This is a genomic window from Cardiobacterium sp. Marseille-Q4385 (genome assembly GCF_916618745.1).
Taxonomy (GTDB): domain Bacteria; phylum Pseudomonadota; class Gammaproteobacteria; order Cardiobacteriales; family Cardiobacteriaceae; genus Cardiobacterium.
Genome location: NZ_OU745373.1, coordinates 1 through 228,061 on the forward strand (window position 1 = coordinate 1; position 228,061 = coordinate 228,061).

219 protein-coding genes, 3 tRNA genes, 4 pseudogenes and 1 other annotated feature (1 of these 227 cut by a window edge) are annotated in these 228,061 nt (G+C 58.3%); of the genes and pseudogenes, 133 read left to right on the forward strand and 93 right to left on the reverse strand.

Translation table 11 applies throughout. From position 1 onward, the window contains the following. Positions 1–417: 417 nt before the first annotated feature. Together purM and purC are read right to left on the reverse strand one after the other, a co-directional pair. The gene (purM, locus tag LG374_RS00005; RefSeq protein ID WP_225755774.1) at positions 418–1,413 is read right to left on the reverse strand and encodes a phosphoribosylformylglycinamidine cyclo-ligase; all 996 of its coding nucleotides are present in this window, start codon (positions 1,411–1,413) and stop codon (positions 418–420) included. Between the two features lie 104 nt (positions 1,414–1,517). Next, positions 1,518–2,249, reverse strand: coding sequence for a phosphoribosylaminoimidazolesuccinocarboxamide synthase (gene purC, locus LG374_RS00010; RefSeq protein ID WP_225755775.1), 732 nt, complete (start codon positions 2,247–2,249; stop codon positions 1,518–1,520). Positions 2,250–2,352: 103 nt separating this feature from the next. Between purC and LG374_RS00015 the strand changes: the two genes are divergently transcribed. Genes LG374_RS00015 through rnhB form a run of 3 tightly spaced genes read left to right on the forward strand, consistent with a single transcriptional unit; the run spans position 2,353 to position 3,337 of the window. Beyond that, positions 2,353–2,541: a 2-hydroxymuconate tautomerase gene (locus LG374_RS00015; RefSeq protein ID WP_006986785.1), complete on the forward strand. Its 189-nt coding sequence runs from the start codon at positions 2,353–2,355 to the stop codon at positions 2,539–2,541. Further along, a complete protein-coding gene (locus LG374_RS00020) occupies positions 2,538–2,750 on the forward strand; it encodes a SlyX family protein (protein ID WP_225755776.1) in 213 nt (70 codons plus the stop codon). The genes LG374_RS00015 and LG374_RS00020 overlap by 4 nt, the downstream gene beginning before the upstream one ends. Beyond that, the gene (gene rnhB, locus LG374_RS00025) at positions 2,750–3,337 is read left to right on the forward strand and encodes a ribonuclease HII (protein ID WP_225755777.1); all 588 of its coding nucleotides are present in this window, start codon (positions 2,750–2,752) and stop codon (positions 3,335–3,337) included. The genes LG374_RS00020 and rnhB overlap by 1 nt, the downstream gene beginning before the upstream one ends. Here the strand turns inward: rnhB and mgtE are convergent. The 4 genes from mgtE to LG374_RS00045 form a co-directional block, all read right to left on the reverse strand. Next, the gene (mgtE, locus tag LG374_RS00030) at positions 3,323–4,756 is read right to left on the reverse strand and encodes a magnesium transporter (protein WP_225755778.1); all 1,434 of its coding nucleotides are present in this window, start codon (positions 4,754–4,756) and stop codon (positions 3,323–3,325) included. The genes rnhB and mgtE overlap by 15 nt on opposite strands. Positions 4,757–4,798: 42 nt before the next feature. After that, positions 4,799–6,178, reverse strand: a complete 1,380-nt coding sequence (locus LG374_RS00035; protein ID WP_225755779.1) for a patatin-like phospholipase family protein — start codon at positions 6,176–6,178, stop codon at positions 4,799–4,801. A gap of 2 nt (positions 6,179–6,180) precedes the next feature. Next, on the reverse strand, positions 6,181–6,456 hold the full coding sequence (locus LG374_RS00040) for a hypothetical protein (protein WP_225755780.1): 276 nt from the start codon (positions 6,454–6,456) through the stop codon (positions 6,181–6,183). A 500-nt stretch (positions 6,457–6,956) separates the two neighbouring features. Next, entirely contained in the window at positions 6,957–7,460 is a 504-nt protein-coding gene (locus LG374_RS00045; protein WP_225755781.1) for a TIGR02281 family clan AA aspartic protease, read from the reverse strand. A gap of 19 nt (positions 7,461–7,479) precedes the next feature. Between LG374_RS00045 and LG374_RS00050 the strand changes: the two genes are divergently transcribed. Next, positions 7,480–8,172 carry a tellurite resistance TerB family protein gene (locus LG374_RS00050; protein ID WP_225755782.1) on the forward strand — a complete coding sequence of 231 codons (693 nt, stop codon included), beginning with the start codon at positions 7,480–7,482 and terminating at the stop codon, positions 8,170–8,172. Between the two features lie 93 nt (positions 8,173–8,265). On the opposite strand, the gene speD is transcribed toward LG374_RS00050, so the two are convergent. The 4 genes from speD to LG374_RS00070 form a co-directional block, all read right to left on the reverse strand. Next, positions 8,266–8,631, reverse strand: a complete 366-nt coding sequence (gene speD / locus LG374_RS00055; RefSeq protein WP_225755783.1) for an adenosylmethionine decarboxylase — start codon at positions 8,629–8,631, stop codon at positions 8,266–8,268. Then, a complete protein-coding gene (locus LG374_RS00060) occupies positions 8,628–9,485 on the reverse strand; it encodes a hypothetical protein (protein ID WP_225755784.1) in 858 nt (285 codons plus the stop codon). The genes speD and LG374_RS00060 overlap by 4 nt, the downstream gene beginning before the upstream one ends. Then, positions 9,482–11,350 (reverse strand): 3'-5' exonuclease, encoded by a 1,869-nt coding sequence (locus tag LG374_RS00065; protein ID WP_225755785.1) that lies wholly within the window; start codon positions 11,348–11,350, stop codon positions 9,482–9,484. Before LG374_RS00065 ends, LG374_RS00060 begins: the two co-directional genes overlap by 4 nt. A 113-nt stretch (positions 11,351–11,463) precedes the next feature. Beyond that, positions 11,464–12,435 (reverse strand): nitroreductase family protein, encoded by a 972-nt coding sequence (locus tag LG374_RS00070; protein ID WP_225755786.1) that lies wholly within the window; start codon positions 12,433–12,435, stop codon positions 11,464–11,466. Between the two features lie 127 nt (positions 12,436–12,562). Here LG374_RS00070 and LG374_RS00075 point away from each other — a divergent pair, with 127 nt between their 5' ends. Continuing rightward, positions 12,563–13,444 (forward strand): aldo/keto reductase, encoded by an 882-nt coding sequence (locus LG374_RS00075; RefSeq protein ID WP_225755787.1) that lies wholly within the window; start codon positions 12,563–12,565, stop codon positions 13,442–13,444. A 78-nt stretch (positions 13,445–13,522) separates the two neighbouring features. Here LG374_RS00075 and LG374_RS00080 read toward each other — a convergent pair whose 3' ends face one another. The 3 genes from LG374_RS00080 to LG374_RS00090 are packed head-to-tail and all read right to left on the reverse strand — an operon-like array spanning position 13,523 to position 16,975. Then, positions 13,523–14,995 carry a subtype B tannase gene (locus tag LG374_RS00080; protein ID WP_225755788.1) on the reverse strand — a complete coding sequence of 491 codons (1,473 nt, stop codon included), beginning with the start codon at positions 14,993–14,995 and terminating at the stop codon, positions 13,523–13,525. Positions 14,996–15,018: 23 nt separating this feature from the next. After that, positions 15,019–16,446 (reverse strand): sucrose-6-phosphate hydrolase, encoded by a 1,428-nt coding sequence (locus LG374_RS00085; protein ID WP_225755789.1) that lies wholly within the window; start codon positions 16,444–16,446, stop codon positions 15,019–15,021. Between the two features lie 25 nt (positions 16,447–16,471). Further along, entirely contained in the window at positions 16,472–16,975 is a 504-nt protein-coding gene (locus LG374_RS00090; protein WP_225755790.1) for a UPF0149 family protein, read from the reverse strand. 96 nt (positions 16,976–17,071) lie between these two features. Here LG374_RS00090 and LG374_RS00095 point away from each other — a divergent pair, with 96 nt between their 5' ends. The 3 genes from LG374_RS00095 to LG374_RS00105 all read left to right on the forward strand — a co-directional run bounded on the left by LG374_RS00095 (position 17,072) and on the right by LG374_RS00105 (position 18,402). Further along, positions 17,072–17,497 (forward strand): hypothetical protein, encoded by a 426-nt coding sequence (locus tag LG374_RS00095; protein WP_225755791.1) that lies wholly within the window; start codon positions 17,072–17,074, stop codon positions 17,495–17,497. Further along, positions 17,490–17,795 (forward strand): cell division protein ZapA, encoded by a 306-nt coding sequence (locus LG374_RS00100; RefSeq protein WP_006984749.1) that lies wholly within the window; start codon positions 17,490–17,492, stop codon positions 17,793–17,795. The genes LG374_RS00095 and LG374_RS00100 overlap by 8 nt, the downstream gene beginning before the upstream one ends. 97 nt (positions 17,796–17,892) lie before the next feature. Then, positions 17,893–18,402 carry a cupin domain-containing protein gene (locus LG374_RS00105; RefSeq protein WP_370639317.1) on the forward strand — a complete coding sequence of 170 codons (510 nt, stop codon included), beginning with the start codon at positions 17,893–17,895 and terminating at the stop codon, positions 18,400–18,402. A 191-nt stretch (positions 18,403–18,593) separates the two neighbouring features. Here the strand turns inward: LG374_RS00105 and LG374_RS00110 are convergent, their stop codons facing one another. The 7 genes and pseudogenes from LG374_RS00110 to LG374_RS00140 form a co-directional block, all read right to left on the reverse strand. Further along, positions 18,594–19,292: a hypothetical protein gene (locus tag LG374_RS00110; protein ID WP_225755793.1), complete on the reverse strand. Its 699-nt coding sequence runs from the start codon at positions 19,290–19,292 to the stop codon at positions 18,594–18,596. A gap of 100 nt (positions 19,293–19,392) precedes the next feature. Beyond that, a complete protein-coding gene (tal, locus tag LG374_RS00115) occupies positions 19,393–20,346 on the reverse strand; it encodes a transaldolase (RefSeq protein WP_225757984.1) in 954 nt (317 codons plus the stop codon). Between the two features lie 19 nt (positions 20,347–20,365). Further along, positions 20,366–20,824 (reverse strand): YhcH/YjgK/YiaL family protein, encoded by a 459-nt coding sequence (locus LG374_RS00120; RefSeq protein WP_225755794.1) that lies wholly within the window; start codon positions 20,822–20,824, stop codon positions 20,366–20,368. Between the two features lie 456 nt (positions 20,825–21,280). Then, a pseudogene (locus LG374_RS00125) lies at positions 21,281–22,053 on the reverse strand (IS5 family transposase). A gap of 45 nt (positions 22,054–22,098) precedes the next feature. After that, a tRNA-Leu gene (locus tag LG374_RS00130) sits at positions 22,099–22,185 on the reverse strand. A 46-nt stretch (positions 22,186–22,231) separates the two neighbouring features. Further along, positions 22,232–22,963 (reverse strand): nitroreductase family protein, encoded by a 732-nt coding sequence (locus LG374_RS00135; RefSeq protein ID WP_225755795.1) that lies wholly within the window; start codon positions 22,961–22,963, stop codon positions 22,232–22,234. A 9-nt stretch (positions 22,964–22,972) separates the two neighbouring features. Further along, complete coding sequence (locus tag LG374_RS00140) at positions 22,973–24,193, reverse strand: uracil-xanthine permease family protein (RefSeq protein WP_370639318.1); 1,221 nt, start codon at positions 24,191–24,193, stop codon at positions 22,973–22,975. A 234-nt stretch (positions 24,194–24,427) separates the two neighbouring features. Here LG374_RS00140 and LG374_RS00145 point away from each other — a divergent pair, with 234 nt between their 5' ends. Further along, a complete protein-coding gene (locus LG374_RS00145) occupies positions 24,428–25,558 on the forward strand; it encodes a hypothetical protein (protein WP_225755797.1) in 1,131 nt (376 codons plus the stop codon). Between the two features lie 41 nt (positions 25,559–25,599). On the opposite strand, the gene LG374_RS00150 is transcribed toward LG374_RS00145, so the two are convergent. Then, positions 25,600–26,517, reverse strand: coding sequence for a DMT family transporter (locus LG374_RS00150; RefSeq protein ID WP_225755798.1), 918 nt, complete (start codon positions 26,515–26,517; stop codon positions 25,600–25,602). A gap of 154 nt (positions 26,518–26,671) precedes the next feature. Between LG374_RS00150 and LG374_RS00155 the strand changes: the two genes are divergently transcribed. The 4 genes from LG374_RS00155 to LG374_RS00170 all read left to right on the forward strand — a co-directional run bounded on the left by LG374_RS00155 (position 26,672) and on the right by LG374_RS00170 (position 29,782). Then, positions 26,672–27,442 carry an SDR family oxidoreductase gene (locus tag LG374_RS00155; protein WP_225755799.1) on the forward strand — a complete coding sequence of 257 codons (771 nt, stop codon included), beginning with the start codon at positions 26,672–26,674 and terminating at the stop codon, positions 27,440–27,442. A gap of 150 nt (positions 27,443–27,592) precedes the next feature. Next, positions 27,593–28,558, forward strand: coding sequence for a hypothetical protein (locus LG374_RS00160; RefSeq protein ID WP_225755800.1), 966 nt, complete (start codon positions 27,593–27,595; stop codon positions 28,556–28,558). A 45-nt stretch (positions 28,559–28,603) separates the two neighbouring features. Then, positions 28,604–28,798, forward strand: a complete 195-nt coding sequence (locus tag LG374_RS00165) for a hypothetical protein (protein ID WP_225755801.1) — start codon at positions 28,604–28,606, stop codon at positions 28,796–28,798. Between the two features lie 318 nt (positions 28,799–29,116). Beyond that, positions 29,117–29,782 carry a vancomycin high temperature exclusion protein gene (locus LG374_RS00170; RefSeq protein ID WP_225755802.1) on the forward strand — a complete coding sequence of 222 codons (666 nt, stop codon included), beginning with the start codon at positions 29,117–29,119 and terminating at the stop codon, positions 29,780–29,782. A 322-nt stretch (positions 29,783–30,104) separates the two neighbouring features. Here LG374_RS00170 and LG374_RS00175 read toward each other — a convergent pair whose 3' ends face one another. Then, positions 30,105–30,677, reverse strand: coding sequence for a pilin (locus tag LG374_RS00175; protein WP_225757985.1), 573 nt, complete (start codon positions 30,675–30,677; stop codon positions 30,105–30,107). After that, positions 30,637–30,942: a hypothetical protein gene (locus LG374_RS00180; protein WP_225755803.1), complete on the reverse strand. Its 306-nt coding sequence runs from the start codon at positions 30,940–30,942 to the stop codon at positions 30,637–30,639. The genes LG374_RS00175 and LG374_RS00180 overlap by 41 nt, the downstream gene beginning before the upstream one ends. A 117-nt stretch (positions 30,943–31,059) precedes the next feature. Between LG374_RS00180 and hslV the strand changes: the two genes are divergently transcribed. Together hslV and hslU are read left to right on the forward strand one after the other, a co-directional pair. Next, positions 31,060–31,599, forward strand: coding sequence for an ATP-dependent protease subunit HslV (hslV, locus tag LG374_RS00185; protein ID WP_006985110.1), 540 nt, complete (start codon positions 31,060–31,062; stop codon positions 31,597–31,599). A gap of 186 nt (positions 31,600–31,785) precedes the next feature. Next, positions 31,786–33,153, forward strand: a complete 1,368-nt coding sequence (gene hslU, locus LG374_RS00190) for an ATP-dependent protease ATPase subunit HslU (RefSeq protein WP_225755804.1) — start codon at positions 31,786–31,788, stop codon at positions 33,151–33,153. Between the two features lie 58 nt (positions 33,154–33,211). Here the strand turns inward: hslU and LG374_RS00195 are convergent, their stop codons facing one another. Next, entirely contained in the window at positions 33,212–33,865 is a 654-nt protein-coding gene (locus tag LG374_RS00195; protein WP_225755805.1) for an IS1595 family transposase, read from the reverse strand. Positions 33,866–34,035: 170 nt separating this feature from the next. On the opposite strand from LG374_RS00195, the gene LG374_RS00200 reads away from it, so the two are divergent. Together LG374_RS00200 and LG374_RS00205 are read left to right on the forward strand one after the other, a co-directional pair. Then, positions 34,036–34,344, forward strand: coding sequence for an IS630 transposase-related protein (locus LG374_RS00200; protein WP_225755806.1), 309 nt, complete (start codon positions 34,036–34,038; stop codon positions 34,342–34,344). 20 nt (positions 34,345–34,364) lie between these two features. Then, positions 34,365–34,790 carry an IS630 family transposase gene (locus LG374_RS00205; RefSeq protein ID WP_225757986.1) on the forward strand — a complete coding sequence of 142 codons (426 nt, stop codon included), beginning with the start codon at positions 34,365–34,367 and terminating at the stop codon, positions 34,788–34,790. 306 nt (positions 34,791–35,096) lie between these two features. Here the strand turns inward: LG374_RS00205 and LG374_RS00210 are convergent, their stop codons facing one another. The 3 genes from LG374_RS00210 to LG374_RS00220 all read right to left on the reverse strand — a co-directional run bounded on the left by LG374_RS00210 (position 35,097) and on the right by LG374_RS00220 (position 37,379). Continuing rightward, complete coding sequence (locus LG374_RS00210; protein ID WP_225755807.1) at positions 35,097–35,543, reverse strand: hypothetical protein; 447 nt, start codon at positions 35,541–35,543, stop codon at positions 35,097–35,099. 182 nt (positions 35,544–35,725) lie between these two features. Continuing rightward, positions 35,726–36,910: an amino acid aminotransferase gene (locus LG374_RS00215; protein ID WP_225755808.1), complete on the reverse strand. Its 1,185-nt coding sequence runs from the start codon at positions 36,908–36,910 to the stop codon at positions 35,726–35,728. Continuing rightward, positions 36,903–37,379 carry an RDD family protein gene (locus LG374_RS00220; RefSeq protein ID WP_225755809.1) on the reverse strand — a complete coding sequence of 159 codons (477 nt, stop codon included), beginning with the start codon at positions 37,377–37,379 and terminating at the stop codon, positions 36,903–36,905. The genes LG374_RS00215 and LG374_RS00220 overlap by 8 nt, the downstream gene beginning before the upstream one ends. A gap of 125 nt (positions 37,380–37,504) precedes the next feature. On the opposite strand from LG374_RS00220, the gene LG374_RS00225 reads away from it, so the two are divergent. The 7 genes from LG374_RS00225 to LG374_RS00255 all read left to right on the forward strand — a co-directional run bounded on the left by LG374_RS00225 (position 37,505) and on the right by LG374_RS00255 (position 44,908). Further along, positions 37,505–39,307 (forward strand): murein L,D-transpeptidase, encoded by a 1,803-nt coding sequence (locus LG374_RS00225; RefSeq protein WP_225755810.1) that lies wholly within the window; start codon positions 37,505–37,507, stop codon positions 39,305–39,307. A gap of 9 nt (positions 39,308–39,316) precedes the next feature. Next, complete coding sequence (gene fabA, locus LG374_RS00230) at positions 39,317–39,844, forward strand: 3-hydroxyacyl-[acyl-carrier-protein] dehydratase FabA (RefSeq protein WP_225755811.1); 528 nt, start codon at positions 39,317–39,319, stop codon at positions 39,842–39,844. Between the two features lie 21 nt (positions 39,845–39,865). Next, positions 39,866–41,083, forward strand: a complete 1,218-nt coding sequence (gene fabB / locus LG374_RS00235; RefSeq protein WP_225755812.1) for a beta-ketoacyl-ACP synthase I — start codon at positions 39,866–39,868, stop codon at positions 41,081–41,083. Further along, complete coding sequence (locus LG374_RS00240; RefSeq protein ID WP_225755813.1) at positions 41,070–41,930, forward strand: hypothetical protein; 861 nt, start codon at positions 41,070–41,072, stop codon at positions 41,928–41,930. Before fabB ends, LG374_RS00240 begins: the two co-directional genes overlap by 14 nt. A 5-nt stretch (positions 41,931–41,935) precedes the next feature. Further along, positions 41,936–42,613, forward strand: coding sequence for an epoxyqueuosine reductase QueH (locus LG374_RS00245; RefSeq protein WP_225755814.1), 678 nt, complete (start codon positions 41,936–41,938; stop codon positions 42,611–42,613). Between the two features lie 588 nt (positions 42,614–43,201). Further along, on the forward strand, positions 43,202–44,683 hold the full coding sequence (locus tag LG374_RS00250; protein WP_225755815.1) for a DUF4178 domain-containing protein: 1,482 nt from the start codon (positions 43,202–43,204) through the stop codon (positions 44,681–44,683). Positions 44,684–44,725: 42 nt separating this feature from the next. After that, positions 44,726–44,908, forward strand: coding sequence for a hypothetical protein (locus LG374_RS00255; RefSeq protein ID WP_225755816.1), 183 nt, complete (start codon positions 44,726–44,728; stop codon positions 44,906–44,908). A gap of 277 nt (positions 44,909–45,185) precedes the next feature. On the opposite strand, the gene dapE is transcribed toward LG374_RS00255, so the two are convergent. Continuing rightward, a complete protein-coding gene (gene dapE, locus LG374_RS00260; protein WP_225755817.1) occupies positions 45,186–46,331 on the reverse strand; it encodes a succinyl-diaminopimelate desuccinylase in 1,146 nt (381 codons plus the stop codon). 88 nt (positions 46,332–46,419) lie between these two features. On the opposite strand from dapE, the gene LG374_RS00265 reads away from it, so the two are divergent. From LG374_RS00265 to LG374_RS00320, 12 genes are all read left to right on the forward strand, one after another. Further along, complete coding sequence (locus tag LG374_RS00265) at positions 46,420–47,193, forward strand: ATP-binding cassette domain-containing protein (protein ID WP_225755818.1); 774 nt, start codon at positions 46,420–46,422, stop codon at positions 47,191–47,193. 3 nt (positions 47,194–47,196) lie between these two features. Continuing rightward, positions 47,197–47,970 (forward strand): transporter substrate-binding domain-containing protein, encoded by a 774-nt coding sequence (locus LG374_RS00270; protein WP_225755819.1) that lies wholly within the window; start codon positions 47,197–47,199, stop codon positions 47,968–47,970. A gap of 39 nt (positions 47,971–48,009) precedes the next feature. Next, on the forward strand, positions 48,010–48,783 hold the full coding sequence (locus LG374_RS00275; RefSeq protein WP_225755820.1) for a transporter substrate-binding domain-containing protein: 774 nt from the start codon (positions 48,010–48,012) through the stop codon (positions 48,781–48,783). 2 nt (positions 48,784–48,785) lie between these two features. After that, positions 48,786–49,502: an ABC transporter permease gene (locus LG374_RS00280; protein ID WP_225755821.1), complete on the forward strand. Its 717-nt coding sequence runs from the start codon at positions 48,786–48,788 to the stop codon at positions 49,500–49,502. Next, a complete protein-coding gene (locus LG374_RS00285) occupies positions 49,503–50,183 on the forward strand; it encodes an ABC transporter permease (protein WP_225755822.1) in 681 nt (226 codons plus the stop codon). It begins immediately after the preceding gene. Between the two features lie 125 nt (positions 50,184–50,308). Continuing rightward, positions 50,309–51,064, forward strand: coding sequence for a DUF6683 family protein (locus LG374_RS00290; protein WP_225755823.1), 756 nt, complete (start codon positions 50,309–50,311; stop codon positions 51,062–51,064). A 124-nt stretch (positions 51,065–51,188) separates the two neighbouring features. Continuing rightward, positions 51,189–51,617 carry a hypothetical protein gene (locus LG374_RS00295; RefSeq protein ID WP_225755824.1) on the forward strand — a complete coding sequence of 143 codons (429 nt, stop codon included), beginning with the start codon at positions 51,189–51,191 and terminating at the stop codon, positions 51,615–51,617. Between the two features lies 1 nt (position 51,618). After that, the gene (locus LG374_RS12375) at positions 51,619–52,938 is read left to right on the forward strand and encodes an SWIM zinc finger domain-containing protein (protein ID WP_255594331.1); all 1,320 of its coding nucleotides are present in this window, start codon (positions 51,619–51,621) and stop codon (positions 52,936–52,938) included. A 194-nt stretch (positions 52,939–53,132) separates the two neighbouring features. After that, the gene (locus LG374_RS00305) at positions 53,133–53,354 is read left to right on the forward strand and encodes a helix-turn-helix transcriptional regulator (protein WP_040388795.1); all 222 of its coding nucleotides are present in this window, start codon (positions 53,133–53,135) and stop codon (positions 53,352–53,354) included. Beyond that, entirely contained in the window at positions 53,338–53,871 is a 534-nt protein-coding gene (locus LG374_RS00310; RefSeq protein WP_225755825.1) for a hypothetical protein, read from the forward strand. The genes LG374_RS00305 and LG374_RS00310 overlap by 17 nt, the downstream gene beginning before the upstream one ends. Next, entirely contained in the window at positions 53,855–54,397 is a 543-nt protein-coding gene (locus tag LG374_RS00315) for a hypothetical protein (RefSeq protein WP_225755826.1), read from the forward strand. Before LG374_RS00310 ends, LG374_RS00315 begins: the two co-directional genes overlap by 17 nt. Next, complete coding sequence (locus LG374_RS00320; protein ID WP_225755827.1) at positions 54,397–54,933, forward strand: hypothetical protein; 537 nt, start codon at positions 54,397–54,399, stop codon at positions 54,931–54,933. The genes LG374_RS00315 and LG374_RS00320 overlap by 1 nt, the downstream gene beginning before the upstream one ends. An 88-nt stretch (positions 54,934–55,021) precedes the next feature. Here the strand turns inward: LG374_RS00320 and LG374_RS00325 are convergent, their stop codons facing one another. After that, complete coding sequence (locus LG374_RS00325) at positions 55,022–56,056, reverse strand: AraC family transcriptional regulator (protein ID WP_225755828.1); 1,035 nt, start codon at positions 56,054–56,056, stop codon at positions 55,022–55,024. Positions 56,057–56,280: 224 nt separating this feature from the next. Beyond that, positions 56,281–56,413, forward strand: a sequence feature (His leader region). A gap of 28 nt (positions 56,414–56,441) precedes the next feature. Here LG374_RS00325 and hisG point away from each other — a divergent pair. The 9 genes and pseudogenes from hisG to hisIE form a co-directional block, all read left to right on the forward strand. Further along, a complete protein-coding gene (hisG, locus tag LG374_RS00330; RefSeq protein WP_225755829.1) occupies positions 56,442–57,338 on the forward strand; it encodes an ATP phosphoribosyltransferase in 897 nt (298 codons plus the stop codon). Between the two features lie 9 nt (positions 57,339–57,347). Then, positions 57,348–58,640, forward strand: a complete 1,293-nt coding sequence (gene hisD / locus LG374_RS00335; RefSeq protein WP_225755830.1) for a histidinol dehydrogenase — start codon at positions 57,348–57,350, stop codon at positions 58,638–58,640. Further along, positions 58,637–59,689, forward strand: coding sequence for a histidinol-phosphate transaminase (gene hisC, locus LG374_RS00340; RefSeq protein WP_225755831.1), 1,053 nt, complete (start codon positions 58,637–58,639; stop codon positions 59,687–59,689). The genes hisD and hisC overlap by 4 nt, the downstream gene beginning before the upstream one ends. Positions 59,690–59,746: 57 nt before the next feature. Then, positions 59,747–60,838, forward strand: coding sequence for a bifunctional histidinol-phosphatase/imidazoleglycerol-phosphate dehydratase HisB (hisB, locus tag LG374_RS00345; RefSeq protein WP_225755832.1), 1,092 nt, complete (start codon positions 59,747–59,749; stop codon positions 60,836–60,838). After that, positions 60,835–61,425 (forward strand): imidazole glycerol phosphate synthase subunit HisH, encoded by a 591-nt coding sequence (gene hisH, locus LG374_RS00350; RefSeq protein WP_225755833.1) that lies wholly within the window; start codon positions 60,835–60,837, stop codon positions 61,423–61,425. Before hisB ends, hisH begins: the two co-directional genes overlap by 4 nt. 69 nt (positions 61,426–61,494) lie before the next feature. After that, positions 61,495–62,208: a polysaccharide deacetylase family protein gene (locus LG374_RS00355; RefSeq protein WP_225755834.1), complete on the forward strand. Its 714-nt coding sequence runs from the start codon at positions 61,495–61,497 to the stop codon at positions 62,206–62,208. Beyond that, positions 62,205–62,954, forward strand: a complete 750-nt coding sequence (gene hisA / locus LG374_RS00360) for a 1-(5-phosphoribosyl)-5-[(5-phosphoribosylamino)methylideneamino]imidazole-4-carboxamide isomerase (RefSeq protein ID WP_225755835.1) — start codon at positions 62,205–62,207, stop codon at positions 62,952–62,954. The genes LG374_RS00355 and hisA overlap by 4 nt, the downstream gene beginning before the upstream one ends. Continuing rightward, the gene (gene hisF, locus LG374_RS00365) at positions 62,936–63,709 is read left to right on the forward strand and encodes an imidazole glycerol phosphate synthase subunit HisF (protein WP_225755836.1); all 774 of its coding nucleotides are present in this window, start codon (positions 62,936–62,938) and stop codon (positions 63,707–63,709) included. Before hisA ends, hisF begins: the two co-directional genes overlap by 19 nt. 70 nt (positions 63,710–63,779) lie before the next feature. Beyond that, positions 63,780–64,427, forward strand: a pseudogene (gene hisIE / locus LG374_RS00370) (bifunctional phosphoribosyl-AMP cyclohydrolase/phosphoribosyl-ATP diphosphatase HisIE); the annotation flags it as partial. 167 nt (positions 64,428–64,594) lie between these two features. On the opposite strand, the gene LG374_RS00375 reads toward hisIE, so the two are convergent. The 12 genes from LG374_RS00375 to LG374_RS00430 form a co-directional block, all read right to left on the reverse strand. Then, positions 64,595–66,769 (reverse strand): leucine-rich repeat domain-containing protein, encoded by a 2,175-nt coding sequence (locus LG374_RS00375; RefSeq protein ID WP_225755838.1) that lies wholly within the window; start codon positions 66,767–66,769, stop codon positions 64,595–64,597. A gap of 348 nt (positions 66,770–67,117) precedes the next feature. Next, entirely contained in the window at positions 67,118–67,504 is a 387-nt protein-coding gene (locus LG374_RS00380; protein WP_225755839.1) for a hypothetical protein, read from the reverse strand. A gap of 261 nt (positions 67,505–67,765) precedes the next feature. Beyond that, on the reverse strand, positions 67,766–69,340 hold the full coding sequence (gene guaA, locus LG374_RS00385; protein WP_225755840.1) for a glutamine-hydrolyzing GMP synthase: 1,575 nt from the start codon (positions 69,338–69,340) through the stop codon (positions 67,766–67,768). 26 nt (positions 69,341–69,366) lie between these two features. Then, positions 69,367–69,567, reverse strand: coding sequence for a hypothetical protein (locus tag LG374_RS00390; protein ID WP_225755841.1), 201 nt, complete (start codon positions 69,565–69,567; stop codon positions 69,367–69,369). Between the two features lie 13 nt (positions 69,568–69,580). Further along, positions 69,581–69,970 (reverse strand): MmcQ/YjbR family DNA-binding protein, encoded by a 390-nt coding sequence (locus LG374_RS00395; RefSeq protein ID WP_225755842.1) that lies wholly within the window; start codon positions 69,968–69,970, stop codon positions 69,581–69,583. Further along, positions 69,957–70,889 (reverse strand): hypothetical protein, encoded by a 933-nt coding sequence (locus LG374_RS00400; RefSeq protein WP_225755843.1) that lies wholly within the window; start codon positions 70,887–70,889, stop codon positions 69,957–69,959. Before LG374_RS00400 ends, LG374_RS00395 begins: the two co-directional genes overlap by 14 nt. Before the next feature lie 10 nt (positions 70,890–70,899). Then, positions 70,900–71,979, reverse strand: coding sequence for an AAA family ATPase (locus LG374_RS00405; protein ID WP_225755844.1), 1,080 nt, complete (start codon positions 71,977–71,979; stop codon positions 70,900–70,902). Then, positions 71,976–72,557 carry a DUF4291 domain-containing protein gene (locus LG374_RS00410; RefSeq protein ID WP_225755845.1) on the reverse strand — a complete coding sequence of 194 codons (582 nt, stop codon included), beginning with the start codon at positions 72,555–72,557 and terminating at the stop codon, positions 71,976–71,978. Before LG374_RS00410 ends, LG374_RS00405 begins: the two co-directional genes overlap by 4 nt. Beyond that, positions 72,554–74,026, reverse strand: coding sequence for a DUF5691 domain-containing protein (locus tag LG374_RS00415; RefSeq protein ID WP_225755846.1), 1,473 nt, complete (start codon positions 74,024–74,026; stop codon positions 72,554–72,556). The genes LG374_RS00410 and LG374_RS00415 overlap by 4 nt, the downstream gene beginning before the upstream one ends. A gap of 191 nt (positions 74,027–74,217) precedes the next feature. After that, positions 74,218–74,964 carry an NAD(+) synthase gene (gene nadE / locus LG374_RS00420; RefSeq protein ID WP_225755847.1) on the reverse strand — a complete coding sequence of 249 codons (747 nt, stop codon included), beginning with the start codon at positions 74,962–74,964 and terminating at the stop codon, positions 74,218–74,220. Then, a complete protein-coding gene (locus LG374_RS00425; RefSeq protein WP_225755848.1) occupies positions 74,961–76,406 on the reverse strand; it encodes a nicotinate phosphoribosyltransferase in 1,446 nt (481 codons plus the stop codon). The genes nadE and LG374_RS00425 overlap by 4 nt, the downstream gene beginning before the upstream one ends. Beyond that, positions 76,399–76,890, reverse strand: a complete 492-nt coding sequence (locus LG374_RS00430) for an FxsA family protein (RefSeq protein WP_225755849.1) — start codon at positions 76,888–76,890, stop codon at positions 76,399–76,401. The genes LG374_RS00425 and LG374_RS00430 overlap by 8 nt, the downstream gene beginning before the upstream one ends. 105 nt (positions 76,891–76,995) lie before the next feature. Between LG374_RS00430 and LG374_RS00435 the strand changes: the two genes are divergently transcribed. Beyond that, positions 76,996–77,559, forward strand: coding sequence for a hypothetical protein (locus tag LG374_RS00435; RefSeq protein WP_225755850.1), 564 nt, complete (start codon positions 76,996–76,998; stop codon positions 77,557–77,559). Between the two features lie 183 nt (positions 77,560–77,742). Here LG374_RS00435 and ilvA read toward each other — a convergent pair whose 3' ends face one another. Further along, the gene (ilvA, locus tag LG374_RS00440) at positions 77,743–79,263 is read right to left on the reverse strand and encodes a threonine ammonia-lyase, biosynthetic (protein WP_225755851.1); all 1,521 of its coding nucleotides are present in this window, start codon (positions 79,261–79,263) and stop codon (positions 77,743–77,745) included. Between the two features lie 30 nt (positions 79,264–79,293). Here ilvA and rpiA point away from each other — a divergent pair, with 30 nt between their 5' ends. From rpiA to LG374_RS00455, 3 genes are all read left to right on the forward strand, one after another. Continuing rightward, entirely contained in the window at positions 79,294–79,950 is a 657-nt protein-coding gene (gene rpiA / locus LG374_RS00445; protein WP_225755852.1) for a ribose-5-phosphate isomerase RpiA, read from the forward strand. 100 nt (positions 79,951–80,050) lie between these two features. Next, a complete protein-coding gene (lspA, locus tag LG374_RS00450) occupies positions 80,051–80,527 on the forward strand; it encodes a signal peptidase II (RefSeq protein WP_225755853.1) in 477 nt (158 codons plus the stop codon). Then, the gene (locus tag LG374_RS00455; RefSeq protein ID WP_225755854.1) at positions 80,524–81,495 is read left to right on the forward strand and encodes an asparaginase; all 972 of its coding nucleotides are present in this window, start codon (positions 80,524–80,526) and stop codon (positions 81,493–81,495) included. Before lspA ends, LG374_RS00455 begins: the two co-directional genes overlap by 4 nt. A gap of 50 nt (positions 81,496–81,545) precedes the next feature. On the opposite strand, the gene LG374_RS00460 is transcribed toward LG374_RS00455, so the two are convergent. Further along, positions 81,546–81,622: transfer RNA gene (locus tag LG374_RS00460), tRNA-Pro, on the reverse strand. Between the two features lie 35 nt (positions 81,623–81,657). On the opposite strand from LG374_RS00460, the gene pgeF reads away from it, so the two are divergent. After that, positions 81,658–82,410: a peptidoglycan editing factor PgeF gene (gene pgeF / locus LG374_RS00465; protein WP_225755855.1), complete on the forward strand. Its 753-nt coding sequence runs from the start codon at positions 81,658–81,660 to the stop codon at positions 82,408–82,410. Positions 82,411–82,435: 25 nt separating this feature from the next. On the opposite strand, the gene lpxB is transcribed toward pgeF, so the two are convergent. Further along, on the reverse strand, positions 82,436–83,575 hold the full coding sequence (lpxB, locus tag LG374_RS00470) for a lipid-A-disaccharide synthase (protein ID WP_225755856.1): 1,140 nt from the start codon (positions 83,573–83,575) through the stop codon (positions 82,436–82,438). A 118-nt stretch (positions 83,576–83,693) separates the two neighbouring features. Between lpxB and LG374_RS00475 the strand changes: the two genes are divergently transcribed. After that, complete coding sequence (locus LG374_RS00475) at positions 83,694–85,691, forward strand: UvrD-helicase domain-containing protein (RefSeq protein ID WP_225755857.1); 1,998 nt, start codon at positions 83,694–83,696, stop codon at positions 85,689–85,691. Positions 85,692–85,726: 35 nt separating this feature from the next. Further along, positions 85,727–87,208, forward strand: coding sequence for an SEL1-like repeat protein (locus tag LG374_RS00480; RefSeq protein WP_225755858.1), 1,482 nt, complete (start codon positions 85,727–85,729; stop codon positions 87,206–87,208). Between the two features lie 50 nt (positions 87,209–87,258). On the opposite strand, the gene LG374_RS00485 is transcribed toward LG374_RS00480, so the two are convergent. From LG374_RS00485 to thiM, 3 genes are all read right to left on the reverse strand, one after another. Then, positions 87,259–87,747, reverse strand: a complete 489-nt coding sequence (locus LG374_RS00485) for a PAS domain-containing protein (protein ID WP_225755859.1) — start codon at positions 87,745–87,747, stop codon at positions 87,259–87,261. A 125-nt stretch (positions 87,748–87,872) separates the two neighbouring features. After that, the gene (thiE, locus tag LG374_RS00490) at positions 87,873–88,487 is read right to left on the reverse strand and encodes a thiamine phosphate synthase (protein ID WP_225755860.1); all 615 of its coding nucleotides are present in this window, start codon (positions 88,485–88,487) and stop codon (positions 87,873–87,875) included. Continuing rightward, positions 88,484–89,281: a hydroxyethylthiazole kinase gene (thiM, locus tag LG374_RS00495; protein ID WP_225755861.1), complete on the reverse strand. Its 798-nt coding sequence runs from the start codon at positions 89,279–89,281 to the stop codon at positions 88,484–88,486. Before thiM ends, thiE begins: the two co-directional genes overlap by 4 nt. A gap of 254 nt (positions 89,282–89,535) precedes the next feature. Here thiM and LG374_RS00500 point away from each other — a divergent pair, with 254 nt between their 5' ends. The 3 genes from LG374_RS00500 (at position 89,536) to LG374_RS00510 (ending at position 90,896) form a co-directional block, all read left to right on the forward strand. Continuing rightward, positions 89,536–89,979, forward strand: coding sequence for a GNAT family N-acetyltransferase (locus LG374_RS00500; protein ID WP_225755862.1), 444 nt, complete (start codon positions 89,536–89,538; stop codon positions 89,977–89,979). Next, positions 89,976–90,188 (forward strand): hypothetical protein, encoded by a 213-nt coding sequence (locus LG374_RS00505; protein ID WP_225755863.1) that lies wholly within the window; start codon positions 89,976–89,978, stop codon positions 90,186–90,188. Before LG374_RS00500 ends, LG374_RS00505 begins: the two co-directional genes overlap by 4 nt. A gap of 72 nt (positions 90,189–90,260) precedes the next feature. Next, complete coding sequence (locus LG374_RS00510; protein ID WP_225755864.1) at positions 90,261–90,896, forward strand: glutathione S-transferase family protein; 636 nt, start codon at positions 90,261–90,263, stop codon at positions 90,894–90,896. Positions 90,897–90,949: 53 nt separating this feature from the next. Here LG374_RS00510 and LG374_RS00515 read toward each other — a convergent pair whose 3' ends face one another. From LG374_RS00515 to rpe, 4 genes are all read right to left on the reverse strand, one after another. Next, the gene (locus tag LG374_RS00515; RefSeq protein ID WP_225755865.1) at positions 90,950–91,660 is read right to left on the reverse strand and encodes a YafY family protein; all 711 of its coding nucleotides are present in this window, start codon (positions 91,658–91,660) and stop codon (positions 90,950–90,952) included. A gap of 135 nt (positions 91,661–91,795) precedes the next feature. Then, the gene (locus LG374_RS00520; protein WP_225755866.1) at positions 91,796–92,308 is read right to left on the reverse strand and encodes a tetratricopeptide repeat protein; all 513 of its coding nucleotides are present in this window, start codon (positions 92,306–92,308) and stop codon (positions 91,796–91,798) included. Between the two features lie 30 nt (positions 92,309–92,338). After that, positions 92,339–93,775 (reverse strand): anthranilate synthase component I, encoded by a 1,437-nt coding sequence (gene trpE, locus LG374_RS00525; protein ID WP_225755867.1) that lies wholly within the window; start codon positions 93,773–93,775, stop codon positions 92,339–92,341. After that, positions 93,772–94,449, reverse strand: a complete 678-nt coding sequence (gene rpe, locus LG374_RS00530; RefSeq protein ID WP_225755868.1) for a ribulose-phosphate 3-epimerase — start codon at positions 94,447–94,449, stop codon at positions 93,772–93,774. The genes trpE and rpe overlap by 4 nt, the downstream gene beginning before the upstream one ends. A gap of 64 nt (positions 94,450–94,513) precedes the next feature. Between rpe and LG374_RS00535 the strand changes: the two genes are divergently transcribed. From LG374_RS00535 to dld, 8 genes are all read left to right on the forward strand, one after another. Beyond that, a complete protein-coding gene (locus tag LG374_RS00535) occupies positions 94,514–94,987 on the forward strand; it encodes a hypothetical protein (RefSeq protein ID WP_225755869.1) in 474 nt (157 codons plus the stop codon). 2 nt (positions 94,988–94,989) lie between these two features. Next, positions 94,990–95,730: a type III pantothenate kinase gene (locus LG374_RS00540; protein WP_225755870.1), complete on the forward strand. Its 741-nt coding sequence runs from the start codon at positions 94,990–94,992 to the stop codon at positions 95,728–95,730. A 23-nt stretch (positions 95,731–95,753) separates the two neighbouring features. Then, positions 95,754–96,587 carry a neutral zinc metallopeptidase gene (locus LG374_RS00545; protein WP_225755871.1) on the forward strand — a complete coding sequence of 278 codons (834 nt, stop codon included), beginning with the start codon at positions 95,754–95,756 and terminating at the stop codon, positions 96,585–96,587. An 81-nt stretch (positions 96,588–96,668) separates the two neighbouring features. Next, a complete protein-coding gene (gene purF / locus LG374_RS00550) occupies positions 96,669–98,174 on the forward strand; it encodes an amidophosphoribosyltransferase (protein ID WP_225755872.1) in 1,506 nt (501 codons plus the stop codon). Between the two features lie 10 nt (positions 98,175–98,184). Then, positions 98,185–98,472: a DUF1902 domain-containing protein gene (locus LG374_RS00555; protein ID WP_225755873.1), complete on the forward strand. Its 288-nt coding sequence runs from the start codon at positions 98,185–98,187 to the stop codon at positions 98,470–98,472. After that, positions 98,472–98,669, forward strand: coding sequence for a type II toxin-antitoxin system HicA family toxin (locus LG374_RS12470; protein WP_225755874.1), 198 nt, complete (start codon positions 98,472–98,474; stop codon positions 98,667–98,669). The genes LG374_RS00555 and LG374_RS12470 overlap by 1 nt, the downstream gene beginning before the upstream one ends. A 13-nt stretch (positions 98,670–98,682) precedes the next feature. After that, positions 98,683–99,147, forward strand: a complete 465-nt coding sequence (locus tag LG374_RS00565) for a carboxymuconolactone decarboxylase family protein (protein ID WP_225755875.1) — start codon at positions 98,683–98,685, stop codon at positions 99,145–99,147. A gap of 23 nt (positions 99,148–99,170) precedes the next feature. Beyond that, on the forward strand, positions 99,171–100,898 hold the full coding sequence (gene dld / locus LG374_RS00570; protein ID WP_225755876.1) for a D-lactate dehydrogenase: 1,728 nt from the start codon (positions 99,171–99,173) through the stop codon (positions 100,896–100,898). 869 nt (positions 100,899–101,767) lie between these two features. Here dld and clpA read toward each other — a convergent pair. Both clpA and clpS read right to left on the reverse strand, forming a co-directional pair. Further along, positions 101,768–104,053, reverse strand: coding sequence for an ATP-dependent Clp protease ATP-binding subunit ClpA (clpA, locus tag LG374_RS00575; RefSeq protein ID WP_225755877.1), 2,286 nt, complete (start codon positions 104,051–104,053; stop codon positions 101,768–101,770). An 18-nt stretch (positions 104,054–104,071) separates the two neighbouring features. Beyond that, positions 104,072–104,386 carry an ATP-dependent Clp protease adapter ClpS gene (gene clpS, locus LG374_RS00580; RefSeq protein ID WP_225755878.1) on the reverse strand — a complete coding sequence of 105 codons (315 nt, stop codon included), beginning with the start codon at positions 104,384–104,386 and terminating at the stop codon, positions 104,072–104,074. Positions 104,387–104,497: 111 nt separating this feature from the next. On the opposite strand from clpS, the gene LG374_RS00585 reads away from it, so the two are divergent. From LG374_RS00585 to rnr, 5 genes are read left to right on the forward strand one after another with little or no spacing between them, the layout of a single operon-like run. Further along, positions 104,498–106,315, forward strand: coding sequence for a M61 family metallopeptidase (locus tag LG374_RS00585; protein ID WP_225755879.1), 1,818 nt, complete (start codon positions 104,498–104,500; stop codon positions 106,313–106,315). A 21-nt stretch (positions 106,316–106,336) separates the two neighbouring features. Further along, positions 106,337–106,459 (forward strand): hypothetical protein, encoded by a 123-nt coding sequence (locus LG374_RS12380; protein ID WP_255594338.1) that lies wholly within the window; start codon positions 106,337–106,339, stop codon positions 106,457–106,459. A 16-nt stretch (positions 106,460–106,475) separates the two neighbouring features. After that, a complete protein-coding gene (locus LG374_RS00590) occupies positions 106,476–107,900 on the forward strand; it encodes an MFS transporter (RefSeq protein ID WP_225755880.1) in 1,425 nt (474 codons plus the stop codon). A gap of 46 nt (positions 107,901–107,946) precedes the next feature. Next, a complete protein-coding gene (gene pyrC / locus LG374_RS00595) occupies positions 107,947–108,981 on the forward strand; it encodes a dihydroorotase (protein ID WP_225755881.1) in 1,035 nt (344 codons plus the stop codon). Between the two features lie 27 nt (positions 108,982–109,008). Next, positions 109,009–111,723, forward strand: a complete 2,715-nt coding sequence (gene rnr, locus LG374_RS00600) for a ribonuclease R (protein WP_225755882.1) — start codon at positions 109,009–109,011, stop codon at positions 111,721–111,723. Positions 111,724–112,163: 440 nt separating this feature from the next. On the opposite strand, the gene LG374_RS00605 is transcribed toward rnr, so the two are convergent. Beyond that, the gene (locus LG374_RS00605; protein WP_225755883.1) at positions 112,164–113,066 is read right to left on the reverse strand and encodes an acetamidase/formamidase family protein; all 903 of its coding nucleotides are present in this window, start codon (positions 113,064–113,066) and stop codon (positions 112,164–112,166) included. A gap of 65 nt (positions 113,067–113,131) precedes the next feature. On the opposite strand from LG374_RS00605, the gene LG374_RS00610 reads away from it, so the two are divergent. The 4 genes from LG374_RS00610 to LG374_RS00625 all read left to right on the forward strand — a co-directional run bounded on the left by LG374_RS00610 (position 113,132) and on the right by LG374_RS00625 (position 116,354). Continuing rightward, on the forward strand, positions 113,132–113,812 hold the full coding sequence (locus tag LG374_RS00610) for an NUDIX domain-containing protein (protein ID WP_225755884.1): 681 nt from the start codon (positions 113,132–113,134) through the stop codon (positions 113,810–113,812). Further along, positions 113,812–115,011 carry a sugar transporter gene (locus tag LG374_RS00615; protein WP_225755885.1) on the forward strand — a complete coding sequence of 400 codons (1,200 nt, stop codon included), beginning with the start codon at positions 113,812–113,814 and terminating at the stop codon, positions 115,009–115,011. The genes LG374_RS00610 and LG374_RS00615 overlap by 1 nt, the downstream gene beginning before the upstream one ends. 62 nt (positions 115,012–115,073) lie before the next feature. Continuing rightward, complete coding sequence (locus LG374_RS00620; RefSeq protein ID WP_225755886.1) at positions 115,074–115,313, forward strand: hypothetical protein; 240 nt, start codon at positions 115,074–115,076, stop codon at positions 115,311–115,313. 248 nt (positions 115,314–115,561) lie between these two features. After that, a protein-coding gene (locus LG374_RS00625) for an IS5 family transposase (RefSeq protein WP_225755887.1) occupies positions 115,562–116,354 on the forward strand; the annotation gives its coding sequence in 2 pieces (ribosomal slippage) (positions 115,562–115,825 and positions 115,827–116,354; 792 coding nt in all). A gap of 222 nt (positions 116,355–116,576) precedes the next feature. On the opposite strand, the gene LG374_RS00630 is transcribed toward LG374_RS00625, so the two are convergent. The 7 genes from LG374_RS00630 to nagA form a co-directional block, all read right to left on the reverse strand. After that, on the reverse strand, positions 116,577–117,143 hold the full coding sequence (locus tag LG374_RS00630) for a YceI family protein (RefSeq protein ID WP_225755888.1): 567 nt from the start codon (positions 117,141–117,143) through the stop codon (positions 116,577–116,579). 188 nt (positions 117,144–117,331) lie between these two features. Beyond that, a complete protein-coding gene (gene pcp, locus LG374_RS00635) occupies positions 117,332–117,952 on the reverse strand; it encodes a pyroglutamyl-peptidase I (RefSeq protein ID WP_225755889.1) in 621 nt (206 codons plus the stop codon). 15 nt (positions 117,953–117,967) lie between these two features. Next, on the reverse strand, positions 117,968–118,945 hold the full coding sequence (locus LG374_RS00640; RefSeq protein WP_004143434.1) for a DUF979 domain-containing protein: 978 nt from the start codon (positions 118,943–118,945) through the stop codon (positions 117,968–117,970). Between the two features lie 9 nt (positions 118,946–118,954). Further along, positions 118,955–119,698, reverse strand: coding sequence for a DUF969 domain-containing protein (locus LG374_RS00645; protein ID WP_004143432.1), 744 nt, complete (start codon positions 119,696–119,698; stop codon positions 118,955–118,957). A gap of 315 nt (positions 119,699–120,013) precedes the next feature. Next, the gene (locus LG374_RS00650; RefSeq protein ID WP_225755890.1) at positions 120,014–120,457 is read right to left on the reverse strand and encodes a gamma-glutamylcyclotransferase family protein; all 444 of its coding nucleotides are present in this window, start codon (positions 120,455–120,457) and stop codon (positions 120,014–120,016) included. A 540-nt stretch (positions 120,458–120,997) separates the two neighbouring features. Continuing rightward, positions 120,998–121,237: a hypothetical protein gene (locus LG374_RS00655; RefSeq protein ID WP_225755891.1), complete on the reverse strand. Its 240-nt coding sequence runs from the start codon at positions 121,235–121,237 to the stop codon at positions 120,998–121,000. Between the two features lie 36 nt (positions 121,238–121,273). Further along, positions 121,274–122,398, reverse strand: coding sequence for an N-acetylglucosamine-6-phosphate deacetylase (gene nagA / locus LG374_RS00660; RefSeq protein WP_225755892.1), 1,125 nt, complete (start codon positions 122,396–122,398; stop codon positions 121,274–121,276). On the opposite strand from nagA, the gene LG374_RS00665 reads away from it, so the two are divergent. Next, entirely contained in the window at positions 122,397–122,657 is a 261-nt protein-coding gene (locus tag LG374_RS00665; RefSeq protein WP_225755893.1) for a hypothetical protein, read from the forward strand. The two genes, nagA and LG374_RS00665, sit on opposite strands and share 2 nt — an antisense overlap. A gap of 112 nt (positions 122,658–122,769) precedes the next feature. Here LG374_RS00665 and LG374_RS00670 read toward each other — a convergent pair whose 3' ends face one another. Beyond that, on the reverse strand, positions 122,770–124,029 hold the full coding sequence (locus LG374_RS00670) for a hypothetical protein (RefSeq protein WP_225755894.1): 1,260 nt from the start codon (positions 124,027–124,029) through the stop codon (positions 122,770–122,772). A 270-nt stretch (positions 124,030–124,299) separates the two neighbouring features. Here LG374_RS00670 and gmk point away from each other — a divergent pair, with 270 nt between their 5' ends. Then, entirely contained in the window at positions 124,300–124,911 is a 612-nt protein-coding gene (gmk, locus tag LG374_RS00675; RefSeq protein ID WP_225755895.1) for a guanylate kinase, read from the forward strand. Positions 124,912–125,016: 105 nt separating this feature from the next. Here the strand turns inward: gmk and LG374_RS00680 are convergent, their stop codons facing one another. From LG374_RS00680 to LG374_RS00700, 5 genes are all read right to left on the reverse strand, one after another. Further along, the gene (locus LG374_RS00680) at positions 125,017–126,045 is read right to left on the reverse strand and encodes a WG repeat-containing protein (RefSeq protein WP_225755896.1); all 1,029 of its coding nucleotides are present in this window, start codon (positions 126,043–126,045) and stop codon (positions 125,017–125,019) included. A 126-nt stretch (positions 126,046–126,171) separates the two neighbouring features. Next, the gene (locus LG374_RS00685; RefSeq protein WP_225755897.1) at positions 126,172–126,603 is read right to left on the reverse strand and encodes a hypothetical protein; all 432 of its coding nucleotides are present in this window, start codon (positions 126,601–126,603) and stop codon (positions 126,172–126,174) included. Continuing rightward, positions 126,600–128,342, reverse strand: coding sequence for a bifunctional alpha/beta hydrolase/class I SAM-dependent methyltransferase (locus LG374_RS00690; RefSeq protein WP_225755898.1), 1,743 nt, complete (start codon positions 128,340–128,342; stop codon positions 126,600–126,602). The genes LG374_RS00685 and LG374_RS00690 overlap by 4 nt, the downstream gene beginning before the upstream one ends. A gap of 67 nt (positions 128,343–128,409) precedes the next feature. Beyond that, positions 128,410–129,006: a CDP-alcohol phosphatidyltransferase family protein gene (locus LG374_RS00695; protein WP_370639319.1), complete on the reverse strand. Its 597-nt coding sequence runs from the start codon at positions 129,004–129,006 to the stop codon at positions 128,410–128,412. Between the two features lie 87 nt (positions 129,007–129,093). After that, the gene (locus LG374_RS00700; RefSeq protein WP_255594343.1) at positions 129,094–129,654 is read right to left on the reverse strand and encodes a LysR substrate-binding domain-containing protein; all 561 of its coding nucleotides are present in this window, start codon (positions 129,652–129,654) and stop codon (positions 129,094–129,096) included. Between the two features lie 21 nt (positions 129,655–129,675). On the opposite strand from LG374_RS00700, the pseudogene LG374_RS00705 reads away from it, so the two are divergent. The 11 genes and pseudogenes from LG374_RS00705 to LG374_RS00755 form a co-directional block, all read left to right on the forward strand. Further along, positions 129,676–129,909, forward strand: a pseudogene (locus LG374_RS00705) (alpha/beta hydrolase); the annotation flags it as partial. Positions 129,910–130,010: 101 nt separating this feature from the next. After that, positions 130,011–130,349: a cyclophilin-like fold protein gene (locus tag LG374_RS00710; RefSeq protein WP_225755901.1), complete on the forward strand. Its 339-nt coding sequence runs from the start codon at positions 130,011–130,013 to the stop codon at positions 130,347–130,349. 85 nt (positions 130,350–130,434) lie between these two features. After that, positions 130,435–131,037 (forward strand): carboxylesterase, encoded by a 603-nt coding sequence (locus tag LG374_RS00715; RefSeq protein ID WP_225755902.1) that lies wholly within the window; start codon positions 130,435–130,437, stop codon positions 131,035–131,037. 84 nt (positions 131,038–131,121) lie between these two features. Further along, positions 131,122–131,505, forward strand: coding sequence for an MAPEG family protein (locus LG374_RS00720; RefSeq protein WP_225755903.1), 384 nt, complete (start codon positions 131,122–131,124; stop codon positions 131,503–131,505). Further along, on the forward strand, positions 131,502–132,707 hold the full coding sequence (gene xseA, locus LG374_RS00725; protein ID WP_225755904.1) for an exodeoxyribonuclease VII large subunit: 1,206 nt from the start codon (positions 131,502–131,504) through the stop codon (positions 132,705–132,707). The genes LG374_RS00720 and xseA overlap by 4 nt, the downstream gene beginning before the upstream one ends. Before the next feature lie 174 nt (positions 132,708–132,881). Beyond that, complete coding sequence (locus tag LG374_RS00730; protein ID WP_225755905.1) at positions 132,882–133,625, forward strand: carbonic anhydrase; 744 nt, start codon at positions 132,882–132,884, stop codon at positions 133,623–133,625. A gap of 55 nt (positions 133,626–133,680) precedes the next feature. Further along, positions 133,681–134,346 (forward strand): hypothetical protein, encoded by a 666-nt coding sequence (locus LG374_RS00735; protein ID WP_225755906.1) that lies wholly within the window; start codon positions 133,681–133,683, stop codon positions 134,344–134,346. Positions 134,347–134,530: 184 nt separating this feature from the next. Then, positions 134,531–136,681: a bifunctional 23S rRNA (guanine(2069)-N(7))-methyltransferase RlmK/23S rRNA (guanine(2445)-N(2))-methyltransferase RlmL gene (rlmKL, locus tag LG374_RS00740; protein WP_225755907.1), complete on the forward strand. Its 2,151-nt coding sequence runs from the start codon at positions 134,531–134,533 to the stop codon at positions 136,679–136,681. Positions 136,682–137,167: 486 nt separating this feature from the next. Further along, a complete protein-coding gene (locus LG374_RS00745) occupies positions 137,168–138,322 on the forward strand; it encodes a hypothetical protein (RefSeq protein ID WP_225755908.1) in 1,155 nt (384 codons plus the stop codon). 161 nt (positions 138,323–138,483) lie between these two features. After that, a protein-coding gene (locus LG374_RS00750; RefSeq protein WP_225755909.1) for an IS5 family transposase occupies positions 138,484–139,276 on the forward strand; the annotation gives its coding sequence in 2 pieces (ribosomal slippage) (positions 138,484–138,747 and positions 138,749–139,276; 792 coding nt in all). A gap of 180 nt (positions 139,277–139,456) precedes the next feature. Beyond that, positions 139,457–139,984 (forward strand): hypothetical protein, encoded by a 528-nt coding sequence (locus tag LG374_RS00755; protein WP_225755910.1) that lies wholly within the window; start codon positions 139,457–139,459, stop codon positions 139,982–139,984. 222 nt (positions 139,985–140,206) lie between these two features. Here the strand turns inward: LG374_RS00755 and LG374_RS00760 are convergent, their stop codons facing one another. From LG374_RS00760 to LG374_RS00770, 3 genes are read right to left on the reverse strand one after another with little or no spacing between them, the layout of a single operon-like run. Continuing rightward, positions 140,207–140,995 (reverse strand): Cof-type HAD-IIB family hydrolase, encoded by a 789-nt coding sequence (locus LG374_RS00760; RefSeq protein ID WP_225755911.1) that lies wholly within the window; start codon positions 140,993–140,995, stop codon positions 140,207–140,209. Further along, positions 140,992–141,387 (reverse strand): TIGR02328 family protein, encoded by a 396-nt coding sequence (locus tag LG374_RS00765; protein WP_225755912.1) that lies wholly within the window; start codon positions 141,385–141,387, stop codon positions 140,992–140,994. Before LG374_RS00765 ends, LG374_RS00760 begins: the two co-directional genes overlap by 4 nt. A gap of 2 nt (positions 141,388–141,389) precedes the next feature. Next, on the reverse strand, positions 141,390–142,421 hold the full coding sequence (locus LG374_RS00770; protein WP_225755913.1) for an HRDC domain-containing protein: 1,032 nt from the start codon (positions 142,419–142,421) through the stop codon (positions 141,390–141,392). 161 nt (positions 142,422–142,582) lie between these two features. On the opposite strand from LG374_RS00770, the gene rpsF reads away from it, so the two are divergent. The 4 genes from rpsF to glpT all read left to right on the forward strand — a co-directional run bounded on the left by rpsF (position 142,583) and on the right by glpT (position 145,405). After that, positions 142,583–142,915: a 30S ribosomal protein S6 gene (gene rpsF, locus LG374_RS00775; RefSeq protein ID WP_225755914.1), complete on the forward strand. Its 333-nt coding sequence runs from the start codon at positions 142,583–142,585 to the stop codon at positions 142,913–142,915. A 3-nt stretch (positions 142,916–142,918) separates the two neighbouring features. Then, positions 142,919–143,131 (forward strand): 30S ribosomal protein S18, encoded by a 213-nt coding sequence (gene rpsR / locus LG374_RS00780; RefSeq protein WP_006984037.1) that lies wholly within the window; start codon positions 142,919–142,921, stop codon positions 143,129–143,131. Positions 143,132–143,140: 9 nt separating this feature from the next. Further along, on the forward strand, positions 143,141–143,590 hold the full coding sequence (gene rplI, locus LG374_RS00785) for a 50S ribosomal protein L9 (protein ID WP_225755915.1): 450 nt from the start codon (positions 143,141–143,143) through the stop codon (positions 143,588–143,590). Between the two features lie 360 nt (positions 143,591–143,950). Next, complete coding sequence (gene glpT, locus LG374_RS00790) at positions 143,951–145,405, forward strand: glycerol-3-phosphate transporter (protein WP_225755916.1); 1,455 nt, start codon at positions 143,951–143,953, stop codon at positions 145,403–145,405. A 627-nt stretch (positions 145,406–146,032) separates the two neighbouring features. Here glpT and LG374_RS00795 read toward each other — a convergent pair. The 4 genes from LG374_RS00795 to LG374_RS00810 form a co-directional block, all read right to left on the reverse strand. Then, positions 146,033–147,388 carry a hypothetical protein gene (locus LG374_RS00795; RefSeq protein ID WP_225755917.1) on the reverse strand — a complete coding sequence of 452 codons (1,356 nt, stop codon included), beginning with the start codon at positions 147,386–147,388 and terminating at the stop codon, positions 146,033–146,035. A 63-nt stretch (positions 147,389–147,451) separates the two neighbouring features. Continuing rightward, complete coding sequence (locus tag LG374_RS00800) at positions 147,452–148,441, reverse strand: hypothetical protein (protein ID WP_225755918.1); 990 nt, start codon at positions 148,439–148,441, stop codon at positions 147,452–147,454. A gap of 75 nt (positions 148,442–148,516) precedes the next feature. Beyond that, positions 148,517–150,310: an aspartate--tRNA ligase gene (gene aspS, locus LG374_RS00805; protein WP_255594351.1), complete on the reverse strand. Its 1,794-nt coding sequence runs from the start codon at positions 150,308–150,310 to the stop codon at positions 148,517–148,519. 139 nt (positions 150,311–150,449) lie between these two features. Beyond that, the gene (locus LG374_RS00810) at positions 150,450–150,815 is read right to left on the reverse strand and encodes a dihydroneopterin aldolase (RefSeq protein WP_225755920.1); all 366 of its coding nucleotides are present in this window, start codon (positions 150,813–150,815) and stop codon (positions 150,450–150,452) included. A 46-nt stretch (positions 150,816–150,861) separates the two neighbouring features. On the opposite strand from LG374_RS00810, the gene plsY reads away from it, so the two are divergent. After that, complete coding sequence (plsY, locus tag LG374_RS00815) at positions 150,862–151,527, forward strand: glycerol-3-phosphate 1-O-acyltransferase PlsY (RefSeq protein ID WP_225755921.1); 666 nt, start codon at positions 150,862–150,864, stop codon at positions 151,525–151,527. Between the two features lie 43 nt (positions 151,528–151,570). On the opposite strand, the gene LG374_RS00820 is transcribed toward plsY, so the two are convergent. Continuing rightward, on the reverse strand, positions 151,571–151,756 hold the full coding sequence (locus tag LG374_RS00820) for a bacterioferritin-associated ferredoxin (protein ID WP_225755922.1): 186 nt from the start codon (positions 151,754–151,756) through the stop codon (positions 151,571–151,573). Between the two features lie 113 nt (positions 151,757–151,869). Between LG374_RS00820 and LG374_RS00825 the strand changes: the two genes are divergently transcribed. The 24 genes from LG374_RS00825 to LG374_RS00940 all read left to right on the forward strand — a co-directional run bounded on the left by LG374_RS00825 (position 151,870) and on the right by LG374_RS00940 (position 190,463). Then, entirely contained in the window at positions 151,870–152,475 is a 606-nt protein-coding gene (locus LG374_RS00825) for an RNA pyrophosphohydrolase (protein WP_370639298.1), read from the forward strand. 187 nt (positions 152,476–152,662) lie between these two features. Then, positions 152,663–153,544: a metal ABC transporter substrate-binding protein gene (locus LG374_RS00830; protein ID WP_225755923.1), complete on the forward strand. Its 882-nt coding sequence runs from the start codon at positions 152,663–152,665 to the stop codon at positions 153,542–153,544. Beyond that, complete coding sequence (locus LG374_RS00835) at positions 153,528–154,373, forward strand: metal ABC transporter ATP-binding protein (protein WP_225755924.1); 846 nt, start codon at positions 153,528–153,530, stop codon at positions 154,371–154,373. Before LG374_RS00830 ends, LG374_RS00835 begins: the two co-directional genes overlap by 17 nt. A 32-nt stretch (positions 154,374–154,405) precedes the next feature. Next, entirely contained in the window at positions 154,406–155,203 is a 798-nt protein-coding gene (locus LG374_RS00840; RefSeq protein WP_370639320.1) for a metal ABC transporter permease, read from the forward strand. Further along, positions 155,200–156,027 (forward strand): metal ABC transporter permease, encoded by an 828-nt coding sequence (locus tag LG374_RS00845; RefSeq protein ID WP_225755926.1) that lies wholly within the window; start codon positions 155,200–155,202, stop codon positions 156,025–156,027. Before LG374_RS00840 ends, LG374_RS00845 begins: the two co-directional genes overlap by 4 nt. A gap of 357 nt (positions 156,028–156,384) precedes the next feature. Then, positions 156,385–157,341, forward strand: coding sequence for a YgcG family protein (locus LG374_RS00850; RefSeq protein ID WP_225755927.1), 957 nt, complete (start codon positions 156,385–156,387; stop codon positions 157,339–157,341). 67 nt (positions 157,342–157,408) lie between these two features. Next, positions 157,409–157,484, forward strand: a tRNA-Thr gene (locus LG374_RS00855). Between the two features lie 241 nt (positions 157,485–157,725). Then, entirely contained in the window at positions 157,726–158,973 is a 1,248-nt protein-coding gene (gene pepT / locus LG374_RS00860; RefSeq protein ID WP_225755928.1) for a peptidase T, read from the forward strand. Positions 158,974–159,099: 126 nt separating this feature from the next. Next, positions 159,100–160,476 (forward strand): anaerobic C4-dicarboxylate transporter DcuC, encoded by a 1,377-nt coding sequence (gene dcuC, locus LG374_RS00865; protein WP_225755929.1) that lies wholly within the window; start codon positions 159,100–159,102, stop codon positions 160,474–160,476. Between the two features lie 286 nt (positions 160,477–160,762). Next, positions 160,763–162,289 (forward strand): AbgT family transporter, encoded by a 1,527-nt coding sequence (locus tag LG374_RS00870; RefSeq protein WP_225755930.1) that lies wholly within the window; start codon positions 160,763–160,765, stop codon positions 162,287–162,289. A gap of 16 nt (positions 162,290–162,305) precedes the next feature. Beyond that, the gene (locus LG374_RS00875; RefSeq protein ID WP_225755931.1) at positions 162,306–163,469 is read left to right on the forward strand and encodes a M20 family metallopeptidase; all 1,164 of its coding nucleotides are present in this window, start codon (positions 162,306–162,308) and stop codon (positions 163,467–163,469) included. A gap of 64 nt (positions 163,470–163,533) precedes the next feature. Then, positions 163,534–163,947, forward strand: a complete 414-nt coding sequence (locus LG374_RS00880) for a DUF302 domain-containing protein (RefSeq protein ID WP_345921044.1) — start codon at positions 163,534–163,536, stop codon at positions 163,945–163,947. A gap of 92 nt (positions 163,948–164,039) precedes the next feature. Further along, complete coding sequence (locus LG374_RS00885) at positions 164,040–164,594, forward strand: pseudouridine synthase (protein ID WP_370639299.1); 555 nt, start codon at positions 164,040–164,042, stop codon at positions 164,592–164,594. A gap of 7 nt (positions 164,595–164,601) precedes the next feature. Continuing rightward, positions 164,602–165,633, forward strand: coding sequence for an anthranilate phosphoribosyltransferase (gene trpD / locus LG374_RS00890; protein ID WP_225755934.1), 1,032 nt, complete (start codon positions 164,602–164,604; stop codon positions 165,631–165,633). Next, positions 165,633–166,433 (forward strand): indole-3-glycerol phosphate synthase TrpC, encoded by an 801-nt coding sequence (gene trpC, locus LG374_RS00895; RefSeq protein WP_225755935.1) that lies wholly within the window; start codon positions 165,633–165,635, stop codon positions 166,431–166,433. Before trpD ends, trpC begins: the two co-directional genes overlap by 1 nt. A gap of 205 nt (positions 166,434–166,638) precedes the next feature. After that, complete coding sequence (locus tag LG374_RS00900) at positions 166,639–167,349, forward strand: DUF3108 domain-containing protein (protein ID WP_225755936.1); 711 nt, start codon at positions 166,639–166,641, stop codon at positions 167,347–167,349. A gap of 4 nt (positions 167,350–167,353) precedes the next feature. Then, entirely contained in the window at positions 167,354–168,298 is a 945-nt protein-coding gene (locus tag LG374_RS00905; RefSeq protein WP_225755937.1) for a glycosyltransferase family 1 protein, read from the forward strand. Then, positions 168,298–169,752, forward strand: coding sequence for a hypothetical protein (locus LG374_RS00910; RefSeq protein WP_225755938.1), 1,455 nt, complete (start codon positions 168,298–168,300; stop codon positions 169,750–169,752). The genes LG374_RS00905 and LG374_RS00910 overlap by 1 nt, the downstream gene beginning before the upstream one ends. Beyond that, complete coding sequence (locus LG374_RS00915; protein WP_225755939.1) at positions 169,749–170,729, forward strand: KamA family radical SAM protein; 981 nt, start codon at positions 169,749–169,751, stop codon at positions 170,727–170,729. Before LG374_RS00910 ends, LG374_RS00915 begins: the two co-directional genes overlap by 4 nt. Positions 170,730–170,876: 147 nt before the next feature. After that, a complete protein-coding gene (locus LG374_RS00920) occupies positions 170,877–183,194 on the forward strand; it encodes a spherulation-specific family 4 protein (protein WP_225755940.1) in 12,318 nt (4,105 codons plus the stop codon). 178 nt (positions 183,195–183,372) lie between these two features. Then, positions 183,373–186,378, forward strand: a complete 3,006-nt coding sequence (locus LG374_RS00925) for a type I restriction endonuclease subunit R (RefSeq protein WP_225755941.1) — start codon at positions 183,373–183,375, stop codon at positions 186,376–186,378. Between the two features lie 48 nt (positions 186,379–186,426). Next, positions 186,427–187,416 (forward strand): virulence RhuM family protein, encoded by a 990-nt coding sequence (locus LG374_RS00930; RefSeq protein WP_225755942.1) that lies wholly within the window; start codon positions 186,427–186,429, stop codon positions 187,414–187,416. A gap of 218 nt (positions 187,417–187,634) precedes the next feature. Beyond that, a complete protein-coding gene (locus tag LG374_RS00935; protein ID WP_225755943.1) occupies positions 187,635–188,804 on the forward strand; it encodes a restriction endonuclease subunit S in 1,170 nt (389 codons plus the stop codon). Between the two features lie 48 nt (positions 188,805–188,852). After that, complete coding sequence (locus tag LG374_RS00940; RefSeq protein ID WP_225755944.1) at positions 188,853–190,463, forward strand: class I SAM-dependent DNA methyltransferase; 1,611 nt, start codon at positions 188,853–188,855, stop codon at positions 190,461–190,463. A gap of 341 nt (positions 190,464–190,804) precedes the next feature. Here LG374_RS00940 and LG374_RS00945 read toward each other — a convergent pair whose 3' ends face one another. From LG374_RS00945 to LG374_RS00955, 3 genes are read right to left on the reverse strand one after another with little or no spacing between them, the layout of a single operon-like run. Further along, the gene (locus tag LG374_RS00945; protein WP_225755945.1) at positions 190,805–191,698 is read right to left on the reverse strand and encodes a tyrosine recombinase XerC; all 894 of its coding nucleotides are present in this window, start codon (positions 191,696–191,698) and stop codon (positions 190,805–190,807) included. Next, a complete protein-coding gene (dapF, locus tag LG374_RS00950; RefSeq protein WP_225755946.1) occupies positions 191,695–192,519 on the reverse strand; it encodes a diaminopimelate epimerase in 825 nt (274 codons plus the stop codon). The genes LG374_RS00945 and dapF overlap by 4 nt, the downstream gene beginning before the upstream one ends. Then, on the reverse strand, positions 192,516–192,779 hold the full coding sequence (locus LG374_RS00955) for a GlsB/YeaQ/YmgE family stress response membrane protein (protein WP_225755947.1): 264 nt from the start codon (positions 192,777–192,779) through the stop codon (positions 192,516–192,518). The genes dapF and LG374_RS00955 overlap by 4 nt, the downstream gene beginning before the upstream one ends. Before the next feature lie 163 nt (positions 192,780–192,942). Here LG374_RS00955 and hemE point away from each other — a divergent pair, with 163 nt between their 5' ends. Both hemE and LG374_RS00965 read left to right on the forward strand, forming a co-directional pair. After that, complete coding sequence (gene hemE, locus LG374_RS00960) at positions 192,943–193,983, forward strand: uroporphyrinogen decarboxylase (protein ID WP_225755948.1); 1,041 nt, start codon at positions 192,943–192,945, stop codon at positions 193,981–193,983. A 5-nt stretch (positions 193,984–193,988) separates the two neighbouring features. Continuing rightward, positions 193,989–194,387 (forward strand): tetratricopeptide repeat protein, encoded by a 399-nt coding sequence (locus tag LG374_RS00965; protein WP_225755949.1) that lies wholly within the window; start codon positions 193,989–193,991, stop codon positions 194,385–194,387. Positions 194,388–194,516: 129 nt separating this feature from the next. Here LG374_RS00965 and LG374_RS00970 read toward each other — a convergent pair whose 3' ends face one another. The 3 genes from LG374_RS00970 to LG374_RS00980 all read right to left on the reverse strand — a co-directional run bounded on the left by LG374_RS00970 (position 194,517) and on the right by LG374_RS00980 (position 198,106). Beyond that, positions 194,517–195,434: a hypothetical protein gene (locus tag LG374_RS00970; protein WP_225755950.1), complete on the reverse strand. Its 918-nt coding sequence runs from the start codon at positions 195,432–195,434 to the stop codon at positions 194,517–194,519. 36 nt (positions 195,435–195,470) lie between these two features. Continuing rightward, positions 195,471–197,030, reverse strand: coding sequence for a DUF4139 domain-containing protein (locus LG374_RS00975; RefSeq protein ID WP_225755951.1), 1,560 nt, complete (start codon positions 197,028–197,030; stop codon positions 195,471–195,473). A gap of 134 nt (positions 197,031–197,164) precedes the next feature. Beyond that, positions 197,165–198,106: a D-2-hydroxyacid dehydrogenase gene (locus LG374_RS00980; protein WP_225755952.1), complete on the reverse strand. Its 942-nt coding sequence runs from the start codon at positions 198,104–198,106 to the stop codon at positions 197,165–197,167. Between the two features lie 159 nt (positions 198,107–198,265). On the opposite strand from LG374_RS00980, the gene LG374_RS00985 reads away from it, so the two are divergent. The 7 genes and pseudogenes from LG374_RS00985 to LG374_RS01015 all read left to right on the forward strand — a co-directional run bounded on the left by LG374_RS00985 (position 198,266) and on the right by LG374_RS01015 (position 206,805). Next, entirely contained in the window at positions 198,266–199,780 is a 1,515-nt protein-coding gene (locus LG374_RS00985) for a polyamine aminopropyltransferase (protein ID WP_225755953.1), read from the forward strand. Positions 199,781–199,814: 34 nt separating this feature from the next. Beyond that, positions 199,815–201,455 carry an FAD-dependent oxidoreductase gene (locus LG374_RS00990; RefSeq protein WP_225755954.1) on the forward strand — a complete coding sequence of 547 codons (1,641 nt, stop codon included), beginning with the start codon at positions 199,815–199,817 and terminating at the stop codon, positions 201,453–201,455. 469 nt (positions 201,456–201,924) lie between these two features. Beyond that, positions 201,925–202,965 (forward strand): tRNA preQ1(34) S-adenosylmethionine ribosyltransferase-isomerase QueA, encoded by a 1,041-nt coding sequence (gene queA / locus LG374_RS00995; RefSeq protein WP_225755955.1) that lies wholly within the window; start codon positions 201,925–201,927, stop codon positions 202,963–202,965. A gap of 18 nt (positions 202,966–202,983) precedes the next feature. Beyond that, on the forward strand, positions 202,984–203,463 hold the full coding sequence (gene ybaK, locus LG374_RS01000; protein WP_225755956.1) for a Cys-tRNA(Pro) deacylase: 480 nt from the start codon (positions 202,984–202,986) through the stop codon (positions 203,461–203,463). A gap of 9 nt (positions 203,464–203,472) precedes the next feature. Beyond that, entirely contained in the window at positions 203,473–204,969 is a 1,497-nt protein-coding gene (locus LG374_RS01005) for a YifB family Mg chelatase-like AAA ATPase (RefSeq protein WP_225755957.1), read from the forward strand. Continuing rightward, positions 204,966–206,042, forward strand: coding sequence for a DNA replication/repair protein RecF (gene recF, locus LG374_RS01010; RefSeq protein WP_225755958.1), 1,077 nt, complete (start codon positions 204,966–204,968; stop codon positions 206,040–206,042). The genes LG374_RS01005 and recF overlap by 4 nt, the downstream gene beginning before the upstream one ends. Before the next feature lie 146 nt (positions 206,043–206,188). Further along, positions 206,189–206,805, forward strand: a pseudogene (locus LG374_RS01015) (IS1595 family transposase). Between the two features lie 195 nt (positions 206,806–207,000). On the opposite strand, the gene LG374_RS01020 reads toward LG374_RS01015, so the two are convergent. From LG374_RS01020 to LG374_RS01035, 4 genes are all read right to left on the reverse strand, one after another. Continuing rightward, positions 207,001–207,861 carry a hypothetical protein gene (locus tag LG374_RS01020; RefSeq protein WP_225755959.1) on the reverse strand — a complete coding sequence of 287 codons (861 nt, stop codon included), beginning with the start codon at positions 207,859–207,861 and terminating at the stop codon, positions 207,001–207,003. A 530-nt stretch (positions 207,862–208,391) separates the two neighbouring features. Further along, complete coding sequence (gene ppk2 / locus LG374_RS01025; protein WP_225755960.1) at positions 208,392–209,552, reverse strand: polyphosphate kinase 2; 1,161 nt, start codon at positions 209,550–209,552, stop codon at positions 208,392–208,394. Positions 209,553–209,561: 9 nt separating this feature from the next. Next, positions 209,562–210,095 (reverse strand): TIGR00645 family protein, encoded by a 534-nt coding sequence (locus tag LG374_RS01030; protein WP_225755961.1) that lies wholly within the window; start codon positions 210,093–210,095, stop codon positions 209,562–209,564. Positions 210,096–210,150: 55 nt separating this feature from the next. After that, entirely contained in the window at positions 210,151–210,633 is a 483-nt protein-coding gene (locus tag LG374_RS01035) for a TlpA disulfide reductase family protein (protein WP_225755962.1), read from the reverse strand. A 189-nt stretch (positions 210,634–210,822) separates the two neighbouring features. Between LG374_RS01035 and LG374_RS01040 the strand changes: the two genes are divergently transcribed. Both LG374_RS01040 and msrAB read left to right on the forward strand, forming a co-directional pair. Then, positions 210,823–211,281, forward strand: coding sequence for a four-helix bundle copper-binding protein (locus tag LG374_RS01040; RefSeq protein WP_225755963.1), 459 nt, complete (start codon positions 210,823–210,825; stop codon positions 211,279–211,281). Positions 211,282–211,427: 146 nt separating this feature from the next. Next, a complete protein-coding gene (msrAB, locus tag LG374_RS01045) occupies positions 211,428–213,002 on the forward strand; it encodes a bifunctional peptide-methionine (S)-S-oxide reductase MsrA/peptide-methionine (R)-S-oxide reductase MsrB (RefSeq protein WP_225755964.1) in 1,575 nt (524 codons plus the stop codon). Positions 213,003–213,112: 110 nt separating this feature from the next. On the opposite strand, the gene LG374_RS01050 is transcribed toward msrAB, so the two are convergent. Beyond that, complete coding sequence (locus tag LG374_RS01050) at positions 213,113–213,745, reverse strand: trimeric intracellular cation channel family protein (protein ID WP_225755965.1); 633 nt, start codon at positions 213,743–213,745, stop codon at positions 213,113–213,115. A 72-nt stretch (positions 213,746–213,817) separates the two neighbouring features. On the opposite strand from LG374_RS01050, the gene LG374_RS01055 reads away from it, so the two are divergent. After that, positions 213,818–214,780, forward strand: coding sequence for a bile acid:sodium symporter family protein (locus LG374_RS01055; protein ID WP_225755966.1), 963 nt, complete (start codon positions 213,818–213,820; stop codon positions 214,778–214,780). On the opposite strand, the gene arfA is transcribed toward LG374_RS01055, so the two are convergent. After that, positions 214,757–214,930: an alternative ribosome rescue factor ArfA gene (arfA, locus tag LG374_RS01060; RefSeq protein ID WP_225755967.1), complete on the reverse strand. Its 174-nt coding sequence runs from the start codon at positions 214,928–214,930 to the stop codon at positions 214,757–214,759. The genes LG374_RS01055 and arfA overlap by 24 nt on opposite strands. 406 nt (positions 214,931–215,336) lie before the next feature. On the opposite strand from arfA, the gene LG374_RS01065 reads away from it, so the two are divergent. Beyond that, positions 215,337–216,320, forward strand: a complete 984-nt coding sequence (locus LG374_RS01065) for a tol-pal system YbgF family protein (protein WP_225755968.1) — start codon at positions 215,337–215,339, stop codon at positions 216,318–216,320. Positions 216,321–216,504: 184 nt separating this feature from the next. On the opposite strand, the gene ettA is transcribed toward LG374_RS01065, so the two are convergent. Beyond that, positions 216,505–218,169 carry an energy-dependent translational throttle protein EttA gene (gene ettA, locus LG374_RS01070; protein WP_225755969.1) on the reverse strand — a complete coding sequence of 555 codons (1,665 nt, stop codon included), beginning with the start codon at positions 218,167–218,169 and terminating at the stop codon, positions 216,505–216,507. Positions 218,170–218,240: 71 nt separating this feature from the next. On the opposite strand from ettA, the gene ubiA reads away from it, so the two are divergent. From ubiA to LG374_RS01085, 3 genes are all read left to right on the forward strand, one after another. Further along, a complete protein-coding gene (gene ubiA, locus LG374_RS01075; protein ID WP_225755970.1) occupies positions 218,241–219,098 on the forward strand; it encodes a 4-hydroxybenzoate octaprenyltransferase in 858 nt (285 codons plus the stop codon). Positions 219,099–219,110: 12 nt separating this feature from the next. Continuing rightward, the gene (locus LG374_RS01080) at positions 219,111–219,911 is read left to right on the forward strand and encodes a Cof-type HAD-IIB family hydrolase (RefSeq protein WP_225755971.1); all 801 of its coding nucleotides are present in this window, start codon (positions 219,111–219,113) and stop codon (positions 219,909–219,911) included. A gap of 72 nt (positions 219,912–219,983) precedes the next feature. Beyond that, positions 219,984–220,544 carry an NAD(P)H-dependent oxidoreductase gene (locus LG374_RS01085; protein WP_225755972.1) on the forward strand — a complete coding sequence of 187 codons (561 nt, stop codon included), beginning with the start codon at positions 219,984–219,986 and terminating at the stop codon, positions 220,542–220,544. A gap of 72 nt (positions 220,545–220,616) precedes the next feature. Here LG374_RS01085 and LG374_RS01090 read toward each other — a convergent pair whose 3' ends face one another. The 4 genes from LG374_RS01090 to rlmE are packed head-to-tail and all read right to left on the reverse strand — an operon-like array spanning position 220,617 to position 225,207. Further along, the gene (locus tag LG374_RS01090; RefSeq protein WP_225755973.1) at positions 220,617–221,810 is read right to left on the reverse strand and encodes a tetratricopeptide repeat protein; all 1,194 of its coding nucleotides are present in this window, start codon (positions 221,808–221,810) and stop codon (positions 220,617–220,619) included. After that, positions 221,807–222,643, reverse strand: coding sequence for a dihydropteroate synthase (gene folP, locus LG374_RS01095; protein ID WP_225755974.1), 837 nt, complete (start codon positions 222,641–222,643; stop codon positions 221,807–221,809). Before folP ends, LG374_RS01090 begins: the two co-directional genes overlap by 4 nt. Next, positions 222,643–224,556 (reverse strand): ATP-dependent zinc metalloprotease FtsH, encoded by a 1,914-nt coding sequence (gene ftsH, locus LG374_RS01100; RefSeq protein WP_225757989.1) that lies wholly within the window; start codon positions 224,554–224,556, stop codon positions 222,643–222,645. Before ftsH ends, folP begins: the two co-directional genes overlap by 1 nt. Before the next feature lie 24 nt (positions 224,557–224,580). Further along, a complete protein-coding gene (rlmE, locus tag LG374_RS01105) occupies positions 224,581–225,207 on the reverse strand; it encodes a 23S rRNA (uridine(2552)-2'-O)-methyltransferase RlmE (protein WP_225755975.1) in 627 nt (208 codons plus the stop codon). Positions 225,208–225,248: 41 nt separating this feature from the next. On the opposite strand from rlmE, the gene yhbY reads away from it, so the two are divergent. The 3 genes from yhbY (at position 225,249) to LG374_RS01120 (ending at position 226,930) form a co-directional block, all read left to right on the forward strand. Continuing rightward, positions 225,249–225,545, forward strand: a complete 297-nt coding sequence (gene yhbY, locus LG374_RS01110) for a ribosome assembly RNA-binding protein YhbY (RefSeq protein WP_225755976.1) — start codon at positions 225,249–225,251, stop codon at positions 225,543–225,545. Between the two features lie 112 nt (positions 225,546–225,657). Next, positions 225,658–226,542, forward strand: coding sequence for a tetratricopeptide repeat protein (locus LG374_RS01115; protein ID WP_225755977.1), 885 nt, complete (start codon positions 225,658–225,660; stop codon positions 226,540–226,542). Between the two features lie 7 nt (positions 226,543–226,549). Next, positions 226,550–226,930 carry a DUF488 domain-containing protein gene (locus LG374_RS01120; protein ID WP_225755978.1) on the forward strand — a complete coding sequence of 127 codons (381 nt, stop codon included), beginning with the start codon at positions 226,550–226,552 and terminating at the stop codon, positions 226,928–226,930. A 334-nt stretch (positions 226,931–227,264) separates the two neighbouring features. Here LG374_RS01120 and LG374_RS01125 read toward each other — a convergent pair whose 3' ends face one another. Further along, positions 227,265–228,061, reverse strand: the 3' portion of a protein-coding gene (locus LG374_RS01125) for an L-lactate dehydrogenase (RefSeq protein WP_225755979.1). 145 nt of this gene lie beyond the right edge of the window; 797 of the gene's 942 nt are visible here — the last part of the coding sequence; its start codon lies beyond the right edge, outside the window — the gene reads right to left on this strand; its stop codon occupies positions 227,265–227,267.

The following is a 228,061-nucleotide window of genomic DNA, read 5'->3' on the forward strand; positions in this document are numbered from 1 at the left end:
CGCACCCGCAGAAAAGACACCCCAACGCCCCCGCCAGAAAGACAGCACAAACCCCCCGCAACAAGGGACGCAACACCGCCCCGGAGAAAAAAAAAAGCCAACCCCCCGGTGGACAAGAAGGAAAAACCGCCGCTTGAACGAAGCGACAAACCCGCCGCTTGAACGAAGCGACAAAACCGCCGCTTGAACGAAGCGACAAAACCGCCGCTTGTGGTTTTGCTGCTACGCGAATGGGTTTAACCCCACGCCAGCCCCTCGCTCACCAAGTGAGGGGCTTTTTGTTGTGTACGGATGCCGGATGTTGTGTAAAGGGCTACCGCGCGGCAGTCTGTGCGACAAAACCGTCGCTTGGCGAGCTTTTGGAGATAAGGAAATGAAAACGGCGGGCATTGCCCGCCGCTCTGTGCGTACAGATTTTTATCGCAATATCAGTGGGGCATCACCACTCTGCATTTCCCCAATGATACATGCGGCTTCGCCATGCGTTTGCAAGGTGGCGAGGATGGCGTCCGCTTCGCTTGCCGGGGCGATGAAGATGAAGCCGATGCCCATGTTGAAGGTGCCGTAGCTTTCTTCCCGCTTGACGTGTTGCAGGACGGTGTCCATGAGCGGCAGGGTGGGAAAGGATGCGGTATCGACCACGGCAGTGAGGCCTTTGCGATAGGCGCGCGGCAGGTTTTCCGGTAGGCCGCCGCCAGTGATGTGGGCAAGGCCGTGCACGCGGTGTTTGCCGAGAACATCCAGGACGGGTTTGACGTAGATTTTGGTCGGGGTGAGCAGGTGTTCGCCGATGGTTTTGCCATCATGCGTGGCGTTGAGGTCGGTGAAGATTTTGCGCAGCAGTGAGTAGCCGTTGCTGTGGTAGCCGCTGGACGGCAGGCCGATGAGGATGTCGCCCGCTTCTACTTTGCTGCCGTCGATAAGGTCATCTTTTTCGACGACGCCGACGGCAAATCCCGCGATGTCGTATTCGCCCGCCTGGTAGAAGCCGGGCATTTCGGCGGTTTCGCCGCCGATGAGGGCCGCGCCCGCCTGTGTGCAGCCTTCGGCCACGCCTTTGACGATGTCGGCGGCGACTGCCGGTTCGAGTTTGCCGCAGGCGAGGTAGTCGAGGAAGTATTGCGGCGCGGCGCCGTGGCAGAGGATGTCGTTCACGCACATGGCGACGGCGTCGATGCCGATGGTGTCGTATTTTTCGAGGGCGAAGGCGATTTTGAGTTTGGTGCCGACGCCGTCGGTGCCGGATACGAGGATGGGATGTTTGTAGCCGCTCAGGTCGTAAAAGGCGCCGAAGGCGCCGATTTGTCCGAGGACGCGGGCGTTGTGTGTTGCGCCTGCGTATTGTTTGATGCGTTCGACGGTGTCGTAGCCCGCTTCTTTGTCCACGCCCGCACTTTTGTAGTCGAGGTTCATGTGTTCTCCGGTTTGTTGGGTTAGCGGGCCTGGTTTATGTGTTGCCCCCCCTCCGTCGCAAAGCGACCCCTCCCCCGCAAGCGGGGGGAGGTTTTTTAGTGGTTTTATTCGTCCTCTTCTTCTTCCTCAAGTTCTTCGAGGCGGTCGAGGATGTCCTGGTAAGCTTCGATCAGGCCGCCCATGTCACGACGGAAGCGGTCTTTGTCGAGTTTTTCGTTGGTGTCGGCATCCCAGAGGCGGCAGCTGTCCGGGCTGATTTCGTCAGCGAGGACGATTTCGCCGTCGGCGGTGCGGCCAAATTCGATTTTGAAGTCCACCAGGAGTACGTCGCATTCGTCGAAGATGTCGAAAAGGACGGCGTTGATCTGGTCGGTGAGTTCGTAGATGCGGTCGAGTTCTTCGTAGGTGGCGATGCCGAGGGCGACAGCGTGGTCGTCGTTAATCAGCGGGTCGCCGAGTTCGTCGTTTTTGTAGCAGATTTCGAAGATGGGGTATTCGGTCTCGGTGCCTTCTTCGAAGCCGAGGCGCGCCGCCATGGAGCCGGCGATGACGTTCCTGACGATGACTTCAAGCGGGATGATTTCGACTTTTTCGCAGAGTTGTTCGCGCTCGTTCAGGGTCTCGCGGTAGTGGGTGGGGATGCCGGCGGTGATAAGGGCACGGAAGATCAGCGTGGCTATGCGGTTGTTGAGGATGCCTTTGCCTTCGATGATTTCATGTTTGGCGCCGTTGCCGGCGGTGGCATCGTCGTTGTAGTGAATGATGACGAGCTCCGGATCGTCGGTCGCATAAATGGCCTTGGATTTGCCGGTATAGAGCAGCGCTTTTTTTTCCATGTTACACCTCGGTTAGGGTTGAAGGACGCGGGCATTATAGCGAGTTCGCGCGGCTTGGGACTATAATCCAAGTCCCTTAATTGCATCTGTTTTCGAGGTATTTATGCCCATTGTCAATATCAAGATTGTGGAAGGCCGCAGTGTCGAACAGAAACGTGCGCTTGCGAAGAATGTTACCCGCGCCGTGGCCGAGAGCATCGGCGTGCCGGAAAGCGCCATCTGGATCAGCATCGAGGATTTGAAGGCGGAAAATCTCGCCCAAGGCGGCGAGCTGCGCCTGGACCGCCAGTGACGGGCGAGTTGGAGGCGCGTTTGGAACGCCTGGAATCGCGCTTGGCGTATCAGGAGGATTTGCTGGCGGAGTTGAATGCGGGCGTCGCTGCCCTGCGCGAGCTGCTGGATTTGCAGCAGGGGCAGTTGCGCCTGCTGTGGCAACAGTTGCAGGAGCGCGATGTGCGCGAACCACGCAATCCGGCGGACGAGATTCCGCCGCATTTTTGATGCTGGCGCTGACTGCCGGGGTGGACGAGGCCGGGCGCGGCGCGCTGGTCGGCAATGTCGTTGCCGCCGCAGTGATACTGCCCGCGCGGTTCGCTTTGCCCGGCCTGACTGACAGCAAGAAACTGCGCGCGCGACAGCGCGAGGTGCTGTTTGACGGCATCACGGCACAGGCATTGGCGTGGTGCGCCGCTGTTGCCTCGCCCGCCGAGATTGACGCGCTGAATATCCATCATGCGACGCTGCTCGCCATGCGGCGCGCGGTCGAGGGACTCGCGACCGCGCCGCAGCAGGTGCTGGTGGACGGCAAGTTCACGCCCACTCTCGCCATGCCGGCGCGGGCGATTGTCGGCGGGGATGCGAGCGAGGCCTGCATCGCCGCCGCTTCCATCATCGCCAAAGTTACGCGGGACCGGCAGATGGCGGAGCTGGACGCGCGTTTTCCCGGCTACGGTTTCGCCGCGCACAAGGGCTATGGCACCAGGGCGCATCTCGCCGCGCTCGCCCGCCTCGGTGCAACGCCGGAACACCGCCGCAGTTATACGCCGGTCAGGGCGGTACTGGCGGGCGGTTTGTTACAGCAGGAATAGGGTCGCGAGGCCGAGGAAGATAAAGAAGCCGCCGGAGTCGGTGACGGCGGTAATCAGCACTGAGCTGCCGAGTGCCGGGTCGCGTCCGGTTTTTTCCATGATGACCGGGATGAGGACGCCGACGGTTGCCGCCAGCAGCAGGTTCAGCGTCATCGCTGCCACCATGACGAAGCCGATACCGATGTTGTCATAGAGCAGCCAGGAGACAAGCCCCATCACGCTACCCCAGAGAAGGCCGTTCACCAGCGCCACGCCGATTTCTTTGCGCAGCAGTTTGCCCGCTTGTGCGGTGGAGAGCTGCCCCATCGCCAGCGCGCGCACGATCATGGTGATGGTCTGGTTGCCGGAGTTGCCGCCGATGCCGGCGACAATCGGCATCAGGGTGGCGAGCGCCACAATTTTTTCGATGGAACCTTCAAAGGCGCCGATGACGCGGCTGGCGAGGAAGGCGGTGCAGAGGTTGATGGCAAGCCACATCCAGCGGTTTTTTACGGAATCAAGTACCGGCGCGAAAAGGTCTTCTTCTTCTTGTAAACCTGCCATATTGAGCATGTCGGCATCGGACTCTTCGCGGATGACGTCCACGATTTCGTCGATGGTGATGCGCCCGATGAGTTTGCGGTTTGCATCTACCACCGGCGCGGTAACGAGGTCGTAGCGTTCGAAGGCCTGCGCGGCGTCTTCGACGTCGTCTTCGGGGTGAAAGAGAACGACGTCTTTGATCATGATGTCTTCAACGCGTTTGTCCGGCGCGGAAACGAGCAGTTTGCGCAGGAGTAGTACACCGCGCAGGACGTCGTCTTCATCGGTAACAAAGATTTTATCGGTGTGATCCGGCAGACGGTCGAAGCGGCGCAGGTAGCGCAGGACGACTTCGCAGGTGACGTCGGCGCGGATGTCGAGCATTTCAAAGTCCATGATGGCGCCGACCTGGTTGTCTTCGTAGGACATTGCCGCCTGGATTTGCGCGCGCTCTTCGGCATCCCGCGTGCTCAGGGCTTCGTGCACCACTTCGCGTGGCAGGTCATCAGCGAGTTCCGCCAGTTCGTCGGCATCCAGATCATCAACCGCCGCCAGCATTTCCTCTTGATCCATCATGCCAATGAGACTTTCGCGCACGGCGTCCGAGACTTCGAGCAAGACTTCGCCGTCTTCTTCCGGCACGGCAAGATGCCAGACGAGCATCCGCTCTTCCTGCGGCAGGGATTCGAGAATGTCGGCGACGTCGGCGGGATGCAGCTCAACAAGGTTGGTGTTGAGTTCTGCCAATGCCGCTTGTTGCGCAGGATTGTCCAGTTGTGTCGTCCCGGCCATGATGGCGGCAGCAGCGGGCATCAGGGTTTCAACGAGCTGGTGGATGCGCTCAATATTGGCTGAGGGACGTTCGCGGGTATCGTCGGTGCGGTGTTCTTCGGTCATGGCGGTTTCCTCGCTGGATGGCTGCGCAAAAAACAGCGAATTTTACCTGTTTTGTGCGGCGGGCGACGGCGATCTGCTCCGGTAAAGATGCAGCGGATCGGCGGGCAGGGCAGGGCGGTTGCCTTTCAGGCCGGGCAGGTTGCGGTAGGTCGTATTTTGTTCGAGCAGGATTTTTGCGCTCTGCCGCAGGGCGCGGATATCCGCTTCCGGCAGGTAGAAGGTGGTGCCGATGTTGAGTACCTGCTGTTTCAGGGTGCCGTCGGGCAGGTCATCCAGGTTGAGGTCGATGAAGTGCAGGGCGACGCGGTTTTTACCGCCGTGTGCGTTCCAATCATCGGCGAAGCGGCGGAAGTTGCGGATGCTTTCCTGGGTGTTGCCGTCGATGGGAACGTTGATGATGGCACTTGCTACGTCCATCAGGCCGGGGATGGCCGGGCTCTGGTCGATGCTGCTGTCGAGGCGGTTTTGTGCGTTGACGCTGATGACGACGATATCGCGCACTTTGCCATCGGTGATGTGGCGGTAAATATTGTCGCCGCCGTAGATGTCGGCGAAATCGAGCAGGCTGCGCAGGCCGAGGTTATCGGTCAGGCCGCCGTCGAGCAGGTGGATGTAGGGGCGGGCGGCGCTGTTCTGGTAGGGCGTGGTGAAGCGCTGCACGGCCTGTTCGCCCGTGGCACGCGGTGGGGGCTGGTAGTGGCAGTGGCCGCCGTGGTTATTCAGGGTCAGCGGCGCGAAGACCAGCGGCACGGCGCTGGAAGCGGCGACGGCGCGGGCAATCGGCAGGCGGTTCAGGTCGAGGCAGAGTGCATCAAAAAATTCCTGGGTGAATTCGATGCGCTGGCCGATGCTCATGTCGGTGGCACTGATGACGGCAAACGGCCCTTTGCGCCCGCTATCCAGCGCGGCGAAGGTCGCACCGTGGTAAAGCAGGCGGTCGAGTTCTTCGGCGAGCAGGTCGCCACGCCCGTATTCGGGGGCGGTGAGGCGTGGCAGGTTGGCAAGCGAGAAGAGTTGGCGCAGAACCGCGCTTTGCAGATTCTGACGCAGGAACTGCCGCTCGAATTGCGGCACGGTATCCGCGCCGTGCAGGGCGAGATAGGTGGCGAGGATGGAACCGCCGGAGACACCGTGCACGAGGTCGATTTTCGCGAGCAGTGATTCTGTTTTGCCATAACCGGTCACCGGTGTCGCCGCCAGCGTTTCCAGCACACCGTAGCCGAAGGCAGCCGCACGCGTGCCGCCGCCGGAGAAAAGGAGGACGAGCAGCAGGCCGTCGTCGTTTTGTGTGGTATCGAGGGCCGCTTCCAGGCGGTAACCGCGACTGCGGTCAACGTGATCAATAGTGGCGAGCGGCTGATATTCGATAAGCGAACAGGCGGCAAGGAGGAACGGCAGCAGGAAGAGGATGAGGCGGCGCATAGTCAGGCAAGGTGGGTGAAGAAGCGGATGACAATCAGGATGGCTACGACAATTTCTGCGGCGAGAAACACAGCAAAATAGGTGTAGCCAACTCGCGGCGGCTGGCGGCGGGTGATGACACCGATGATGACGAGCGCGAGGAAAGCAATAGCGGTGAGCGCAACGAGGTAGCCAATGACGACGAGGCCAATCAGGGAATAGCGGGCGATAGGCTGATGCGCGGATTCCGCCGCGATCCAGGCGGCGAGCAGGAGGAGGATGTTGTCGATGCCAAACATGGAGGCTCCGGGAATTGGGTGATCAGGGGGAGCGGTGCGGTTACCGGGTTTTGTCGCTATCGCGATTTGTCTGCTCCTTTCTCGCGGCACGAGCACTTCGCGTCTTCAAACCCTTCGCCGGGTACCCGCAAAAATGCTTGTGTTGTTGTGCAGATTAGCCGCTGGGGAAGGTTTTTTGGTCGAGTACGAAGCCCAAGGGGATCGTGAAATCGCTAATAGGGTAACAAGAGTTAGAAAGCAAAACAGCAAGTTATGGTTGAGGCCAAGGATGCCCTTGTGAAGGGCAGCACTATACGCAGGGTACAAAGGTATAAATACGAGGGATTATTGTTTTTCCACCCAAGATGACGGCTTGTTGCGCGCCTACAACACACGAGGAATCAATGGGTTACGCCATCACACTATTGCCTGCGCAAAAAGAAAGCAGGGCAAAAAAACTGTTTTACGAACATGGGATAAGCATCTTTCCCCCGCGCTTATACACAGTTTTTGTGGATAACTCAGGGGGTCGGTTGCAGGCGTAATTCGCCGCCTGATTGCTTCCATTCAAAATGGCGCAGGATTTGCATGCCGAGCAGTACTTCATCCTCCATCTGCGGCATCACCGTGGCGGGGACGCGCTCGAATTGCCAGCCGCCGAAGCCCAGTTCGTCCAGGGTAACGAGGCCGGCGTCGGTGACGCCGTTAGCGGTGCTGACCCGGCTGTGCCCGCGTGGTTGCAGGCCGATGCGCCGCGCCAGATTATCGCTCAGGGCTACGCCACTGGCGCCGGTGTCAAGCATGAAAATGACTGCTTCGCCGTTGATGGTGCCTGGGGTGCGGAAGTGGCCGTCGGCGGAGATTTTCAGGGTAAGCACGTCATCCACCGCCTGCGCGTGGCGGTTTGGCAGATGGGCGGCGGATTCGTGGCGGTTATAAGCGAAGAAGAATAGCGTGCAAAAAAGCAGGAAGACGATGAGCGCGAAGGCGGTGGCGTAGCGGCGGGCAAACGGCTGGGATTGCATGAATTCTCCGAAGCATGACATGATGACGACCCCATTCAACCGGCGACAAGGAGCCAATCTCGTGGACTTTAACAGCATTCTAAATCAGGTATTAAGCGGCGGGCAGCAAATCGCGCGCCAGGGTGGCAACCTGCTCGGCGGCGTCAACCGCGACACCCTCAAAGGTTTTGGCGGCGGCGTGGCGGCGACCAGCCTGCTCTCATTGCTCATGGGGCGCAAAGGCTTTGGCCGCAGCGCCCTGGAACTCGGCTCGATGGCCGCCCTCGGCGCACTTGCCTATAACGCCTGGAAAAACTATCAGGGTGGGCAGCAGACTGCGGGACAACAGCAACCGCTTTTGCCCGCTACCGAACGCTCCCCAGCGCAGGCCGCTCAGGCTGGCGAACTGACAATGAAAGTGATGATTGCTGCCGCCGCTGCTGACGGCCGCATTGATGAAGCGGAAAGCCAGAGCATCCTCACGCAAATCGGCGCGGAAAGCGCGGAAGTGCGGCAATGGCTGGAAGCGCAACTGCGCCGTCCAGCGACGCCGCAGGAAATTGCCGCTGCCGCTGGTGATGACCGTGTGCTTGCTTCCGAACTCTATCTCGCCGCGCGCGTAGTCTGCGGCGAACTGGACCGCAAGGAAATCGTCTTCCTGCACGAACTCGCCACCGCGCTCAAGCTTGATGACGGCATCGTCGCCCAGCTGGAGCAGCAGGCGGGATTCTGATCCGCAAGAAAAAGCCCGCTTAGGCGGGCTTTTTTCATAACTTTGTCATGTACAAAAAATCACCGCTTACTCTCTGGGACAGTGTTTCTTGGTTTAAGGCAGCACCTTATCGCCACAGCCGCGCGGAAATGCCCGCCAATCGCTGCGTGCAGGGCGCAGTGCCGCCTCAATGATGCGACGGGCACGGGCGATGTCGCCGCTGCAAAGATAGATGTCGAGAGCAGCAAAATGGTGCTCCGGCCAGGTGTGGATGCTGAGGTGCGATTCAGCGAGCAGCAACACACCAGTCACGCCTGCCCCCGCACCGAAATGGTGGAAATGGGCGGCGAGAATAGTCGCCCCCGCCGCTTGTGCCGCCTCGTGCAGGAGGTCTTCAAGACCTTCGGCATCGCCAAGCAGGGCGGCGTCGCAACCGTAGCAGTCGAGCAGGGTGTGGCTGCCGTAGCTGTAGGTGTTCATGGTGCTGGATAGGGGGTGAGGCGGCCATCCTGCCAGCGGTAGAGCTGCGTCGAGATGGTGTAGGGTGAGTCTTGTACGGCGTCGGTTTCTGCTCGCAGGCGGGCAAGGGCGGCGGGGTCATCTGCATCGCAGATAAATAAGGCATCGCGAGCGGCAACGGCGACAGCGGCGTTTCGGATGGGGAGTTGTTCAAGGAGAGGGTCGAGAAAAAATATGAGGCTGGCGTCGTACACCCCGTCCACGACGAATCGGTGCAGCAGGCCGTCCTGGCTGGTGTAACTGGTATAGCCGTGTTCGTCGATGTAGGCCGCGAGGTTTTCTTCGGCTTGTTGGGTGAGAACCCGGAGGTCGTCCAGGCCGAGAGCGGCGCTGTCGTCTGTGGTGAGGAAGCGCATATTGTGTTCGTTATCAACGACGAAGGTCAGCGCAAGGTCGCCCACAAGTGGGATGTTGTAGTGCCGCTCTGCGGCACGGTTGTCGTCCCCCAGGGCGGCGAGACTTTCTTGTAACCAGCTGTGGTTTTTGATGACGGGCAGGATTTGTGCCGCCTGCGGGATGTCGTCGCCGCTGATCATGCGTGCGGTTTCGTTGATGCCAGCGACGTACTGGCTGATGATTTCATTCAGGGCAGCGGGTTGTTGCTGGTAAACCTGCCACAGGTTTATCACGGAAGGGGTGAGTTCGGTGTCATCGGTAAAAGTGATATGTATGTGGCAGCCAGCGGCTTCTTTGGCGGTGTGGACGTCGATTTTGGCCCCTGGATGAGCTTGGCGGATGGCTTCAGCCAGGTGGTTGGTGAAGGTGGCCGGGTCAAGCGAGCGACGGCGGGGGAAGAGTTTTTGCAGGATGTTCATGGATGGCTTCCAGGTTGGTTCAATAAGCGGGTGTAGGTGTTCTCGCCAGCGGCGGTCAGCAGCAGGTGGCTTTGCGCGCGGGTCATGCCGACATAAAGCAGGCGGGCGTTTTGTTGGCGCTGTTCTTCGCTGTCGTCATGCAGGGTGTCCACACCACTGATGATGACGCGCGGAAATTCGCCGCCTTTGCTGCTGTGGAGGGTGCAAAGCAGGATTTTCTCCGGGTCGGGACGGTAGTGTTTGCGCTCGTCGCTGCTGATAGGGTTTTGCAGGGGAATCCCTGCCTGTTGTAGCGCTGCGCCGAGTTCCCTGCCCTGGTCTTTTCTGTAATAGAGGACCGCAATGTCGCCGTAGGGCGTGCCCGCTGCGTGCCAGGCGCGGATGGCGTCGGCGATGGTGCGGATTTCTTCGTCTCTGTTGGCGGTTTGCCGGTATTCGGGGGCGATACCGCTGTTGCCACCGCCACTTTCTGCGGCAAGGATGGGGATGGGCTGTGCTTCGTTTTCTGCGGTACTTTCGTTTTCTTCGTCTGCTTCGTCCGTCATTTCGCCATTGAGCGGGGTGTCGGTCATGAAGCGGTGTTTGAAGTCTTCGGCGTATTGGCAGATTTCTTCGCTGTTGCGGTAGTTCACGCGCAGGATGCGGGTGCGTCCCTGCGCCTGAATGCCGACGGAGGAGAGCGAGAAATCAATGCTGTGGCGCCCGGTGTAGAGGGTTTGCGCGTCGTCATAGAGCAGGAGCAGTTGTTGTGCTTTGCTATCAGCCCCTTCCGGCATTTTGGCAAGCGCGCACAGCCAGTCTTCGGCAAGGTCGTGGCCTTCGTCGATGAGGACGGCGCGGTATTGGCCGCCGGGGATGGTGCCGTCGTTGATAGCGGCGCAGACGGTTTTGGTGAAATCCTCGCCATATGGGGTTTTGAGGTGGTATTGCGTTTTCAGCTGGCTGCACCAGTCATGGAAATAGCGGATTTCCACGTTTTCCAGGCCATGCAGGCGCGCTTTGAGCAGGCTGGCGAGCATGATGTTGTAGCAGATGATAAGAATGGGTTTGCCAGGTTTTTCTGCGGCAAGCTGGCGGGCGCGGTATTGCAGGATGATGGTTTTGCCAGAACCGGCCACGCCGTGGATGACGCGGTGGCCGTCGCCCAGTTCGCGCGCAAGGCGTTCCTGGGCTTTGTCCATGATTTTGATGGTTTCGACGCGGTCGGGGTCGGCTTTGAAGAGTTCGCCCTGGGTGTCAGCGATGTATTCGGGATAGATGTGGGCACGCACGCGGCGGCATTCTTCGTCACTGAGGTTTATCGGGAATTTATATGGCAGCATGCCGTGCAGTTTGGCAAGAAAGTCGCGGCGACTGAGGACGCCTTCGAGGATGTCCTCTTTGTACCAGGTGAGATGAGGTGGGAAACAGGCGTGCAAGATTTCGGGCGGGATGTTAGTGAGGCGGTTGCTGCGCAACCAGTTGCTCATCACCGCACCAAAACCCCAGGGGAAGCGCAGTTTGCCCTGATATTTGCCGCTTGACTGACACAGTTGACTATCCGTTTTCATGTGGTCAATGACGGGAAGGCAGCAATCGCGCGCCTGCTCGATGGGATGGGCATAGGTTTCCGCGTCTTTCAGTGTCACGGTGTTTTTGTTCATGGCAGTGACGTTGCCCATATGCCAGTCCTTGATTTCCAGACACCACAAGCCATGGCCGGGGTGGAAGATAAGGAAATCCGGATAGCGGCGCTGTTCGCCATTACTGGGGACGTTGTACCAGACGAGGTAGTCGTTATCGAGATAGTCGCTAAGGAGCTGGGCGAAGCGTTTTTCGCCAACCGTCATTTTGTTTTTTTTCAGGGGGGTGAGGATTTGTGCCACAGAAAGTCCTTATGTGGGCGGTTGATAGGATTAAGAGGCGCTTATTTTACGCACCTGCGATTCACACTTCGCAGGTGCTTTTATTTAGCGATTTTCCCGGCTAGAAGATGGGCTCAAGCCCCGGACGCAATTACCTCGTCAATAGGGCGGCGGAGCGAGTAGGGTTGTTCAGCGGCATAGCCGATGCGCAGCAGGATCTGCGGATAGGCGTGGCTAATGGGCAGCGTTTCGCGCAATTCGGCGCGGATGGCCGCTACTTCGCAGGGCTGGTTGAGGAAGGCGCAGGCGAGGTTCGCAGCACTCAGGCGCAGCAGCAGGCGTTGCAGGACGCGACCGGTCGCGATGCGGGCGGCGTTGTCGTCGCTGTCGCTGCTGATAAGGAGCAGGTGCGAGGCGGCGGCGAGATGTTTAGCGTCGGTTTTGTTCTGGGTTTTGCCGTTCATCATGCTTTTAACGATGATTTTCGCCAGCCAGCGTGGCAGATTGGGCGCGCCCAGCACGGCGTTGCTGATGCCATCGTTGTGCGCCTCACTGTGTTTCCGGTTGTAGCGTATCCAGCTCAGCAGTTCGTTTTTGAAGGCGGGGTCGTTCATCTGTACGTCGTTACCCCGGCGGATAGCATCGCCCAGTTGGGTGAAGGCCGGCGTGTCGCGGGCGAAGGCGTGGATGTGGATGTTCGCGGTTGCTTCCGCCAGCAGGATTTGCAGAACGTCATCCGGCACCATCCGCCCGTCGCAGGTCGCGCGGTTGCTCTGGCGGCGCGTGATGCTGGCGGCGAGTGGGTCGGCGGGCAGGGCATCATCCGTACGCAGATGTACATCAATGCGGCCATCGGTGCTGATGCTCACTGTGCTGGCGTAGTGCAGGGTGGTGGCGTGCAGACAGAGGTTTTCCAGCGCGCAGCCGAGGCTGATGAGGAGTTCGCGCTGGTCGCCATCGACGGCGGGCAGTGTCCGCGCCGGGTCGGGCAGGATGGTGATGCCATCGGCGGTGGCGTGAAAATGCCAGGGCTGGCTGTTGTGTCCGGACGGCGCCCGGGTGGCGGCTGTGACCAGTTGGCGGAAAACGGTGTCGTTGACGTTCATGGGATCTCCTTATTTGTCTTGATGCCGCTCATTAAAGCACTTCCCCTGACTGCCTGCTCGCGATAGCGTTTATTCGTTCGTTCCCGCTGCTTACAATGCCCGCTTCATCCACTACGAGGTAAACCCCATGACCCAGCCCACTGCCACCCTGACCAACGGCGTTACCATCCCGATGCTCGGCTTCGGCGTCTATCAAGTGCTCCCCGAAGAATGCGAACGCGTCGTCATAGATGCCATTGCCAGCGGCTACCGCCATATCGATACCGCTGCCGCCTACTTCAACGAAGAACAAGTCGGCCGTGCCATCCGCGCAAGCGGCATCAAGCGGGAAGACATCTTCATCACCACCAAACTGTGGCTGAACAGCGCCAGCTACGATGCCGCCAAAGCACAATTCGAGCGCAGCCTGAACCGTCTGCAACTCGACTACCTCGACCTCTACCTTATCCACCAACCCTACGGCGACGTACACGGGGCATGGCGCGCCATCGAAGAACTTTTCGACGCGGGAAAAATCCGCGCCATCGGCGTCAGCAACTTCCACAGCGACCGCCTCGTCGATCTCGCCACCTTCAACCGCATCGCGCCGATGGTGAACCAGATTGAGGTCAACCCCTTTCACCAGCAGACGCGCGAAGTGGGCTACATGCAGGCAAACGGCATCACCGTCGCGGCCTGGGGATCATTCGCCGAGGGCAAATACGACTTCTTCAACCAGCCGTTACTCGTTGAAATCGGCCAGAAATACGGCAAAACGGCGGGGCAAGTAGCACTGCGCTGGCTCTACCAACGGGACATCGTCTCACTGGTGAAAACCGTGCGCCCCGAACGGATGCGGGAAAATCAGGCCATCTTCGACTTCGAACTGAGCAGCGACGACATGCTGCGCCTCACCACGCTGGACACCGGCCACAGCGCACTGGCCACCAGCCTGCCAAACAGCTTCTTTGACCACCGCGACCCCAACTTCGCGCGCTGGCTGACCGGCTTCAAGAACTGGGATGTGTGACGATGCCCAACAAAAAACCGCCCTTCGGGGCGGTTTTTTAGTAACGGCGGAAAGCCAGTGTTTATCCCGCTTGGCGGGTTATGGCTGGCTGTTTTTGACGACGTTATCCATCCAGGCGAAGAGTTCGTCCAGGTCGTAGTCGCCGCTGTGCGGTACTTGCCACGGCATGGCGAGATCCACGGTTTTGCCGCTGTTGGCCAGTTTGCTTGCGAGGATGACGGCGATGGCGTGCGAGGTGTCGCTGTCGGCGGTGCCAACGCGGATGCGCCAGTGTTGCGGCGCGGTTTTGTCGCTGATGTAGTGCAGCGGGTTCATTTGTTTGATGGTCGCGTCATCTGCCATGCCGGCGCCAGCGACGCTGCTGTGTGCCTGGCTGTAGGCGGTGAAGTGCCGCTTATCTTCGCTTGCGCTGCCGAAGAGTTGGTTTTCGCCGCTACTGAGGTCGAGTGCGTCGAAGGCGGGCGGGGTTTTCTGCCGCCCGATGGTTTTGGCGTAGGCGGCGAAGTCCACAGTAGTCACGCGGTCGCCGTCGAGGGTCAGCCACGGGTGGTCAGCGGCAAGTTGGGCGACGGTGGTTTGGCCGTTTTTCAGGGCGGTTTCGGCGCTTTTGCCGAGGTATGCCGCAATCGCATCACGGAAGCTGCCGTTGCCGTCGGCATCCAGGGTAAGCGGTGTACCGTCCGTGTTTTTGAGGTTGAGGCTGTTCAGGTAGGCGGGAAATTGGGCTTTAAGGTCGGCCGAGGTTTGTTGTTCGGCGGCGCTCAGGGTGCCTTTTTGTAGTTGGCGTTCGACGTGGTAATCGACTTGGCGGGCGTCAATTTTTTCGTAGTCGTTCACGCCGTGAAATTCCCATTCGTAGGCGCTGTCGGCGTGGTCGAGGATGCTGATGGGGCAGTAGGCGGATACGGCGTAGATGTCGTCCGGAGCTTCTGCCGCGCCGAGGGTTTTCAGGGCGGCGTCGTAGTCGGGGGCGTTGCTGCTGGCGCCGAGCAGGATGGAGAGGGCACCGCCCGCGCTGGTACCGTTGCTGATGATTTTGCCGGCATCGCCCGCCATGTTGGCGTCGTTATGTTTGAGGTAGCGCACCGCTGCTTTGAGGTCGATGATGGCGGCGGGCGCTTTGCCGTCAGCGCTGATGCGGCCGCGTGCGCCGGGCGAGGCGACGATGTAGCCTTTGGCGAGCGCGGTTTGCATGGCGTCCGCCCCTTCTTTTTTCGGGCCGAAGCCGCTGGCGCCGGGTACGCCGGCGCTGGCGGGCATGTAGCCGCCGATTTGGTTCGGCAGGTAGATGGGCGCGGTGGCGGCGGTGTAGCCGTTAATGCTGCCGCCGTTGTAGTAGGCGGCGGGGATGTAGATGTTGATGGTTTGGTGTGCGGCGTCCACGGGGTTGGCGACGTAGGGGATGTTTTCGTAAGCGCGGTAGGTGATGGTTTCGCCGTTGACGGTAGCGGTTTTTTCGCTGTACTGCGCGGGATCGAAGTCAAGGCTTGCACCACCGGCGAGGGTGGCGCTGCCAAAGGCGAGGGCGGTGATGAGGGGTTTGCGGCTCATGGGGAGTTCCTTGTTTGTAGTGTTCAGGCTTTGTTGAGCGGGTAGGTGGTGATGCTGACGCTATCGGCGGCAGCGATGTGCAGGCCGGTTGCGTCTGGGGCAGGGTAGAGGGCGGCGGTCATGGTCGCTTCGCCGTCGTTAAGGAAGATTTCCAGCGATGAAGTGTCGGAATAGAGTTGCAGGCGGCGCAGGTCACGCAGGGCAAGGCGGCGGATGTGCCCGCCTTTGCCGGGGGTGTCTTTTTCGGGTTCGGGCAGGGCACCGCTCTGACTGCGGTCGAGGATGACGGCTTCACCGTTGTAGGTGAGGACGGTTTTTTCCCGCGCTGAGGCGCGCAAGGTGAGGATGAAGGGCTGGTTGTCGGGGTTATCCAGGATGAGTTCGTAATGCACGCCGTCATGTGCGCCGCTGCCACGCAGTTGGGTGAGGTTCGGGTGCGGGCGCTGGCGCAGTTGGCCGTTTTCGACGGTGAGCACGCGCGGCAGGGTGAGGCAGTGCGCCCAGCCGTCGCGCGCGCTGGGGCAGGTGGTATCTGGCAGGCCCATCCAGGCGATGAGCAGACGTTCGCCGTTCGCGCCGAGGCCGCTTTGCGGCGCGTAGTAGTCAAAGCCGTGGTCAAGTTCGCGGAAGCCGTCGTGCGTGAAGCAGCAGGCGGTTTTGTCGAAATGGCCGATGAGGTAGCCGCTCTGGTAGAGGTTGCGGCAGTTGTCGCCATCGGCAGGCAGGCCCTGCGGGCAGTAGGTGAGGATGTCGTGGCCGTCAAGCGGGAAGTAGTCGGGGCATTCCCACATGTAGCCGAAGGTGGGTTGGGCGGTGTCGATTTCGCCGTGCAGCTGCCAGTCGCGTGCGTCTTTTGAGGTGAGATACAGCGCGGTTCCGCTCAGGTCTGCGCGCTGCGCGCCAAGGATGATGCCGTAGCTGCCGTCTGCTTCGCGCCAGATTTTCGGATCGCGGACGTGTTCGGTGTAGCCTTCTGGTGCGCCTTTGAGGAAGGGTTCGTCTTTGCGCAGGTGGTTGTGCGTGTCGAGGTGGGCGGTGAGTTGGTAGGGGATGCGTGTCCAGTCCGCTTCGCGGTGGTTGCCGGTGTAGGCGATGAGCAGTTCGTCGCCGTCGGCGATGGCGCTGCCGCTGTAAGCACCGTGACTATCCCAGTCGCTGTCGGGGGCGATGCCGGTGCCGTGATCGGTGTAGTGGACGAGGTCGGTGCTGCTCAGGTGGCGCCAGTATTTGAGGCCGTGTACCGGGCCGAGCGGGAACCATTGGTAGAAGATGTGGTAGGCACCCTGCCAGTAGCTGAAGCCGTTGGGGTCGTTGAGCAGGCCGGCAGGTGGCTGGATATGGTAGTGCTGCCGCCACGGGCTGGCCTCGACCTCGGCGCAGAGGGCTTCGTAGCGGGCGAGGGTGGCGGCGGTAAGTGGGGTGTAGCGGGCGTCGCGAGTCCAGGTGGTCATGGTGGTGCTCCTCTTCTTTAGCAGGCTATTTGTTATGGCGGTGGCAGTAGGCGTAGAGCATTAGCGCGCCCATGCGGCAGTGTTCTTCGAGGCCAGTGAGCATTTGCCGGTTCTCTTCGCTGTCTGCCAGGCGATCATCCAGTTTGCTGATTTCGTCAAGATCGGCAAGGAAGGCGCGGCAGTCGTCATCCAGTTTGGGATTGAGCCAGTGCGCGGCGACGGTAAAGCCCTGCACCCAGGCAACAAGCGCTTCGGCGCGGGCAGCAAGAGTGCCTTCTTCGGGCAAGAGCAGTTGGTAGTCAAGCGCCTCACCGGAGAGGGTTTCTTCAATTTGCGCGGCAAGGCGGTCGAATGCTTCGCGCGCGAGTGCATCGATTTCCCCTTGCGCAAAGAGGATTTCCGGCCAGCGCGCTCCACTACCGCAGGCGACAAGGGCAGTTTGTATGCCGTGCGCTTCGCTAGCGGCAAACCACCAGCCGCGTTCACGGATAAGGGCTTCAAGGGCATCATAATGAGGCTGTGTGGTCATGGTTTTGTCCGTATCTTCTGGAAAATGGTAGTATAGATGAAAGAGAGGTAATGGCTTTGGCCATTATGGTTTTTTAGTTTGAAAACGGGAATGTGCATGAAGCCAGTTCAGGAACGTTTACATATCGACGAATTAAAACGCGTCGAAAAGCAAACCAATATTTTGCTTAAAGCATGGCGGGCGCTTAATAAAGAGCATCGGCAATTACAGGATGATTATGACCAACTCAATGCACGCCATAATCAAAGTATTCAGGAACACCAGGAAGCGCAAGCGCAGCGCGCCGAGGAATATCGCGCCTCTTTGGAAAGTGCCGATGCCCGCTGGCGCAGTCGTTATGATGAAGAAAAAGCGAATTGGGCAACGGAAAAGGAAGCCTTGATTGCGGCACATGCTGATGCATTAAAAGCGCAGGCGGAAGAACATCAGCGCGCCTATGACGCCCTGCAAGCAGAACTGGATCGCTGCAATATGCGTAAACAGGCAATGATTGACCGGATTCGTGGAGTGGATCATGAGTAAGATGAAAGTAACTTTACAGATTCTGGAAAATACCTATCCGCTGATGTGCGAACCGCATGAACGCGATTTATTGCTTGAAGCGGCGGAGCAATTAAATCTTTCCCTCGCTGATATGCGGCGAGATAATCCGAAAGTGCCATTAGAGCGGTTAGTCATTCTTGGTGCTTTGCAAATGACCTTTGATTTGCTGCTGGAGAGACAAACGATTGCCCGCGAAGTCAGCATGGTCAATCAGGTCAGCGAGAAATTAATCAGTGCACTCAGTCAGGCGATCGCCGAAGAAAATCTGGGGGATTGATTGAGGTCCGGCCTTCGCTAATGCGGAGGCTTTTTGTTTGTTCAATGAGGTAATTGCGATGAAAGTATTTCTGGTAAGCGCATTATGTGCCGGTGCCATGTTTGTAGGGGCACAGGCGGAAACAGCGACCGATAAAGGCGGTAATGTCGCCGAACCTAAAACTGCAGAGCAGGTTTTTCACGGTAAAACGCTTGACCGCAGTGTGCAGGTCTATCCAAAGACGACTTTACATACCTGGAACCGGAAAAAGGCAGCGGGTGGTGAGGGCGATTTGCTTGGTGAATTTGCTTATACCCGCATGCAAACGGACGAGAATGATGCGCTGCGTGAAATCGGCTGGACGACTTTGCCACCCGGTGCTTCTATTGGCCTGCATCAGCATAAGGATAATGAAGATGCCTATATCATTATTGCCGGCACAGGTATTTTTACCGACGGCAATGGCAAGGAAACCGCTGTTGGCGCAGGTGATGTGACAATTGCCCGCCCGGGGCAGAGCCATGCCTTGCGTAATAATGGCAACGAACCGTTGGTGTTTCTCGATGTGATTGCGCAAACGAAATTGCCACCGGCAACAAATGAAGCTAATGCGACAGAAAAGAAATAATGCTGTCTTGTATAAAAAAGCGGGCTTGAACAGCCCGCTTTTTTAATACGTTTATTTGGTCTCCATTACATGGAGATAGGCTATAGTTGAACATCTAAAAAAATCGTAACAGCGTTGCGTCGCCTTGCCGTACTACCTGTACTGTCTGCGGCGACGCGCCTTGTTACGCTTTTTTATCTATTCAACTATATTTACTCACGGCGGATTTCAAACTGCCCACTGTTAACAGCTTCCAGTACTTGCTGCGGACGCGGGTCGTTAGGATTTTTCTGTGCATAGTCTTGCAGGATGCGGATGGCTTCTTCTTTTTGTCCTTGTATGAGAAGGGTCATACCAAGCGGGAAACCACTATCGGTATAGCCGCTCTTATAGGCGTTGCGCAGGTGCTGCACGGCTTCATCACCTTTACCAACGGATGCCAAAAAGCGGCCAAGTTCGTCTTCGACTTCAGCTTTACGGTTTTTCGGCGCAAGTTTCAGGAGCTGGATGTAAGCGTTGTGAGCCTTTTCGGCATAACCAGGTTGATCCAGGTTATGACCGATCCAGTAGAGGCGCGCGCTCATTTGCAGGCTGGCAAGATGTGCTTCGTTATCTTTTTTGCCGCTCGCTGCGCTGTTTTTGGTCATGTCTTCCAGCAGGATGGCAAGCGGGGCGAGGTCTTTGATCGCTTGAGCACGGTCGGCATCGCTATCAAAACGTGGTGGATAGTCGCCGGCATGGTCACCAAGATTTTGCAGGGCATTTTGCAGCGCGGCGATATTGACGGTGATGGGCGGGTTGTCTGGGCTGCCGTTGATGAGACTGTTAGGATCAAGTCTGGGGTAGGGTTCGGCGTAGGCGGTGGTTGTCAGCAGACAGGCGAGGATCAGGGCGGCTTTGTTGAGTTTCATGGGCTTCATCGGTTTTGGAATGCGTAAGATGGTGGGAGGACCATCCTGTTCCCCCGCCACTGCAACAAGAGTAGCGGGGTGGTAGAGGCTTTTGAATGTTTTAGATTTTTGCGGCAAGCAGGGCTTCGAGCTTTTCCTGGTCAACAGCAAATTTACGGATACCTTCAGCGAGTTTATCTACAGCCATTGGATCACTGTTGTGCTGCCAGAGGAATTCGGCCTCGGTAAGTGGGGCAGGGCGAGGCTTACTCGCGCCGGGATCATTCAGTTTGCGCGGCAGAGGAGCATTGCTCGCCTGCAGCTCCGCCAGTAGCGACGGGGCAATTGTGAGACGATCACAGCCTGCGAGCTCTGTAATTTCGCCGATATTGCGGAAGCTCGCCCCCATGACAATGGTTGAATAGCCATGTTCTTTGTAATAACGGTAGATAGCGGTGACGGATTGCACACCGGGATCTTCATTCGGGGCATAGTCTTTTTTGTCACTGTGAGCTTTGTACCAATCGAGGATGCGACCGACAAAAGGAGAGATGAGTGTTACACCCGCTTCAGCGCAGGCGCGAGCTTGTGCCTGGGAAAAGAGCAGGGTGAGGTTGCAGTTAATCCCTTCTTTTTCAAGCACTTCAGCGGCAAGGATACCCTGCCAGGTAGAGGCGATTTTAATGAGGATGCGGTCGTTTTTGATGCCCGCTGCATTGTAGTGAGCGATGATTTTGCGTGCTTTGGCAATGGTGGCATCACGATCGTAAGAAAGACGGGCATCTACTTCAGTTGAGACGCGACCAGGAACAATTTTGAGGATTTCCAGGCCAATATTGACGGCAAGTTTGTCTTCAGCCTCACTAATCTGTGTGGCGCGATCGTACCCGTGTGCCTTGCCATAAGCGACAGCTTCATCAATGAGTGACGCATATTGCGGCAGGGCAGCAGCACTCAGGATCAGTGAAGGATTGGTGGTGGCATCCTGCGGCTGATATTTGCGGATAGCCTCAATATCGCCAGTATCGGCGACGATAGTAGTCATGCCTTTAAGGGTATCTAATTGGTTCATGATGTTGCTCCTGTTGTAGGGTTCAGAGAGTATCGAAGCGGATTTTGATAACAATTTTGTCCACGATGTTGCCTGTGCCGCAACCGGGACGATGGATTTCGCCCGGGTAAAGAATAGCGAAGTCGCCAGCCTGCAAGTGCAGCAGGCTTTCACCATCCAGGGTTTTAGGATAAAAGGCAACATCCCGCGAGGGATCGTGGGCTTCGCTTGGTGTGATAGCGTTGTCATCAAGCCGACAAGCGATGACTTCAATACCACTGATGAGGTACTGAATATCAATATGGTCACGGTGCACTTCAGGTGCAATCTCTTCGCGGGGTCGGGTGGTCAAGCTGAATCTTTCGGCCCGCATGCCGGAATCAATGTCGTAGCGGCCAGCAGCAAGAATAGAAAAATCTTGCGCACGCAGCCAATCAAGGGCGGTATTAATTCGTGCGGAATAACGGCGAGGGTCAATATGGTGCAAATTATCGAGATTCATGGTTTAGGTGGTTATGTTAAAAAAGATTGATATATTTTTACATTATATCCTTCATAACCGAATGAAACAAATTCAGAGAACAGCATTTAATGCCTCTCTCAACCTTTTGGCATCCGCATAAATATTTTGTAGATAAGTTGAAAGACCTAGCAGATTTCTTCTATGGGTGAGGGAAATAATCTCCGTAAAGTGAACAACCGCTCGTAGGAGTCAAGATAGGTGCGAATGTTACTAATCGTGCATGGGTAAAAAACAAGGAATTAGTTTCGAGCACCTTGCGGATGGCAAGAAAAATTTCTTGGTGTGGTCGGGCCCGTTTCGCGGAAATAGGCGCAGATGCCGGGGATGGAGATAGACGCACACTAGGACAGGGGTAGCAGTCAAGTTGAGCAATGGATGTCTCCGTTTAGACGGATAGTATGGTTTCAACCATCTCCATCCCTCAACATCATCCGGTCACATCAACTTCCTAGAATGAATATTATGTATAAAATATTCTCTAACTACTATTCCCAGACGGCTACTCAACTTATGCTCGCAGTATTTCCAAAGCCGCCTGTTCTTTTCCAACCAGGAAAAACTGCGCTCTACTACCCTGCGCTTCGGTAATACCGCAAAACGGTGTAATTCGTTTCGTTTGGCAATCTCCACCTCCGCACCAATCGACTCCTGTACTGACGAAGCAAATGCCTTCCCCGTGTAACCACCATCAGCAAGGACTTTTTGTACCACGCCAAGATTATCCTACCCATGTTCCAATGCCACCAGACAGCCTTTTTATCGGTAACATCCGCCGCCGTTGTCACCGCAAGAGTATGCGGAAAACCTTGCGTGTCAACCGCTATATGCCGCTTGATACCGCTAACTTTCTTGCCGGCATCGTAGCCTTTTCCATGGCTGTATCCGCGTTCTGCACGCTCTGCGCATCAATAATCAGGAAAGGAGTTTTTTTATGCCGTCCCTGCTTGCGACGTGCTGCAGCCATCTGATTTTTTAACGCTTCCTCAAGGAAGCTGATGCCACTCTCGCGGGGCTCGCTTCATCTCTGGAAGTAGGTAATGAACGGTATGCCATTTGGGGAATTGCTCGGTAAGGTGCATCAGGCACAACCGCTGTATAGAAGGTAGACAATGTGGCAGAAAAGACATCGTACAAGTCCACTTTTACGGTGCTACACGTTTAGGAGCCCTTTCCAAAAGAGAGAGAGAAAGAACACAACTTATGTGCAACTTATATCGCTACGACCGATTCTTTTGATAAATCAGAAGTAAAGCTGGTGCCCGGAGCCGGGGTCGAACCGGCACGGTATCGCTACCGAGGGATTTTAAGTCCCTTGCGTCTACCAATTTCGCCATCCGGGCAACGCGGGCGGCATCATAGCGGCTGCCCGGGCAATGTCAAGCGGAGTCAGTCGGTACGTTCGCGGTAGACCTCGGCAAACGGCAGACGTTGGCGGTCGCCCCAGATGCCATGCCCTTCCTTGCGGATACCGCAGGCGACGATCATGTTGATTTCCGCGCCACGCGGCAGGCCAAGGATCTTCTTAACACGACCGCTGTCCAGCCCTTCCAGCGGGCAGGTGTCGTAACCTGCCTCGCTCATTGCCAGCATGAACGTCTGCGCGGCGAGACCACAGCTTTTGTGGACGACCACGCGCATATCCGCCCCGCTGCAATCGCGGTACATCGGGCGGAAGAGTGCCACCGTGCCGAATAGCACTTTGCGCAGCGGTCCCAGCAGGCCGAAGCCGCGCGCATAGAGGAATGGCAGGAACTTGCCGTAGTAACCGGCGTTAGCTTTCAGCCGTTTTTCCAGTTTGTCCGGCGAGCTGTAACGGCGCAAATTTTCGCTTTCCAGTGCAAACATCGCTTGAGTGCGCTGGCGGTATAAATCCTGACGGCAGACGAAAACCACCATTTGCGTCGCAGTTGTTGCTGCCTGCTGGCTGAGGCAGGCGGTGGCGAGGGCTTCAAGTGTCGCTTTTCCGGTGATGTGATAGAACTCGTAGAGTTGCAGGTTGGAACTGCTAGGCGCGAGCTGTGCCTGTTTGAGACAGTGACGGACGGTGGTGCTGTCCAGCGGCTTATCCGCGTCGAAATGGCGTACCGCGCGGCGGTGATTGAGTAGATCAAGCAGCATAAAAACCCCCTAGTTTGCGTTGCCGTCATCTGCCGGTTGCGGCAGGGCGAGGTTCAAGATAATGGCAATGATAGCTGAGAGGCCGATGCCTTCCAGATGCACCGGACCGAGGTCGATAGACAAATGACCAAGCCCGGCGACCAGTGTAACTGCGATGATGATAACGCTACGTTCACTACGCACACGGGCATTAGGCGCAAGCAGCGAGCGTGCGCCCATCGCTGCAATTGAGCCGAAGAGCAGCAGCATGATGCCGCCCATAATCGGCGTCGGCATCTGGTGCAACAACGCTTCCAGCTTGCCGGAGAACGCCAGCACGATAGCGGTGAGTGCGGCATAAATCATGATGCGCGGCTGTTTTGCGCCAGTGATGGACACTGCGCCCGTGACTTCCGAATACGTCGTGACAGGCGGACCGCCAAGGCAACCGGCGATGGCGACTGCAATGCCGTCCCCTGCTAGCGTCTTGTGCAGGCCGGGCTTCTGCATAAACGGTTTGTCGCAGACCTGGCTGATGACGGCGATATCGCCGATGTGCTCAATGGCTGGGGCAAGAGCGACCGGCAGCAGGAACAAAATCGCATTGATATCAAAAGCGGGTGCCGTAACGGGCGGTAGTTGCAGCCAGGCGGCATCACGCACGGCGGCAAAATTAGTCAACCCCAGCACGGACGCGCAGATATAGCCCGCGACAATCCCGGCAAATACTGCGAGCAGCTTCGTCAAACCGCTGGTGTAGAGGGCGATTACAATCGTCACCAGTAGCGCCACTGCCGCAACCGTAAGCGCCGGCCCCTTGGCAAACAGCATCGTGCTGCCGTCACCAGACAGCCCCATCGCCATATTAGCGGCAGCAGGCGCAAGTGAAAGGCCGATAACCATAATCACCGGCGCAACCACAATCGGCGGGAAAAGGCGGTCAATAAAACCCGTGCCGAGCTGGCGTACCAGCAGCGCCAGCAGCAGATACACCAGTGATACCGCGATAATCGCGCCCTGCGTCGCCGCCAGTCCCCACTGCCCGATGGCGAGTGACAGCGGCGCAATAAAGGCAAACGATGAGCCCAAAAAAATCGGCACCTGCCGACCTGTAAAAAACTGAAAACATAGCGTCCCGATACCGGCCGATAACAGCGCTACCGCCGGACTGATGCCGGTGAGCAGCGGCACCAGTACCAGCGCACCAAACGCGACGAACAGCATCTGTGCGCCAACCAAGATTTCTTTCATTTGTTGCATATAAAACCCCTTAAAAAAGCGGCGGCATTATACGCTCGCGCATGAGCGAACCAAACGGCGAATAAAACACATAACCTTGCCCCGCCATCTGACAAGGAGCAGCGTTTCTGCAAGGTCTGAAAACGGGCGATATTCCCGCCTGGCGTGCCCTACCCTGCCCTACACCATCAGACGGTTTACCATAATCGTTAATCCGGTCTGCCATCGTCCCAACAGGAGGAAGCCATGCTTTCAGCGATTTATCATGTACTTGGCATCACTTTTTTCTTTGCCGTGTATTGGCCCGGCGTACAACCCGATGCCAGATTGGAGGCAGAGCTGGCAGCAGCACGAGCACCGATAACGGGGGACAATGGCTACCGGGCCTTGCCAAAGTATTGGCCGCAAGAACGCTGGCCACAAGATGACGTCCCTCTTTGCCCGCGTGAGACAGATGACTGCCTCGCCTGGGCGCGGGAACACCTGGACGCATACGGAGCGGTCGCCGTTGCCTTGCAGAAGCGGGATGAGACCTTGGAAACGCTGTTGGCCTATGCCTATTTCCGCCCGCCTACAACAGAAGATTATGCAACGGAAAAATCGCCGTCGTTCCGCTTGCTGGTTGAGGCGGTCAGCCTGAACGCCTACCGTTTTGCCGCTGGTGAGACGGAGGCGGCGCAGCGCGGTGCCTGTCGGGGCGCGCTATTGGGCCTGCGCCTGGTGCGCAGTCAGGGCATATTCCTCGGCAGCATCGGCGGGGCCGGACTGGTCGAACGCAATATTGCCCTGCTGGCACAGATGCGGGCGGAATTACCGCCAGAGACGCCGTGGCCTGCATTGTGTGATGAATTGCAACCGTTGCCACAAGAGGCGCTCGCCCTTTGCCCGCTGATGTACAGCGACTGGCTGGAATTCCGGCACATCATGCGCCACGACGATGCCGCCATCATCGCGGACAGGCAGCGGGATATTGCAGAAAAAGCGCTCTATTTCATTCTGATGCGGCAAGCCGAGGCGCAATATCTGGTCGAAAACACAAAATACTGCGCACCTGCCATGCTGGCCGCCGTCAGACGGGATGAAGTGCTGCAGCCGACGCTGGATAAATGGCCGCGCTATTGCTCACCGCTCAATCCCCTGTGCCGGATGGGCCGGCCGGACAGCCGCTTTTATCAGGCGCGTCTGCTCAATGTGAACCGCTACCTGCGCGCCTTCGCTGCCCTGCGCAATCCCGCCGCACCGCTGCCGCAAGGCTATCGGCGCGAAGACGGCAAACTCTATTTCTTGCGCCATCCCCGCTTTAATCATGAAAAAGAAACATGGCAGGTAGTGGCATTACCGCTGCCCGGTTCGCGGATAAATGAATCTTCCCGCTAAGGCGGTACCAACACAGACGAATTATTTGCCGGGATGGATTTTTATCTCTTCTGCCGCTGTTGCAAGGCCGAACAAATCGCGCCGGAAACGACCAGCGCTGCGCCGACGGCGGCAAGCAGGTTCACATCTGCCGCCGCGAAGCGCTGCGGTTGCAGCCAGTGACCAAGAGCGGCGAAAGCGATGGTAAAGAGCGGCACTAACGTAATCGTCGTCGAGACCTTGCTGACCTCCCAATAATTCAGCGCCTCGGCGAAGGCACCATAGGCAATCGGCGTATTCAGGCAGCAAAACAGCAGGCAGAGCCACTGATAGCCGTCCAGCGCCTGCAACTCGCCCCAGGCGGCAAACGGCGCAGCGACCAGCGCGCTGCCGCAGTAGAGAACGAAAAGAATCTGTTGTGCGGAAAAATCACGCAGCAGGATCTTCTGTGCCAGTCCGTAGCAAGTCCAGGCGAGGCAGGCGGCGACGCTGAGAAGAATTCCCAGCGATTTCCCGCCCAGACCGCCGGCAAACAGCGTTGGCAACTCGCGGTTGAAGAAAAGCAGGATGCCGCTAAAGAGAATGGCAGCGCCGATTCGCTGATTGCGCCCCAGCGGTTCCTTCAGGAAAAACACCCCGGCAAAGAGCAGGAAAAACGGCGACAACTGCGCCAGCACCTGCGAGGCAGCAGCGGGCAGGAACAGCAGAGCAGTGCTGAACAGCCAGAAATTGCCGACCAGACCGAAAACCCCCATCAGCAGCAGCCAGGCGTAGCGCGGCTGGCTCAAGGTGCGCCAGGACGGCAAGCGCTGGCGGCGCTGCAAAAACACGCCGAGAATCAGGGCAGCAGCGAGAAAACGACTGGCGACGACCGTCTGTGGATGCATCACGGTCAGCACCTGCTGCATGATAAGCGGCAGAGCGCCCCACATCACAGCGGTGACCAGCGAGAGAAAGAAGCCTTTAAGCGGAGATTTCATAAGCGGGAAACGTAGGATGACGCGCACTATTGTATAGTCGTTTCGCGCCAAGGCGGCGCGCCAACGCCGTATCAATCCAGTTTGCACAGCCATACGCCGCTATGCCGGGGAAGCCGCTATATACTCACCACGTCTTATCATCCCGAAAAACCCCATGTCCAAAACCCTTCTCATCACCGGTGCTTCCGCCGGACTCGGCGCCGCGATCGCCCGCCACGCCGCCGCTCGTGGCCACCGTCTGCTCCTCACCGCCCGCCGCGCGGATGCCTTGCAGCAAGTCGCCGACAGCTGCCGTCAGGCGGGCGCAGCAGAAGTCACCACCTACCCGCTTGACCTTGCCGACAGCGCCGCCGTCGCTGCCTGGCTTGCCGCCCTGCCACCGGTGGACGTACTCATCAATAACGCCGGTTTCGGGCTCTTCAAAGAAGCAACCGCTTGTAATGACGCGGAAAACAGCGCCATGCTGCGCCTGAATGTGTTGGCGGCGATGCAAATCAGCGCTGCGCTGCTACCGTCCATGCAGGCACGCGCTAGCGGCCAGCTCATCTTTATCGCCTCGCAGGCGGGAAAAATCGCCACACCGAAAGCAGCCGTCTATGCCGCAAGCAAACACGCCCTGCTGGGTTATGCCAACGCCTTACGCCTCGAACTGCGCGGCAGCGGCATCACCGTGACCACCGTCAACCCCGGGCCGATGGCCACACCGTTTTTTGATACTGCTGATCCCGGCGGCAGTTATCAGGAAAAACTGGGCCGCTTCTGGCTGCTCGATCCGGAGCGCATCGCCACGCTCACCGTTGCCGCCATTGACAAAAACGTGCGCGAAATTAATCGACCCCGCCTGATGGAAATCGCCGCCCGCCTTTACCCGCTGGCGCCGCGCCTCGGCGATTGGCTCACCGCAAAATTCTTCAACCGCAAATAACTGGATACACGACAAAAATCCCAGCCCGCTGACGGTATCCCGCGAAAGCGCGGGCCCTGCGAGTCCACAAAATCCTCCTCCCCCACTGAGAAGGCATTTTGTCGTGTACCCGGCTATAACTGCTTGAAAACCAACCTTCAAGGACACCGCATGACACGCAAACCCACCCACACCACCTGCAAACCGCTGCTGCTCGCCTTGAACCTTGCTTCTGCTGCCTTGCTCACCGCCTGCGACAAAGCGCCAGCAGAAAAAAACGCAAAGCCCGCACCGCAGACTGCTGTTACCGCAGCGGCGGCAAACTCCGCTCCCGCTGCCGCCGAGACACCGAACATCACCGCCGAGGACATGGGCAACCTCGCCCGCGCCATGCACGGTGCGGCAAGCCAGCAACCCGATGATGCGCCAAAGGACCAATACGGCCAACCCTACATCATCGGCAACCTCGGCGGCGTGCCGGTTAACTTGCCGCCTTCGATCGTCGAGCTTGTGGAATACGATGATTCACCCGGTTTTGATCCGGAAAAATTGCGTACCTACAAGCCGCGCACACGCAGCTATCAATCCATTATTGAGTCTTTGGGATTCGATTTCCGCAATCATGATTCTGTGCTTTATGACAGGAATAATCCCACTTTACGCCAGGAATACGATACTGAGCGCAGGCGGGGAGGCGATGATTGGGTTTCCCTCAATATCAGTGCAGGCTCCCGCTATGGGACCAATCCGCACGCTTTGGATGATTATTTCGATGGTTATTTGGAATTAGCAGAAATAGCACCAGCACCATACGTAAATATACATCAACAGTACCATGGCTTGGACACTTATATTAACGAAGGGATTGATCCTGAAACGCAGCGTCCTTTTCGCGAACATTGGCTCGCTGAAGATATGTTTGTCTTTAGGGACGAACAGGGCAACGTGCAAACTATCATCAAATGTTCAAATAGGAAGATAAAATCTCCATCTTGTACACATGATTTTAATTTTCCCCCACCTATGAAAATCCGTATTTCCATGATGTATCTGCGGCAGAATTTAGCCCAATGGCAAACTATTCAGAATAAAGCGGTGCAGTTTATTCAGGGATTTCAAGCAGAATTGCGTGAATAAATATCTTATCTTTGCACACAATAAAGAAAGGAAAGCCGCTAAAAAATGCTGAACGCTATACCAATTTCCAGCGGATTTTCCGATTTCTTCAAGCAACACTTTCCCTGGCACAAAGCAGTAACAGATTACCTCGCCGGCATCCTCACCGCGATGCATGTCCGCCTGACCGTTAACCCCGTTGGGCACAAAGATACCTTCCCGTCACAGGTCAAGCCGGCATTTTCCTGTCGCCGTGTGTAGCGCTTTGTTATCCATGAATAGTTGGTGTATCTGCGCTTCTATAGAGCCCTCATTTGGCCGTCTGAAAAGCAAAGCGTTCAATCTGGAAGACGCGCATATGGCGGTGCCTGCGAAGACGACCCTGCTGACGATAGGGGTAGCAAATACCCCGCGCAGCGCCCAAATATCACCGCTTGCGGCCCGGTATTTATGTCGCTTGGCGAATTTTTGTCGCACACAGAACTGGACGCTCTGCGAGTCTTTTTCGGCTCTTCTAACCCGGCATACTTTTCAGACCGCCTCCAAAACCGCTACCATTAGCGCCCCAAGGAGATTCCCGTGATACGCCGCATTTACTACATCCTGCTTGCCCTACTCGCCATCGCCATCCTCATCCCGGCGCTGTGTTACGCGTGGATAACCGTGAGTAGCCGTCCCTATCTGTATGACGACATCGACGCCCTCCCCGCCCGTCCGCTTGCCGTCGTCCTCGGCACCGCCAAATACACCACCGACGGTCGCATCAACCTCTACTACCGCGCCCGCATCAATGCCGCCGCCGAACTGTACCGGCGTGGCAAGGCGCAGTACTTCATCGTCAGCGGCGACAACCGCACCCTCACTTATAACGAACCGGCGCAAATGCGCAATGACCTCATCAATGCGGGCGTGCCGGCGGAGCGCATCCAGCCCGACTACGCTGGCCTGCGCACGCTCGACAGCGTCCTGCGCGCCGACAAAGTCTTCGGCAACCGCGACTACATTATCGTCAGCCAGCCCTTTCATAACGCGCGCGCTGTCTTCCTTGCCCGGCAGAACGGTCAGCAGGTTATCGCCTACAACGCCGCCAACCCCGGCACCGTCAAATACCGCCTGAAAACCCAGGTGCGGGAAATCGCCGCCCGCCTGCGCGCCGTGTGGGACTTACTGCGCGGCACCGAAGCACGCCATTACGGCGACCCGATTCCCTTTCCGCCCGCCGCTGATACGACACAACAACAATAACGGCGCCCAAGCGGTGTAGATACTGTGGCGGCGTAGGATGAATTTCAGCCTACCGAGCAGGCGCAAGCCTGCTTTTTGCATTCTTGAGCGTACGGAAGAAACACTGCCAAGCGGCAGAAACAGCGGCACCAAGTCCCTCCACCCGCTTGCGGGGGGAGGTGCCGCGTAGCGACGGAGGGGGGCAACATCGTAAACACGGACCCCACGCGAAGCAGCATCAATGCTGCGCTCGTCAAGCGCACGGGGTGGTTTTTCTCATGCACAAAGCCGTACGGGAATAAAAAAGCAGGCGGATGCCTGCTTTTTTATTTGAAAGATAGCTTTATTTATCAACATGGCGACAAGGCTTAGGCAGATATTGGCTGTCTATATTGGATACACAATCCCATTGATATGCAACGTCTTTTTTGCTTGGTACTAAAGACAATTTCTTGCCACGCAATTCTGGAGCGACGGGTTCTTCGTTATACAGCGTTGCTGTAATTACCCCTGGCTGCTTATCGCCAGATAAATTGACGCCGACCCTGACTTCTTTGACGTATTTACCACGAATATCAAATGCTTCAGCTATACCGGCATCTTTGTTATCTTTCGGCCATGTTCCTCTATTTGCATGCGATTCAGATACATCACCTTTTTGGCCACCAGCAAGATTCATCGCCTCATCTGCCTGATATTTGATAAGTATATGACTAATATAGGTTTCGAGTTCTTTTTGATTGGTAATATACGTACATTCAACATCTTTTGAGAAATATTGGCTTTCTATATTCGACGCGCACCCTTTATACCTACCGTTAAAGGGTATTGCTGAAATCTTTTTGCCACGCAATGCCGTGATATTAGGTTCATCGTTATAAAAAGTGGCGGTAACCACCCCCCGGCATTTTGTCATCAAGCAGGGTTTCACCTACTTTAATTTCCCTGATGTATTTGTTGTTGAGGTCTTCGGCAGTAGCGAGCCCCGCAGCGGCATTATCTGCCGGCATATCGCCATAGCGGGAGTTGTTCTCGATAACTTCTATTTGTTGGCCAATAAAAAAGCCTGCTTCTTTTACCTGTTCCTTGCCCTTCTCAATATCCTGCGTATCCGCCGCATAAGCGGTTGGCGCGAGAGCAAGTAAAACAGCGAGGCCAAGGGGGTAGATGTTTTTTGCCATGATGCACTCCATGTTGGGTTGAGGATTCGCGTCGCATCATACCCGCACCACACAAAAACTTGAAAGCGCCCTACCCGCCCCCAAAACGGCAGGACATTCACCAACCCAAGGCACATCATGTTTGACGCACATTCCACCACCATCCTCTCCGTCCGTCGTGGTCGTCACGTCGCCATCGCCGGCGACGGCCAGGTCTCGCTCGGCAACACCATCATGAAGGGCAACGCGCGCAAAATCCGCCGTCTCTACAAAAACCGTATCCTCGCCGGATTCGCCGGCGGCACCGCTGATGCCTTCACCCTTTTCGAGCGCTTTGAAGGCAAGCTGGAAGAACAAGATGGGCAACTGCTGCGCGCAGCGGTCGAGCTCGCCAAAGACTGGCGTACTGACCGCATGTTGCGCCGCCTGGAAGCGATGCTCATCGTCGCCGACGAAACCAGCACCCTCATTCTCTCCGGCAACGGCGACGTGGTTGAACCGGAAGACAGCATCGCCGCCATCGGCTCCGGCGGGATGTTTGCCCTTTCCGCCGCGCGCGCGCTGTATCACAACACCGAGATGGACGCGCTCACCATCGCCCGCAAGAGCCTCGAAATCGCGAGCGACATCTGCGTCTATACCAACCACAACATCATCACCGACGAACTGAAAGGCTAAACCAGGACTCCACATGGACAACAAAACCGAATACCGCGACCTCAACATGACGCCAAGAGACACGAGGGCGGCAAATGGTGGCGTTATCCGTTCCGCCCAATGCCTTTAGCCCCCCCAGCCCTTGCCTAACCCCACCGCCGCCCGAGCGCTCGCGGCGAATACCCAAACCTGATAAAGGAACCGAATATGGAAAAAACCACTGAATACCGCGACCTCAACATGACTCCGCGCGAGATTGTTGAAGAACTCGACCGCCACATCATCGGCCAGAAAGCAGCGAAGCGCGCCGTGGCAAACGCCCTGCGCAGCCGCTGGCGCCGCCGCCAGATTCCCGAGCCGATGCGCAGCGAAATCACCCCGAAGAACATCCTCATGATCGGGCCGACCGGTGTCGGTAAAACGGAAATCGCGCGTCGCCTCGCCAAACTCGCCGAAGCGCCTTTCGTCAAAGTAGAAGCGACCAAATTCACCGAAGTTGGCTACGTTGGCCGCGATGTGGACAGCATCATCCGCGATCTCGTCGAAACCAGCCTCAAACTCGAACGCGAACGCGCGCGCAAGCAGGTGCAGACCAAGGCGCGTGAAGCGGCGCTGGAACGCGTCCTTGACGTACTCGTGCCGCCGGCAAAAGGCAACAGCTGGCACGATGGTGCGAACGTCCCCGAAGACAATCCCGCGCGCAAGACCTACCGCGAACGTATCCTGCGCGAAGAACTGAACGACAAAATCATCGAAATCGACGTGCGCGACCAGCCCACCTCTGCCCACGTTGAAATCATGGCGCCGCCGGGGATGGAAGACATGAGCAGCCAGCTTTCCGAACTCTTCCAGAGCCTCGGCAAACAAAAAACCAGCAAGCAGAAAATCAAAATCGCCGACGCGCTCATCCAGCTCGCCGAAGAAGAAGCGGACAACCTCATCTCCGAGGCGGACATCAAACAACAGGCGATTGCGAACGCCGAGCAGAACGGCATCGTCTTCATCGACGAAATCGACAAAGTGGCGAAGCGCAGCGACGTGGGCGGCGCCGATGTCTCGCGCGAAGGCGTGCAGCGCGACCTCCTGCCGCTGGTCGAAGGCTCCACCGTCTCCACCAAATACGGCATGATCAAAACCGATCACATCCTCTTCATCGCCTCCGGCGCCTTCCACCTCGCCAAACCCTCCGACCTCATCCCCGAACTGCAAGGACGGATGCCGGTGCGGGTCGAGCTGGATGCGCTCGGCGTCGAAGACTTCCGCCGCATCCTCACCGAGCCGGATCACAGTCTCATCAAACAATATACCGCGCTGCTCGCCACCGAGGCGCTGCACCTTGAATTTACCGATGACGGCATCGAAAAAATCGCGGAAATCGCCTACCACGTCAACAAAACCACGGAAAACATCGGCGCACGCCGCCTGCACACCCTGATGGAACGGTTGACCGAAAGCCTCTCCTTCGACGCTGCCGACCGCCCCGACGGCGACCGCATCCTGATTGATGCTGCCTACGTCGAACAAGCCCTTGGCGAACTGTCGCAGAACGAGGATTTGAGCCGTTTCGTCCTCTGATAAACATGACAAAGCCCGCGCAAGCGGGCTTTTTTATAGGGGCTGTACTAGATTAGCCCTAAATTTCACACCAACAACGCAGCGTTTTTAGCTGCTGGGACGGCGTACCGAAGTTAAACCGAAATTCACATTCTTTCAAGAATAGCGGGAAAGATTTGCGGTCAATGCCGTTGTATTTGCGCAGTACACGCTTCGCCTGGTTCCAAAAATTTTCAATGCCGTTGATATGATTCTGGCGCTCGGCAAACGCTTTGCAATGGTTGATGCGGTGATGGATAAAACCGCTCACATCCAGTTTGTCATAACTGCTCAGGCTGTCTGTATAAACAATACTGTCAGGTATGATTTTCTTCTTGATAACAGGTAGTAAGCTTTCAGACTTGGCATTATCCACCACGACTGTATAGACCCGTCCGTTGCGTTTCAGAATGCCGAAGACAACAACTTTTCCTGCCGCACCGCGACCACGTCTGCCCTTGCGACGTCCGCCGAAATAGCTTTCGTCCAATTCGACAGAACCATCAAAAACTTCATCGGCAGCCAAGGTCAAACGATGGCTGATAACCATACGGATTTTGCGGTAGAACAGGACTGCCGAATTGGGATGGATACCCAAAATATCGGCGGCGGAACGTGCAGTAACTTCTAGCACAAAAAAACGGAGTAGTTCTTTCTGTACTTTTTTCTTTAATTTGCAGTGTGTTATCTTCATTTTTGGAGGGCAACATATCTGCCAATCTAGTACAGCCCCTTTTTATATGCCAATCCTCAATTTGTACATAACAAAGGCTCGTGTTACTTATCGAAGTGATTTTGTGCTAATGCTTCATTAAGCGGATAGTTATAGCTAAGATGCTTATTTTTTCATACAGGAGAATGATTATGGCCTACTCTCCCGACTTTCGTAAAAAAGTCCTGGAAACATTAAGTTGTGGATTATCGGTTCGAACTACTGCTGCACTATTTGGGATCCATTTCACGACCATTCAAAATTGGAAGAAACATCCTGAAAAAGCCAAAACACCACAAAAACGACCACCGAAAAAGATCCGCACAGAAGAACTCCTGGCTGATATTGAGATGTATCCAACAGATTATCTAAGCGAACGTGCCAAACGATTCAAATGCACACCCGCTGCTATCAGAAAGGCTATGCTACGCAATAAATTTAGTAAAAAAAGACGATACTGAAACACCCCAAGGCTTGTCCGATTAAACGGAATTGGTTCCAACGTTTTCAGACCTGCTTCCGTAAGCGCAAACTACCTTTGGTATATATTGACGAGAGTGGCTTCGGCAAAGACTGGATCAGGCGATATGGTTATTCACTTAGAGGACAGCGTTGTTACGCTGAGCATGATTGGCATGGTAAAAATCAAGTTAATGCTATAGGTGCGGTATATGAGAACAAGCTATTTGCTGTTGGCTTGTTCGAGCATAGCATTAATACTGATATTTTTAAGGCGTGGGTGGAGCAAACCTTGTTACCTGAACTGCCAAAAAACAGTGTAGTTGTGATGGATAATGCAGCTTTTCATAAAAGCAGCGAGATAGCTGATTTATTAAAGAAGAATGGGCATAGGATATTATGGCTTCCACCTTATAGCCCTGACTTAAACCCAATCGAGCATAAATAGGTATGGATTAAATCTATTCGCAATAAACTTCGATTAAATAATATTGACCTATTATTTAATATTTGTATGAATAATTAAGTATATTAGCCATATTAGATTTGTCGCTATCACGATTTGACCAACTCCCCATGAATGCTTTCTTCACAAGCAGGTGGGGGATTCTCTTGGCTTTTTGGTAGCCGTGTTTTGTGCATTTTGTAGTGCGGTCTCCTATGCAGGGGGAGTATTCGCCCGCAAGATGAATCCTGTCCGACAGGCCGCAGGTATAAAAAACGGGGCCAAGCCCCGTTTTTGTTATCACACGATTTATTTGTGGATTTTCCACTCGTTTTTGCCTTTCCCTTTGGTCAGGCGGACTTTGCCGTCTTTAGATTTGTATCCACCCTTGCTGGCGTTCAGGATGACGCCGTCCGGCAGGTCAGCGGCGAAGACTTCGGCTTTTTTCTTGTCCTTAGACAGGATGACGTACACAGCGAGGGTGTCATTGGCCGGGTCAACCAGCTGAATATCGGCGGCATCGAAGATTTGCACGCATTCGTTGCGCATGGTGGACCAGGTTTGACCGGCAGACGGCATGCAGCCGTGGGCGTCTTTTTCAGGTTCTACTGCCGGTTGCTCAACGGCTTGCTGTGCTGCTGCGGCATCAACCTCCGGCGGGGCGGGAGCAGGATCTGCTGGCGGGGTTTTATCACCGCCACCACAGGCGGCGAGGAGGCAAGCGGCAACAAGCAAGGACAAGGCATGTTTTTTCATCGGGTTCTCCGTGAGTTAAAAAGGTTTCCGCCGCTTCAAGCGGCGGGTGGATGCGGCGGAACCGCATCGGCGACCGATTTTCGGTGAGTTATTGTTTTTTAGCAAGGGTTTTGTTGTAAGGATGACACTTGCCGCACGGTAAGGAAAAAGCCGCCTGACGGCGGCTTTTTGTTTGAGCTGCGTTACAGCACCGCTTTGACGGCTTCAGCTAGGCGGGCAACTTCCGCTTCGTTTTTCATGCCGGCGATGTTGATACGGCCTTCGCCGACCATGTACACGGCATAGTCGTTACGCAGGCGTTCGACGCGTTCTTTACCGAGCGGCAGCAGGGTGAACATGCCCCGGTGCGAATCGGTGATGAAGCGCCAGTCACCGCCACAGGTCTTGGTCAGTGCATCGGCGAGTTGCTGACGGCGCAGGCGGATGTAGGCGCTGACTTCGTTCAGTTCTTTTTCCCAGTCGGCGCGCAGGGCACTGTCACTCAGGATTTCTGCAACAACAGCGGCGCCGTGGTCGGGCGGCATGGAGACCATCGCGCGGCTCGCGGTTGCAAGGTAGCTGCGCAGGGCATCGGCAGTGCGCGCGTCTTTGGCGATGGTGAGAACGACACCGACGCGTTCGCGGTAGAGGCCAAAGTTTTTCGAGCAGGAGGCAGCGATGAAGAGGGTTTCGAGACTGGAAGCGAGTTTGCGCACGCCGTAGGCATCCGGCTCGATACCTTCGCCGAAGCCGAGGTAGGCGAGGTCAATTACGGGCAGGAAACCGCGTTTGGCTGCGATGTCGGCGACTTTGTCCCAGTCTGCCGGGGTCAGGTCGGCGCCGCTGGGGTTGTGGCAGCAGCCGTGCAACAGCACGATGTCGTCTGGCCCCATTTTTTCGAGAGCAGCAAGGAAGGCATCACGGTTGACGATGCTTTTCTCGCGATCGTAGTAGGGGTAGGTTTTGGCGGCAAAGCCGCAAGCACCGAAGATGGCGTGGTGGTTGCCCCAGGTCGGATCGGGTGTCCAGAATTGTTTGCCAGCGGCAATTTGGCGCAGGACTTCAGCGACGATGCGTAATGCACCGGTGCCGGCGACGGCCTGGTTCTGGCGTACGCGGTTCGTGTCGTAGCTGCTGCCGAGGATGAGTTCGGCCATACGCTGGTTGTAGTCGTCTTTACCGTTGACGCCGACGTATTTTTTTGTGGTTTGCCGTTGCCAGATGCGCTGTTCAGCTGCTTTGACGGCGCGCATGACTGGCGTCTCGCCCGTGGTGTCCTGGAAGATGCCAACGCCAACGTCGATTTTTTCAGGGCGCGGATCGTCGCGGCACAGTTTGGACAGTTTCAGGATGGGATCGTCTGGCAGTTTTTCGATGTGCTCAAACATGGGTTTTCCTTTTTTTGGCTGAGGGATAAGGGTTGGTTGGTAACAGGTAGAGGCGAGTGCGCGAGAGGCGGTCGTAGAGGGTACAGCCGTCCACATCAAGGTAGCGCCACCATAGGCCGATTCCCGCTGGGGCGCAAGTGAGAAGGGCGCAGCACCAGCGCTTGCAGGCACGTGCGATGGTGAGCGGTTGGCCGTTCTCGTCGGCAACGGCAAGCCGCCAAGCGCGCATGCCGAGGGTCTGCCCCTGCCGCGTCCAGAAGTAAAGGTAGAAAGCGAGCCAAGTAGCAAGCAGTGCCGCTTGTAGCAGGTAATGCAGCGCACCGCCGGTAATGGCCTCGCCTTTGTTGAAGATGATGAAGAGGAAGCCGACGCCAATCCAGCAAGCAGCGAGCAGCATGGCGTCGTAAGCGATAGCGGCAAGATGGCGCATGAGCGGGGCAGGACGGGCGTCGGCGATAATCAGGGGCATAGCGGCAGTATGTGGCGGATTTTCCGCATACTAACACGGCGGCGGCTTGTGGAAAATTCCGCGACGAGGCGACCGTTTGCCGCTAAAATGTCGCCGTTTTTTCACTATTTTGCAGGGAACTGTTCATGAATGTTTTTTCGCGGTATCGCATCGCTTCTGTTTTTGCCCTACTGGCTGTCTCCGGCGCGACCTTTGCTCAGGAAGCGGTTAATGAAGAAGCGGTATTTGACGATGCGCCACCTTCGCTTGCCGACAATCTGCCGCCTGATCCGTCTGCGGCGACCAGCGAACTATCAGAAATGGTTGCTGACGGCGCCGCACCGCAAGAAACCATGACGCAGACGCATCAATCCATCATCGGCGAAGCGATGCGCCCGTTTAACAGCCGCCGTATCGAGTTGATTGAAGCACTGGTATTGAATCCGACGGAAGTCTCTTATAACGGACAGAGTTATCCGCTGAAAAACCCCCAACGTCTGCGCCTTTTTTATGAAAACGAGCAATATCCGACGGTATGGACGCAGGAAAATAACTTGCTGGAACGGGTGGACGGGTTGAAACGGCTGATTGCCGATGCGCCGCAGGATGCCCTGCCGCCTGCCCGCTACCACAGTGCGCTGATTAACAACCTGCAAGCCGGCGCGCAATACGATGATATCGTTCCGCTGGAATTGTTGCTCACCGATGCCTACCTCACCCTCGCCGGCGACCTTGCTAACGGCCTGGTCAACCCGCGTAAAACACATCCCGAATGGAATGCCGAAGGCGTCAGCGATGAAGCGTTGGGCGATATGCTGGCGCAAGGTGTCGTCTCCGGTGACATCGAAACTGCCATACGCACCATCAACGACGGCAACCCGCGTTATCAAGCGCTGAAACAGCGTTATAACGCCGTTATCGGCAACGCCATCCTTACCCCGACGAACAGCAGCAGCAATAGTGCGCCGTTGCCGAAAGTTACCCTGCGTCCCGGCATGAATCACGAAGCCGTCGCTATCCTGCGTGACAAACTCGGTATCCCGGCAGAAGGCGGCGACCCCTTCTACTACGACGACACCCTGGCTGACGCCGTCCTTACCTACCAGCAAAGCCACGGTCTGAAAGCCGACGGCATTGTCAGCGGCAAGACCCGCAACATGCTCAATGGCGGCAACAAAAGCGGCGGTACGCGTAATGCCAGCGCCGACAGTCTGATGATCAACATGGAGCGGCTACGCTGGCTGCCGCAGGACATGGGGGAGACCTACGTTCTTGTGAACATCCCGTCCTACTATGTCAAAATGTATCGCGGCAACGAAACCGTGTACGAAACCAAAGCCATCATGGGTCGTCGCGACCGACAAACCCCTGCTTTCACCAATCACCTGCGCCACATCGTAATGAGTCCGAGCTGGACCGTACCGCCGACCATCATGAAAAAAGACAAGATCAACAAACTGCGCAGCAATCCTGGTGCATTCGATGGCAGCTTCGATGCCGTTGTAGGCGGACGCGTCATGCGGCCAAGCGCCGTCAACTGGGGCTCACCCGCTGCCGTGCACTACACCCTGCGACAAAAACCCGGCGCGCGTAACGCCTTGGGCAAAGTCAAATTCCTGTTCCCGAATAAACACGCCATCTACCTGCACGACACCCCGAGCAAAGGTCTTTTCAGCCGCAGCGATCGTGCCCTCAGTTCCGGCTGTGTCCGCCTGCAAAAACCCGAAGAATTTGCCAACGTCCTGCTTAATAACAACGGCTGGTCATCCGAGCGCATCAAAAAAGCGATGAACCAGAGCAAAGAACAATGGGTAAACACCCCGGAAACCCCCATCTACCTTGTGTACTGGACCACCTGGACCGAACCGGACGGCAGACTGCAAACCGCTGGCGACATCTACGGCAAGGACAACACCCTCTTGCAACAATACAAAAAAGCGCTGAATTAAGGAGGCACCATGACCAGCACGCATACCCCGCAAAACAGCTACAGCAAAGAAGAACTGCTCGCCTGCGGACGCGGCGAAATCTTCGGCGCGGGCAACGCCCAGCTGCCGCTGCCCAACATGCTGATGATGGACCGCATCACCACCATCAACAAAGACGGTGGCAAATATGGCAAAGGCGAAATTATCGCCGAATTCGATATTCATCCCGACCTGTGGTTCTTCGCCTGCCACTTCCAGGGCGATCCCGTCATGCCCGGCTGCCTCGGTTTGGACGCCATGTGGCAACTCGTCGGCTTCTACCTCGCCTGGAGCGGCGGTGTCGGACGCGGCCGGGCGCTTGGTTGCGGCGAAGTCAAGTTCAGCGGCCAAGTCCTGCCGACCCACAAAAAAATTACCTACCACATCCACATCAAACGTCTCATCATGCGCCAGCTCATCCTCGGCATCGCCGATGCGACCGCCAGCGTTGATGGGCGCGAAATCTACAACGGCACCGACCTCAAAGTCGGCCTATTCACCAGCACCGACAGCTTCTAACCCCATAAAGAGAGCAACAACATGAAACGCGTCGTCGTCACCGGTATGGGCATCGTGTCCAGCATCGGCAACAACTGCAAAGAAGTCCTCACTTCCCTGCAACATCTCAAATCCGGTATCACCCACAGCGCTGTCTTCGCTGAAAAAGGTCTGCGTTCCCAAGTCGAAGGAAGCATCAACATCGATACCAAAGCGCACATCGACCGCAAAATCCTGCGCTTCATGGGTGATGCCGCTGCCTACTGCTACATCGCCATGAAAGAAGCCATCGAGCAGGCCCGTCTCCTGCCCGAGCAGATCTCCAACATCCGTACCGGCCTCGTCGTCGGTAACGGTGGTGCCAGCCCCTCCGCCCAAGTCGAAGCGGCAGACACCCTGCGCGCCAGCGGCGTCAAACGCATCGGCCCCTATGCCGTTACCAAAACCATGGCCTCCACCACCTCCGCTTGCCTGGCTACCCCCTTTGCCATCAAAGGCGTGAACTACTCCATCAGCTCTGCCTGCTCCACCAGCGCGCACTGCATCGGCCACGCCGCCGAACTCATCCAGATGGGCAAACAGGACATCGTCTTCGCCGGTGGCGGTGAAGAAGTCCACTGGACCATGACCAGCATGTTTGACGCCATGGGTGCCCTATCCACCAACTACAACGCCACCCCCGAAATCGCTTCACGCGCCTACGACGCGAACCGCGATGGCTTCGTCATCTCCGGCGGCGGCAGTGTCCTCGTCCTTGAAGAATACGAACACGCCAAAGCACGCGGTGCCGACATTATTGCCGAACTCACCGGCTACGGTGCTACTTCGGACGGCTACGACATGGTGCAGCCCTCTGGTGAAGGGGCCGTGCGCTGCATGCAAATGGCCATGGCCACCCATCCGGGCGGTATTGACTACATCAACGCCCACGGCACCTCTACTCCCGTCGGCGATACCCGTGAACTCGAAGCTATCAAAGCCGCCTTTGCCGGTAAAACCGTGCCGCCGATCAGTTCGACCAAATCCCTGACTGGTCACGCCCTCGGCGCCGCTGGTTCAAACGAAGCCATCTACTCGCTGCTCATGTTGCAACATGGCTTCCTGACCGCCTCGGCGCATATCGACACCCTTGATGAAAACGCCGTTGACCTGCCCATTCTGCGTGAAAATCGCCAGCAAACCCTTAACGCCGTCATGAGTAACAGCTTCGGCTTTGGCGGCACCAATGCCACCCTCATCTTCAGCCGTGTTAACGCCTAAGCCCCGCGCCATCCTCCTGCTCGCCGTGCTCACCTTCGGCGTGCAGGCGGGTGCCCAATACATCACTGGCGAAGAACAGCCCTTGCGCCCTGATCCCATCCCCGCCGGACACACCGTACAACAACCTGCCGAAACCCCGGCCGCCGGTAAAAAAAATAAAAAGACGCAGAAGAAGGGCGAACAGCCCGCTGCTGCAGAACAACCGCTGCCAAGCGCGGAGAACCTCGAAGCCTATACTGCTGCGCAAATTGTCGAACAGGCCCAGCTTGAGGCAGCTGCCAAACAAGAAGCTGCGCAAAAAGCCGCAGAACAAGCGGCACAAGCCGAGGCAGCCGCCAAAGCAGCAGCAGAACAAACGGCGCAAGCCGAAGCGGCTGCGCAAAACGCCGTCCAGGACGCACAAGCCTCCGCACAAAACGGCGACAACCCGGTAGCCGAACACCCTGCACAAGGCGCAGATAGCGGCGAAGTCCCCGGTGTAGAAGTCCCACAAGAGGATGCCGATAACGTCGCCCTCCTGCCCGTCGAACGTCTTACCCCGCCGCCACCGCCGACTGAAACTGTCATCGTTGAACAGGCCATCTACCGCTGCCCACAAGGTAAAGGCTACATCTACGTTGATGCCGATGCCAAAAAAGGTCGTGGTCGCTGCACCCTTTACCGCGCCGCAAAAACCGAAGAAGTCCCGGTCGGTAGCCAGCCCGAAAAACCCCTGCCCGGCGGCAGTGCCAGTTGTAGTGGCACCATCAACTACAAAGGCAACACCTATCTCTTCCGCGACGGCATGCCTTGCCCCATCCCGGACAACATCTTCCGCCGCTTGACCCCGGCTGCGAGCAGCCGCTAAATACCATGACCAACCCAACACCCTACCAACGCCCCAAACTCATCCCACCCGACGGCCATAACAAAGTCCTGCTACATTCCTGCTGCGCCCCCTGCTCAGGCGAAGTCATGGAAGCCTTGCTTGCCTCGGGAATCGACTACACCATCTTCTTCTACAACCCTAATATCCACCCGCGCCGCGAATACGAAATCCGTAAGCACGAAAACATCGCCTTCGCCGAAAAACACAACATCCCTTTCGTTGATTGCGACTACGACACCGATAACTGGTTCGCCCGCGCCAAAGGCATGGAATGGGAACCTGAACGCGGCAAACGCTGCACCATGTGTTTTGATATGCGCTTTGAGCGTACTGCGCTCTACGCCCATGAACACGGCTTCCCCGTCATCACCAGCTCGCTGGGCATCAGCCGCTGGAAAAACATGGAGCAAATCAACGAATGCGGCCTGCGCGCCGCCGAACCCTATCCCGATGTCCAGTACTGGACCTTCAACTGGCGCAAAGGTGGTGGCTCACAGCGGATGATCGAAATCAGCAAGCGCGAGCACTTCTACATGCAGGAATACTGCGGCTGCATCTATTCCCTGCGCGATACCAATGCTTGGCGCCTGAAAAATGGACGCGGCAAAATCAAACTCGGTGTGATGTATTACGGCGATGACGACATGCCGCCAGAAAAATAGCCTATGAACGCAGTTACTGAATTACCAAAAATAACAAAAATGTAGGTTAAATTTAGCTCGCCATTAGGTAGATACCATTGTTATATGGCGAAGCTACATGATGTAAAAGAAACCCCTTTCTTCTGACGAATTACTGAAACAAAAAGAAAACGAACTCATCGCCTTGCGCACCCTGATAACCATTCTGCAAAAGGGAAAATGACAGGTTGTACGCCACAGCGATAACCCTATCAGAGCAGCGTCACGAAAGATTATAAGACTGTGAACGGTCTTTTTGTCACTCATCCGCACAAGAATGGTATTACCCAAAATGTAGGGAGAGCTTTAGCCCACTATTAAACGGCGGGCAATCGTTATTACTTTCCGGGAATGCTTTGGATATTGCCGTTATCGAGGCTGACAAATTAGGCAAACGAGAAAAAAGGAAAGCGTCATCAGCCGAATAGGCACAGTGATATGGCTATATCTTTGTACTGACGTTAATTTTTCGTACTATACTGATCACAAAGACAGGCAGATTGCTGCGGCGTCGGTCTTTCCGCTTGTTCATCATCCACCCCGATAATCACCGCCCGGTACGAGTTCGCCATGACCCAAGGCATCTTCCACACAACCTGCCCCAGCTGCGGCGGCCCCGTGCACAGCTACAGCGCCAGCGCCAAAACTCTTGTTTGTCCCTACTGCCGCAGCCTGCTCATCCGCGATGGCGCGAGCGTCAGCGACAGCGGCGAAGACAGCACGCCTTTCGAGGATTACAGCCCGCTGCAAATCGGCACCACCGGGCACGATCAAGGGCAGGCCTTTACCATCGTCGGTCGCCTGCAAGCCCGCTACGACGCCGGTATCTGGAACGAATGGTATCTCTTCTACAATGACGGCAGCAGCGGCTGGTTATCCGAAAGCGGCGATCAGTACGTTCTCACCCGCCCCGCCACCAGCAGCGCCACCCTGCCCAACTTCGCCGACATTCGCGCCGGCGAAAGCCGGCTCACCGTGGACGGCAATGTTTATTTGGCCGCCGATGTGCGCGACATCACGCTTGAACGCGCCAGCGCCGAAGGCGAACTACCCTACCCTTTCAGCGGCACACGCCACAATCGCGTCGCCGATTACCGCTGCGAAAGCCATTTCCTGACACTGGATTACGGTGAAGAACCGCCCGAAATTTTTATTGGGCGTGGCGTTGCCCTCGCCGACCTTGCTCTCGCCAACACCCGCAGCGATGCGCAGATTCTCGACACTGCCGGTGCCCTCAAAGGCAGTCGCGCCAGCGGTAACTGTCCGCACTGCGGTGCTCCGGTGGACTGGCTGCGTGGCCTTACCCCGACCATTATCTGCCCCAGCTGCGGCAGCGATCTGGAGAGCAACAGTCTCATTGCCAGCGCCCACACAACCGGCGAGCGGCAGCAAAAGATTGCCGAGCGTCACTCTTTGCCGCTTGGTGCCGAAGCCGATATTGACGGCAACAAATATACGCTCATCGGCTTGGTTTATAAGGAAGAAATAGGCGAAAACAGCGGCTGGACGGAATATTTGCTCTATCATCCGCAGCAAGGTTTCCTGTGGCTGGTCGAAACCGACGACGGCGAATGGAGCGTCAGCCATACCTTGAATGACTGGCCGGCATTGAAGGGTAATGGCGCGCCACGCGGCATGGGGAAACTTTATGATTACCGCAGCCGCGTTCGCCATGCTGCCGGGGCTTTTTACTGGCACATCAAAAAAGGCGACGAACTCGCGCACCATGATTATGACGCCGGTAAACGGGAGAAACTGAGCGCTGAACAAAACGCGCAAGAGCTCAACTGGAGCCGCAGCATTCCAACCAGCCGCAAGCAGATCGAAAGATGGTTTGGTCTCAAGCTAAAAGAGACCGGCGGGAACGATGAGCAAAATAGCTGCCTCGGCTGCTTTTACATTCTGTTCATCATCTATCTCATCCTGAATTTCCCCGCCTGGCTGGCGATGAACGACGATGCTCTTGTCACTTCACTTGTCATTAGCGGCATTATCTTTACCGCCCTCTACCGCATCGGCAAACGCGCGGACGGCGGCGGAACAGATGAATAGGTTCATGACTGAACCGCATTCTTTATCTTCGGCAGAATTTCCATGAATCCCAAAACATATCGGCTCATTGCCTCCATCGCCTTCTTCGTCAGCACCACCATCAATTACAGCCTGAGTAACCCGACACCCGGCACGACAGCCGGTAGCCGCAGTTACTCCGGCAGCAGTATCAATTGGGGCAGTGGCAGCAGTAGCGGCGGCGGCAGCAGTAGCTGGCACAAATAGCTGTTCATCTCGCAGCGGGGAAATCTTTTTAGCAACAGCGGAAATCCCTCCTCCCGCTTGCGAAAGGAGAGGAAGCAGCCTTCTGCCCTGCCAAGCGCGGTTCATTCTGTGGGCGCATTACCTACCCTAACGTCCTCGCACTGAAGCGGAGAAGGGAAGCCTCCTTTGCTTAATTAACGTTTTTCCGCTTATCAAGATGGATAGACATTTATGGGGATTTTGTCCACAAAAAGGGGAGGCGAGCCCACGCTCCGCCTCCCCTTTTGCGTCGTTGCTATTATCGCTTCAGCCGCTGCCACAATTCGCGCACGGTGTCTTCGTAGATAGCGGCAAGCGGGGCAAGATCGGCGACGCGGACGTGTTCGTCAATCTGGTGCAGGCTGCTGCCGACGGGGCCAAATTCGATGGTTGCCGTGCCGCCTTTAGCGAGGAAGCGGGCGTCCGAGGTGCCGCCGCCGGTGTCGTAATCAAGGCCGGTGCCGCAGTGGCGGGCCACCGCGCTGCGTAGCGCCTGCATCAGGGCGGTGTTTTCGGTGAGAAATGGCTCGCCCGCAAGTTTCCATTGGTATTCGGCGCGGGTTTCGCGCTCTTCCATGAGGGGCTCGATAAGGGCAATGGTTTTTTGTTGCAGGTGGCCGCTGTGGTGCTGGTTGTTGTAGCGCCAGTTCATTTTGCAGGCAGCACTGGCGGGGACGACGTTTTCCGCACCGCTGCCGCCAGTGATGTTGCTGACTTGGAAGGAGGTCGGCGGGAAATGGGCGTTGCCGCTGTCCCAAACGGTAGCGGTAAGGCGATGGATAACGGCAGCGAGCGCGTGGATGGGGTTGCGCGCGTTAGCCGGATAGGCGACGTGGCCTTGTTTGCCGTGGATGGTGAGGTGCAGGTGCAGCGAACCGCGCCGCCCGTGTCGCGCCTGGTCGCCAAGCTGGGCACGACAGGAGGGCTCGCCGACGATGGCGTAGTCAATGTGGGTGCCTTCTTCGCGCAGTTGTTGCAGTACGGCTTGGGTGCCGTGGATGCCGTCGCCTTCTTCGTCACTGGTGAGCAGCAGGGCGAGGGTGCCGTTGTGTGCGGTGGCGGCAAGACGTTCAAGGGCGACGGTCATCGCCGCTACGCCTGCTTTCATGTCGGCGGCGCCACGTCCATAGAGGTTGCCGTCGCGGATGGTGGGCGCAAATGGCGGTGATTGCCATAGCGCCTCGTCGCCAGGCGGAACAACGTCGGTATGTCCGGCGAAAGCGACGAGCGGCGCGCCATTGCCGTGCGTTGCCCAAAGGTTGTCGGTGTCGCCGAGACGGATATGACGCACGGTAAAGCCTGCCGCTTGCAGGCGCGCGCCAATGAGTTGCTGGCAGCCGGCATCTTCGGGCGTGATGGAAGGACGGCGGATAAGGTCTTGCAGGAGGTCGAGTGTAGGGTTCATGGGCTTGATTTCCGAAAGGCTGGCATTGTATAGACAAGCGGGGCGGTTGGTGTAGAATCGACCTCTTTCTTTTATTTTGGAGGCTCCGGTGAGCGAGATTCCGGCTTTGCAAGCTATTGATATTCACAAGTCCTTCGGCAATGTCGAGGTGCTTAAAGGGATTTCCCTCACCGCGCATCGCGGCGATGTGGTTTCCATCCTCGGCTCGTCCGGTTCGGGCAAGAGCACTTTCCTGCGCTGCCTCAATTTTCTCGAAATGCCGGATCGTGGCGAGGTCCGCGTCGCCGGTGAGGTCGTGCAGATTAAAGAGAAGAAGGGCACGCGCGAAGCGGGCAGTCTGCGCCAGATTCAGCGGGTGCGCTCGAAGCTGGCGATGGTCTTCCAAAATTTCAACCTGTGGCAGCACAAGACGGTGTTGCAGAATCTGATTGAGGCGCCGGTGCACGTTTTGAAAGTGCCGAAGGCGGAAGCGACGGAACGCGCAGCGGCGCTGTTGCACAAGGTCGGTCTCTATGACCGGCGCGATTATTATCCGAACAGGCTTTCCGGCGGCCAGCAGCAGCGGGTAGCGATTGCCCGCGCGCTTGCGATGGAGCCGGATGCGCTTTTGTTCGACGAACCGACTTCGGCGCTCGACCCGGAACTGGTCGGCGATGTGCTGCGCTTGATGCAGGAACTGGCAGCCGAGGGGCGGACGATGATTGTCGTCACCCACGAAATGGGTTTCGCCCGCGAGGTGTCCAGCCATGTCATGTTCCTGCATCAGGGGCAGATCGAAGAAGAGGGACCGCCGGAAAAGCTGTTTTTCCACAGCGATTCCGAGCGCGTCCGTCAGTTTTTGTCCAACAGCCTCAAAGGATAAATCATGAAAAAAACACTCGCTCTTGCTCTCGCGGCAGGCTTTGCCGCCCAGACTTTCGCTGCGGATGGCGTTCTCGTTCTCGCTACCGACGGCACCTACCCGCCCTTTTCCGAAATGGACGGCAGCGGCAAGCTGACTGGCTTCGATATCGATATCGGTCTTGCCCTTTGCGCCCAAATGAAGCGCGAATGCCGCTTCCAGCAAATGGACTGGGAAGGTCTGATCCCGGCGCTGAAAACCGACAAAATCGACGCCATCGTCGCCTCCATGAATGACACTCCGGAACGCCGCGAAAGCGTCGCCTTTACCGACCCGTATTACACCAATCCTGGTCTCTTCGTCCGCGCCAAAGGCAGCAGCATCGAGCCGACCCCGGCAGGCGTGAAAGGCAAAACCGTCGGCGTCTTGCGCGCCTCCATCTTCGACAACTACGTCACCGACAAATTCCCCGAAGCGAACATCCAGCGCTACACCGGACAGGATGAAGCCAACCAGGATGCCCTCGCCGGACGCGTTGACCTGCTCTTTGCTGACAAAATCGTGATGGAAGAAGGCTTCCTGCAACGCGACGAAGGCAAAGACTTCGAAGCCGTCGGCCCCGAAGAGAACGACAAAAAATACTTTGGCGAAGGCATTTCCATCGCCGTGCGCAAAGAAGACGACAAACTGCGCGAAGCCTTCAATACCGCGTTGAAAGCCATCAAAGAAAATGGCGAGTACAAAAAAATCAACGACAAATACTTCAAGTACGACATCTCCGGCGGTACCGCCAAATAATGCCTTTCCCTTTTATCCAACAGACATCAAGGTGCAAACATGAAAAAAATCCTGGCTCTCGCCCTCACTGCTGCCTTCGCCGCTCCGGCTTTTGCCGCTGACGACGTCCTGGTCTTCTCCACCGACGGCACCTATCCGCCATTCTCCGAAACCGGCAGCGACGGCAAAATGACCGGCTTTGACATCGACATCGGCCTCGCCCTCTGTGCCCAAATGAAGCGCGAATGCCGCTACGAACAAATGGACTGGGAAGGCCTGATTCCGGCACTGAAAACGCACAAAATCGACGCCATCGTCGCCTCCATGAACGACACCCCGGAACGCCGCGAAAGCATCTCTTTCACCGACCCGTATTACAGCAACCCCGGCATCTTCGTCCGCGCCAAAGGCAGCAGCATCGAGCCGACCCCAGCAGGTGTGAAAGGCAAAACCGTGGGCGTACTGCGCGCCTCCATCTTCGACACCTACGTCACCGACAACTTCCCTGATGCCAATATCCAGCGCTACACCTCCCAAGAAGACGCCAACCAGGACGCCCTGGCCGGACGTGTTGACCTGCTCTTCGCCGACAAAATCGTGATGGAAGACGGCTTCCTGCAACGCGACGAAGGCAAAGACTTCGAACAGGCAGGCACCGACGTGGACGACAAAAAATACTTCGGTGCAGGCATCTCCATCGGCCTGCGCAAAGACGACGACAAACTGCGCGAAGACCTGAACGCTGCGCTCAAAGCCATCAAAGAAAACGGCGAATACAAAAAAGTGAACGACAAATACTTCAAGTACGACATCTCCGGCGGCACGGCGAAATAACCATGCACGGCTACACCATCCTGCTTGAATACAAAGAGCAACTGCTCAAGGGTGCACTCGTCACCCTTGAGCTCGCCCTCTCCGGCCTCGTCGTCTCGCTCATCTTCGGCATCCTCGCCTGCCTCGGCAGCATGCACAAAAACCCGTGGCTGCGCCTGCCCGCTATAACCTACACCACCCTCGTGCGCGGTGTGCCCGACCTCATCCAGCTCTTCCTCATCTACTACGGCGGCCAATACCTGCTGAACGCACTCACCACCCGCCTCGGCTGGCCGCATATCGATATCGACCCGCTCTACACCGGCATCTTCGTCATCGGCTTCGTCATGGGCGCCTACATGGCCGAATCCTTCCGGGGCGGCTTCCTCGCCATCCCCAAAGGGCAAATCGAAGCCGCGCGCGCCTACGGCTTCCCGCGCCGCACCATCTTCTGGCGTATCTCCTGGCCGCAAATGCTGCGCTACTCCCTGCCGTCACTCGGCAACAACTGGCTGGTGCTGATGAAAAATACCGCGCTCGTCTCCATCATCGGCCTGCAAGACATCGTGCGCATCGCCAACGCCGCCGCGCGCACCGCACAAAAAAAAGACCTCTACGCCGGCTTCTGGTTCTATGGCGCCATGGCGGGCTACTTCCTCCTCCTCACCACCCTCTCCATCGCCATCCTCTGGTGGCTGCGGCGACGCTACTCCGTGGGCTTTGAAGTACAAGGACAATAAATGGACAACACCCAACTCCTCATGTGGCTCGGCGGCCTGTGGCAAACCCTGTGGCTGGTCGGCCTCTCGCTCGCCATCGGTCTCACCATCGCCATTCCCTGCGGGGTCCTGCTCGCCGCGCGCTGTTCCATTATCTGGAAACTGCCCGTCCTGGCATTCAGCTACATCTTTCGCGGCACCCCAATGCTCGTGCAACTCTACGTCTTCTACTACGGCATCGGCCTCGTTATCGGCCGCATCCCCGGTGTGCGCGAACTTGCCCTGTGGCCGCTCATGCGTCAGGCCTGGCCGTGGGTCATGCTCTCCTTCATATTGAACACCGCCGCCTACACCGCCGAAATCGTGCGCGGCGCGATTGAAACCACCCCGCGCGGCGAAATCGAAGCCGCCAAATCCCTCGGCATGAGCCGCAACCAAATCCGCACCCGCATCATCCTGCCAGGCGCCCTACGCCGCGCCTTGCCCGCCTACGGCAACGAAATCATCTTCATGCTGCACGGCTCGGCGATTGCCAGCACCGCGACCCTGCTCGACATCACCGGCGTCGCGAACACCCTCTTCACCAAAACCTACGAACCCTTCCAACCCTTCCTCATCGCCGCTGGCATCTACCTTGCCATCACCCTGTGCATCGTCGGTTGCTTCCGCCTCATTGAAAAACGGTTGAGCGTCTCATTCTGACCTGACAGCCCGCCAAAAGAGACAACAGCGGGCTTCTTAACATCTAAAAACCGTAATCCCGACGGCGCATACAAATACATACATTAGGATGCGCAATCCTGCACAAATCCATTTGGGAGACCACAATGAAACGTACCCTGCTCGCCGCATTCTTCAGCACCGGCATTCTGCTCACCACACCGCAAGTCCAGGCGCAAATACTTTACGATTGGAGCGATACCTTCTGGATTGACAAGACAGTAAACGAGAACATCGAACGCAACAAAAAAGCCCTACAAAAATTAAAAAGTGAAAATAGCCATTCAACCAGCAGCGAATCTGCCAAACAGGCTACGACCACACAAAACGTCCACAAATACAAACATAGCGACAGCACGACGCACGAAGTCAATGAAGCCATGTTCGCCGCACTCGCGCAGCAACTCAAAAACAAGGGCAGTTATAACGATCAAAGCGAACAGCAACTCACCGCCCTGAAAAACGCCAATCTCATCAAACAGGTCCGGCAGGCTCTCGAATCCGACGGCTACGACACAACCAGCATTGCTACTGCAACCGCCTATGCGATCACTATCAGCTACGGCATCGCCAACAACCTCGATCTCAGCCAGCTCAAAGCCCACGGGCTGGTGCACCAGTTGCAGGAAGTCATGGAAGAAGACAGCACCATGCAAAGCCTGTCCAATACCGACAAACAGAAAATGGCCGACACCCTGTACTGGATAGGCAGCTTGGAAATGGCGATGTACATGGAAGCCCAAAAAAATGGCGACAGCCAGGCGCTTGGCATCATTGCCAACGATGCCCGCTCGATACTCTCCATGCTGGGCGTATCCGGCGACCAGATTACCCAAGGCAGCAACGGCCTGGAAATCCGCTGATGGCCTGAACAGACTGCCTCGCACGGCGGGCCCAAACCCGCCGTCTTGCGTTACCACCATAAACGCCAACACCCGCCAAGCGGGATAACTACGCGGTTTTTACCCAAACAACCAGGAGAAACACATGCGCCATATCCTGCCCACAACCCTCACCGCCTGCCTGCTCGTCGCCTGTGCCACGGGCGGCGGCGCATCCCCCGATACCGTCGCCGCCGGCATCGCCCGAAGCGCACCGCCCGGCAGCAAAATCCTCATCGCAGACGTCCCCGCATCGACGGATTTCCTTGCCAACAGCATGATAGTGGCCGCCCAAAGCAGCGGCATGACTGCCTCCGGCTCCGTCCACAACATCCTGCAAGGGCTCGCCGCCGACAACGCCCATATCGGCATCAGCGGCAGAAGCAGCAGCGTCAACCTTGCCACCCTTAAGCGGGCGCTCAACGACTACAACGGCCACAGCAACGCCCACGTTTACATCCACGCCGCACCGGCAGACATTGCTGCACTACAACAACTTGCTGCCCCCAAAGGCATCACCATCCACGCCCTCTGACATGCCCACCTACACCGCCGCACAAATCGCCCAACTCGCCCCTGACGCCGCCTCCAACAAAGCTGCCGCTGCCCTCGGCGCCAACAAATGGCCCCTGCTCGAAAAACAGGGCGACGCCCTATGGGGTCACTGCCAGGGCAGCGGCAAAAACCCCTACCAAACCGCCGTTGACCTCAGCGCCGAACCCGCCTTCAAATGCAGCTGTCCCAGCCGCAAATTCCCCTGCAAACACGGCCTCGCCCTGCTCTTGCGCTACGCCGAAAGCCCCGAACGCTTCCAGGAAGCCACGCCGCCCGACTGGGTCACCGCCTGGCTCGAAAAACGCCAGCATACCCGCGCAGCCAAAGCCGAACGCGCCGACAAACCCGAAAAAGCCCCCGATCCCGCCGCCCAGGAAAAACGCCGCCAGGCGCGCCATGCCAAAGCTGCCGACGGCCTTGCCGACCTGCAACGCTGGCTGGAAGACCAACTGCGCAACGGCCTTGCCCAACGCGGTGAACACTACCAACAACTGCATCACCTCGCGCGGCGCATGAACGACGCGCAACTCCCCGGCATCGCCGCCCGCCTGCAACACGCTGCCACCCTCCCCGCCACCGCCCACGAAACCCTGCTCGCCGCTTACACCACCCTCTACCTGCTTGCCGACACCTACACCCGCTACGACCGCCTTGACCCCGACTGGCAGGCTGAAATCACCGCACGCCTCGGCATCCCCGTCGCCAAAGAAACCGTCCTGCAAAACCCGCCGCAGCGCGACCACTGGCACAACATTGGTAGTCACCGCCTCGACCTCGATCGGGGCGAGGCCCACTACCACTGGCTCTACGGCAGCCACAGCGGCCGTTACGCCTACATCCTCGAATTCCGCATCCCCGGCGCACCGCCACAAGCGGCACCCGTCCTGCCCGGCACCGCCTACGACGGCGAACTCTGCTACTACCCCGGCATCGTCCCCCAACGCGCCCAGCCGCGCGAATGGCAGGCGCTACCCACCCTGCCGCCGCTGCCGGACGGCGGCCACACCCTCGCCGCCCTCACCACCCGCCTGCAAGCGGCACAACGCGACAACCCCTTCCGCAGCATGACCCCCGGCCGCCTTGACAACATCCGCCTCTACCGCTTGGGCGAGGACTACGCCCTCGGCGACGATACCGGCCACCTGCCCCTCGTCCACCCCGGCGATGAAACCGCCGCCCTGCTCGCGTACACCGGCGGTAACCCCTTCACCGCCTTCATCCGCTACGACCATCTCGATCGCCGCTGCCACCTGCTCGCCACCTACACCCACGGCAGCTACCGCTACTACCATCAGCCATAACATTCCGCCAGCTACAAACGACCGCCCGCTAACCCCATCGCCTTCCCTGCCATCGCCGCTTGCAAAGCTCTCTTGCAAGCGGCGTTACTGTATGCACCTTCATCAGGTGCACTCGCGGCATAAATGTCGCTTATAGTTGACACTTTTGCGTAAAAATCCTTAACATGTCGGCTATACACGACAAAAGAGACACTGTGAACCGCGTAAAAATCTACCGGCAAGAAAAAGGCCTCTCGCAACAGGCATTGGCGCAAGCCGTCAACGTCTCGCGCCAGACCATCAACCTGCTGGAAAACCAGGACTACAACCCAACACTGGCGCTTGCCATCCGCATCGCTCGCGCGCTGGACAGTGACTTGAACACCCTTTTCTGGGAAGACAACCACGGGGGAGACGACGATGAGCCCACTGCATAAAGCCCTGTACCGCAAAATGCTCAATGTCAACTGTGAGCCGGACGAACGGCAGGAGCGCATGATCAATGCCGAACTGGCGCGCTGCCTGGTCTGGATTTACTGGATCTCCGGCATCATGATGCTGCTCTGCTTCTTTCACGACAAATTGCAGAGTAATGCCGTTTCTGCCCTCACGCTTACCTGGATGTTTATCTTCTTTTTTATCACAAACTTTACGGTGGTCAATCGCCTCGGTTGGGAGCTAGCCCGTCCAGAAAATATTAGCATGGAAACCCTGCCGCATTACCTGAGGCAATATAAAAAGAGTATCTTTTGGGATGGTGTCTTTATGGCTGCCTACCTATCAATTTTAGGAATGAACATCATCCGTCCCATTTACTTGAGCTTCATCTTATGCACCGTTTATGTTGTCCTGTTAAAGATTAAGCTCTACCGCGAGGAAAAAGCCGCTTTATTACAAATACTGACCGATAAACCATCCGATCAAGAGGAGAAAGATGATGAACCCGCTGCATAAAGCCCTGTACCGTGATTTCTTTAAAAATGAGCCTGATGAACGACAGGAAGGCATCATCAATGCCGAACTGGCACGATGCTTGATTTATATTTTTTGGCTTAATTCTGCGCTGTTCATCCTGAAAACTGCACATGATCGCCTAGAAGGCGTGTTTATGAGCGGGATGACAGCCATTTTATTCTTAAACCTTATCTTTATTTCGGTTTTTATCTTTACCAACAGCGCCAGCCGAGAATTAAAAAAGCAAAAGCCAGACATCACTCCGCAAAACCTAGCGCAACACTTGGCATACCATCAAAAATGGGCCGTATTACTGGGTGTCTTTTTTGTAGTCACCATATCCGCGCTCTGTTTCAACAGCCTGGCATTTGCCATATATCCGCTGCCCAGTACGATTCTCTTTTTATATAGCTACGGGCTATTTTTGGGTCTGACCTACTATCGCCGCAGCAAAAAAGAGGCTCTAAAAATTCTCGCTACCAAACAAGCGGAAACTGCTGAATCTGAAACCAACAAGGAGGCCTGATGTTCTCGCTCCCCCAATATCTCTGGCGCAGTATCGTTGATAGCCGTCAATATCCTGATGAGCGGCAGGAACATGCCATCAATACGGAAATGGCACGTTGTCTGGCTTGTGTGTATTACTTTCTATTTGCCGTGATCATTATTGGATGTATACACGATAAAATCCAAAACAATCCGCCCAGTCTTCATATGGCAATATTTGTCAGCCTCTTTGCCTTTATTCATCTTTATATAACGGGCAGCACCGCTTATCAGGAATTGATCATGCGCAGCGACACCGAGGAAAGAGTTGAATATTATTTATCCAGACTGGCTTTTTATTCCGCAGGTTATACCTTGCTGCTTATTGCCGGTATAACTGTCTTTGACCTTTTTGATTTTTTCTTGAGAGACGAAAAAACTTTGCCCGATATCCTGAGGAAAAACATTATCGTTGGCGGTCTCATGGGAATGTATCTTCACCGCAGAAAGAAAAAGCTGCTGATGCAGATTCTGGAAAGAAAACAGGCGGAAAAAGGTGAAGCTCCGGCGGGATAAAAATCACCGCTTGCCTTGCTCCGTTCGGTTTGGGGTGCGCCAAGCGGCGTAAATACTGGGCGCACGCCGAACAGAGTTTTTGATTCCGCTAGGTGGCAATACCCAAGCTGCGCTGGCGGTGCTGGATGGGCGCGCAGGAAAACCAGCGTTTGCTGGCGCGGCTGAAGTTGCTGGGGTCGGAGAAACCGAGCAGGAAGCTGATTTCGGTGATGCTGTGTTCGCTGTGCGCCAGCAGGTCGTGAGCGATGTTTTTCCGTTCCTGGTCAAGCAGGGCGTTAAAGGTATGCCCTTCTTCTTCCAGGCGGCGTTGCAGGGTGCGCGGGGTGAGGTTGATGTGGGCGGCAATATCGGTCAGTTTCGGTTCGCCCTGCGGCAGCAGGCGGTGGATTTGCGCCAGGACGCGGGTGGTGAAATCGTTTTTGGCGAGTTGTTGCAAGTATTCGTTGATGACGGCTTCGTTGACGGCGACCAGTTGCGCATTGCCGCCGGCGTAAGGCTCGATGGTGTCGGCGTAGCGGAAGCTGATGGCGTCCTCTTCCGCGCCGAGGTTGACGGGAATGTGGAAGTAATCATCGAGCCGCTGCTGGATGTCGCCGTCGCAAGGCAGGGTGAGGGTAACGTAGCGCGGCCTGATTTCGTGCTGCGCCAAGCTGCATGCCTGGCGGAAGATGAAAGCCAGCGAAGCAAGGCGGGCAGCACACATCGGCTCGCTGCCGTCGTTGGTTTTGGCGGTCAGGGTAGTGCCGTCGCGATCGTGGGTGAGATCGAGCTGCATGGTGGTGGAGATGACTTTGCCATAGCGGACAAACAGACTGAGCAGCATGGATAGCGAACTGCTGGAAACCATGGCGAGGCCGAGGCCGTGCAGGGTGGAAACCTGGATTTCCCGCCCGACGCGCAGGCCGACCAGGGGATCGCCCGTCGTCGTGATAATCAGCCGCCACAGGCGGCGCACGCCGCTCACCGCATAGCGGGCATCGGGGATATTGAGCAGTCGGGAATCCAGCCCGGCGCGCGCCATCAGGGGGAGCGGATCAATGCCGTAGCCACGCACAGTCTGACAAATGGAACGGATCCAGCTGGACAGGATGCTGGGGCCGGTGACGCGTTCGTTCGTTTTCATTGTTACCCCTTGGTTAAAGCACACGATAAAAATACATGATTTTTGTGGAAATCCACAGAATTTTGTTATTTTCTTTGTTTTTTGAGGAAAAACAAGCTGGAAATGCGCCAATAACGCCGATATGCGCACAAAAATATCGCGGCACTTGCCTTCCTCCATCCAATCGTTGTAAAGTCCGCCGCGTCTTAATTGGAAAACTTCATCATGAACCGCATCAACCGCCAGCATCACCATCATCATCCTGAAAGTCTTTCGGGCTGATGTGCTGTCGTCCGGAAGAAATGCTTCCGGGCCGGTGCGGGATTCCCCTCTCTTTCCTCCAACCTCCCGGAAGTCCGCTTCCGGGAGGTTTTTTTATCCCCCAATGGCAAACAGAGGAGACCCCATGACCCAACCCCGCCTGCGCATCGCCTTGCAGAAAAAAGGACGACTAAGCGCTGATTCCGCCGAACTGCTGCGCCGCTGCGGCGTGAAAATCCATCTCGCCGAACAGAAACTGATCGCCTGCGCCGAGAACCTGCCCATCGACCTGCTGCGCGTGCGCGATGACGACATCCCCGGCCTCGTTTTCGCCGGTGTCGTTGACCTCGGCATCGTCGGCGAAAACGTCCTCGAAGAAGAAGAACTGGCGCGGCGCAGCGAAGGCGAAGCCTGCGACTACACCCGCCTCTGCCGCCTCGACTTCGGCCACTGCCGCCTGTCGCTGGCCGTGCCGCAGGATGCCCCTTTCGACGGCCTCGCTGCACTCAATGGCCGCACCATCGCCACCTCCTACCCGCACCTCTTGAAACAGGCACTGCACACGCGCGGCGTCGCCTGCCGCACTATCCTGCTTAATGGTTCGGTGGAAGTCGCGCCGCGTGCCGGACTGGCCGACGCCATCTGCGACCTTGTTTCCAGCGGGGCGACCCTGGAAGCGAATGGCCTGCGCGAAGTCGAAGTCATCTACCGCTCGCAAGCCTGCCTCATCCAGCGCGCCGAGCCGCTTGTCCCGGAAAAACAGGCGCTGGTGGATAAAATCCTCACCCGCATTCGCGGCGTGCAACAAGCCGCCGAATCCAAATACATCATGCTGCACGCGCCACGCGACCGCCTCACCGCCATTACCCGCCTGCTGCCCGGCGTGGAAAACCCCACCATCCTGCCGCTCGCTGGCGCGGACGACAAAGTCGCGGTGCATGCCGTCAGTCAGGAAACCCTCTTTTGGGAAACCATGGAAGCCCTGCGCGGCGAAGGCGCGAGCTCCATCCTCGTCCTACCCATCGAAAAAATGCTTGCCTGAGGAGGCCCCATGCAAACCCTGAACTGGAACGCACTCGAACCCGCCGCCCGCCGTACCGCCCTGCGCCGCCCGGCGCAAACCATCGCTGCCGACATCGATGCCGCCGTCGCTGCCATCTTCGCCGAAGTTGAAGCCGCAGGCGACGCCGCCCTGCGCGCCCTTACCGCCAAATACGACCGCGTGCAGCGCGACGACCTGCGCATCAGCGCTGCGGAAATCGATGCCGCCGCCGCGCGCGTCCCTGCCGAACTCAAACAGGCGCTTGCCACCGCCAAAGCCAACATTGAAACCTTCCACCGCGCGCAACTGCCGCCGCCCATGCTGGAAATCGAAACCCAGCCCGGCGTGCGCTGTGCCCTCCTCAACCGCCCGCTGGAGCGTATCGGCCTCTACATCCCCGGCGGCAGCGCGCCACTTTTCTCCACCGTGCTCATGCTCGCCATCCCCGCTCGCCTCGCCGGCTGCCGCGACATCATCCTCTGCACCCCGCCGCCCGTCGCCGATGCCACCCTCTATGCCGCCCGCCTCTGCGGCGTCGAACACCTCTACGCCGTCGGTGGCGCACAAGCCATCGCCGCCCTGACCCTGGGCACGGAAAGCATCGCGCCGGTGGACAAAATCTACGGTCCCGGCAACGCCTACGTGACCGCCGCCAAACGCCGCGCTCGCGCCCTCGGCACCGCCATCGACATGGAAGCGGGGCCTTCGGAAGTGCTGGTCATCGCCGACGATACCGCCAACCCGGACTACATCGCCAGCGACCTGCTTTCCCAGGCCGAACACGGCGCCGACAGCCAGGTCATCCTCGTCAGCCCCAGCGCCAAACTCATCGCCCGCACCGACGCCGCACTTGCCCGCCAGCTCGCCCGTCTGCCACGTCGCGATACCGCCGCTGCAGCACTCGCCCACAGCCGCGCCATCCTCGCCGCCGACCTGCAACAGGCCGTCGCCATCAGCAATGCCTACGCGCCGGAACACCTTATCGTGCAGACCGCCGACCCGCGCGCCCTCCTGCCCGCCATCGAAAATGCCGGCTCCATCTTCCTCGGCGCCTACAGCCCGGAAAGCATGGGCGACTACGCCAGCGGCACCAACCACGTCCTGCCCACCTACGGCCACAGCCGCAGCAGCTCCAGCCTCGGCATCGCCGACTTCATGAAACGCATGACCGTACAAGAACTCAGCGACGACGGCTTCCGCACCCTTGCCCCCGCTGTGATGACCCTCGCCGCCGCCGAACAACTGGACGCGCACCGCGAAGCTGTGCGCATCCGCCTCGAAACCACCGGAGACCAACCATGACCATCGCCGACCTCGCCCGCGCCAACATCCGCGCCCTCAGCCCCTACCAGTCCGCCCGCCGCCTCGGCGGTGCCGGCCACACCTGGCTGAACGCCAACGAAGCACCGGACGCCCCCGCCCTGCACCTCAGCAAAAGCGACTACAACCGCTACCCCGAACCGCAGCCCGCCGCCGTCATTAACGCCTACGCCGCTTACGCCGGCCTGACCCCGGAGAACGTGCTGGTCAGCCGGGGCGGCGACGAAGCCATCGAACTGCTGCTCAAAACCTTCTGCGAACCCGGCGACGCGGTGCTGCACTGCCCGCCCACCTACGGCATGTATGCCGTCAGCGCCGCCACCCTCGGTCTGCCGCAAAAAACCGTGCCGCTCACCGCCGCCTGGCAGCTCGACCTGCCCGCCATCGAAAAAGCACTGCCCGGCGTAAAAATCCTCTACATCTGCAATCCCAACAACCCCACCGGCACCCTGCTGCACCGCGCCGACCTGCTCGCCCTGCTGGAAATGACTGCCGGACGCGCCATCGTCGCCGTGGACGAAGCCTACATCGAATACAGCCCGGCCGAGAGCCTCGTTGACGTCCTGCCCCACTACCCGCACCTCGCCATCATCCGTACCCTGTCCAAAGCCTTCGCCCTCGCCGGCCTGCGCTGCGGCTTCACCCTCGCCAACCCCGAACTCATCGCCCTGCTGCAAAAAACCATCGCCCCCTACCCGCTGCCCGGCCCGGTGGCCGACCTCGCCGCCCAAGCCCTGCAAGCGGAAGGCCTCAGGCTCATGCGCGCACGCGTCGCCACCACCCTCGCCGAGCGGGAACACTTCGCCACCGCCCTGCGCGCCCTGCCCGCCGTTAAGCATGTCGAACCCAGCGGCGCCAACTTCCTGCTCATCCGCTGCCACGACGGCCCGCGCACCTTCGCCGCCCTCAGCGCCGCCGGCATCATCACCCGCAGCCAGCAGAACGCCCTCGGCCTCGCCGACCACATCCGCATCACCATCGGCAGCGCCGCAGAAATGGCAGAAACCCTGACCGTGCTGAAACAATGCTAAACCGCCGCCAAGCGGGATAACCACGCGCTTTCCCAAAACCCAAACCAGGAACCCACCATGCAACCCACCCTCTACATCGACCGCGACGGCACCCTCATCGACGAACCCCTGCCCAGCCGGCAAATCGACACCCTGGAAAAACTCGCCCTCGAACCCGGCGTCATCCCCGCCCTGCTCCAACTCCAGCCCCACTACCGCCTCGTCATGGTCAGCAACCAGGACGGCCTCGGCACGGAGAGCTTCCCCCGCGCCGACTTCGACAAACCCCAACAAAAACTGCTCGACATCCTCGCCAGCCAGGGCATCCACTTCGCTGCCATCTACATCTGCCCGCACCGCCCCGAAGACGGCTGCACCTGCCGCAAACCGCAGACCGGCCTGCTCACCGACGACATCGCCGCCAAACGCTTCGATCCGGCAGACAGCTACACCATCGGCGACCGCGAAACCGACCTCGAACTCGCGCGCAACCTCGGCATCCGTGGCATCCACTACCACCGCAGCAACATGAACTGGACGCACATCGCCGAAAAACTCCTGCACAAAAACCTCGCCGGCAACCCCGCCGGGCGCGCGCCGCGCCACGCCGTCGTTGAGCGCAAAACGCGCGAAACCGACATCCGCGCCGAAGTATGGCTGGACGAAGCGGGCCTCAGCGACATCCACACCGGCATCGGCTACTTCGACCACATGCTCGATCAAATCGCCACCCACGGCGGCTTCCGCCTGCACCTCACCTGCCACGGCGACCTGCACATCGACGACCACCACACCATCGAAGACAGCGCCCTCGCCCTCGGCCAAGCCCTGCGCGAAGCCCTCGGCGACAAACGCGGCCTCGCCCGCTTCGGCTTCATCCTGCCCATGGACGAAAGCCGCGCCCGCTGCGCCCTCGACCTCTCCGCCCGCCCCTACCTGCACTTCCGCGCCCGCTTCAAGCGACCCATGCTCGGCGCTTACAGCACCGAAATGACCGAACACTTCTTCTACTCGCTGGCGCAAAGCCTCGGCGCGACCCTGCATTTGGAAACCACCGGCCGCAACGACCACCACAAAACCGAAAGCCTCTACAAAGCCTTTGGCCGCTGCCTGCGCCAGGCACTGCGCATAGAAGACGACCGCCTGCCCAGCAGCAAAGGAACCCTATGAACACCCTTATCATCGACACCGGCTGCGCCAACCTCGCCTCCCTGCACCACGCCCTAAAACGCCTGGGCATCCACGCCGACATCAGCGCCGAACCCGCCGCCATTCATGCTGCCGACAAACTGCTCCTGCCCGGCGTCGGTACGGCGAGCGCCGCCATGGCCAGCCTCACTGCGCGCGGCCTCATCCCCGTTATCCAGCACGCGACCCAGCCGCTGCTCGGCATCTGCCTCGGTATGCAGCTCCTCACCGCGCATTCCGCCGAAGGCGACCTCGCCACCCTAGGCCTCATCCCCGGCCAGACCACGCGCCTGTCCGCGCATGACCTGCCGCTGCCGCATATGGGCTGGAACCGCGTCCACGCCACGCCCGGCCACCCGCTCTTTGCCGACATCCTGCCGGACAGCCACTACTACTTCGTGCACAGCTACGCCGTCCTCGAAAGCCCCGCCACCATCGCCACCTGCGACTACGGCGTCTCCTTCGCCGCCGCCCTCGCCCGGGACAACTACTACGGCGTGCAATTCCACCCCGAACGCAGCGGCAGCGCCGGTGCCCGCCTGCTCCATAACTTCATCCACAACACCTGAGACCGGCGCCATGCAGCGAAGCGGGACAACCCCACATAGCCCCGGCCATCCCCCATCAAGCGAGAAACGATGAAAAACAAAATCCTGCTGACCACAACCCTGACCCTGGCCGCCGCCGTCGGCCTCTACCTGCTGATGAACGCCCGCTGCTACCAGCTCCTCGGCGACCTCGTCTGTCACGGCACGAGCGACCGCAAACACATCGCCCTCACCTTTGATGACGCGCCAAGCGAAAGCACCAGCGATGCCGTGCTGGCAGTACTGGCCGAAAAAAACGTGAAGGCCACCTTCTTCATGATCGGCGAAAACATGGCGCGCCACCCGCAGGCAGCGCAGCGCATCGCCGCTGCCGGACACGAACTGGGCAACCACTCCTACAGCCACCGGCGCTTCCTGCTGCGTTCGCCGGCCTTCATCGCGCGCGAAATCGAAGACACCAACGCCCTGATCCGCGCCGCCGGCTACCACGGCCCCATCCACTTCCGCCCGCCCTACGGCAAAAAACTGCTCGGCCTGCCGTGGTACCTCGCCCGCCACCACATCACCACCGTGATGTGGGACAGCGAACCCGCCCGCCAGCAGCCGCCTACTGCCGAAGCCATCACCGCTGCCGCCCTCGCCCAGGCGCACAACGGCGCCATCATCCTGCTGCACCCGTTTTGCCCTGATGCCTGCCGCGCCGAGCGCGAAGCACTGCCGCACATCATCGACGGCCTGCGCGCCCAGGGTTACACCCTGGTTACCGTCAGCACACTACTCACCCCACAATCGGAAAACCCATGAATACCACCCCCATCATCCCCGCCCTCGACCTCATCGACGGACAAATCGTCCGCCTCTACCAGGGCGACTACAACCGCCAGACCGACTACGGCGCCGACCCCATCGCCCGCGCCCAACAATACGCCGCCGAAGGTGCCGAACGCCTGCACCTCGTTGACCTCAGCGGCGCGCGCGACCCGGCGGCGCGGCAAACCGCGCTGATTACCCACCTCATCGCCGCCTGCCCGCTACCGGTACAAATCGGCGGCGGCATCCGCAGCAGCGCCGACATCGACGCCCTGCTGACGGCAGGCGCGGCACGCATCGTCATCGGCTCGCTCGCCGTCAAAGCGCCCGCCACCGTGCAAAACTGGCTCGCGACCTACGGCGGCGACCGCCTCATCCTCGCCCTCGACGTCCACCCCGGCGCTGACGGCCACTACTACGTCGCCCACAACGCCTGGCAGGAGGGCGGCCAGCAAACCCTCTCCGACCTCATCACCGCCTACCAGCCACACGGCCTGCGCCACATCCTCTGCACCGACATCAGCCGCGACGGCACCCTGCAAGGCGCGAACACCGCGCTCTACCGCGAACTGCACACCGCCTACCCAGAGCTCAACATCCAGGCCTCAGGCGGCATCGGCAGCCTCGACCACATCCGCGCCCTCGACGGCAGCGGCGTTAGCGGCATCATCACTGGCCGCGCCCTGCTCGACGGCCGCATCACCCTGAAGGAGGCACTCACATGCTGGCCAAACGCATAATCCCCTGCCTGGACGTCCGCGACGGTCAAGTCGTCAAAGGCGTGCAATTCCGCGACCACGAAACCATCGGCGACATCCTGCCGCTGGCCGCGCGCTACGCCGCCGAAGGCGCCGACGAACTCGTCTTCTACGACATCACTGCCTCCACCCAGCGCCGCAGCGTTGACAAACACTGGGTGCGCCGCGTCAGCGAAACCCTCGACATCCCCTTCTGCGTCGCCGGTGGCATCGACAGCGTCGCAACCGCTGCCGCCCTTTTCGCCGACGGCGCCGACAAAATCTCGGTGAACAGCCCGGCGCTGGCGCGACCGGAACTCATCAACGAACTCGCCGAACGCTTCGGCGTGCAGGCCGTCGTCGTCGGCATCGACAGCTGGCACGACGCAGAAAGCGGCGAATACCGCGTATATCAATACACTGGCGACGCTGCCCACAGCCGCAGCAGCGGCCGCCTGCTGCTCGACTGGGTCACAGAAGTCCAACAGCGCGGCGCCGGGGAAATCGTCCTCAACATGATGAACCGCGACGGCGTGCGCCAGGGCTACGACCTTGACCAACTCAAATACGTGCGCGCCGCCTGCCGCGTGCCGCTCATCGCCTCAGGCGGCGCCGGTGCCAAAGAACACTTCCGCGACGCCTTTTTGGACGCCAACGTCGATGGCGTACTCGCCGCCAGCGTCTTCCACAAACGCAGCATCCACATCGGCGAACTGAAAACTTACCTCGCGGTAGAAGGCATCGAAGTGCGGCACTGAACGCGTAACTACGCCGCTTGGCGGGCACCCAAGCCCGTAGGCCCACCACCAGACACCCAACACCGGAGAACACATGGAGAAACACATCAACTGGGAAAAAATCAACGGCCTGTTACCCGTCATCGTGCAGGACGCCACGCGCGGCACCGTCCTCATGCTCGGCTACATGAACCGCGAAGCCCTCGCCAAAACCCAAAACGAAGGCCGCGTTACCTACTACTCGCGCAGCAAACAGCGCCTGTGGACCAAAGGCGAAACCTCAGGCCATTACCTCGCCGTCTGTGCCATGAGCCTCGACTGCGACAACGACACCCTGCTCATCCTCGCCGAACCGCAGGGCCCAACCTGCCATACCGGCGCGACAAGCTGCTTTCACGCCTACGACCGCGAACCACCGCCGGGCTGGCCGTGGTTCGCACAACTGGCGGACGAACTCGCCGCCCGCAAAAACGCCGACCCGGCCACCTCCTACACCGCCCGCCTGCACGCACGCGGCCTTACAAAAATCGCGCAAAAAGTCGGCGAAGAAGGCGTGGAAACGGCGCTGGCAGCGGTTGCCGGCGACGATGACGAACTCAGCGGCGAAATCGCCGACCTGCTCTACCACCTCACCGTACTGCTGCACGCGCGCGGCCTGGACTGGCCGGCTGTCCTCGCCCGCCTGCACGAACGGCACCAGGGCATCGGCCTGCACCCCGAAGGCGCCAACAAACCCTGAGCCGCTAGGCGGCGTGGTTGCTAGGCTCGTCAGATGGCGTCGTTGCTAGCTTCGTCAGCCGGCGTCATTACTGGCCTGCTGAGTGGGGGATTTTTGTCGTGCACGAAGCTATTCAACTATAGAAGGTGTCTTTTTCGCCAGCGCCCATTGGTATTGTCCGTTATCGGTCAGCGGCAATTCTGCTGAAAGGCACAGAAGAGAATTACATTGCCATTATTGTCCAAATGTAAAAATTCATCATCCAGATATATTGTTAATTTTCTATTGCGCGCACAGTAAATACGCTTGATGATAGCAGACTGTGTGGTGAGTAGATTTTTGCTCAAATGCAGTCTTTGTAGATTGCCAAGTTGGCTGATCTCTATGGGCAGCGTGGTGAGTTGATTGCCTTTTAAATACAGCTCTTGCAGATTGCTGAGTTGGCAAATTTCTGCTGGCAGGACGGCAAGCTGATTACGGCTTAAATCCAGTTTTTGCAGATTTCTGAGTTGGAATAGTTCCGCAGGTAGGATAGTGAGTTGATTGCCACTTAAATTCAGTTCTTGCAAGTTGCCAAGTTGAGAAATTTTCGCAGGCAGGATAGTGAGTTGATTGCTGCTTAATTTCAGTGCTTGCAAGTTGTCGAGTTGGCAAATTTCCGCAGGAAGGATGGAGAGTTGATTACTGCTTAAGTCCAGCTCTTGCAGATTGCTTAGTTGGTTGATAGCTGCCGGCAAAGTGGTGAGTTGATTGCTGTTTACGCTTAGTTTTTGTAGATTGCCGAGTTGACAGATGGCGGCAGGCAGTACAGTGAATGGGTTATCCCTTAAATTTAATATCAAGAGGTTGCTGAGTTGACTGATAGCGACAGGCAGAGTAGAGAGTCTATTTCTCTCTAAATCCAGCGTTTGTAAATTGCCCAGTTGGCCAATTTCCGGCGGCAGGGTGGTGAGTTGATTGTCCTCTAAATTTAGGGCTTGCAAATTGCCGAGTTGACCAATTTCCGGCGGCAGGGTGGTGAGTTGATTGCCATCTAAATCCAGTGTTTGCAAATTGTTAAGTTGACCGACTTCCGACGACAGGGTGGTGAGTTTATTCCACCTTAAATCTAGTTCTTGCAAATTACTAAGTCGGCCAATTTCTGCGGGTAGGGCAGTGAGTTGATTACTCCATAAAGTCAGGGTTTGCAGGTTGCCGAGTTGGTAAAATTCTGCTGGCAGGGTGGTGAGTTGATTGTGCCATAAATCCAGTGTTTGCAGGTTGCCGAGTTGACAAATTTCTACCTGCAAGGTGGTGAGTCTATTTTCGCTTAGGTCCAACTCTACTAAGTTACCTAGTTGGCTAATTTGTGTCGGCAAACCAGTTAATTTATTGTTCGATAAATTCAGTATTTGCAGACTGCCAAGTTGACAAATTTCTGTCGGTAGGACAGTAAGCCTATTGTCTCTTAAATCCAATTCTACTAAGTTGCCGAGTTGGCCGATTTCTACCGGCAGAGCGGTGAGTTTATTGTGCCATAAGGTCAGTGCTCGAAGATTGCTAAGTTGACCAATTGCCGCAGGCAGAGTAGAGAGTTTATTCCACGCCAAATTCAGTTGTTGTAGATGGTCGAATTGGCTGACTGTTGCGGATAGGACAGAGAGCTTGTCTATCTTAAGAGATTTTAGCCTGGGCAGGCGAGAAGCAAGGTCAGTGATTTCTATAAATAAACCACCATCTATAGAGATCTCTTGCAGGTTATCGAGCTGGCTGATTGTTGTAGGTAGGGTAGTGATTTCATTACGCCTTAAATCCAGTGTTTGCAGATTGCCAAGTTGGCCGATTTCTACTGGTAGGGCGGTGAGTTGATTACGCCATAGAGTCAGAGTTTGCAGGTTGCCGAGTTGGCCAATCTCTGCAGGCAGGACGGTAAGCGGATTGTCGCTTAAATTCAGTTCTTGTAGCTTGCTGAGTCGACCGATGGCTGCGGGTAGGGTGGCGAGGTGATTGCTGCTCAAATTCAGTTTTTGCAGTTTGCCAAGTTGGCCGATTGCTACTGGTAGGACGGTGAGTTGATTACGCCATAAAGTCAGTGTTTGCAGGTTGCCGAGTAGGCCAATCTCTGCAGGCAGGACGGTAAGCGGATTGTCGCCTAAATCCAGTTCTTGCAGCTGGCTGAGTCGGCCGATGGCTACGGGTAGGGTGGTGAGTCCTTTCCCCATTAATTTCAGTTCTGTGATTGCCCGCAAGTTCGCTTTATCCCTAGGCAATGCTTCTTTCGGTATTTCAAATTCATCCGCCCAAGCGCAGAGGTGCTCAAGCCAAGCGTCATCGGTGAGGCCCTGGGGACGAGCTTTGGGTTGTTTGTGGTCGTTGTTGGTCATGGCAGAGGTGTGGCGATGGGAGATGGGGGAGATTGTAGTCGCTTTCCTGGGCAAGGCGTACGGCCACTTTGGGATTGGTCTTTAGGAAAGGGCTTTTGCAAAGGGGCCGTATGTGTCTGTGATCTTTGCTTGGGGGAAGCTTGTCAGTGGTATTTTGTGCTCCCGCTGTTTGTTCTGCCTAGCGGGGGTAGGACAAACCGCCAGGCGGCGTGGTTACTGGGCTCGTTAGGCGGCACAAACAAAAAACAGGGCGGTTTTAACCGCCCTGCCCTGCTGCATTCCTGCCGCTTACTCTTTTCATTAAAGTCACCTCTGCAACTTCCAATTTAACGCACTGCAGATTATTTCTTATTTTACATACTGCATCTGAAATGCCGTTATCCAAAAACATATTCCGGCTATAAGTGAAAGCGGAGCCATAACATATTTTTCTTTCCTGCTTTTTGAAAGCATGTTCATAATAGTATTCAAAGATAGGTAAGCGGCAAAAAAGAAACAAATATATTTAGTAACCTTAAAAGATAACCACAAGGGAATAAAACCTCCGGCTTGCAGAATAATTATTATTGCAAAAATTTGGATAGCCACCGAAATAACGGCTATAACTCTAAATTTCTTAGGTAAGATTTTATGTTGCCCACCCATTGTAAATTCACCCAAAGGCAAACCGCAAGCAACAAGAACTGTCATAATTGCGATAACTCCAAATAATACTGCACCTAATATTGAAAACATAAATCAATATTCCCCCTTCGCGAAACACAAGAAACTTCAGTTACAAATTCTAATTTACCATTCTCTATCTTCTGCAAAAGCCTCCCACCAAAATGATGGAAGGATTCATAAACTTTTTACCTAAATTCAACAACTACCTTTGGAACCTACTCTTTCAGCTTTTTAGTATCAAAATAGTATCTCTCAAGCGTTTTTTGTTCCCACAAGTCGCTAATACTCACTATTTTTAACGGCTTTATAACGGTAACAACTTTGCTTCCGTCATTCCCACTCAATCGTCGCCGGCGGTTTGCCGCTCACGTCATAGACCACGCGGTTGATGCCGCGCACTTCGTTGATGATGCGGTTCGATACTTTGCCGAGCAGCGCATAGGGCAATTCCGCCCAGTGCGCGGTCATGAAATCGCTGGTGATGACGGCGCGCAGCGCCACGACGTAATCGTAGGTGCGGCCATCGCCCATTACCCCCACCGATTTCACCGGCAGGAAGACGGCAAAGGCCTGGCTGGTGAGGTCGTACCACGAGGTGCCGTGTTCGTCCGCCGTCGCGCGCAGTTCTTCGATGAAGATGGCATCCGCCTGGCGCAGCAGGTCGGCATATTCCCGCTTCACTTCGCCGAGGATGCGCACACCGAGGCCGGGGCCGGGGAAGGGGTGGCGATAGACCATTTCGCGCGGCAGGCCGAGAGCGACACCGAGTTCGCGCACTTCGTCCTTAAAGAGGTCGCGCAGCGGTTCGAGCAGGCGCAGGTTCAGCGTTTCCGGCAGGCCGCCGACGTTATGGTGGCTCTTGATGGCGTGGGCTTTTTTCGTCTTCGCACCCGCGCTTTCGATTACATCCGGGTAAATCGTGCCTTGCGCCAGCCAGCGCGCGTTCTGCCGCTTGCCTGCCTCGCGCTGGAAGACTTCGACAAATTCCGCGCCGATAATTTTCCGCTTCTGCTCCGGATCGGTCACGCCCGCCAGTTTTGCCATGAAATCCGCCGAGGCATCGACGTGGATGACGTTCACGCCGAGGTTGCGCGCGAACATGTCCATCACCGCTTCCGCCTCGCCGAGACGCAGCAGGCCGTGGTCAACAAAAACGCAGGTGAGCTGGTCGCCGATGGCGCGGTGGATCAGGGCGGCGGCAACCGAGGAATCCACACCGCCGGACAGGCCGAGGATAACTTCGTCGCTGCCGACCTGGGCGCGGATATTGGCAACGGCTTCGTCGATGTAGTTCGGCATCGTCCAGCTGGGGCGCGCGCCGCAGATGTCGAGGACGAAGCGGTCCAGCAGCGCCCGCCCCTGTTTGGTGTGGGTTACTTCGGGGTGGAACTGGATACCGTAGAAGCGTTTGGCGGCATGTTCCATCATCGCAATCGGGCAGGACGGCGTGTCGCCGATGACGACGAAGCCATCGGGCAGTTTGCTCACCTTATCGCCGTGGCTCATCCACACGTCCAGCGTGTGCGGCGCGCCGTCAAAAATGCCGCTGGTCAGCTCGCTATCAACCGTTTTCACCTGCGCATAGCCAAACTCGCGCTGGTTGCCGGGCTGCACCGCGCCGCCCAAATGATGCGCCATGAACTGCATGCCGTAGCAGATACCAAGCACGGGCACGCCCAAGGCAAAAATGCCGGTATCGGCCTGATAGTCGGAGTCATAAACGGAATTGGGGCCGCCGGAGAGGATGATGCCTTTCGGATTGAAGGCTTTGATATCGGCCAGCGGCATATCGTAGGGGTGCAATTCGCAATAGACATGCGCCTCGCGTACGCGGCGGGCGATCAGTTGCGTGACTTGCGAGCCGAAATCGAGGATAAGGATTTTGTCGGAGTGGGGGGAGGTCATGGGTTTACTCTATATAAGGATATTTATCAGCAATGCATGGTGGCAGCACTTGCCCTGCGCCGCATTAATTCCGCTTCAACCTGCGCCATCGCTTCATCATGCGCTATCGCCGGGCGCGGATCATGAAGCGAACGGGTGACTTTTTCGCGGAACCATTGCTCGTAAGCAGCGTCTGTCGCGGTTTGTGCGGCGAGCCCGTTTTTCAGGGTATCGGTAATGTCATTCATGATGCTTTCCTGGTCATAAAAAGTCGTTCGGGGGCGAGGCACGGCGCATTTTAGCGCGGGTCAGGTCATAACTGTCTGCCAGCAAATCCAGCAACGTGGCATCAGGCAGCATGTCGAGACGCAGGCTGACCCAGTGTTCCTTGTTCATGTGATAGGCGGGCAGAACGCCGTCCATGCCGCGCAGCAGGCTGTTCTCCTCGGCGCGGATTTTGACATTGAGGATGGCAACTTCATCTTCCGTCGCAAGGCCGAGTTTGCGCCCCGGCGGGTTCATCAGCACGGCAAACCATTTGCGGTTGCCCGCATGGCGGAAAACCGCATATTGCGGATAGCGCCGCCACGGGTATTCCGCCGCCACGCCGTAACGCCCGGCAATTTCTTCCAATAACTCAGCGCGATGCATACCGCCTCCGTAAATAAAAACGCCACAGCACCTTAATCAGAGCATATAAAAAAGCGGCGGGAAAAGCGGCAAAGATGATGCTTATAACGCGCGCCATCAACAACCCCCCACGCTGTTTAAGCGGGGTAATCCTGTCATCATCGACGCGGTAAACATATTCAAGCGGATCAGCGGGACTGTCATTCCAAAGAGCCGCATAAAAAACATCGCCTTCACGCTGAATAGTCACGCGATAAAAACCTTCTTCATTCTGGAAATCATAGGGTGCTGGACAGAGGGTTTTCCCCTGCCATTGCGCCTTATCGGTAAAACGGATAAAGCGCGGATAATCTTCTTCCAGAATGCAGACGCTGAAAAATTTATCCGCTGGCCGCCAATTCGGTATGGCAGCGTAATACATCACAACCCCGCATAACGCCCAGCAGCAAAGGCCCAGCGGTATCCGCGCCCAGCGCGGACAGGGATTATCCAGCCTTTCCTGCCATGCCCATTCCGGCTTTAGCCGGCTTAATAACGGTAGAAAAGAACGGGGCGCGCGCAGAATAATGGCATTGCCATCGGTAAAGACCAGTTGCAAATACTCTCGCGGCTGGAAATGCCCAACTGCCCATATTCCAATGACAATACAGATAAGACCGACAAAAGAGAAAGCGGTTTCCAGCAAATCAGCACCGGAAACGACATAAAAAAACAGGGCAGACAACAATAAGCAACTGAGCGACACGGCCAGAAACAATAAAAGCGACCACAACGTCCGCGCCGGATAGCCGATAGCGCCAAAACGCATATCGGCCAATGCCTCGGCGGGATAACTTTTGCCGCTATCCAGGGTGAATTGCTTGCCGTCAAAGGCGACCATGCCGACCGTCTTATCAATCAAGCGGCGGGGAATGATGATGGGGTAGCGATAGGTGGTCATATGATTCGCTTCAGCTCATGTCGCGGGCGGCGCGGTACAGGTCTTTCCAGCCCTCGCGCGGTTTGACGGCGGTTTCCAGGTATTCGCGCCAGACGATGGCGTCCTGCACCGGGTCTTTGACGACCGCGCCGAGGAGTCCGGCGATGAGGTCGTGCGCGCGCAGGACGCCGTCGCCGAAGTAGGCGGAGAGCGCCATGCCGTTGTTGACCACCGAGATGGCTTCGGCGGTGGAGAGTGTGCCGCTGGGGCTTTTCAGTTTGTTTTTGCGGTCGGCTGTCGTCCCTTCGCGCAGTTCGCGGAAGATGGTAACGATGCGGCGGATTTCCGCCAGCGCCGGTTTTTCGGCGGGCAGTTGCATGGTCGTGCCGTAGTCTTCAACGCGGCGGCGGACGATGTCCACTTCTTCTTCCAGGGTCGCCGGCAGCGGCAGGATGACGGTGTTGAAGCGGCGTTTGAGCGCGCTTGAGAGGTCGTTCACGCCTTTGTCGCGGTTGTTGGCAGTGGCGATAACGCTGAAGCCGCGCACTGCCTGTACTTCATCGGTGAGTTCGGGGATGGGCAGGCTTTTTTCGGAGAGGATGGTGATGAGGGTGTCCTGCACGTCGGCGCCAATGCGGGTCAGTTCTTCGATGCGGGCGATTTTGCCGTCGCGCATGGCGCGCATCAGCGGGCTTTCGACGAGCGCCGCGCGGCTCGGCCCTTTGGCGAGCAATTCGGCGTAGTTCCAGCCGTAGCGCAGCGCTTCTTCGCCAGTGCCGGCAGTGCCTTGCACGACGAGGGTGGAATCGCCGCTGATGGCGGCGGCGATGTGTTCGCTCACCCAGCTTTTGGCCGTGCCGGGCAGGCCGTAGAGGAGGAGGGCGCGGTCGGTGGCAAGCGTGGCGACGGCGATTTCCATCAAGCGGCGGTTGCCGATGTATTTGGCGCTAACGGTGTAGCCGTTATCGAGCGTGCCGCCGACGAGGTAGGTGACGACAGCAGCGGGCGAGAGTTGCCAGTTTTCCGGACGCGGGTTGTTGTCCTGTTTTTGTAGTTCGTGCAGTTCTTCGGCGTTTTGCTGTTCGGCGTGTTGGCGGAGGATGTCGCTCATGGTTGGGGTTCCTGTGGGTTGGGATAGGGACGTTCCTGCGGTAGCAGGGCTTGGGCTTCGTCGTAGCGGCGTTGTTGCACCAGTTGGTGGATGTTGTGAGCGAGCGCGGTAATGTCGGTGATGCGCGTGATCCAGTCGTTGCAATAATGTTCAACGGCGACGCCGCTCAGGCCAATTTGGATGGCGCGATGCGGCAGGGGTTGCAGGTTGAGATCGCGTTCGGGATCCCATTGGATGCGCACCGGCGCACGGGCTTTTTCGGCCTGCCAAGCTTCCACATCCATGCCGGGCGGCACACTGCTCGGCGCACTGTGGGACAGCGCCCAAGCAAAGCCGCTGCGGCGGATGTCGATGGCGAGGATGCGGCGCTGGTTATCGTCTTTCTGCGCCCAGCCACTGCGGTACATCATCCAGAGGAAGGAGGGCTTTATCCAGGTCATGCGCGTTTTTTTGTACAGCGGCGAGACGAAGGTGCCGTGGGCAAGGGCGCTATCGGCGATAGCATCGTTATAGGCTTGATAGACACGGATGGTATCGGCGTCGTACACGGCGCGAATTTGGCGGACGGGGATGGTCATGATTGGCTGTCCAGCAGGTTGAGGAAGGTTTGTTTTTCGCCCGCGTATTGATGCAGGGCGTCGAGGAAGGTGCTATCCATAAAGGCGGGATGGGTCGGCAGTGCGGCGATGGTATCCGCCGTGGCGCGGGTATCGAGGCAGACGGCGCAGCGCTCGGCGTCGTTGGTGCTGCCGTATTTTTTTAGCAGGGTGCTGTGCAGGATGCCGTCAAATACCGCCCGACTGTACAACGGCCCCCAAGGTTGGGCGGGTTCGAAGGTTTCGCTGTTGTTGTAGCTGCGGGATAGCAGGCTATGGTCAAGGCCGGGCGTGGCCAGCACGGCTTCGCGTTCGGCAGAGGTGAGGCGCGCGAGCAGGCGGTGGCGGATGTCGTCCGGCAGTTGTGGCCAGCGTACGGTGAGGATGGCGCAGGTAAAGCGCGGGTCGTCCATGCTGTCCACCCAGTCTTCGCGGTGCAGGTTGCGCAGCAGCGGGCGGTGCGTGGCGAGGATGGTGGCGGCCGTGGCGGCGTCGGTGTGCAGCACCTCCGCCCAGGCGTCCAGCGGCAGGGCGAGGATGAGCTGGCGCAGGATGTAGTCGTCGTCGCTTTCTTTTTTGTCCGGGCTGATTTGCTCGATGCCGAGCTGTTTCAGCGTGTCGGTGTAGGGCTGCGGCGTGTAGTGCCACGGTTTTTTTGCGTCGCCGCTGTATTGCAGACGGGCGGCGAGTTCGGCCTGGTACTGGCGTTGCAGGGCGCTACCGGGCAGGCTACGCAGCAGGTCGGCGGCGGTGCGGCGCACGGTCTTGCTGCGGTCGCTCAATGCCTGGGTCAGGAAGGCTTCGTCGTCCGCGCCTAGGCCGATGGCGAAAAGGGCTAGGTATTCGTCGCGCTGCGTGGCGGGGGCGCTCTGCCACCACTGCCCGACTTTGTCGCGCGCGGCGGCGGGGTCGCTGGCACGGACGCGGCGCAGCCAGTGCTTGCGCCCGCTGTGGTTGGCTTCATCCGGGTCGGTGGTGCTGTCGTTTTCATAATTGCGCTGCCCCAGCTCGCCAAGCAGCCAGCGCCCCCGGCTGCCGAGGAGGATGGCAGGTAAAGTAGCGGGATTGAGGGTGGCAAGCAGCGCGGGAACGGCATCGGGCGGCAGGCTGAAGCCGCGCGCGGCGAGGGCCCCGCAGGCCCAGGCGGCGAGATGACGCTGCCCGCCTTCAAGCCAGCGCAGGAGGATGGCGGTAAGCGCCGGGAGGGGATGGCGCTCCTGCGGGTCAACCGGCGCGACGGGGACGGCCTGCCATGCCCCGCCCGTCTGCACCGGACTGCCGCCGCCGTAGGCATAGGCGAAACCGAGGGCAGCGAGGCGGTAATGCGCCGCTTCGGGGCTATCCCCTTGCAGCTGCGGCAGATAGGCGGCTAGTGCGGGCGGCAGGTCGGGTGTGGCGGTTTGTTTGGCCGTGCCGAGCAGGGCGGTATTGAGGATAGCGGACGGTAACATGGCTGGTGTGTGGGGTATGAGGGCGGGCTATTGTCGGCGAAAAGGGCGGGGTTGTCTCGCTTGATGTCGCTTTTATCAAGCATGCAAAAACAGGCTGTACTGCTCGGTAGATTGAAGCTCTGCCTGCAAGAAATTCTGTATTTACGACGCTTGGCGGCTATCCGTAAAAAAGCGGGCATGGCCCGCTTTTTTCAAAGTGCGTCCGGTGCCGGGGGCACGGGCGGCAGCATCCGTTTGTGGCGTGAGCGTTCGTGCCACCAGGCGATGGTTTTTTCTGCCTCGGCACTCACCGCTTCGCCGCGCAGGAAGGCGTCCAGCTCGCGATAGCTCACGCCCATTTCGTCTTCGTCGGTTTGTCCTGCCCAGAGTCCCGCGCTGGGTGCTTTGTTGACGACGCGCTCCGGCACGCCGAGGTGGCGCGCAAGTTCGTAAACTTGTTCTTTGCGCAGGGCGGCGAGCGGCAGGACGTCTGCGCCGCCGTCGCCGTATTTGGTGTAGTAGCCGGTGTAGATTTCGGCGGCGTTGTCGGTGCCGACGACGATGGCGCGGTGGCTCTGCGCGGTGGTGTAGAGCAGGATCATGCGCAGGCGCGCCATGAGGTTGCCGCGCAGGACGTTGACGCGTTCGGGGTCGGGGTTGAGCACGGGTGCGAGTTGTTGCATGGCGAGATCGTAAAGCGGCGCGATGCTGATAATTGCACCACCAAGCCCCGCACTGGCGAGGACGGCTTCGGCGTCGCTCTGGTCTGTCTCGCTGCTGACGGCGGCAGGCAGCATCAGCGCGTGTACGGGTGCACCGGTGCGCGCGAGCAGATGGGCGCAGACGGCGCTGTCCACCCCGCCGCTGACGCCGAGGGTGTAGGCGTCCATTTGGTAGAGTTCTTGCCGCTTGTTTTCCAGCCAGTGGATGAGGTAGTCGGTGTAGGCGGTGAGGTTCATTGGGGTTTCCCGGCGTGTTCGCGGATGAGATCCTGTTTGAGCTGCCACAGGGCTACCGAGAGGTCAACGTAGTAGCCATGCGGGTTTTCCAGGCGGCGGATTTCATCCCACAGCGTCTGCTGTTCGGCGGCGCAGTGGGCGCGGATTTCGTCCAGCGAGGGGTTGTGGGCGCTGCGCGCGCCGTGTTCCATCCATTGCCGCATGAGTTTTTCGGCGCGGTAGTTGGTGACGGTTTTCCTTTTCCACGGGTATTCGGGATCGAAGAGTTCGTAGGGCTGGCTGTCGTCTATGATTTCATCATGCAGGGTGATGAGGTCGGCGATGGCTTTGCCGCTCGCGTTGTCATAGAGGCGCCACAGTTGTTTGAAGCCGGGCGTGGTGGTCTTGCTGAGGGTTTCGCTGATTTTGATTTTCGGGATGACGCTGCCCGCTTTTTCGAGGGCGACGATTTTGTACACGCCGCCGAAGACAGGCTCGCTTTTCGCGGTGATGAGTCGCTCGCCGACGCCGAAGGCGTCTATCGCCGCCCGCTGTTGCACTAGGTCTTTGATGAGGTATTCGTCCAGCGCGTTTGAGACGCTGATGATGGTGTCGTGCATCCCGGCGGCGTCAAGCATTTCCCGCGCGCGGTTGCTGAGGTAGGCAAGGTCGCCGCTGTCGATGCGGATGCCGCGCAGTTTGTAGCCGTTCGGCGCGAGGTATTCCTGGTGGACGCGGATGGCGTTCGGGATGCCCTGGCGCAGGGTGTCGTAGGTGTCAACGAGCAGCACGGTGTTGTCCGGCCAGGTTTTGGCGTATTGCAGGAAGGCGTCGTATTCGCTGTCGTGGCTTTGCACGAAGGCGTGCGCCATGGTGCCGGCAGTAGGAATGCCGCTCGCAAATTCGCTATAGACGTTCGAGGTGGCCGCGACCCCACCGATGTAAGCCGCACGGGCGCCGTAGTTGGCAGCATCTCCGCCGTGGGCACGGCGGGCGCCAAATTCCAGCACGGGGCGACCGGCAGCGGCATGGACGACACGCGTTGCTTTGGTCGCGATGAGCGACTGGTGGTTCAGGGAGAGGAGGAGGTAGGTTTCGATGATGTGGCAGTCAATCAGCGGTGCGCGCACGCTGAGGAGCGGCGCGTTGGGGAAGACGACGCTGCCTTCCGGCACCGCCCAGATGTCGCCCCGGAAGTGGAAATCGGCGAGGTAGTCGAGGAAGGCGTCGCTGAACATGCCCTTGCTGCGCAGGAAGGCGATGTCTTCTTTGTCGAAACGCAGGTATTGCAGGTAATCCAGCACCTGGCTGAGTCCGGCGAAGACGGCGTAACCACCGCCATCCGGCACGCGGCGGAAGTAGTAGTCAAAGTAGGCGATTTCATCCTGACGGCCTTCGTTGAAATGGCTTTGCGCCATGGTCAATTCGTAGAGGTCGGTCAAGAGGGCGCGGTGATTAATCATGGGGATTTCCTCGTTTGTCAATGAGTTCGCCGTGGATGACGCTGCCGTCTTCACGGGTGGCGGTGATGTTTTCTTGGGACGATTCGGCATCCACCTCGTCATTATCGGCGCGGTAGGTCTGCTGCTGCCAGCTGAACGCGCTGTACACCGCCTGCGGCTGCACGATGCGCAGCAGGGTTGAAGCGAAAAGCGCGCGCAGCGGCGGAATCAGGAAGATGAGGGCAAGGATGCTGCTGATGAAGCCGGGGACGAGCAGCAGGACGCCGGCGGTCAGGCGGTACACGCTTTCGCGGGCGACATCGCGGTTTTGCGTCTGCCCCATGCGCAGCACCGCCTGCTGCTGGCTGCGCAAGAGATAAGAACCCGCCGCGCTGGACAGCAGCAACAGGGCGATGGTCGGGAAAAAGCCGATTTTTATGACGGCGAAAATAAGGGTGGCAAGCTCAACGGCCCCCCAAAGGCCCAGCAGGGCGATAAACGGCATGGTGATTTCCTGTGTTGTGGTCTGCAGGGATTATTGGTGCTGGTTAAGGAGATTGCAAGCCAGGATAATGCGCGTTGTCTGAAATGACTTCCACAGAAACCGCTTATGAAAAATGTACTCGCCCTCACCCTTGCTGCCTTGCTGCTTGCCCCCGCCCATGCCCGTGACTACACGGATCTTGATCAAAAGGGCGCGGAAAAACTGTTGCAAGAATGCCAGAAAGATCAACTGGATAGCTGCGTCACTCTTGCCTTGTGGCTGCGCGATGTCATGGAGGCACCTGCCTCGGCCTACGAGCCACTGAAAAAAGCCTGCGACGGTGGCAACATGAAAGGCTGCAACGTCCTCGGCAATCTCTACCTCGATCCGTACAGCGGCTTGGGCATGGATCAAAAGCAGGCCAAAGCGCTGTACGAGAAAGCCTGCACTGGCGGCTACTCCAACGCCTGCACCAATCTGCGCGGATTGAAAGAAGAAAAGGCCACAACGCCGGCAGAAGACGACAACGCCAAACAGGCTCGCCTGCAATCGCTGTATAACAGCTGCATGATGGAAAATGATGCCGCCTGCGCCGCCCCGCAACGCGAGATGGAGAGCCAGTCAGCAGCTGGTGGGCAGCAGCGCAAAGAGCAGCAGCGCAAAGAAAAGCCTAGCAGGCTAGATAAATAGCGCCGTCCCCATAAGTAGCCAATATCACTGCTTCATCAGAAAAGCCTCGCAAGCGGGGCTTTTTTATGCGTTACCTTTTCGCACACAATCAATATTCGCGGCTTGCCCAAGCAGCATGAACCGTTGCGTCGCCAAGCGGCGTAAATACTGGGCTCATCAAGCGGCGTGATTGCCGGGTTGGCATCAGGCACTTTTCAGGAAGCGGTGATAGGCGCTGTTGCCGGTTTCTTCGGCGTAGTCGTAGCCGATGGCGGCGAGATGCGCTTCCAGCGCTTCCGGGTGGTCGCTCTGGATGCCCGCCAGCACGCGGCCATAGTCGCTGCCATGGTTGCGGTAGTGGAAAAGGCTGATGTTGTTTTCCGTGCCGAGTGTGTGCAGGAAGTGCAGCAGCGCACCGGGGCGTTCCGGGAAACCGAAGCGGAAGAGGCGTTCGCCGGTCGCGCCCGGGCTGATGCCGCCGATCATGTAGCGCAGGTGCGATTTGGCGAGTTCGTTGTCGCTCAAGTCCTCGCTGTCGTAGCCGTTTTCACGCAGTTTGTCGATAAGGGCGGCAAGCTGGGCACGGCCACCGGTGAGTTGTACGCCGACGAAGATTTGCGCGCGTTCGGTGTTTTGGTAGCGGTAGTTGAACTCGGTGATGTTCTGGTCGCCGAGCAGGGTGCAGAAGGTGAGGAAGCTGCCGGGACGTTCGGGGATGGTGACGGCAAGCAGGCCTTCGCGCTGTTCGCCGATTTCGGTGCGCTCGGCGACGTAGCGCAGGCGGTCGAAGTTGATGTTGGCACCGGAGACGATGTTGATGAGGGTGAGGTTTTTGCCGCGCTGTCCGGCCGCCCATTTTTTGCTGCCGGCGGCAGCGACGGCACCGGAGGGTTCGGCGATGGCGCGGGTGTCGTCAAAGAGGTCTTTCATCGCCGCGCAGATTTCATCGGTGCTGACGGTGACGAAGTCATCCACATGCTGCTTGATGAGTTCGTAGGTGAGTTCCCCCGGCATTTTCACCGCGACGCCGTCGGCGAAGATGCCGACATGATCCAGCGTTTGGCGCGTGCCGCCGCGCACGGCGGTGGTCATGGAGGCAGCGTCTTCTGGCTCGACGCCGATGATTTTGATGTCTGGACGCAGGCTTTTCGCCAGCACGGCGATGCCAGCGAGCAGGCCGCCGCCGCCGCAGGGCACGAAGATGGCATCAATGTGGTGCGGGTGCTGGGTGAGGATTTCCAGCGCGATGGTGCCCTGTCCGGCAATTACGTCCGGATCGTCGAAGGGATGGATATAGGTGTAGCCATGCTGCTCTTGCAGGGCTTTGGCATGCTGCGAGGCGGCGTCGTAGAAGTCGCCGTGCAGGACGATTTCCACGTTTGCCCCGCCGAAGCGGCGCACCGCGTCGATTTTGATGGCAGGGGTAGTGACGGGCATGACGATGACGGCGCGGATGCCGAGGCGGTTGGCGGCAAGTGCCACACCCTGAGCGTGGTTGCCCGCCGAGGCGCAGATGACGCCGCGCGCGCGTTCGCCCGAACTCAGGCGGTACATTTTGGTATAGGCGCCGCGCAGTTTGAAGGAAAAAACGGGTTGCAGGTCTTCGCGTTTGCAGAGAATGTTGTGCCCCAGGCGGTCGGAGAGGCGCGGCATGGCTTCCAGCGGGGTTTTCGTCGCCACGTCGTACACGGGTGCGGTAAAAATTTTCTCTATATAATGCTGCATGTTTTTTCCTTAACGTATGAGGTACTTGCGATGGATCAGAACGCGATGAAAGCGCTGGTCGCCAAAGAGGCGCTGCATTATATAGAAGACGGTATGGCGCTGGGCGTCGGCAGCGGCTCGACGGTGAACTGCTTTATTGAGACACTCGGTGCGGCACGGCTGCAATTTGCCGAGATTGTCACGGCGTCTGAGGAAAGCACGCGCCGCTTGCAGGCGCTCGGTTACCGCGTCAGCGATTTGAACGCGGTCGGGCGGCTGGATGTGTATGTGGATGGCTGCGACGAGATCAATCCGCTGAAAGCGATGATCAAGGGCGGCGGCGCGGCGCTGACGCGGGAAAAGGTAACGGCGGCGTGTGCGGCGAAATTCGTCTGCATTATCGATGAGACAAAGCAGGTGCCGGTGCTGGGGCGCTTCCCGCTGCCGGTTGAGGTGGTGCCGATGGCGCGCAGTTTCGTCGCCCGTGAACTGGTCAAACTCGGCGGCGAACCGCGCTGGCGCGAGGGTGTGATCACGGATAACGGCAACTGGATTCTCGACGTGCATCATTTGGAAATCACCGAACCGTTCAAACTGGAAGAAATCATCAACAACATCCCCGGCGTGGTGACGAACGGTATTTTCGCGCGACAATCAGCGGATGTGGTGCTGACGGCGTACGCCAGCGGCAAGGTGAAAGTATCCTGATTGCCACGCCGGAGCGCGTGCCCTGCCGCGTAGCGGCAATAGATTCCATCAAACAGCGGCTGTACCATGCCGCGTTTCTTTTCCTGGAGACTTTAAAAATATGCAGAAAATATTTGCCTTTATCAGCGCCATCTTGTGGCTCGCTGCCGATTATTTCAGCAAAGTGTGGGCGCAGGACGCGCTGGCGGCGGGGAATATCATCACCGTCAACGGCTGGATGAATTTCAAGCTCGCCTTCAACAGCGGCGCCGCATTCAGCCTCTTTGCCGACGGTGGCGGCTGGCAGCGCTGGTTCTTCATGGCGATCGCCGTCGCTATCGGCACCTGGCTGTGTTACGCAATCCTCTTCGAGCGCACCACGGCGCTGATCCGCTTCGCCTACGCCGGCATCCTCGGCGGCGCGCTGGGCAATCTGTACGACCGCATCGTGCATGGTCATGTGGTCGATTTCATCCGCTGGCACATCGGTAATGCCTACTGGCCGACCTTTAACGTCGCCGATGTTGGCATTTGCACGGGCGTCGGCCTGCTGGTCATCGCCTGGATTTGGGATTGGCACAAGGGAAAAGCATCATGAGCGACATTCTGGTTATTCACAGCGGCGGCACCATCGGCATGGTGCCGAGTGCGGCGGGACTTGTTCCCGATCCTAACTTCGTCGCGCGCCTGCAAGCGGCGCTACCGGAGGCGGATTTCGATGTCTTCGTCTGCGAACCGGCGATCGACAGCTCTTCGGCGACGCCCGCCGCCTGGCAGCGTCTCGCCGATGCCGTCGCTGCGCACCGTGAGCAGTACCGCGCCTTTGTCGTCCTGCATGGCACGGACACGCTGGCATACAGCGCCGCTGCCCTGAGCGGGATGCTGTGCGGCCTGGGCAAGGCGGTGGTCATCACCGGCTCGCAAATCCCGCTGGGGATGCCGGAAAGCGATGCACTGCGCAATATACGCGGCGCGCTGGCCTTCGCCGCCCTGCCGGAACTGCAACAGGTGGCAGTATTTTTCTACGACCGCCTGCTGCGCGGCGAAGCGACGCGCAAGGTGGACGCGCAAAGCTATGCCGGTTTCGACAGTCCGAATGCCGACTGGCTCGGCGTGTTCGATGGCAACACCGCGCAATTGAGCGCCCCCGTCTTTGAAGAACGCGAAGAAAGCGCCTACCTGCGCGGCGCGTGGCGCGGTTTTCAGGAAGCAGCGGTGGCGACGCTACTGATTACCCCGGGGATGCCGTCATCCGCCTTCGCGCCACTGCTCGCCGATGACAAACTGCGCGGCCTGGTGCTACTCAGCTATGGCGTCGGCAACCTGCCGGAACGCGACGATTTGCACGCAGCTCTGCGGGTAGCTATCGCGCGCGGCGTGTGTGTGGTGAATGTCAGCCAATGTCTGCGCGGCGAAGTGGCGGGACACAGCTACGCGGTCGGCGCGGCACGCCTCGGCGCCCTCGGCGGCGGCCGCCTGACTCCGGAAGCGGTCTATACCCGCCTGTACTGCCTGCTGGCGGAAAGCGATACACGTCCGCTGGCAGAGCGCTGGTCCAGTCAGTGAACGCGCATAAAAAAACGCCCAACCGGAAAGGTTGGGCGTTTGTTGTTCAATGGTCGGAGAGACAGGATTTGAACCTGCGACCCCTTGCACCCCATGCAAGTGCGCTACCAGGCTGCGCTACACTCCGACGCGAGGCGTGCATTATAGGAATTTGGAGGGTCTATGCAAGCGCTTTTTCTTGAAGGGAAACCGTGGCTGGCAGCGGATTGGCCGCTGGCCGACCGCTTCATCGCCGGGACGACGCTCACGGCATCGCCGCTGGTCAGCGAAGGTTTCAATCTCGCGCGGCACGTTGCCGATACGCCGGAACGCGTCGCTGCCGCGCGGACGCTGTTTGCCACGCATCTGCCGCCGGACGCTCGCCCCTTGTGGTTGAGCCAGGTACACAGCGCCACGGTGTGGCAGGCAGCGGATTATCAGGCAGGCTGCGAAGGTGACGCACTGATTAGCCACACGACGCGCGACATGCCGGTGGTAATGACGGCGGACTGCCTGCCGGTGTTGCTGGCCGATGAAGCGGCGACCGTCTGGGCAGCGGTGCACGCCGGTTGGCCAGGGCTACACAAAGGCATTCTCGCGGCGACGATTGCGGCGATGAACGTGCCACCCCAGCAGCTGTTCGCCTGGATTGGGCCGTGCATCCGCCAGGATAACTATGAAGTGGATGAACCGTTTTTCCAGCGCTTTGCCACGCTGGATGCGCGCTTCGCTGCTGCCTTCCGCGCCAACCGCCCCGGCCACTGGCTCGCTGATTTGCCGGCCATTGCCCGCCTGCAATTGCAGGACGCCGGCCTGCCCACCGCGCAGATAACCGATTGCGGCCTGTGTTCCTATGCCGACCCGCGCTTTTTCTCGCACCGCCGCAACGGTGCGCAAGCGGGGCGGATGGCGAGCTTCATCGTCGCCACCGTTTGAAGCGCCGCTAATTTAGCGTGCCGCATCACCAGCCGAAGCGGTGCACGATGGCATCCGCCGCACGTGCCGACACCTCCGGCGGCAATTGCGCAGCGACAGCCGCCAGCGCCGCACGTTGCCGTGCTGCCGCCTCGCCATCGGCCAGCAGTGGCGTCAGCTCGGCGGCAAGACGGGCGGGGTTGCATTCTTCCTGCATACATTCCGGCACGATGTCCGCATCTGCAAGCAGATTAGGCAGGGAGAAGCGGTTAATTTTCAGCAGTTTCAATGCCCGCGCCAGCGCCGCCGAGACAGGATGGACGCGGTAGGCGACTACCATCGGACGATTCAGCAGCGCTGCTTCCAGGGTAATCGTGCCGCTCGCCAGCAGCAGCGCATCGCTGGCTGCCATCAGCGTGGCACTGTCCGCATCGAAGCGGTGCACATGGGGCAGCGTCGCCAGCAGCGCGGCGCTGGCCTTATCCGGCGGTTGCCGCAGCGACAATACCGCTTGCAAGGTGGGATCGGCCGCCTGCAAACGTTGCCAGGTCTCTAAAAACACCGGTAACAGACGGCGTACCTCGCCCCGGCGCGAACCGGGGAAAAGACCGAGGATGCGCGCCTGCGGCGGCAAGCCCAGCGCCGCACGCGCCTCGGCAGCGGGCACCATGCGCAGGCGGTCGCGCAGCGGGTGCCCGACGCACACCGCCGCCACGCCGTGCTTGTCGTACACCGCCGTTTCAAAAGGAAACAGGCACAGCATCAGATCGATGCAGCGGCGGATTTTGTGAATGCGCTTTTCTTTCCACGCCCACAGCGACGGGCTGACGTAATGCACGGTGCGCACCCCGCGCGCGTGCAGGGCGCGGGCGATGCGCAGATTGAAATCGGGAGCGTCTATGCCGATAAACACATCCGGCGGGTCAGCCGCCCAATGCGCCAGCAGCGCGCGCTCGGCAGCGAGAATATCGGGTAGATGCCGCAACACCTCGACCAGCCCCATCACCGACAGGCGCTCCATATCAGTAAGCGAATGCAGACCCGCCGCCTGCATGGCAGCGCCACCAACGCCGCTGAAACGCGCGTGGGGCAGACGTTCGCGCAGCGTTTGCAAGAGCGGCGCACCAAGCAGATCACCGGAGGCCTCACCGGCAAGCAGGGCAATGTGAAGGGAAGGCGTGGTCATAGAAAAATCTCAAAGAAAGGACGATGCCCGCCATTATCAGCGAAAACGGCGTCAGACGGCGTCAGAACGCTTCCGCACCTTGCGCTACAATGCGCACCCGCTCACATCCCACCCCCTTATGACCACCGCTATTCCTGCCCTGAATCCCCAACAAACCGAAGCCGTCACCTACCTCGGCGGCCCGCTGCTCGTCGTTGCCGGTGCCGGCAGCGGCAAGACCGGTGTCATCACCCAGAAAATCGCCTGGCTGGTGCGTCAGGCACGTTATCCGGCGAACAGCATCTATGCCCTCACCTTCACCAACAAAGCCGCACGGGAAATGGGCGAGCGGGTGCGTGCCATCCTCGGCAAAGAAGCGCGCGGCCTGCATATCTCAACCTTTCACCGCCTGGGCCTCGACATCCTGCAAAAAGAACACCTGGCGGCAGGATTGCGGCGCAACTTCACCATCTTCGATGCCCGCGACGGCGCGACCCTCATCAAGGAACTGAGCAAACAGGAAGACGACGCGCAAGTCCGGCAGATACAGGCGCAAATATCGGCCTACAAAAACGCCAACATCGCGCCTGCTACCGCGCGCAGCCTCGCCCAAAACGACGAACAGGTGCTGTCCGCGCACATCTACCACCACTACAACGAACGCCTGCGCGCCTACAACGCCGTCGATTTCGACGACCTTATCACCCTGCCCCTTGCCCTTTTCAAAAACCACGACGACGTGCGCACCCGCTGGCAGCACCGCATCCGCTACCTGCTCATCGACGAATACCAGGATACCAACGACAGCCAGTACCAACTGCTGCAACTGCTCGTCGGCGCAGCCGCCGCCTTCACCGCCGTCGGTGACGACGACCAGTCCATCTACGCCTGGCGCGGCGCGCGGCCGGAAAACATCGCCCACCTGCATGAAGACTACCCGACCCTGAAAACCGTCAAACTCGAACAAAACTACCGCTGCCACCAGAAAATCCTCGCTGCCGCCAACGCCCTGATCGCCCACAACCCGCACATCGTCGAAAAAGCCCTGTGGTCCACCCTGACCGAGGGCGAAGGCGTACACGTCATCGCTGCACGCACCGACGAAGGCGAAGCCGAACAAATCATCCGCGACATCCACCTGCGCAAAATCCGCGAAAACCGCAAAAACAGCGACTTCGCCATCCTCTACCGCAGCAACATCCAGGCGCGCCAATTCGAACAACAACTGCGCGAACAAAACCTGCCCTACAAAATCAGCGGTGGCACCAGCTTCTTCGAGCACAGCGAAATTCGCGACCTGCTCGGCTACCTGCGCCTCATCAACAACCCCGACGACGATGCCGCCTACCTGCGCGTCGTCAACACCCCCAAGCGGGAAATCGGCGCGGCCACGCTCGCAAAACTTGGCGAATACGCCGCGCGCCGCCGCGTCTCGCTCAGTACCGCCGCCGGCGAAATCGGCTTCGCCTCCGAAATCGGCAACAAAGCCTACCAGCACCTGCAAACCTACAACCAATGGCTGCGGCAAATGCAACGTGAGGCGGAAAGCGCCCTGCCGCTCGACATCCTGAACCGCGTCATCAACGACATCGAATACGACGACTACCTCTACGACCTGCACAAAACCCCGGCCAAAATCGAAGTCCGGCAAAAACGCGTCAACCAACTGCGCGACTGGATCGGCAAACTGCAAGAAGAACGCGACAGCCTCGACGCCCTCATGCAGCACCTCACCCTGCTCGACATCCTTGACCGCCAGGAACAAGAACAAGACGCCATCCAGCTCATGACCCTGCACAGCGCCAAAGGCCTCGAATACCCCATCGTGTACATCGCTGGCTGCGAAGAAGAACTCCTGCCGCACCGGAACAGCCTGGAAAACGACGACGGCATCCGCGAAGAACGCCGCCTGCTCTACGTCGGCATGACCCGTGCCAAAGAAACCCTCATCCTCAGCTACGCCAAAACCCGCCGCCGGGGCGCCGAACTGCAAACGAGCGAGCCCAGCCGCTACCTCGACGAGCTGCCCGAAGACGGCGTGCAATGGCACGACGGACGCACCCCGCCCGACCCCGTCGTCGAACAACAAAAAAACGAAGAATTCTTTGCCGACCTGCAAACAATGCTGCGACAATAAAGCCACACACCGGCACACAAACCAAGGAGCAACCCGTGAGCCTGCTGAAAAAAAACAAAAAAAACCTGACCCTCGAAGAACAGCACGACGCCGAACAATACGCCGCCTGGCACCAGGAAGCCCAGCAAGGCGATGCCGCCGCCCAATTCCGCATCGGCTGGATGCATGCCAACGGCCACGGCGTCGCCCAGGACGACCGCCGCGCACTGGACTGGTACCAAAAATCCGCCGCCCAAGGCTTCGCCGCTGCCCAGTGCAACCTCGGCTGGATGTATGGTGAAGGCCGGGGCGTTGAAAAAAACGACGAACAAGCCGCCTACTGGTACGAAAAAGCCGCCATCCAGGGCGACAAACAAGCCCAATACAACCTCGGCAACCTCTACATCGCCGGCATCGGCGTGGACAAAGACGAACGTCGCGCCGCCTTCTGGTTCGTCCAGGCCGCGCAGCAGGACGACGTCGAAGCCCAATACAACCTCGGCAACCTCTACTTCCGGGGCGAAGGCGTCACCCAAGACGACCGCCGCGCCGCGCGCTGGTACGAAAAAGCCGCGCAACAAGGCTACGCCAAAGCCCAATGCAACCTGGCCATGATGTACGAACGTGGCCGGGGCGTCGCGCAAAACCTTGAAATCGCCGCCGAATGGTATGGATGCGCTGCCGAACAGGGCGACAGCAAAGCCCAATACCGCCTCGCCCTGCTCTACGAAAAAGGCGAAGGCGTGCCGCAGGACGACAACATGGCCTACTACTGGCTGGAAAGCGCCGCTGCCCAGGACAACGAAAGCGCCATCGCACGCCTCGAATACTACCAGGAGCGCACCGTGGTGGACTGGTACCGCCAGACCACCAACCAGGGCACCCCACCGCTTGCCGACGACGGCGAACACTACTACGACATGACCTACGACGGCGCAACCGACTACTACCCGCTCGGCGTCCTGCACCGCGAAGGCTGGCAAAAACTCGACGAATACCAGCAAAGCCTGAAAAGCATCGAATACAACATCAGCCCCGAAGCCATCGCCGCCGTCGAAGCTGAAAACAAGCGCAGCCCCATCTGGATCGATCCGATTGCCGACGAAGACGACAACGACGCCTACTACGACCCCATCCTCAACACCCGCGAAAACAACGGCCTCCTGTACAGCGACGTCGGCTACCGCCGCGCCATCGACAGCTTCAACCGCGCTGCACGCCATGCCGCGCACAGCTTCGAACAGGCTGCCAGACAGGGCAACAGCGACGCCCAATACAACCTCGGCGTCATGTACGAAAACGGCCAGGGCATCGAACAGGACTACGCCCGCGCCGCCTACTGGTACGAACTCGCTGCCGAACAAGGCCACGCCCGCGCCCAATACCAGCTTGGCAACCTCTACCGTGAAGGCCTCGGCGTCAAAGAAAACCCGGCCATCATGGAAGCGTGGTGGCAACGCGCCGCCGCACAAGGCCTGCAACAAGCCGCGCGCCAGCTCGACAAATGGAAACGCCCGCGCCACGCGCACATCGCCTGATACAGTCGAAAAAAAACCGCCCCGTGAGGCGGTTTTTTTTGGCGAAAGCCTTACAGCTCGGCGGCGCGCAGTTGCGCATACAACGCTTCATGTTCCTTGATGGTCGCGTTGTCGATGCGACGGCGCACCGAGTTGTAGCCGATGATCTTGTCGTTTTCAACAATCGGGCTAACCACCGCGCGTACCCAGTAATAACCGCCGTCCTTACGCAGGTTTTTCACGCAGCCCGTCCATTGCTTGCCCGCCTGTACGGTGGCCCACAGGTCTTCGAAAGCCGAAGCCGGCATATGCGGGTGGCGCAGGATGTAGTGCGGCTGGCCGATCAGTTCTTCTTTTTCCCAGCCACTCGCCTCGATGAAGGGGATGTTGACGTCGGTGATGAAACCGGCGGTATCGGTGCGCGAGAAAATCATCATGGTGTTGGTCAGGTAGAACTGGGCATCGGTCACATAGACGCGGCGCTTGTGTCCATCGTGATAGGTCAGATCAAACGCTTCGGATGTGCCGGCGGGTTTTTCCATATCGGGGATCGGTTTCATAAAAAGCCTCGTAATTGATGTACAAAAGGACGTTCGCCATACATCAGCGGGACGGCGAATACCGCATATAAAGCAGATTCCGTGCCATCTTGGGCGGCCATATTACTTTTGGTTATTTTGCCCGCCTATTGCAGCGCCTGCGTCGCTGCCAGTGCGTCGGCCGCACCGCAGATGGCACCGATAACCGCAATGCCGTCCGGATTAACCGCGCGCACGGCGGCGACGTTGTCCGTATTGATACCGCCGATGGCGACACCGGGCAGGTGTTTGGCGGCGACCATCGCCGCAAGGCCATCCAGACCGATAGCCGGATCGGCATCTGCCTTCGAGCGGGTCGGGAACACCGGCCCCATACCGATATAGTCCACGATGCCGCTATCCACCGCCTGCACCTGAGCAACGCTGTGCGTGGATAGCCCCAAAATCCGCTCGTTGCCGATGAGGCGGCGCACCACCGCCGCCGGCAGATCGCTCTGGCCGATATGCACCCCGTCCGCACCGACAGCGAGGGCAATATCCACCTGATCATTGATGATGAACGGCACCTGATGCGCGGCGCAACGCGCCTTGACGGCAAGCGCAGTGTCGTACCAGACCCGCTTGCTCCAGGCGGTCTTGTGGCCGCGCAACTGCAACACGCTGACGCCGCCCTGCAATGCGGCTTCAGCGACGGCAAGCAGCCGCTCGCCGCAGGCAGCAGCATCCAGGACCAGATAAAGATGCAGATTGCAGGCGTTCATGGTTGCACCTCCTGGACAAATGGGGCGTCGTAACTCAGCGCATCCAGCAGTGCCACCGCAAACGCACCCATGCCGACCGCGCTTGCGGCATGACTCCCCGCCTGCTTCATCAGCCAGGCGGCACTCGCTGCCGCATCCAGCGGCGGGGCAACGGTACAAAACGCCGCTACCAGCGCAGAAAGCGCACAACCGCAAGCGGTAACCCGCGTCTGGCGCACATCGCCGCCGTCGGTGAACCACAGCACCTCGCCGTCGGTGATGTAATCACGGGCACCGCTGACCAGTACGACGCATTGCTGCTTCTGCGCCAGTTCCAGCGCCGCGCCCGCTGCTTCCTCCGCCGTCGAAAGACTGTCGGCACCGCGCAAGCGCGCCGATTGACCGTTCAGCCATAAAATCTCGGCGGCATTGCCCCGGATGACCGTTGGTTGGAAAGCAAGCAATTCGCGGGCAAAATCACTGCGGAAAGTGAGCAGGTCGCCAACTGCGACCGGATCGAGCACCCACGGCTTACTGTTCTTGGCTGCCGTGCGCGCGGCACGACGCATCCCCGGCAGGCGGCCGTTGTGCAGGGTGCCGATATTGATAAGCAGACTGTCGGCAGCGGCGGTGAACGCGCCGCATTCCTCCTCCGCCTCGATCATTGCCGGCGACGCCCCCGCCGCCAGCAGCACATTGGCGGTGAAATTTTTCGCGACATCGTTGGTCAGACAATGAACGAGCGGGACGGACTGCGCCAATTTTTGCCAATGGGCGCGGGCAGATGCAGCGGGATAAGGTTGGGATGGCTTCATGCGGGCTCCTGAAAGTGAGAGAAGATGGACGGCAGTTTATAGCGGCTTCCCCAATAGATAGTCAATCAGCACCTGCACGCGGCAGACTTTTTGCGCGTGCTGGCGATGAGGTGGGAGAGCTTGAATGGGGCGTAGCGGCTATGAACCATGGGATCGTGGGATTTGGGCTAAGAGCGTTTCTGCCGGTTTCCAACTAATCATCATAATCCCGCCCGTCTATACTGCACTGCGTCTTTTCCATTCAGAACCTTATGATGTTTGTCATCCGACCTGACAATGATGCGCAATACAGCCGCTTGATTCAAAACCGCCTGCGCGCTACCAACCGTGAACGCTGTGCCTGGTTGCGCGCTAACCCGTCTGCGGCGGAAACACGGAATTTCCTCGCCTTTGACGGCAGACAGCTCATTGGCGGGGCAGTGGGCTTTGTCCGCTTTGGCTGGTATTTCCTGGACCTGCTTTATGTGGACGCGGCTTACCGCAACCGGGGCATTGGCCGGCAGCTGCTTACTGCTGCCGAACATTTCGCCAGCGACCGTCAGCTGGTTGGTGTACGGCTGGATACTGCAGATTTCCAGGCGCGAGGCTTCTACGAAAAGAAGGGATACACCCTTTTCGGCGAACTGGCCGACTGTCCGCCCGGCCACACCCTCTACTTTTTTCACAAAACATTTACCCAACCCAAGGAAAAACCATGAAAAACGTCCTGATTATCTCCGGTCACCCCGACCTCAGCACCTCCGTCGCTGAAGAAACGGAAACGCCCATCATGTGCAGCGTCAAACAACAGGACAATCCCAACCTGGCCGACAGGGTGGAAAGCCATGCCGATAAAGCCGTCTGCCAAAGCTACCCCGCCACGCCGCACTTTAAGGCTTATCCGAAAAAAGCGCCGCCGGGTGGATGATGCTCCTGCTACTGCCAAAAACTGACACGATCCACCGTTACCATGCGCGCCGTTTTCAACCACGGAGCAACTATGCCTCACCTGACTTTCTACACCCACCCGCAATCGCGCGGCCACAATGTCCGCTGGATGCTGGAAGAATGCGGCGCACATTACGAGACTGTCGGCCTTGCCTATGGCACGACGATGAAGCAGGCCGACTACCTCGCCATCAACCCAATGGGCAAGGTGCCGGCGCTGAAGGTGGATGACGCGGTCATCACCGAAACCGCCGCCATCATCACCCATCTCGCCGACCTCTATCCGGAAAAGGCGCTGATTCCCGCCGTCGGCACCAGCGCGCGCGGCGAGTATTACCGCTGGCTCTGCTTTGCCCTGCACCTCGAATACGCGGCGATGGATAAATGGCGTGGCGTCAGCAATAACGACGAACAGCGGCGCGGCATCGGCTATGGCGATTTTGACACCATCGTTAGCACCCTGAAAAAACACCTCGCCGGACGGGAATTTTTCCTCGGCGACCATTTCAGCGCGCTAGACCTGTATTACAGCGGCTTGCTCGCCTGGATGATTCACAAGGTGCAGGTGCTGCCCGCTGATGCGGTGTACACCGATTACATGAATCGCCACTTCACCCGCCCCGCCCATCTGCGTGCGCAGGAGCTGGACGCAGCATTATTAGCCCAGATAGAAGCGGGCAACGCCTGATACAGCAACTGCCCCCGACCGCCACCCGGCTCGCCGCGTGGCGGTTTTTTGCGTCAAAAACCGTAGCGTTTGAAAAGGTCAACTTCTTCCTGCGCCTGCCAGCGGCGCAGCAGGTCGGTGTGCGGCACAGGATAAGGTTTGCCGGGATCGGCACTGGTGATGCGCTCGCAGCGGAAATGACGAAAATCACCACGCAATTCGCACCAGGCCGCGAGCAGGCGCGCATCCTCAAAATAGCCCAACGCCAGCGGCCAGATAGTGCGGCGGGTGCTCTCGCCCCTGGCGTCGGTGTAGTGGATATGCAGGCGGCTTGCCGTGCGCAGGGCATGGCGCACGCGCGGCAGAATGCGGGCTTCATCGGCACGATACGGGACTTTGGCGACTAGCGGGTACACCGCTTGGGCAGCAAGACGGTCGCGCCATTCCTCGCTGAGCACATCGCGGATTTTGTTGATGACGCGCCAGGCCGCCTCGGCCAAATCATCATCGCCCTGGGCGACGGCGCTGCGCATACCGAAGACCAGCGCCTCGGTTTCGGCGGCATCGAAAGTGAGCGGCGGCAAAAGAAAGTCGGTGCGGTGCAAGAGATAGCCCGTGCCTGCGCCGCCCCGGATGTCCGCGCCCTGCGCACGCAGGGTTTCAATATCGCGATAGAGGGTGCGCAGGCTGACGCCCAGGGTTTCTGCGAGGGTTTGCGCGGTGATGGCACGACGGCTGTCGCGCAGATGCTGCAAGAGGGTGAGCAGACGGTTAGTGCGGGTCATGGTGAGGGATTCGGGATGATCGGGCGGCTAGTGTAACGGTATCTGCGGTTTGCGGATTGCCATAAGTCCAATGTTTATCCCGCTTGGCGAGCCCAGTATTTATGCCGCTTGGCCGCCTTTCTTAAATCAAAGAGGTCAGCCCAAATCATCCAGCATTTGCAGGGCGATTTGTGCCTTGGCATCTCCCTGCGCGGCGGCTTTTTCCCACCACACGCGAGCCAGGGCGTAGTCCTGCACTCCGGCCCGTCCGTCAGCGTATAACACGCCGAGGTTGGTTTGTGCCTTGGCATCACCCTGTTCGGCCGCCCGTTCATACCATGCGCGGGCCTGTCCGTTATCTTTCGGCCCTCCCCAGCCGTTGGCGCACATGATGCCGAGGTTGTATTGCGCAGCGGCATACCCCTGCACAGCGGCTTTTTCGTACCAGGCGCGGGCTTGCACGTAGTCTTGTGGCACGCCCCGTCCTTCGCTGTACAGCACGCCGAGGTTGTATTGGCCGAGGGCATCGCCTGCTTCGGCCAGGATGGTGTTGGTGTGCCAGGCGGCGGCGTAGTCTCCCTGTTCGTAGGCGATGGTGGCGTCAGCGCGCAGGGTTTCTTTTTCGCTATCGCTGAGGTTAGCGGCGGGTAGCGGGGTTGGTGTTTTCATGGGTGTTTCCTGTGAGGGTGGAAGGGGGTTTTATTCCCCCTCGTCCAGCAGGCTGGCAGCGGCGATGACGGCGCTGGCTTTGTTGAGGGTTTCCTGCCATTCGCTGTCGGGGTTGGAGTCGTACACGATGCCCGCGCCCGCCTGTGCGTAGAGGCGGCCATTTTTGATGATGGCGGTGCGGATGGCGATTGCCATGTCCATGTTGCCGCCCCATGACCAGTAGCCGACGGCGCCGCCGTACACACCGCGCCGTTCGGGTTCGACTTCGTCGATGATTTCCATCGCGCGGATTTTCGGTGCACCGCTCAAAGTGCCCGCCGGGAAGGTGGCGCGCAGGACGTCCATCGGCCCGACGTCGTCGCGCAAGGTGCCTTCAACGTTGGAGACGATGTGCATGACGTGCGAGTAGCGCTCGATCACCATTTTTTCGCTGATTTTGACGCTGCCGGTTTTGCAGACGCGGCCAATGTCGTTGCGGCCAAGGTCGATGAGCATGACGTGTTCGGCGATTTCCTTGGCATCTGCCAGTAGTTCTTGTTCGAGTGCTTTGTCTTCTTCCGGGGTTTTGCCGCGTTTGCGTGTGCCGGCGAGCGGGCGCACGGTGACGGTATCGCCCTGGACGCGGGCGAGGATTTCCGGGGAGGAGCCGATGATGTGGAAGTCGTCGAGGTCGAGCAGGTACATGTACGGCGAGGGGTTGGTGTGGCGTAGGGCGCGGTAGTAGTCGAGCGGTGCGTGGGTGTAGGCGCAGCTCATGCGCTGTGAGGGCACGACTTGCATGCAGTCGCCCGCTTTGATGTATTCGCGGATTTTGGCGACGTCTGCCTTGAACTGGGCTTCGGGATAGTGGTGCTGGATGGCGGGGGGCCGGGCATGGCGGTTCAGCGCGCGCACTTGTGCCGTGCCGGGGCGGTTGATAGCGGCGACCATGGCATCCAGTCGCGCTTCGGCAGCGGTGAGGCCGTCCGGGTTGGCGAGGTCGGCGTGGCTGATGAGGTGGACTTCGCCGCGCAGGTTGTCGAGCACGGCGACGTCGAGGCTTTGCATGTAGAGGATGTCCGGCACGCCAAGCGGGTCGTTCTGCGGGCGCTTGGCGAGGCGTTTTTCGATGTAGCCGATGCTGTCGTAGGCCATGTAGCCAACGAGGCCGCCGCTGAACGGCAGGTCAACGGGCAGCGGCGCGGGGCGGATGGTGGCGTGGTAGTCGGCAAGCCAGGCGAGCGGGTCGGCAAGTTCGCGTTCTTCGATGATGGCACCGTCGCGGCGGATGGTGAGGTGGTGGTCGCGGATGGTGGCGACTTCGCGCGCGGGCAGGCCGATCATGCTGTAACGCGCCCAGCGTTCGCCGCCTTCGACGGATTCGAGCAGGTAGGTGTAGGGCGCGCCCGCAAGGCGGTCATAGAGGGCGACGGGGGTGAGCAGGTCGGCGAGGATGGTGCGGACGACGGGCTGGTGGGTGTAGTTCATGCGGTTTGTCCTTTGGCGATTTCCTGGCGCATGGTGTTGATGACGGCGGCGTAGTCGGCCGCGTTGAAGATGGCTGATCCCGCCACGAACATGTCCGCGCCCGCTGCAGCGATTTCGGCGATGTTGTCGGTTTTGACGCCGCCATCAACTTCGAGGCGGATGTCGCGGCCGCTTGCGTCGATAAGGCGGCGCACGGCGCGCAGTTTGGCCAGGGCGGACGGCAGGAAGCTCTGCCCGCCAAAGCCGGGGTTAACGGACATGATGAGGATGAGGTCGAGTTTGTCCATGACGTATTCGAGGCAGGTGAGCGGGGTGGCGGGGTTGAAGACGAGCCCCGCTTTCAGGCCGTGGTCCTTGATTTGTTGCAGGCTGCGGTCGATGTGGATGGTGGCTTCGGGATGGAAGCTGATGTAGTCCGCGCCCGCTTTGGCGAAGGGTTCGATGAGGCTGTCCACCGGGCTGGTCATGAGATGCACGTCGATCGGCGCGGTGATGCCGTAGTCGCGCAGGGCTTTGCAGATGGGCGCGCCGAAGCTGAGGTTGGGGACGAAGTGGTTATCCATCACGTCGAAGTGGATGACGTCCGCGCCGGCAGCGAGAACGGCGGCCACGTCGTCGCCGAGGCGGGCGAAATCGGCGGAGAGGATGGAGGGAGCGATGAGGGCTGGACGCATGATGTTTGTTCCTGTGTTATGTACAATGCCGCGCCATTCTACTAAGCAATTTCAGGTTTTTCCCGTGCACGACTTGCCCCGCCACGACGGCGTTTTTCCCGATGTTGATGCCCTCAGCCGCTGGCTGGCGCAGCAGTCTGCCCCCGCCTGCGCGCGCGGCGGTGGCTGGCTTGCCCTCTGTTATCCGCTGGACGGTACCCCCGCGCTGCACCAGGGGTTGTTGCAGGCGGTAACGCTCTGCGCGGCGGAAATCGGCGACTTGCGCCTGCGTCGCGACGGCGTGCTTTTCCGCGACGATGCGCCGCTGGGTCAGGTCGTCGTTAACGTCAGTCCGCATGGCGACGGTTCGCTGGCGCGGATTACCGTTCCCGATCTGGACGGGCTGGAAAGCGCGCTGTTATCCCGCTTGGCCGACTGGAACCTGCGTCCCTACCTGCCCGTTATCAACCGCTGGCGTGAGTTTGCCCTTGATGGCGACATCGACCAGAAAGGCCGCGCCGTGCGCATCGTGAACGGCAAACTTGTCTTCGAGGATTAATCGTGTATCTCCTGATCGACGCGGGCAATTCCCGCATCAAATGGCTCTACGGCAGCAGCGTGCCGGGCATCGTCGAAGCGGCGTCCTACCGCGAAGACTGGCGCACCAAACTGTGGCGCGCCTGGCACCTCCTGCCCGAACCGAAACGCATCGCCATGAGCAGCGTCAAAAACGACGATATCGTTGACGACGTTGCCACCATCGCCGACGACCTGTGGCGCAAACCGGTGCACGTCTTCACCGCGCAAAAAGAAACCAACCACACCCTCACCGTCGCCTACGAAGACGCTACCCTGCTCGGCAGCGACCGCTACCTCGCCATGCTCGGCGCACGCGGGCTCACCCACGAACCGCTCTGCGTCGTCGGCTGCGGCACGGCCATCACCCTCGATGTCGTTGACCGCGACGGCCAGCACCTCGGCGGCCTTATCCTGCCCGGCATACGGCTGGCCGAAAACGCCCTGCTGCAACACACACAAAAACTCAAACCCATGCGCTGGACACCCAACCCGCTCGGCAACGACACCGCTTCCTGCATCGGCGCGGGCATCCACCACGCCCTGCCGGCGGGCATCAACGGCATCATGGACGAACTCGAAACCGCAACAGGCCACTACTACCACCGCTTCGCCTTCGGCGGCGACGCACAAATCCTTTTCGGCAACCGCCCGGACTACCGCATTGAGCCCGACCTTATGTTTCGCGGCATGATCGACCGTCTGGCCGCCGAAAATACCGACTAACCCACACAACAGAGGCAAACAATATGGAATGGCAAAACAATCGTCGCAGTAGCAACGTCGAAGACCGACGCGGCGGAGGCGCACTCGTCGGCGGCGGCATCGGCCTCGGCGGACTCCTCATCGTCCTCATCGGCTGGGCATTCGGCATCGATCCCGGCACCATGCTTGGCTTCGTCGAAGGCAGTGGCATCGGCCAAAGCCAGAGCAGCACCGGTAGCGGCAAAGACGACGAAGCCAAACGCTTCCTCGGCGCTGTCCTCGCTTCCACCGAAGACGTCTGGCAACCCATCTTCCGCCAGTACGGCAAATCCTACCGCGAGCCGACCCTCGTCCTCTTTGAGGGACAGGTGCAATCCGCCTGCGGCATCAGCAGCAGCGCCACCGGCCCCTTCTACTGCTCCGCCGACCAAAAACTCTACATCGATCCCGCCTTCTACCGCGAAATGCAAAAAATGGGCGCCAGCGGCGAATTTGCCTTCGCCTACGTCGTCGCGCACGAAGTCGGCCACCACGTGCAAAACCTGCTCGGCACCCTCGGCCAGGCGCACACACAAATGCGCCGCAGCAACAAAGCCACTGCCAACCAAATCTCCGTGCGCATCGAACTGCAAGCGGACTGCTACGCCGGCATCTGGGGCAACAAACTCGAAAAATACAGCAAGATCCGTATCGACGAAAAAGACATCAGAAACGGCCTGAAAGCCGCCGAAGCCGTCGGCGACGACACCCTGATGCAGCGTGCCGGACAGCGGGTCAACCCCGCCAACTTCACCCACGGCAGCTCCGCCGACCGCATGAAATGGCTCAACACCGGCCTGCAATACGGCGAAATCAGCCGCTGCAACACCTTTAACTGAGCGCGCAGCGGTCGGGGGCGTGTAGTAACCATACCGGGCGCGGCAGTATAATCCGCGCCCGTCTTAACCAAGGGGAACACCATGTGCGGCATCGTCGGAATCGTCGGCAAACACTACGTCAACCAGGCGCTTTATGACGCCCTCACCGTCCTGCAACACCGAGGGCAGGATGCCGCCGGTATCGCCACCTGCGACGAAGACGGGCGCTTTTTCCTGCACAAAGACAACGGCCTCGTGCGCGATGTCTTCGACGAGCGGGAAATGCGCCGTCTCGTCGGCTGCTTCGGCATCGGCCATGTGCGCTACCCCACCGCCGGTACCTCCAGCGCCGCCGAAGCACAACCGCTCTACGTCAACTCGCCCTACGGCATCGCCCTCGCCCATAACGGCAACCTCACCAACAGCGACGAACTCATCCGCGACATCTACGCCAGCGACCTGCGCCACATCAACACCCGCTCCGATTCCGAAGCCCTGCTCAACGTCTTCGCCCACGAACTGCAACGCCAGGCGCAACTGCGCCCGAACCCGGACGCCATCTTCACCGCCGTCGCTGCCACCCACCGCCGTGTGCGCGGCGCCTACGCCGTCGTCGCCATGATCAGCGGCTACGGCCTCGTCGCCTTCCGCGACCCGTTCGCCATCCGCCCGCTCATCTACGGCGTGCGCGACGGCGAAGACGGCCTCGAATACATGATTGCCAGCGAATCCGTCGCCCTCGAATCCCAGGGCTACAGCATCGTGCGCGACCTCGAACCGGGCGAATGCCTCATCATCACCGCCGACGGCAGCGTGCACCACCGCCAGTGTGCGGATGCGCCGAAACGCGTCCCCTGCATCTTTGAATACGTCTACTTCGCCCGCCCCGATTCCACCATTGACGGTATCAACGTCTATAAAGCCCGCCTGCGTATGGGCGAAAAACTCGCCGAACGCATCCGCCGCGAATGGCCGGAACACGACATCGATGTCGTCATCCCCATCCCCGACACCAGCCGCAGCTCGGCCATCCAGCTCGCTGCGCACCTCGGCGTCAAATACCGCGAAGGCTTTGTGAAAAACCGCTACATCGGCCGCACCTTCATCATGCCCGGACAAAAACAGCGGAAAAAATCCGTGCGGCAAAAACTGAACGCGATGACCCTCGAATTTCGCAACAAAAACGTCCTCCTCGTTGACGACTCCATCGTGCGCGGCACCACCAGCGAACAAATCATCCAGATGGCGCGCGATGCAGGCGCGAAAAAAGTGTACTTCGCCAGCGCCGCACCGCCGGTACGCTACCCAAACGTCTACGGCATCGACATGCCGACGCATAGCGAACTCATCGCCTACAAACTCGAAGAAAACGAAGTTGCCGCCGCCATCGGCGCCGACCGCGTCATCTACCAGACCCTGCCCGACCTCATCGACGCCTGCATGGACACCAAATACAGCCTGCCGCAAGACTTCGACTGCTCCGTCTTCAACGGCTGCTACATCACTGGCGACATCGACGACGCCTACCTCGCCCGCCTCGAAGAAGCGCGCCGCGACAACAAAGCCTCGCGCAAGACGCCGATGGAAGCTGTCGCGGAACAAAATTAGGAGTTATTCAATGAATACCAAAACATATTTTTTACAAAACCAGCATCCGGAGAATCCGGCAAAGTCTTTTACTGTGGACATTATTCGTGACAGGGAAAGTAGTGGACTGACCGCTGTCTGCGAACCTCTCGGCATCGTTACCGAAGCAGAAAACTACGAAGCATTGATTAAGCGCGTATGGGCTGTTGCACCAGAAATGTATGAATTGTGTGGATATGGCACAGTAGATGACAACTTCCGCCTAACCTTTCAAGAGACCCTGGAAGGACAGGAAGTCCGTTTATACGAGGCGCTTTGATGGGGCGCGGATACTATGACCAAATAAAAGGACTGTTGCTCGCACACGGTTGCAGACTTATACGGCAAGGCAAAGGCAGTCATGAAATATGGGAAAGCCCTAATCGCCAACGACCATTCACCCTGTCTGTAACCGTTGATAAGCGTAGTACCGCTAATGCCATCTTGAAACAAGCTGGTATCAATAAAAAACTCTAAAACAAAAATCACCATGCGCCTGCATTACTCCCAATACGCAACTGCCACCTACCAGGCACTGCTCGCCCTCGAAGCCAGCCTCAAACTGGATAACCCCCTCAAAGACCTCATCAAAATCCGCGTCTCGCAAATCAACGGCTGCGTCTTCTGCGTTGATATGCACGTCAAAGAAGCCAAACTGCACGGTGAGCGCGAACTGCGTCTCTACCACCTGCCCGTCTGGCGCGAATCCGCCCTGTTCAATGACAAAGAGCGCGCCGCGCTGCAATGGGCGGAAACCCTCACCCGCCTGGCTGACCACCATGTCAGCGATGCCGATTACGCTGCCGTGCGCGCCCATTTCGACGAAGAAGAACTGGTCGCCCTCACCCACGTCATCAACACCATCAACACCTGGAACCGCCTCAACGCCGCCTTCGCTACCCCCGCCGGGGGGATGGACAACATCATGGGGCTGGACAAGGCAGGACTGAAATAACCCCACCGCAACAGGAATCTCCCATGAAAAAACCAACCGCCAACCACCCTGCCCTCGCCGACTTCCGCACCATCGTTGGCAAACGCCACACCATCACCGATCCGGCAAAAACCGTGCCCTACCGCAAAGGCATCCGCTACGGCGAAGGCGACGTGCTTGCCGTTGTCCAGCCACAAACCCTCTACCAACTCTGGCAAATCGCCGAAACCTGCGTTGCGCACGACCTCATCATCATCATGCAGGCGAGCAACACCGGCCTCACCGGCGGTTCCTCCCCCTACGGCGACTACGACCGCCCTGTCGTCCTCGTCTCCACGCGCCGCCTGAAAGGCATCCGCCTCATCGAAAACGGCGAACAGGCCATCGCCCTGCCTGGCTCCACCCTCTACGAACTCGAAGACGCCCTTGCCGCCATTGGCCGCGAACCGCACAGCGTCATCGGTTCCTCCTGCATTGGCGCCTCCATCATTGGCGGCATCTGCAACAACAGCGGCGGCGCGCTCATCCATCGCGGCCCCGCCTACACCGAAATGGCCGCCTACGCCCGCCTGAACGAAAACGGCGAACTCGAACTCATCAACCACCTCGGCCTTGACCTCGGCAGCCACCCCGAAGCCCTGCTCAACCGCCTGCAAAACGGCGACTACACGGACGCTGACATCCAGCCCGCCAGTGGCCAAACCTCCGACCACGAATACCAGACCCGCGTGCGCGACATCGACGCCGACACCCCCGCGCGCTACAACAACGACGGCCGCCGCCTCTTTGAGGCCTCCGGCTCGGCAGGCCGCCTCATCGTCTTCGCCGTGCGCATCGACACCTTTGCCAAACCCGCGCGCCAACAAACCTACTACATCGGCGCCCACGACCCCGACACCCTCACCGAGCTGCGCCGCCACATCCTCGGCACCTTCAAAAACCTGCCCGTTTCCGGCGAATACATGCACCGCGACTGCTACGACATCGCCGAACGCTACGGCCGCGACACCTACCTCGTCATCGACCGCCTTGGCAGCAAACACATCCCGCGCTTCTTCCGCTGGAAAAACACCTTTGACCGCTGGGCGGCCAAACTGCACCTGCCGACGGCAAGCAGCGACCGCCTGATTCAGTGCATCACCGACGCCCTGCCCTCGCACCTGCCCGCCTTCATGCGCGACATGCACCAAAAATACGAACACCACCTCATCCTGAAAATGGCTGATGGCGGTGTGGACGAAGCCGCCGCCTACCTCGACGAATACTTTAGCGCCCACCCCGAACGCGGCGCCTACTACGCCTGCAACGGCGCCGAAGGCGCACAGGCGACCCTGCACCGCTTCGCTGCTGCCGGCGCCGCAAACCGCTACCACGCCGTGCACGGCAAACAAGTCGGCGACCTGCTCGCACTCGACATCGCCCTGCGCCGCAACGAACGCGACTGGTTCGAACGCCTGCCACCGGAAATCGACCAGTACATCGCGCACAAACTCTACTACGGCCACTTCTTCTGCCATGTCATGCACCAGGACTACATCCTCAAACCCGGCACTGACGCCGCTGCCGTCAAACACCTGCTGCTTGACTACCTCGACGGCAAAGGCGCGGAATACCCGGCAGAACACAACGTCGGCCACCTCTACCACGCCAAAGAAGCGCTGGCAGACTTCTACCGCGCACAAGACCCGACCAACAGCCTCAACCCCGGCATCGGCAAGACCACGAAGAAAAAACACTGGGCGGCAGACGGCTGCGGCTGCGGCGGACACTGAACCAACCTACCAAAAGCCGGACACGATCCGGCTTTACTTCACCCTGAAGGCTGTCAAGCGGGATAAATACGGGCTTCCCGAACGCCGACCAAGCATCCGAATGCCCTCCCCTGCTTGCGGGGAAGGGTCAGAGTGGGGGTGTTCGTCCGTAGGGCGAAAAATGCCCGCCAAGCGGGATAAATCCTGGGTTCGCAAACCGCCGCCAAGCGGGACAAACACTGGGCTCACAAATTGCCGCCAAGCGGGATAAATGCTGGGTTCGCAAACTGCTGCCAAGCGGGATAAACACTGGGTTCGTGGGTAGCCGTCAAGCGGGATAAACACTGTGCTCGCAAACTGCCGTCAAGCGGGATAAATCCTAGTTTTTTATTCCCCCCTTCCGGCCTTCGGCCACCTTCCCGGGTACCCATGAAAAAAATGCGAGCATTTTTTCATGGGAGCCCCGTCCCCCGCAAGCGGTGGAAGGGATTATTTCGTGCAAGATTTGGAATTTAGCGTGTGCCAAGCGGGATAAACACTGGGTTCGTGGGTAGCCGTCAAGCGGGATAAATCCTGGTTTTTTATTCCCCCTTCCGGCCTTCGGCCACCTTCCCCCGCAAGCGGGGGAAGGGATTATTTCGTGCAAGATTTGGGATTTATAGCTAATCATCTTATTTTTTCATACGACATTTACGCCAATCTTTCCGCATTTGCGCAAGATTCAGGGAAGATTTGTATGAAGGATTAAGAGCATTGGCTATAGCGTGTGCCAAGCGGGATAAAACCTGGGCTCGCAAACTGCCGCCAAGCGGGATAAATCCTGGCTTTCCGGACTCGTCGCAAGGTTATGAAAAAGCCCCCGTTATGCGGGGGCTTGGTGTGTTGCAGATTTACAGTTCCGGCAGGCTTTTTTCTTGCGGTGCCGGGGTTTCGGCAGTAATGACCAGCGCCGGTGCATCGTCGCGGATGGTCACGTCCACATGGCCGCCGTTCTCGGCTAGTTCGCCGAAGAGCAGTTGTTCGGCCAGCGGCTGTTTGATGTGTTTCTGGATAAGGCGGGCCATCGGTCGTGCGCCCATTTTTGGGTCGTAGCCGTGTTTGGCCAGCCAGTCTTTGGCGCTTTCTTCGAGGCTGATGCTGACGTGTTTGTCTTCCAGCTGTTGTTCGAGTTCGATGATGAATTTGTCGATGACGTGACGAATGGCTTCGTTACCCAGCGGGGCAAAGCGGATGATGGCGTCCAGGCGGTTCCTGAATTCGGGGGTGAAATGGCGTTTGACGGCGGCTTCGGCCTGGGCGTCGCTGCTTTCTTTGTTGTTCGCGGCGGCGAAGCCGATGCGGTTTTTTTCCATTTCGAAGGCGCCGACGTTGCTGGTGAGGATGATGATGAGGTTGCGGCAGTTGATTTCGCGCCCGGTCGCATCGGTCACCATGCCGTGGTCCATGATTTGCAGCAGCAGGTTCATGATATCGGGGTGGGCTTTTTCGATTTCGTCCAAAAGCAGCACGGCATGCGGGTTTTTCTGGATCTGGTTGGTGAGCAGGCCTGCCTGTTCGTGGCCAACGTAGCCGGGCGGGGCGCCGATAAGGCGGCTGACGGTATGCGCTTCCATGTATTCGCTCATGTCGAAGCGCAGCAGTTTGATGCCGAGGACGTGCGCGAGTTGGCGGCAGACTTCGGTTTTGCCGACGCCGGTCGGACCGGTAAAGAGGAAGCTGCCGATGGGTTTTTCGTTATCTCGCAGGCCGGCGCGGCTCAGTTTGATGGCGGCAGCGAGGTGTTCGATGGCGTCGTCCTGGCCGAAGACGACGGTTTTCAGGTCGCGTTCGAGGGTTTTGAGCTGGTTGCGGTCGTCTTTGTTGACGCTTTTTTCCGGGATGCGCGCGACACTGGCGATGAGTTTTTCAATGGTGAGGGCGTCAATGGTGTCGCCGCGTTCGGCTTCGGGGATGAGGTGCTGGCGCGCGCCGGCTTCGTCGATGAGATCGATGGCTTTGTCCGGCAGGCGGCGGTCGTTGATGTAGCGGTCGGAGAGGCGCACGGCGGCTTCGATGGCTTCCATGCTGTAGCGGATGTGGTGGAAGTCTTCGTAGCGCGGCACGAGACCTTGCAGGATGGCGATGGCGTCGTCAATGGCGGGTTCGACGATGTCCACTTTCTGGAAGCGGCGGGCCAGCGCGTGGTCTTTTTCGAAGATTTGCCGGTATTCTTTGTCGGTGGTGGCGCCGATGCAGCGCAGTTCGCCATTCGCCAGCGCCGGTTTGATGAGGTTGGAGGCGTCCATGCTGCTGCTGTTTGCCGAGCCCGCGCCGATGATGGTGTGGATTTCGTCGATAAAGAGGATGGCGTCGGGGATGGCGCGCAGTTCTTTGAGCAGGGCTTTGATGCGGTTTTCGAAGTCGCCCCGGTATTTGGTGCCGGCGAGCAGCGAGCCGATGTCGAGGCTGTAGATGGTGGCGTTTTTGAGGATGGGCGGCACGTCGCCTTCGACGATGGCTTTGGCAAGGCCTTCGGCGATGGCGGTTTTGCCCACGCCCGCTTCGCCGACGAGGATGGGGTTGTTTTTGCGGCGGCGGCAGAGGGTCTGGATGGTGCGCTCGATTTCGCGACTGCGCCCAATGAGCGGGTCGATGCGGCCTTCCTGGGCGCGCTGGTTGAGGTTGTTGGTGAATTCGCTTATGGCAGATTTGCGCGGCCCTTCGTTTTCTTCGCCTTCTTTCGCTTCTTCGCTTTCTTTGGCAGGCTGGGCGCCGCCGTGGGTGATGTAGTTGACGAGGTCGAGGCGTTCAACTTCTTGTTGGCGCAGGAAGTAGGCGGCGTAGCTGTCGCGTTCGCTGATGATGGCGACAAGCGCGTTCAGGCAGCTGACTTCCTGTTTGCCGGCGTTGCGCGCGTGCAGCACGGCGCGCTGGATCATGCGCTGGAAGGCGGTGGTCGGCTGGGTAACGCGGCCACTGTTGTCCTGCGGGAATTGCGGGCAGTGTTCGTTCAGGTATTTGTTGAGTTGTTCGCGCAGTTTGGCGAGGTCCACGCCGAAGGTGAGCAAGGCGTCGACGACGCTGCGTTCGTCCAAGAGCGCGAGCAGCAGGTGTTCGAGGGTGAGAAATTCGTGGTTGGCGCTTTGCGCGCTGTGATAAGCGCGGTCAACGGCTTTTTCCAGGGCGGTGGATAGCATGGGGTTTCTCCTTCTCCTTTAATGGGGTCGCAGCACGCACAGTAGCGGGAAGTTGTGACTGCGCGCGTGTTCAATGACTTGGTTGACTTTGCTTTCGGCAATTTCATACGGGTAGATACCGCAAACGCCGCTGCCTTTTTCGTGCACTTGCCACATGATGTTTTCGGCTTCGGTGTAGTTTTTGCGGAAGAAACGCATCAGCACATCAATAACAAATTCCATCGTGGTGTAATCGTCGTTCAGGAGGACAACTTCAAACAGGCGGGGTTCGTCGAGTTCAGGGTCGGCGGTCAGGGTGTCGGTATCGGTATCAAAATCGTGTTGGGGGCTCATGGCAATTCTTCGGGAAGACTGGCGCAGACATGGCGGCGGCAGGGCTTTTTTCAAGCCGCAGATAGCGCAAATGGTAAGATAACGCAGCTTAACTTCGCTTCTGAGGTCATTATGTCAGCTTCCGTTATCTCTTTCCAAGTTGCTCCTGCGCCCGGCGGACACCGCTTCAACGTGCAGCAACGTGTGCCGGTGGCGGCAGCGAGTGAAATCGTCTTCTACCTGCCGATATGGATACCGGGCAGCTACATGCGCCGCGACTTTGCCCGCCTGCTCTCGCGTCTCACCGTGCGCGACCAGGGCGGCACCCTCATCCCGCATAGCTTCGAAACGCCCTCGCGCTGGCGGGTCAGCGTTCCCGAACACTGCGACGAACTCCTCATCACATACAGCATCTACGCGCGCGACATCAGCGTGCGCGGCTGCTACCTCGACCACGAACGCGGCATCCTGAACCCCTGCTGTGCCTGCCTCGCCGTCGAGGGGATGGAGCACCTGCCGCAGCGTCTCGTCCTCGCGCTGGAAGGACACCGCGCCGGCTGGCAGGTGGCAGGAGCGCAGACCAACAGCGACGGTGCCTACTGGTTCGACAACTACGACCAGATGATCGACACCCCCTTCATGTTCGCCCACGAACTGACCATCCTTTCCTTCACCGCCGGTGGCGTGCCGCACGACATCGTCATCAGCGGCCGCTGCTGGGACTACGACCACGAACGCCTGCGCCGCGACGTGCAGACCGTCTGCCGCGAAGCCGTCATGCTCTTTGGCGGCCTGCCGTCCATGAACCGCTACACCTTCCTCCTCCACCTCGGCGACAACCTCTACGGCGGCCTCGAACACAGCTGCTCCACCCTGCTCATGGCCTCGCGCGACAGCCTGCCCGAGCCGGACAACCGGGGCAGCACCCGCTACGCCCAACTGCTTGGCCTCTTCTCGCACGAATACTTCCACACCTGGAACATCAAGGCGATGCGCCCGCCCGAATACCGCCATTACGACCTGCAAAACGAACAGCCGACCGAAATGCTCTGGCTCTTCGAAGGCTTCACCGCCTTCTTCGACAACTGGCTGCTGGTCAGAAGCGGCGTCATCACCATCCACAGCTACCTCGAACTCCTCGCGCAGGACATCGCCCGTTACCGCCAGCGGCCGGGGCGGCACGTGCAAACCCTCGCCCAATCCAGCTACGAAGCCTGGACCAAACTCTACAACGGCGGCGAAGACGCGGTGAACAGCAGCACCACCTACTACATCCAGGGTGCGCTGGCCGCCTTCTGCCTCGACATCTACCTGCGCGCACACAGCGAAGACGGCGTCAGCCTGCCGATGATCATGCACCGCCTCTGGCACGACTACCACAGAAGCGGCGAAGCCATCGACGAAGAACGCTTCATCCGCCTGACCGCCGACCTCTTGCCGGAAGACCTCGAAACCCCGCTGCGCGGCTTCCTCCGCCGCCTCGTACACAGCACCGACCCGCTGCCGCTTGACGAAGCCGCCGCATACATCGGCCTCACCATCCACATGCTGCCCGCCGCCAGCAACGGCGACCTCGGCAGCGACGTGCCCACCGCGCAGCGCTACCAGAGCGACCCCGGCATCCGCTGGCAAAAACACGGAAACCATTACCACGTGACCCGCATTGACGACACCAGCCCGGCGGCGCTGGCGGGCATCGCCATGGATGACCAGCTGATCGCCGTGAACGGCTACCGCGCCGACGACGCCCAACTGGCGCGCCACCTGCGCTACGCCGCACCGGGCAACGCCGCCGTGCTGCACATCTTCCGCGACAACGTCCTGCACGCCATCGCCTTCACCCTCGAACCCACCTCACTCGACACCTGCCTCATCCAGCGCAACAGCGACGCCGATGACATCACCCGCATGCGCCAGCGACACTGGTTCAACCGCAACGAACACAACTGAATCCCCAATCGGAACCCGAACATGACCCAAACCCTAACCCTCCCCACCCCGGACGACCTGCACATCCACCTGCGCGACGGCGCCGCCCTCGCCCGCACCGTACCTGACGCCGCCGCCGCAACCCCCGTGCCACCGCCCCTTTAACCCGTCGCAAAACACCATGCACACCACCGCCGACGCCACCACTGAACACGAATACCTCGCCGACCGCCCCGGCTTTCCCGCCAAAACCATCGTCGCCGCCCTCTTCGTTGGCGCCTTCTTCGGCTACCTCAACGACACCCTGCTCAACGTCGCCCTCACCCCGATCATGCACGACTTCGCCGTGGACAAAACCACCGTGCAATGGCTGACCACCGGCTTTCTGCTGGTAATGGGCGCCTTCACCCCCATCACCGCCAGACTCATCCAGCGGACAGAAACCCGCAAAATGGTGCTCATCACCCAGGCGACCTTCCTCGCCGGCTCACTCGTCTGCGCCTGCGCGCCGACCTTCGCCGTCCTCCTCGCCGGGCGGCTGGTGCAGGCCATCGCCGCCGCCTGCTTCGTGCCGCTGCTGTTCAACGGCATCCTCGCCATCTACCCGCCCCGGCGGCGCGGCACCGCAATGGGCGTCATCACCATGATGTTCACCGTCGCCCCCGCCATCGGCCCGACCGTCTCCGGCATCATCATCGACCACAGCCACTGGCGCGTCCTCTTTGCCTTCACCGCTCCGTTCATCCTGGCGGCGATGCTGCTGGTCGGCAAAACCCTCAACGAAAACCTGAGCAGCATCAGCCGTCCGAAAATCGACCTGCCCTCGGCGGCGCTGTCCGTCGCGGGCTTCGGCGGACTGGTCTATGCCTGCAGCAACTTCGCCCACCTGGGCGCTACAACCTTTGCCGCACTCGCCATCGGCGCGCTGCTGCTGATTGGCGTCTTCGTGCGGCGGCAACACCGCATCGACGTGCCGCTGCTCAACCTGCGTGCCTTCGGCTACGCCCAGTTCCGCTACAGCGTCATCATCCTCGCCAGCGTCTCCTTCCTCTTCCTCGGCCTCGAACTGCTCATCCCCATCTACACCCAGCAGGTGCTGCTGCTCAGCGGCACCATTACCGGCCTCATCCTGCTGCCCGCCAGCATCGCCGAAGTCATCGCCGCGCCGCTGCTTGGCCGCCTGCTTGACCGCAAGGGCGGGCGCTTCACCGTACTGCCCGCCACCATCCTGCTGACTGCCCTGCTGGTCGTACTGTGGTTGCTGCTGCGGCTGGAAACCCAGGTGATCGCCCTCTCCGCCACCTTCACCCTGCTCACCGTCGCCGGCGCCGCCTGCGTCACCGGCGAAACCCACGGCCTGAACGCCCTGCCCAAAGCGCTCAACCCGCACGGCGCCGCCATCATCGCCACCCTCAACCCGATCGCGGGCGCGATGGGCGCGGCCTACTTCATCGGCGCGACCAACATCGGCGAAAAACTCAGCACCGCCGCCACGGTACAACAAACCATGCTGGGCGGCATCCGCCTCGCCGTCGGCAGCGCGCTCATCCTCGCCGCCACCACCATCTGGCTCGCCAGCAAACTGCAACCGAACCGGGCGGAATAAAAAGACCATCATCCCGCACCTTTATCCCCAAAAAACAGGAAACCCCATGCAAACCCTCACCCTCCCCACCCCGGACGACCTGCACATCCACCTGCGCGACGGCGCCGCCCTGACCCGCACCGTCCCCGACGCCGCCGCCCAATGCGCGCGTGCGCTCATCATGCCCAACCTCACCCCCGCCGTGGATACCTTGGACGCCGTCACCGCCTACCGCGAGCGCATCCTCGCCCACATCCCGGCGGACAAAACCTTCACCCCGCTGATGAGCCTATACCTCAGCGACAGCCTCACCCCGGAAACCGTGCTGGCGGCGAAAACGGCGGGCGTCGTCGCCATCAAATGGTATCCCAAAGGCGCGACCACCAACTCCGCCCAAGGCGTCGCCGACCCACAAAAACTCGACCCCATCCTGGAAGCGATGCAACAGGCGGGACTGCTGCTCCTCATCCACGGCGAAGTCACGACCGACGGCGTGGACATCTTCGACCGCGAAGCCACCTTCATCGACAGCACCCTGGAGCCACTGCGCCGCCGCTTCCCGCGCCTGCGCATCGTCCTCGAACACATCACCACCGCACACGCCGTCGCCTACATCCAAAACCAGCGCGACAACCTCGCCGCCACCATCACCGCGCACCACCTCCTCTACAACCGCAACGCCCTGCTCGTCGGCGGCCTGAAACCGCACTACTACTGCCTGCCTATCCTCAAAACCGAAGCCGACCGCCAAGCGCTACTTGCCGCCATCGCCAGCGGTGATTCCCGCTACTTCATGGGCACAGACAGCGCGCCACACCCGCGCCACGCCAAAGAAAACGCCTGCGGCTGCGCCGGCTGCTACACTGCCCACGCTACCCTGCCGCTCTACGCTGCCGCCTTCGAACAGGCCGGCGCGCTCGACAAACTGCCGGCCTTCGCCGCCAGACACGGCGCCGACTACTACGGCCTGCCCTACAACACCGGCGAAATCACCGTCGAGCGCTGCCCGCAAACCTTCCCGGAAACCCTGCCCTACGGCGACGACGAAGTCGTCCCCTTCTTGGCGGGGCAGGAATGGCCGTGGCGCATCAAAACCACCTAACCCATCGCCAACACCCATAGAAACACCATGAAAAACGCAAAAAACTGGCGGACGGAAGACCCCTATCACGCCCGCGAACAACGCAAATACGGCGCGAACCCCCTGCCCAGCCGCGAATACATCCTCAGCTGGCTGGAAGCGCAGGGCAAACCGCTCACCTTCACGCAAATCACCAAAGCCTTCGCCATGGACAGCGAAGAAGCCGACCGCCTGCAATACCGCCTAAAAGCCATGCTCAGTGCCGGACAGCTCATGTGCAACCGCCAGGGCCGCTACGGCGTGACCCGCAAAATGGATCTCATCGCCGGCTTCGTCATCGCCCACCAGGAAGGCTACGGCTTCCTCAGCCCGGAAAGCGGCGAACCGGACGGCTTCATCCCGCCCAAATACATGGCCGAACTCATGCACGGCGACAAAATCCTTGCCCGCGTCAAACATGAAGACGACAGCGGTCGCAAAGACTACGCGCCGGTGGAAATCCTCGAACGCGCACAAAAGCGCATCGTCGGCAAACTCGCCGTACAACATGGCGTGTGGACCCTCGTCCCGGAAAACCGCCGCCTGACCCAGCACATGCTCATACCGGCGGGCGAACTCGGCGGCGGTAAGGCGGGACAAGTCGTCATCGGCGAAATCACCGCCTACCCCTCGCGCTACCGGCAGCCCATCGGCAAAATCATCGCCGTCCTCGGCGAAGCCATGTCGGCCGGCATGGAAACCGATATCGCCATCGAAAACCACAACATCCCCGCCGAATTCCCCGCCGACGTCCTCGCCGAAAGCGAACGCCTGCCCGACGAACTGCAAGCGGAAGACTATGACAACCGCCTCGACCTGCGCCACCTGCCCTTCGTTACCATCGACGGCATCACCGCGCGCGACTTCGATGACGCCGTCTATGCCGAAAAACGTGGCAGCAACTACCGCCTCTACGTCGCCATTGCCGACGTCGCCCACTACGTCCGCCCCGACAGCCCGCTCGACGTGGAAGCCTACAACCGGGGGACCTCCGTGTACTTCCCCGACCGCGTTATCCCGATGCTGCCGGAAAAACTCTCCAACGGCCTCTGCTCGCTCAACCCCGACGTGGACCGCCTGGCGATGGTCTGCGAAATCACCCTCGCGCCGGACGGCAGCATCAAGCGCAGCGCCTTCCACGACGCCGTCATCCACTCGCACGCCCGCCTCACCTACGAAACCGTCGAAGAAATCCTCTTTGCCGACAACACCCAGCTGCGTGACAGCTTCGCCAAACTCGCCCGCCCGCTCGACACCCTGAAAAGCGTGTACCAGATCCTGCACGCCGCCAGAGAAGCGCGCAGCGTCATCGACTTCCACGCCGCCGAGCCCGAATTTATCTACGACAGTGAAGGCAAAATCGAAACCATCAAAACCCGCGAACGCCTCGAATCGCACCGCCTCATCGAAGAATGCATGATTGCGGCAAACATCTGCGCGGCAAAAACCATCGGCAAACACAAAATCCCCGCCCTCTACCGCGTCCACGACGACCCCAGCGAAGAACGCCTCGCCCGCCTTATCGACTTCCTTGGCAAACGCGGCATCCGCTGGCAGGGCGGAACAGAAAGCGCCACCCCGCAACAATTCTCCGAACTGCTCACCCGCTGCGCCGAACGCCCCGACTACGCCCAAATCGAAACCATGGTACTGCGCAGCATGAGCCAGGCCATCTACGTCCCGGACAACCGTGGCCACTTCGGCCTCGCGCTCGAACACTACGCGCACTTCACCTCGCCCATCCGCCGCTACCCCGACCTGCTCGTGCACCGCGCCATCCGCCACCACCTGCACGGCGGCAGCCGCGAAGACTACCCGTACAGCGCCGAAAGCATGGTCGAAAAAGGCAAACACTGCTCGATGACCGAACGCCGTGCCGACGAAGCCACCCGCGACGCCATGGACTTCCTCAAATGCGAATTCATGAGCCACCGCATCGGCGAGCACTACCATGGCCGCATCGCCGGCATCACCAACTTCGGCTTCTTCGTGGCCCTGGACGACCTCGGCATCGACGGCCTCGTCCACGTCTCGACCCTGACCAACGACTACTACCACTACCACAGCGACACCTTCACCCTCACCGGCGAACGCAGCGGCTACCGCTTCGCGCTGATGGACGAAGTCGAAATCCAGGTTGCCAAAGTCGATCTCGAAGACCGCAAAATCGACTTCGAACTCATCGCCCACCAGGGCAAAGCACTCGGCGGCGGCAAAAAACGCGGCAAAACCGCTGCCCCGCCTGCCCAGACAACAACGCCGGCGGCTAAAACAACAGAACCCGCACAAGCGACAAAAACCGCGAAAGCCGCCAAAGACACGAAGACTGCGGAAAAAGCGACCAAACCCGCCAAAGCGGAGAAAGCCGCGAAGACCGCAGAAAAAGCAGCAAAACCGGCTAAAGCGGCCAAAGCCGCGAAGACTGCGGAAAAAGCGGCAAAACCCGCCAAGGCGGCTAAAGCCGCGAAGACCGCAGAAAAAGCAGCGAAACCCGCCAAGGCAGCTAAAGCCGCGAAGACTGCGGAAAAAGCGGCAAAACCCGCCAAGGCAGCTAAAGCCGCGAAGACTGCGGAAAAAGCAGCAAAACCCGCCAAAGCGGCAAAAGCCGCGAAGACTGCGGAAAAAGCGGCAAAAGCTACAAAAACAGCGGCAAAAGTTGCCAAAACAGAAAAAGCAGCGAAAAAAACCACTGCCAAAGCAAAGCGGACAAAAAAGAACGCCTGACATGCTGACGGAGCCGGCACTTACGCCGCTTGGCGGGCTCAGTATTTATGCCGCTTGGCGAGGCCAGCATTTACGCCGCTTGGCGCATACCCAAACCTAAAACCCGCACGAAAAAAGCCCCTCCCCCAGTGGGGGAGGGGTTTGGGGAGAGGGTTGAGAAAAACCGCGCAGCGGCAAAAGCAATTTCGCGACCCCCAGCATCTATCCCGCTTAGCGAGGCCAGTATTTGCACCGCTTGGCGGAGCCAGTATTTATGCCGCTTGGCACCTGCCCTAGCCTTTTTCATCGCCCAGCGCTGTGGCTTACGAAGCGATATGGTTGAATAGATAAAAAAGCGTAACAAGGCGCGTTGCCGCAGACAGTACAGGTAGTACGGCAAGGCGACGCAACGCCGTTACGATTTTTTAGATGTTTAACCATACCGAGGCATAAAGGCCGCTTTACGGCAACGCAATCCCCAGGGTTTCGCACACCGTGCGCGGCAGGGTGAAGCGGCAGGTGCGGTTCGGGTCAACCATCTGGCAGATATGTACGTCGCCAGCGATGCTTTGCAGGGCGATCGCGCGATTGGCATCCAGCCCGCCGTGGGCGCAGAGCAGATCGCTCATCATCAGCGTCGCCATTTCCGCCGCTTGATCCAGTGTCGGGGCGGAGGCAATGGTGTGGCAGGCATCGGTCGTGACCGCCAACGGCAGCGGATAGGGGCGGCCTTTGATGACGTGCACTTCCACCTCAACCACGCCCTTGATTTCCAGGCCGGAGACGCCAACTTCGCCGTCGCCCATCGCCGCGTGCAAATCGCCCATCGCCAGCAGCGCACCCGCCACGTTGACCGGCAGGAGCAGGGTTGTGCCCTCGCTGATGATTTTGGTGTCCATATTGCCGCCATGCGCATCCGGCGTGCCGCAGCTGACTGCTTCTCCGGCAGGTGCGGTGCCGATGACACCAATCATCGGATTGCGCGGCAGACGCAGTGTATCGAAGAGCACGACGTGATCCTCCGCCACCGGCACAAAGTCGATGCGTCCGGCCGTCAGACGCGCTCCCGCCACACCCGCGCCGGGCAGGGTCGCCAGCACCGCGCGCTTGTCCAGCTCGATGCGGTGGATATGCACGCGCAGGGTGTCACCCGGCTCGGCACCTTCGATGTAAAGCGGCCCAGTCGCCGGATTGATGCGGTTCCAGTCCAGTTGCTCGAAGGTGTCGCCGGGCTGCTGAATCTGGTCGGTAAAACAGTCGCAGGTCTCGAAGCGGACACGACTGCCGTCTGCCACACGCAGCACGGGCGGGTTTTGCGGCGACATGGCATAGATTATGTGCTCGGCGGGAATGGTAGGGATCATGGGAGGCTCCTGATGGGAATGGGGAGTTGTAGAATACCACCCCTGTTTTCTACCGCTATCCTGTTATGACCCCGACCGCTTTCCCACAACCGTACACCACCGTCGATGTGGTGATTTTCACCGTCGCCGACGGTGCCTTGCGCGTCCTCCTCAGCCGCCGTCCGCCCGATCCCAGCGAGCCCTACCCCGCCACGCCCTGTCTGCCCGGCGGCTATATCGACATCGCGCAAGACGCCACCCTCTACGACTGCGCCCTGCGCAAACTGCGCGAGAAAACCGGCTTCGCCGCCCCCTATCTGGAACAGCTCGGCAGCTGGGGCAGTGCCAGCCGCGATCCGCGCGGCTGGACGGCGACACACGTTTATTTCGCCCTGGTGCCACCGCCGCCCGATGCCGCCGCCTGGCCGCAGGCTGATACCGCCTGCGCGCAGCCCTTGGCCTTTGACCACAACGACATTCTGCGCACCGCCCTGGCGCGTCTGCGCAGCAAAGTGGAATACACTTCGCTGCCCGCCTTCCTGCTGGCGGAGCCGTTCACCCTGCCGCAGTTGCAGCGCGTTTATGAAACCATCCTCGGCAGGGCGCTCGACAAAAGCGCCTTCCGCAAGCGCACCCTGGATGCGGGGCTCCTGGTCGAAGACGGCATGACCAGCGGTGGCTTCGGCCGCAATGCGATGGGCTACCGTCTGGCACAGCGCGACAGCGCCATCCATTTCCCACGTCCCTTCCGCTCAGGAGAACAATAATGCCACTTGAACACAGTGCTCCCATGCCTCTACATCACACTGCGCACCGCCTCGCTTGGTCGCGCGTACTGACCCTCGCCGTTGCCGCCTTTATCTTCAATACCACCGAATTTATCCCCATCGCGCTGCTCTCCGACATCGGCGCCGGCTTCGGCATGAGCGCGGCGCAGACCGGGGTGATGCTGACGGTGTATGCCTGGATCGTGTCGCTTGCCTCTCTGCCCTGTATGCTGCTGGTAGCACAGCGGGAACGGCGCGGCCTGCTGCTCGCCCTCTTTGCTCTTTTTATCGCCAGCCATGCACTCAGCGCGTTGGCGTGGAATTTCGGTGTCCTGCTTGTCTCGCGCATCGGCGTGGCACTGGCGCATGCGGTGTTTTGGGCGATTACCACCGCGCTGGTGGTGCGCCTTGCGCCGCCGGGTAAACAGCAACAGGCTATCGGCTGGCTGTCGATGGGTACGGCGCTGGCGACGGTGCTGGGTCTGCCGCTTGGCCGTCTGATCGGGCAAGTGCTCGGCTGGCGCACCACCTTTGCTCTGATCGCCGTCGCAGCCGCCGCCGTAATGCTCGCCGTTTTTCTGCTGCTGCCGCGCCTGCCCAGCCGCAACGCAGGTTCCGTCACCAGCCTGCCTCTGCTAGCGCGCCGCCCGTTGCTGCTTGGCCTCTACGCCTTCACCGCCCTCATCATCGCCGCCCATTTCACCGCTTACAGCTACATCGAACCGTTTGCCCGCCAATTCAGCCATCTCGGCGAAGGGGCGACGACGGCACTGCTTCTCGTCTTCGGCCTCTCCGGCATGGTGGCGAGCGTGCTCTTCGCCCGCCTGCACGCGCGCATGCCGACGCGCTTCCTCACCTGTGCCATCGTGCTGCTCTGCGCTTCCCTGCTGTTATTACGCCCGTTGGGGGCGTCGCCGCTGGCGTTGTTTGCGCTGGTCTTCTGCTGGGGCATCGGCATCGCCGCCCTCAGCCTCGCGCTGATGGTGCGCGTACTGCACTTTGCGCCGGACGCAACCGATGTCGCCACTGCCATCTTCTCCGGCATTTACAACATCGGTATCGGCGGCGGTGCGCTCATCGGGCGACTGGTGATGCAGCACGGCGACCTCGCCCTCATCGGCCTGAGCGGGGCGGTCTTAGCACTTGTCGGCAGTGCGTTCTTTGCCTGGACGCAGTGGCGTTTTCGCGCACCACGCTGAAGTAGTCGCCCACCGGGGCGCCGCATGCTATGCTTGCGCGCGTTTTTTCCGAAGGAGTTTCTATGGACATCATCGTGGTCATGTTTTTCCTCGCGGTCTGCATCATCATTCCGCGTTTCTATGCCAACCACCCCTGGGTGTGGGCGATTGCCCTCACCGTGTGGCTGGCGGTTATCCGCGCGCCCTGGCCGTTTTTTATCGCACTGTGGCTCGTCTGCTGGGCGGCACGCGAAAAAATTTGGCGCGATACCTACCTGATTGCGCCGATTGAGAATTGGGTGAAGCGCATTCTGCATACGTGAAGAACGCAAATATAGTTGAATAGATAAAAAAGCGTAACAAGGCGCGTCGCCGCAGACAGTACAGGTAGTACGGCGGATTCCCATAAAAATCGCTACGCGATTTTTATGGGGCCCGGTCAGGCGAGGCAACGCCGTCACGATTTTTTAGGGTGTAATGGACAAAATAGGTGTTAAAAATCGCTGTAGCCCTTACGCTGCAAGGCTTTAGAACGTGTTCATTGTCTCAGTCTCTGCTGTAAACTATCGACATGAACAGAAAAACCTACCCAAGCGATATAAGTCGCGAGCAATTTGCGCCTCTCCTTCCCCTGCTGGAAAGTGCCCGTAAACGCACAGCGCCACGTCAGGTGGACTTGTACGATGTCTTTTGTGCCATTCTCTACCTGCAACGCACTGGCTGCTCCTGGCGCGCTTTGCCGGGCGATTTCCCCAAATGGCGCACCGTGCATTCCTACTTCCAGAGATGGACTGAGCCACGCGAGAGTGGCATCAGCATCCTTGAGGAAGCATTAAAAAAATCAGGTAGTTGCGGAGCGCCGCAAGCAGGGGCGCCATGAAGCAACCACTTTCCTGATTATTGATGCGCAGAGTGTGAAGAACACGGATACCGCCATAGAAAAAGGCTACGATGCGGGCAAGAAGGTGAGCGGTATCAAGCGGCATATAGCGGTTGACACGCAGGGTTTGCCGCATGCCATTGCGGTAACGACGGCGGATGTTACGGATAGAAAAGGTTGTCTTTTGGCATTAAAACGCGAGCTGGATAATCTTGGTGCGATACAAAAAATCCTTGCTGACGGTGGTTACACAGGTAAAGCATTTGCTTCGTCGGTACAGGAGTTGATGGGTGCGGAGGTAGAGATTGCCAAACGAAACGAATTGCACCGTTTTGCGGTATTGCCAAAGCGATGGGTAGTAGAGCGTAGCTTTTCCTGGTTGGAAAAGAACAGGCGGCTTTGGAAAAACTGCGAGCGTAAGTTGAGTACCAGTCTGCAAATGGTCGCTTTGGCTTTCTTGGGAGTCCTGCTACGAAGACTATGAACACGCTCTTAGAGCGCAGGATGCCACACAGTGTAAAACCGGCACAGCGGTAAATGCCAAGAGCGGGGTAGTTGCGGGATAGTGCAGAGCGAAACTCAGTCTGCCATGCATTTCTTCACTTTCACCACCCGACATACGCCGCTTGGCGCACATCTAAACTGAAATTTCGCGCAAAAGAAAACCCCGCTCAGGCGGGGTTTTTCTTATTCAGACGAAGCCTTATTACTTCGCCGCTTCTTTCTTGTCACCGGCACGGATGCCTTCGCCGGAAACACTGACCTTCACCAGCGGTGCGACTTCGATATTGGCGCCGTAATCGGCGGGCTTCAGATCAAAGGCGGTGCTGAAGCCGCTGCGGTAGCCGCCCCACGGGTCGCTGCCTTCGCCCACTTTGCTAACCGGCACGGTGATGCTTTGCGTTTTGCCGTGGAAGGTGAGATCGCCGGTGAGTTGGCCGTCTTTCCAAGCGGTGGATTTGAAGGTGGCTTCCGGGTATTCGCTGCTTTCCAGGTATTTTTGCAGGTGTTCATCGCGCTCGCCGAAGCCGGTATCCAGCGAAGGGATTTTGACGGTCACGCTCACGTCTTTGATTTCGCCGCTGTCGCTATCGTAGGTGTAGCTGCCGCTTACGTCTTTGAAGAGACCGGGAATGGTGCTATAGCCAAGGTGGGAAACGCCGATTTGCACGTAGAAGTGGGTTGGGTCGATGTCGTATTTGACTGGGGCGGCGATGGCGGCGCTGCCGGCAAACAGGGCGGCAGTTAAAAGTGCGCTGCGGAAAGTTGTCATGGAGGTTCTCCGGTTATGGGTGAGGTGCCGCATGGTAGCCACTATGCTTTGCGGGGTCGTTACGATTTGGCTATTTGCAATCCTGTGCACAAAAAGCGCTGCAAACAGATGCAAATCCCGAATGAATGCCGCGTGAACACTGATAAAAAAACTCCGCCTGAGGCGGAGTTTTTTATCGTGGCTGCCGCTTAATCCAAAGCCGCAATCATCGCTTCAAACCCTTTGAGCAGGGTATCGAGCGACATGGTGGCGACTTGCGCGTCTTTGCCGCTGCGCACCGCCATTTGTTCCGGCAGGTAGGGGATGTGGATGAAGCCGGCGGGGATGGCCGTTTTGCCTTGCGTGGTGAGGTAGTGCAGCAGGCCGTAGAGCAGGTGGTTGCAGACGTAGGTGCCGGCCGAATTGGAGACGCTGGCCGGGATACCCTGCGCCTTGACGTTCGCGACCATTTTTTTGATCGGCAGCGTTGCCCAGTAGGCGACCGGGCCGCCGGTGACGACGGGTTCATCAATCGGCTGGTTGCCTTTGTTGTCGGGGATACGGAAGTCGTCAATATTGATGCCGATGCGTTCCACCGTGATGTCCGGGCGGCCGCCCGCCTGGCCGATGGTGATGACGGCATTGGGCTGCAATTCTTCAATCGCCGCCTGCACGGCTTTCAGCGCCTCAAAACGCACCACCGGGATTTCCCGCGCGATGACTTCGTAGCCGTTGATGGTTTTGCCTTGCAGGCCTTTCGCCACTTCCAGCGCGGGGTTGACGGATTCGCCGTCGAAGGGTTGGAAGCCGGTAATCAGCAGTTTTTTCATGGTTTACCTCGTTATTCAGAAGCCAAGGAAGTACATCAGAAGGATATTGACGCAGAGCATGATGAGCGCCATCGGGATTTGCGCCTTGATGACGCCGTATTTGTTGTCCATTTCCAGGAGCGCCGCCGGGACGATATTGAAGTTGGCGGCCATCGGCGTCATCAGCGTGCCGCAATAACCGGCCAGCATGGCAATCGGTGCGACAATCAACGGGTTGGCGTGATGCAGCTGGATGGCGAGCGGGATGCCGATGCCGGTCGTCATCACCGCAAAGGCGGCGAAAGCGTTGCCCATGATGACGGTGAAGAAGGCCATGCCGATGCAGTAAGCGGCGGCGACGGCGAAGCCGATATGGGTCGGCACGATTTGCGCGACGATATAGGAAACGGTGCCACCAATACCTGCCTTGTCGAAGAGCGTACCGAGAGCGGCGAGCAATTGCGAGAGGATGGCGGCCCAGCCGATGGCATCGAGCAGGCGGCGGCCTTCATGGAAGGATTGCAGCGGCGAGCCTCGGGTGATGAGGAACACAAGCAGCAGCGACAGCAACGCAGCAACGCCGAAGCCGATGAGCGCGCCGAGGTCGGTGATACGCGGCCAGGCGATGAAAAAGGTGAGCACACCGACGCCGAGCACCGGGATGAAAAGCAAGTTGCCGAGGCGCGTGGCGGCGGCCAGTTTCGCGGCTGGTGCAGCTTCCTTGTATTCGCCTTTGCCCAGTTGCTTGGTGGCAACGATGACCGCCATCAGGATGACCAGCCAGCCAGCGATTTCCCCGGCAGCCAGGCCGGTCAGTTTGGCGAGATGATCGCAACCGTAAAAGGTAATGGCATAAACAATCCAGAATACCGCTGTGCCAATCCGTTTCGGGTTCTTGCGGTCAACAATGGTCAAAATGCCGAATATCAGCAGATAAATGGCGCAAAAGATATAGACATAATCCAGAGTAATCACGCTTTTCAGCTGAAGCAGGGAAATACTTTCTTCTTTCATGGCAGTATCCTAGGATTTATTGGTAGCAGTATCAGCATGAGAGCCTTGCGCGTTATAAGCGGCAATCTCTTTCTCAATGGATTTGTCGAAAAGATAGAAACGGATAATGGCCAGCAGCAAAACGATGATCGCTGTTGGCAGGCAATAGAACGCCATCGTCTCCAATTCGCTGGGCAGATTGTTTTGCTCCAATACGCCTTTAATCAGCAATAATCCGCCGGAAGCGACAAACAGCAATTGTCCGAAGAAATTGCCGTAGTTTTCGCTGGCGGCTGCCTGGGCGCGAATGCGGTCCAGTGTTTCCTTGGAAGCCTGCCTCCCTTTCAGCGCTGCCGCTTCGCCCATCGGTGCAATCAGCGGGCGGATAAAGGTCGGGTGGCCGCCCAGCGATACGCCGAGAGCAACGATACATTGACGGATAAACATATAAAGGCTGAATATCCGCCCAGCAGTTACGGCTTTCAATTTGCCAATCAAAATTTCCGCGCGTTCACGCAAGCCGTAATGCTCGGCAAGACCAATTACTGGCAATACCAGCACAAATAACGACATATAACGGTTTTTAATAAAGGCATCGCCAATGATGGTAACGATCTCACGCACGCCCATTTTGGCGGCAAGACCGGTAACAAAACCGGCGACGATAACAACTAACAGCGCATTAAAACGCAGGGCCAGACCGACCACCATCACCAGAATGCCCGAAAGCACCCATAATTGCTGCGCATCCAGAAAATGTTGGGCATTTTCCATGGGAGAACTCCTAAATCAGATAAAGAAAAAGAAAGAGGTTGTGCCATAAGGGGCATAGAAACGGTTGCGTGATGGGTGATTACCTCCTGCAAGGATGCGCCGATACGGCGAAATGTGTGAAATTAGTGTGGAAATATGCGCTTTCATTACAAAATTGTCAAGAAATTGTGGAATTGCGCGTGAAATACAGGCGGATTATTGCGTTTTCTTGGGAAATTTCCTGTTTTTTGAGCGAAAAAACGCGTCATTCATATCATTCATGCTGAAAAAATCCCCTGCTCTGGTGAGCAGGGGCGGAGTTTTTCGGCACCAACATCAACTGCGCACGGCGTTGTGCAAAATATTGACATCGAAGCCGAAATCGCGATAGCCAATTTCACAGATTTCCACATAATGCGCGGCGGGCTGCCCATGCGGCATCCCATCCACCATCACATAAAGAAACACCTCAACGGGCGACTCGCTGCCGTCTGTGCCTTGCAGCATGACCGTCATCGTCACCTTCCCGTACAAATCGGGAAAATCCTCATAGACATCCAGCGCCTGCTCATCGGCAGCGCTGACCGCCCAGATACCCAGCGGCACCACACCACCCGCCTGCGGCTCGATGGTCAGCATCACATTGCCCGGCCTGCCGCGATAATGCAGGGCATAGCCGCCAAGCAATGCCTGGCCGACACGCACCGCCTGCGGACAACGCTGCCGCATATCCGCCAGGTGCAAATTGCTGCCGTATGCCGCATACAGTTTCTGCTTCATGATCTTTTGCCTTTATATCGGTTAAACAAGCGGCGCAAAGTATAGTGACTTTAGACAGGAAAGAGACGAGACAATGCCGGCACAGCATCGCTTCTATTTGCCACCACGACCTCGTTTTATTTGGACACCCTTCTACACGACAAAAACTTCTCCGTGCTCGCTTGGCGGAACCAGTATTTACGCCGCTTGGTGAGCCCAGTATTTATCCCGCTTGATGGGGCCGATATTTATCCTGCTTGGCGGAACCAGTATTTACGCCGCTTGGCGAGGCCAGTATTTATACCGCTTGGCGAGCCCAGTATTGATACCGCTTGGCACAAACAAAGCCCTTCCCCCGTGGGGAAGGGTTGGGATGGGGGCAGCAAACAACCAGCGCAGTGACAAAACCTACCGCTTGGCGGATTCGGTATTTACGTCGCTTGGCAAAGTTTTGTCGTACGAAGCGGGCATCACAAAAAACCCCTCGCTTTATGGCCGAGGGGTTGAAGCTATCGCATCAGCGGCAAATCCGGTAATCACGCCGCCTGACGGCACCAGTATCTATGGCATTCCCGGCATTGGCGCGGGTTGGGCATTTTGCATCCGCTCTTTGGTCCAATAGCTGCGCGGATCTTCCGTCGTCGGCGCCGGGGTGGCGGTCGAGCTATCCGAGGCCTCCGGCATAGCAGGGGTTTCCGGCGGTGGCGGTGCGATAAAGTTTTCGCGGCCACCGCCACCGCCACAGGCGGCGAGAACACTGAGGGAGAGCAAGGCAATCGTCAGTGGTGTTGTGGTTTTCATAAGGACCTCTCTTGGTTGTGGTGAAGCGGGATGATGTTATGTGGTCGGCAATGCCTGCAACTGCATTGCATCGCTCAGCCACAGCACGTCGTTCACATCGCGACGGGTGATGCGCGCCAGATCAGGGCAGTCAAGGTAGCGCGCGGGGTTGGTGATGACCATGCCGAGCGCGTCTTCTACCGCGAGGTGCATGTAGCGGATGGCGTTTTGCACGCATTGCAGCAGGGTGACGTGCGCGCCGGCGAGCGAGCCGTGTTCGTTGACCAAGCGGTCTTTTTCGACGAAGACGCGCACCCCGCCCGGCAGGGTAAATTCGCGGATATCCGTGCCGATGGTGTGCATGGAATCGGTGACGAGGATAAGGCGGTCTTTGCCGATGAGTTTGCAGGCAGCGGCGAGCGAGAAGGGGTCAACGTGTACACCGTCGGCGATGATGCCGCAGTAGAGGCGCAGTTCGGCAGCACTGCCGATAACGCCCGGTTCGCGACCGACCAGCGGCGGCATGGCGTTATAGAGGTGGGTCACGCCGCCGAGACCTTCGGCGAAAGCACGCTGCATATCGGCTTTCGCCGCCATGGTGTGCGCGGCGTTGACGCGGATGCCAAGCTCGCGGATACGGCGGACGGTGCCCGCCGGGACGCGTTCCGGCGCCAGCGAGATGATGCTGTGTTGCAGGTCGGCAGCGTGTTTTTCGTAGCAGGCGAAGTCTTTGTCATCGGGGGCGCGGATGAGGCGCGGATCATGCGTGCCGTGTTTTTCCGGATGGATGAACGGCCCCTCGAAATGCCCGCCAAGGATGCCGTGCACATGGCGGCTCGCTTCGGCGATGCTGGCGATGCCGCGCAGGTAGTTGTCCTGCGTGTCGCAGATGAAGGTCGGCAGCATGGCGACGGTGCCATAGGTGCGGTGCGCGGCGAGGATGTGCGCGAGGCCTTCTGCGTCGCAGTGCGCGTTCACCAAATATCCGCCGCCACCATTTGCCTGTGTTTCGATGAAACCGGGGCTGAGGATGCCGCCGTTCAGGCGGCGCACGGGGGCGTCAACGGACAGGTCGCTGTCGGCGATGATGGCGACGGTTTTGCCACCGTCAACGAGCAGGCTGTGGTCGTGCAACATGACGCCGTCATGAAAGATACGCGCGCCTTGGTAATAGAGGGTCATGGTAGTTCCTGATGGAAGTGAGGCGGCTATTGTAGCGCTGCGACTGGGTGGCGGGTTGCAGGGCAAAAAATTTACTTCTAATATCCATTCCTGTATCTCGCAAACAGGCAAAGAGGTGAATCATGGAAGCAAAGAAAAAATCATCCGGCGGGTGGTTGCATGGCTTTATTTTTGGCTTTTTATTTTCTATAGCCTTCAATATCTTATGGAATTACCTTTATCCAAAATTGCAAGTAAAATATGGACTGGAATGGAATAGGAATTTTATTTCCTTCTGTATTTTTATCCCGGCGGTATCAGGTTATACTTACTATCTGCACAAGAAGAATCAGAATGCAAAATAATATTACCCAACTATATACGATGGAACACTAATCCTGAACGGCCATGCTGTTAGCAATCTCTGGCTGTAAGATACGGTATGCTCCCCATAAGATTAACCATAAAGCAGTACCTAAAACCAGTGCCATCACAAAAGGCATATCCAAAAAATATAACACACTACCCATTATAATTCCCATGCACAGTAGCACAACCCAGTGCATAGAAATAGGTAATATCATGATAAATCCTGCTGTTACTGCCAACAGCACAGCACTCCATTGCGCTACGCTGATAAATTGCTCCATTAGTGATAACCAACGAAACTGCTCTCTGTATATCGCAAAATACGCAAGCTGCGATAATGTAGCAAATAACAAAGTACCGCCGAATACGAATACTGCTAGTAAACGTCGCGCCACTTCTGAAGCAATACCACTTTTGACGCTATCTGTTTCGCGCGGCAATATAAAGACAAAGAGGAAGGCGGCAATGCCACCGCCAGCAACAAATTGCCAAGGAATGCGAAAAAGGCCGTCATCATAAATAACACACAGGCTGCACAAGATGCCTATTACTGCGCCACTAAGCAGCATGGTAAATATGCCGGCCAAATTGCGCCGCAGATTGCAGACTACGGCAAAACAGGCTGTAATTAGCGCGGAAGGCAGACCAGCCATGCTGCCCATCATGATAAACGCCATCAACATGCCACTATCAAAAGTCCATCTCGCATGACGGATGGATTCCATTGTGCCGGTAATCAGCCAAAAAAACATGCCACCGCTAGCACCAGAAAAGAGGCAAACCGCTGCAATAAACAACCCATAGCACCGATTTATTCGTCTTTGTAAATCTTTATCTGCTAAAGGAGTATCTTCCGTTATCTTCGGTAAGAGAAAAATAAATCCTACTGTCGCCATAGCACAGCAGAGGATATACAGTATAGCATTCACAAACAACGCAAAATTCCAGCAATCTTTATCTAGAACATCAAATATATAAATAGGAGATATCCACAGGATATAGATGAAGTTGATGGATGCTGCTGCCGTTATTAGTAGGGTGCCATGCCAAAAAGAGCGCCGCAAACGTAATGACACAGCGAGTATAGCTACTAAAATTATCGGCACTAATGATAGTTTCCATATCATCCTAACCATAGCCACAATATAAATTGGCTCACTATTGCTTACCAGCAGATGGGTCAGAAAATAGAGCATCAACACGCTTAATGCACTAGTTAATAATCCTGCTCCCAAAATATAGACTAATAAAAAACGGCCATACACCGAAAAGAGAAAAAACATAATGCCTCCCAATCAATATAACGTGCACTATGCGCTTTACTCAGGAATACTGCTTGAAGTAAGCGTGAATTGTGTGTGAAAAAACAGGGACGTCATTTATCCCGCTTGGTGCGAAAAATCCCCGCCCTGTGAGACTGTGAGAGATAAGGGTATGAACGCCATCCATGAACAGACGCATATTTGTAGCCCGCGCGAGGCGGTATTTTTCGCCGCATGCCGCCGGGCGGGGTGATAAAGTACGCGCCGTTTTTTCATGTCTCAGAGGGTTTTATGCAGGGTCAGTTGTGGATTGTGGCTGCGCCGTCCGGCGGCGGCAAAACGAGTTTGATTGCCGAGGCGGTGCGCGTGCTGGATGATGTGGTCGAAAGCGTGTCGCACACGACGCGGCCGGCGCGTCCCGGCGAGATCGAGGGCGTGCATTATTTTTTTGTCCCGCCCGAGCGCTTCCAGGCGATGATCGATGCTGACGGTTTTCTCGAATATGCGCAGGTTTTCCACAATGCTTACGGTACGGCGGCGGCACAGGTAGACGCGCTGCTTGCAGCGGGCAAGGACGTGATTTTGAGCATCGACTGGCAGGGTGCGCAGCAGGTGATGGCGCGCCGCCCGGATACGCGGTCGGTGTTTCTGCTGCCGCCGTCGCTGGATGCTTTGCGCGAACGTTTGACCGCACGCGGTCAGGACAACCCTACGGTGGTGGAAAAGCGCATGGCGGAGGCGGAGGAGCAAATCAGCCACTTCAGCGCGTTTGAGTTTGTGATTGTCAACGAGGTGTTTGCGCAAGCGGCCGGGGAATTGCAGGCGCTGATTACCACCGACCGCCTGCGCCGCACGCGGCGCGAGCAGGATTTGCAGCCGCTGCTGGCGCGACTGGGTCAGTAAGCGGAAGCTGCAATTTATCCCGCTTGGCGGGTTTTCACATGCGACAAAAAAGCCTCCCCACTGGGGAGTTTTTTTGTGCCGCTTTTCTGCATAAGCAGCAGGCGTCTAAAACCACTGCAACGGCAGTTCACGCAGGCGGCGTTCGACATCGAAGCGATTGAGTCCATCGCGGTGTTGCACCATGTCCGTGCGGACTTCGTGCAGGGCGTCGCGCAGCCAGGTTTTCAGCGGTATCAGTGTGTTTTCACCCCAGGCGCGGTAGTAGAGACGGCCTTCGCGGTCGGCGACGATGCGGGACAGTTCTTCGTTGCGGTAGGGTTGGCGTTCGTCGTCGTATTCGTAGGCACTTATGAGGTAGTAGGGGTTGGTGCGGCTGGGGCGGGCGGTAATGACGAAGGCGAGGCTGCGGCCATCACCCGGGCGTCCGTCGTCGTAATACGCCAGTTCGCTCAGCGCTGAGGTCGCGTTGAGCTTTGCCACGATGTACTGCTCGAAGGGGTTGTGGGTAAAGGGATAGGGGTAGTAGCGTCCGTCAATTCTCACGTCTGTCGGCGAGGTCGGCTGCGCCTTACCCCGCACGGTTTCGCCTTTTTGGTTGATGATGTGGCTTTGTGCGCTGTGATCAACGGCATCCAGCACGGCGTGTTCGCCGCCATCGATCCATTTGGTGCGCCAGTTACCGGTATAGACGGTTGCATAGCCGTGCGAGAAGGGGTCGGCTGCGGCGTATTGCGCGGGGATGACTTTGCGTCCGTTGCCATCAACGAAGCCGACTTTGCCGTCCTCAATAAAGCGGCGGTAGCCTTCTTCCCAGTAATCCATACCGTTGTCAAAAGAAATGGGCGAGTAGAGGTAGTGGCCAGCGCGGTCATAGATATCGCCCGCCGCCCAGGCCGGGGCATCGTCGGCGGCGCGGGGCTGATGAATGCTGGTGATAAATTCGATTTCTCCGCCCTGCGGATCCTCGTCGTACACTGTCCAGCCAATATCGGGATAGCGGGCGGGCACCAGCACTCGCCCCGCCTCGTCTTTCAGGCCAACACGGTCGTCTTCCCGAAAATAATGCAGCGGAGCGGCAATGAGCGGCGACATAAGCAGCAAGGTGAGGAGCGGGACGATGTAGAGACGGGGCATGGGATTCTCCGTGCGGATGGGAAAGACATTTATCGCGAACCCTGTCCGCAGGCCAGGGAGAACGGATATTCGTACCAGACGCCGGGGATCTATCGTGACGGATCATCTTGGGTTTACGCCTATCGCCTAACTACGCGGCAGTTGCCGGTGCAGCCACCAGCCGCCAATCAGCATCGCCAGCGAGGCGATAGCGGCTATCAGCCAAGCATAGAGCGGGATATTCAGGGTACCGCCACTCAGGGTGTAGGTAAGTACCAGCAACGCTTGCAGCAACAGGTTGCCCCAGCCGCAGCGCAAGAGGCGCGGCTGTCGCCATTTTCCTGCGCAGTGCACTTGCAGCGGCGCGGCATTGATGAGGGTAAAGAGAACGGCGGCGCAAGCGAGGAGGCGCGGCAGGTGCGTCGGGTTTTGTGGTGTGTTCAGCCACATCATGACCAGCAGCAGCGCGCCGCAACCGGCGAGGTTGACGGTCAGTGTCGCCGCCCAGTACACCGCCCGTTGCGGGCGGTTCAGGGCGTTTTGCCGCTGGCGTAGCAGGCGCTCTTGGGCCGGGGTCATGCTTTGACGGCCAGGCTCACGGTGAAGATGCCGTATTCGTCGATCCATTGGTGGATTTTACGGAAACCTGCTTTGGCGACGAGTTGGTCCATTTCTTGCTGGCTGCGGCGGCGCATGACCCAGTCCGGGCTGCCGGCTTTGTGGCTGGTAAGCGCACGGGCGATCATTTCCAGCTGCGGGTGCCAGGGCTGGCCGGTGTAGATGAGGTAGCCGCCGCTTTCGATGGCGTCGCCGAAGCCCATGAGGGATTCCTGGATGAGGTCGTTGTCGGCAAAGAGTTCGTGTAGCCCGGAGACGATGCCGAGCGTCGGGCGCGGGGTGAGATTTTGGTAGTTGGCACGGTCGAAGGCGTTGACTTCGTCGAAGCTGACGAGGTTTTGCAGGCCGCGTTCTTGGATGAGTGCGCGTCCGGCGGCGACGTTGATCGGGCTGTAGTCACGCAGGCGGACGCTGTCGGGTCTGACTTTATCCGTCAGCGCGTCCAGCACGTAACGGCCATGCCCGGAGGCGATGTCGAGGACATGCACGGGTTTGCCCGCCGCGCGCAGTTGAGCGAAGGCGGTAGCGATGGCTTTGCCGATGTTGACTTTGCGCTCACGGATGCCGCGCCAGCCGATGGCGTTCAGGTAGTGGCGGTCATAAGCGAGGCCGATGGCGTTTTTGCCTTGCGGGGTGTTGCGATAGACGTAATCGAGGGTGCTGCCGGAATCGTAACCGGTGTCGCGACCGATGCGCAGTCCTTCGCTCCAGCGCGCGCCGAGGCGCATCATGGCGCGGTAGAACGCCCAATACAGCCCGCGCGGCGAGTAGCGCGGCAACGGCGTGGCGAGTTCGTCGGCCTCGATACGGCTGGCGCTCGCGAGATGCGCATTCGTCACGTCCACGCTGTGCGGCGGTGCGGCGAAGCGTTCGCGCAGGAAGCGGCGCATGGGCGCGAAGGCCAGCTCGCGTTGCTCTTCGCCGAGGGTGTCGTGATAGAAGCCAGGCAGGATGTGGCGCTCTTTGATGTGGCTGCCGAGGTGGTTGTAGAAGTCGTGTTGCGGTTTGTGGTGCACCACCCAGTCGTCGCCGGAGACAAAGAGTTGCAGCGGCGTGGTGATGGCCTGGGCATCGGCAACGACGCGGTCGGCGGTGTCGTAGAGGCCGAGCAGGATGCGCACCGAGATGGGGCGAACGATCAGCGGGTCACGGTTGAAATCGTCCTGCCGCGCCTTGTTGTGGGTGAGGTAGTGCGCCTTGACGTAGCTGTTGACGAAGAAGTTGCCGCGCAGTTTGTAGAGCAGGCGCAGGCCGCTACGCGCGAAAGGAACATAAAGCTTGACCTTGAACGCAGGCGAAGCGAGCACGGCGCAGCGCACCGGCGGAGCGTAGTCGTGCAACCAGGCGGCGACTTGCACCGCGCCGACGCTTTGCGCGATGACGGCGATGTTTTCCAGCCGGATGCCGTATTCGCGCTCAATGTGCCGCATGAAATCCTGAATATCGGCGACGGAGCGGGCGACGCTGGGCGAATCTCCACGCGCGCCGGGGCTGTGGCCGTGCCCGCGCGCGTCCCAGGCGAAATAGGCAAAGTCGTCGAAACCAAGCTCGTCGGCGACAAACATCAGGCGACCGGAATGCTCGTGCCCCCGGTGGAAAAGGACGATGGCCTTGTCCGTGCTGCCGTCTTTGGCGGGGCGGTAGCGGTAAAAAAGTGACGTGCCGTCGCTGGTAGTGAAAGTCTTTTGCTGTTCGTTCATGGGGATTCCTTATTGCGAGGTGAAAAACGGAGAGGATTGTAGCCTATGCGGCTTCTTAGACTATCGCTCAATCGCGCAAACCCAGCCGCACCCGCTGCACACAGGTGACAACCAGCAAGGCAACCAGCCCCCACATTGGCCATAGCATCCACGCGGGCAACTGCCCCGCCAGGGCGTACCACAGCGCCAGTGCGCCGATGACAAAGGCACGGTCGCTTTTGCCGAGCGGGCCGTCATAGCGGCGGCTGTTGCCATGTACCTGCCCCAGCACGCCACAAAATTCCGTCAGCGCCGCGAAGAAAATAAAACAACCGATGACCAGCGGGCCAAACGGCGCAATCAGGGCAAAAGGCAGATAGAGCGCGGCATCAGCGATGACGTCTGTCAATTCATTGAGATAACCGCCGAGACGGGACTTCTGCCCGAACTCGCGTGCCAGCATCCCATCCGCCGCATTCAGCGCCATGCGCAGAAAGAGCCACAGCGGCAGCAAAATAAAGACACGGGCGCAATGCGGTGCCAGCGCAAAACCAATACCGAAACCGACGGAAATCAAACAGGCAAAAAGCGTAACCTGATTGGCGGTGACCCCGCGCGCATAAAGCTGCCGCACCAGCGGGCGCAACAGCTGTTGAAATTTGGGTTTCAGTTCATAAATGCTCATGGGCAACCTCAGCGGAAAAGCGTGGAAAGTGCGCATTATCGCCGCTTTGCCAAGAAATCCGCACCCACAACCCCATTCAAGCATCCATTACGAAAGACGCGCCCTGCCCGCAACATTATCCCCGCCGTACATCCCGCCGATAATCTCCGTCAACCAGTCGAAAACCGCAAGGACGCGCGGGCTGGTGATGCTGCGTTGCGGACGGTAGAGAAAGACCGGCCAGCGGTAGCGTTCCAGCTCGGGCAGAAGTTCCACCAGCCGCCCGGCGGCGAGGTGTGGCCAGCAATAACTATCGCCGATAAGGGCACAGATAGCCCCCGCCAGCACCGCCGCCAGTTCGCTGTAAGCGTCGTCGCAAATAAAGCGCGGGGTTTTCGGCATGACCTGCACCGTGTCACTGATCGACCACCCCCAGGAGCGGCCGGTGTTGATATTGATCTGGTTGCCAGTGGGGTAGCGGGCGAGGAGATCGTCGAGGTCGGCGGGCGTGCCCAATTTTTCCACCAGCGACGGCGCAGCCACCAGCAATTCGCGGGTGTAGCCGAGGTGGCGCACAACCATCCACGGCTCCGGTTCGCTGCCGATGCGCAAGCCAATGTCGATCTGGTTTTCCACGTTGTTCAAGCGGGCGGCGTTGAGACGCGTCACCACCTGCGGCGTTATAGACAGATGCTGCGCTGTCTCGCAGAATTGCAGGGTATTGACAGCGGTGCAGGAGTATTAGTGCACGGCGAAAAAGCGCACTCGCGTTATTTCAGCGAGGACGCGTTTAAGTCGCTGGACAGCCAGGATAAAGAGCTGTTTATCGTCAAAGGCGCGAACCACACCGATTTGTACGACAACACCACGGGCAAGATTCCCTTCGACAAATTCGAGCAGTTCTTCAAGAAGAACCTGAAATAAGCAGAAAAGCCGCCCGCAAAGGCGGCTTTTTAATAGAGAATGCCATAAAAACCTTACTACTCGCCGCCGCCCTCTGTATCAACATCGCCTTTGGGAACACCATGAACATCACCCTCAACGGCCAAACTTTTACCGCCACCCTCGCTGATACCCCGGCAGCCGACGCCTTGCAACAACAACGGCCGCTCACCCTCAATCTGCGCGACTACAACCGCAACGAAAAAATCGGCCCGCTGCCGCAGGCTCTGCCTGCCAACGACGAAGCCGTTGGGCGCATCGAAGCGGGCGATATCCTGCTCTGGCAGGGCAACAGCCTGGTCATCTTCTACGAAAGTTTCGCTACGCCGTACCGCTACACTCGGCTTGGCAAAATCGACAAAGTCGCCAACTTAAAATCCGCCGTCGGTACGGGGAATGTATCGGCCAAACTTGAACGCTGAGAACGCCTGATACCAAAAGCAAAAATAGCCCGTCCATGCTCCTGCTACCGGGCTGACTGTGCCGCTTTTTATCGAGGAAATTAAAATGAAAAACGCCGTGATATACATACATGGCAAAGGCGGAAATGCCAAAGAAGCCGATTACTATAAAAAATTCTTTAGCAATGAATATGACATTATCGGCTTTGATTACAAAGCGGATTTTCCTTGGGATACCAAGGAGGAGTTGCCAAAATTCTTTGATTTTATCGCGCCGCAATATGGCAAGATTTTCTTGATAGCAAATAGTATCGGTGCTTATTACGCCATGCTATCGCTAGCGGATAAACCTATTGAAAAGGCGATGTTCATATCGCCCATCGTTGACATGGAAAAATTGATTTTGAACATCATGATTTGGTCAAACGTAACAGAGGAAGAACTGCACAAAGAAAAGGTAATCGAGACATCCTTTGGAGAAACGTTATCTTGGGAATATCTTTCTTATGTGAGAAATCATCTCATAAACTGGCATATCCCAACCAATATTCTTTACGCAGAGAACGATAATCTAAATTCATTAGAAATCATAACAAGTTTTGCCCATAAACTGGGCGCCAGTCTAACCGTCATGAATAATGGTGAACATTGGTTTCATACAGAGGAAGAAATGGCTTTCCTGGATAACTGGTTTAAGACGTTTATATAACCTGTCCCGATACCTGTGCTATTTTTTAGACGGTCTTTAAGTGTTATGTTAGCGTCTCTTTTTACTGGCAATTAAGGAGCCCCCATGACCCTCGCTTACTGGTGCATTTTCATCACCATTTTCCTGCCCATCCTCTGCGCCGCTTATGCCAAGCGTCTCGGCGGTTTCACAATGGCCGATAACCACGAGCCGCGTGCCTTTCTCGCCAATTTGAGCGGCAAAGCGGCGCGGGCGGATGCGGCGCAGCGTAACAGCTATGAAATCTTCCCGCCGTTTGCTGCCGCCGTCATCATCGCGCATGTAACAGGCGGGGCGGCACAAGGCGTCATCAACTTCTGGGCGCTGCTCTTTGTCGCTAGCCGCATCGCCTTCGTCCTCTGCTATATCCACGACAAGTCGCTTGCCCGTTCGGTGCTCTTCGGCGTCAACCTGCTCTGCATCATCGCCCTTTTCATCGCCGCCGCATGAGCCTCACCTACACCGTCAGTCAGCTCAACGCCCATGTGCGCCGCTTGCTCGAAGGTGATTTCCGCGATCTTTGGGTGGAAGGCGAGATTTCCAACCTCAGCCGCCCCGCGTCCGGGCACATCTATTTTTCCCTGAAAGACAGCGATGCCCAGGTCGCCTGCGCCCTCTTTCGCGGCAGCACTTTCGGCTTGCGCCTGCCGGCGCGCAATCTCGCCAATGGCATTGCCGTGCGCGTACACGGGCGGGCGACGCTTTACGAACCGCGCGGCGGTTACCAGCTCATCCTTGACCAGATTGAGGCGGCGGGCGTCGGCGCGATGGAAGCGGAATTGCAGCGGCGGCGGGAAATGCTCACAGCGGAAGGCTGCTTCCTGGCCGCGAACAAGCGCCCCATCCCGCGTCATCCCCGGCAAATCGGCATCATCACCAGCCTGAGCGGCGCGGCGGTGCATGATGCGATTACTACCCTGCGCCGCCGCAACCCGCTGGTATCCGTCATCCTCTATCCGTCGCTGGTGCAGGGGGCCAAAGCGCCGCCGCAGCTCATCCGCCGTCTACACACGGCCAACCGCCGCGCCGAATGCGACACGCTGCTGCTCATCCGGGGCGGCGGCAGCGCCGAAGATTTATGGGCGTATAACGACCCGGATCTCGTCCGCGCCATCGCCGCCAGCCGAATCCCCATCATCAGTGGCGTGGGACACGAAACGGACGTGACCCTCGCCGACCTGGCCGCCGACCTGCGCGCGCCGACGCCGACCGCCGCCGCCGAGCAAAGTTGCCCCGACTTGAGCGGCGAAGCGCAGCGCCTGCACCGCTTGGGCGAACAACTGCACCGCGCCGTCACCCGGCAGATGGAACGGGCGCGGATGCGGCTTGACCATCTCGACCACCGCATTAACCAGCAGCAGCCCGCGCGTTACTTCGAGCGCATCCGCCAGCGTCTGGACGAACTTGATACACGGATGCGCCGCGCCGTCATCTTCCGCCAGCGGCAGGAACAAAGCCGCCTGCACCACCTGATGCAAACCGTGCACAATTTGAGCCCGCTTAACATCCTCGAACGCGGTTACGCCGTTACCTACGACAGCACAGGCAAGGTGGTGAGCCGCAGCGATGCCGTGCAGCCGGGCGAGAAAATTACCGTCCGCCTCGGTGTGGGGCGGCTGTATTGCACTGTGAATCGGCGGGGGAAAACGTGAGTGGTCGTTGATAAAAAATGCTGCAAACTGCATAATTCCCACCCAATTATCCACCCGTAAACGGTCTGACCGCGCACCCGCCGGCCAGGCCGTTTTTACAGGTGGATAAGGCTTCCCCCAAGCGGTTTAAAAACCGCGCGGGGGTCAAACTCACGACAACCATGAGGTTTCATCATGCAACTGCGACACACCGCGCTCGCTGCGCTCTGCGCCGTATCCCTCTCTGCCTTCGCTGGCGAAGGGCAGCCCCACTGGTCCTATACCGGCAAGGACGATCCCACTCACTGGGGCGAACTCAGCCCGGCATTTGTCACCTGCAAACTGGGTAAAAATCAGTCCCCGGTTGATCTTTCCTCGGCTAACGCCAAAGGCGACAACAGCGTTGAAGCGACCTATCCGCCGCTCGCCTACTCCGTGGAAAACAACGGCCATACCATCCAGGCTACGCCCACGGACGCCGTCAAAACCCTGAAACTGGGCGGCGAAGAATTTACCCTGAAGCAATTCCACTTCCACACGCCGAGCGAACACACCTTCCTCAGCAAATACTTCCCGATGGAAGTGCACTTCGTCCATCAGAATGAGCGTGGTGAACTCGCCGTCATCGGTGTCATGTTCGAAAAAGGCGCAGAAAACGCCGCCCTCGCACCGCTTCTTGCCAAACCGCTCAAAGCGGGCGAAAAAACCGCGATTGCCGACAAACTCGACATCGCTGCCCTCTTCCCTAAAGACCAGAACCACTTCCGCCTGAACGGCTCGCTCACCACACCGCCATGCAGCGAAGGGGTGAACTGGATCGTCTTCAAGACCCCGGTTGAAGCGAGCGAAGCCCAATTCAAAGCGATGGAAGCCATGATCGGTCAGGCGAATAACCGCCCGGTACAGCCGCTGAACGCGCGTATCGTCATCGAAGAATAAGCCATCAACAAACCGTCCCTTGCCGACAGCAGGGGGCGGCATCTCCAAGACAATCATGCCGCCTATACGAGAAGGATACTGCTGGTATTTCCGTGCCCGTCTGGGCGTCACCATGCTCTTTTGCATGATGGTGCTACTCATCATTGGCGTGGGAATCCTTTATGGCTTATGGGCGAGCAGTTACGAACGCTCGCTGCTGGTAACACTGGGAGCCATAGCTCTCGCCGTTGGCGTATTTCTTCTGCCCGCCTACGGCATTTACCGCTACTGGGTGCGGCGCTGGCTTTTCTCCTTCCAGCGGCGGGAATACCTGGTCATCAATGCGGGCGGCATCCACTACTACTGCTACACCGATGAAGACGATATCCCGTGGGAGGACATCGCAGAAATCGTCTTGCAAGGCGGCAAGACAAAAGAAGGCCTTATCGACCGCATGCGCGTCATCAAAAAATACGGTGCCCCCAATTACGAACGGCCCGCTGTGATTGACCTCAGCGCTACTTACAGTGATTACAACGATTTCATCGCGCCGCTTCTCCTGCTGGGCTGTCCCTTGTTTGCCATCCTCCTCGGCAAAGAAGCCGGGGCCGTTATCGGAGCGATAGTGCTCATAACGCTGCCTTTCCGCATTGCTGAAAGAAAAGCCGGCAAAGAAATCGCCACCGTCTTGCAGGAGTACGGTAGAGACGCGCTGATACGGTACGAAGAAAAAGGCGCGTGATGCCCCCTATTTGGCGGCCACCCAAAAATCCGTTGTACCCGCCTGGCGCCCTGCCCTATCCTTCTCCCATAAACCCGCTATCTCTCCCGCTTAACGCTCACTACCGCTCCGAACCCGCCCACACCGCTGCCGCCAAACTGCGCGATAATGCCCGCCCTTTCCCCGCTTATCACAAGGAATCCTCATGCAACAGCCCCTCGTCCTGCCCTGCGCCAAAGGCAGCGAACAAGTCCTCGCCCAAGAAGCCGAAGCCCTCAGCCTGCAAAACATCCGCCAGGGCGTCGCCGTCGTCAGCGGCATGGGCGACCTTGAAACCGCCTACCGCCTCTGCCTGTGGTCACGCGTGGCGAGCCGGGTCCTGTGGCACTTGGGCGAAAGCGAAGTGGCAAACCCCGATGACATCTACGCCGCAACCCGCGCCATCGCCTGGGACGAACACCTGAGCGCCGATAACACCTTCGCTGTCCACTTCAACGGCATCGGCCAGGGCATCCGCAACACCCAGTTCGGCGCGCTCAAAGTCAAAGACGCCATTGCCGACCAACTGCGCGACACCCTGCACCGCCGCCCTGACGTGGACGCGAAAGCCCCCGACATCAGCGTTGACGCCCACCTGCGCAAAGGCCGCCTGACCCTCGCTATTGACCTCTCCGGCGGCGGCCTGCACCAGCGCGGTTACCGCCTCGCGCACGGCGCAGCACCCTTGAAAGAACACCTCGCCGCGACCCTGCTCTACCGCGCCGGCTGGCCGCAACTCGCAGCAAGCGGCTACAACCTGATCGACCCGCTCTGCGGCAGCGGCACCATCCTCCTCGAAGCCCTGCTCATGGCGGCAGACATCGCCCCCGCCCTGAAACGGCAGCGCTTCGGCTTCACCCACTGGCAAAGCCACAAACCCGCCGTGTGGAAACGCCTGCTCGAAGAAGCCGCCACGCGGCGCGAACTCGGCCTGAACCGCCTTGACCTCAAAGTCTGGGGCTACGACCAGGATGCCGCGACGCTTGCCACTGCACGCGAAAACGCGGCCCGCCTCGACCTCGCCCACTGCCTGCACCTGGAACGCCGCCCGCTTGACCGCTTCACCGCCCAACCCGGCTACGGCACGCGCGGCCTCATCCTCACCAACCCGCCCTACGGCGAGCGACTGGGGGAAATCGCCGAACTCGTTGCCACCTACGACACCCTCGGCCAAGCCTTCAAAACCTTCCCCGCCGACTGGCAAATGGGCGTCATCAGCAGCAATACCGACATGCTGAAACGCCTGCGCCTCAGCCGCCACAAATACTACCAGGCGTACAACGGCAGCATCGAAGCGCAAATCGCCCTCTACCACCGCGCCGAACAGCCCGAAGGCGAAGACTACGCCGTCGCCGAACCCGGCGCGCCCGTGGACGAACAGGCGCGGATGTTCGCCAACCGCCTGCGCAAAAACAACCGCGCCGCCCAAAAACACGCGGCAGCGGCAGACACCGATGCCTACCGCATCTACGACCAGGACATGCCCGAATACGCCATTGCCGTGGACCGCTACGGCGACTACGTCCACGTGCAAGAATACGCTGCGCCGAAGACCGTTGCACCGGAAAAAGCGCGCAAACGCCTGCTCGACACCCTGCACATCATCCCGCAAGTACTGGAAATCCCCGCTGCCAACCTCGTCCTCAAAACCCGCGAACGCCAGCGCGGTGCGCAGCAATACCAAAAACAGGCCGCACGCGGCATGACCTGCACCGTGCACGAAGGAGACGCGCGCTACCACATCAACCTGCACGACTACCTCGACACTGGCCTCTTCCTTGACCACCGCCCGCTGCGCCGCCGCATCCACGCAGAAGCCGCCGGCAAACGCTTCCTCAACCTCTTCTGCTACACCGCCAGCGCCAGCGTACAGGCGGCACTGGGCGGCGCGGCCTACACCACCAGCGTTGACCTCTCGCAAACCTACCTCGACTGGGCGCACCAGAACTACGACACTAACGAACTCGACAGCCGCCACCGTCTCATCCGCGCCGACGTGATGGCGTGGCTGACAGAAGACGGCGGCAGCTACGACCTCATCCTCTGCGACCCGCCGACCTTCTCCAACACCAAAAAAGAACAGCGCGTATTCGACGTGCAGCGCGACCACGTTACCCTCATCGAGCGCTGCATGCAGCGCCTCGCCCCCGGCGGCACGCTGTACTTCTCCAACAACTACCGCAGCTTCAAACTCGATCCCGCCATCAGCGCGCGCTACCACTGCGAAGACATCAGCGCGGCCACCATCGACTTTGACTACGTCCGCCGCCCGAACATCCACCACGCATGGAAAATCACGGCGAAGACAGACAACTAACGCGTTGGCACGGGTTCAGGTTTATCCCGCTTGGCGGGCCCAGTGTTTTTGCCGCTTGACGAGGTCAGGTTTTATCCCGTTTGACGCACTGCTCAATCCCGGACCTTGCACGGAAAAAATCCCTTCCCCCGCAAGCGGGGGACGGGGCTCCCATGAAAAAAATGCTCGCATTTTTTTCATGGGTACCCGGGAAGGTGGCCGCAGGCCGGAAGGGGGGAATAAAAAAACCAGCGTTCATCCCGCTTGACGGGACCAGTAATTACGCCGCTTGACGCGTGCCCAGGTTTTACCTCGCTTGGCGAGCCCAAGTTTTATAGTCGTTTCAGGAGGACTGACACAAGGCGACGAGTCGAAGACAGCACAACCAGTACGACGCGATTTTTATGGGAAACCCGGTCAGGCTCACTAACACCGTGTCAGTTCTATTTGAGACAATTATAAAGTCCTCGTTGCCGCCATTATGGCCTTCTACCGCGCCCAGAAGTTATGAAACCTTACACCCCGAACCTCAGCGACCCCCGCAGCCGTGGCTGGGGCGGTCGCACCTATCAGCGCTGGCTGGATGAATCGCCCTTCCTCAACGCTACTATCTATACCGTCATTCTCATGGCGTTCTCCGCCATGTACAGCGACGAACTCGGCCCTGCTTTCATCGCCTGGGGCTGGTTCTGGCTGTCACCGGCATTGCTTATCGTGCTCTACACCATCTACCGCGATACCAATCGCTACCGCATCGCCGCCAGCAAACCCTGCGTCAGCTGCGATCCACACGGCCTCACCATCCGCAATTATTTTGGCCGCATTCGTCAACAGTGGTACTGGTGTGAGCTGGCGCAGGTCAGCGGACAGGGCGTGCGCCTTACCATCACGCCGCAGCACGGCCAGCCTTGTACTTACCGTGATAGCCGTCTCAACTACGCCGATTACGCCGACATCGCCGCCGTCGCCAGTGGCTATCTGCACGAGCAGGCGCCGCCTGTGCCGCCACCACCCGCCCATGTTGAGCGCAAATGGCACACGCCCAGCCTCAATATTTGGAACGCACTGCTGGCGATCCTAGCCTTCTTGGCGTTCGCCTGGTTCTTCGTCTTCCTTGCCATCCAAGCCGTCGCTATCTATCGCGCCTATCCCGATCCGCCTATTGTTTTTGGGCTTATCACCCTGCTCGTTGTTGCCATCCTCGGCTATGGGGCGTGGTCCCTGTTGCGCCTCATCCTTCGCATCCACCATGCCATCTGTCGTGGCGAAACCTCGCTTATCTGCGCCCATGCTGATCGTGACGGCCTGCACCTCGCCCGCCTCAGCGGCGCGACCCTACATCTGGCGTGGCAGGATATCCGCAGCAGTCATCACGAACACGACGTTATCCCTGATCGACATTTTCCCAAAGAGAGAGACTTCTTGCTCATTGCCGACCGCTGCGGCAACACCCTGAAAGTCAACATTGACTACTGCAAAGATTCGTACTGGGACGGCGAAGACATTGCCGCTGTCACCCATGCCATCATCCACGGCACGCCGCTGCCGGATGAATGCGAGTATCCAACGACGGGCAAGTCCGCCCCGCTTGCCTATAAAGTAGCCTTTTACAGCATCGTCACTGCCAACCTTGCCTGCATTATCCACCTGCTCACCATCTGATTCTGCCATGCACCCTATCACCACATATAGTCGTCCCAAATAGAATTGACACGGTATTGGCGAGCTTCGCGTACTAGCTGTACTATCTTCCGTCTCGCCGCCTTGTGTCAGCCCTCCTGAGAACGTGTTCATTGTCTCAGCCTCTGCTGTAAACTATCGGCATGAACAGAAAAACCTACCCAAGCGATATCAGTCGCGAGCAATTTGCGCCTCTCCTCCCCCTGCTGGAAAGTGCCCGTAAACGCACAGCGCCACGTCAGGTGGACTTGTACGATGTCTTTTGTGCCATTCTCTACCTGCAACGCACTGGCTGCTCCTGGCGCGCTTTGCCGGGCGATTTCCCCAAATGGCGCACCGTGCATTCCTACTTCCAGAGATGGACTGAGCCACGCGAGAGTGGCATCAGCATCCTTGAGGAAGCATTAAAAAAATCAGGTAGTTGCGGAGCGCCGCAAGCAGGGGCGCCATGAAGCAACCACTTTCCTGATTATTGATGCGCAGAGTGTGAAGAACACGGATACCGCCATAGAAAAAGGCTACGATGCGGGCAAGAAGGTGAGCGGTATCAAGCGGCATATAGCGGTTGACACGCAGGGTTTGCCGCATGCCATTGCGGTAACGACGGCGGATATTACGGATAGAAAAGGCTGTCTGCTGGCATTGGAACGTGACAAGGATAATCTTGGGGCGGTACAAAAAGTCCTTGCTGACGGTGGTTACACGGGTAAGGCATTTGCTTCGTCGGTACAGGAGTTGATGGGTGCGGAGGTAGAGATTGCCAAACGAAACGAATTGCACCGTTTTGCAGTATTGCCGAAGCGATGGGTAGTAGAGCGCAGTTTTTCCTGGTTGGAAAAGAACAGGCGGCTTTGGAAAAACTGCGAGCGTAAGTTGAGTACCAGTCTGCAAATGGTAGCTTTGGCTTTCTTGGGAATCCTGCTACGAAGACTATGAACACGTTCTGAGACGACTATACCTCGCTTGGCGGGCCCAGCAACCACACCGCTTGGCAGCTATTTCAACAGCACAGCGCTGCAACGAAGAAAGAAAACCGTAGAGGACGTTGCCTGCAACGTCTCACAAAACCAGCGACTACGCCGCTTGGCGGCGTTTCATCGAAAAAGGAAGCGTGCAATGAACCTTTGGCAAAACATCCTTTATTGGTTATCCACCCTGACCATCGTCATCGTCGGCTGTGGCCTCGCAGCCTTGAATCTGATGATCTACCACGAAAGTAACCCCTTTTTCTGGTACGAATACCTCTTCCTTGCCCTCGTCAACACCGCACCGCTGCAAGTATGGCTCGCGGCGCGCTGGCAGCAACGGCGGCTACTCCACTGCGGTCTGTTATGTCAGGTGGTGCAAACGATAGCCATTTGTCAGGTGCTGCTCTTTCAGCATGAATGGCTTATCCCCTACACATGGATAGCCGCAATTTTTATCCTGGCAGCCATTCTTATTTATGGCCTTATGCAGCGTCAGCTCGTGCTTGTCCTGCCAGCGATAGGCGGACTATGCTGGTTCCTGCTGAACGAGCAGGAAGTACTGGCTTTCCGCACATGGCTCGCGGGCATCTTCATTTCTCTCTTCCTGCTGGGGTGCAGCTTGGCCATAGTTACCTATCCCGCAATAAGAAAAATGCTTTCTAGAAACTGTAAATAATCCCTCATCCAGACTTACGGGAGTCTGAAAGGTATTGCGAAACAGCAGCAGACATTAGAGTCTCTCGCTCCACTAGATGTGGTTCATCCTACGGACGTTCCTCAAGCTATCCCCGCAAAAGGATGAGGATATTTTTCTTCTATTATTAATATGTTATCCGCCTACCAAGATGGATAAATACCTATGACCAAGCGGGATAACTGCCGCCTGTTGTCATTTGATTCAAGCGGGAAACAGCCGTTCCAGCACTTGTGCCAGGCCATCTTCGTCGTTTGGTGCGGTGACGATGCTGCACTCGGCCTTGATGTCGTCCGGCGCGTTGCCCATCGCCACGCTGTAGCCCGCGTAGCGCAGCATGTCGAGGTCGTTGTAGTTATCGCCGAAGGCCACGCTTTCAGCGGCGGGGACACCGAGGCGTTCGCCCATGTAGGCTATAGCTTGGGCTTTGGTCGCGCGCTTGTTGACGATTTCAAGGTATTCGTCTTTGGAGCGGTGGATTTCGAGGTGCGGGAACTGGGGTTTGAGCCGCTCTTGCAGGGCGCGGATAACGGGCGCGTCGCCCATGACGAGGATTTTGTGCACGTTCGTCAGGTTTGCCGGGCGTTTTGTCGCGCGCAGGCCGGTGATGTCGCCTTCCTGTACTGTCCAGAAGTTATCCGGATCGGGGCTGTACCAGTGCGTCCCCTGATAGTAGTTGATAGAGGTTATGGCGGGGTCGTTTTCCAGCAGGGCTTCGAGGAGGTGCAGGTCGGCGTCGTTCAAGGTGACGCTGTAGAGTTCGTTGAGATCGCCATCCAGGATGAGGGCGCCGTTGAAGGCGATGAGCGGCTGTTTGCCACCAATGGCGGCGGTGAAGGGGGTGATGGCCAGCGGTGGCCGTGCCGAAACGAGGATGATGGGAATGCCCGCTTGGGCGAGTCGCTGGGTGATGGCGAGGGTGCGCGGGCTCATGCGGTGTGCGCGGTTGAGCAGGGTACCGTCAATGTCGCTGTAGATGGCGCGGTAGGTCATAGATGGGGCTCCGGGTGGTTGGTAGTCATGTATAAGTGGATGCCTTTGCCGGCGAGGTTATCTAAACATTCACGCAGGTAGGCTGCATCGTGTTCGGGATAGATGGGGTCGGCAACGGCGACGGCGGGCAGATCGCGGTAGGGCGCGAGGTTTTTGCCGCGATGGCTTGGCTCGTCCCAAGCGGGGTCAGGACGGTAGCCGCGCCGCCGCATTTCTTCCATGATGAGGCGATGGTAGGCGTAGAGCAGGTAGGGGCTGTGGGTGAAGACGTAGTTGACGGTCGCGTGTGCCCGTCCCCAGCCGTTACCGCGCAGGGCAGCACATTCGCGGTGTTGCCCCAGCAGTTGTTGGCGGGGCAGGTGGGGGATAAGTGTCTGATGCCAGAGTCGCATGGTCAGAGTAGTTTTTGTAGTTCTTCACGCAGATAGGCAGCGCGCCAGCCATGCAGTAGCGGGTTATCGGCGCTTGGGTTGGCGCAGTAGTGTTTGAGGGTGCGCACGGTGGCAAGCAGGTCGGGGTGGATATTGAGGTCGACAGCAGTGTCGGCCACATAGCGGCAGAGCTTTTCGTACTGCTGGCGACGCGTATGACTGAGTCGCGGGCTGAACGGTTGGGCAGGCGGGGGCGTATCAGCGGCAAAACGCTCGCTAAGGTAGGGCAGCTCCTGCCAGAGCGGGTGGTTTTCGCTCAGGTATTCGGCAAGTGCTTCGAGGGTTGGCGGCTGTTTTTGCGCGATGGTGATGAGCTGGCGATCGCTCATGATGAGGCGGCGCGGCAGGTCTTGCGCGGCGGCAAGGCGTTCGCGGGCTTCGGTGAGGATTTGTGCGACGCGGCGGTCGCCTGCGCGCAGTTGCGGTGCACCTTGCAGGCGATACCAGTGCCAGGGTTCGCGCGGGCGAGTCTGTCGCGCGAGCAGCGCCGCGTTTTCTTCCGCCCACCAGTCCAGGCGATTCAAGCGGCGCAGTTCCGCAACCAGGTAGGGATAAAGGCGGGCGAGCAGTTCGACATCGGCGGCAGCATAGGTGCGCTGTTCGGCATTAAGTGGGCGCGCGAGCCAGTCGCTGCGGGTTTGGCTTTTGTCCGGGCTGATACCGAGGAAGTGTTCGACGAGTTGTGCGTAGCTGACGGCGAGATGCGGCGAACAGAGGGCGAAGCCGATTTGTGTGTCGCGCACAGTCTGCGGCAGGCCGCCACCGCAGAGTTGCATGAGTTCGAGATCCTGCGCGCCGGCATGCAAAACGACGGGCGCAGGGTGGTGCAGGATCTTATGCCACGGCACAGCGTCTGCGCCATCCAGTGGGTCATACAAATGTGCGTTGCCGCCCGGCTGGCAGGTTTGCACCAGGGCGAGTTTGGGGATGTAGCTGTGCTCGCGCACAAATTCGCTGTCGTAGCAGAGGATGTGGTGGGGGGCAAAATCTTCCATAAGGGTTCCCGGTTGGATACGGCGCGGCACGGTAGCATGAACAATGCGGTCGGGAAAGTTTGTTTTGCAGCAGCTTTTCCGTATAATCCGCGCGCTTGCCGGTTCGCCGGCATTTCCTTGCCGCCATATGGCGGCTTTGTTTATCCATAAGGAATCTTCTGATGAGACATTATGAAATCGTTTTCCTGGTCCACCCCGACCAGAGCGAACAGGTCAATGCGATGACCGAGCGTTACCGCTCCGTCGTGGAAGCCGCCAATGGCAAAGTCCACCGCTTCGAAGACTGGGGCCGCCGCGTGCTGGCTTATCCAATCAATAAACTGGTCAAAGCGCACTATGTGATGATGAACATCGAATGTGATGCCAAGACGCTGGAAGAACTGGAAACCAACTTCCGTTTCAACGACGCCATTTTGCGTCACCTCACCATCCGTCGTGACGAAGCCATTACCGAAGCCTCGCCGATGGCCGAAAGCAAGAAGAAGGAGGGCTAAACTATGGCACGTCGCAGAACTTGTCGCTTCACCGCCGAAGGCGTGAAAGAAATTGACTACAAAGACCTCGAAACCTTGAAAGCGTTTATCAGCGAAACCGGTAAAATCGTCCCCGCACGTATCACCGGTACCAATGCGTTCTACCAACGCCAACTCGCAACTGCTATCAAGCGCGCACGTTTCCTGGCGCTTCTGCCGTATTCCGACCAGCACTAAGGAGGACGCATGAATATCATCCTGTTGGAAAAAGTGGCCGGACTGGGCGAACTTGGCGATCGTGTGGACGTCAGAGCGGGCTATGCCCGCAACTTCCTCATTCCGCAACGCAAGGCTACCGAAGCGACCAAAGCGAATATTGAGCGTTTTGAAGCCCGCCGTGCCGAGCTGGAAAGACAGCAAGCCGCCAAATTGGCCGATGCCGAGCAACGCGCCGCCGCGCTCTCCGGCAAAGTGCTGACCATCCTCGCCAAAGCAGGCGACGAAGGCAAACTGTTCGGCTCTGTCGGTACCCAGGACATCGCTGATGCTGCCATGCAACAAGGGCTGAAACTGGCTCGCAGCGAAGTGATGATGCCACACGGCACCATCCGCGAAATCGGGGAATACACCATCTCCCTGCACCTTTTTGCTGGTATCAGCACCGAAGTACTGGTACGCGTCGTCGCTGGCGAATAATTCCTACACGACGACACAACAAAACCGGAAAGCGGCAACGCCTTCCGGTTTTTTTATATGCGCTCCTCACATAGATCACTGATTGTGCCAAAGAGATCAATATCCGGCGCGACGAAATCGTCGCCTGCCCTGCCGTCCTAATCTGTGTGGAAAGCACAGCAAATTCCTCAAACAAAACATGGCGTCGCCTACCCCAGACAAATCTATATCTTGCCTGCTGCTGCAAATCCCCAGAAAAAAACGTAAATTCACGCGACAATCACAAAAATTTGGCACTTCACCGATAAACCGCTACAATCCGCGCCCGGAATGCGGCACGACTTGCCGCTTCAATCTTGTTTAACCCCTTTGGAGCCCTTAATGATTGGCATATTCAAACCGTCGCCGGATGCCCCTCGCCTGCCGGCCGACAAAATCGATCCTACCTACCGTCGCCTGCGTTGGCAGGTGTTCTGCGGCATCTTCTTTGGTTACGCCGCCTATTACTTCGTGCGCGGCAACTTCAACCTCGCGCAAAAAGGGCTGATTGACGCCGGCCTGTACAACAAAGAACAGCTTGGCCAAATCGGTACCGCTGTGGGGCTCGCTTACGGCCTGTCCAAATTCCTGATGGCGTCCATCTCTGACCGCGCCAACCCCAAAGCCTTCCTGCCCTGCGGCCTGCTGCTCTCCGGCCTGTGCATGACACTGATGGGGACTGTGCCCTTCTTCACCACCAGTGGTGTCGTCATCGCCTTCATCATGATCTTCCTCAACGGCTGGTTCCAGGGCATGGGCTGGCCGCCCTGCGGCAAGACCATGGTGCACTGGTGGTCAAAGAAAGAGCGTGGCTCCATCGTCTCCATCTGGAACTGCGCGCACAACGTTGGCGGCATGATGCCGGGATTAATGGTGCTGCTAGCGGGCTGGGTCTTCTTCCAGCAGCATGGCGTCAAGGCGACCGAAGCCGATATCTGGCGGCAAGCCCTCTACTATCCGGGCGTCATCGCCATGGTGCTTGCCGTGCCGGTGTACTTCGTTATGAAAGACACCCCGCAATCCTGCGGCCTGCCACCGATTGAGCAGTGGAAAAACGACTACCCGGAAAACTACGACGAAAAAACCGCCGAGAAAAACCTCACTACCAAGGAAATCTTCTTCACCTATGTGTTCAAGAACCGCTTGCTGTGGTACATCGCACTCGCCAACGTCTTCGTCTATCTCATCCGCTACGGCGTACTCAACTGGTCGCCGGTCTATCTCAGCGAGGTCAAACACTTTGACTTCAAGGGTACCGCATGGGCTTATACCGTCTATGAACTCGCTGCCATTCCCGGCACCCTGCTCTGCGGCTGGGTATCGGACAAAGTCTTCAAGGGTCGTCGCGGCCTGACCGGCGTCGTCTTCATGATCCTGACCACCCTAGCCGTTGTCGCCCTGTGGATGAACCCGGCGACACCTGCTGACAAACTGGCCGAATATGCCAACGTGGAATGGTTCCGTAACCCCTACCAGCTCACCGACTTCATCCTGCTGACCACCGTGGGCTTCCTCATCTACGGCCCGGTCATGCTCATCGGCCTGCACGCCCTGGAACTCGCGCCGAAAAAAGCTGCTGGTACCGCCGCAGGCTTCACCGGCCTCTTCGGTTACCTCGGTGGCACCGTAGCCGCAGCCTATGTGATTGGCCGCACTGCCGAACGCTACGGCTGGGACAAAGGTTTTGAAGTCATCGTAGGCGGCGGCATCATCGCCATCATCCTGCTGCTCATCACCACCATCGAAGAAGGCAAGCACAAAGCCAAAATCCCCGAATCCGAACGTCTGCAAAAATAAACCTGCCTGATGGCGAAAAAGAGGGAACTGAAGGGTTCCCTCTTTTTTTGCCTGATCCGTACATACGACAAAAATTTGCCAAGCGGCGTCGTTACTGGGCCCGCCAAGCGGCGTTAATGCTGGGTCTGCCAAGCATAAAAGCCCCTCACCCACTGGGTGAGGGGTTTGGGGTGGGGGTTAGAGAAAAACGGGCGAAGCCCGACAAAACCCCGTCAAGCGACGTAAACACTGAGCCCTCCAAGCGGTGTGGTTACTGGGTTTGTCGCTAGTTTTTGTTTTGAGACGTTGCAGGCAACGTCTCTACGTTTTCTTTCTACCGTAGCGCTGCCGTGCTATCGCCAAAACTGCCAAGCGGCGTAAATACTGGGGCTGCCAAGCGGCGTAGTTACCGAGTTCACGTCAAGCGGCGTGGTTGCCGGATTTTGTAGAGATGTTGCCCGCAATGTCTTCAGATCAAAAACGCGTTATTTCCCCGCTTGACGGTCACGCTTACCCGAATTGCCAAAAGCAGGCTGCGCGCCTGCTCGATGGGCTAAAGCCCATTCTACGCCCGCCAAGCGGCGTAGTTACTGGGCCTGATAAGCGGTGAGTTTGGGGGGGCGTTTTTTGTTGTGTGCGAAGGGTGCGTCAGTCGTTAAAGGAGATCTGGGCAGTGTCGCTGATTATCATCTGCGGCTTTTTCCGGTTTTCCTCGATCTTGCCAGTTACGCAAATATCGGCATGTACCAGATGAGAAGCCTGACGACTCAATGCCCGACTTGTCTTCCAGACTACGGCGGTAAAGGACTGGTTGGGGGAAGGCGCATCAAAATGGAGCGCAATACTTTTCTTCGTTTCTTTCAAAGCGGCGACTTTGCCGCAGACGCGACGGGTTTCGCCGATGTACTGCCCTGCTTCACGTGCCATGATACTGCCATCACTGGTACGGGTTTCCGATTGTGTCTGTTGCTCAGTTGCGGCGACCGGTGTCGACGGTACAACGTCGCTACTCACGACAGGGCGTATGTTTGATGTTCCTGTATTGCTGACGGCCTGCCCGATAACTGGCAATTCGGTCAGCACCGCCGGTGGATCTTCTTCCACCGGAATCGGCGTTTTTTTCCCCGCTATCTTGGCAAAATAGTAGTAACCGCCCACCGCAGCTGCACCAAGCGCCAACACGGCAACAATACCCAGTACCCAGGGTGCCGCTGATTTTCGTTCATATCGCCCCTGGGAGTCCTCAACCGAGGCTTGGCGGAGATCGGCCATGATGTCTTTGAGGGTTTGAATTTCTGCAATGAGGGTCTTGATGTCGATTTCGTTGGCAATCACGGTGGCAATAGATGCCCGCTGGTATTGGCGGATTTTCTCTTCGTAGGCGCGGATTTCCGCATCCAGCAGCTGCATTTGCGCATGTAGCTGGGCATCGTTTCTGCCCTTGCCCGCCGCTTGCGCGACCAAGCGGTCCGCCTGCTCTTTCAGACCGCCCGCTTCCGTCGCCCATATTTTTTTCAGCGCCAGAATGTCCTCCTGATAGGCCTCAACAATGGCGGCGTATTCCTCTTTCTTGTTTTTCGGGGTGTAATCGCCCTGTGTCTGCGCACGCAGGATGTCGCCAATTTCGCTCATGATGACATCAGGCGCATGCTGTATTTTAGCGGCGCTATAGCGCAGGACGACGCCAAAGGCATTGAGCAGCGCGTTTTGCTGTTCGAGAAATTCATTAAAGCGACGGTAATCGATGTCACCATCGGCAGATTTATAGGGGGCAAGACCGTCCAGTTCGATAGCCAGCCGCTGGTTCTTTTCCGGATTTTCAATGAGGATGTCGATACTGCGCTCGCTGCCTTTGGCATCGGTAAAGCGGTGTGTCGCGCTGAGATCTTCCGGACTGACGTCGTCAATTTTGCTCAGGATTTGCCGGACAAATTGCTCTTTGAGATTCGCCGGATGTTGGAGATGTTCTTTATTGCGCTGTATCCACAGCTCCCAGTTTTTCATTATGCCAACCTTGAATGAAATGGGTTTTAGCTTTTAAAAATATTTGAGTTCATATAACGCCACTTATTCATCTGCAGAACAATTACGCTGAATCCAAGTAGCTACATTATATTGACACAGCTCTTCACTTTCTGATGGATCTACAATCGTAAAGGATTCTGGTGGAGAAGACCACATTTTACTAATTACAAATATAGGATCACGAATTCCCATTTGAGCTAAATAAACATAAATATCTACATATATCTGATTATCAAATTCTATAGGAACTGGATGGTTGTTTGACAATATATATATTTGATGAAACTGCAAACTTGGGTAGGGAGACCATATTGTACGGTTAATACCTGCCATAAATACTAAAGGGCAAGCAGACTTGCAATTATTATATAAAGTAGTATCTAAGCCTCTTTGTCTAATATATCTTCCCGCATTTAATGCTTCTTGTACAGAACCGCCACCACTCCCTAGTGCAATGGTTTTTACTTTGGGACTTTTACTAATAGCAGTTTTTAATTTTTGGAAAAATCCATCCTCTATTTTCCCCAATATCTGAATAGTTTCCCCCTGATCCTTCAGAATATAGAATGTAGACTTTTTCTCTTTTATGTAGTCTGACCCAGACCTCCCTGCACAATCAAGATTCCATTCTATTATTCTCTCATCATCAGACAAGACCAAGATTCTTTTAGCTATTACAGTATAGTTTTCTAATGATTGTGCTTCAATCTGCAAACTATATCCATTCCCTTCTGATTTAGTATTCAAGTCTATTTCATATTTGACCTCAAATTTCCTAGGATCTTTATTTAATAATCTTGCAAGAATAAAACACGTATGATCATCTGCATCAACTTCATTAAATGCAGTTCCTAGACTTCCTGCATACATAGTACTTGCAGTATTCCATAATTTTTTAGACAATTTTTCTTTTTCGATAATTTCTTTTCTTATCTCGTTAACTACTTTGTTTTTGTTAAATGCTTTAGCATTAGAAAAGTCTGGAATAACTAAAAAAGCCAATAAAAAGCTACTTAAAATTATTTTTTTCATTTTAATCCTTCTTTTATTTTTTACGGCATTCAAAATAGTAAGCGCTTCTCAAAAGAAGCGCTTACTGCTCTCGTCTTAGCCCGCCGGTTTTTCCCGCTTGCGGATATGCAGTTCTTTGAGTTGTTCTTCGCTGGCTTCCGAGGGGGCGTCGGTGAGCGGGTCGTAGGCGGTCTGGGTTTTCGGGAAGGCCATGACGTCACGGATGGATTTGGCGCCCGCCATCAGCATGATCAGGCGGTCGAGGCCGAAGGCGATGCCGCCGTGCGGCGGGCAGCCGTATTTGAGGGCGTTCAGCAGGAAGCCAAATTTTTGTTGTGCTTCTTCTTCGCCGATGCCGAGGCTTTGGAAGACACGTTGTTGCATGTCGTCGCGGTGGATACGAATGGAGCCGCCGCCAACTTCGGTGCCGTTCAGCACCATGTCGTAGGCGCGCGAGAGGACTTCGCCGGGGTTGCTGTCGAGTTCGTCGAGGTTCGCGGTTTTTGGCTGGGTGAAGGGGTGGTGCATGGAGTACCAGCGTTTGTCTTTTTCGTCGTATTCGAACATCGGGAATTCAATAACCCACAGCGGTGCCCAAGGACCAGTGAGCATGTTGAGGTCGTGACCGACTTTGATGCGCAACGCACCGATGGCGTCGTTGACGATGCTGGCTTTGTCTGCACCGAAGAAGATGAGGTCGCCATTTTCGGCGCCGACGCGTTGTACGATGTCAAGCGCGATAGCACCTTCTGCACCGCCTTCTTTGGTGAGGAATTTGACGATGGGCGATTGCAGACCTTCGGCGCTGGTTTTGTCGTTGACTTTGATGTAAGCGAGACCTTTGGCGCCGTAGCGGGCGACGTAGGCGGTGTAGTCGTCAATTTCTTTGCGGGTGAGTTTGTTGCCGCCGGGGATTTTCAGGGCAACAACACGGCCGTTTTCTTGGGCGGCGACGCTGGCAAAGACTTTGAAGCCGCTGTCTTTAACGAGGTCGGCGATGTCCACGAGTTCGAGCGGGATACGCAGGTCAGGTTTGTCCGAGGCGTAGCGACGCATGGCCTCACGGTAAGTCATGCGCGGGAAGGGATCAGGCAGGTCAACGTTCAGGTGTTCTTTGAAGATGCCGCGAATCATGGTTTCCATGAGCTGCATGATGTCTTCTTCTTCAAGGAAGGAGGTTTCGATATCAAGCTGGGTAAATTCGGGCTGGCGGTCGGCGCGCAGGTCTTCGTCGCGGAAGCAGCGCACGATTTGGTAGTAGCGGTCGAAGCCGCTCATCATCAGCATTTGTTTGAAGAGTTGCGGCGATTGCGGCAGGGCGAAGAATTTGCCGGGGTGGGTACGTGAGGGGACAAGGTAGTCGCGCGCGCCTTCCGGGGTGGCTTTGGTCAGCATCGGGGTTTCGATATCAAGGAAGCCGTGATCATCCAGGCAGCGGCGCAGGGAGGAAGCGACTTTGCTGCGCAGGATGAGGTTTTTCTGCATGACTTCGCGGCGCAGGTCAATGGTGCGGTTTTTCAGGCGCACTTCTTCGGAGACGTTGTCTTCGTCAAGTTGGAAGGGCAGCGCTTCGGATTTGGAGAGAACGGTGAGCACTTTGCCGAGGATTTCGATTTTGCCGCTGGCCATGTCGGGATTTTCGGTGCCCGCCGGACGTAGGCGGACGCGGCCTTCGATGGCGAGGCAGTATTCGCTGCGCACTTGTTCGGCAAGAGCGAAGGCTTCGGCGGTGTCGGGGTCGATAACGATTTGCACGAGGCCGCTGCGGTCGCGCAAGTCAATGAAGATGACGCCGCCGTGGTCACGTCGGCGGTGTACCCAGCCGGCGACTTTGACGGTTTCGCCATCAAGCTTTTCAGTCACGTCTGCCGCATAGTGTTGTCTGTACATGTGTTTTCCTTTTTGGGTAATAACGGTAAATGAGGCGGTCAAGGGCATCCCCTGCCGCTGCGTTTGATGTGTTTTTTTGTGCGGCAGGCCGTCGCTACGACAAATACCGCCAGATTTTAAGCGGTCGCATTATAGTGCCTCAGTTTCGCTCACGGTAGATTCGCAGGCCGACTTCCCGCGTGGCTTCGAGTGCGCCAGGTTTCTGGATGTCGAGGCGGATATTGGCGGCAAGCGGGTAGGCAGCGAGCAGGTGCGCGGCAAGGTGTTCGGCGAAGGCTTCGATGAGGCCGTATTGACTGTTTTCCGCATATTTTATGATGTCGGCACAGATAGCGGCGTAATCTAGTGCCTGCTTGATGTCATCCGCTTCGCCGGCAGCACGGGTGTCGGTACCCAGTTCGCAGCTGATGATGAGGGTTTGCTTCGCCGCGCGTTCATGGGGCAAAATGCCGATGACGGTTCGTACCCGTATTGCATGGATGTAGATGATGTCTTGCATAGTCATAGGGTTATGAATGATTTTTTCTGAATTATCGCACTCAGGGGGTGTTATGCAACATTTTCTTTTTTGCTTTTTCGGCGCAATTGCCGGCTATGTTTGCGGCTCGTTATCTTCGGCGGTGATTGTCTGCCGTGCCATGGGTTTTGGCGATCCGCGTACGCTCGGCTCAGGTAATCCGGGGGCGACAAATGTGTTGCGCATTGCCGGGGAAAAGGCTGCTGCCATCACCCTGGCAGGCGATTTGCTGAAAGGCCTTATCCCTGTTGTGGTTTTCATCATTTTGCGTCGTTTTTTCCCGGCCGGCATTGATGATTTGGTGATTGTGCTGGTCGGTCTTGGTGCGTTTTTCGGCCATTTGTATCCGATATTCTTCAATTTTGAAGGTGGCAAAGGGGTGGCAACGGCTTTTGGCGTATTGCTTGCCTGGAATCCCATCGTCGCCCTGCTTGGCGCCGCTATTTGGGGCGCAGTGTTTTACAACACGCGCATTTCTTCGCTTTCCGCCTTGTCTGCCGCTGCCTTTGTTGCGATCGCCTCTATTTTTTATACGCCGGGGAAAGACTGGGCCTATATGTTGACGGCGGTATTCATCATCGTCGGCATGCTGTTCTACCGGCACCGCAGCAATATCGAGCGACTCCTTAAGGGTGAGGAGGCTCCGTTTGGCGGCGGCAAGATGAAAGACCCGTTTGCGGATGAGGACGATGACGAGTAATTGAGTCTATAAAAAAGCCCCGGAAATCCGGGGCTTTTTTGATTCAGGCTGCGTGATAAACCGCTGGCTTGGCGTGGGATTCAACCAGATTTTCCACCGTCTCGCAGCATCTGCCGCAGCAACTGCCTGCGCCCAACGTGGCGGCAATGGCGGCAGTGCTGTCATGTCCCTGGGCGATAGCGTCAATGATTTGGCGATCGGTAATGCCTTGGCAAATACAAACGTACATGTGGATGGGAAGTAATGTTATTTGAATTTAATGTAACGGCAAACCGCCGTATAGTCAAACCTTTTCACGGGTGGCGCGTTGTGCGGCGGCGGCGCATATGAAAGAATAGCCACATGGATAATGATCAACCTGATAACAATATTTTTGATGCAAAGGGCTACCGCTTTAATGTCGGTATCGTCCTGCTTAACGCACACAACCAGGCTTTTTGGGGACGCCGCAGCGGGCAGGATTCCTGGCAATTCCCGCAGGGCGGGATTAACGCCGGCGAATCAAGCGAACAGGCGATGTGGCGCGAGCTCTTTGAGGAAACCGGCCTTGGCCCGGCGGATGTGTCGTTGCTCGGCGAAACGCGCGACTGGCTCTATTACCGCCTGCCGGTGCGCTACCGCCGCCGCCGTCGCCCCGGCATGGTGCAATGCATCGGGCAGAAGCAAAAATGGTTCCTGCTGCGCCTCGAAAGCGGTGATCCGGCGGTGAATTTGCACGCCTCCGGGCAACCGCCGGAATTCGACGAATGGTGCTGGATTGATTACTTCGCGCCACCCTCGCAGGTTGTGCATTTCAAACGCAAGGTTTATCGCCAGGCACTAGACGAATTGGCTCAACTGCTGCCGCCAGATGCCGTGCAACGACCGCTGTCCCCGCCACAGCAACACAGCGCAACGGCATCGGCGGACAAACAAAAGGCGCCGTCGTTTGCCCGTATGAGGAAATAAAAAAGCCCGCAGAGCGGGTTTTTTCACGCCAGACACCGCCTGAACACCCAACAAGCATCACGGAACATCCGCCAAATAATGATTGAAAATTACAAATGCGAGAGTTTCCTATTTACAGCAACTATATAACAGCGTATCGTAGTGCACGGGCAAACACCCAATTTTTCACACATTTTTAACGAGGTTTATGATGAAAAAACTCTTTTTCTTGTTGTTTTGCGGCTTTTGCGCACCGCTTTTTGCCGCTGACAAGCCGTTTACCGTGGTTACCACCTTCACCGTCATCGCCGATATGGCGCAAGAAGTCGCGGGTAATGATGCACAGGTACTGTCCATCACCAAGCCGGGCGCGGAGATTCACGATTATGAACCGACGCCGCAGGATTTGGTCAAGGCGCAGCAGGCAGACTTGATTCTCTGGAACGGACTCAATCTGGAACGCTGGTTTGAGCGCTTCTTTGCCAACGTCAAAGGTGTGCCGTCCGTGGTCGTGACCGAAGGCATCGAGCCGATGTCCATTCACGGCGGCGATTATGACGGTAAACCAAACCCGCACGCCTGGATGTCGGTCGCCAACGCCAAAATCTATGTGCAAAACATCGAAAAGGCGCTCGCCAAGCACGATCCCGCTCATGCTGACAACTACCACAAAAACGCCGCCGCCTATCTCGCCAAACTGGATGCAATGGATGCCAAGCTGAAAGCGGAAGTCGAAAAAATCCCGGCGGAACAACGCTGGCTGGTTTCCAGCGAGGGCGCATTCAGCTATCTCGCCAAAGATCTCGGCTTCAAAGAAGCCTATCTGTGGCCGATCAACGCTGAACAGCAGGGCACACCGCAACAAGTCAGTGCACTGATTGAAACCGTCCGCGCCAACAAAATTCCGGTGGTATTCAGCGAAAGCACCATTTCCGACAAGCCCGCAAAACAAGTCGCGAAAGAAACTGGCGCCAAATACGGCGGCGTGCTCTACGTAGATTCCCTCTCAACCGCCGACGGTCCGGTGCCGACCTATCTCGACCTGCTCAAAGTAACCACGGATACCGTCATCAATGGCTTCCAACCCTGACTCGCCCTTGCAGCCTCCCTCGCTTGCGGTAGAAAACGTCAGCGTTACCTACCCGAACGGGCACCGCGCCATCGAAAACGTCACCTTCACCCTCGAGGGCAGCACCGTGTGCGCCCTCGTCGGGGTGAACGGCTCCGGCAAATCGACCCTGTTCAACACCATCATGGGCATCGTCCGCCCGCAAACCGGCACGGTGCAGGTCAATGGCCTGCCCGTCGCCCAGGCGATGCGGCAGAACGGCATCGCCTACGTCCCGCAAAGCGAGAATATCGACTGGCACTTCCCCATCCTCGTCAAAGACGTGGTCATGCTTGGCCGCTACGGCCACATGGGCTTCCTGCGCCGCGCGCGGCCGCAAGACCACGCCGCAGTCGCTGCCGCGCTGGAGCGCCTCGGCATCGCCGATCTTGCCGGACGGCAAATCGGCGCACTCTCCGGCGGGCAGAAAAAGCGCGTCTTCCTTGCCCGCGCACTGGCTCAGGAAAGCCGCATCATCCTCCTGGACGAACCCTTTACCGGCGTAGACGCCAAAACCGAATACGCGGTAATGGAACTCCTGAAAACCCTGCGCAGCGAGGGCTACCTCATGCTCGTCTCCACGCACAACCTCGGCGCCGTGCCGCAATACTGCAACGAAGTCGTCCTCATCAACCGCAGCATCATCGCCCACGGCGGCATTGACGACATCTACACCGTTGATAACCTCGAACGCGCCTTCGGCAGCGTCCTGAAAAACATCGGCCTTGGCGACGTTGCCCCGCAAGTACGCATCATCAGCGACGACGAACACCCCGCCGTCTTCGTCGATAACCGGAACAACAACTCGTGAACGCCCTGCTCGAACCGCTCTCTTACGACTTCATGCTCAAAGCACTCCTGAGCAGCGCGGCAGTCGGCGGCGTTTGCGCCCTGCTCTCGGTGTACCTCATGCTCAAAGGCTGGTCGCTCATTGGCGACGCCCTCTCCCATGCCGTCGTCCCCGGCGTCGCGCTCGCCTACCTGTGGCGCCTGCCTTATGCCCTCGGCGCCTTCACCACCGGCATCCTTGCCGCTGCTGCCATGCTCCTCCTGAAACGCCTGCCCATGCTGCGTCAGGACGCCATCATCGGCTTCGTCTTCACCCTCTTCTTCGCCGCCGGCCTCTTCATCATCTCGCTCTACCCGACGGCGGTGAACCTGCAAGCCGTCATCTACGGCAACATCCTCGGCATCGACGACCACGACCTGTGGCAAATGCTCGCCATCTGCGCCATCTCGCTCACCATCCTCGCCCTCAAATGGCGCGACCTGATGCTGCTCTTCTTCGACGACATCCAGGCCACGACCGCCGGACTTGCCGTTACCCGCCTGCGCTGGCTCTTCTTCCTGCTCGTCAGCGCAGCCGTCGTTGCCGCCCTGCAAACCGTCGGTGCCATCCTCGTCATTGCCCTGCTCATCACCCCCGGCGCGACCGCCTTCCTGCTCTGCCGCAGCTTTGGCCGCGTGCTTGTTACCGCCTTTGCTATCGGCACCATCACCGCCGTCCTCGGTACCTACCTTAGCTACTTCCTTGACAGTATCACCGGTGCCGTCGTCGTCGTCCTGCAAGGCTGCCTCTTTCTCGCCGTCTTCACCGTCCGCCGCCTGCAACACCTCGCCGCCCTGCGCCAAAGCTCATGAACATCCTCACCGACGTCCTGCAATACCCCTTCATGCAACAGGCGCTCGCCATCGCCCTGCTGCTCGGCATCACCTGCGCCCTGCTCTCCTGCTACATCGTCCTCAAAGGCTGGGCGCTGATGGGCGACGCCATCTCGCACGCCATCCTGCCCGGCATCGTCATCGCCGCCGTCCTCGGCCTGCCGCTCATCGCAGGCGCTTTCGCCGCCGGACTCACCTGCACCCTGGCCACCGGCTGGCTCGAACGGCGCAGCACCCTGCAAAGCGACACCCTGCTCGGCATCACCTTCTCCACCCTCTTCGCCGCCGGCATCCTCCTCTTCCAGCACAGCGACAGCGACCAGCACCTCACCCATATCCTATTCGGCAACCTCCTTGGCATGCTGCCCGCGCAGCGCTGGCAAGTCATCACCATCTGCGCGCTGGTGCTCCTCATCCTCGCCAGCAAATGGCGCGACTACATGCTGTTTATCTTTGACGAAGCCCAGACCCGCCTCGCCGGCCTTTCCGTGTCATTCCTGCACACCAGCCTGCTCATCATGCTGACCCTCACCGCCATTGGCGCCATGCAAGCCGTCGGTGTCGTCCTCGTCGTCGCCATGCTGATTGCCCCCGGCGTCAGCGCCCAACTCGTCACCAAACGCTTCCACCACACCCTCGCCGTCGCGGTAGCGCTGGCGGTCGTGGCAAACATCACAGGCGTCCTCATCAGCTTCCACTGGGACGCCTCAACCGGCGCCAGCATCGTCCTCTGCCAGGCGGCAGGCTTCTTCCTCATGCTTGGATTGCGCGCCTTGCAACACATGGGCAAACGGGCGGGATAGCCCAGGATTTATCCCGCTTGGCGGCTACCCACGAACCCAGGATTTATCCCGCTTGGCGGCTGCCCGCGAATCCAGGTTTTATCCCGCTTGGCGGCAGCCCGCGAATCCAGGCTTTATCCCGCTTGGCGGCTGCCCGCAAACCCAGTGTTTATCCCGCTTGGCGGCTGCCCGCGAACCCAGGATTTATCCCGCTTGGCGGCAGCCCGTGAACCCAGGATTTATCTCGCTTGGCGACTGCCCACGAATCCAGGTTTTATCCCGCTTGGCGACTGCCCGCGAACCCAGGATTTATCCCGCTTGGCAGCTGCTTTACCCATAACGCTACAATGCCGCAGCCATCCCTGCCGAGAACGCTCCATGATCCGCATCCTCATCAGCCTTATCCTCGCCCTTTGCATCCCGGCCTATGCCGTCAGCCCCGATGCCCTCAAACTTGACCGCCCCGTCATTGACCAGGCAGAAATCCTCAGCGACGCCCAGGAAGCCGCACTTGCCACCCGACTGCGCGGCTGGTACGACGACGGCCTGATGCAAGCGGCTGTCGTCATTGTGGACAGCACCGACGGCATCCCGCTAAAGGACTACAGCCAAACCCTCTTTGCCCGCTGGCAACTGGGCGATACCAGCAAAAACGACGGACTGCTCATCCTTATCGCCCATCGCGACCACCGCTTGCGCATCCAGCCTGGGCGCGGGCTGGATGACATCCTCAGCACAGACCACCTGCAAGACATCATCAACACCCGCATCACCCCCGCCTTCAAGCGCGGCGACTACCCTGGCGGCATTGATAGCGGCCTTGATGCCATCATTTCCCGCCTCACCGCCCCGCCGCCGGCACCGATCACGCAGCGCGACTACAACTTCTTCCTGCTCACCCTGGTCTGCACCTGCGTACTCGGCTGGTACCTCGGCAAACGCCGCCGCTTCCGCATCTCCATTCCACCGCTCTGCGGCGCCGGCTGGGCGCTGTTCGGCATCTTCTATGGCGTCAACAGCGGCCTTGTTTTTGGCAGTGTCATCTTGCTCATCCTTGGCAGCACCATCCTTGCCTGGCTCCGCATCGCCTTTGGCAAAGCCCAGACGAACACCGCGGATAGCCCCGCCGGACTGGAAGATGCGGACGACGACAATGACGATGGAAATGACGGGGATGACGTGAATAAGGTGGATACAGCCGCCCGTCGTCGTGAACGCCGCGACGATAGCGACTCCTACCGCAGCACATACAACAGCAGTGATAGCGGCAGCAGCAGTTACGACGGCGGCGGTGGCAGCAGTAGCGACAACGGCGGCGCAGACGGTTCATGGTGAGGGACATCGGAAGCCTTTGCTTGCCGTTGTGTTGCCGGGGGCTTCTGTGTATGATTGCGCGCGTTTCGCCGGTATAGCTCAGTTGGTAGAGCAGCGCATTCGTAACGCGCAGGTCATGGGTTCAAGTCCCTTTACCGGCTCCATTTTTACCTTGATTTTTTTACCCCGCTGCGGCGGGGTTTTTTGTGCCCGTTTTTCATCCACTCTGCCCTTCCTGTCTATACCACTCACCTCATCGCTATACGCCTATGCCTGCTCGTCCCATTATCTATATGTGGTTTTTCGTGATAATAATGTGAATTCATTGTTTGTTGAGTGTTGTATCCACACTATTCAGAGGTAATGTGTTAGAATTCGCGCGAATTTTTAACCATGAGGTGCTATATGCCTGCTTTGATTCCGCTCAGAAAACCGCTTTTAGAACGGCTGCAACGTTATGTGAAGGTGCACACTACTTCCGATGCGGCCAGCACGACCGTGCCGACCACGCCGCAGCAGTGGGATTTGCTGCGCCTCCTGCGTGATGAAGTGACGGCGCTGGGCATGACGGAAGTCTCGCTCGACGACAAGGGCTATCTTTTTGCCACTCTGCCCGCCACTACTGACAAGAAAGTGCCGGTGCTGGGCTTCATGGCGCACGTCGATACCTCGCCGGAATGCAGCGGCGAGAACGTCAAACCGCAGGTCATCGAGAATTATGGCGGCGGCGACATCCCGCTCAAAGGCAGTGGCAAGGTGCTCTCGCCCAAAGAATTTCCGGCACTGGACGGCCTGCACGGGCACACGCTCGTCACCACCGACGGCACGACCCTGCTCGGCGCGGATGACAAGTCCGGCATCGCCATCATCCTCTCGGCGGTGGAATACCTGCTGGCGCATCCGGAAATCCCGCACGGCAAAATCCGCGTCGCTTTCACCCCGGACGAAGAAATCGGGCGCGGGCCGAAACATTTTGATGTCAAGGCCTTCGGCGCCGATGTCGCCTATACCGTGGACGGCGGCCCGCTGGGCGAATTGCAGTACGAAAACTTCAACGCCGACGAAGGCGTCGTGACCTTCTATGGCCGCAGCGTACACACCGGCACGGCGAAGGGCGTGATGGTGAACGGCCTTGCCCGCGCCTGCGAATTTCATAACCGCCTGCCTGCGCACCTCACCCCGGAAGAAAGCGAGGGACGCGAGGGCTTCATCCACCTCTACAAATTCGAGGGCACGCTGGAAGAATGCCGCCTGCGCTATTTGCTGCGCAGTTTCACCCGTGAGGAACTGGCCGACCTCGGCAAGATGCTCAGCGACACGATGGCAGCGATGCAGCGTGATTATGGCGAGCACTGCGGCAAGGTCGAAATCCACGAGCAGTACCGCAATATGCGCGAAAAAGTCGAACCGCACCGCTACGTCGTCGATATCGCCGAAAAAGTGATGCGCGATTTCGGCATTACCCCGCTTACCGCACCGATTCGTGGCGGCACCGACGGTGCGCAGATTTCCTACATGGGCCTGCCGACGCCAAACCTCTTCACCGGCGGGGAAAACTTCCACGGCGCGTTTGAATTTATCTCGCTGGATGTGATGGAACAGGCGGCAAACGTCGTCCTCGGCATCATCTGCGAATTCGCACAACGCGATTAAACAAGAGACGCGCGCAGCCGTTCGCGGTTGCGCGCGGATAAAAATAGACCTCCGCCAGGCGAATAACGATTGACCCGCCGGGCGGGATAACGACACATCCCCCGCTAATCCCACCGGAATACCCTCATGCACAGTGCCACACTCAGTATCCTCATCGGCGTCCTCGCCCTCATCGCTGCTGGCGGTTTCATCATTAAGGGTTATAACGCCAAAGGCGTGCTCTTTGCCATCGGCATCGCCCTGCTCGTCGTCGCCCTCGCGCTCGGCAACGACATCGTCAAGACCCCAAGCGGCCACCCTGTCGCCGATGTCAGCAACAGCATCTACGCCCTCTTTGAAAAACGCGGTGGCGGCCTGGGGATGATCATCATGATCCTCATCGGCTTCTCCGCCTACATGTCGCATGTCGGCGCCAACGACGTCGTCATCCGCGTCCTCTACAAACCGCTGCGCCATGTGCGCTCGCCCTACGTGCTGATGATCGGCGGCTTCATTCTCGCCGGTCTGATGTCGTTCGCCATCCACTCGGCGACCGCCCTCGGCGTCTTCCTCATGGCGACGCTGTTCCCCATCATGACCCGCCTCGGCATCAGCGCGCCGTCAGCGGCAGCCATCTGCTCGTCCACTACCGTGGTCAACCTCGCGCCGACCGCAGCCGACGTCATCCTCGCCGCCGAAAAAGCCAACGCCAACCTGATCGACTTTGCCTTCAAGACCATCCTGCCGATGTCGCTGGCCGCGCTGTTCTTCGTCGCCATCGCCCACTACTACTGGCAGCGCTATTGCGACCGCCGCGAAGGGTTGGTGCAAACCACAAACGGTACGCCGCTGGCCGGCACCGAAGCGACCGCGCTGCAAAGCGATGCGCCGCTCGGCTACTTCATCCTGCCCTTCCTGCCGATCATCGGCCTCTTTATCTTCGACGGCGTCGTCGCCGAAAAAGTCGAACTGGGCGGGCTGGTCGTCCTGACCATCTTCATCACCGCCCTGCTGGAATTTGCCCGCACGAAAAAAGCGACGAAAGTTTATGAAGGCCTCGAAGTCTGCTACCGGGGCATGGCGGAAGGCTTCTCCGCCGTGGTCGTGCTCCTCGTCGCCGCCGGAATCTTCGCGCATGGCTTGGAAAGCATCGGCTTCGTCAAGGCATTGATCGAATCCGCACAAAGTACCGGCGCGGCGGCAAACGTCGTCATGCTGGCGCTGGTCATCATCACCCTGATCGTCGCCATCGCCGCCGGATCGGGCAACGCCGCCTTCTTCGCCTTCGTCGAACTCGCGCCAAAACTCGCCGGCCAGATGGGGATCAACCCCGCCTACCTCATCGCACCGATGATGCAGGTCTCAAACACCGGACGCAGCCTGTCGCCAGTTTCCGGCGTGATGGTCGCCGTCTCCGGCGCAGCCAAAATCTCGCCGCTGCTGCTCGTCAAACGCAACAGCGTGCCGGGTCTGGTCGCGGTGCTCGTGGTCGTGGTGTACACCATGATGTTCATCCCCAAATAAGCAGCAAATCGCAGCTTGCCGCCGCTACTGCGGCGGCTTTTTTATGTTCGGCGTTTCCAGCTGGATACCCCCAACCACCCTGCCCTGTTAAACAAATTCAGCCTTTAATTGCCTAAATGCAGAATAAAAAACCATAAAAAGGACGAAACAAAGCATAAAAGTCCAAGAATCATCATTTTTTCACTAAAAAATCTTTGTCAGCTCCAGAAAGCGTGCTACGCTGTCGCGCCCGCATGAACCAGCGGTAACATCCCGGCAAACCCCATGAAAAACAAAGAGGTAACCCATGACAGCCAGCACATCCCGGCGCAGTCTCTTCACCCGTTTCCTTGACGGTGTGGAAAAGGCAGGCAACAAACTACCCGACCCGGTCTTCATCTTCATCATCCTCTGCGCCATCATCCTCATCGCCTCCTGGCTGTGTGCGCTGGCGGGCGTAACCGCCACCAACCCCGCCGACGGCAAAACCATCACCGCCGTCAACCTGCTGAACCGCGAAAACATCGTGCGCATCATCGAAGACGCAGTGAAAAACTTTGCCAGCTTCCCGCCGCTCGGCGTCGTCCTCGCTGCCATGATCGGCGTCGGCGTCGCGGAAAAATCCGGCTGGTTCGAAACGCTGATGAAAGTCGCTGTCGCCCGCGCCCCCGCCAACCTGCTCATCCCCGTCATCATCTTCGTCGGCATCATGGGCAACATGGCCGCCGATGCCGCCATCATCGTCCTGCCGCCGATCGCCGCGCTGCTCTTTCTGCGCATGGGCTATCACCCCATCGCCGGCATGGTCTGCGCCTACGCCGCCTGCCTCGGCGGATTTGCCGCCAACCTCACCGTCGGCCTCACCGACGTTCTCGCGCTGACCTTCACCCAGCCCGCTGCCGCCCTGATTGACGATAAAGTGCCGCTCAATGCCGCGATGAACTACTACTTCATCGCCGCCTCCACCTTCCTGCTGCTCGTGGTCGCCTGGTGGGTAACGGGCAAAATCCTCCTGCCGCGCATGGGGCAATACACCCCGGAAGCCGGCGTGGTGACAAACGATGATGGCAGCGTCAGTCCCAGCGAACGCAAAGCCATGCGTGCAGCGAATTACACCCTGCTCGCCATGCTCGGCCTGCTGCTCATCCTGACCATGCCGGAAGGCGCACTGCTGCGCAACGCCGCGACCGGCAGCCTCATCGAAAAATCCCCCCTGATGAACGGCATCGTCTTCATCATCGCCCTGCTCTTCTTCTTCCCCGGCCTGGTCTATGCCTTCGTCGCTGGCAGCGCCAAAAGCGGACGTGACATATCGCGCATGATGGGCGACTCCATGGCAAACATGGGTACCTACATCGTCATCGTCTTCTTCGCCGCGCAAATGCTCGCCTTCTTCAACTGGAGCAACCTCGGCATTATCATCGCTATCAAGGGGGCAACCGCCCTGGGAGGGCAGAACGGCATCACCCTCATCCTCGGCATCATCGCCCTCTCGGCAGGCATCAACATGCTCATTGGCAGCGCCTCGGCCAAATGGGCTATCCTCGCTCCTATCTTCGTGCCGATGATGATGCTGCTCGGCTACCACCCTGCCTTCACCCAAATGATCTACCGCGTCGGCGACTCCATCACCAACCCCATTACCCCGATGATGCCCTACATGCCGCTGCTCCTCTCCTACGCGCAGCGTTACAGCAAAAACATCGGCATGGGCACCCTCATCGCCGCCCTCATGCCCTACACCATCGCCTTTGCCATCTTCTGGACCCTGCTGCTCATCGGCTGGTACCTGATGAACTGGCAACTCGGCCCGGGCGGCTTTATCTACCTCTAAACCCAGGAAAACCACTATGGAACAATACCTGCAACAACTCACCGCATGGCGCCGTCACCTGCACCAGCATCCCGAACTCTCCTTCGAAGAAGTGGAAACCAGCCGCTTCATTGCCGAAGAAATGGGCAAACTCAAACACGCAAGCCGCATCGAACGCCTGACCCCGACCAGCGTCGTCGTCGTCTTTGCCACCGGCAAACCCGGCGCCAAAATCGGTCTGCGCGCCGACATAGATGCCCTGCCCATCCAGGAAGAGCGCGACGACCTGCCCTTCCGCTCGGTGAACGACGGCAAAATGCACGCCTGCGGTCACGACGGCCACACCGCCATCCTGATGGCCGCCTGCCGCTACTTTGATGATCACTACGACCAACTCAGCGGCGAAATCCACGCCATCTTCCAGCACGCCGAAGAAAAACTGCCCGGCGGCGCGCGGGAAATGGTCGCCACCGGCTACTTCGATGACTTCGACTTCATCTACGGCCAGCACCTCTTTTCCACCTCGCCTGTCGGCATCCTCGACATCAAAGACGGCATGGCCAGCGCCAATACCGACGCCTACTACCTCACCATACGCGGCAAAGGCGGACACGCCGCCATGCCCGAAGGCAGCATCGACCCCGTCGTTATCGGTGCCCAGTTCGTTACCCTGCTGCAAAGCATCGTCGCCCGCCGCGTCTCGCCGCACGATGCCCTAGTCATCTCCAACACCGTCTTCCGCGCCGGCCACGCGCAGAACGTCATCCCCGATAGCGCCGAACTCGTCGGCAGCGTCCGCACCACCAGCGAAGAACACCGCCAGTTTGCGCGCAAAGCCATCGAAGACCTCATCAAAAACCTCTGCGCGGCAAACGGCGCGAGCTACGAACTTGACTACCAAATCGGCTACGACGTTACCTGGAACGATCCGGCGAAAACCGCCATCGTGCGCGAACTCGCCACCGCCCGCTTCGGCGCAGAACACATCGTCAGCCTGCCGGGCATGATGGGCGGTGAAGACTTCAGCGCCTTTGCCCGCTGTGCCCCCGCCACCTACGCCGTGATCGGCTCTGGCGCGCCCAACTTCGACTACCCGCACCATCACCCCAAATTTGGCCTGGACGAACGCTGCTTCGCTATCGGCCTGCAAATGATGATTGACGTCGGCATGAACAGTGCCCGCTTCAAGTCACAGATTTAACCCCCATGCCAATCACAGGAACCCTCCCATGAATCTCATCCGCCGCTTCCTCCTCACCCTGCCCATGCTTGCCACTGCCGCCCTCGCACAAAACGCACCGCTGACCATCGATAGCCGTTACGACTTCGCCGCCACCGTCACCGCCCTGGAGACCGCCATCCAGGAAAAAGGCATGACCCTCTTCGCCCGCATCGACCATCAGGCGGCGGCGAAAGAGGCAGGACTCGATATGCAGCCTGCCACCGTCCTCATCTACGGCTCGCCCAAAGCCGGTACGCCGCTGATGCAAAATGACCCGACCCTCGCCCTGCAACTGCCGCTGAAAGTGCTCATCACCGAGAACGACGGTAAAGTGCAGGTGCTACTGAACAGCGCCGAACAAGTGGTGGCGCGCAGCAACACCCCGTACAGCGCTGTGGAAAACACCCTCGCCAACGCGGAAAAACTGATACGCGCGACCGTCGCCGTGCAACCGTAAAACCCCAGAAAATGCCCCGCTTGGCGGGGCCGGGATTTATCCCGCTTGGCGGGCGGCAGCGTACAATGCCGCCCGTTTTTTTGTGCGGAGGGATGATGCTGATTTTGCTGAACAAGCCGTTTAACGTGCTATGCCAGTTCACCGACAAATCCGGGCGGGCGACGCTCGCCGATTATGTGGATGTGCCGAACGTCTATCCGGCGGGATTGCTGGATTTTGACAGCGAGGGACTGGTCGTGCTCACCGACGATGGCCGCTTGCAGGCGCGTATCGCTGACCCGCGTTTCAAACTGGCGAAGCGTTACTGGGTGCAGGTGGAAGGTGAGGCGGATGAAGTGGCGCTCGCGCAGTTACGCGCCGGGGTGTGGCTGAAGGACAAGAAGGCGCAGACGGCGCGCAAGACGCTGCCCGCCGAAGTGTGCCGCATCGCGCCACCTGCGCTGTGGCCGCGCGAACCGCCGGTGCGGTTCCGCAAATCGGTGCCGGATTCGTGGCTGGAAATTGTCATCCGCGAAGGGCGTAACCGCCAGGTGCGGCGGATGACGGCAGCGGTCGGCCTGCCGACGCTGCGTTTGGTGCGGGTGCAGGTTGGTGATTGGTCTTTGGGCGCGCTACAATCCGGACATTGGCAATTTGTTAAAAAATGAGGTTTTTATGTTGAAGGAAGCGATTGATTTGCTGGTGCACGGCCAGGATGTGCCACCGGAGTTAATGCGCAGCGTGATGCTGGCGCTGATGAACGGTGAGGCTGATCCGGCGGCGGTTGGTGCCTTTTTGACGGCGCTGACGATGAAGGGCGAGACGGCAAGCGAGGTGACGGCAGCAGCGCAGGTGATGCGCGAACTGGCAAAACCCGCCGATTTGGGCGAGGGTGTGCTGGTGGATCCCGTTGGCACTGGCGGCGATGGCGCCAGTCTTTTTAACGTCTCGACGGCAGCGGCAGTGATTGCCTCCGCCGGCGGGGTGAAGATCGCCAAGCATGGTAACGTCGCCGCCAGCAGTGCTTCCGGCAGCGCCGATCTCTTGCGTCAGGCGGGCGTGGTCGTGGATCTCGAACCCGCGCAGGTGAAAGCATGTATTGCGGAAACGGGTTTCGGCTTCATGTTCGCCCAGGCCTATCACCAGGCGATGCGCCATGTGGTGCCCATCCGTCGCGCCATTGGCATCCGCACCGTGTTTAACGTCCTGGGCCCGCTGGCCAACCCCGCCGGGGTCAAGCATCAGGTGCTGGGCGTGTTCAGCAAAGCGTGGCTATGGCCGATGGTCGAAGTGGCGCGCTCGCTCGGCGCCAAACGGGTGCTGGCGGTGCATTCGCAAAACGGACTGGACGAATTCAGCGTCACGGCGGTGAACCACGTCGTCGAACTGCGTAACGACGGCATCATTTTCGATCACGAAGTAGATCCCAAAACTTTCGACATGACATACAGCGACCACAGCCCGCTGCAAGTCAAGGATGCGGCGCAAAGCCTGGCGCTGATTGAGCAAGTGTTTGCGACAGGCGAACCCGCGATCGGCTTCGACATGCTGGCGCTGAACGCAGCGGCGATATTCCTCGTCGCCGGAAAAGTGGCGGATTTGGCGGAAGGGGTGGAACTCGCCCGCAGCCTGATGCGCGACGGCAGTGCAACGCGGCAGTTAAGCCGCATCGCCGCCTGCTCACAACGTTTACAAGGAAATAAATGATGGCAACGATTCTGGATGAAATCCTCGCGCACAAGCGGCAGGAAGTAGCTGCGCAAAAACAGCGCATTGACATGGACCAGCTGGTCGCGAACATTGCCGCCAGCAACGATACGCCGCGCGGCTTCATGAAAGCGCTGCTGGCGCGGGTCGCGGTTGGCGGCACGGCAGTCATCGCCGAAATCAAGAAAGCCTCGCCCAGCCTCGGCGTCATCCGCGCCAACTTTGATCCGGTGGCGATTGCCGAAAGCTACGCGGAAGCCGGCGCCGCCTGCCTGTCGGTCTTGACCGACGAAAAATACTTTCAGGGCAGCGCCCGCTACCTGCGCCTGATCCGCAGCGCGGTTGGCCTGCCGCTTTTGCGCAAAGACTTCATTATTGACGAATACCAAATCGTCGAAGCGCGCGCCCTCGGCGCCGATGCCGTGCTGCTTATTGCCGCTGCCCTGAGCGACGACGAACTGGCACAATTCACCCGCGTCGCTCACGACCTGGGGCTGGACGTGCTGGTCGAAGTGCATGACGAAGCCGAATGCGAACGCGCACTCAAACTGCCGCTGCGCGTTATCGGCGTCAACAACCGCAACCTGCACGATTTCTCCGTCTCGCTCGACACCTCAAAACGCATCAAGGCAATGCTGCCGCCGGATTACCTGCTGGTTTGCGAAAGCGGTATCCACACCCGCGCCGACATTGATGAAATGCAGGCAGCGGACATTCACGCCTTCCTCGTCGGCGGCGCGCTGATGCAGGCGGAAGATCCCGGCGCAGCGCTGACCACGCTGCTTGCGCCAGCGGCATAAGTCCGCCAGCGACATAAAAAGGCAGACCACCGCGTCTGCCTTTTTTGCTGATCGCCGCCAAGCGGGATAAATACTGGGCTCGTGAAGTAAGTCATCATGTCGTAATTGGATGTGACAGCCATGCCCGGCTCTTCATGGGAATTTAGTATGGGTCGCAATCCGGTGCCTGTGGCACAATCCGCCGCTTCTTTTCTGTGGAGGTTTTATGTTCCGCTTGTTCCGTCCGGCTGTTGCCGTTTTATTGTTGTCCGCCTCTTTTGCCGCCACCGCCCTGCAAAGTTACGTCGCCGAGTATGATTTGACCATTCGCGGCGTCGGCGCCGGGCGGGTACGGCATGAGACGTTTTTTAACGATTTGGGCTATCGCGTGGAAGCAACCGGCAATCCGTCGCTGGCAGCCAAGATGCTGGGTTATGGCCAGATTCGCGAGAAAGCGGAAGGCCGCATTGCCGGCGACCGAGTGATGCCCACTTCCTATCGCCGCGAGATGGACGGCAAGGAAAACCAGTTTGTTTACTACAATTATGGCGATCTGGCGAACGGCAAGATTCAGGCGGTCATCGGTTCGCAAAACAAGGAATTGCGCGTCAACCCGAACGAACCTGCGCTGGATATGCTCGCCCTCGTGGTGCAAAGCACCCTGGATGTGGAGCGGGGTCGTGTCGGCGAACATAAATACACCCTGGTCAATGAAGACCGCGTGCGTAGCTATGAAGTGAAGCGGTTGCCGGATGAAAAATGGAAGGACGGTAAGAGCGGTAAAACGGTCGTGGTCAAAGTGTTTGTGCAGACCAGCGGCAGCCGCCAGACCAAAATTTACTTCGCCGAAAATCCTCTCCGTTTGGTAAAATTACAACAACTCAAGGATGGGGAATCCCGCTTCGCCCTAAAACTATTGAATTACAAAGCACTCTAATGTAATGAAAGTACTCCTGCTCGCACCCAAAGACTCGCCGACATATCTGAACGCTCTCTATGCCGCTTTGCGTGTGCAGGTTGGTACTTGCGATCTCTATGCGCTGGATGCCAAACAAAGCGCCAATCTGGAAGATTTTTTTCGTCATTTCGTCCGTCTGCCGCAATACGACCGCATCGTTTTGATGTACGACGGCGATTATATTTACCAGCAAGGACGCTTTTTGCGTACCTTGCCAACTCTCGCGATGCTGCGTCCGGACTTTGACCCGCCGGAAACGCGGCGCAAGATGAAATCCAATTTTCATGCAATGCCGTGGCTGCGCTGGATCGGTAGCGATACCAGTGTGGCGCAGGAATACAGCACGCAGGGACATGACGTCTTCTGGATTCCGCAGATTTATGACCCCGAGCATTTTTACGCGCGCAACAAAACGCGCGAGTTGCCTGCCTGTCATATTTATGACGGTAGGGGCGACACTGCGCCGCAGCTACAGAAGGCACTCTCCGGCAAGATCGGACTCAATGTCCTCAGCCGCAACCGCGAGGAATTGTGGAAGGAAATGAGCAGCGGCACCGTTGGGCGCGAAGATCTGTTCATCTTTATTCCGGAAAACGGCCACTACGACCCAACACCTATGATTTGGGCGATGGCCTGCGGTGCCGTTGCCCTGACTCCCGACCCGGGCAACGATATCCGCATGATTTACCGCTGGCGCAATCTGCACGACACGATTTTTTTCAACAAAAAAGATGCGCTCCTCCCTATCATCGAGAAAATCCTCACCAATCCGCACCGCCTCACCAGCCTCGCCCAACACGCCCTTTCCCGTGTCAAAATTTTTCAGCCGCAAAGCATCGGACAGCGCGTCGGCGAATTCCTGGAAACACAGGTGCGTAATCCGGCGGATTATCCGAAGCGGCAACGTATTTTCGGCTTTGAAATCTGATGTTGTCCTCTTTTAAAGCTGCCCTGCGGCAAGCAGTACAACGCCCCGCCTGGCAACAAAATCTTTTTATTCCCGCACTGGCGCTGCTGACGGCGTTATGGATATGGCTGGAAGGCGGACGCGTGCTGGATGTGGAATCGCTGCAAACACTGTGGCGCAGCGTGCATGAGCCGCAGAATCCGTTTGAATCTTTGCTAGCACCATTACAAGCCTCAAGCGATGCAGTTGCCGCCCTGATGGCACTTATTTCCACGCTGTCCCTTTGCCTGTTCTGCCGTATCTCACGCCTCGTCGGCATTGGCCCGCAGACGACGTTTCTGCTGTTCCTGCTGCTTAACTTTAATCCGGAATATAACGATGTCCGCCTGCAAGTGAGCGCGTTTCAGCCGGCGATGCTGCTGTGGCTTACAGGGTTGTATCTCTTCCTCGCTTATTACCGCAATTATCTGTATTGGGCTTTTCTCGCTTGGGCACTGACTGCCTGGCTGGCGGCACTATTTGTTCCCGCCGCCGCCTTCTGGGCGGGCGGTTTCCCGCTGCTGTTCCTCTTTTGGCCGGGGCGTAGTAACTGGCGGCAGCGTCTGCGTGAACGCGGCCTTTTCCTCCTCGCTTATTATGCCCTGATCGTCTGCATCATCTTGGTAATTGCACCCTGGCGGGAAGCCGTTACCGCCTGGTTGCCAGCTTTCATCCAGAATCTGGATTTGAAGCGGCACGATATGTCCTTCTTCATCAATGCCAACAACCCCGTGGATATCAGCCTCTTTGAAGGCTTCCTGATCGCGCTGCTGCTGGTCGTCGTCAACGCCGCCAAAATCATCGGCCCGGTCATTGTGCTGCTGGTTGTCCTTGCCGTGACGCGCCGCGCGATGAACACCGTACTGGAAATGCGGGTGCGCCTTTTCTTCGCTGTCTCGCTGGGTTACTTCTGGGCACTGTCAGCGTTTGCCTTCATGTATTACGACGCGCTGCCGAGTGACCTTTATTACACCCCCATCACCATGCTAACGCTGTGGTTGGTGTCCGGCGTCGTTTTCTACGCCCTGCAACGCGTTAAAAGCGGGCGCATCCCGCCGCAACGCCTGCTGATTCTCGCCTGGCTGATGGTCGCTTATGCCCTGGCCAGCATCATCACCTTCGGCCCCTCGCTGACCTACCTGCGTGAAGCGGGCGAGTGGGCGCGGCAGCAGCGTGCCGGTGGCCGCGTTTTCAGCAACAGCCTGACCGCCCTCTATTACGGCGGCGGTGCCCCTTTCCGTAATAGCGACGGCTTTGCCGAAATGGGCAATGCCGTATCGCATTACTATGACATCAGCACCGGCGACCTCTACATCCACATTCAGGGGCGGAACAATCCACAACAGCCGGAAGACTTCGAACTCTTCGATATCCTGCACACTTTTGCCAACGAGCGCGGCGACAAGGCCTACATCCTGCGCCCGAAAGCCGAATGACGCCGGAGGAACTGGCGCGGCGGCGCGGCCTGCCCGTTGCCACCATGCGCGGCCTGCTTACTGAATACCAGTTTGCCCTGACTGATGAAATGGCCGCTGTCCTCGGCGACGATCCCGCTAATCCCATTGCCGCGCAATTTCTGCCTGATGTACGCGAATTTGCAGTCGCTGAAAGTGAGTTGAGCGACCCCATCGGCGATGCACCACATTCACCACTGCCCTCGCTGGTGCACCGCTACCCCAATCGCGTCCTGTGGAAAATCTCGCCGGTCTGTGCCGTGTACTGCCGCTTCTGCTTCCGCAAAGAACACATCGGGCGACGCGGCACTGCCTTGCGACAAGCAGAAATCGCCGACGTCGCCGCTTACCTCACCGTCCATACAGAAGTCGAAGAAGTCATCTACAGCGGCGGCGACCCGCTCATGCTGACCACCCCAAAACTGCAACAATGCGCCGCTGCTTACCGCGACCTGGCGCATATCCGCCGCCTGCGCATCCACAGCCGCATTCCCGTTGTCCAGCCTGCTGCCATCAATGACGCATTACTGGCCCACCTCAGCGACTTGCCACAAAGCCTGCACATCGTCGTACACATCAACCACAGCGCCGAACTAACCGCCAATGCCCGCGCTGCCCTGCGAGCCCTGCGCACCAGCGGCGCCCTGCTCTACTCGCAAACCGTACTGCTCAAAGGCGTCAATGCCGATGCGGCCATCCTCGCCCGCTTGATGAATGACCTGCTGGATGCGGGCGTCGTCCCCTATTACCTGCACCACCCCGACCTCGCACGTGGTACCGGCCACTTCCGCACCGCCCTCGCCGAAGGCAAGGAAATTATGCGCGAACTGCGCCAATGTCTGTCCGGCATCGCCATGCCGACCTATATCGTCGAAATCCCCGGTGGTGGCGGCAAAGTCCCAGTCAGCGAACTCAGCGCCGAACAAGAGGCATATCTCAACAAACTCGGCATCTGGTGATGCCAAGTCCGCGAAAAAAACGATAAGATACACGGGTCATTACCGGCACATTACCTGTTCATGTATAACGGCAGCGTTAATACGAACAGCGTGATACCAGCACACCGGCGGATGCCGGTACATACCCCAAACGAAAAGGAACGCAACATGGCACAACCCGTCAATCTCACCGTCAAGGACACCACCGGCCGCGTCATCGGCGAATACACCATCAAAGCCGGCGGTGCACCGCTACAAATCGAAGCGGTGAACAACGTCTACTACGAATTTGCCGAAGCCGGCGGACGCGGCCCGGCGGCGGTCAGTGGCACACGCAGCGGCGATGACCTTGTAGTGAGCATTGACAACGATAACCGCCTGATCATCAAAGATTACTTCACAAACGGTCAGGGTGCGTTGGTCGGCATGCAGGTCGACGGCACACCGTACATCTACCCGGTGGTGGATAACGCCCCGGAACACATCCTGGCAAGCGAAATCGGTGCAGGGACGGCAGCAGGCAGCAGCCTGCCACCGGCGGCGGTAGCCGGTATCATTGGTGGCATAGCACTAACGGCGGGCGGCATTGCCATTGCTGCACACAACCACGACAAACACCATCACGACGACAACGTGACACCGCCGCCACAGCCTAACCCCCAACCCAATCCGAATCCACAACCTAACCCGAATCCACAACCTAACCCGAATCCACAACCTAACCCGAATCCACAACCTAACCCGAATCCACAACCTAACCCGAATCCACAACCTAACCCAAACCCGCAGCCGATTCCGGATCCGCAACCGAACCCTAACCCACAACCGAACCCTAACCCACAACCGAACCCTAACCCACAACCGAACCCTAACCCACAACCGAACCCTAACCCACAACCGAACCCTAACCCACAACCGAACCCTAACCCACAACCGAACCCTAACCCACAACCGAACCCTAACCCACAACCGAACCCTAACCCACAACCGAACCCTAACCCACAACCGAACCCTAACCCACAACCGAACCCTAACCCACAACCGAACCCTAACCCACAACCGAACCCTAACCCACAACCGAACCCTAACCCACAACCGAACCCTAACCCACAACCTAACCCGAATCCACAACCTAACCCGAATCCACAACCTAACCCGAATCCGCAACCTAACCCGAACCCGCAACCTAACCCGAACCCGCAACCCAACCACACGGGCAAAATCAGCATCAGCGGTGAGGCGAAAGTCGGGCAAACGCTGACCGCTGCCGTTAGCGACGACGACGGCGTCCCCGCTAACGTGCAATATCAGTGGCTGCGAGACGGTCAGCCGATCAGTGGACAAACAGGCAGCACCTACACCCTCACCCGCACCGATGCGGGACACAAAATCACCGTGCGTGCTACCTACAAAGACAACGCCGGACACAACGAAAACCCGCTGAGCGAGGCCACCGCTACCGTCGCCGATACCCCGGCACCAAATCCGCCGCCGCAACCGAACCACGAAGGCAAAATCAGCATCAGCGGCGAGGCGAAAGTTGGACAGACGCTGACCGCTGCCGTTAGCGATGACGACGGCGTACCCAATAACGTGCAATACCAATGGCTACGTGACGGCCAGCCGATCGCCCAAGCCAACGGCAAGACCTACACCCTGACCAGCGACGATGCCGGGTACAAAATCAGCGTGCATGTCGAATACACCGACAACAAGGGCACGGCAGAAAAACCGACCAGTGCAGAACTGGAAATCGGCAAAGACACCCCGCCCCCACCGGTGAACCAGCAAGGCGTGATTGCCATCGACGGCAACGCCAAAGCAGGCGAAACCCTGACGGCCAAAATCAGTGACGCCGACGGCGTGCCGGATACAGGCATTACCTACCAATGGCAGCGTGACGGACAACCGATCGCCCAGGCGAACGGCAAGACCTACACCCTGACCCCAGACGACGTTGGCCACAAGATCAGCGTGCAGGCGACCTACAAAGACAACGCCGGACACGACGAAAACATCAGCAGCATGCCGACGGCGGAAGTAGCGGGAGCGGACAGTACTAACCACGCGCCGACCGACATTACCCTGAGCCAGAACCAGGTGACAGAAGGCAAAGACGGTGTAGAAATCGGCAAGCTGACGACAACGGACGAAGACACGACGGACACCCACACCTACCGTGTGAGTGATAGCCGCTTTGAAGTTGGCGCTGACGGCACCCTCAAACTCAAAGCGGGCGAACACCTGGACTTTGCCAAAGAGCCGAGCGTAACCCTGAGCGTGACGACAGATGACGGGCACGGCGGCACCTACACCAAAGCCTTCACCCTGCAAGTCCAGGATGACCCTGCCTATCCGCCGCCGCAACCCAACAACGAAGGCACAGTGAGCATCACAGGTGAGGGCAAAGTCGGCAGCGAACTCACCGCCAACATCAGCGATGCCGATGGCGTACCGGATACGGGCGTGACCTACCAATGGCAGCGCGACGGACAACCGATCGCCCAAGCGAACGGCAAGACCTACACCCTCACAAGCGACGATGCCGGACACAAAATCAGCGTGCATGTCGAATACACCGACAACAAGGGCACGGCAGAAAAACCGACCAGCGCCGCGCTGGAGGTGGAAAACAACCCAACCCCGCCGCAGCCACAGCCGAATAACGAAGGTACCGTCACCGTCACGGGTGAAGCGAAAGTCGGCAGCGAACTCACCGCCAGCATCAGCGACGCAGACGGTGTGCCGGATACGGGCATTACCTACCAGTGGCAGCGCGACGGGCAACCGATCGCCCAAGCTAACGGCAAGACCTACACCCTGACCCCGGACGATGCGGGACACAAAATCAGCGTGCACGTTGAATACACCGACAACAAGGGCACGACAGAAAAACCGACCAGTGCAGAACTGGATATCGGCAAAGACATCCCGCCCCCACCGGTGAACCAGCAAGGCGTGATCACCATCGACGGCAACGCCAAAGCAGGCGAGACCCTGACGGCCAAAATCAGTGACGCCGACGGCGTGCCGGATACAGGCATTACCTACCAATGGCAACGTGATGGGCAGGCAATAGACGGCCAAAGCGGCAAAACCTACAGCCTGACCCAAGAAGACATAGGCCACAAAATCAGCGTGCAGGCGACCTACAAAGACAAAGCCGGACACGACGAAAACATCAGCAGCACACCGACGGCGGAAGTAGCGGGAGCGGACAGCACCAACCACGCGCCGACCGACATCACCCTGAGTCAGAACCAGGTAATAGAAGGCAAAGACGGTGCAGAAATCGGCAAACTGACGACAGCGGACGAAGACACGACGGACACCCACACCTACCGTGTGAGTGATAGCCGCTTTGAAGTTAGCACTGACGGCACCCTCAAACTCAAAGCGGGCGAACACCTGGATTTTGCCAAAGAGCCGAGCGTAACCCTGAGCGTGACGACAGATGACGGACACGGCGGCACCTACACCAAAGCCTTCACCCTGCAAGTCCAGGATGACCCTGCCTATCCGCCGGTACAGCCGAACAACGAAGGCACAGTGAACATCACGGGCGAGGGCAAAGTCGGCAGCGAACTCACCGCCAACATCAGCGATGCCGATGGCGTGCCGGATACGGGCGTCACCTACCAATGGCTGCGCGACGGTCAGCCGATCGCCCAAGCGAATGGCAAGACCTACACCCTGACCCCGGATGACGCCGGACACAAAATCAGCGTGCACGTCGAATACACCGACAACAAGGGCACGGCAGAAAAACCGACCAGCGCCGCGCTGGATGTAGAAACTACCCCAACCCCGCCGCAGCCCAACAACGAAGGCACGGTGAGCATCACAGGTGAAGGCAAAGTCGGCAGCGAACTCACCGCCAACATCAGCGATGCCGACGGCGTGCCGGATACGGGCGTGACCTACCAATGGCTACGTGACGGGCAAGCCATCAACGGACAAACAGGCAAGACCTATACCCTGACCCCGGACGACGCCGGACACAAAATCAGCGTGCATGTCGAATACACCGATAACAAGGGCACGGCAGAAAAACCGACCAGTGCCACGCTGGATGTAGAAAACAGCCCAACCCCGCCGCAGCCGAATAACGAAGGCACGGTGAACATCACGGGCGAGGGCAAAGTCGGCAGCGAACTCAGCGCTAACATCAGCGATGCCGATGGCGTACCGGATAGCGGCGTGAGCTACCAATGGCAGCGCGACGGACAACCGATCGCCCAAGCGAACGGCAAGACCTACACCCTCACCAGCGACGACGCTGGGCACAAAATCAGCGTGCACGTCGAATACACCGACAACAAGGGCACGACAGAAAAACCGACCAGCGCGGAACTGGATATCGGCAAAGACACCCCGCCACAGCCTTCATTCGCACAGCCTACTCTGACTAAAGGAGAAGGCGCCGAACAGGGTGGCGTGACCATTACACCGCCGGAAGAGGCGACTTATCTGCGCGTGGATTACGAGGGCAACGGGCAAGCAAGAAGCCTGACCCTCACCCGCGCCGATGCCTCCAATCCATGGCAGGTGCAGGACGGCACGCAAAAACCGGCCGGCGTTGATTTTGATGCAACAAGCGGTGTGGTGAAAGTTGCCCCGGCAGCTGTAGATGACAACACCACTCTAAGCGCTATCGCCGGTAAAGGTACTGTGTACAGCGACCGTGTTTCTATAACCACGGATCCTGATAGTGGTACACCACAGCCGGTCGAGGCTGAGCTAACCCTAAGCGGCGATGGCAACATCGTTGAAGGTGAAAGTGCCGCTTACACCCTGACACTTAACAAGGCGGCAGATAGCGATGTGACGGTTACTGTGACCATCAAGCATGGCACGACAGACGATGGCAACATCAAGACAGAAACTCGTACTATCACTATCCCGAAAGGGGAAACCAGCCATAACTTTGAAGTGGCGGCATTGAATAACGACAGCTATCAGCCAAACCGTACCTTTAGTGTCAGTGTGGATAGCGTTACTGGCGCTATTAACAAAGCAGAAGCGGTAGAAACCACCATCGCCGATAACGACGCGCCTACCGCCCCGATATTGGCAACTGGTAGCGAGACTGGCAGTGTGGTAGTAACCCCGCAAACAGATAGCGGCATTAAGAGGCTGACTATCAACTATCGTGACGAAAGCGATGCCGAGCAGAGTCTGACGGTTACCCGTGGTGACAATGGTAAATGGACGAGCACCGATCTGCCACGCGAATACATCAGCCTGGATGAAACCAGCGGTGTTGTTACCTTGGGAGGCAAAGCGCTGAAAGACGGTAGCCCTGTTACCGCGCATAACGATTCCGAATATGCGGAAGGTACGATTGCCAGTCTGAATGCGGGCTATGACAGCAGCCAACCGCCTGCAAATCAGCAAGGCACAGTTGCCATTACGGGAGAGGCTAAAGTCGGTAGTGAACTGACAGCGACTGTAACCGACGGAGATGGTGTGAATGACGCCAACGTGCAGTACCAATGGCTGCGTGATAACCAGCCCATTGATAAGGCCAACGGTAAAACCTACACCCTGACCACGGACGATGCTGGACACAAAATTAGTGTCCATGTCGAATACACCGACAATAACAGCAACAAAGAAAACCCGACCAGTGATGCCTTTGACATTGCTGCCCAAGCGGCAAACCAACAGGGTAGCATCGCTATCAGCGGCGAAGCCAAAGTAGGTAGCGAACTGACGGCGACCGTGACCGACGGCGACGGTGTGAATGAGGCCGACGTGCAATACCAATGGCTGCGTGACGGACAACCGATTGCCAATCAAGCGGGCAAGACCTACACCCTCACCAATGACGATGCCGGGCATAAAATCACTGTACAGGCGACCTACAAAGACAACGCCGGATACGATGAAAAACCGATCAGTACCGAGACAGAAATACCGGCTGCGCCAAGCGGTGACAATCATGCCCCGACCGGTGCCGTGACCGTCAGCGGCCTTGTGCAGGTTGGCGAAACCCTTGTTGCCGGCAACAACCTTGCTGATGAAGACGGCATGGGGCAGGTCAGCTACCAATGGCTGCGTGACGGGCAGGAAATCAGCGGCGCGAACAGCGACAAGTACACCCTGACCGCAGAAGATGCCGGACACCAGATCAGTGTCCGCGCCAGCTATACCGACGGCGCCAGCAATGCCGAGCAGAAAGCCAGCCTCGCCACTGCCAACACGGCGGCAGCAGGTAGCGCTCCCACTTACCACGACACCCTAGGCCAGCCCGAAGTCGAGTGGGCCGGGCAAAAATGGTATGTCCGCGACAGTGACTGGCGCTCAGGCGATCCTATGGCCAATGGCCAATGGTCGCGCGGTAATGTGCAGTTCGATGGCACGGACATGCATCTTTCACTCACCAATGCCGATGGTAAAACCCCGGTTGGTTCGGAAATTATTTCCAGCAACGCCATGGGCTACGGTACCTACCAGGCCACCTTCCAGGGCGATTTCAGCAAATTCGACAAATACACCGTCTTCGGCGGTTTCTTTACCTTTGAATGGGCGGAACCATCAGTAGGTGGCTGGCGTGAAATTGACGGCGTGGAAGTCTCGCGCTGGGGACAAGAAACCCTTAAAGGTTCCTTTACCTACTACACCCCGACACACAACCAGATGAACGGCGGCATCCATATGCCCGATTACATCTGGCCGGCAACCTTCAAACAGGCGACCATGCAGCTTGACTGGCAGCCGAACAAAATCACCTGGACCCTGCGCAATGCAGAAACCGGCGAAGTCCTGCACAAAGCGGAAAGCACGCAGGAAATTCCGGACGCGGCAAAACAGCAAATCCACTTCAACCTGTGGTCGCTGAACCTGGGGGCCAATAGCGGCTGGGAAAATGCAGCACCACAGAAAGTTACCGTCAATTCCTTCAGCTACACCCCGCTGGCAAACGGCGACACTCCAACCCCGCCGCCGGCTGCCAATAAAGAAGGCACCGTCACCATCAGCGGAGACGCGAAAGTGGGCGGCGTGCTGACGGCGACCGTTAACGACGGCGACGGTTTCGCCGCCGCTAACGTGCAATACCAATGGCTGCGCGACGGCAATCCTATTGATAGTGCCAACAGCAGCACCTACACCCTGACCAAAGACGACGCCGGACACAAAATCAGCGTGCAGGCGACCTATAAAGACAATGCCGGACACGATGAAAGCCCGACGAGCGAGGCGACGGCGAGCGTGGCAGATAACGCTAACGCGCCGTTGCTGCACGATGATTTCTCTTCCTATCCGCTGCACAAAACCTACGTTGATAACGATACTTTTGGTGCGTGGAAAGTGGCCTTTGCCGGCTATGGCAACGCTGAAATCATTGATAACGGCGGCGGCAATCAGGCCTTGCAATTAAAGCCGATGGCGCGTAGCGGGCAGACAGAGACTTCATCCACAATGGTTGTTAGCACCGTGCAGACGGGGGATGAGTTCACTTATAGCGGCACCATCGCCACCCCTGAACAGCTGCGTCAGGGTGCGACACCCAATGCTTGGGAAACGGCATGGCTCGTGTGGAATCACACCGATAACGACCACTACTATTATTTTGTTGCCCGCGCTGATGGCTGGGAACTCGGCAAACGTGACCCGGCTTACAGCGGCGGTCAGCGCTTCATGGCGACTGGTAGCGAAAGCTGGCCGTTAGCGGATGCCAAGGATTTTGTCATTACCAAAAGCGGTAACACTGTGGAAATCAGCATCAATGGCAAAGTCATCACAACTTTTACTGATGACGAAAATCCCTACACCGGCGGCAGTGTTGGTCTTTACACTGAAGATGCGCGTATCGTCGCCGATGACATCAACCTGACGGCAACAGCGAAAATCACCGGTACTGCCAACCACGGCGGCGTGGCCTCCATCAGCGGTAAGGCCGCGACCGGCGAAGTATTGCATGCCGCCGTCAGCGATGGCGATGGTGCTGTTAGCAACGTTAGTTACCAGTGGATGGCTGCCGGCAAGGAAATCAGCGGCGCAACCGGCGAGACCTACACCGTCACGGCGGATAACAGCGGCAAAATTATCAGCGTGCGCATCACCTATACCGATAGCACCGGCAAAGTGGAAAGCGTCATCAGCCCGCCCACAGCCGTAGTGGACAGCGGCAATGATGGCGGCGCGAACCAACGGGGGCAAGTCACCCTGAGCGGCACAGCCGCCGTCGGCGAGACCCTGACCGCGAACGTCAGCGATGGCGACGGCCTGCCTGACCGCATCCAGTACACCTGGCTGGCAAACGGAGCGGCGATCAACGGCGCGAACGGCAGCAGCTATACCATCACCGCCGCCGATGTCGGCAAAACCATCAGTGTGCAGGTGTATTACTACGACAAGGCAGGGCATGAGGAAAACCTGCTCAGTAACGCGACAAACGCCGTCACCGACACCGCACCACCGCCGACAGAAAACCACGCGCCGACAGGCAGCGTCACCATCACGGGCGAAGCCGTAGTCGGCAAAACCCTCAACGCTTCTAATGACCTGGCCGACGAAGACGGCTTGGGCAACATCACCTATCATTGGCTGGCCGACGGCAAAGAAATTGGCACAGGCCCGAGTTACACCCTGACCGAAGCCGAAAAAGGCAAAACCATCACGGTTAAAGCGACTTACACCGACGGCAAAGGTACAGCAGAAGCGGTAGAAAGCCGTGCGACCGATGCCGTCGCTGAAGACACTCCGCCGCCGGCAGAAAACCACGCACCGACGGGCAGCGTCACCATCACGGGCGAAGCCGTAGTCGGCAAAACCCTCAACGCCTCTAATGACCTGGCCGACGAAGACGGCTTAGGCAATATCACCTATCACTGGCTGGCCGACGGCAAAGAAATCGGCACAGGTGCGAGTTACACCCTGACCGAAGCCGAAAAAGGCAAAACCATCACGGTTAAAGCGACTTTCACCGACGGCAAAGGCACAGCGGAAGCGGTGGAAAGCCGTGCGACCGATGCCGTTGCCGAAGATACCCCGCCGCCGGCGGAAAACCACGCGCCGACGGGGGCAGTGACCGTGAGCGGCGTCGTGCAGGTTGGCGAGACCCTCGTTGCCGGCAATAACCTAGCCGATGAAGACGGCATGGGGCAGGTCAGCTACCAATGGCTGCGTGACGGCCAGGACATCAGCGGTGCAACAAGCGACAAATACACCCTGACCGATGCCGATGCCGGGCATCAGATCAGCGTCCGCGCCAGCTATACCGACGGCGCCAACAACGCTGAACAGAAAGCCAGCTTCACCACCGGCAATACCGCCGCCGCAGGCAGTGCGCCGACTTACCACGACACCTCAGGTCAAGCGGAAATCGAATGGGCCGGCGTGAAATGGTATGTGCGCGACAGCGACTGGAATTCAGGCTCACCCGGCAGTGGCAACTGGTCGCGCGGCAATACGCAGATCGACGGCACCGACATGCACATGTCGCTGACCAATCCGGACGGTAAAACCCCGATCGCTTCGGAAATCATCTCCAGCAACGCGATGGGTTACGGCACTTATGAGACCACCTTCCGCGCCGATTTCAGCAAGTTTGATCCCTACACCGTCTTCGGCTTCTTCACCTATGAATGGTCGCAGACGACTGTGGCTGGCAACCGCGAAATCGACGGCATCGAAGTTTCGCGCTGGGGTGATCCGACCTTGAAAGGCGTCTTCACCTACTATCCGCCGTCCGCAGCCGACAATGGCATCAAAATGCGGCCGGGCTACACCTGGGCGGAAGACGTCAAACACGTCAGCATGAAACTCGAATGGCAGCCCAACAAAATCACCTGGACCCTGCGCAACGCGGAAAACGGCGAAGTGCTGCACCAGGTCGAAAGCACGCGCGACATCCCGGATGCAGCGAACCAGCAGGTGCACTTCAACCTGTGGACCTACAAGCCGACCGACCCGCCGAACGAATGGTGGACGGCGGCGCCGCAGAAAGTCACCCTCGGCTCCTTCAACTACACCCCGCTTGCCGGCGGCAACAATCCGCCGCCCGCGAACAAAGAAGGCACCGTCACCATCAGCGGAGACGCGAAAGTGGGCGGCGTACTGACGGCGACCGTGACTGACGGCGACGGCGTGCAGGAAAGCGCCATCACCTACAAATGGCTGCGCGACGGCCAGCCGATTGCGGGTGCCGAAGGCAAGACCTACACCCTGACCGCAGACGATGCCGGGCATAAAATTACCGTGCAGGCGACCTACAAAGACGATGCCAATCACGACGAAAAACCGTCTGCAACCCAAGACATCGCCCAGCAACAGCCGCCAAGCAGTGAAAACCACCTCGGCAGCATCACCGTCAAAGGCGAAGCCAAAGTGGGCAGCACCATGACGGCGGAAATCAGCGACCAAGATGGCGTACCGGAGAGCGGCATCACTTGGGAATGGTATGGCAACGACACCCCGATCCCCGGCGCCAATAAAGCAACTTTTGAAGTTACCGAAGCCGTCAACGGTATGCAGCTACGCGCCAAAGCCATCTATAAAGACAAGCTCGGACACGACGAAAACCCGATCAGCGACCTCACCCCGGCCGTCGTACCGAAAGACGGCGGTGATCACAGCGGTCTCTTCCCGCCGCCGGCCGCCGATGCCCCGCGCGTCAACTTGAGTGGGGCTTCGACTATCAACGAAGGGCAGCGTGCCGATTACATCGTCAGCATCGACGGTGGCAAGGCGCTGGAACAAGACGTCAGCGTGGATGTGCGCATCAAACACGGCACAACCGACACGAATGATGCCAATATCACCTGGAAGATCCAGCGGGTGGTTATCCCCAAAGGACAAACCAGTGCGACCTTCCACGTTGATGCCACAGCCGATGGCCAGGCAGAAGGCAACGAGAGCTACACCGTAGAAATCCACAATGCTGTCGTTGGCAATGTGCAACCGCAAAACGTCACGCCGTTCACTGGCAGCGTCACCGCGCAGTCGCAAATCATCCCGGCCTACAAATACCCGACCGGCGCTTGGGAAACAGACACCTATTGGGATACCGTGCATAAACTGGGCGGCGGCAAAATCCCCTACACCATCATCAATCCGGCAAGCGGGGCAGGCGAAAAAGTTGATCCCAATTACAGCAAACTTGTTGATGACAACATTGCGGCGGGCATCAAGAACATCGGCTACATCCGCACCATCTACCAAACCCGCCCGATAGAAGACGTCAAAGCCGAAGTTGACAAATACCTTGAGTTCTACGGTAAAGACAAAGTGCACGGCTTCTTCTTCGACGAAGTCAGCTCACAAAGCAACGCGGCGACCGCCTATATGGCCGAGCTGTACAAATACGTGAAGAGCAAGGGACTAGAAAAAACCGTGATTGCCAACCCGGGGACACACATCACCGACGACATCGCGCCTTACGCCGATATCTTCGTAACTACAGAAGTCGGCGCTAACCAGTACATCAACGGATACGAACAGCCGAAATCTGCCTTTGAGAACGATCCGAAGAACGCGTCACGTATCTACCATATGATCCATGACGTACCGCCGGAACAATACGACCGGGTGCTGCAACTCTCTCGCGAACGCAACGCCGGCTGGGTCTTCATCACCAGCGACAAACAGGAAGATCCGCTGCCGTCAAACCAGTGGAAAGAACATCCGGAGCAGGATGGCAACCCGTATAACCACCTGCCGGACAACATGGAGTCGCTGAACGGGCGCATCAGCAACCTGCCCATGCCGGAATCCCCACTGAATCACGACAGCGGCAGCATCGTCAGTGCCAACATCGGTAACAGCAGCGTGACCACGGAAATCATTGATACCGATTCGGCCAGCGGTCACATGCGCGCACCGGAAGAAGCCGTCATCCAGCATGACGACGCGACCGCTGCACAAAGCGCACACCACGAACAGGACGACGTTACGCAGCAGCACAGCGACGATAGCGGGCATAACCCGCTGCTGGGCGAAGAACTGCAACACGCCGACCTCAGCGGCCTGCTTAACCTCGACAGCGAAGCCGTGCTCAACTACCTCGGCGAACACGGTGTCGGCCTGCTCGCGCAAGCACAAGCGCACAACGGCCTGCACAGCATCGAAGGTAGCGACGCAGCGGACACCTTCATCACTGCGCACGGTAACCACCAGTTGAGCGGCGGCCAAGGCGCAGACACCTTTGCCTTCCTGCTCGACGGCCACAGCAGCGGTGACCGTATTGCCGACTTCAACATCGCCGAAGGCGACCGCATTGTCTTCGCCGGTGAACACATGAAAGGCGCGCAAATTTCCGTTTCGCACGAACACGGCGGCACCCAGGTAAACGTCACCGACAGCGCGGGCAATAGCCACAGCGTGGAAATTGCCCGCAGCAGCGGCGAAACCCTCAGTGATAAAGACCTCCTGAGCCATGTCGAAATCCGCGGCCCGCAGGGCTATCACGACACTGCCTACCACGGTAACGTGAACCAGCACCTGCCGGAAGAGGAGCACCACAGCGGCATCGTCATCTAAGCGATAGCGCACGCCGACTGACCGCCTGCCATCACTGGCAGGCGGTTTTTTATTGCTTCAACTTCCTTCCCTACCCCAACCTGCCTTGCCGCGCAAAATACCTTCCCGCACGACAACACCCGTCTTGTTCATTACTCCTATAATGAACACAACAAAAGAAAACCTATCCAGAAAAAATATGTCCCAAACCCACAACGAAAATTCCCGCGTCAAAATCCCTGCGGTCTTACACCTGATGCGGTTGGGCTACGATTACCTCTCGCTCAAAAACGAAAATTGGGACAAACAAACCAACATCTTTCCCAAAATCTTTATAGAAAGTCTCTGCCGCATCAATCCCGATTTGTCGCCGGACGATGCACGCCGCCTGCTCGCCGACATACGCTTAGAGCTGGATAACGAAGACTTGGGGCAAAAATTTTACGAACGCCTCACCAATCAATCCGGCGGTAAGAAGCTGATCGACTTCCAAAATTTCAATAACAACAGCTTCCACGTTGTAACCGAATTGCCCTGCATCAATGGCGATGAAGAATTCCGCCCCGACATTACCCTGCTGATAAACGGCATGCCCTTGGTCTTTATTGAAGTCAAAAAACCCAACAACAAAGGCGGCATCGGCGAAGAGCGGGAACGCATGGGCAAACGTGCGACAAACCCTAAATTCCGCCGTTTCATCAACATTACCCAATTCATGATTTTTTCCAACAACATGGAATACGATGACGGCGCAACCGAACCGGCACAAGGCGCGTTTTACGCCTCGTCTGCTTACGGCAAGCCCGTGTTTAACTATTTCCGTGAAGAGCACAAATTAAACCTTGCTGAATTATTGAACACACTTTCAGACGACCTCGAAAACAACGTCCTGCAAGACAACAACCTGCCCGTTATCAAACACAGCCCTGAATTTATCAGCAATAAATCGCCCGATACGCCGACCAACCGCATCCTGACTTCGCTGCTTTGCCGCGAGCGCCTCGCCTTTCTCCTGCAACACGGGCTGACCTACGTCAAAACCGACCAAGGCGCGCTGCAAAAACACATCATGCGCTATCCGCAGCTATTTGCCACCTTGGCCATCGAAAAACATTTATCAAACGGCGGCAAAAAAGGCGTGATTTGGCACACCCAAGGCTCCGGCAAAACCGCGCTTGCCTATTACAACACCCGTTACTTGACCCACTATTACGCCAAACAAGGCATCGTGCCGAAATTCTATTTCATCGTGGACAGGCTCGATTTATTGAAACAAGCGCAGCGGGAATTTACCGCCCGCGACTTAATCGTCCATACCATCGACAGCCGCGAAGCCTTTGTTGCCGACATCAAATCCGCTCAAACCCTGCATAATCACGCAGGTAAAGCGGAAATCACCGTTGTTAACATCCAAAAATTCAAAGACGACCCCGATGTCGTCGCTCGTAACGACTACGACCTCGCCATCCAGCGCGTCTATTTTCTCGACGAAGTACACCGCAGCTACAACCCCAAAGGCTCGTTTCTTGCCAACCTCAACCAGTCCGACGTAAACGCCGTCAAAATCGGGCTGACCGGCACGCCGCTTATTGGCGTAACCGCAGACGACGTCAACACCCGCGAACTCTTCGGCGACTACATCCATAAATACTATTACAACGCCTCCATCGCCGACGGCTACACCCTGCGCCTGATTCGCGAGGCCATCAGCAGCCAATACAAAGCCGAATTGCAGGCTGCATTGGCGCAGCTTGAAGTCGAAAAAGGCAGCTTTGACCGCAAAGAAATCTACGCCCATCCGCATTTCGTCCGCCCGATGCTCGACTATATCTTGGACGACTTCGCCAAATTCAGAAAAACCAACCAAGACGAAAGCCTCGGCGCAATGGTTGTTTGCGACAGCTCGAAGCAGGCAAAGCGGCTGTTTGAATATTTTCAGACGACCTCAGACCACAATCTCACCGCCGCGCTGATATTGTACGACGTCGACACTAAGGACGAACGCGATCAATGGGTTAAAGACTTCAAAGCAGGCAAAATCGACATCTTGTTTGTGTACAACATGCTTTTGACCGGCTTTGATGCGCCCCGCTTGAAAAAGCTCTATTTGGGCAGATTGATAACAGCCCATAACCTTTTGCAAACCCTGACCCGCGTCAACCGCACCTACAAATCTTACCGTTACGGCTATGTTGTCGATTTTGCCGACATCGAGCGCGAATTCGACAAAACCAACCGCGCCTATTGGGATGAATTCTCTAGGAATTTGGGTGACGAAATCAGCAGTTACAGCCAGCTTTTCAAAACTGCCGAAGAAATCGAACAGGAAATCGCAGACATTAAAAATGCCCTGTTTGATTTCGATACCGAAAACGCCGAAGAATTTTGCCGCCAAATCAGCCAAATAGACGACAAAAAACAGCTTCTCGCCCTCAAAAAAGCCCTGCAAACCGCCAAAGAGCTGTACAACGTCCTGCGTCTGCAAGGCAGCCACGAATTTCTCGCGCATCTGGATTTTGACAAACTCAATCTGTTGTACCGCGAAACCGCTGCCCGTCTGGATACCTTAAACCTCTCCGAAAAACTGCAGCAAGGCAATACCGCCCATTTGCTCAATGAAGCGCTGGAAGACGTTTACTTCCAGTTCGTCAAAATCGGCGAAGCCGAACTCAAACTTGCCGACGATTTGAAAGACATCATGCGCAAAGTCCGCGAAGGGCTGGTGGGCAACTTCGACCAGGACGACCCCGAATACATCAGCCTGCGCGAAGAACTGGAACGCATCTTCAAGAAAAAGAACCTCGCCGAAGTCGGGCAGGAAGAAATGCAGGCAAACATCGCCACACTCCAAATCGTCTATGCCAAAATCAAAGAACTGAACCGACAAAACGATCTCTTGCGGCATAAATACGGCGGCGACGCCAAATATGCCCGCATCCACAAACGTCTGCGCGAAAACACTGCTCTCTACGGCGACAAACTCAAAGTCTTTAACGCGCTAAACGGTGTAAAAACCGATGCCGACCAAAAAGTGCTGGATATGGAGCAGATTTTGGACAATCAAAATTACTTTGAAAAACAAATGCAGGGCATCGTATTAAAACGCTTTAGAACGGAACAGCAATTTCCTGTTCAACCCGCCGACATCCAAGCCATCAACCGCCTGTTGGTGCGGGAATATTTAAAAGAAAGCGGGCGGATTTGAGGAGTAGATTTTCAGGCAGCCTTAACCATTTATAAATACAGGAAAGCTATGCACAACAACGACATCATCATCTACACCACGGAAGACGGACTATCCGAATTTACCCTGCGCGAGCTTGACGGCGAACTATGGCTTACCCAAAAAGAAATTGCCGAACTCTACCAAACCAGCAAACAAAACATCGGTAAACACATCAAAGCCATATTTGCAGAACAAGAACTGGACGATTCAGTTGTAAACTTTCAGTTTACAACTGCCGCAGACGGCAAGAACTACCGCATGGGGCTTTATCCCCTCTCCCTAATCATCGCCGTCGGCTACCGCGTCCGCTCCACACGCGGTACACAATTCCGCCAATGGGCAACACGGACATTGGGCGAATACATCAGCAAAGGCTTTGTATTAAACGACGACCGCCTGAAAAACCCGCCTGTCGGGACAAACCGTGCCGAAGATCAGTTTGACCAGTTGCTCAACCGCATCAGGGACATCCGCAGCAGCGAACGGCGGATGTATCTGCGCGTGCGCGAAATATTCGCCATGGCGGCGGATTACCAGCCCAGCTTCAAAGAAACCACCCATTTTTTCAAAATCATACAAAACAAACTTCATTACGCCTGCACCCGCCATACCGCCCCTGAAATTATTTATCAAAGGGCGGATGCGGGGAAACCCAATATGGGTCTGACCCATTGGCGGGGCAAAGAAATCGCCAAAGCCGATATAACCGTTGCCAAAAACTACCTGAATGAAAAAGAAATCGATGCCCTCAACCGCATTGTTTCCATGTGGCTGGATTTTGCCGAAGACCAGGCAAGCATGAAAAAACAGATATTCCTGCAAGACTGGGCGGAAAAACTGGATGCCTTCCTCGCCTTCAATGACCGCCAAGTCTTACAAACGGCAGGGACAATCAGCAAAACGCAGGCAGACGAAAAAGCCCGCATCGAATACGAAAAATTTGCCGCCGCACGCAGACTGGAAAAAGAACGCGAGGGCGAACGCCATATTGCCGAACTGCTGAAACTGACAAAATAGCGGAGCAAAAATATGACTGACAGCATAAAAGGTAGAGGACGGAAATAGGTGTAGGTTGGGTTGCAAACTCAACAAAATCCATGAAATTGCTGCCCGAAAGGTCGTCTGAAAACGGACAGACGCGGTGCATAGGCTTGGGACAGAACACAAAAAGTGCGGTCGGATTTTGAAATGTTTTTTCAGACAGCCTTTAAATAATGTTTAGAGATGAAGTTGATATGAAAAGTTATACTCTCAAAGATGCCTGTTATATTACAACAGGAAAATTAGATGCTAATCAATCTATAAAAAATGGTATTTACCCATTTTTTACTTGTGCAGAATTTCCGGATGCGATTAATACCTATGCTTTTGATTGTGATGCTGTTTTAGTTGCAGGGAATAATGCTAGAGGAAATTTTCATGTTAATCGCTATAAAGGAAAATTTAATGCTTACCAAAGGACTTACGTATTAACATCAAAGGAAAACTTTGATATTGATTTCATTTTTTATAGTTTAAAACTAGAACTTAAAAGGCTAAAAGAGAAATCACAAGGATCACAAACAAAATTTCTTACTTTACCAATACTACAAAATATACATTTTTCTAGTATTTTAATAAATGAACAGAAATCCATCGCCACTGTCCTATCCGCTTTGGACAAAAAAATCGCCCTAAACAAACAAATCAACGCGCGCTTGGAAGAGATGGCGAAAATCCTGTACGACTACTGGTTTGTGCAGTTCGACTTCCCCGACGCTAACGGCAAGCCCTACAAATCCTCAGGCGGCGAAATGGTGTTTGACGAAACCTTGAAACGGGAAATTCCAAAGGGTTGGGAGGTGAAGAGTTTATGGAAAATAGCGAAGTATTTTAACGGATTAGCTTTGCAAAAATATCGTCCTGAAAATGAACTCGATGATTTTTTGCCAGTTATTAAAATTAGAGAAATGAATGAAGGTGTTTCTTCAAATACTGAAAGAGCAAAAACAAATATCCCAAAAGAAGCAATTATTGATGATGGGGATATTTTATTTTCTTGGTCTGCGACTTTAGAAATCAAAATTTGGTCTCAAGGCAAAGGGGCTTTAAATCAACATATTTTTAAAGTAACTTCTTCCGAATATCCAAAATACTTTTTTTATTTTGAATTATTAAACTATTTGAAGCATTTTAAAATGATTGCTGATTTAAGAAAAACGACGATGGGACATATTACTCAAGACCATTTAAAACAAGCATATATTTGTATTCCTTCTCAATCATCGTTGGAAAATTTGGAAAGAATAGTTACTCCTATTTTTCAAAAAATGCTAATAACCCAAAAGCAAAACTACCACCTGACCCAACTACGCGATTTCCTACTGCCCATGCTGATGAACGGGCAGGTATCCGTGGCGGAATAAGCCGGATTCAAGAATCCGACCTACAAGATGAAACAAACGAGATAAAAAATGACCGAACAACACTTTACCGAACAAACCAAATCCCTAATCAAGAGCTTAAAAACCACCTGCGCCGACTATGGCTTAGGCAACGATGGCAACGAGTTCAAAATCATCAGTCAGGCGTTTTTGTATAAATTCTTAAATGACAAATACGATTTTGAAGTTAAACAAATTCGCAAAGAAAATCCCGACGAGCCAATCGAGTTCGTTAATATGGATATTGAGGGAAAAACCGCCATTTTAAAGCCTGAACATTCCATCAAGTATTTGTCCGAGCGACAAAACGGCGCGGACTTTGCCAAACTCTTTGACGATACGCTGACCGATATTGCCGCTTGTAATGCGGAGTTGTTTTCGGTGAAAACCGAAGGCGGGGCAAAAATCGTGTTGTTCGAGCGTATCAGTCAGTACATTACCGATGAAGGTCGCCGCGACGATTTTTGCCGCGCACTGATTTCCAAGCTGGCAGGTTTTAGTTTCGAGGCGATTTTTGCGCAAAAATTCGACTTTTTCGCCACGATTTTTGAATACCTGATTAAAGACTACAACAGCAATTCGGGCGGCAAATACGCCGAATACTACACGCCGCATGCGGTGGCGCGGATTATGGCGGATATTTTGGTGCCGGAGGAGGTGCGCGGGCAAATCCGTAGCGTGGACGTTTACGACCCCTCCGCTGGTTCGGGAACGCTGCTGATGAATGTCGCCCATGCCATCGGTGAAGACAAATGTATGATTTATACGCAGGATATTTCGCAAAAATCATCCAATCTTTTGCGGCTGAATCTGATTTTGAATAATCTGGTGCATTCGCTGAATAATGTGGTTCAAGGCAATACGATTTTGTCGCCTGCCCATAAAGATGCTTCAGGTCGTCTGAAAAAATTTGATTTCATCGTTTCCAATCCGCCGTTTAAATTGGATTTCAGCGATTTTCGCGAGCAATTGGAAGGCGAGGAAAACCGCGAACGCTTTTTTGCCGGTATCCCAAAAATCAAGGCAAAAGATACGGATAAGATGGAAATCTACCAGCTTTTTATCCAGCATATCTTGTTTAGCCTGAAAGAAAAGGGCAAAGCAGCGATTGTATTGCCAACGGGCTTTATTACCGCCCAATCGGGCATCGATAAAAAAATCCGCGAACATTTAGTGGAAAACAAAATGCTCGCCGGCGTGGTTTCCATGCCTTCCAATATTTTCGCCACCACGGGAACCAACGTTTCCATCCTGTTTATCGATAAAGCCAATAAAGACAACGTGGTATTAATCGACGCATCGGGCTTGGGCGAAAAAATCAAAGACGGCAAAAACCAAAAAACCGTACTCTCCCGCGCAGAAGAACAAAAAATCTGCAATACTTTCACGCACAAACAGGCAGTAGAAGATTTCAGCGTGGTGGTCAGCTACGATGAAATTAAAGCCAAAAACTACAGCCTGTCGGCGGGGCAGTATTTCGAGGTGAAGATAGATTATGTGGATATATCCGCCGATGAATTTGCGCAAAAAATGGCGGAATTTTCGGCGGATTTGGACAAGCTCTTTTTTGAATCTGCCGAATTGGAACGGGAAATCAAGGATAAATTGCAAAGACTGCAATTCAACGGTGATTATTCATAGTGTCTCTGTATCCGCATGGATAGTCACCATGGCAAATGCCATTTGGAGATCTATTTTATTGTTATGGGTTTTACCCATCCCCTTACATATATCTTTTACAGTCGTTGCAGAGGATTGATACGGTGTTGGCCCGTCAAGCGGCGTAAATACTGGGCTCACCAATCGGCGTAAATACTGGGCTCACCAAGCGGGATAAATCCTGGTTTTTTATCCCCCCTTCCGGCCTTCGGCCACCTTCCCCCGCAAGCGGGGGAAGGGATTTTTCCGTGCAAAATTTGAGATTGGCAACGCGTCAAGCGGCATTAGTACTGGGCTCGGCAAAGGAAAGGCGCAGCTTTGCTTCATTCTTTTGCTGTTTTCTTCTTCGCGCGCGGGTGGTGGGCGTCGTAGGTTTTGATAAGGGTCTGCGTGTTGAGGTGGGTATAGATTTGTGTGGTGGCGAGATTTTTATGGCCAAGCATTTCTTGCACGGCGCGGATGTCGCCTGAGGATTGCAGGATGTGGGTGGCGAAGGTGTGGCGCAGGGTGTGTGGGTGGATGTTGATGTCGATTTTGTCGTAGGCGTAGGCTTTAAGACGCAGGGCAATGCCGCGTTCGCTGATGCGGGTGCCGTTTTTATTGAGAAAGAGCGCGGTTTCTTCCGGCTTTTTTTGCAGGCTGCCGCGCACCGCGCGCCAGCGCGCCAATGCTTCCCGCGCTTTGCTGCCAATAAAGACGAGGCGTTCGACGCCGCCTTTGCCGCGCACGATGGTGTGGCCGTTTGCTTCGGGCAGGTCGGCGTTCAGCGCGGCGAGTTCGGCGAGGCGCAGGCCGGCCGAGTAGAAGAGTTCAAGGATGGCATGGTCGCGCAGCTTGAGCGGGTCACTGTCTTCCGGCGGCGTAAGCAGGGCGGTGATTTGTTCGGGGGTAAGGACTTCCGGTAGTGGGCGTTTGCTTTTGCGCGGCAGTTTGAGGTGGGTGCTGGGGTCGTCAGCGAGGCCGCGCTGGCGGTGCAGCCAGCCGTAGTAGCCACGCAGGGCGGCGCGGTGCTGGTTCAGGGTCGCGGCGCTGTACTTGTGCTCTTTGGTGAGGCGGAGGAGGTAGTCTTTCAGGGTTTGCGCGTCCAGCGCGCGCAGGTTTTCTTCCGGGAAGGCGGCGGCGAATTGCAGCAGCAGGCGGCGGTAGGTGGCAATGGTCTGCGCGGCGGCGGCGCGTTCGTAGCGCAGGTAGGCGAGGTAGTCGTCAAGGTCGCTCATGCGAGTTCGCCGTGATACACGGTGGCGGCGGGGCCGCTCATGGTGAGTTGGGCGTTATCATCCGGCCAGGCGATGCGCAGTTCACCGCGCGTAAGGCGGACGGTCACGTCGCAATCCAGCAGGCCGCGTTTGATACCAACGGCAACAGCCGCACAGGCACCGGTACCGCAAGCCTGGGTTTCGCCCGCGCCGCGTTCGTACACGCGCAGGCGGATGTGACGGCGGTCGTCGATTTGCATGAAGCCGACGTTGACGGCAGCGGGGAAAAGGGGGTGGGTTTGCAGCGCAGCGCCGACGGCGGCAACGGGCGCAGTCGCTACGTCGTCCACAACGCAAACAGCATGTGGGTTGCCCATGCTGACGATGCCGAGTTGCAGGTCATGCCCGGCGACGCTCACATGCTGATGCAGGCAATCGCGCTGCGCGGCGGTGAACGGGGTGAAATCCGGCACGCCCATATCCACGCGGTAGTTGTCGCCGCTGTCGCGGGCGATAGCGATGCTGCCGCGCTTGATGGCGACGCGGACTGGGCGGTCAAGCGGGTGCAGGCCGTGGTCGTGCAGGTATTTGCCGAAGCAACGCGCGCCGTTGCCGCAGTGCTCGACTTCGCCGCCGTCGGCGTTGTAGATGCGGTAGGCGAAGTCGTGTGCGGCATCGGGCGCGGGTTCGATGATCAATAGTTGGTCGAAGCCGATGCCGCTGTGGCGGTCGGCCAGCGCGAGGATTTTCTCGCGCGGCCAGTCGAAGGGTTCATGCAGGGCATTCAGCACGATAAAGTCGTTACCGAGGCCGTGCATTTTGCTGAAAGTGCGGATGCTCATCGGTTCGACACCAGGCGCAGCAAGGCGAGTATCAGGATGGCGCCGAGGACGGAGGCGATGAATCCCGCCGGTTGACCAAGGCGGTACAGGCCGAGCTCTCGCCCAATCAGCCCGGCAGCGACGGCGCCGGCGATGCCGAGACCTGTCGTCAATACGCAGCCGAAGTTGTCACGCCCCGGCATCAGCGCGCGGGCAATCAGGCCGATAAAGAAGCCGATAGCAATCATGTACAGCAGGTTTTGGTTGAGATGGATAGTCATGTGTTGTTGCTCCTGTGATACAAATCAGCGGGGCGCACTATAACCACAAGCCGCCGCCCATTCCAAACCCGCCGCTCGCCCGCATTCCCCGCTTGCCGCGCCAATAGCCAGCAGCAAGGGCGCGCTATACAATGTTGCCGTCTGTCCATAGTAAGGAAAAATCATGCAAAACGACCTGCTGCTCCGCGTCCTCAGAGGCGAACCCGTCCCCCGCACCCCCGTCTGGATGATGCGCCAGGCCGGGCGCTACCTGCCCGAATACCGCGCCACGCGCGAGCAGGCCGGCGATTTCATGACAATGTGCCAGACGCCGGAGCTTGCCTGCGAGGTGACGCTGCAACCGCTGGAACGCTTCCGCCTTGACGCCGCCATTCTTTTTTCCGACATCCTCACCATCCCTGATGCGATGGGGCTTGGCCTGAACTTTATCCCCGGCGAGGGGCCGACTTTCAACCACCCCATCGAAAGCGCTGCCGATGTGGCTGCACTCGGTATCCCCGACATGGAACGCGAACTCCGCTACGTCATGGATGCGGTGCGCCTCATCCGTCACGAGCTGGACGGGCGCGTGCCGCTCATCGGCTTCAGCGGCAGCCCGTGGACGCTCGCCACCTACATGATTGAAGGCGGAGCCAGCCGCGATTTCGCCCGCGCCAAAGCCATGCTCTACCACGAACCGCGCACCCTGCACCAGTTGCTCGACAAACTCGCTACCGCCGTCACCGCTTATCTGATCGCGCAGATTGAAGCGGGCGTGCAGGCGGTCATGCTGTTTGACACCTGGGGCGGCGTTCTCGCCTGGCCGGCATACCGCGACTACTCGCTCGCCTATATGCAGCGCATCATCACCGCCATCGGCGACAAAGTCCCGCTCATCCTTTTCACCAAAGGCGGCGGACAATGGCTGCCGATGATGAAAGACAGCGGCGCAGCAGCCATCGGCTTGGACTGGACGGCATCATTAGGCGCTGCCCGCACCATCCTTGGCGATAACATCGCGCTGCAAGGCAACCTCGATCCGGCCATTCTGCGCGCCGAGCCCGCCGTTATCGAAAACGAAGTGCGCCGCGTGCTCGCTGACTACGGCTACGGCCACCGCCACATCTTCAACCTCGGCCACGGCATCACCCCGGATATCCCGCCGGAGCACGCAGCGGCGATGATTGAGGCGGTGCATAAATACAGTCCGCCGTATCACAAATAAGCGCTATGACCACACCGCCGCTGACTGCCCTCAACGACAACGAAAAAGAGACTCTGCGCGCCGCCGCTACCACCGCCTACGAACAGGGGGACTACGCCACCGCCCGCGAAATAAACGCCCGCCTTGCCGAAGCAGGCGATGCCCTCGGCCAATACAACCTCGGTGTGCTCCATAGCGAAGGACGGGGCGTGCCGCAGAACTACACGCAGGCCCGCGACTGGTACGAACGGGCGGCAGAACAGGGCGACGCCAAAGCACAAACCAACCTCGGCGTGTTCTATGCCGATGGACGCAGCGGAACACAGGACTACGCTCTGGCCCGCCTGTGGTGGGAAAAAGCCGCTGCTCAGGGCGATGCCAACGCCCAAATCGCCCTGCAAATGCTGGACGACTTGGGCGCATAGATGCCTGCACATCCCGCTTGACGGATCCAGTAACGACATCGCTTGATGGGTCAGCAGCCACGCCGCTTGACGCGCGTCCAAACCGGAAACACGCCAAGCGGGATGGGTGCAGGTTACCGTCGCTTTTTGTCAGTAGTGGCTTTTTGCATATTGCCGCCAGCCATACATCATCTTCATGGCAAAGATTATGAAGATCGGGCATGTGAAATAAAGGCCAAAGCGTTCCAGCCATGCGTTTACGCTGATCATGGACAGGACATTAAGCTCTAAAGGAAATAGTGTGCACATAAGTGTGGCACCAATGAACATAAATATTAAAGGTATTGTCAGAAAGAAACACCACAATACATGTTTATGGTTTCCCAATTCGCGGGGATTAATTTTTCCCGGATTGATGGCGTCCATGCCCAGTCCATCGATCATATTGCCAAGCACTTTGTAATAACACGCAACAATGACGGGAAATGTCATCATGCGGAAGAAAGAGAAAAGCAGGGCGGCATTGCTGAATAAAGAGCGTAAAAACGCATCGCCATCAGGGAAAACTCTTTTCAGCGGATTGTCGCTTCCAACAATAATCGTAATAATGCCCCACTTGTTATTATTGGAAAGTGTATCTGCATTATCCCACATCCAGTTGATGATGGCATCGGCCCAAAATGGACGCCAGACAAGCTGTAGTTTATGCAGCCACGCTTCTATGAAGAAGAGTTCGAAGATGTAAATGCAAAATATCGTGACTAGGGCATACATTTGCGCATGAGTCAGCGGCGCATCGCCATTGCGATAGTCTTCTTCATCTATGGTGCCATCCTGCAAGGAAAAGCCAAAGTTTTTGTTGTAGTAATGCGCGAAGAAGAAAATCAGTTTATAAATGGCCAATAGCCAGAGGAAATTGATGAACAAGTTGAGTTGCAGATTTTTTGCCCAAGGAATGGCAAAAAGGATTATTGCCAATAATAGAAATAAGGCCAATACGAGTGCGCAAAGAAAGAGGTGTACCTCAAAGCGGACAGATGTCCCGGTATTTTGTTCTGGCTCAATCATAACGGTATTTTCAATGATTGGAACGATGCGGCAGCCTCACTCAATGCCGATAAGTTTTTTCCCTTCGGGATAGTGGATGTCGTAGCCGTTTTCCACGCGCAGGCTGTCGCCGTGGGCAAGGTTTTTTTCCCAGAGGACGATGCCTTTGACATTCTCGACGTTTTCGGCATCCGGTTTGGGGGAGAATTTGGCCTCCACGCTGACGTCGGGCTGGGTTGATAGTGGCAAGCGGGCGTAGAGGCGGACGTTACGCGCGGTTTTGCCGTGATTGGTCAGGGTAACGGTCTGGCGGCGTTCGAGGCGGTCGCGCAGGATGAGGCCGTTGCCGACGTGGCCGGGCGGCACGCTGTAAGCGACGTCGATATGCGGGTCTTCGCCGAAGCTCATGATTTGCCGGCTATTGGCGTTCATCGGGCGGTCGAGACGCTGGTTGCCGATGCGGTTACCGTCGCGGAAGAAGCTGGCGTTGCCGGGGTAGAAGCCGTGTCCGTCCGGCTGCTGCCATTCGGCGACGAGCAGGGCCTTGCTCGTAACCCAGGCGTAAGCGGCGCTGTAGAGTTTGGTGTGGCTGCGGTTTTGCCAGTAGGTGAGTTGGTAGCGATCGCGCGAGCTGGCCAGGCTATGTTTGCCGGGGATTTTGACGGCGAAATCAACGCCGGAGATGGAGACGTCATCCGTCGCCACCTTGTCGTTTGTGCCGCTCTTGGCTGTTTTAACAGGCAGGCCGCCCTTGTTGAGCAGGGCGGTGTTGGCGGAGAAGGGGGCGTTATCGCCGACGATTGAGGTCACGGTGCGGTCGGCGATAGCGACAGTGGTACTTTGCAGGGCGGGCTGTTCGCGGTAATCGGGCGGGGCGAAGGAGAGGGCGATGTCGCTGTTCTGCCAGTCCAGTCCGCTTTGTTGCACGACTTGCGCGTAGGCACGGATGTCGAGGGTACCGCTGTCGCTGTTCAGGCTGAATTCGCTGTAGGGCTGCCAGTAGGCTTTTTTGGTGTGCTCGCGCAGGGTCAGGGTAACTTCGCCGCTGCGGTCGCTGTAAATGTCGAAGATGCCTGCATACTGGCGGCTGTCGCGGCCTTTGTTCTGCCAGGCGAGTTGTTCCTGCAATTTTTTCAGTTCGTCCTGCTGTTCGCGCTCGGTACTCAGCAGTTTTTCGCGCACGCGCGCCAAGGCGTCCAGCTGGCGCTGGACGTTATCAACGGTGCTGTTCTGGTTTTGCAGTCGCTGAATGAGGGCGCGGCTCATGTCGCGGTTGTCTTCGATGGTCTGGCGGGTGATGGTCAGCGCCTGTTCGGCGGCATCGGCCTGTTTCAATAGCGGGTCGCTGGTATCCGGTGCCGGCAGTGGCCGCATACCCTGCCCGGTGAGGCGAGCGCCTTCGATGCTGAGGGAGACGTCGGCGATGTTGTCGCCGAGCAGCGGCGAGACGATCAGGCGGTGCGCGCCGTGTTTGACGGTCACTCGCGCTTCGCGGACGAGTTCGGCTTCATTGCTGTACAAACGCGCGGTGACGACCGGCGCGTCCAATTCGTAATCTTCAGTGTGCGCAACGCTTATCGCAGCAGCCGCCAGCCAAGCGGCTATCCATAGGCGCATTAGGGATTCTCCTTTGTAAAACGCGCGCCATGATAGCAGAGAAGGTTTCTATTTTTTCATTTTCCAGCAACATTTCGATACCCGACAACGCAGCCGGGGCACTGCCCTGGCTACGATTCTTAAAGAACAGGGGTTCAACTGCCGTTGATAAATGCGCTCACCTGCGCCATGAGGATGCGCCACAATTCCTGCTGCGCGCCGACGCTGGCCCAGGCGTTGTGCGGGGTGTAGATGACGCGTGGATGCTGGCGCAGACTGAGCAGCGGTTCGTCGGCGGGCGGCGGTTCTTCGGCGAAGACGTCGCTGGCATAGCCGAGGATTTTGCCGCTGTTCAGGGCTTCGACCACGGCAGCGGCATCGGCGACGGGGCCGCGTGCCATGTTGAGGATAAGCGGGGTGCGCTCGCACAGCGCCAGGGTTTCAGCGTTGATGAGGTGATGGGAGGCGTCGTTAAGCGGGCAATGCAGGGTGATGATGTCGGATGTGGCAAACACTTCGTCAAACGGCGTGTATTCGGACGAACGCGGCGCGGCGTGGCGGCGCTCCGCCCAGAGGACGTGCATGCCAAAGACGCGCGCAATCTCGGTGACGCGTTTGCCGATATTGCCGACACCGACGATGCCGAGCGTTTTGCCGCGCAGGTCGAGGATGGGCAGTTCGTTCAGGCAGAAGCGGCCATCGCGCTGCCAGTCGCCGCTGATCACCGCCTGATGGTAAGGCAGAAGGCCGCGCATCGCTGCCAGCATCATGGCGAAGGTGTGCTCCGGCACAGTGGTGGTCGAGTAACCGGCAACGTTGTAGAGCTTGACGCCGTGTTCCTCGCAGGCGGCGGCATCGACGTTATTAACTCCGGTCGCGGTAATCTGGATGAGGCGCAGCTCAGGGAGCTGGGCGAGGATCTCGCGCGTCATCAACACCTTGTTGGTGATGGCAATTTGCGCGCCTTGCAGACGGGCGACGACGGTCGCGGTGTCGTTTACCGTGGCATCGAACACTTGCCAGTCCGTCACACCGGCGGGGGCGGGTAGGTCGATGGTCGGCGAAAAGGTGTTGCGGTCAAGGAATACGGCTTTCATGGTGGCTCCTGTTCTGGTTCGGGGATGGGGGTACACTTTCCGCAGCACTATGCGCAAAAACGTGATTACTGCTGAGGAAACCTGTGAACACGTGAGTATCTTAACGCCTGCGCCGCCGCGACGAAACGCCGCGGCCGCTTCCCCGCTATAATTTGCCGCATGAACGCCCACCGCACCCTCATCATCTCCGTCTTCATCGTCGCCAGTTGTGGCCTCGCCTACGAACTCATCATGGCGGCGCTCGCCAGTTACCTCCTCGGCGACAGCATCCTGCAATTCTCCAGCATCATCGGCCTATACCTCTTCGCGATGGGCATCGGCGCGCACCTCACCCGCTACATCAAAGACGAAGACGCGCTTGTCCGCTTCATCGAAATCGAGCTGCTGGTCGGCATCGTCGGCGGCCTTTCCGCGCTCGCCCTCTTTGTCGCTTTCGGCCTCGCTGCCGCGCCGTTCCGCAGCCTGCTGTACGCCTTTGTGCTGATTACCGGCATCATCGTCGGCATGGAAATCCCGCTGGTGATGCGCGTGTTGCACCGCGAACAGGCTGCCTTTGCCGACCTCGTCGCGCGCGTACTCACCTTCGACTACCTCGGCGCGCTCGCCGTCTCCCTGCTCTTCCCGCTCGTCCTCGCGCCGCGCCTTGGCATGGCGCGCTCGGCGCTGCTCTTTGGCCTCCTGAACGCCGCCGTCGCCTTGCTCACCGCGCGTATCTTCCGCGCACAACTGCCGTGTTACCCCGCGCTGCGCCGCCGCGCCCTGCTCGTCCTCGCCGCGCTTGCCGCCGCCTTCGTCTATGCCGACCGTATCACCTTCCACGCCGAGCAGAGCTACTTCGGCGATCCCATCGTGTACGAGCGGCACACGCCCTACCAGCGCCTCGTTATCACCCGCTGGAAGGACGACACCCGCCTTTACCTCAACGGCAACCTGCAATTCTCCTCGCGCGACGAAGCGCGCTACCACGAAGCGCTGGTTCTGCCCGCGATGCAGATGGCGGCGCGCGCCGAACGCGTCCTCATCCTCGGCGGCGGTGACGGCCTTGCCGCGCGCGAAGTGCTGAAATACCCGCAAGTGCAAAGCCTGACCCTGGTTGATCTCGATGCCGAGATGACGCAAACCTTTGCCAGCTCGGCGACGCTGACCGCGCTGAACGGCGGCGCACTCACGCACCCGAAAACGCGCGTCATCAACGCCGATGCCGCGCAATGGCTGGAAGAAAGTAGCGAGCAGTTTGACGTCATCCTCATCGACCTGCCCGATCCATCCAACTTCTCGCTGGGCAAACTCTATTCCGTGCCGATGTACCGCCAGGTGGCGCGGCACCTTGCGGACGGCGGCCTCATCGTCGTGCAATCCACCTCGCCCTATTTCGCACCAAACGCCTACTGGTCGGTAGTCGCCACCCTGGAAGCGGCGGGGCTCGCCACCGCGCCGTACCACGTCTATGTGCCGTCCTTCGGCGAATGGGGTTTTGTCCTCGCGGGCAAAGGGGCGACATTCCCCGTGCCGGAACGCTTCGACGTGCCGACGCGTTACCTCACTGCGGCCACGGCGGCGGAAATGTTCCGCTTCCCGCCGGACATGGCACGGCGCGACGTCGAGCCGAATTACCTCAACACGCAAATCCTCGTCCACTACTTCGAGGAAGACTGGCGCGACGTGCAACGCTGAAGCGCACCACGCCACAACTCATCCCCACCTTCCCATGAAACCCGCCCGCCGCCGCTTCCTCGCCGCCACCGCCGCTATCGGCGCCGCTGCTGCCACCTCGCGCCACCTTTATTCCCGCCTCAACCCGCCGCCGGCGTTGCGCGTGAACCGCGTCGGCCTGCCGCTTGGCCACCTGCTGCGTGACGGCGCGCTCACCCATTCTGCCCCGCAAAGCACGCACGACTGCGACACCCTCATCCTCGGCAGCGGCGCGGCAGCGCTGTCCGCGCTGTGGCAACTCACCCGCCACGGCGCGCGCGACATCCTCCTCGCCGAAGGTATCGAACGCGATGGCAACAACGCCGCCTACCAAAACGGCGACCTGCTTGCGCCCAGCGGCGCGCACTACCTCGCCCTGCCCTCGGCGGAAAGCCATGAACTGCGCGCCATGCTCGCCGACCTCGGCATCCTCGAAGACGCAAGCGATCCCGCCCGCCCGCGTTACCGCGAGACCGACCTCGTCCACGCCCCCAGCGAGCGTCTCTATTACCAAAACCGCTGGCAGGACGAACTGCTGCCGCAGGAAGACGACGACAGTCGCCGCTTCCACGCCCTCATCCGCCGCCTGCAACACGCGCGTGGCCGCGACGGGCGCAAAACCTTCGCCATCCCTATCGTCCGCTCCAGCGAGGACAGCGACTGGCGCGCCCTCGACCAGCTCACTTTTGCCGACTGGCTCACGCACGAAAACTACCGCTCGCCGACCCTGCTGTGGTACCTCGACTACTGCTGCCGCGACGATTACGGCCACGGCATCGATACCGTCTCCGCCTACGCCGGCCTGCACTACTTCGCCGCGCGCGGCCACGACGGCAACGCCGTCCTTACCTGGCCGGACGGCCTCGCCCACCTCTCCCGCCTGCTGCGCGAGAAAAGCGGCCTGCACCACCTCGCCGCCCTGCCCTCCGGGCCCGTGTTGCGCTTCGCCCAGCCTGCTGCCTGGAACGCCAGCGCCATCCGCATTCAGGAACACGCCGGGCACGTTGAAGTCCACCTGCGCGATAACGACAGCGGCACCGTCCACCGCCTCCGCGCCCGCCACGTCATCAGTGCCATGCCGCTTCACATCGCCGCCCGCCTCGTCGCCGAACCCGCCCGCTACGGCCTTGACGGCAGCGGCCTCTACGCGCCGTGGCTCATCAGCAACTTCGCCCTGCACCAATTCCCGCACGAGCCCGACGAACAGCCGCTGGCCTGGGATAACGTCCTCTACGGCAGCCCGGCGCTGGGCTACATCGCGGGCAGTAACCAAAGTATCCGCGTCGCCAAACCACCGCGCGTCCTCTTCACCGCTTACCGCGCCCTCGCCCACGACAGCCCGCCGGCGGTGCGGCAGTGGCTGTTGACCGCGCCGGATGACGAATTACTCGCCTATGCCGCCGCCGACCTGCACGCCGTGTATGGCCGCCACTTCTGGCGTCTGGTGGACAGCGTGGACATCACCGTGCGCGCCCACGCCATGCGCATCCCCCTGCCCGGCTACCTCGATGACACACAACTGCGCGCCCTGCGCACACACCGCTCGCGCCTGCACTTCGCGCATAGCGACCTGAGCGGCTACTCCGTCTTTGAAGAAGCAGCATACTGGGGCATCACCGCCGCACAACAAGTGCTGGCAGCACCGCGCGAGATATGACTTGCCTTGCACTCCCGCTTGGCGGAACCAGCATTTACGCCGCTTGGGACGAAATCCCTTCCCCCGCTTGCGGGAGAAGGTGGCCGGAGGCCGGAAGGGGGAAAATAAAAATCCGGCACTGACACCGCTCAGCAAGCCCAGTATTTACGCCGCTTGGCACGAAATCCCTTCCCCCGCTTGCGGGGAAAGGTGGCCGGAAGGGGAGAAAATAAAAATTCAGCACTGACACCGCTCAGCAAGCCCAGCATTTACGCCGCTTGGCACGAAATCCCTTCCCCCGCTTGCGGGAGAAGGTGGCCGGAGGCCGGAAGGGGGGAAAATAAAAATCCGGCACTGACACCGCTCAGCAAGCCCAGTATTTACGCCGCTTGACGGAGCCAGTGTTTACCCCCGCTTGGCGTATTTACGAAGACGTTGCCAAAACTCCCGCCCGGCACAACAATACCGCCTTTCCCCATCCTCTATCGTCATGACCTACCACAAATCCGATTTCCACTACGACCTGCCCGATGAACGCATCGCCCGCTATCCGCTGCCCGAGCGCAGCGCGGCGCGGATGCTCGTCGCCCGCGTCTTGGATGCCGATACCGTCGAACTCGGCGACCGCCAAGTGCGCGATCTGCCCGACTACCTCGATCCCGCCGACTTACTCGTTTTTAACAACACCCGCGTCCTCCCCGCCCGTCTCTACGGCCACAAAGCCAGCGGCGGCAAAATCGAAATCCTCATCGAGCGCCTGAAAAGCCCGCATGAAGCCAGCGCCTACATCCGCGCCTCGAAAAGCCCGCAGGCGGGCAGCACCCTCCACGTCGGCAACGCCACCCTCCGCGTCGGCGACCGTGATGACGCCCTTTTTACCCTGTACAGCGACGACACGCCGTGGCAGGAACTCCTCGCCGCGCACGGCGAAATGCCTATCCCGCCCTACCTCGAACGGCGCGCGCAAGATAGCGACAGCGAGCGCTACCAGACCGTGTACGCCAAACACAGCGGCGCCGTCGCCGCCCCCACCGCCGGACTGCACTTCGATGAAGCCCTGCTTGCTGCCATCGCCGCGCGTGGCGTGCAGCGCGCCGAAATCACCCTGCACGTCGGCGCGGGCACCTTCCAGCCGGTGCGCCACGAAAACCTCGCCGAGCACATCATGCACGAAGAATGGCTCACCGTTGGCGAAGACGTAGTAGATGCCGTCGCCGCCTGCCGCGCCCGCGGTGGCCGCGTGATCGCCGTCGGCACCACCGCCCTGCGCGCCCTGGAAAGTGCGGCGGCGGGCGGCAGCCTCGCGCCATACACCGGCGACACCCGCCTCTTTATCACCCCCGGCTACCGCTTCCGCGTTGTCAATGCCCTCTTCACCAACTTCCACCTGCCCGAATCCACCCTGCTGATGCTGGTCAGCGCCTTTGCCGGCTACGACAACATCCGCCGCGCCTACCAGCACGCCATCGCCCACGACTACCGCTTTTACAGCTACGGCGATGCCATGTTCCTGCCCAAACGCCTGGATTAACCCTTTTCGAGACCCGCCATGTCCAAAGAAAAATACCCCGTCACCCCCGCCATCCGCCAACTGCGCGAACACCACATCGCCTACGAGCCGCACATCTTCACCTACGAAGAGCACGGCGGCACTGCGCAGACCGCTGCCGAGCTTGGCATCCCCGAACACCAGGTCATCAAGACCATCGTCCTTATTGATGACAGCCATCACGGCCTTATCGTGCTCATGCACGGCGACCGCGAAATCTCGACGCGCAACCTCGCACGCCAGCTCGGCAAAAAACACATCGAACCAGCAGAAGCCAACCAGGCACATAAATGGACAGGCTACCTCTTCGGCGGCACCTCGCCCTTCGGCTGCAAAACTGCGCTGCCGGTGTACGTCGAAGAAAGCATCTACGCGCTGGAGAGCCTCTGCATCAACGGCGGCAAACGCGGCTTTCAGGTCATCATCACCCCGCAAGACCTCGCCATCCTCAACCCGCAGACCGTCAACGTCGCTGTTTAACCGCTGCCTATGACCCTCGCCACCGTTTACACCCGCGCCCCCCTCAGCATGCACGCGCCGCTGGTGCGCGTCGAAGTCCACCTCGCGGGCGGCCTGCCGGCCATGACCCTGGTCGGCCTGCCGGAAAAAGCCGTCAAAGAAAGCAAAGACCGCGTCCGTGCCGCCATCATCAACAGCGGCTTCGAATTCCCCTCCAAACACATCACCATCAACCTCGCCCCGGCGGAACTGCCGAAAGATGGCGCCAGATACGACCTCGCCATCGCCCTCGGCATCCTCATCGCTTCCGACCAACTGCCCGCCGACGACATCGCCCAATACGAATTTCACGGCGAACTCGCCCTCAGCGGCGCACTGCGCCCCGTCGGCGGCATCCTGCCCTGCGCACTCGCCGCCACGGACGCGCACCGCCGCATCATCACCGCGCCGGACAACCACCACGAAGCCGCGCTCGTCGCCGCCGAAAACGTCCACAGCGCGGAAAGCCTCGCCGAAATCGCCGCCGTCCTGCACCGCCGCCAGGACTGGCCACCGCCACCACCACCGCCCATCCGCCCGCCGCGCAGCTATCCCGATTACGCCGACGTCATCGGCCAGCACCAAGCCAAACGCGCCCTGCTCGTCGCCGCCAGCGGCGGCCACCACGTCCTGATGAGCGGCCCGCCCGGCACCGGCAAATCCATGCTGGCGCAACGCTTCCCCGGCATCCTACCGCCGATGGACGAACGCGAAGCCATCGAAAGCGCCGCCGTGCGCTCGCTGGCGGGCAGCTTCAGCCCCGCCGACTGGCGTATCCGCCCCTACCGCGCCCCGCACCACAGCAGCTCATCCAGCGCCCTCGTCGGCGGTGGCACCATCCCCCGTCCTGGCGAAATCAGCCTCGCCCACCACGGCGTCCTTTTCTTGGACGAACTGCCCGAATACGACCGCCGCGTCCTCGAAATGCTGCGCGAACCGCTGGAAAACGGCCACATCACCATCAGCCGCGCCGCGATGAAAAGCGACTTCCCCGCCCGCTTCCAGCTCATCGCTGCCATGAACCCCTGCCCCTGCGGCTACCACGGCGACCCCGAACGCGCCTGCAGCGACACCCCCGACCAAATCGCGCGCTACCGCCAGAAAATCTCCGGCCCGCTGCTCGACCGTATCGACATCCACCTCACCGTCGCCCGCCTCACCCCGGCACAACTGCGCGAACAACAACAAGCCCACCCCGAAACCAGCGCCGACCTGCGCGCCCAAAGCACTGCCGCGCGCCGCATCCAGCTCGAACGCCAGGGACGGCCCAACGCCGCCCTTAACGGCAGCCTGCTGGAACGCCACCTGCACGCCGAAGCGGACGTATTGCCGCTCCTCGACCGCGCCGCCGAACGCATGCACCTCTCCATGCGCAGCTACCAGCGCATCCTCAAAGTCGCGCGCAGCATCGCCGACCTCGCCGCCAGCCCAACCGTGAGCCGCCAACACCTCGCCGAAGCCCTGCAATACCGGGGCGGCAGCGTATGAGCCGCATCCGCCAACTGCGCCTGGATGGCATCCGCAACCTCGTCACCGCCACCCTCGACCTGCACCCACGCTGCACCCTCATCAGCGGCGACAACGGTAGCGGCAAAACCGCCCTGCTCGAAGCCCTCTACCTCCTGGGGCGCGGCAAAAGCTTCCGCGAAAACCAGACCCGCCACCTCATCAACCACGACAAACCGCACCTGCGCCTCATCGCCCGCATCGAGCGCGACGGGCACGAACACCTGCTCGGCATCGAAAAAAGCGCGCGAGAACACCGCCTGCGCCTCGACGGCGAAAACCTCAAAACCCTGAGTGATCTTGCCGCCCTCACCCCAAACCAAATACTCAACAGCGACAACTTCGCCCTCATCGACCAAGGCCCGGAACACCGCCGCCGCTACCTCGACTACGGCCTCTACTACCACAACCCCGCCTTCCTCCCCGACTGGCAGCGCTACAACTACGCCCTGAAAAACCGCAACGCCGCGCTGCGGCAAAACTGGCGCGCCGCCGATCTCGCGCCCTGGAACCACATCCTTGGCGAAACCGGCAGCCGCATCGACACCTACCGCCGCGCCTACCTCGCCGCCCTCGAACAGGCACTCAATACCTACCACGCCGAACTCGGCGGCCTTGACCCCATCCACATCCACTACCAGCGCGGCTGGACAGGCGACGACCTCACCGCGCAACTCACCGCCAACAACGAACGCGACAGCCAGCTCAAACACACCCGCGACGGCATCCACCGCGCCGACATCCGCTTCCACGCAGACGGACGCGACATCGCGCACCACTACTCGCGTGGCCAGCAAAAGACCCTTATCTGCGCCCTCATCCTCGCACAGACCCGCCTGATTACCATCGACAACGGCAGCCACCCCGTTATCCTCATCGACGACATCGCCGCCGAACTTGACCGCCGCCGCCAGCACATGCTGCTAAACTTCCTTGCCGACAGCGGCGCACAGCTCTACATCACCCACATCGACGGCGACCTGCCACTGCCGGACACCCTCGCCGACCACCAGCACCTGCACATCGACGCAGGCCACATCACGGAAAAACCGTAGCCGCGCCGCTACCCGATAATGCCTGCCGGCGGCCACCCTAACGGGACAGCGCCAAGCAGGCATTAGGTGTCATCTTGGTAAGCAGAGAAGCCTTTAGATAAAAAGAAAGGGGCTGTACTGATTAGCAGATATGTTACCCTCCGAAAATGAAGATAACGCACTGCAAATTAAAGAAAAAAGTACAGAAAGAACTACTCCGTTTTTTGTGCTAGAAGTTACTGCACGTTCCGCCGCTGATATTTTGGGTATCCATCCCAATTCGGCAGTCCTGTTCTACCGCAAAATCCGTATGGTCATCAGCCATCGTTTGACCTTGGCTGCCGATGAAGTTTTCGATGGTTCTGTCGAATTGGACGAAAGCTATTTCGGCGGACATCGCAAGGGCAGACGTGGTCGCGGTGCGGCAGGAAAAGTTGTTGTCTTCGGCATTCTGAAACGCAACGGACGGGTCTATACAGTTGTCGTAGATAATGTCAAATCTGAAAGCTTACTACCTGTTATCAAGAAGAAAATCATGCCTGACAGTATTGTTTATACAGGCAGCCTGAGCAGTTATGACAAACTGGATGTGAGCGGTTTTATCCATCACCGCATCAACCATTCCAAAGCGTTTGCCGAGCGCCAGAATCATATCAACGGCATTGAAAATTTTTGGAACCAGGCGAAGCGTGTACTGCGCAAATACAACGGCATTGACCGCAAATCTTTCCCGCTGTTCTTGAAAGAATGTGAATTTCGGTTTAACTTCGGTACGCCGTCCTAGCAGCTTAAAATCCTGCGGGATTAGTGTGAAATTTAGGGCTAATCTAGTACAGCCCCAAATTATTCTTGCTGTAGGAGAGTTATATAAAATTCCTGCAATATTCAGATACTCTATCCTCACCGAGTAATATGCGATAGTTGTTGAACATATCTTTAATGTCTTATACTGTCATTTCCATTATTATCTCCTATAGAATTAATGTGTTAAAGTGGATGAGACGCTAAGTACAAAATAAAATTGACTATTGCTATTCCATCCATTACCTCTTTCAAAAAAACGAATATGCTTGTAACGGATTCCTTTATAAGACTCAATAGGTTTCTCTCTATCGATCCAAACATAGGGAGCCCTAAATAGCGGTAATATATGACCACTTTTTATAGGGTCAATATGTCCGTTAGACCTTATGTCGATAAAGTATTTATCTAAAATGGGAGAGGGATTAAAAAATTTATCTTGACCTTCAACTCTAATAGACATAGAGCTATTAGATGGAATATAATATATTAAAAATTTATAATTATTTTTTGGGAGAATATTAGATATATATATTGTACTTATGTCATTGATTCCCCAATGTTCTGGTAATTTTTTATAAAGTTTTGTTTTTTCTCCTTCTTTTTCTATGTCAAACTCCCAAGGGTCTATGATAGATAGTGGTATTCTGCCATGAGTCTCCCAATATGAGATTCCATGAAAGTAGCAGGTTATATTGTCATGATTATAAAAATCTCGTCCTTTATTCTGTGCATTTTTGGCGAAGAAAAACATATTTTCAATCAATTGTTCCCTGGTTTGTGCAGGTGAGATGCCCTTCGGACATTCATGCAGTGTTTTTGCATCCGCTTCCGGTGAATGTCGCCCGCTGGTAGGTTTTTTGTCTGGTGCGGATACGCCATCCGATACGCGACTCTTTGCCATATTTCCTGACAAATCTACTGCTTTTACAGCTTCTTCTGCTTGCGCGTTATCACATACGGCAAGTATGGCGATGGTGGCGAACCCTACGGCAAGAAGCAGCGGCTTGCGGGTGGTCTTGGTCGGTTGGTTTGTCATGTGGTGTCCTTAGATATTTGTCTTTCAAGAGCACAACGTGTTGTTATGTGGGTTTTGTGTTGCTTTTTGGGAAACTGTACGGCTCCGTTGCGGCTCTTGTAAAGAGTTTGCCATGTGCGTTTTGGCGCATTTGTGGCAAAGCTCACGGGGTGTCTTTGCTGCGGCTTTTGTCGCGTGCGGAAGTTGCCGAAAAGCGGGAAGCCGACGCTGACGAGATGGTCATCGCCGCACGGCACAGATACGCGATTTCTGCGTTGCGGAGTACGCTTTGGACTGTTCTTCGGGCGGTCGTCCATATCATCGCGGTTGAGCCATTTAGACGGTCTTGCAGCTGACGCCGCAGCGGCGCGCGAGTTCGCTGATGTTGGCATCTGGCTTACGGGCGAAGGTAACGAGTTCTGTGCGTTGTTTTCTTTCACGGTTTGGGTTCTCCAAGGCATGGGTTCTCCGTCGGTTGGGGCGGGCAAAGTGTTGCCCATGTCTTCGCACATAAGAAAAACCCCGCCGCAGCGGGGTTCTTTTTGGGTTCATCAGCCGAGATCCATCGCCGAACGCGGATGGCTGGGGTCCAGGCCGGTTTCGTACATCGCTCCGGCGCGCACGACGAGGAGCGGATCAATCGCGCCGATTTGTGCGTTGTCTTTTTCGTCATAGGGCACGCGGTGCAGGACGTAGCGCATCGCGTTCAGCCGCGCCCGTTTTTTGCAGTTGGATTTGACCACAATCCACGGGCTTTCCGCCGTGTCGGTGTGGAAGAACATCGCTTCTTTCGCGGCGGTGTAGTCCTCCCATTTATCGACCGAGGCTTTATCCATCGGGCTAAGTTTCCATTGTTTGAGCGGGTGTGCTTCGCGCTCTTTGAAGCGGCGGCGCTGTTCGTCCTGGCTGACGGAGAACCAGAATTTGATGAGGATGATGCCGCTTCGGACCAGGTTGCGCTCGAAGTCGGGCACTTCGCGCATGAATTCGTCGTATTCAGCGTCGGTGCAGAAGCCCATGACGCGCTCAACCCCGGCGCGGTTGTACCAGGAGCGGTCGAAAAGGACGATTTCCCCTTTCGTCGGCAGGTGCTTGATGTAGCGCTGGAAGTACCATTGTCCCTGTTCTTCCGAGGTCGGTTTTTCGAGGGCGACCACGCGGGCGCCACGCGGGTTCATGTGCTCCATGAAGCGCTTGATGGTGCCGCCTTTGCCCGCCGCATCGCGGCCTTCAAAGAGGATGACGACGCGCTGCCCGGTTTCTTTCACCCATTTTTGCAGTTTGAGCAGCTCGACTTGCAGGTGGTATTTCTGCTTTTCGTAGTTTTTGCGGCTCATGCGGTTTTTGTACGGATAGACGCCTTCGCGCCAGCCTTCGACCAGTTCGTCATCGGCGCGCACGGCGGTCGCCGGCGGCTGTGTGCTGCTGTGTTTCTGGAACAGCGCCTGCACCCGCGCGAGTTCATCCGGCGAGAAGCTGGCGAGAACGGTGTCGAGGTAGCTACCCGGCGCACCGACGCGGCCATCGGCGATGTCGCGCAGGATGATGTCGCTCAAGGCTTCGGCGTGGTGATCTTCGGCGCGCTGCATTTTGGTGCTGATTTCGTGGGCTTCGACTTGCGGCGCGGGAGCCTTGTTGATGGGTTCGATATCGATGACGACGTCTTCGCTCGGTTTCTTGCGGCGCACGGGGGCTTTTTTCACGGTTGTCATGGGGTGTCCTTAGTGATGAGGTTGGGCGGCGTGGTGGTTGCTGTTGATGATTTTGTCAGTGTAAGCCATCGCCAGCGCCGAGAGCAGGAAGGTGAGGTGCAAAAGGATTTGCCACTGGATTTTCTCCGCCGGTATCGCGCTGGCGTTGATAAAGGTTTGCAGCAGGTGGATGGAAGAGATGCTGATAATCGCCATCGAGAGTTTGACTTTGAGCACCGAGGCGTTGACGTGGTCCAGCCATTCCGGCTGGTCAGGGTGGTTGTCGGTGTTGAGGCGCGAGACGAAGGTTTCGTAGCCGCCGACGATGACCATCAGCAGGAGGTTGGCGATCATCACCACGTCGATGAGGTTAAGGACCGCAAGCATGATGGCGTTTTCATCCATGACGCCGAGGTTGACGATGAGGTGCCACAGCGCTTTCAAAAATTTCCAGGCGTAAATCATCTGCACGACGATCAGGCCGAGGTAAATCGGCAACTGTATCCAGCGGCTGGCGAAAATGATGCGGGCGATGGGGTTGGGGTGGGAAGGCACCGGGTTCATGGTTTCTCCTGAAAAAGCGGGCATCGTACGGGATTTGCCGAGTGAGACAAAGGCATCAGCGGGCACTAAACCAGCGTTGCAGATCGGCGGTATCCAGCATCCCCGCCTTGCGTTCGAGAATCTGGCCGTCGCGGCCAATCAGATAATTGGTCGGTGTGCCGTTGACGCGGTAACGCTCCGCCGTCACCCCCATCTGGTCGGCGGCAAGCGGCAGCGTCAGGCCGCGCTGCGTGGCCAGTGCTTGCAGGGTCTTGCCATCTGCGCCATCAATATTGACCGCGAGCACGTCCACCGCCTGCGGACGCGCCGCCTGCAAATCCTGAATCTCGCGCAATTCCTTGATGCACATGCCGCAGGTCGCCGACCAGAAATTCAGAATCAGCGGCCGCTCGGCCTGCGTGGGCAAGGACACCACTTCATCATGCGGCCCCAGCGCGAGAATCGGCGGCGCGGGCTGGCCCGTTTCCGCTTTCGCGACCTCTTCCTGCCCGCAGGCGGCAAGCAGGAACGCGCAACACAACATCCAGACAGATTTCATAACCTAAACCTCAATAAAAACGTAAACCTTAATAAAAAAGTGGCAGGCACATTAGGGAAACGGAAGATAAACGTCAACCGCCATCGATACCTACATTTTGACGAATAAAATTGAGAGAACAGGGGGACGCCGTTATACTGCGCCGCCCCAAAAACGGGGACTTATTCCAACATCATTCCGGAGAACAACATGGAACGCAGAACATTCATCGGCGCCGCTGCCGCCACCCTCGCCCTCTCTGCCGCCGCGACCGCCGCTGCCGAAGAACACACCCACGCTCACGCTCATGCCCACGGCGCCGCTGCTGCCACCGGCAAAGTTAACGAAGACCTGCTCAAAGCTACCGCTGCCTGTCTTGCTGCTGGCCGCGTCTGCCTCAACCACTGCATCAACCAGCTTGCCGCCGGCGACAAAACCATGGAAGCCTGCGCCAAAGCCGTCAACCAAATGCTGGCCTTGTGCGATGCGACCAACAACCTCGCCGCCCAAAACGCCCCCCTGCTGGCTGCCGTCGCCAAACAATGCGCCGAAGCCTGCAAGCAATGCGCCGAGGCCTGCAAAGAACACGCTGATCACCACGCCGAGTGCAAGGCCTGCCACGAAGCCTGCCTCGAATGTGCTGACGCTTGCAACAAAGCAGCCGCTTGAGCATCAAGCAGCACCCAAAACCCACCGTCAGGCGGGTTTTTTCTTGCCGGATGTTCACGGCCACAAGACGCCCGCGCAGCAGAACAAGACACTACCATCATCCGCTCCCCCTATAATCCACAGCGAACCCACACAAAACCACGAATATGCGAACACATACCCTCCTTGTCCTGACGCTTGCCGCCTTTGCCGCCGCCCCGATCCTGGCCGCCCCCGCTGTGCCGAGCCGTGCCGAGACCCTGCAAAACCTGCCGCAACGTCTCGCCAGCCTGCCGACAGCCGACGGCGCCCCCGCCGCCACCTACCTCGAACGCGGCAAACCCACCCTCATCAAATACTGGGCAAGCTGGTGCCCGCTCTGCCTCGCCACCCTCGAAGAAACCGCCGAGTGGCACAAAGACAGCGCCTTTAAGGACATCAACCTCATCAGCATCGCTTCGCCCGGCCATTTGGGCGAACAAGAACCCGCCGCCTTCCGCAGCTGGATCAGCGGCCTGAAAACGCCCTACCCGCCCGTGCTTATCAACGACGGCGGCGATATCGCCCGCGATAGCGGCGTCGCTGTCTATCCGAGCTGGGTGCTGCTCGATGCGCGCGGCAACATCGCCCGCGTCATCAAAGGCCACATCACCCGCGACCAGGCCCTCGCTCTCATCAAAAATCCGGAAGCGGACATCAGCGCGCAAACCACCCACTACACGCCCAAAGCACAAGGAGCCCAACCCATGACCACCCAGACTATCTACCTCGCTGGCGGCTGCTTCTGGGGGCTTGAAGCCTACTTCGAGCGCATCCCCGGCATCATCGACGCCGAATCCGGCTACGCCAACGGCAAGACGGCCAACCCCAGCTACGAAGACGTCATTCGCGGCAGCGGCCACGCCGAGACCGTAAAAATCACCTACGATCCGGCGCGCATCAGCCTTGCCGACATCCTGCAATACTACTTCCGCGTCATCGACCCCACCTCGCTCAACAAACAGGGCAACGACCGGGGTACGCAATACCGCACCGGGGTTTACACCACCGACGCCGCCGAACGCAGCATCGTCGAAAAAGCGCTTGCCGAAGAACAGAAGCGGCACCAAAAGCCCCTCGTGGTCGAAAACCTGCCGCTTGCCAACTATTACAAAGCGGAGGAATACCATCAGGACTACCTCGCGAAAAACCCGAACGGCTACTGCCACATTGACATCCACCAAGCGGACATCCCGCTCGACAAGCCCCAAGCCGCGCGTGACCCAAACGGCGAACCCGTGATTGATGCGGGCAAATACCACAAACCCGACGCCGCCACCCTGCGGCAAACCTTGGGGGCGGAAGCCTACGAAGTCACGCAGAACAGCGCTACCGAGCGCCCCTTCTCGCATGCCTACGACCACCAGTTTGCGCCCGGTCTCTACGTGGATGTGGTCAGCGGCGAACCGCTGTTCAGCTCTGCCGACAAATACGATTCCGGCTGCGGCTGGCCGAGCTTCACCAAACCCATCAGCCGCGCCGTCATCACCGAACACGACGACACCAGCTACAACATGCGCCGCACCGAAGTGCGCAGCCGCGTCGCCGACGCGCACTTGGGGCACGTCTTCCCTGACGGCCCCAAAGACAAAGGCGGCCTGCGCTACTGCATTAACGGCGCCAGCCTGCGCTTCATCCCGCTGGCAGAAATGGCAGCGGCGGGCTATGGCGATTTGGTAGAGGTCGTCAAACAGGGCAAGTAAGGCGTGAGGATGCATTGGGTAGCCGCTGAGAACCCGGCATTTACGCCGCTTGGCGCTCCCACAAAGGCATAAAAAAGCAGGGCCCTGCCCTGCTTTTTTATCCCGCCGCACTAACGTCGCCGCCGGACGGCAATATCCGGCAAGTTCCAGTTGTAGATAATCGCCAGACCGCGAATGGTCAGTACCAGCAGCATGGTGAGGGTATCGCGCAGCCACAATTCCACACCGAAGTGCAGCAGGATGAAGTAGAAAATACCGCCGATGAGCGCAGCGGTCAGGTAGATTTCTTTTTGCAGCAGAAGCGGCACCTGGCGGCAAACGATGTCGCGCAGAATCCCGCCCATTACCGCCGTAATTACCCCCATCAGCACCGCGACCGGCGGCGCCACCACCCGCGTTTGCGCAATTTCGATGCCGATGACGGTAAAAGTTGCCATGCCGACGGCGTCGAACCAGCGGAAGGGTTTGTCGAGACGCTCGAACTGGTAATAGAAAATCTGCGTGACGATAGAAGTCGTGGTAATCAGATAGGCGTAATTCAAATCCACCAGCCAGAAGAGCGGGCGGCGATCCAGCAGCAAATCACGCGTCGTACCGCCGCCGATGGCAGTGATGAAGGCAATCATCACCGCGCCGAAAATGTCGAGGTTCTGCCGCTTGGCCAGCACAGTACCGGCGACGGCGGCGGTGAAAACGCCGAAGTAGTCAAGAATGCGGACGATGATTTCTGGGGCAAGAGTCATGGCAGGGTGGTGTCAGGAAAAAACGCGCGCTAGGATACACCCTTTTTCCGTTTCGTCATCTTGAGAGAATTTATGCACAAAATCCGCCGCTTATCGACCTTTATCGGGCAAACCTTTGCCCTGTGGGCCATCGTTTTCGCCATTATCGGCTACTCGCTGCCGCAGCCTTTTGTGCCGCTGAAAGGCACGATTCCCTACGCGCTCGGCGTCATCATGTTCGGCATGGGGCTGACCCTGCGTGCGCGGGATTTTGAGGAAATCGTGCGCCGCCCCGCCCAAGTGCTGCTCGGCGTCGTCGCGCAGTTCCTTATCATGCCGCTCCTCGCCGTAGCGCTGGTACACGTTTTTGCGCTGGATCCGATGGTTGCGCTCGGCGTCATTCTCGTCGGCTGCTGCCCGGGCGGCACGGCAAGCAACGTCATGACCTATCTTGCGCGCGGCGATGTCGCCCTGAGCGTGACCATCACCTCCTGCTCCACCCTGCTCTCGCCGCTCCTGACGCCGCTCCTGCTGCAACTCTACGCGCACACCAGCGTGGATATTGCAGCAGGCAAAATGATGGTGTCGATTCTGGAAACCGTGCTGCTGCCCATCGTCGCCGGCGTGGTGGTGAACCGCCTCTTCGACCGCCATCTGCAACTCTTGCGCGATGCCCTGCCACTTATCTCCGTCAGCGGCATCGTCCTGATCATCGCCATTGTCGTCGCTTTGAACAAAAGCCAAATCGCCGCAAGCGGGCTCATTATTTTCGGCGTCGTCATCCTGCATAATCTGCTCGGCTACGCGATGGGGCTCGGTGTTGCCTGGTTCGTCGGCATGGACAGCGCCCAGCGTCGCGCGGTGATGATCGAAGTCGGCATGCAAAACAGTGCCCTTGGGGCGAGCCTCGGCATCAACCACTTCAAAAGCCCAGAAACTGCCCTGCCCAGTGCCATTTTCAGCGTTTGGCACAACATCAGCGGTGCGCTAGTTGCCAATATCTGCACCTGGTGGGACAAGCGGAACCATCATTTATCCCCAGCAAAGCCGGAATAACGGACATAAAAAAACACCACCTGGATCCCGGTGGTGTTTTTTGTGCTTCTCGTGGCGGCTGAAAGCGCCTTTGCCTTTTTTGGCCTTGACGATGTGCTGGCGGTATTTCCCGCTGTGCAGTAAATCGAGATGCAATGTGCGTCTGTTCATGGTGTACTCCATAAGGTTTAGTGATGATGTCCATCCCCCCGCAGGGGGCGCGCATTATAGCGACGGTGCGGGAAATTGATACGGGAAAGGCGGTTTTCGTTAGGTGCTGGGCGGGAACAATGCCGGCTTCTGGGTTTTTCGTTGGAGACGTTGCAGGCAACGTCTCTACATTTTCCTTCTGCCGTAGCGTCGCCGTGCTGTCTGCAAAGCCACCAAGCGGCGTCAATGCTGGGTTCGCCAGGCGAGGTAAAGGCAAGGGTTTGACGCTTAGTGGATTTGACTAACCCCACTCCACCCCCTCACCTTGCCCCCTTTCTCGCTGCGTGAGTTTTTCGAGTCCCGTCAGCGGGCGAGGGTTTATCTTTGTTTTTGCGTTTTTTTCACGTATTGAGATGTGTAAATACCTATGAACACTACAGACAGCCATGACACCACCTACGGCCGGGCGCTTGCCTATGCCGCCGATGCCATCCGCCGGGGCGATAACGGTGCCGCCATCACCCTGCTCACCCCTTACACTGACGCTGCGCACGACCCCGTGACCTACCACTCCGCCTACCGTCTCTTGTACCCGCTGGTGCCAAACGACACCCTGCGCGACCGTCTCATCGCCGCTGCCATACAAGGCGACAACAACAGCTACACCATCATTGCCGACACACTCGCCACACTCGACCCGGCGATACTACCAGCCGACAACATCCTGCCGCTGGTGCGCCAGGCATACAGCCGCCGCGACTACCGCTGCGTGCTCAACCTCACCCGCCGCTTCGCCATACACCACCCCAATCACCCGCACATCGTCGATAACTACCATTTCGCCGCATTGGCTATGGACAAAACCGGCAAGAGCGAAGACGCCCTGCTTCTCCTACAGAAACTGCGCACGCATTACCCAGAACATACCTGCCTGACAGATATCATGCAGACCATCGCTCATCACAGCCGACAGCGTAGCCACGAACAGCACAACACGAATACGCCTCCCGCCACCTCATATGTCTTATACATTCTGATGCAAACCCTGCTGGGCGGGGGGCTGGCCGCACTGGCATTTGCCTTCCTCAGCCCGCTAGAAGGGGGCAACACTTTCGGCTGGGTGCTGCTTGGCTATGTCCTTCTCTGCTTTCCGCTGGCACTGGTATGCTTTGTGGCAGGCATCATTGTGGCCTGTCTGCGCTTGCGCCGCGACGCAGCAGGCATCACCCTGTCCATCATCGTCACCATCCTCACCTATGTGGGCGCCATGGCACTCTTCGCCGCAACCACCAAAGAAACCATGAGTGACGTTTTACCCATGATGAGCACCATCCTGACATCGGCGTCGCTGTCCACCTTGGTCTTGTCTATTTTCCTGCCAGCAGCGCCCCCTACAGACGACGCTGACTGAGCACAACGTTACGATTTTTTCGACAGTTAACCTTCGTACACGACAAAAAATACTCGTCTGCCAAGATAGTGCGCCCCCCATGTTTCAACAAGCGGCGTAAACACTGGCCTCGCCAAGCGGGATAAACACTGGGTTCACCCGTCCGCAAAAAAGCCCCGTTGCCGGGGCTTTTGTTTGTCGGGGTTTATTGAATCCGCTTGTATTTGATGCGGTGCGGCTGATCGGCTTCGTCGCCGAGGCGTTTTTTGCGGTCGGCTTCGTATTCGCTGTAAGTGCCAGGGAAGAAGGTGACTTGCGAGTCGCCTTCAAAGGCGAGGATGTGCGTGGCGACGCGGTCGAGGAACCAGCGGTCGTGCGAGATGATCAGCGCCGAGCCGGGGAAGGCGAGGATGGCTTCTTCCAGCGCGCGCAGGGTTTCCACGTCCAGATCGTTGGTCGGTTCATCAAGCAGCAGCACATTGCCGCCGCTTTTCAGCAGTTTGGCGAGGTGCAGGCGGTTGCGTTCGCCGCCGGAGAGGTCGCCGACGCGTTTTTGCTGGTCCGCACCCTTGAAGTTGAAGCGGCCCAGGTAGGCGCGGCTGGGGATGGTGTAGCTGCCGACGATGATGTTGTCGAGGCCGTCCGAGACTTCTTCCCACACGGTTTTGTCGGCATTTAAGGCGTCGCGTGACTGGTCCACGAAGGCGATGCGCACGGTTTCGCCGATTTCCACTGTGCCCGCGTCCGGCGTGTCTTTGCCGGCGAGGATGTTGAACAGGGTGGATTTGCCCGCGCCGTTCGGGCCGATGATGCCGAGGATGGCGCCGGTCGGCAGGTTGAAGCTGAGGTCTTCGTAGAGGGCTTTGTGCGCGTAGCCTTTGGCGATGTGGTCAGCGATGATGACTTTGTCGCCGAGGCGCTCACCCGGCGGGATGTAGATTTCCTGGGTTTCGGCGCGTTTCTGGAATTCTTTGCCGGAGAGTTCGTCGAAGCGGGCGAGACGCGCCTTGTTTTTGCTGTGGCGGCCTTTGGGGTTGTTGCGCACCCATTCGAGTTCCTGCTTGAGGGCGCGGCGGTGTGCGGATTCTTGTTTTTCTTCGATGGCGAGGCGTTTTTCTTTCTGCTCAAGCCAGGCGGAGTAGTTGCCCTGATACGGGATGCCTTCGCCCCGGTCGAGTTCGAGAATCCAGCCGGCGACGTTGTCGAGGAAGTAGCGGTCGTGGGTAACGGCGACGACAGTGCCGGGGAAGTCGTGCAGGTAGCGTTCCAGCCAGGCGATGGATTCGGCATCCAGGTGGTTGGTCGGCTCGTCAAGCAGCAGCATGTCGGGGTTCGACAGTAGCAAGCGGCAGAGGGCGACACGGCGTTTTTCCCCGCCGGAGAGGGTGTTCACCACTTGTTCCCACGGCGGCAGGCGCAGGGCGTCGGCGGCGATTTCCATGCGGCGTTCATTATCGTGCCCGCCGCCGGCGGCGAGTTTGTTTTCCAGCTCGGCCTGTTTGGCGGCCAGCGCTTCAAAGTCGGCGTCGGGATCGGCGTAAGCGGCATAAACGGCATCGAGTTCGGCCTGCACGTCTTTCATGTCGCTCATCGCTTCTTCCACGACTTCGCGCACGGTTTTGTCCGGATCCAGCTGCGGTTCCTGCGGCAGGTAGCCAATGCTGATGCCGGGCTGTGGCCGTGCCTCGCCCTGGATATCGGTATCGACCCCAGCCATAATTTTCAGCAGGGTGGATTTGCCCGCACCGTTCAAGCCGAGGATGCCGATTTTTGCGCCGGGGAAGAAAGAGAGGGAGATATCTTTGAGGATGAATTTGCCGCCGGGGACGACTTTGCTCATCCGGTTCATGGTATAGACGTATTGGCTCATGTTTTCCGCTTTGTCTGATAAAAGTGAGGCGCTATTCTATGTGATTCCTTATTTTTGTTAAGACGTTGCCCATGTTCCTGCATAAATGTTCCGCCTTCGCCCGCCTGATGCGGCTCGACCGCCCCGTCGGCACCCTGCTGCTTGCCTGGTCCGGCCTGTGGGGGCTATGGCTCGCGGGCGGTGGCCGGCCACCGGTGCGCGTGGTAGCCGTCATCCTGCTCGGGACGTGGCTGATGCGCAGCGCCGGCTGCGTCTTCAACGACCTTGCCGACCGCAACTTCGACGGCCACGTCGCGCGCACCCGCCATCGCCCGCTGGCCAGCGGTGAAGCCAAGGCAGGCGAGGCGCTCGCGCTCGGCGTCATCCTGCTCTTCCTCAATTTCCTGCTGGTGCTGCTGCTCAACTGGCAATCGGTGCTGCTCGCCATTGCCTGCGGCGCGGTGGCACTCTTCTACCCGCTCTGCAAGCGCTTCTTCCTCGCCCCGCAACTGGTGCTCGGCATCGCTTTTGCCAGCCCCATCCTCATGGCACAAACTGCCATCCTCGGCACCATTACCGCAGCAGGCGCGTGGCTATTCGTCGCCAGCGTCATCTGGGCACTGATTTACGATACCTACTACGCGCTGGTGGACCGCGAAGATGATGAAAAAATCGGCCTGCATTCCAGCGCCATCACCGTGCGCGGCTACGAACGCCGCTTCCTCGCGCTGATGATGCTGCTGATGCTCGTCTGCCTGCTGCTCGCCGGGCGTGCTGCCGCGCTGAATGCCTGGTACTACGTGGGCGTCGCCGCTGCCGCCCTGCTTTTTGCCTGGGAACAGTGGGACGCGCGCCATCTTGACCGCGAACACTGCTTCCGCGCCTTCGTGCACAACAACTGGGTCGGTGCTGCCATCCTGCTCGGCATCGTCCTCGCCCATCTGCCCTAACCCGTGAACCCTATGACCAGCCACATCCGCGCCGTCTTCTTCGACATCGACCGCACCCTCTACGAACACAGCCGCGACTACGTGCCGCCCTCCAGCCTCGCCGCTATCGCCGCCCTGAAAGCGCGCGGCATCATCCCTGCCATCGCGACCGGACGCGGCTACTGCGCCCTGCCGCCCGCCATTGACCGTCTCGTCGAAGACGGCGACATCGAACTCGTCATCGCCAGTAACGGCCAGTACAACCGCTACGGCGAACGCGTCCTCAGCGCGCACCCGATTGCGAAAGACGACATCGAAAGCCTCACCCGTGCCTTCCGCGTCCACGACTGGGAATACACCTACGTCTCCGCTACACACATGGCCGCCGGACGCACACGCGGCAGCAGCCACAAAATCCTGAAAAACTATCCCTGCTATACCGTAGATCCCGACTACTACCGCACACACGACGTCGAACAACTCGTCGTCCTCACCCCAGTCGCCCAGGAAAGCGCGCTGCAAACCATCCTCGCCGCACACGGCGGCCGCTACAAAACCGTGCGCAGCCACGCGGGCGCGGTGGATCTCTTGCACACAGAGGGCAGCAAGGCGCGCGGCATCCACGAAGCCTGCGCAGCGCTCGGCATCAACCCCAAGGATACCCTGGCCTTCGGCGACGGCCTGAATGACGTGGAAATGTTCGCCGCCGTCGGCGCGGGCATCGCGATGGGCGATGCCTGCCCCGAACTCAAAGCGGTGGCCCGCCACATCACCGGCACCCTGGAAGAAGACGGCGTGGCGGTGGCGCTGCGCGAGCTGGGTGTGCTGGATTAAGGCATAACGACGGCAGCAGCAGAGAACGGGTCGCTATAATGCCGGCATCTTTCCACTGCAAAGGAGCCCGTCATGGTCAAAATCCTCGTTATCTCCGCCCACCAGAACCTGCAACAATCCGTCAGCAACCGCCTGATCCTGGCAGACTTGGAACAACATTTCGGCAGCGACCTCAGCGTGCGCCGCTTGTCCGACCTCTACCCCGATTACCACATTGACGTTGCCGCCGAACAGGCCGCACTGGTGGAGGCCGACATCGTCGTCCTGCAATACCCGATCTACTGGTTCAACACCCCGGCCATCCTGAAAAAATGGCTGGATGATGTGTGGACCTACGGCTTCGCCCACGGCACAGGCGGCGACAAGCTACACGGCAAAAAGCTGTTCGTTTCCACCACCACTGGCTCGCCAAAAGAAGTCTATGACGGCAATACCGCGCCGTTCATCGCCGATTTGGTCAAACCCGTCGAAGCCTCAGCCCTCTACGCCGGCTTTGCCTGGCACGGTGTCGAGCCGCTCTACGGCGCCCTCTACATTCCGGGCGTACACAGCGACGCTGATCTGGCACAAATCGAAACGCGTGCCCACAATCACGCCCGCCACATCAGCGAGAAAATCAAGCAACTGCGGTAAGCGGTCACACGTCACAAAAAAAGCAGCCATTTCGGCTGCTTTTTTATGGTCTTTGGCATCAGCGACAAAACATCAAAGGGTTTCCGGCTCTACCGCCACAGGAGCGGGTTGTGGCGCAGGTTGCGGCGGTGTGGTTTCGAGGGTTTTTAATGCTTGCAGGGCGCGTTCTTGCGGCCAATAGAGGCGGCTATTGTTGTCTGCCGGCAGAATGGCGGGCGGGGTATCTGCGCATTTTTTCTGGTGTTGCAGGGTTTGCAGGATGAGGGCGGCGGGCAGGCCGCCGTTTTGTGCGGCACTTTGCGCGTAGTAGGCGCAGGCTTTGTTTTCGTCAGCGGTTTCGCCCCAGTCGCCGCGCCGGTAGATTTGGCCGAGGATGAGGGCAGCGGTGCTGTCGCCTGCGTCACTGGCGCGTTGCAGCCAGTCGAGTGCCTGTTTGTTGTCGGCAGCGACGCCTTTGCCCACGTGGTAGATGTCGAGGGCGAGGTGACGCATGGCGGCAGCGTCTGCGGGTTGACCGGTCGCGGCTTTTTCCAGCCATTCGCGCGCCTGCTCGACGTTTTGCGCGCCACCCTTGCCGCTTAACCAGGCAAGGCCAAGATTGCGCATGGCGCTGGTGCTGCCCCGCTCGGCGGCACGGTTGTATTTTTGCCGCGCCTGCGCGGGGTTTTGGTTGTCGGCGGCGAGGTTGCCCTGCCAGTCATAGGCGACGGGATGGTTTTGTTTAGCGGCTTTGGCGAACCATTTGGCAGCGTCACGCTGTTTGTCGCTGGCGATGCCGTAGTAGTCGAGGATACCGAGGGCAGTTTGGGCATCGGCGTTATTCTGGGCGGCCGCTTTGGCGAACCATGTGCGCGCGGTGGGGTAGTCGCGGCGCAGGGCGTATTCCTGGCCGAGGTGGTATTGGAAGACGGGGTCGTTATCTGTCTGCGCGGGGTCTTGGGCGGCAGGCGCCGGAGCGGTTTCTTGTGCCGATACGATGGCAGGCTCGGCTGCCAGAACGGCTTCTTGTGTTGATGCTGCTGTGGACTCGGTTACCGGGGCAGTTTCTTGTGCTGATGCCGCTGTGGGCTCGGGCTCGGCTACCGGGGCAGTTTCTTCGGCTGCCGGGGTCATTTCTTGTGCTGATGCAGAATCGGCTGCCGGGGCGGTTTCTTGTGCTGATGCTGCTGCGGCGTTATCCGGGGTTGTTGTGGTTTGTTCGGGGCTGTTGTCCTGGGCGCAGGCAAGCGGGACAAGCAGGGCAAGGGTCAGGGCGAAGTATTTCATGGTTGGGTGGTGGGTCGGAGGGCGTTGGCGATGCGCAGGGCATCGCGGGTGGCCGCGATGTCGTGAGCGCGGATGATGGCTGCACCTTGCCAGGCGGCAAGGGCGGCGAGGCTGATGCTGCCGTAGAGGCGCGCATCAACGGGGGCGTTATCAAGGTAGTGACCGATGGTGGACTTGCGCGAAACCCCGATGAGGACGGGATAGCGTTCGTGGCTGAAGCGGCGGCAATCGCGGATGAGCGCCATGTTTTGCGCCGGCGTTTTGCCGAAACCGAAGCCGGGGTCGAGAATAAGGCGGTCGGCACTGATACCCGCATCCAGGCAGGCGGCGACGCGCGCTTGCAGGTAGGCATCAACTTCGCTGACGACGTCGGCGTAATCGGTGTGTTGTTGCATGGTGTCGGGCATGCCGCGCATGTGCATGAGGCAGATGGCAACGTGCGGGTAGCGCGCAAGCAGGGCGAGGGCACCGTCGTCTTCGAGGCCGCGCACGTCGTTGATAAGGTCTACACCGAGTTCGAGCATGGCGGCCATGACGGCGGTTTTTTTGGTGTCTATCGAAATGGGGCACTGCCCATCGGCGACGAGTGCCCGCACGATGGGGGTGAGGCGGGCGATTTCTTCTTCCGCCGGGACTTCTTGTGCGCCGGGTCGGGTAGATTCAGCGCCAATGTCGATGATGTCCGCGCCTTCAGCCCGCATTTGTCGCGCACGGGCGAGGGCAGTCGCGGGATCCAGGTAACGGCCACCGTCAGAAAATGAATCGGGCGTGCAGTTCAGCACGCCCATAAGGTTGGTTCTACTCAGGTCCAGGGCGTAGCGGCCACAGCGCATCAGAGTTGCTCCGCCGGTTTGTCACCGCTGTCCAGGCTGTAGTCGTCGTGGTGCGGACGGGTTTTGTCGTCGCTGGAGCCGTCCCAGTCGGCGGGGTCGCGTACCGGACGCCGTGCCATCAGGTCATCGATTTGGCCTTCATCAATGGTTTCGTATTTGATGAGGGCAGCAGTCATGCTGTGCAGGATGTCCATATTGTCTTTGAGGATTTTTTCGGCACGGGCATAGTTGTGGTCGATGATGTTGCGGATTTCAGTGTCAATAGTGTGTGCGGTTTCATCCGAGATGTTTTTATGCTGGGTGACACTGCGGCCGAGGAAGATTTCACCTTCTTCTTCACCGTAGGCGAGCGGGCCGAGTTTGTCGGACAGGCCCCAGCGGGTCACCATGTTGCGCGCGATAGCGGTGGCACGCTCGATGTCGTTGGAAGCGCCGGTCGAGACTTCGTCTTCACCGTAGATGAGGGCTTCGGCGATGCGGCCGCCGTAGAGGGTGGCAATCTGGCTTTCCAGGCGGCGACGCGAATAGCTGTAGCGGTCTTGTTCGGGCAGGAACATGGTGACGCCGAGGGCGCGGCCGCGCGGGATGATGGTGACTTTATAGACGGGATCGTGATCCGGCACGATGCGGCCAACGATGCAATGCCCGGCTTCGTGGTAGGCGGTCATTTCTTTTTCTTTGTCAGACATGACCATGGAGCGGCGTTCGGCACCCATCATGATCTTGTCTTTGGCATCTTCCATGTCTTGCATGGTGATTTTCTGGCGATTGCGCCGTGCGGCAAAGAGCGCCGCTTCGTTAACCAGGTTGGCGAGATCCGCGCCGGAAAAGCCGGGGGTGCCGCGCGCGATGTCAAAGGGTTTGACGGCGTCGTCAAAGGGTTTTTTGCGCATGTGCACTTTGAGAATTTGTTCGCGGCCTTTAAGGTCGGGCAGGCCGACCACGACCTGACGGTCAAAACGACCAGGACGCAGCAATGCGGGGTCAAGGACGTCCGGGCGGTTGGTCGCGGCGATGACGATAACGCCTTCATTACCTTCAAAGCCGTCCATTTCCACGAGCAGCTGGTTCAGGGTTTGTTCGCGTTCGTCGTGTCCGCCGCCGAGACCGGCGCCACGCTGGCGGCCGACGGCATCGATTTCGTCGATGAAGATGATGCACGGCGCTTTGGCTTTGGCTTCTTCAAACATGTCGCGTACACGCGAGGCACCAACACCAACGAACATTTCGACGAAGTCAGAACCGGAGATGGTGAAGAACGGCACTTTTGCTTCGCCGGCAATCGCACGAGCGAGCAGGGTTTTACCGGTGCCGGGCGGGCCAACCATCAGCAGGCCGCGCGGGATTTGTCCGCCCAGGCGGCTGAATTTGCTGGGGTCACGCAGGAATTCGACCATTTCTTCTACGTCGGCCTTGGCTTCGTCCGCCCCGGCTACATCAGCAAAGGTGACTTTGATTTTATCTTCAGGAATGAGGCGGGCGCGGCTTTTACCGAAGGAGAAGGCGCCGCCCTTGCCGCCGCCCTGCATCTGCCGGGTGGTGAACATGAACAGGCCGATGAGCAGCAGGATGGGCAAGAGGTTGACGAAGATACGGGTCAGCAGGCTTTCTTTTTCCAGCGGTTCGCTGCTGATGTTTACTTTGGCCGCGCGCAGGTCACCAACGAGGGCGCGGGTGTCCGTCGCTTCGGGGTTGTTGGTGGTGTAACGCGTACCGCCACGGTCGGTGAAAGTGATGCGCGCATTTTGCAGGTCAATCGATGCGCTTTGTACTTCGCCGTTATCAACGCGGTCAAGGAATTGCGAGTAGCTGACTTCGCGCGAGCCGCCGGTGGTGCCGAATTTGCCCATCTCACCGACGAGCACCAAAAACAGCAGTATCAGCCCACCCCAGATAAGTAATGATTTCCGCATATCGTTCAAAATATTGTCCTCTCTCTAATTTTTGCGACCGAACCCGCGTGCCAGCAGGTAGGTTTCCTGACTGCGCGCGCGCGAGGCTTCGGGTTTGCGCGTGGCAACAGTCAGAAAACGGCTTTTCAATGAGCGCAGTAGTGTATCAAAGCCCGGCCCGTGGAATATCTTTGTTAAGAAACTTCCACCTTGTGCCAGGCGGTGCTCGGCGAAGTCAACGGCCAGTTCGACCAGATGCATACTCTTCGCCTGATCGACCACGCGAACACCGCTGGTATTGGGGGCCATATCGGAAATTACAAGATCCACCGCGCTGTCGCCCAATTCGGCATAGAGCGCGTCCAGCACCGCGTCCTCGCGGAAATCGCCCTGAATGAAGGTAACATCCGGCAGGGCATCCATCGGCAGAATATCGAGGGCAATCATCCGCCCCTGCCCGCGCAGGCATTCGGCGACATACTGCGACCAGCCGCCGGGTGCCGCGCCAAGTTCGACTACGGTCATCCCCGGACGAATGAGGCGGTCTTTTTCCTGAATTTCCTTGAGTTTGTAAACCGCGCGTGAGCGGTAGCCTTCCTGCTGCGCCTTCTGCACGTAAATATCGTTGAAATGTTCTTTCAGCCAGCGTTGGCTTGTTTTGCTGCGTGCCATTGCCTTACCATATGTTCTCGAAAAATCAACAGGATATCCAAGTGTTAACTAAAAACCAAATCCGCTTTTTGAAAGCGCAGGCGCACCACCTGCACCCCGTGGTGATGATTGGCGCGAACGGCATCAATGAAGGGGTGGACCGCGAACTCGAACGCGCCCTCGACAGTCACGAACTCATCAAGGTCAAACTGGGCAACGTTGAAGACGAATTGCAGGCAGAGATGATTGCCCATATCACGACTGCGCATCAGGCGGAATTTGTGCAGAAGATAGGCCACGTTGCGGTGTTTTACCGCAGGAATGAAGATGCGGTGAAAATCACGCTGCCGAGGGATTGACTCCGGCAGGGAAAACCACCGCTTGCGGTGGTTTTTCTTTATCACGCGTTCGCCGCCCTATCCGCTTTCCCATGCGACAATGCCCGCCCAACCACAAAATCCGGAAATCACCATGCCCATTCGCCCCTTCCTTCTCACTGCTGCCCTGATCCTCGCTCCCACCCTGCACGCAGATGACTGTGCTGCGCTGCAACAAGCCGCTGACGCGCGCAACCAGGCGGATTACGCACAAGCCCGCGCGCTTTACGACACTCTCGCCGCCGCCGGCAATGCCCGTGCCGAAGCCCGCTTGGGGCAAATGCAGCTTGCCGGCGAACTTGGCAGCAAAGACGACGCGGCCGCTCTCGCCCATATCCAGAAAGCGGCGGAAGCGAGCGACGGCATCGGCCAGTACCTGCTCGGCAGTGCCTACCAACGCGGCAACGGCGTCGAAAAAGACCCGGCTGCTGCGCAAAAGTGGTTCACTGCGGCCGCGCAAACCCTGCCACAAGCTGCTGCCCATAACGATGCCGAGGCTCAATTCATCCTCGCCATTCTCTACCTGAACGGCCAGGGCGTTGGCAAAGACGATGCGCAAAGCCGGCAATGGCTGGAAAAAGCGGCGGAAAACGGCAATGCCTCCGCGCAAAACCTGCTGGGCAATACCCTGCTCGCCGACAATGCGCAAGAAAACAAACGCGCAGCGGTGAACTGGCTGAAAAAAGCCGCCGCCCAGGGTCACAGCGTGGCGCAAAACACCCTCGGCGATCTCTACAAAAACGGGCGGGGCGTCATCGCTAATCCGGCCACTGCCGCCGAGTGGTACCGCCAGGCTTTCGAAAGCAGCGGTAAAGCCGCCGTGCAGGGCGCCGTCATGGCGCAGGTCCAGCTCGCCGAGCACTATTACTACGGCACCGGTACCGACGCCGACCGCGACAAAGCGCGCGAGTGGTACCAAAAAGCCGCCACACAAGGCAGCGACAAAGCCAAACAGGCGCTGCAAACCCTCAATCCGTGAGAATCCCATGTTTCGCGTACAACGCATCTACGACTACACCCCGCAAGCGGATGAAACGGGCATCTTCCTCGACCGCCTCTACCCGCGCGGCGTGCACAAAGAACTGATGGCGCAAGTGGTCTGGCTGAAAGACCTGACCCCATCGGCGGAACTGCGCCGCTGGTATCACGCCGACAGCGACAACCGCTACGCCGCATTTGCCGAGCGCTACCGCAGTGAACTGCTTGACCCGACCCACCAGGCGGCACTGGCCGAACTGTGGCGCCTCAGCGAAGCCCGCCCGCATACCGTGCTGCTCACTGCCGTCAAACACCCCGAACACTCGCATATCGCCGTCCTGCTTGATTACCTGCATGAAAACGGCGCATCTGACGGCACCCAGACCTGAGCAAGCGGCGTAAATACTGGACCCGCCAAGCGGTGTAGATGCTGGCTCCGTCAAGCGGCGTAAATACTGGCCCCTTCAAGCAGCGTCAATACTGGGCCCGCCAAGCAGCGTAAATACCGGCCCCGTCAAGCGGCGTCAATACTGGGTCCGCCAAGCGGCGTAAATACTGGGCCCGCCAAGCAGCGTAAATACCGGCCCCGCTAACGGCGTAAATACCGGCCCCGCCAAGCGGTGTAGATGCTGGCCCCGTCAAGCGGCGTAAATACTGGGCTCACCAAGTGCAGATAAGTTAAAGGCGCCCTGTCGGGTGCCTTTATCATGCGATGGCTGCGCCTTACAGGCAGATGAGCTTGCCGTCTTTCAGCACACCTTCCTGAGCGTCGTAGAGGATTTGCGCGCTTTGCGAGAGAGCAAGGCTTTCCTCTTTATTGAGCGGCGGCATGAGGGTGTCGAGGATGCCCCGGCGACCGATGAGGCGCGGCAGCGACAGGCAGACATCATCAAAGGCGCAACTGCCGGAAACGGTAAAGATGGCGTGGCGGTCGTTGATGATGGCGTCGGCGAGGCTGTTCACCGCGATACCGATGCCGTAGTAGGTGGCGTTTTTGCCAGCGATGATGGAAAGGGCTGCGCCGCGTACGTTGGTGGCGATGTCGTCCATTTCTTTTTTGCCCCACGGGATTTGCCGCTCACTCATGAAGGTGGCGACGGGCATGCCGGCAATCAGCGCGCTGCTCCAGCACATCACGGAGGAATCGCCGTGTTCACCGAGGGTGTAGGAGTGGACGTAGCGTGCGTTTACCCCGGCGCGTTCGCCGATAAGCTGGCGGAAGCGGGCACTGTCGAGGATGGTGCCGGAGCCCATGACAAGTTCCGGGGTCGGGTGCAGGGCGCGGGTAACGCTAGTCATGATGTCCACCGGGTTGGACACGATGAGCACCACGGCATCCGGCGCTACGGCCACGACTTGCGGCACGATGCTGGCGAAGATGGCGGCATTGCGTGCAAGCAGGTTGAGGCGCGATTCGCCCGGTTTCTGGTTCGAACCGGCGGCGATGACGACCAGCGCTGCGCCCTGCAGGTCGGCGTAGCTGCCCGCATAGGCGCGCACGCCCCTCGCCAGCGGCGCAC

Bases quoted from the DNA above. Each gene is read 5' to 3' on its own strand.
- purM (WP_225755774.1), bottom strand. From the start codon at position 1,413: ATGAACCTCGACTACAAAAGTGCGGGCGTGGACAAAGAAGCGGGCTAC.
- purC (WP_225755775.1), bottom strand. From the start codon at position 2,249: ATGGAAAAAAAAGCGCTGCTCTATACCGGCAAATCCAAGGCCATTTAT.
- LG374_RS00015 (WP_006986785.1), top strand. From the start codon at position 2,353: ATGCCCATTGTCAATATCAAGATTGTGGAAGGCCGCAGTGTCGAACAG.
- rnhB (WP_225755777.1), top strand. From the start codon at position 2,750: ATGCTGGCGCTGACTGCCGGGGTGGACGAGGCCGGGCGCGGCGCGCTG.
- mgtE (WP_225755778.1), bottom strand. From the start codon at position 4,756: ATGACCGAAGAACACCGCACCGACGATACCCGCGAACGTCCCTCAGCC.
- LG374_RS00035 (WP_225755779.1), bottom strand. From the start codon at position 6,178: ATGCGCCGCCTCATCCTCTTCCTGCTGCCGTTCCTCCTTGCCGCCTGT.
- LG374_RS00040 (WP_225755780.1), bottom strand. From the start codon at position 6,456: ATGTTTGGCATCGACAACATCCTCCTCCTGCTCGCCGCCTGGATCGCG.
- LG374_RS00045 (WP_225755781.1), bottom strand. From the start codon at position 7,460: ATGCAATCCCAGCCGTTTGCCCGCCGCTACGCCACCGCCTTCGCGCTC.
- LG374_RS00050 (WP_225755782.1), top strand. From the start codon at position 7,480: ATGATGACGACCCCATTCAACCGGCGACAAGGAGCCAATCTCGTGGAC.
- speD (WP_225755783.1), bottom strand. From the start codon at position 8,631: ATGAACACCTACAGCTACGGCAGCCACACCCTGCTCGACTGCTACGGT.
- LG374_RS00060 (WP_225755784.1), bottom strand. From the start codon at position 9,485: ATGAACATCCTGCAAAAACTCTTCCCCCGCCGTCGCTCGCTTGACCCG.
- LG374_RS00070 (WP_225755786.1), bottom strand. From the start codon at position 12,435: ATGAACGTCAACGACACCGTTTTCCGCCAACTGGTCACAGCCGCCACC.
- LG374_RS00075 (WP_225755787.1), top strand. From the start codon at position 12,563: ATGACCCAGCCCACTGCCACCCTGACCAACGGCGTTACCATCCCGATG.
- LG374_RS00080 (WP_225755788.1), bottom strand. From the start codon at position 14,995: ATGAGCCGCAAACCCCTCATCACCGCCCTCGCCTTTGGCAGCGCCACC.
- LG374_RS00085 (WP_225755789.1), bottom strand. From the start codon at position 16,446: ATGACCACCTGGACTCGCGACGCCCGCTACACCCCACTTACCGCCGCC.
- LG374_RS00090 (WP_225755790.1), bottom strand. From the start codon at position 16,975: ATGACCACACAGCCTCATTATGATGCCCTTGAAGCCCTTATCCGTGAA.
- LG374_RS00095 (WP_225755791.1), top strand. From the start codon at position 17,072: ATGAAGCCAGTTCAGGAACGTTTACATATCGACGAATTAAAACGCGTC.
- LG374_RS00100 (WP_006984749.1), top strand. From the start codon at position 17,490: ATGAGTAAGATGAAAGTAACTTTACAGATTCTGGAAAATACCTATCCG.
- LG374_RS00105 (WP_370639317.1), top strand. From the start codon at position 17,893: ATGTTTGTAGGGGCACAGGCGGAAACAGCGACCGATAAAGGCGGTAAT.
- LG374_RS00110 (WP_225755793.1), bottom strand. From the start codon at position 19,292: ATGAAACTCAACAAAGCCGCCCTGATCCTCGCCTGTCTGCTGACAACC.
- LG374_RS00120 (WP_225755794.1), bottom strand. From the start codon at position 20,824: ATGAATCTCGATAATTTGCACCATATTGACCCTCGCCGTTATTCCGCA.
- LG374_RS00135 (WP_225755795.1), bottom strand. From the start codon at position 22,963: ATGCTGCTTGATCTACTCAATCACCGCCGCGCGGTACGCCATTTCGAC.
- LG374_RS00140 (WP_370639318.1), bottom strand. From the start codon at position 24,193: ATGAAAGAAATCTTGGTTGGCGCACAGATGCTGTTCGTCGCGTTTGGT.
- LG374_RS00145 (WP_225755797.1), top strand. From the start codon at position 24,428: ATGCTTTCAGCGATTTATCATGTACTTGGCATCACTTTTTTCTTTGCC.
- LG374_RS00150 (WP_225755798.1), bottom strand. From the start codon at position 26,517: ATGAAATCTCCGCTTAAAGGCTTCTTTCTCTCGCTGGTCACCGCTGTG.
- LG374_RS00155 (WP_225755799.1), top strand. From the start codon at position 26,672: ATGTCCAAAACCCTTCTCATCACCGGTGCTTCCGCCGGACTCGGCGCC.
- LG374_RS00160 (WP_225755800.1), top strand. From the start codon at position 27,593: ATGACACGCAAACCCACCCACACCACCTGCAAACCGCTGCTGCTCGCC.
- LG374_RS00165 (WP_225755801.1), top strand. From the start codon at position 28,604: ATGCTGAACGCTATACCAATTTCCAGCGGATTTTCCGATTTCTTCAAG.
- LG374_RS00175 (WP_225757985.1), bottom strand. From the start codon at position 30,677: ATGACAAAATGCCGGGGGGTGGTTACCGCCACTTTTTATAACGATGAA.
- LG374_RS00180 (WP_225755803.1), bottom strand. From the start codon at position 30,942: ATGGCAAAAAACATCTACCCCCTTGGCCTCGCTGTTTTACTTGCTCTC.
- hslV (WP_006985110.1), top strand. From the start codon at position 31,060: ATGTTTGACGCACATTCCACCACCATCCTCTCCGTCCGTCGTGGTCGT.
- hslU (WP_225755804.1), top strand. From the start codon at position 31,786: ATGGAAAAAACCACTGAATACCGCGACCTCAACATGACTCCGCGCGAG.
- LG374_RS00195 (WP_225755805.1), bottom strand. From the start codon at position 33,865: ATGAAGATAACACACTGCAAATTAAAGAAAAAAGTACAGAAAGAACTA.
- LG374_RS00200 (WP_225755806.1), top strand. From the start codon at position 34,036: ATGGCCTACTCTCCCGACTTTCGTAAAAAAGTCCTGGAAACATTAAGT.
- LG374_RS00210 (WP_225755807.1), bottom strand. From the start codon at position 35,543: ATGAAAAAACATGCCTTGTCCTTGCTTGTTGCCGCTTGCCTCCTCGCC.
- LG374_RS00215 (WP_225755808.1), bottom strand. From the start codon at position 36,910: ATGTTTGAGCACATCGAAAAACTGCCAGACGATCCCATCCTGAAACTG.
- LG374_RS00220 (WP_225755809.1), bottom strand. From the start codon at position 37,379: ATGCCCCTGATTATCGCCGACGCCCGTCCTGCCCCGCTCATGCGCCAT.
- LG374_RS00225 (WP_225755810.1), top strand. From the start codon at position 37,505: ATGAATGTTTTTTCGCGGTATCGCATCGCTTCTGTTTTTGCCCTACTG.
- fabA (WP_225755811.1), top strand. From the start codon at position 39,317: ATGACCAGCACGCATACCCCGCAAAACAGCTACAGCAAAGAAGAACTG.
- fabB (WP_225755812.1), top strand. From the start codon at position 39,866: ATGAAACGCGTCGTCGTCACCGGTATGGGCATCGTGTCCAGCATCGGC.
- LG374_RS00245 (WP_225755814.1), top strand. From the start codon at position 41,936: ATGACCAACCCAACACCCTACCAACGCCCCAAACTCATCCCACCCGAC.
- LG374_RS00250 (WP_225755815.1), top strand. From the start codon at position 43,202: ATGACCCAAGGCATCTTCCACACAACCTGCCCCAGCTGCGGCGGCCCC.
- LG374_RS00255 (WP_225755816.1), top strand. From the start codon at position 44,726: ATGAATCCCAAAACATATCGGCTCATTGCCTCCATCGCCTTCTTCGTC.
- dapE (WP_225755817.1), bottom strand. From the start codon at position 46,331: ATGAACCCTACACTCGACCTCCTGCAAGACCTTATCCGCCGTCCTTCC.
- LG374_RS00270 (WP_225755819.1), top strand. From the start codon at position 47,197: ATGAAAAAAACACTCGCTCTTGCTCTCGCGGCAGGCTTTGCCGCCCAG.
- LG374_RS00275 (WP_225755820.1), top strand. From the start codon at position 48,010: ATGAAAAAAATCCTGGCTCTCGCCCTCACTGCTGCCTTCGCCGCTCCG.
- LG374_RS00280 (WP_225755821.1), top strand. From the start codon at position 48,786: ATGCACGGCTACACCATCCTGCTTGAATACAAAGAGCAACTGCTCAAG.
- LG374_RS00285 (WP_225755822.1), top strand. From the start codon at position 49,503: ATGGACAACACCCAACTCCTCATGTGGCTCGGCGGCCTGTGGCAAACC.
- LG374_RS00290 (WP_225755823.1), top strand. From the start codon at position 50,309: ATGAAACGTACCCTGCTCGCCGCATTCTTCAGCACCGGCATTCTGCTC.
- LG374_RS00295 (WP_225755824.1), top strand. From the start codon at position 51,189: ATGCGCCATATCCTGCCCACAACCCTCACCGCCTGCCTGCTCGTCGCC.
- LG374_RS12375 (WP_255594331.1), top strand. From the start codon at position 51,619: ATGCCCACCTACACCGCCGCACAAATCGCCCAACTCGCCCCTGACGCC.
- LG374_RS00310 (WP_225755825.1), top strand. From the start codon at position 53,338: ATGAGCCCACTGCATAAAGCCCTGTACCGCAAAATGCTCAATGTCAAC.
- LG374_RS00315 (WP_225755826.1), top strand. From the start codon at position 53,855: ATGAACCCGCTGCATAAAGCCCTGTACCGTGATTTCTTTAAAAATGAG.
- LG374_RS00320 (WP_225755827.1), top strand. From the start codon at position 54,397: ATGTTCTCGCTCCCCCAATATCTCTGGCGCAGTATCGTTGATAGCCGT.
- LG374_RS00325 (WP_225755828.1), bottom strand. From the start codon at position 56,056: ATGAAAACGAACGAACGCGTCACCGGCCCCAGCATCCTGTCCAGCTGG.
- hisG (WP_225755829.1), top strand. From the start codon at position 56,442: ATGACCCAACCCCGCCTGCGCATCGCCTTGCAGAAAAAAGGACGACTA.
- hisD (WP_225755830.1), top strand. From the start codon at position 57,348: ATGCAAACCCTGAACTGGAACGCACTCGAACCCGCCGCCCGCCGTACC.
- hisC (WP_225755831.1), top strand. From the start codon at position 58,637: ATGACCATCGCCGACCTCGCCCGCGCCAACATCCGCGCCCTCAGCCCC.
- hisB (WP_225755832.1), top strand. From the start codon at position 59,747: ATGCAACCCACCCTCTACATCGACCGCGACGGCACCCTCATCGACGAA.
- hisH (WP_225755833.1), top strand. From the start codon at position 60,835: ATGAACACCCTTATCATCGACACCGGCTGCGCCAACCTCGCCTCCCTG.
- LG374_RS00355 (WP_225755834.1), top strand. From the start codon at position 61,495: ATGAAAAACAAAATCCTGCTGACCACAACCCTGACCCTGGCCGCCGCC.
- hisA (WP_225755835.1), top strand. From the start codon at position 62,205: ATGAATACCACCCCCATCATCCCCGCCCTCGACCTCATCGACGGACAA.
- hisF (WP_225755836.1), top strand. From the start codon at position 62,936: ATGCTGGCCAAACGCATAATCCCCTGCCTGGACGTCCGCGACGGTCAA.
- LG374_RS00375 (WP_225755838.1), bottom strand. From the start codon at position 66,769: ATGACCAACAACGACCACAAACAACCCAAAGCTCGTCCCCAGGGCCTC.
- LG374_RS00380 (WP_225755839.1), bottom strand. From the start codon at position 67,504: ATGTTTTCAATATTAGGTGCAGTATTATTTGGAGTTATCGCAATTATG.
- guaA (WP_225755840.1), bottom strand. From the start codon at position 69,340: ATGACCTCCCCCCACTCCGACAAAATCCTTATCCTCGATTTCGGCTCG.
- LG374_RS00390 (WP_225755841.1), bottom strand. From the start codon at position 69,567: ATGAATGACATTACCGATACCCTGAAAAACGGGCTCGCCGCACAAACC.
- LG374_RS00395 (WP_225755842.1), bottom strand. From the start codon at position 69,970: ATGCATCGCGCTGAGTTATTGGAAGAAATTGCCGGGCGTTACGGCGTG.
- LG374_RS00400 (WP_225755843.1), bottom strand. From the start codon at position 70,889: ATGACCACCTATCGCTACCCCATCATCATTCCCCGCCGCTTGATTGAT.
- LG374_RS00405 (WP_225755844.1), bottom strand. From the start codon at position 71,979: ATGAGCGACATCCTCCGCCAACACGCCGAACAGCAAAACGCCGAAGAA.
- LG374_RS00410 (WP_225755845.1), bottom strand. From the start codon at position 72,557: ATGACCATCCCCGTCCGCCAAATTCGCGCCGTGTACGACGCCGATACC.
- LG374_RS00415 (WP_225755846.1), bottom strand. From the start codon at position 74,026: ATGTTACCGTCCGCTATCCTCAATACCGCCCTGCTCGGCACGGCCAAA.
- nadE (WP_225755847.1), bottom strand. From the start codon at position 74,964: ATGAACCTCACCGCCTACACCGACTACCTCATCCACTGGCTGGAAAAC.
- LG374_RS00425 (WP_225755848.1), bottom strand. From the start codon at position 76,406: ATGATTAATCACCGCGCCCTCTTGACCGACCTCTACGAATTGACCATG.
- LG374_RS00430 (WP_225755849.1), bottom strand. From the start codon at position 76,890: ATGCCGTTTATCGCCCTGCTGGGCCTTTGGGGGGCCGTTGAGCTTGCC.
- LG374_RS00435 (WP_225755850.1), top strand. From the start codon at position 76,996: ATGAAAAATGTACTCGCCCTCACCCTTGCTGCCTTGCTGCTTGCCCCC.
- ilvA (WP_225755851.1), bottom strand. From the start codon at position 79,263: ATGCAGCATTATATAGAGAAAATTTTTACCGCACCCGTGTACGACGTG.
- rpiA (WP_225755852.1), top strand. From the start codon at position 79,294: ATGGATCAGAACGCGATGAAAGCGCTGGTCGCCAAAGAGGCGCTGCAT.
- lspA (WP_225755853.1), top strand. From the start codon at position 80,051: ATGCAGAAAATATTTGCCTTTATCAGCGCCATCTTGTGGCTCGCTGCC.
- LG374_RS00455 (WP_225755854.1), top strand. From the start codon at position 80,524: ATGAGCGACATTCTGGTTATTCACAGCGGCGGCACCATCGGCATGGTG.
- pgeF (WP_225755855.1), top strand. From the start codon at position 81,658: ATGCAAGCGCTTTTTCTTGAAGGGAAACCGTGGCTGGCAGCGGATTGG.
- lpxB (WP_225755856.1), bottom strand. From the start codon at position 83,575: ATGACCACGCCTTCCCTTCACATTGCCCTGCTTGCCGGTGAGGCCTCC.
- LG374_RS00475 (WP_225755857.1), top strand. From the start codon at position 83,694: ATGACCACCGCTATTCCTGCCCTGAATCCCCAACAAACCGAAGCCGTC.
- LG374_RS00485 (WP_225755859.1), bottom strand. From the start codon at position 87,747: ATGAAACCGATCCCCGATATGGAAAAACCCGCCGGCACATCCGAAGCG.
- thiE (WP_225755860.1), bottom strand. From the start codon at position 88,487: ATGAACGCCTGCAATCTGCATCTTTATCTGGTCCTGGATGCTGCTGCC.
- thiM (WP_225755861.1), bottom strand. From the start codon at position 89,281: ATGAAGCCATCCCAACCTTATCCCGCTGCATCTGCCCGCGCCCATTGG.
- LG374_RS00500 (WP_225755862.1), top strand. From the start codon at position 89,536: ATGTTTGTCATCCGACCTGACAATGATGCGCAATACAGCCGCTTGATT.
- LG374_RS00505 (WP_225755863.1), top strand. From the start codon at position 89,976: ATGAAAAACGTCCTGATTATCTCCGGTCACCCCGACCTCAGCACCTCC.
- LG374_RS00510 (WP_225755864.1), top strand. From the start codon at position 90,261: ATGCCTCACCTGACTTTCTACACCCACCCGCAATCGCGCGGCCACAAT.
- LG374_RS00515 (WP_225755865.1), bottom strand. From the start codon at position 91,660: ATGACCCGCACTAACCGTCTGCTCACCCTCTTGCAGCATCTGCGCGAC.
- LG374_RS00520 (WP_225755866.1), bottom strand. From the start codon at position 92,308: ATGAAAACACCAACCCCGCTACCCGCCGCTAACCTCAGCGATAGCGAA.
- trpE (WP_225755867.1), bottom strand. From the start codon at position 93,775: ATGAACTACACCCACCAGCCCGTCGTCCGCACCATCCTCGCCGACCTG.
- rpe (WP_225755868.1), bottom strand. From the start codon at position 94,449: ATGCGTCCAGCCCTCATCGCTCCCTCCATCCTCTCCGCCGATTTCGCC.
- LG374_RS00545 (WP_225755871.1), top strand. From the start codon at position 95,754: ATGGAATGGCAAAACAATCGTCGCAGTAGCAACGTCGAAGACCGACGC.
- purF (WP_225755872.1), top strand. From the start codon at position 96,669: ATGTGCGGCATCGTCGGAATCGTCGGCAAACACTACGTCAACCAGGCG.
- LG374_RS00555 (WP_225755873.1), top strand. From the start codon at position 98,185: ATGAATACCAAAACATATTTTTTACAAAACCAGCATCCGGAGAATCCG.
- LG374_RS12470 (WP_225755874.1), top strand. From the start codon at position 98,472: ATGGGGCGCGGATACTATGACCAAATAAAAGGACTGTTGCTCGCACAC.
- LG374_RS00565 (WP_225755875.1), top strand. From the start codon at position 98,683: ATGCGCCTGCATTACTCCCAATACGCAACTGCCACCTACCAGGCACTG.
- dld (WP_225755876.1), top strand. From the start codon at position 99,171: ATGAAAAAACCAACCGCCAACCACCCTGCCCTCGCCGACTTCCGCACC.
- clpA (WP_225755877.1), bottom strand. From the start codon at position 104,053: ATGCTATCCACCGCCCTGGAAAAAGCCGTTGACCGCGCTTATCACAGC.
- clpS (WP_225755878.1), bottom strand. From the start codon at position 104,386: ATGAGCCCCCAACACGATTTTGATACCGATACCGACACCCTGACCGCC.
- LG374_RS00585 (WP_225755879.1), top strand. From the start codon at position 104,498: ATGTCAGCTTCCGTTATCTCTTTCCAAGTTGCTCCTGCGCCCGGCGGA.
- LG374_RS12380 (WP_255594338.1), top strand. From the start codon at position 106,337: ATGACCCAAACCCTAACCCTCCCCACCCCGGACGACCTGCACATCCAC.
- LG374_RS00590 (WP_225755880.1), top strand. From the start codon at position 106,476: ATGCACACCACCGCCGACGCCACCACTGAACACGAATACCTCGCCGAC.
- pyrC (WP_225755881.1), top strand. From the start codon at position 107,947: ATGCAAACCCTCACCCTCCCCACCCCGGACGACCTGCACATCCACCTG.
- rnr (WP_225755882.1), top strand. From the start codon at position 109,009: ATGAAAAACGCAAAAAACTGGCGGACGGAAGACCCCTATCACGCCCGC.
- LG374_RS00605 (WP_225755883.1), bottom strand. From the start codon at position 113,066: ATGATCCCTACCATTCCCGCCGAGCACATAATCTATGCCATGTCGCCG.
- LG374_RS00610 (WP_225755884.1), top strand. From the start codon at position 113,132: ATGACCCCGACCGCTTTCCCACAACCGTACACCACCGTCGATGTGGTG.
- LG374_RS00615 (WP_225755885.1), top strand. From the start codon at position 113,812: ATGCCACTTGAACACAGTGCTCCCATGCCTCTACATCACACTGCGCAC.
- LG374_RS00620 (WP_225755886.1), top strand. From the start codon at position 115,074: ATGGACATCATCGTGGTCATGTTTTTCCTCGCGGTCTGCATCATCATT.
- LG374_RS00630 (WP_225755888.1), bottom strand. From the start codon at position 117,143: ATGACAACTTTCCGCAGCGCACTTTTAACTGCCGCCCTGTTTGCCGGC.
- pcp (WP_225755889.1), bottom strand. From the start codon at position 117,952: ATGAAAAAACTGCTGATTACCGGCTTCCAACCCTTCGACGGCGAATCC.
- LG374_RS00640 (WP_004143434.1), bottom strand. From the start codon at position 118,945: ATGAAAGAAGAAAGTATTTCCCTGCTTCAGCTGAAAAGCGTGATTACT.
- LG374_RS00645 (WP_004143432.1), bottom strand. From the start codon at position 119,698: ATGGAAAATGCCCAACATTTTCTGGATGCGCAGCAATTATGGGTGCTT.
- LG374_RS00650 (WP_225755890.1), bottom strand. From the start codon at position 120,457: ATGAAGCAGAAACTGTATGCGGCATACGGCAGCAATTTGCACCTGGCG.
- LG374_RS00655 (WP_225755891.1), bottom strand. From the start codon at position 121,237: ATGAAAACCACAACACCACTGACGATTGCCTTGCTCTCCCTCAGTGTT.
- LG374_RS00665 (WP_225755893.1), top strand. From the start codon at position 122,397: ATGGTAGTTCCTGATGGAAGTGAGGCGGCTATTGTAGCGCTGCGACTG.
- nagA (WP_225755892.1), bottom strand. From the start codon at position 122,398: ATGACCCTCTATTACCAAGGCGCGCGTATCTTTCATGACGGCGTCATG.
- LG374_RS00670 (WP_225755894.1), bottom strand. From the start codon at position 124,029: ATGTTTTTTCTCTTTTCGGTGTATGGCCGTTTTTTATTAGTCTATATT.
- gmk (WP_225755895.1), top strand. From the start codon at position 124,300: ATGCAGGGTCAGTTGTGGATTGTGGCTGCGCCGTCCGGCGGCGGCAAA.
- LG374_RS00680 (WP_225755896.1), bottom strand. From the start codon at position 126,045: ATGCCCCGTCTCTACATCGTCCCGCTCCTCACCTTGCTGCTTATGTCG.
- LG374_RS00685 (WP_225755897.1), bottom strand. From the start codon at position 126,603: ATGACCCCGGCCCAAGAGCGCCTGCTACGCCAGCGGCAAAACGCCCTG.
- LG374_RS00690 (WP_225755898.1), bottom strand. From the start codon at position 128,342: ATGAACGAACAGCAAAAGACTTTCACTACCAGCGACGGCACGTCACTT.
- LG374_RS00695 (WP_370639319.1), bottom strand. From the start codon at position 129,006: ATGAGCATTTATGAACTGAAACCCAAATTTCAACAGCTGTTGCGCCCG.
- LG374_RS00710 (WP_225755901.1), top strand. From the start codon at position 130,011: ATGAACATCACCCTCAACGGCCAAACTTTTACCGCCACCCTCGCTGAT.
- LG374_RS00715 (WP_225755902.1), top strand. From the start codon at position 130,435: ATGAAAAACGCCGTGATATACATACATGGCAAAGGCGGAAATGCCAAA.
- LG374_RS00720 (WP_225755903.1), top strand. From the start codon at position 131,122: ATGACCCTCGCTTACTGGTGCATTTTCATCACCATTTTCCTGCCCATC.
- xseA (WP_225755904.1), top strand. From the start codon at position 131,502: ATGAGCCTCACCTACACCGTCAGTCAGCTCAACGCCCATGTGCGCCGC.
- LG374_RS00730 (WP_225755905.1), top strand. From the start codon at position 132,882: ATGCAACTGCGACACACCGCGCTCGCTGCGCTCTGCGCCGTATCCCTC.
- LG374_RS00735 (WP_225755906.1), top strand. From the start codon at position 133,681: ATGCCGCCTATACGAGAAGGATACTGCTGGTATTTCCGTGCCCGTCTG.
- rlmKL (WP_225755907.1), top strand. From the start codon at position 134,531: ATGCAACAGCCCCTCGTCCTGCCCTGCGCCAAAGGCAGCGAACAAGTC.
- LG374_RS00745 (WP_225755908.1), top strand. From the start codon at position 137,168: ATGAAACCTTACACCCCGAACCTCAGCGACCCCCGCAGCCGTGGCTGG.
- LG374_RS00755 (WP_225755910.1), top strand. From the start codon at position 139,457: ATGAACCTTTGGCAAAACATCCTTTATTGGTTATCCACCCTGACCATC.
- LG374_RS00760 (WP_225755911.1), bottom strand. From the start codon at position 140,995: ATGACCTACCGCGCCATCTACAGCGACATTGACGGTACCCTGCTCAAC.
- LG374_RS00765 (WP_225755912.1), bottom strand. From the start codon at position 141,387: ATGCGACTCTGGCATCAGACACTTATCCCCCACCTGCCCCGCCAACAA.
- LG374_RS00770 (WP_225755913.1), bottom strand. From the start codon at position 142,421: ATGGAAGATTTTGCCCCCCACCACATCCTCTGCTACGACAGCGAATTT.
- rpsF (WP_225755914.1), top strand. From the start codon at position 142,583: ATGAGACATTATGAAATCGTTTTCCTGGTCCACCCCGACCAGAGCGAA.
- rpsR (WP_006984037.1), top strand. From the start codon at position 142,919: ATGGCACGTCGCAGAACTTGTCGCTTCACCGCCGAAGGCGTGAAAGAA.
- rplI (WP_225755915.1), top strand. From the start codon at position 143,141: ATGAATATCATCCTGTTGGAAAAAGTGGCCGGACTGGGCGAACTTGGC.
- glpT (WP_225755916.1), top strand. From the start codon at position 143,951: ATGATTGGCATATTCAAACCGTCGCCGGATGCCCCTCGCCTGCCGGCC.
- LG374_RS00795 (WP_225755917.1), bottom strand. From the start codon at position 147,388: ATGAAAAACTGGGAGCTGTGGATACAGCGCAATAAAGAACATCTCCAA.
- LG374_RS00800 (WP_225755918.1), bottom strand. From the start codon at position 148,441: ATGAAAAAAATAATTTTAAGTAGCTTTTTATTGGCTTTTTTAGTTATT.
- aspS (WP_255594351.1), bottom strand. From the start codon at position 150,310: ATGTACAGACAACACTATGCGGCAGACGTGACTGAAAAGCTTGATGGC.
- LG374_RS00810 (WP_225755920.1), bottom strand. From the start codon at position 150,815: ATGACTATGCAAGACATCATCTACATCCATGCAATACGGGTACGAACC.
- plsY (WP_225755921.1), top strand. From the start codon at position 150,862: ATGCAACATTTTCTTTTTTGCTTTTTCGGCGCAATTGCCGGCTATGTT.
- LG374_RS00820 (WP_225755922.1), bottom strand. From the start codon at position 151,756: ATGTACGTTTGTATTTGCCAAGGCATTACCGATCGCCAAATCATTGAC.
- LG374_RS00825 (WP_370639298.1), top strand. From the start codon at position 151,870: ATGGATAATGATCAACCTGATAACAATATTTTTGATGCAAAGGGCTAC.
- LG374_RS00830 (WP_225755923.1), top strand. From the start codon at position 152,663: ATGATGAAAAAACTCTTTTTCTTGTTGTTTTGCGGCTTTTGCGCACCG.
- LG374_RS00835 (WP_225755924.1), top strand. From the start codon at position 153,528: ATGGCTTCCAACCCTGACTCGCCCTTGCAGCCTCCCTCGCTTGCGGTA.
- LG374_RS00840 (WP_370639320.1), top strand. From the start codon at position 154,406: ATGCTCAAAGCACTCCTGAGCAGCGCGGCAGTCGGCGGCGTTTGCGCC.
- LG374_RS00845 (WP_225755926.1), top strand. From the start codon at position 155,200: ATGAACATCCTCACCGACGTCCTGCAATACCCCTTCATGCAACAGGCG.
- LG374_RS00850 (WP_225755927.1), top strand. From the start codon at position 156,385: ATGATCCGCATCCTCATCAGCCTTATCCTCGCCCTTTGCATCCCGGCC.
- pepT (WP_225755928.1), top strand. From the start codon at position 157,726: ATGCCTGCTTTGATTCCGCTCAGAAAACCGCTTTTAGAACGGCTGCAA.
- dcuC (WP_225755929.1), top strand. From the start codon at position 159,100: ATGCACAGTGCCACACTCAGTATCCTCATCGGCGTCCTCGCCCTCATC.
- LG374_RS00870 (WP_225755930.1), top strand. From the start codon at position 160,763: ATGACAGCCAGCACATCCCGGCGCAGTCTCTTCACCCGTTTCCTTGAC.
- LG374_RS00875 (WP_225755931.1), top strand. From the start codon at position 162,306: ATGGAACAATACCTGCAACAACTCACCGCATGGCGCCGTCACCTGCAC.
- LG374_RS00880 (WP_345921044.1), top strand. From the start codon at position 163,534: ATGCTTGCCACTGCCGCCCTCGCACAAAACGCACCGCTGACCATCGAT.
- LG374_RS00885 (WP_370639299.1), top strand. From the start codon at position 164,040: ATGATGCTGATTTTGCTGAACAAGCCGTTTAACGTGCTATGCCAGTTC.
- trpD (WP_225755934.1), top strand. From the start codon at position 164,602: ATGTTGAAGGAAGCGATTGATTTGCTGGTGCACGGCCAGGATGTGCCA.
- trpC (WP_225755935.1), top strand. From the start codon at position 165,633: ATGGCAACGATTCTGGATGAAATCCTCGCGCACAAGCGGCAGGAAGTA.
- LG374_RS00900 (WP_225755936.1), top strand. From the start codon at position 166,639: ATGTTCCGCTTGTTCCGTCCGGCTGTTGCCGTTTTATTGTTGTCCGCC.
- LG374_RS00905 (WP_225755937.1), top strand. From the start codon at position 167,354: ATGAAAGTACTCCTGCTCGCACCCAAAGACTCGCCGACATATCTGAAC.
- LG374_RS00910 (WP_225755938.1), top strand. From the start codon at position 168,298: ATGTTGTCCTCTTTTAAAGCTGCCCTGCGGCAAGCAGTACAACGCCCC.
- LG374_RS00915 (WP_225755939.1), top strand. From the start codon at position 169,749: ATGACGCCGGAGGAACTGGCGCGGCGGCGCGGCCTGCCCGTTGCCACC.
- LG374_RS00920 (WP_225755940.1), top strand. From the start codon at position 170,877: ATGGCACAACCCGTCAATCTCACCGTCAAGGACACCACCGGCCGCGTC.
- LG374_RS00925 (WP_225755941.1), top strand. From the start codon at position 183,373: ATGTCCCAAACCCACAACGAAAATTCCCGCGTCAAAATCCCTGCGGTC.
- LG374_RS00930 (WP_225755942.1), top strand. From the start codon at position 186,427: ATGCACAACAACGACATCATCATCTACACCACGGAAGACGGACTATCC.
- LG374_RS00935 (WP_225755943.1), top strand. From the start codon at position 187,635: ATGAAAAGTTATACTCTCAAAGATGCCTGTTATATTACAACAGGAAAA.
- LG374_RS00940 (WP_225755944.1), top strand. From the start codon at position 188,853: ATGACCGAACAACACTTTACCGAACAAACCAAATCCCTAATCAAGAGC.
- LG374_RS00945 (WP_225755945.1), bottom strand. From the start codon at position 191,698: ATGAGCGACCTTGACGACTACCTCGCCTACCTGCGCTACGAACGCGCC.
- dapF (WP_225755946.1), bottom strand. From the start codon at position 192,519: ATGAGCATCCGCACTTTCAGCAAAATGCACGGCCTCGGTAACGACTTT.
- LG374_RS00955 (WP_225755947.1), bottom strand. From the start codon at position 192,779: ATGACTATCCATCTCAACCAAAACCTGCTGTACATGATTGCTATCGGC.
- hemE (WP_225755948.1), top strand. From the start codon at position 192,943: ATGCAAAACGACCTGCTGCTCCGCGTCCTCAGAGGCGAACCCGTCCCC.
- LG374_RS00965 (WP_225755949.1), top strand. From the start codon at position 193,989: ATGACCACACCGCCGCTGACTGCCCTCAACGACAACGAAAAAGAGACT.
- LG374_RS00970 (WP_225755950.1), bottom strand. From the start codon at position 195,434: ATGATTGAGCCAGAACAAAATACCGGGACATCTGTCCGCTTTGAGGTA.
- LG374_RS00975 (WP_225755951.1), bottom strand. From the start codon at position 197,030: ATGCGCCTATGGATAGCCGCTTGGCTGGCGGCTGCTGCGATAAGCGTT.
- LG374_RS00980 (WP_225755952.1), bottom strand. From the start codon at position 198,106: ATGAAAGCCGTATTCCTTGACCGCAACACCTTTTCGCCGACCATCGAC.
- LG374_RS00985 (WP_225755953.1), top strand. From the start codon at position 198,266: ATGAACGCCCACCGCACCCTCATCATCTCCGTCTTCATCGTCGCCAGT.
- LG374_RS00990 (WP_225755954.1), top strand. From the start codon at position 199,815: ATGAAACCCGCCCGCCGCCGCTTCCTCGCCGCCACCGCCGCTATCGGC.
- queA (WP_225755955.1), top strand. From the start codon at position 201,925: ATGACCTACCACAAATCCGATTTCCACTACGACCTGCCCGATGAACGC.
- ybaK (WP_225755956.1), top strand. From the start codon at position 202,984: ATGTCCAAAGAAAAATACCCCGTCACCCCCGCCATCCGCCAACTGCGC.
- LG374_RS01005 (WP_225755957.1), top strand. From the start codon at position 203,473: ATGACCCTCGCCACCGTTTACACCCGCGCCCCCCTCAGCATGCACGCG.
- recF (WP_225755958.1), top strand. From the start codon at position 204,966: ATGAGCCGCATCCGCCAACTGCGCCTGGATGGCATCCGCAACCTCGTC.
- LG374_RS01020 (WP_225755959.1), bottom strand. From the start codon at position 207,861: ATGACAAACCAACCGACCAAGACCACCCGCAAGCCGCTGCTTCTTGCC.
- ppk2 (WP_225755960.1), bottom strand. From the start codon at position 209,552: ATGACAACCGTGAAAAAAGCCCCCGTGCGCCGCAAGAAACCGAGCGAA.
- LG374_RS01030 (WP_225755961.1), bottom strand. From the start codon at position 210,095: ATGAACCCGGTGCCTTCCCACCCCAACCCCATCGCCCGCATCATTTTC.
- LG374_RS01035 (WP_225755962.1), bottom strand. From the start codon at position 210,633: ATGAAATCTGTCTGGATGTTGTGTTGCGCGTTCCTGCTTGCCGCCTGC.
- LG374_RS01040 (WP_225755963.1), top strand. From the start codon at position 210,823: ATGGAACGCAGAACATTCATCGGCGCCGCTGCCGCCACCCTCGCCCTC.
- msrAB (WP_225755964.1), top strand. From the start codon at position 211,428: ATGCGAACACATACCCTCCTTGTCCTGACGCTTGCCGCCTTTGCCGCC.
- LG374_RS01050 (WP_225755965.1), bottom strand. From the start codon at position 213,745: ATGACTCTTGCCCCAGAAATCATCGTCCGCATTCTTGACTACTTCGGC.
- LG374_RS01055 (WP_225755966.1), top strand. From the start codon at position 213,818: ATGCACAAAATCCGCCGCTTATCGACCTTTATCGGGCAAACCTTTGCC.
- arfA (WP_225755967.1), bottom strand. From the start codon at position 214,930: ATGAACAGACGCACATTGCATCTCGATTTACTGCACAGCGGGAAATAC.
- LG374_RS01065 (WP_225755968.1), top strand. From the start codon at position 215,337: ATGAACACTACAGACAGCCATGACACCACCTACGGCCGGGCGCTTGCC.
- ettA (WP_225755969.1), bottom strand. From the start codon at position 218,169: ATGAGCCAATACGTCTATACCATGAACCGGATGAGCAAAGTCGTCCCC.
- ubiA (WP_225755970.1), top strand. From the start codon at position 218,241: ATGTTCCTGCATAAATGTTCCGCCTTCGCCCGCCTGATGCGGCTCGAC.
- LG374_RS01080 (WP_225755971.1), top strand. From the start codon at position 219,111: ATGACCAGCCACATCCGCGCCGTCTTCTTCGACATCGACCGCACCCTC.
- LG374_RS01085 (WP_225755972.1), top strand. From the start codon at position 219,984: ATGGTCAAAATCCTCGTTATCTCCGCCCACCAGAACCTGCAACAATCC.
- LG374_RS01090 (WP_225755973.1), bottom strand. From the start codon at position 221,810: ATGAAATACTTCGCCCTGACCCTTGCCCTGCTTGTCCCGCTTGCCTGC.
- folP (WP_225755974.1), bottom strand. From the start codon at position 222,643: ATGCGCTGTGGCCGCTACGCCCTGGACCTGAGTAGAACCAACCTTATG.
- ftsH (WP_225757989.1), bottom strand. From the start codon at position 224,556: ATGCGGAAATCATTACTTATCTGGGGTGGGCTGATACTGCTGTTTTTG.
- rlmE (WP_225755975.1), bottom strand. From the start codon at position 225,207: ATGGCACGCAGCAAAACAAGCCAACGCTGGCTGAAAGAACATTTCAAC.
- LG374_RS01115 (WP_225755977.1), top strand. From the start codon at position 225,658: ATGCCCATTCGCCCCTTCCTTCTCACTGCTGCCCTGATCCTCGCTCCC.
- LG374_RS01120 (WP_225755978.1), top strand. From the start codon at position 226,550: ATGTTTCGCGTACAACGCATCTACGACTACACCCCGCAAGCGGATGAA.